Consider the following 221264-nt stretch of genomic DNA (forward strand, 5'->3'; position numbering starts at 1 on the left):
CGATATCCACGACGGTCTCGTCAGCCTCGCCTGCGCCATGATCTGCTGGCGCCGCTTGATGAACTGGGCCGATCGGAGATCGTGTTAGGAGCTCTTATGCACCGCATCCCCCTGTTCCCGTCAACTTCCTGCTGGAATGGGAACAGGTGGTTTTCACCTGGACGGTGCAGTCCAGCGATCCTGGCCTGTTGGGCGCGGTAGTGATCGTGACCAATGAGGACGTGGGCCTGGCCACGAGCATCAGCGAAGACGTACAGGTAGAACCCAGCCGGCGGATCGCTGCTGGGTCCGACTGGCTGGACCGCGTTGTCGACACTGCCGAGATCCAAGTCGTAACCAGTGGAGCGGGCCTGCGCAAGGGCCGTACGAGCTATGTGACAGTCACGGTGTTGGCCGACGCGTCCGCTCCGCCACCGGGAATGGCGGCGCAGGCGACGCTGGAGGTCTGCCTGGAGGCCACCGGTGGCGCGTTTGAGCCCCAGAGTTGCGCGGATGACGATGTCACGCTGACCGGACCATTTCGCATCGAACGACACCTCCCGGTGGACGTCAGGTCGACGGACAAAGTGTCGATCGCGGCGAGCGCGACCATAACGGGAAATGTCGACGGGAAGCCGATCGCACGAGACGCCAGATTCGGCGTCCTCACCACAGCGACCGCTCCCAGCGTGACTCTGGGAGACAGGATCCGTGATGCCGGAAGCTTCGCCATGGGATTTGTCGGGGTGATGGGTGGCGCCGCGGGAATGGCCATGCTTCTGGCCGGCACACGGCAGATCCTGGTCCGGGTGCGTCGTCGCGGGAATCCCATAGACAAAGATCAAGAGCCGCCATCGACCGCGTACTTGTAGCGGGCCGCTGAATAGCCGATGAAAGTGCCGGGCCGGCCGTCAGCCGGGATCCGGTACGGAGGATTCGGCGCCCGCCGAGTGGTGCGATCATCCGCCGCAGCGGCTCGGCCGAGAACATCACGGGTCATGAGCCGGCAGCGGTGTCGAGGTCAGCGGCTCCCCGGCGGGTCCGACGCCGGGAGCCGAGCCGGTGACCGAACGCCACAAGCCCGAAACCGACGAGGAAGATCGCACCGGTGACCAGCCCGTAGTCCACCCCGAGGTCTGGCTGCCGGGAGAACGCGCTGTCGTCGCCGGCGGCCCAGGCCCGGGTCAGGGCCGCCCCACCCCCGATCATCGACGCGGTACACGGCGACGACGGCCCCCTGCATGGCGCCGTCGTCCTCGGCCTCGACCACGCCATCTGCGAACCGGCCATCGCCGGCTGGGCCGACGGGCACCGTCCGCGATGAGCGCCGGTTCGGCGCAGGGATCATCAGTCGAGGCCGGTGCGGCCCTCGGCCCAGTACGCCTTGCCCTTGACCTGGCGGGGCTTTCGCTCCCACCCCCGGCTGTCTCGCCGGACAGCGTGCACCGTCGCGGCATCGCCGGTGACAATGAGGGTGTACGGCTTCGGCATGGCATCGTGCCGGGCCAGGCGGAGCAGATCGGTGCGGTCGGTGGACTTCGTGGCCACCGTGACTCGTTCGGTGATTCTCACTTGGGCGAGCACGTCGGTGAGCCCGGCCGGGTCGCGCGCCTCAAAGACATGCGCCACGTCACCGGTGACACTCCGCAGCGCGCAGGCGAGCGCAACGCTGGACTCGTCGCCGATGAAGAGCACCGGACCGGCCCCGCGCAGGTCGATCGAGCGGCGCGGCCCGAAGACCTCACATGTCTGGCCTTCCGTCACCCGCTCGAACCAGTGCGCCGCCGGACCGGTCCCGTGCGTGTACGCGATCAGTTCCGTCACGCCCCGGGCGACATCCCAGCTCGTCGGCGTGTAGGTGCGCAGGCTCATCGAGCCGCGCCGTGGCCGGAACTGCAGTTTCGCTCCAGGCACCCACGTCGCCTTCCGGAACGCCTCGGCCGACAGTTCCAACCGGACGAACTCGGACGAGAGGCGACCGCACCCGGTGACCTGGGCGTCGTTGAGCATCGCGTTGCTGGCAAGGTCGGCCAGGCGTTCAGCGAGTCCGGTCATCGTTGCTGACTCCAGGTTCTGTTTCGAGCGGCCTGACGCGACTTCGACTGGTGCTCTTTGGACACTTCTCGACCCGCTCCACACAGCCACTCAGCGAGTCAGCGTGTCTTGAGTCCGAGCCCTCCGTACTGGGGAATTTCCCGGTCCACATATTCGGTCAGTGCGTCCGGGCGCCACTGGGGCAGTTGCACGACACCTGGCGAAACCAGGTCCAATCCATCAAGAAAACGGGACAGGTCATCGGGCGTGCGCAGCGTGATGGGGGTGGCGTCACTCTCGTTCCAATGGCGTGCCGCGACGTCCATCTCGGGACTGGTGACGCTGCTGGCCACGCCCACGTAACTCCCCACCGACAAGGCATCGCGCAACTGCTCCACGATCGCGTACACACCCTCGTCATCGCGCACGAACTCCAGCACGCCCAGCAGGGTGACCGCGACCGGCCGGCGGAAGTCCAGAATCTCCCGCGCCGGCGCCAGAATGGCCTCCGGCTCGCGAAGATCAGCGTCGATGTACTGAGTCAGCCCCTCCGAGGTGCCGACCAACAGCGCCCGGGCGTGAGCCAGCACCAGCGGATCGTTGTCCACATACACGACACGGCAATCGGGGGATACGGCCTGAGCGACCTCATGCGTGTTGGCCGCCATCGGGATCCCGGTTCCGATATCCAGGAACTGCCTGATGCCCGCCTCGTCGGCCAGAAACTTGACGACCCTGCCCAGGAACTGCCGCTCGGCCCGCATCACCACGGGCAGAACGGGGGAAATCTTGGCGATCTGGTCGGCAACCTCTCGATCCGCGGCGAAATTGTCCTTGCCTCCCAGCCAGTAGTCCTCAACGCGAGCAGGGTGCGGAATACCCGAATCAAACCTTGCCGTCGAACCCGGAATCGAACCGTCAGTCTCCTCGGTCACCAGACCACCTCTCGTCAAGTTCCGCCGACAACGCCCGCCAGCGCTCTGCGAACCTATCCTCACGCGGCAGCGTGCGGACTTCACCATCGGCCCAACGATCTTGTGCACTGTAGAGCGGAGCCCTCCCACGCTCCCCCTCAGCCCGGCGGCGTCGCGCGGCGGCGTCGCGGTGGCTCGGGTTTGACCGGTGTCACCATGCGCTCCAGCAGACCCGTCAGTTCCGCGGCCAGATCGGCGGGGCGGACATCCGACCGGTGGAAGGCGTCCTGGATCCGGCCGAAGAATCCGTGGGCGAAGAAGCTCGCGACGGTGTCGGCGTCGCGGATGGCCAGATCGCCGTCGTCGATTCCCTGCTGGATCAGCCCGCGCAGCGCGTCGCTGACGATGGCCAGGTGCCGGTTCCCGGTCGTACCGGTGTCGTGGAACAGCGCCCAGACCAGCGCCGCGTTGGCGTTGGCGTCCTCCAGCAGCTCGTGGATGAACCGGTCCAGCCGGCGCATCGTCCCTGATGAGGCGGCCGTCTCGGTGAGCGCCCGCCGCACGCTGCGGTCCAGATAGCGTCGGCGCAGGGCATCGAGCACGTCGGACTTGGCCGCGTAGTAGTGGTACAGCGTGCCCTTGCTCAGGCCGGCAGCCTCCGCGACGAGGTCCATGTTGAGATCGCCCGCGCCGTCGGCGAGCAGATGCTCGGCCGTGTCGAGGATCTGCTCCGGCCGTTGCGCCGGGCGTCGCGGGGCACGTTGCCTGGCTGCCATGGCACGAGTCTAGGGCAACTCTTGACTATTGACTTCGAGTCGATAACTATCGACTCGGAGTCGATAACGAAGGAGGACGCATGTCGGATCAACTGGTGATCACCCGGATCGTCAACTCCAGCGTGCTGATCGAGGTCGACGGGCTCACCGTGCTCACCGATCCGTGGTTCACCGAGCGCTGGCACGTCCATCGCGCCGAGCCGCTCGGGCTGACGCCCGAGGAGCTTCCGAATCTGGACGTCATCCTGGGCAGCAATCCATTCGTGAACCATTGGGACGTGCGCGGCCTGCGGCGGATCCGCAGCAAACGCGCCACGGTGGTAACGCCTCACCGCCGGATGGACCGGATCGCTCGTTCCGCCGGCTTCCGGAGCACCATCCGGCTCCGTAACGACCAGTCGGCCACGGTCGGCCCGCTGACGATCGACGCGTTCCCCGGTGGCGGATTCGGACCGGCCACCAGTGTGTTCGTGCTCACCACCCCGACGGCTCGGATCATGTTCGGCGGCGAGGCCTGCGACGTGGCCCAGGTCCGTCGATGGGCCGCGGCAAACGGCCCGGTCGACCTGGCGCTGCTTCCGGTGAACGGGCTGACCGCGTTCGGCCGGCGGCTGGTGATGTCGGCCGCAGAGGCCGTGGAAGCCGCCGAGGCCGCCGGCGCCCACACGCTCGTGGCCATCCACGACGCGCATTTCGACGATCCGGTGTGGCGGTTCATCCGGCGTCGCAGCACCGCCCGAGACTGCCTGCCGACACGCGACCGGATCGCGCCCCAACTGGCGGTGCTGGACCTGCCGACCGGCCACCGCGCGCCGATCGCCGTCGCGGCCTGACCGCCGGGGCCGCCGGGTGCCCACCATGCCCGCGCCGCCGGCCGCCCGCGCCGAGCCGGCGGTCCCGGCAGGTCTGCGTCAGGCGATGCGGTCGAATCGCAGTTCCACGCCGGCGGTGTCCTGGATCCGCCCGGCAAGGGCATCGACGTCGTCGATCCGGGTGGAGATCGACACGGTGACCCTGAGTTCGCCTGGGTGGTGCCCGTCGGACATGACGAACTCGCCGTTCAACTCGAGGCCGACGCCACAGTAGTAGCCGTCCGGGTGGTCCAACCAGGCACAGCTCCAGTACGCCTCGACCTGGTCGTCCGCGGCGAGAGCCACGATCTCGTCGACCAGCGGCTCCGCGACGACTGCCGCCGGGCCGTCCAACGGCTCGTGGTCGAACTCGATCTCCAACTCGGTCGATGCGGCGAGCGGAGTGTGGGCGAGCGCGTCGAGGATCCGGTCGTAGTGCTCGAGGACCCTCTCGGCGCTGACGACCGTCGGCTCCTTCGAGGCGGTGCCGGCCGCGATGATCGCCGCGACCAGCCGATCGGGGTCATCGGTGGTGAACTCCGCGAAGCCGGCCGCGGTGGCCAGCAACGGACGGGCCCGCTCGACGGCGTCCAGCCTGCTCGTGCGCCACCGCAGACCAAGCGACACGAAGGTCCCACAGGAGGCGAGGACATGCCGGGCGGTGGCGAGAGCACTCTGGGCATCTGGCCACTCCTGATCGACGACCAGGTAGACATGCGATCCGCCACTCACCGGACCCATGATCGCACGTCGCCGGAACGCCAGTCAGGCGCTCGACGTCTGGGTGGTGCATGCGGATGATCCCTGTCGGCGTGGAAGCGCCGAGCACCGTCGCCCGGCGCGGGTAGCGCCGGACCCGAGTTCGAGCGGTACCCGGTCCGCTGGGCGTCACCCTCTTCGACACGCCCGACTCCCGTTCCTTCGCCTCGATGGTCTTCGACATCGGCCGGAACCGTTACGACCGGCTGGCCGCCGGCTTCGGCCCGCCGGCGCCGTCGATCGTGCGCGGCAAGGTGACCACGAACCTGCCGGTGGACATGGGCAAGGAGTACATCGTGAGCAATTTTCAGCGGCGACGGCCGCAGCGCCGCGGGCTACAGCGTCTGGAGCGACGGCGACCGGGTCGGCAACGAGCCGGTCGCCTGGCACTGCCGTTGATCGACCTATGTGGATGGCCGGCGTCGGCGCAGGCAGAGCAGTTTGCCGCCCGAGTCGACGCCGACCAGCTCCCATCCGCGGTCCTCCAGCACCTCCGCGGCGGACAGCAGCACGTCCACCCGCGGCAGGTCCTCGGGGTGGATCTTGGTGTCCGCGAAATAGGACGAGAAGGCGATCACCAGATAGATGGTCCGGAACGGGTACTGATCGAGCGAGACCCGGCCGGAAAGAATGTCATCGGCCTCGAAGACGCGAGGCGGGCGCGGTTGCATCGCTCCACGGTAGAGAATGCGTCCATGGATGTGGAATCGCTGCTCCGGCGGGCCGAGCAGCTCATCGCCGTGGAGTCCGTCGCGGACCGGCCGGCCGCCCTGCACGAGGCGCTGGACACCACGCTCGCGCATGTCGCATCGGGCCGCACCGTCGAGCGGTTCGAATCCGGATCAAAACCCAGTGCCCTGGTGTACGCGGGGCAGCGGCGTCACTTCCGCACGATCCTGAACGGTCACCTCGATGTGGTGCCCGGCGCTCCGGAGCAGTTCCGCCCCCGGCGCGAGGGCGACCGCCTCTACGGCCGCGGCGCGCACGACATGAAGGTGGCCGCGCTCGTGCTGGCCACGGTGTTCGACGAGCTCGCCGAGGACCTCCCGATCGCCCTGCAGCTGGTCACCGACGAGGAGGTCGGCGGGCTCAACGGCACGGCACACCAGATCACCCAGGGGGTCGGCGCGGACTTCGTGGTGATCGGTGAGCAGAGCGCGCTCAAGGTGGTCACCGAATCGCGCGGGCTGCTGCACGTCCGGGTGTCGGCGGGCGGGCACACCGCGCACGCCGCGTACCCGTGGCTTGGGGAAAATGCTCTTGTCGCGCTGATGGCGGGCGTCTCGGCGGTGCTGGATCGTTATCCGGTGCCGCCCGCGGAGCAGTGGACGACGACCGTGAACGTGGCCCGGATCGATACGCCCAACACCGCCTTCAACCAGGTGCCGGACGCGGCGACCGCGTGGCTCGACATCCGTTATCCGCCCGGCGACCCAGACCTGGACGGGCGGTCGCCGGCGGAGCTGTCGGCGTATCTCGGAGCGCTGACCGGCCTCCCGGTCACGGTCGTGGCCGTGTCGCCGCCGCACCACGTCGATCCCGGCACGCCCGACGTCGCTCTGCTGCAGGAGTCCGCGCGCGGGGTGGGTTACTCGGGGGAGTTGCTGCGCAAGCACGGCGCCGGGGACGGGCGGCACTACGCGGCGGCCGGCATCGACGCGGTGGCCTTCGGCCCGGCCGGGGACGGGCAGCACAGCGCGGTCGAGTGGGTGGACGTGCGCTCGGTCGAGCCCTATCACGATGCGCTGGTCGCCTTCTTGCAGAACCAGCGCAGCCGTTAAAACCAGCTGGGCCTCTAGAACCAGCTGGGGTGACCCTCGCGGGCGTCGCCCTTGGTGAGTGCCACCTCGCCGGTGCCGTCGATCCGGGCGAGATGCAGCGTCGGGCGGTTGAGCTCGCCGCGCACGAAGGCGAACCACTTGCCGTCCGGCGACCAGGCCGGGTCCATGTCGCGCAGCGGATCGCCGATCACCCGGTGTGGCTTGGAGCCGTCCATGCCGACGAGCCAGATGTCCGACATGCCCTTGCCGGTCTCGACCGTGTAGAGCACCGACTTGCCGTCCGGCGACGGCGCCGGGTCGTTGATCGGGCCGTTCTCCGATCCGGCGATGAAGCGGCCCGGCTCCTCCGGGTCGGCCACGTCGAGCTCGTAGATCTGCCGGTTGCCGTTCTTCTTGGCCCAGTAGGTGATGTGCTTGCCGTCCGCGGTCCAGGTCGGGTCGTCCTTGTCGGCCGCGGACCTGGTCAGCTGGGTGAGCTTGGACGTGGCGAGTTCCAGGGTGAAGATCTGCTTGACGCCGTCGACGTCCTTGACCACCGCGAGCCGCTTGTCGTCCATCGACCAGGTCGCCCGGCCGCCGGTCACGCCCTCGGCCACCTTGGTCAGGCCGGTGCCGTCGACGTTGAGCACATAGGTGCTGTTCGCGTTGTCCGCGTTGCGGTTCATCGCGATGCGCTTGCGGTCGTGCGACCACTTCGGCGACCAGTCGCCGCCGTCGCTGGTGATCTGCCGCCGCTCGTCGCTGCCCGGGGTGAGGATGAAGACGTTGGAGCGGCGCTCGGGCGGCTCGTCACCGCCGGTGTCGATGCGCATCAGCAGCTGATCAGTCGGGAAGGGCGGCTTCACGGCCGCCGGGGTGCTGGCCGCGGCGCCGGGCTCGACCGGGTCCTGGCCACCGCCCTCGCGGGTCAGGGCATAGGCGGTGGCGCCGCCGGCCAGCAGGATCACCGCGACGGCGGCCGCGGCGAGGACCACCGGCGTGCGGCTGCGTCCGGACGTTTCGACCGTCTGCACCGGCACGACACCGAGGTCGGCCGGCGCGGGATCGGTGCTCGGCCGGACCGAGGCGCTGCCGGCGGCGAAGCTCGGCGTCGGCTTCGGCGCGGGAGACGGTGCCGGTGTTGGGGCCGGTGCGGGTGCTGGGGCCGGTGCGGGGGCGGGTGCAGGGGTCGGCGCGGGTGTGGGTGTGGGGGCCGGGGCGGCGCGACGGGTGGCCGGGCCCGCCGTGGCCGCGCCGAGCGCGATGCTGTGCTCCGGCAGCGGGTCGGCCACCACCGGCCGGTCGAACTCGGTCGACAGCAGCTGCCCGATCACCGGGATCCGCGACGAGCCGCCGGCCAGCAGGATCGCGTTGAGGGCCGCCGGTTCGACACCGGCCGAGCGCAACGCCCGCCGCATCGCCGCGACCGTGTCCATCAGCGACGGCCGGATCATGTTCTCGAGCTCGGAACGGGTCAGCCGCACCCGGGTGTGCAGGCCGGGCAGCGCCACCGAGATCAGCACCTCGGTGTCGAAGGACAGCGCCTCCTTGGCCTCCACGCAGTTGCGGCGCAGCTGCCACACCGCCGTCACCACGTCCGGGTTCTCCAGCTCCAGCGTGCCGGTGGCGTCGCCGAGCACGCCGAGGACGTGCCCGAGCACCGCCTCGTCGAAGTCCACCCCGCCGAGCTGCTCGATGCCCTCGGGCTTGCCGAGCAGCACGAAGTCGTCGCCGTCGCGCCGCAGCACCGCCGCGTCGAAGGTGCCGCCGCCCAGGTCGAACACCGCGACGGTCTCGCCGTGCCCGATCCGGCGGGCCGTCGCGTGCTGCCGGGCCGCGGCCTCGGGCTCGCTGATCAGCCGCACCGGCCCGGCGTCGGCCAGCTTGATCGCGTGGTCGAACATCTCCTGCTTGTACGGGCCCCAGTTCGCCGGATAGGTCAGCGTCAGCGTCTGCGGGGGACCGTCCTGCAGCCCGGCCACCGTGTCCAGGACGTGCCGCAGCACCTTCGACGTCAGCGCGTGCGCGGAGAACGGCGCCCCGCCGAGCAGGATCGGCACCGGGTCGCCGATGCGGCGCTTGAACTCGCGCGCGAGCCGGGCCGGGTCCGCCTGCCCGCGCCGCTCGGCGGCCTCGCCGATCAGCAGGTCGCCCTCGGGCGTCGCATAGACCAGCGACGGAATCTCCGGGCGGCGTCCGCCGAGCCGGGCCACCTCGACGCGGCCGTCCGCACGGATGGCCGCTGTGGTGCGGGTGGTCCCGAGATCAATACCCAAGCCGTACGGCGTCGCCACGTTCCTACCTCGCTAACAGTGCCGGAGCCGGTCTCGGGCCAGCGCGCGGAGGGTAGCGCAACGGCGACCACCCGATCCAGGGCATTCGCTGCCCGCGACCCTTGCGGGCCCGCAACTCTGGATGATCGTCACGCCGGCGCCGGCGGGTCGTTCTGGTGCCGCGGGCGGTAGTCGCCGGGCGGCTCGGCCCACGGGTCGGCCATCGGGATGCTCGCCGAGTGCGGCTCGGGCGGCGGCGGTGGCGGCAGGGTGGGCGGGGGCGGCGTCGCGTAGCCCGGGTGCGGCGTCGCGTAGCCCGGGTGCGGCGTCGCGTAGCCCGGGTGCGGCACGGGGACGTAGGTGAAGGACCGGCTGTGGAAGAAGCGGTTGGACGGCGGCACCGCCAGCAGGATCAGCGCCGCCAGGGTGGCCAGCACGATCAGCAGGTCCACGACGCCGATGCTGATCCCGTACGCCGCGGGCAGCATCCGGGCGAGCGCGCCGTCACCGGCCGACCGGGCCGGCCCGTGGATCCCGCCGGTCGCCGTCAGCAGGCCGCCGCAGAACAGATAGAGCCCGCCGAGCACGAGCGTCGTCACGCGAGCGTTGTTGCTGCCCTGGCCGTTGAGGATGGCCAGGATGGTCACTCCCGCGGCGACCAGGATGCCGAACGTGGCCCCGACCAGGCTCCCGAAGCCGGAGCCGACCTCGCCGGTGAAGGCGTCCTTGTAGACGCTCAGCTCGGTGTTGACGAACACCAGGTCGATCGCCGCCTCGAGCAGATTCAGCCCGGCGACACCGAACAGCAGTGCGGACGAAAGCCGCATAGTGAGCGGCCGAGCCATCGGCATCGGGGCTGCTGGATGCATGGCAGCCAAGCTAGCTCTTGTCTGCCAATCTCCGCACAGCGGATCCGGGCGGTTCGGCGTCTGCACAGTGGATGGTTTTCCACGGGGAGGTCCGATGCAATTCGAGGATTTCGCGGCCGCACGGCTGCCCGCGTTGCTGCGGTACGCGATGCTGCTCAGCGGGGACCGCGAACAGGCCCGTGACCTGGTGCAGGAGGTGCTCACCCGAGCCCTGGTCAAGTGGGGCCGGATCGCCCGCGCCGACGAGCCGTACGCGTACGTCCGCCGGATGCTGACCAACGAATATCTGTCCTGGCGCCGCCGCCGCAAGGTGCGGACCGTGCCCCTCGCCGAGGGCGTGGACCCGCCCGCGGCCGAGCCGCCCGGGCATGACGGCGCGCTCTGGCAGATGTTGAGCGGACTGCCCCGCCAGCAGCGCGTGGTGCTGGTGCTCCGCTACTACGAGGGGCTGACCGACAACGAGATCGCCGAGGTGCTGGGCTGCCAGGCGAGCACGGTCCGCGGGTACGCGAGCCGAGCCCTGGCCACCCTGCGCATCGAGATCGGCACGACCGCATCAGAGGAGGCTCTGCCGTGACCACCACCGTCGAGGACCTGCGCGCCGAACTGGAACTGCACGCCGGAGGGGCGCCGGACGGCGCCGGCCTGGTGGACGCGGCGGTGGCCGGGGCGATCCGGGTGCATCGGCGTCGCCGGGTGGCCGTGACCGTCGCCGCCGCGGTGGCCGTCGCCGCCGTCGCGGTGGGGCTGCCGATCGTGCGCGACCTCGAGTCCGCGCCGCCGGTCGACGTGCCGCCCCGCACCCCGTCGGTGCTGACCACCGACCTCGCCCCGGGCTCCGGCTTCGTCGTCACCGGCCGCCTCGGCACCACCGGCCGCCAGGAACTGACCGTCGCGGAGGAACATCCGGCCGAGCAGTATCCGCCGACCTGGAAGATCCAGATCTACGACCAGGGCTGGTTCGACCCCGGCACCCTGTCCGCGGGCTGGCCGGTGCGCGTCGGTGACCGCGACGGCCTCCTCGTGCCGGCGCTCGACAAACGGGTGGCCGACGACTTCTACCCCTCCGGGCTGCCGCCGGTCTATCCGTCCGCGACGCCGTCCCAGCCGCGGTCTCTGCCGTCGGGTTCATACCTCAGCGCCGGGCCCATCCCATCGCTGGTCTGGGAACGTGCGCCGGACCAATGGGTGACCATCTCGGGCGGTTCGATCGATCCGGCGCAGACGATCGCCCTCGGCGCCGCACTGCGCGCCGCGGCGCCGGCCCCGATCGAGGGGCCGTTGCAGCTCAGCTGGCTGCCGGCCGGCCTGGCGGTGACCTACGCCGAGTCGTTCACCACCGGCTTCCCCTACCAGGAGATGCTGCTCACCGACGCGGACGTCAAGCCGGCGTGGCTGGCGTCCCAGCGCCCGGATCCGGGACCGTCCGTGCAGGGCCCGGCGCAGGAGATCCGGGTCTCGGTGGACCGGCACGGCGACGCGAGCGAGTACGAGCTGAAGCCGCTGGGCAAGCCCACCGACACCGTCCTCGGCTTCCCGGCCTGGTATTCCGCCGGGACGGTCCCGGGCATGACCTATTCGGAGGCGGAGGCCCTGTTCATCCTCAAGACGGACACCTGCGTGGTCCGGCTGCACGCCGGCGACCGCTCGCTGGTCACCCGGGCGGACTTCATCCGCATGCTGACCACGGCGCGGATCGGCGACTGCGCCACGGGGGAGGGCTGGGGTCCGATGGTCCGTTAACGGCGGTTCTCGTACCAGTCCAGGTCGAGTCCGTCCGCGAGGAGAGTGGCGAGCCGCCGGCTCGCCGCTTCCTCGTCGAGGGTCTCCTGCTCGTATCCCTGAGCGCAGCTGCCGTCGTTGCACACGATGGTGCTCTGGAACAGGTAGTCGCCGTCCGGCCGCCGCCGCACGGTGACGAAGTGGTCGAACAACTGGTAGACGGACGGGTCCCGCTGCTGGTCGGTCAGCTTGACCGGCTCGTCCCGGGCGAGCGTCTCGAGGATCCGGGCGAGGTCAGCCACGTCGTCTCCTCCGCCGGAAGCTCTCCGTATACCAGTTGATCAGCGGAACGCCGAGGAAGACGTAGGCGACGATCAGCAGCACGACGCTCCAGGGCGACAGGTAGAGCAGCCACCACCAGGTGCTCGACCCGGTGGCGCGGGCCGCCCAGCCGAGGCCGACCGGCACCACCAGCAGGGTGCCGAGCGCGGCGATCCGGTGCGACCACTCGGACGCGTCGAAGTGGTCGACCCCGATGCCACCCTGCGGGTCGGCGGCCACCAGCAGGAGCCGGCCGGCGAACCACAGCGCACCGGCCACCCACAGCACGGTCAGGCCGATCAGCCACCATTCCATAGTGGAATCCTAGGCGGCCGACCCGCGGCGATCATGTCGGATAGGCGTCCCGCCGGCCTCAGGTCAGGTGGAGCTCGGCGGCGGCCGTGCAAGCGTCCACCGGCGAACCGCCCGCGTCGGCCTCGGCCTTCGCGGCGGCGCGACCGAGGAACTGCCGCACCAGCTGCGCCTCGCTGTCGTCCAGCGCGGCGAGGACGTTCCGCTCCACGTGGGTGATCCGCTCACCCAGCTTGGCGACGGTGCGCGTGCCCTTTGCCGTCAGCACGATCATGCGCGCCCGGCGGTCCGCCGGATCGGGCTTGCGCTGAACGAGTCCGCCACGCTCGAGGTCGTCGATCAGGTAGGTCATGATCGTGCGATCGATGGCCAGGGTCTCGGCCAGCGCGGCCTGGCTGCGACAGGTGCCGTTGGCGGCCAGCGCCAGCACCTGGTAGCCCCGCGGCCCGCCGGGCACCTCGGAGACGGCCTCGCCGGCGAGCAGAAGGTATCTGCGCAGCACCGTGGTCAGCGCCCACCCCAGGTCTTGCGGGGTGGCGTTCTCCGGCTCGGACATGCGGCAACTCTACAACGCGACCTTGCCGGGCGACGGATGTCACATTCCCGACCGGTCTTCTCGCAATATAGTCTTACGAGCAGACGATCTCGTCAGACGACGATATTGCGAACAGAGGAGTAGCCTCCATGAGCACTGTGTTCCGGCTGGACTCGAGCATCCGCGGCGAGGGGTCCGTGACCCGCGCGGTCGCCTCCACTCTCGAAGCGGCACTGGTCGAGGATCTGCACGGTGCGGACGTCATCCGCCGGGAGATCGGCCTCACGCCGCTCGACTCGGCCGCCTGGGGCCGGAGCGCCTTCGCCGCCTATGTGCCGGAGGATCAGCGGTCCCCCGAGCAGGTCGCCGCGATCGGGCTGGCGACCACGCTGGCCGACGAACTGGTGGCCGCCGATGCCTATGTCTTCGCGGTGCCGTTCTACAACTTCGGCGTCTCGCAGCACGTCAAGGCCTGGGTCGACCTGCTGATGACCGAGCCCCGGTTCGCCCCGGGCACCCGGACCATCGCCGACCGCCCGGCGTTCCTGGTGATCGCCCGCGGCGGCGGTTACGGGCCGGGCACCCCGCGCGAGGGCTGGGACCACGCGACCGCCTGGCTGACCCGCGTCTTCGCCGACATCTGGGGCCTGGATCTGCAGATCATCGAGAGCGAGCTGACCCTCGCCGAGGTCACTCCGGCGATGGCCGACCTGCGCGAGCTCGCCGCGAAGAACCTGGAGGAGGCGCACAACGAGGCCCACAAGCACGGCAAGCGCCTCGCCGTCGTCCTCGGTCAGGCCGCCTGAGCCTCCGCCGGTCCCGGGCAAGAAACATACCGAGCGGTATGTACAAACCGCTCGGTATGTTTTATGGTTGCCGGGTGAGACAGATCAGCGAGCAACGGGTGCCGGCGACGGCGAAGGGTGAGGCGACGCGGGCGCATCTGCTGCGCACGGCCGCCCGGATCTTCGCCGAGCGTGGTTACACGGCCGCCACCCAGGCCGAGCTGATCGCCGCGTCCGGCCTGACCAAGGGCGCGTTTTATTTCTACTTTCCGAGCAAGGCCGCCCTGGCCCTGGCCGTCCTGCGGGACCAGAAGGGCAAGTGGCTCAGCGAGGTGGGGGAGCGGGTCGCCGCCGTGCCGACCGCGGCCGGGCAGCTCCGCGAGTTCGTGCCGGCCATGCTCGACCTGCACGAGCGTGACCCGGCGGCCCGCAGCATCAGCCGGCTCACCCGTGAGCTGGCCGCCGACCCCACGATGGCGGCCGAGGTCTCCCAGATCCCGGCCGAGTGGGTCACCCTGATCGCCGCCGTGATCCGGCGTGGCCAGGCGGCCGGCGACATCCGCGCCGGCCTGCACCCCGAGCGGGTCGCGTCGGTGCTGGTGGGCGCCTTCGACGGCATCAAGGACCTGACCGACCTGCTCGATCCCGGGGACCGGCGGGAGGCCGCCTTCGCCGAGCGCATGCACGCGTTCCTGGAGATCGTGGAGCTCGCGCTGGTCGCGCCCGCCTGACCCGGCGACTTTCCCTCGTCTCTGCTCCGGCAGAGGTCTGCACGCAAAACATACCGACCGCCCGGTTTTCTCAGGAGGAATCATGAACTTCACCGGACAGACCGCCCTCATCACCGGCGCCTCGAGCGGCATCGGCGTCGCCTATGCGAAGAAGCTCGCCGCCGACGGCGCCGACCTGGTGCTCGTCGCCCGGGGCGAAGAAGCCATGCAGCGGCTGGCCACCGAACTGCGCGCCGCCCACGGCCGCCGCGTCGAGGTCGTCCCGGCGGACCTCGGCGCGCCCGGCGCGGCCGACCGGCTGGCCGACCAGGTCGCCGCGCTCGGCGTCGAGATCGACGTGCTGATCAACAACGCCGGCTTCGGGCTGCACGGCGACTTCGCCGAGGCCGACGCGGGCCGGCTCACCGCGATGATCCAGCTCAACTGCGTGGCCCTGGTCGACCTGACCCGGCGGTTCCTGCCCGGCATGACGGCCCGCCGACGCGGCACGGTGATCAACGTGGCCAGCACCGCGGCCTTCCAGCCGCTGCCGCACATGGCGGTCTACGCCGCGACCAAGGCGTTCGTGCTGTCCTTCAGCGAGGCCCTTTATGCGGAGGTCAGACCGGCCGGGGTGAAGGTGCTGGCGATCTGCCCGGGCGCGACCGAGACGCCGTTCTTCAGCATCGCCGGCGAGGACGCGTCGATCGGCCGCCGCCGCACCCCGGAACAGGTGGTCGCGACCACCATGGCCGGCCTCGACCGGGGCCGCCCGAGCCGGATCGACGGCCTCGCCAACGCCCTGCTGGCGGCGACGCCGCGACTGGCGCCGCGGCGCATGGTGGTGGCCCTGGCGGGCCGGCAGATGGCCGGCGGCGGGGCGTGAGACCGATCGCCTAGGGCTATCGGAAGGACAGCTCGCACTCCCCGGCGTACGGGTCGGGGAGCGCGAGTTCGATCCGCAGGGACAGGGTCTCGATCGGGTGCGCGATGGTCCACACGAAGCCGTCGTCGCCCGCCTCGGCGCCCGCGGCGATGCGCAACCTGATCGGGGTCTCCAGGCCCGCGCTGCCGTGCGGCGGCACGTGCACCGTCGTGGCCTGCACGCCGGTGTCGAGCGCGGGCTGGCGCACCTCGACCGGGTCGCCGCCGGCGGTGGCGTGCACCGAGAACTGCAGAAACGGCTCCTCGACCGGCACGCCGACCGGCTCCGGGCCGTCGTTGACCAGGTCGAAGTGCAGCGCGAAGAGGTCGTCGCCGAGCGCCGTGAGGACGGCCCGGGCGGTCATGCCTTCCGCATCTTCCAGGTCGTGCCGTCCTCCTGGAGGATGCGCGTGACGACGTAGTTGCCGAGCGGCACGCCGGGCTTCGCCTCATAGGTCTGCGGCAGCGCGACCTCGATCGCCTTGGGCGTGGCCAGATTCGCCACCAGCTTGGACAGGTCGGGGCCGCCGCTGTGCCGGTCCGCGATGGAGTCGTTCGCGTCGACCGTGAACGTGCCGTTGCTGCCCGCGTAGTCCCGCAGGAAGTGCCGGGAGACCTGGTCCTTGGTGGTCAGCCCGTGCCGCGTGCGGTAGGGCTCGGCGATGTCGGCCGGCTCGATGTTGGCCAGCGTCCAGTTGGCGAACTTCTCCAGGATCGTCTGGTGCTGGTAGTGCGGCGGGATCTGCGGGATCAGCGGCGGCCCGATGTCGTACCGGTAACTGCTCGGCAGCGGCCGCTCCTCACCGCCCTCGCGCTGCGTGATCGTGGTCGGGTAGTTGACCTTGCGGCCGAAGTTCCACGTCTCCGTGCGCACCACAGAGTTGTCGGCGATCTTGCGCACCCGCAGCACGACCTGCATCGTGCCGGTGCCGTCCCAGAGCAGCGGAAGGAAGAAGTCGACGTTGCCGGACGACAGCCCGGGGATGGTCTTCGAGTCCGGGCCGGCGGCCGTGTTGAAGGCGCCGCCGGTGGTGGAGAACTCGAGCTGGTAGTCGCCGGGCGAGGGGTCGGTGAACGTGCCCTCCATGATGATGCGCTCGCCCGGGGCGGCCAGCGGCGCCCGGTCGAACGGCCCGATGTATTTCTTCACCGGCGCGTCGGCCACCGCCTGCGACTCGGTGCCGGGCACGGCGGGTGCCGGGGCGGCGACCTCGGTTTCGGGAGCGTCCGCGACATGCCGGGCATAGAACGCCGAAAGCGCCCGGTTGCCGGCGGCGTGCAGGCCGGGCATCGGCGCCCGCGACCCGGCCGGCTGGTCCGGCTCGCGCTCACGCAGCGGCGTCGTCTGGCTCCGGGCCCGCATCACGCCATCGTATGCCCGGGCGGACACTCGATCACTGTCGGAAACCTGCTCGGGCGGAAACCTGCTCGGGCGAATGCATATCGGGCGAAGCGCTCGCCGATCAAGCGGTGAGTCTCGGTGTCCGGGTGCAGCGCGTCGGGCAGCGGGTGTTCGGCGGCGTCCTTCTCGCCGTAGAGCAGCGTGCCGTCCAGGTAGTGCAGGTTCGGATCGTCCGACCGGCGCTCGGCGAGCGACGCCAGGGCGTCGCGGATGACCCGCAGCGTGAGGCGCCCGTGCAGCTGGTCGCCGGTCGGGCCGGTGGCGATGAACGACATCCGGCCGCTGCCGACGCTCGCCGGGTCGATGGCGCCCGGCCCGGCGGTATCCTCGTGGATGCCGCAGAACGGGGGAGAGACCAGCACGAGCGGGGTGTCCGGATGCCCGTCCCGGATGGTGTCGAGGAACCCGTGCACGGCCGGCACGAAGGCCCGCACGTGCATCGCGTCGAGGTTCACCACGTTGATGCCGAGCTTCACGCTGATCAGGTCGGCCGGGGTGTCCCGGATGACGCGGGCCATGAAAGGGTCGACCATCGCGCTGCCACCGAAGCCGAGGTTGTGCAGCTCGACACCGCCGAGCCGGGCCGCGACGGCCGGCCAGGTCCGGGCCGGGGTGCTCGCGTTCGAGCCCTGGCTGATCGAGCTGCCGTGGTGCACCCAGCGGCGGCGGCCCGGCTCGGCCGGCCGGACCGGCTCGTCCGTGCGCAGCTCGGCCAGTTCGATCGACTCGTTGTGCGGCAACCAGATCTCGACGCTCTTGTCCACTGCGGACAGCCCGGTGAACGTGATCGGCCGGGCACTGCCGGGCTGGAGCTCGTGCGCGCCGGTGGCGAGATCGATCTCGATCAGGTCGCCGCCGCCGAGCTCACGGCTCGCGACGAGCTCGCCGTCGACGATCAGGTCGATGCTGCCGCGCGGGCGGGGCACGCCGCGGAAGGCGACCCGGGTCGGATGCGCGACGAGCTCGATGGTGCGGGCCGCGGTCGTCATCGCCAGCCGGGCGCCGGAGGGCTGCGCCTCCACCATCAACAGCTGCGGATCGGGGAACCGGGCGCGCACCGACGCCGGCAGGCGGTGCGGACGCAGCCCGCGGGCGGTCTCCTCGAGCTCGGCGACGCCGCGCAGCAGGGTGGTGGTGATGGGTGTGCTGATCATTTCCGCACCGGCCAGGATCGCAGGAGAGCGTCCAGGGCGTCGAGGATCCGCTGCCAGGACACTTCGGGTGAGGGTTCGCTGTGGTCGAAGCCGCCGGTGCGCTCGAGCGCCAGGAAGCCGTTGATGGTGCTGCCGAGCAGCCGCACCGCGTGCACGTGCTCGTCCGCCGGCACCGGGTAGGCCCGGAGCACCGCGCCGGTCAGGGCCACGACGTCGCGGGCGGCCGGCGAGCGCACCACCGCGTCGCCCGCGCGCCGCTGCAAGGACTGCCAGCGGCCGGGGTGCGCTCGCGCGTACTCCCGGTAGGTGTTGGCGTAACCGCTCAGCGCGAGCCGGCCGCCGTGGCCCGCGATCGCCGCGGAGATGCCGCCGGCGAGCTCCGCGAGCGCCAGGGCGGCGATCCCGTCGAACAGCGCCTCGCGATCGCGGACGTGCGAATAGAGGCTGGGGGTCTGCACGCCGAGCCGCCGCGCGACCGCGGACAGCGTGACCGCCTCGAAGCCGGCCTCGTCCGCGAGCGCCGCGGCATCGGCGATGACCGAGGCCGAGGTGAGAGCCATACCGCAAGCCTACACCTCTTAGGGCAAAGCCTAAACCCTTTAGGTACGCGCCGCGGCGCCGGCCGGAAGCGCCGCGGCGAGCGTGACCAGACCGACCCCGACCAGCGCCAGGTACGGCCAGAGGTAGCCGCCGGTCGCGTCGTGCAGCAGCCCGACCGCGACCGGCCCGATCGACGCCAGCAGGTAGCCCACGAAGAACGCCATGCCCGCCGCCCGCGAGGTGTCCGCCGGGTTCGGCGCGACCTGGCCCACCACGGTCAGCGCCAGAGCGAAGCTCCCGCCCACACCGAGGCCGAGCAGCGTCACCCACACCGCGGGCGCGGCCAGTGGCGCCAGCGCGATCATCGCGAGGGCGGCCATCGTCGCCAGCAGCGCGGCGCCGATCACCGGTCGCGGATCGCGCCGGACGAGCGTCGGCAGCCCGAGCGCGGTGATCAGCTGGGCGGCGCTGAACAGGGCCAGCAGACCGCCGGCCGACCGAGCCGACCAGTGCAGCTCGATGTAGCGCGCGGCCAGCCAGGCCAGCGCCGCGTAGTAGAGCAGCGACTGGCCACCCATGTAGATCGTGGCCAGCCACGCGGACCGGCTGCGCCACGGCGACCAGGAGCCGTCCGACGCCGCGGCGGCCGCCAGCGGTGCGCCGGGACGCGCCGCCCACCAGGCCACCAGCGCCACGACGGCGGGCAGCGTCCAGAACGCGAGCGCGCCGCGCCATCCGCCGGGCAGCGCCCCGCGCAGCGGCTCGGTCGTGCCCGCGCTGATCAGGGCGCCGGTGATCAGCGCCGCCGTGTAGACGCCGGTGATCGGACCCACCCGGCCGGGGAACCGGGCCCGCACCAGGGCCGGCAGCAGCGCACCGCCGATCGCGACCCCGACGCCGGCCACCACCGTGCCGGTGAACATCAGCGTGGCGCCGGCGATCGGGCGGGCCGCGGTCGCCACCGCGATCAGCGCCAGCGCCACGGCCACCGCGCGACCGGCGCCCCACCGGGCCGCGAGCCAGGCGGCCACCGGGGCGCACGCGCCCATGCACACCACCGGGGCCGCGGTCAGCGCGCCGGCCGCCGCGCCCGACAGCCCATATGCGGAGCGCACGTCGTCGACGATCGGCGGCACCGACGCGATGACCGGCCGCAGCGTGAGCGCCACCAGCACCACCGCGACCACCCAGCCCACGGCTGCCCGGAACGTCACGATCGCCGAGTCTTCCCGTGTCGGGCGGTGGCTGCAAACTCAGTAGGCGACCGCGACGTCGAGCACCCAGGTGACGCCGAACCGGTCGGTGAGCATGCCGTAGAGCGGCGCTGCCGGCCGAGCAGGTCCGGCGGGCGATGCTCGGCCAGGGGCTGCCCGCCGACGTGCCGGAGCGGCTGCTCGGCTCGCCGGCCGACTGCGCGGTGCGGCCGGGACCGACCTCGGACGCCGTCGAGCGGATCCTCGGCCGGCCGGCCCGCGGGTTCGCGGACTGGGCGCGGGACCACGCGCCGGCCTTCCGCCGAAACGCCTGATGTCGCCGGTCAGCAGCCGATCCGGAAGTTCCCGGCCGCGATGTCGTCGTACCAGAGGGTGTCGGCGCCCTCGCCGTAGCTCTCCCAGCCCAGCTTGAGGTCGGTCAGGTCCGGCCGGTAGGTGCGGTTGAGCCACTGGGAGTCGATGTCGTGGGTGGGCACGCCGTCCTGCAGCAGACCCGGCACGGAGGTGCCGTTGAGCCAGGTCTCCATCGTCCCGTCGGCGCCGTTCACCTTGAACTCGACACAGTTCCAGGTGTTCACCGGCAGCGGGCGGGAGAGCGCGACGCCGGTCGGGCTCTGCTCGGGCAGGGTGGCGTCGTCGGACGCGCGATTCCATTGCAGCGCCCCGTTCTGGCCGCCGAAGCGCAGATCGCGGTCGCCGTCCGCGGCGTCCCGCAGGGCCACCGTGGTGATGTGCGCGGCGGGCAGCGCGGTGGTGTGCCGCACCCAGTAGCGCACGAACACCTGATCGCCGGTCAGGCCGAGGATGCCGGTGCTGCGGACGAACACGTGGTTGCAGTAACCCGCGGCGCCGTCCACCCGCAGGGACGTGGCGCCGCCGTGCCCGGTGCTCTTGTCGATGACCGCCGCGCCGGCGCCCTGGCAGTCCGGAAAGGTGACAGCCCAGCGGCCACCGGGCGGGCCGGCCGCCTGGTCCTCGAAGCCGTCGCAGATCGCCCACACGGGACAGTCGCCGGACGGCGGCGGTGGCGGCTCGGACGACGACGGGGGAGGGCTCGACGGCGGCGTCTCCCCGCTGCAGGAGACGCCGTTCAGGGTGAAGTCGGCGGGCTTCGCGTTGCCGCCGGAGTAGGTCGCCTGGAAGCCGAAGGACGCGGATCCGCCGGTGGCCAGCGAGCCGTTCCAGCCCACGTCGGCCGCCGTGACGGCCGGGCCGGACTGGCTGATCCGGGCGTTCCAGCCGGTGGTGATGCGCTGGTCGCCGGCGAAGTTCCAGCCGAGCGTCCAGGTGGTGACGGCCGGGCCGGTGTTGGTGAGCTTGACGTCGGTGGTGAAACCGGTGGACCACTGGTTGACCGTGTAGTCAACGGTGCACGCGGTCGCCGCCTGCGCGGTCGTGGCGTGCAGCCCGACCAGCGCGACGGCGGACACGGCGGTGGCCGCCACGGCGGCCAGAGCGGCACGGACTCGCATGTCTCACCCCTCGCCAGCACGCATGGGAGCGCTCCCATGCATTGATGACGGTACATGTTCCCTGTGCCTACCACCAGGGTCGTCCCGCGGCCGGTACTGCCGCGCCGCGGGACGATCCTGCTCGGGATTAACGCAGTGCCATGACCGGCGGCAGCAGCCTGGGCTCGCCGGCGGCCGGCGGGCTCAGCTTGGCCACCTCGGCGAGCTCGGACGGGGCCTTCTCCGTCCGGGCCTGCGTGGCGGCGCCACGCTTGTTCGCCTCGGGCTGCGGCTGGAACGGCTGCACGTCACCGACGCAGAGGGTGCCCTCGGCCGGCAGCGCGCCGCGCAGCAGATATTCGTCCACGGCGCCGGTGGCGCACGCCGAGGTGCCGTAGGCGGTGTGTCCCCAGCTGTCGCTGGACAGCAGGCGGCTGTTCGGCAGCAGCTGCGCCGAGCTGACCGCGTCGTCGTAGTTGGTCGCCGGGTCCCAGTAGTTGCCGACCACCAGCACCGGCGCCGCGGTGCGCTTGCTGAACGGCCCGCGGTAGGCGTCCTCGTCCTCGACCGTCCAGGTCTTGCGGGCACAGGACGCGTCGCCCCAGCCCCACGCGCGGCCGAAGTACGGCGCCCGCTCGTCGGCCCGCGCGGTCAGCTCCGGCCACAGCGCCGCATCCGCCGGATGCAGCCCGTCGGTGCAGATCACGGCGGCGTTGGCCTCGGCGTCGTTGTAGTAGGGGAAGTCCCGCCCGGTCCGCTTGCCGTGCTCGGCGAGCAGCTTCGACAGCGACTTGCCGGCCGTGGTTCGGCGTTCGGTGGAAGCGTCCGGATCGGTCAGCACCAGCAGGTCCTGGACCATGAAGATCAGATACTCCGAACCGTACGCGTCGTAGAGCATGCCCAACGCGTTGCCGACCAGGTCCGAGTACCGGAAGTAGTACTTGCCGGCCTCGTCCTCGAACTCGATCGGCGCCGCCCGCAACCGGTCGGCGACCAGCTCGAAGTCGGCCGCGAGCTTGCCCGACTCCGCGCACAGCTCCTCGCCGGCGGCGTCACAGCGCTTGAAGATCTCGGTGAGCGCGCGATAGGCGCCGTCCGCGCTGCGCAGCCGGTCGTCCAGCGTCTGGTCCTTGGTCTGCTGGCTGCCGACCCACTTGGTCGGGTTGATCACGCCGTCGACCGTGATCGCGCGGAACCGGTCCGGGAACATGTTCGCGTAGTACTGCCCCAGCGCGGTGCCGTAGCTGAACCCCAGGTAGGACAGCTTGTCGTCGCCGACCGCCCGGCGCAGCACGTCCATGTCCCGGGCAAGCTGCGCCGTGGACATCGCACCGGCCAGCTTCTTGCCGGTGGACGAGCAGGACTTGCCGAGCTCGCGCGCCGAGTTGACGTACGCGCTCTCCTCCTGCGCTCCCCACGGGAAGAAGACGTTCATCCCGGCCAGCTTCTCGGTCTGCTCCCGGGTGTTCTTGAAGCACTTCACGTTCTCGCTGTTCGCGATGCCGCGCGGGTCGAAGCCGACCACGTCGAACCGGTCGACCAGCTCCGGGCTCAGGAAGAACGGCGAGGCCAGCGCGATCGACGTGCCCGATCCGCCGGGGCCGCCGGGGTTCAGGAACAGGCTGCCGATCTTGTTCGCCTGGTCGCGCGCCTTGACGCGGAGCAGGGCGATCTCGGTGGTGGGACCGTTCGGCCGGTCGTAGTCCAGGGGCAGATCGACCGTCGTGCACTCGGCCCAGTCGTAACAGGCGTACCAGTCGAGATCGGGTGTGGGGACCCGGTCGACGCGTCGCGCCTCGGCGGCACTGGTCCGGTCGGCGGCCGGGGCCGCCGGCGCGGCGGTGGCCGGGACGACGGCCGAGCCGGCCAGGAGTAGTCCGCTGACTCCTACCGCGAAGAGGCGGAGAGAGGCTCTCATTCAGATGCCCTTCCGTAAGGACGGGTCACCGGCGGGCACCGGCGACGTCTCAGTGATGAGACGTCGCCGACCCTACGAGAGGTTGACAAGTGCCGATATTTACACGCTTGTCAAAGTGGACGGTGCCAGCGACATCGGGGCCGGGCGGCCCAGATAGAAGCCCTGGCCCAGGGGCACGCCGCACTCGGCGAGCGCGTCCCGCTGCTGCTCCGACTCGATGCCCTCGGCGATCACCGTGCAGTCGTGCTCGCGGGCGAACTCGACCAGCGACCGGATCGACGCGCGGCGGGCGCCCTCGGTCTCGACGCCGGCCAACGCCGCCCGGCCGAGCTTGAGGAAGCCCGGCTCGAGCGCCTCCAGCCGGGCCAGGGTGTCGTAGCCGGCGCCGGCGTCGTCCACGGCGATCCGCACCCCGGTCGGCAGGTTCTCCAGATCCGACCGGTCCGCCTCGGCGACCTCGAGCACCAGCGGCCGCGGGCTCTCGGCCAGCAGCGGCTCCAGCTCGCGGGGCCGGCGCAGCAGGTCGGCCGACACGTTCACGGCCAGCCAGGCGCCCTCCGGCAGCGCCTCCGCGGAGGCCAGCGCGGCCCGGATCAGCGCGGCGTCCAGGTCGATGTGCCGGCCCCGCAGCTGCGCGGCCTCCAGCCCGCCCTCGGGGCTGCTGCCGTCGGCGAACCGGGTCAGCGCCTCGTAGCCGACGACCTCGCCGGACTTCAGGTCGGAGATCGGCTGGAAGACGGTGAAGAAGGTGAACTCCTCGAACGAGTTCGACTGCGTCGGTCCGGTGGAGGTGCCGCGCCGGGCCCGGCCGGCCGCCACGGGCTGCGTCGCCCGGACCGCGACCTGACCGGAGGAGCCCCGGTCCGAGCGGTAGTGCAGCACCGATGCCCAGTCGCCGATCGCGCCGTTCGCGGCCAGCGCGCGGGCCTCGGCGTGCGAGGCCAGGGCCGGGCGGAGGTCGCCGGCGACCCGCTTGCGCTTCTTCGGCTGCGCCGGGCGGACGAGCCAGTTCCGCAGGTGCGTGAACAGGTCGACCACGGTGTTGCCGACCCCGACGTACGCCACCATCGCGTACGTGGACAGGATCAGGTTCAGGCCGGCGAAGACCAGGTTGTCCCACTGGTGCAGCTGAACGTCACGCACCACTGTGTACCCACAGAGGGCGATCAGGGCCAGCGGGGCGAGCAGATAGGAGGTCGCCGCCGTGGTCCGGTCGCGCACCTTCGGCGTACGTTTGAAGGCGCTCTTCTCGCCGGTCAGCAGCTGCAGGATCGAGGCGAAGCTGCCGCTCAGGTTCACCGGCAACAGGATCAGGTTGAAGCCGTAGATCCGCAGCACGTCGGTCCGCTTGTAGCCGGCCGCCTTCAGGTCCGCGCTCATCATCAGGAAGTAGGGCACCGACACCAGCAGCAGGATCGGGTTGAGCAGGTCGGCGTTGAACGGGTAGGCCAGCATGACCACCAGGCACACCGAGCTCCAGAAGATGGAGGCCATGTAGTTCACCCGCAGGAACAGCTCGCCGAAGCGCACCTTGTCCTGCACCCGGAACTGGTCCTTCAGGCGGGACAGGATGAGCAGCCCGCCGTTCGCCCAGCGCTGCCGCTGGATGGCCAGCGAGCCGAAGTCCGGCGGCGTGGCGCTGTACGCGAGCCGCTCCGGGTAGTTGAACAGCCCCCACCCGTTGACCCGCAGGTCGATCGTCGACTCGGTGTCCTCGATGACGGTGCGGTCCTGGATGTAGCGGCGGATCTCCCAGTCGCCCTCATAGGAGATCTCGCAGATCTCGTCGAGCGCCTTCTTGCGCAGCACCGCGTTGGCGCCCACCCAGAAGGTGGCGTCGTAGTGCGTCATGCCCTGGTGCACGATGTGCTGGATGTCGGTGGTGGCGCCGGAGATCCGTTCGATCCGGGTCGCCGAGCCGGGGAAGGCGCTGTACGGCGTCTGTGCCACCGCCTGCCGCTCGTGCGCGCCCTGCTCCATCAGGTGCACCAGGCGCAGCGCATACTCCGGCAGCAGCACGCTGTCCGCGTCCAGGGTCAGCACGTAGTCCGGGTCCGGGACGACGAGCTCGGCCCGCCCCGGGACGGCCGGCACCAGCGCGATGCCGAGCGGGGTGCCGACCTCCTGGTAGCTGCCGCCCATCAGCCCGATGTAGCTGTTCAGGTTCATCGCCTTGTTCGGCTCGCCGGACAGCGACACGTACCGCTTGCGCTCGAAGCTCGTCATGGTGGCGTCGAAGGTCGCCATCAGCCGGCGGTACAGCTGGACCAGCCGCTCCTCGGGCAGCGTCGCGTCGTCGTCGGCGCCGCTCTCCAGCGCCTCGGCGATCGTGCCCAGGTCCTCGGCGAGCGCGTTGACGATGTGCTCGACGAAGAACGTGTCGGTGTGGTCGACCATCTCCTGCTTGCGGCCCAGCCCGAAGAGCCATCCGGCCGCGAACCGGTACTCGTCGGCGAGCTCGCGCATGTCCTCGACGGTCGGCGTGCGGCCCTCGATCGCCGTCTCGAACCGCTCGGCGGCGGCCCGCACGCGGGTGAACGGCACGGCCAGCTCGGCCTCGATCGCGGCCGGCAGCGCCCGCGCCTCGAGCAGCAGGTCGCGGGCCTTGCGGGTCTTCGGCTGCGGCGGGTCGTCGATCAGCAGCACCACCCGCAGGCCGGGGTACTCCTGCAGCGCCGCGGTCAGCAGCGTGGTCCGGATGATCCGCTCGTCCTCCTGGTAGGAAGGCACCAGCACGGTCACCGACGGCGTCTCGCCGGCCAGGAAGTTGTCCAGCACGATGCGCGGCGCCCGGTGGTGGGCGCGGCTGCGATAGAAGAAGCCGATCCGGGTGATCAGGTACGCGACCGCGGAGGCGGCCAGCCCGGTGACCACGACCATGTACACGATCGCCTCGATCACCAGCCGGGCGCTGTTCGCGTGGCCGGCGATGAACTGCTGGATCACCGTGCTGACCATGTACCCGGCCCACACGGCGATGGTCAGCACGATCGCCAGCCGGCCCCGGGCGATGCGCCCCTCGGAGACAGGCGGTGGCACCAGCGGGTGCGGGGCCGTTCGGCGGTCGGCTCCCCACTGGCGCTGGGTGTCCGGCCTGCGCTGGTCCACCGGGTTGCGCTGCATGGCCTGCCCTTCGATCGAGACGAGGCCGCACCTGCGGCCCGGGATTCTCATCGGTTGCGGGCGGTGGTCGCTTGAAGGTTTCACCGACGCGATCCTTCAGTCGCGGGCCCGGATGCCGATCTGGTCCGGCATGCCTACGAACGGCGCCACGCTGCCCTCCGCCCGGCCCGATCACGACCCCCTCGCGGATCCGGACTGGCAGGAGCCCGAAGCCCCGGCCGAGCGGCTCTCCTGGCTGCGGCTCGGCTTCCTGATCCTCGTGCTGGCCGGGCTCGGCGGCGGCGGCACGATCGCGGTGCTGCACCTGCGGGACACGGCCGGGCCGACCGCGAAGTCGTGGGCCGTTCCGTACGTGGACGTCACGCTGACGCCGACCTTCGAGTTCCAGGACCCGGAGGTCAACCCGGCCAACGACGTGGCGCTGGCGTTCGTGGTCGCCGACCCGAAGGACGGGTGCTCGCCCAGCTGGGGTGGCGCGTACAGCCCGGACGAGGCGGCCGCCTCGCTGGAGCTGGACCGGCGGATCAGCCAGCTGCGGGCCGGCGGCGGCAGCATCATGCTCAGCCTCGGCGGGCTCACCAACAACGAGCTGGCCGTCGCGTGCACCGACCAGGCGCGGCTCACCGACGCGTACCGGCAGCTGGTGAACCGCTATCAGCTCGACACGCTGGATCTGGACATCGAGGGCACCGCGATCGCGGACCAGGCGTCGCTGACCCGGCGCGCGACCGCCCTGGCCGACCTGCAGGCCGAGCGGGCCGAGGCCGGCACGCCGCTGACCGTGTGGCTCACCCTGCCGGTGTCACCGGACGGCCTGACCGCCGACGGGCTGGCCGCGGTGCGCACCACGCTCGCGGGCGGCGTCTCGCTGCGCGGCGTCAACGTGATGACCATGGACTACGGCTCGGCGGCGGGCTCGAACCCGGACATGCTCGAGCTGGGCATCCGGGCCCTGGAGGCCACCCACAAGCAGCTGAGCGACCTCTATCTGCGGCTCGGCGTGCAGCTGACCTCGCCGGAGGTGTGGTCCCGGATCGGCGCCACCCCGATGATCGGGCAGAACGACGTGGACGCCGAGCGCTTCACCGTCGACGACGCCCGCGGGCTCGCCTCGTTCGCGGTCGAGAACGGCCTGGGCCGGGTCTCGATGTGGTCGCTGAACCGGGACGCCCGGTGCCGCGGCACGTTCACGAACGTCGTGGTGCACTCGAACACCTGCAGCGGCGTGAACCAGGAGGCGCTGGCCTTCTCCGGCGTCTTCGCCGGCCTGCCGGGCAGCGCGGTCGGCACCTCGGGCCGGGACTCGGTGGAGATCCCCGACCAGGAGCCGATGGTGGACGACCCGAAGACCAGCCCGTACCCGGTGTGGCGGCTCGCCGCCCAGTACGTGAGCGGCTACAAGGTGGTGTGGCACGGCGTCGTCTACGAGGCCAAGTGGACGAACCAGGGCGCCGACCCGGCCGAGCCGGGCGACGCGACCACGCCGAGCCCGTGGACGGTGATCGGCCCGGTCAACTCGACCGAGACGGCGCCGCGCCCGAGCCCGACGGTGACCGGGGTGACCGACGCGTGGAACCCGGAGACGGTCTATGCCCACGGCGACCGGGTGCTGTTCGACGGGCTGCCCTATCAGGCCCGGTGGTCGTCGAAGGGCGACGCGCCGTCGACCGAGTTCCCGGTCGGCCCGGACGACCCGTGGCAGCCGCTGTTCACCGTGCCGGGCGAGCCGGCCACGGCCTAGGGTCGCTGGGCGCCCAGGGCTTCCACGTAGACGCTGTAGAGGGACCGGCTCGCGGTCATGAAGAGCCGGTTCTTCTTCACCCCGCCGAAGCACAGGTTGGCGCACGTCTCGGGCAGGTGGATCCGGCCGATCAGGGTGCCGTCCGGGTGGAAGCAGTGCACGCCGTCGAAGCCGGGGCCGCCGTCGCCGGCCGAGGCCCACAGGTTGCCGTCGGTGTCGGTGCGGATGCCGTCCGGGCCGCCCGGGCTCATCTCGGCGAACACGCGCCCGTTCACCGGACGGCCGGCGCGCATCTCGAAGACCTTGATGTGGCCGACGTCCACCACGTAGAGCAGCGACTCGTCCGGCGCGAAGCAGATGCCGTTCGGGCGTTCCATGCCCTCGATCACCACCTCCGCGGCGCCGGTGTCCGGGTCGATCCGGTAGACGTGCCGCGGGATCTCCTCGTCCGCCTTGTCGCCCTCGTAGTGGAAGGCGATGCCCCAGCCCGGATCGGTGAACCACACCGAGCCGTCGGAGTGGGTGGTCACGTCGTTCGGGGCGTTCAGCCGCCCGCCCCCGAAGGCGTCCAGCAGCACGGTGACGGCGCCGTCGTGCTCCGTGCGCGTCACCCGCCGCCCCCGGTGCTCGCAGGTGACCAACCGGCCCTGCCGATCGCGGGTGTTGCCGTTGCTGTTGCCGGACGGCTGCCGGAACACGTCGACCTCGCCGGTGCTCTCGCTCCAGCGCAGCATCCGGTCGTTGGGGATGTCGGAGAACAGCAGGAAGCGGCCGTCGCCGAACCACACCGGCCCCTCCAGCCAGCGCCCGCCGGTCCACAGCCGCTCGACCACCTCGTGTCCGACCACCAGCGGCCGGAACCGCTCGTCGACGATCTCGATCGCCGGATCCGGGAACCGCACGACGGTGCGGTCCACGTCCCACGCGCGGCCGTGGTCCATCGCCGTCACCCCCGCCCCACATAGGGCATCTTCGTCGCCATCACGGTCATCGTGAGCACGTTCGCCTCCAGTGGTAGCCCCGCCATGTAGCGCACCGCGCGGGCCGCCTCGCCGACGTCCATCACCGCCTCGGGCCGCACCTGCCCGTCCGGTTGCAACGCGCCGTTCGCCGCCGCGCCGCCCATGTCGGTGGCCGCGTTGCCGATGTCGATCTGCCCGCAGGCGATGTCGAACGCCCGCCCGTCCAGCGCGGTCGACTTGGTCAGCCCGGTGATCGCGTGCTTCGTCGCCGTATACGCCACCGCGAGCGGCCGTGGCGTGTGCGCCGCGATCGACCCGTTGTTGATGATCCGCCCGCCGCGCGGCTCCTGCCGCCGCATCACCCGGAAGGCCTCGCGGGTGCACAGGAAGGCGCCGGTCAGGTTCACGGCGACGACCTGCTGCCAGACGTCCAGCGGATGCTCGTCGAGGCCGACCGCGGGCGCGCCCATGCCGGCGTTGTTGAACAGCAGATCGACCCGGCCGTGCCGCTCGACCGTGCGGTCGAACAGGTCGCGCACGCTCGCCTCGTCGGTGACGTCCGCCGGCACGGCCTCGACGCCCGGGTTCGCGCCGGCGACCGCCTCCAGCGCGTCCCGGCGCCGCCCGGCGATCACCACCGTCCAGCCGTCGCCGGACAGCTCCCGCGCCACCGCCGCCCCGATGCCACTGCCACCACCGGTGACCACCGCGACCCGCATCCTCAGCCCCTCATGTCGGCAGACCAGTGACCGTATCCTCTTCGGCGTCGTGGCGCTCCCTCCGCGGCACCGCGGCGACGACCAGGGCGGCGCTGAACAGCACCGCGACCGGGATGGCGAAGCCGCCGAACTCGTTGTCCGGCTCCAGCGCGATCCAGAACGGCGACGAGGGCAGGTAGTCGCCGGTCAGCGCGGTCAGGTAGCCCAGGCCGAGCAGCAGCGCCGGCCCGGTGGCGAACATCCCGAACAGCGCCGCGCCGCCGCTGAGCAGGGCCGCCGTCGGGTGGTCCGCGGTGCGCCGGCTCGCCCAGCCGAAGAGCAGCCAGCCGAGCAGCGCGCCGGGCAGCCCGGCCGCGAAGGTCGTCGCGGTGATCCAGACCGGCTCGGCGCGGTAGACCGAGAGCGTCAGCCAGCTCTCCTGGTACGTCGCGTCGTGGTAGTCCTCGAAATCCAGCACCAGTCGGTCGTTGCGCGCGGTCAGCGCCCGCGAGTCGTTCTGCGGCGCACCGGTCGCGTCCGTCGGGCTGGTCGAGTATTCGTCGACGACCTCCCAGCCGGCTCGGTCCAGCCGCTCCTCGAGGCCGGCCATGTAGGTCGCCACCCGGCCGGTCTCGGCGGTGCCGTCCACCTGGCCGTCGATCTTGCGCGCGGTCAGCTCGCCGCCGATGGTGGCGAACGGCGCCCGCGCCTTCGACGCGTCGTCCGGCGACCAGTCCGCCCAGACGAGCGGGAGGCCCGGGGCGAACAGCTCGGCAAGCGCGGTCCGCTCGGCCGCGCCGGGCAGGTCCGGGGCGCCCTCCCACGCGATCCGGTTGGCCAGCGCGGCCGAGAAGAATCCGGTGACCAGCGCGACGAGCACGGCGGCGACCACCACGCCACGGCTGCGCGGCCGGCCCAGACGGGCCCGCAGGCCGTGCCGGAGCAGGCTCAGATTCCGCGGTGTGCGCGCGCCGGGGTGGCCGCTCGCGTCGGCCATCAGCAGGGTGTCCAGCACCTCGGCACGGCGGTCGCCGCGCGGGTAGGCGTACAGGAAGATCGGTGTTTTCATGAGGCGAAGCCCGGGCGGTGGGCGTGCAGGCGGCTCGCGGCCGTGCCGGCGTTGCGAGCGAGACGGGCGGTCTCGGCGGCGAGCGCGGTCGCACCTGGCTCCGTCAGGCGGTAGTAACGGCGCGGGCGGCCCTCGACGATCTCCTCGTGGTCGATCTCCACCAAGCCCTCGGCGGTCAGCCGGTCGAGCGCCGCATAAAGCGTGCCGGCCTGCAGCACCACCTCGCCGCCGGAGAGGTCCGCCGCCTCCCGGATCACGCCGTAACCATGGCGTGGCCGATCCACCAGGGCGGTCAGGATCCAGAAGGTCGGCTCCCGCATCGCTTTGCTCACGCGGGCCAATATAAAGATTATCTGACTATCGTGCCAGGGGGGTGCCCGGCAGAAGTCGCAGGATCCGGCTTTAGCCGGTCTTCTCCGGGCGGCCGGCCAGGAGCTCGTCGACGGCCGCGCGTGGGCTCAGGCCCGGGTTCTCGCAGCAGAGCCCGGCGCTGGCCACGATCACCACGCCGGGGTAGGTGGCGTGGATGAGCTCGACCGCGGCCCGCAGGGCGGGCGGCGGCGATCCGTCGAGGGCCGCGGTGCCGAAGGAGGCGTTGACGACGGTACGCACGCCGGCCCGGTGCCCGTCCTCGGCGGCCCGCAGCAGCATCGCCGCGGCGTCCGCGTCGGTGCCCAGCCCGTCCCCACGGGTGAACCGGTAGACCACGATCTCGCAGCCCGGCGCGACCTGCTGCACGATGCCGGCGGTGAAGGTGCCGTGCCCGGCGCCGAAGTCGAGCCGCCCGGGCGCGGGCATCACGTCGAGCAGGTCCCCGCCCGGCGCCGGCGACCCCGGGGGCAGGGTGCCGCTCGGGTGGTCGTTGCGCGTATGCGCAGCCGTTTCAGGGCGCCGTGATCTGATCACCCACCAGGGTCAGGTTCTGGATCGCGGCCAGGCCGTAGAGCGCCGTCGTGTTGGTGGAGACCCAGTTCGCCGCCTCGGTCGGGTTCAGCGTGCGGGTGACCGGCTCGCTGCGCCACGGCAAGGCCGGCCCGTAGCCGTCGCCGGTGTAGAACTCGCGCCAGGCCCGCGCGGCCAGGTCGGCGCGGTTCAGCCGGACCGCGGCATAGGCGGTCAGGCGCGCGTGCCCCTGCCGCAGGATCAGATTCCCGAAGTACGCGCCGCACTCGGCCGTCTGCTCCTCGCGGGTCGCGTTGAACAGCCGGCAGTACTGCAACCAGGCGCTCTCGAACGCCGCGTCGCCGACCAGGTCGATCACCTCGGCGCAGACCTCCACCAGGCCGAACATCGCGCTCAGATGCGAGACGCTGACGACCTTGCCGGTCACCGGCGCGAACCGGCCGGCGTCCAGGTCGTAGAGCCCGCTGCCGGTGACGAAACCGTTCGGCATCGCGCCGATCGTGGCCATCGTGCCGAGCAGCTTCGCCTTCGCCACGTCCGCCTTCGGGCCGCGCCGCTCCCACTCGGCCAGCCAGGCGCCGGCCAGCCCGCTCCAGTCGGTGCCGAGCCCGATCGACAGCGCGTGCGGATCCGGCGTGTACGGCTCGGTGCGGATCTTGCGGATCGGGTCGAGCACCAGGAACGTCCGGTCCGAGTCGACCAGTTCGGACAGCAGGTCACCGGTGCGCTCGTCGCCGGTCAGGAAGTAGTAGATCCGCCGGTACATGGCCGTGCTGATGCGTTGCTGCTTGGCGCTGTCCGCCCAGTGCTGCACGCCGTGCCGGGTGCCGAGCCCGGCCCACCGGCCGAGGTGGTAGACGTCCACCTCGCCGGTGTGCCGGGTCATCGCCTCGGCGAAGCGGAAGATGTCGGCCCGGCCGGAGCGCAGGAACGCGTACCAGAGCCACAGGTCGGGGGAGAGCTCGGAGTTGTCCCACGCGTAGCCGCCGACGTCGTAGCGCCACACCGAGCGGTCCTCGTCGAACGTGTGCATGATGTCGCCGTAGTCCCAGAAGCCGTACCAGTGGCGTTGCTCGACCTGACGCTGGTAGAGCCCGAACAGGAAGTCCAGGTGGTCCTCGATCACCGCCTTGACCGGGTGCGACCGGTCGACCGGCCCGAACAGGCCGCCGAACACCTTGCAGGCGACCAGATGCGGCACCGGGTTGATCAGCTGAGGCGGCTTGCGCACCTGGTCCGCCATCGCGGCGAGCCGGTCCGCGGCCGGCGTCGCGGGCAGTGCCCAGAGGGTGAGCTCGCTGGTCCGCGAGATGCCGTACGGCGTGCCGAAACCGGGCTCGTAGTCCTCGTAGGTGATCTCCAGGCCCTGCAGCTGCTCGGGATAGGTGTCCTGGCCCATGCCGTCGTGATAGAAGCGCATGTCCATCGGCCCGGCGTCCGGCGCCCACAGCCAGACCGTCACCTCGGCCTCCTCGGTGGCCGCCCGCCGGATGTCGAGTTGCGCCGGATGCCGCTGCCAGAAGTCCCGCAGCCCGACCGCGAGCCCGCCGCTGACGCCGCCGACGTAGGCCAGCCCGGACGCCCGGGCGCCCTGGTCGACGGAGACCCAGCCGTACCCCGGCCCGGTCCGCTTGCGCACCGTGAAGCCGCCGGCGGACAGCTGGCTCAGCGTGTAGTCGCCCCACCGCGGGATGTACTGCAGCCGGGTGGTGACCCGCTGGTCCCAGGTCGCCGGGTCGGGCAGTTTCGTGCCGGCCACCTGCGCCGCCCGCACCGCGGCGCCGGGGTCGCGGCGCAGGCCGGTGATGCCCTGGACCGCCTCGCTCAGCATGCCGTGCCCGTCGCCGACGAACCGCACGTGCCGGTCGTAGGCGGCGTCCCGCATCGGCACCCGGAACCGCACCCCGAGGCCGGCGATGAAATCCCGCAAGCCGTCCCGGTCGTAGACGAAGGTGTGCATCATCCGGATGCTCTCCGCGCCGGCCGCGAAATAGAGCCGGACGGTGAACGGCAGCCACGACCTGCCCTCGCCGTCGGTGTGCTCGCCGTCGATGCGGACCACGGCGCGCAGCGGCCCGGACTCCTCGACGCGCACCTTGCGGATGTCGCTGTCGAAGCGGTCCCGGGCGGCGGCCTTCTCCTCGTTCTCCTCGATCCGCGCCTGGCGCAGGTTGACGAGCACGCCGCGCCGGGCGATCTCCACCTCGCCGCGCCAGATCCGGGCGATCAGCTCCGGCCCGCTCTTGTGGATCCGGGCCCGGATCACGCCGGTGTCGACCTCGACGTGCCCGGCGCGATCGGCGACCACGACCGCCGTCGCCGGTCGGGCCGGCGTCCCGGCCCGCAGCGTGTACGCCTCGGCCGGCGTGTCCACCGCGATGACGTGCCCGCTCCACTTGAGCGTGCCGTCCGGCCAGAAGGCGAGCGGCCGGCTCTGCAGCGGCACCGCGCCGCCGTCCGGCGCGACGAGCTGGAACGTCTGGTCGCCGGGCACCGCGCCCTGCGGCCACGGCGTGCCCCAGGCCGAGGTGGTGGCGGCGCCGGGACGGCCTTCCAGCCAGTGCAGCTGGACATCGGGAACGGCCATGGCGGAGGACCTGCCCTTCGGGTGCGGAACGACCGTTGACAGCGGCACGGCGGCGATGCCGGCCAGGACTTGGCGTCGGGGGATCGGTGCCACGGCTGGTTACCTCATTCCTTGACGGATCCGATGAGGACGCCCTTCACGAAGTGCTTCTGCAGGAACGGATAGACCAGCAGGATCGGCAGGGTCGCGATCACGATCACCGCGAACTTGAGCCCCTGCGCGGGGAAGAGGGCGTTCTCCAGCTGGTTGAGCGCGTTCGCCGCGTCGGCGTTGGGTGCGGTGAGCTGGCGGACCAGCACCTGCAGCGTCCACTTGTGAGTGTCGTTGATGTAGAGCAGCGGGGACATGTAGTCGTTCCAGATGCCGACCGCGTAGAAGAGCGAGAAGGTGGCGATGATCGGCTTGGACAGCGGCAGCACGATGCGCCGGAAGACGCCGAGCTCGGTGCAGCCGTCGATCCGGGCGGCCTCCTCCAGCGCCTCCGGCAGCTGCTGGAAGAACGTCTTAACGATGATCAGATAGAACGGGTTGACGGCCAGCGGCAGGATCAGCGCCCAGTAGCTGTCCAGCAGCCCGAGATCGCGCACCACCAGATAGGTCGGGATCATGCCGCCGCTGAAGACCAGCGTGAAGATGACCAGGTTGAGCACCAGCGCCCGGCCCGGCAGATGCCGTTTCGACAGCGGGTACGCCATGGTGAGCGTCAACGCCACCTGCACCAGCGTGCCGACCGCGGTCACCCCGATCGTGGTGAGCAGCGCCCGCACGAAGGTGCCGGTCGAGAACATGTAGTCGTACGTGTCGGTGACGAAGTCCCGTGGCCACAGGAAGAACGGCCGCGACGCGATCTCGCCCTCGGAGGCGAACGACCCGGCCAGCACATAGAGCAGCGGCAGCACGGTGACGGCGGCCAGCGTCAGCAGAAAGACGACGTTCAGCGCGTCGAAGAGCCGTTCTCCCCGGGTGCGCATCAGAACAACCCCCGCTCGTCGAGCCGCTTCGCCAGCAGGTTGGAGCCGAAGATCAGCAGCACCCCGACCAGGCCCTTGAACAGCCCCACGGCGGTGGAGTAGCTGTACGCGCCCTGGGTGATGCCGATGTAGTAGACGTAGGTGTCGAAGACGTCCGCGACCGACCGGTTCAGCGCGGTCGTCATCAGCCAGATCTGCTCGAAGCCGGAGTCCAGCAGGTTGCCCGACGTCAGGATGGCCATCACCACGATGGCCGGGCGGATGGACGGCAGCGTGATGTGCCAGAGCTGCCGCCACCGGCCGGCGCCGTCCACCCGGGCCGCCTCATAGAGCTGGGTGTCCACGCCGGCCAGCGCGGCCAGATAGATGATCGTGCCCCAGCCGGTCTGCTTCCACAGCAGCTGCAGGATGATGATCGGCCGGAACTAGCCCTCCTGCGCCACGTAGTCCACCCGCCGGCCGCCGACCAGGTCGTGGATCCAGCCGGCCAGCAGCCCGAAGTCCGCCGAGAACAGCAGGTAGGTCAGCGACGCGACGATGGTCCAGGACAGGAAGTGCGGGATGTAGATGAGCGACTGGATCGAGTGCTTCACGACGCGCTGACGCAGCTCGTTCAGCATCAGCGCGACCACGATCGGGGCGGGGAAGACGAACACCAGGGTGAGCAGGGCCAGCACCAGGGTGTTGACCATGAGCCGGGCGAAGTCGGGACCGGCGAACAGCTCCTCGAAGTGCTTGACGCCCACCCAGGGACTGCCCGAGTAGCCGAGGAACGGCAGGTAGTCCTTGAAGGCGATGCTCAGGCCGTACATCGGCCAATACCGGAAGATCAGGAAGTACGCGAGCCCCGGCAGCAGCATCAGATAGAGCCAGCGGTAGCGCACCGCCTTCTGGAGGCTGATCATCTGCCGACGGTGCTCACCAGCTTGTTTACCTCCTCGGCGACCTGGGTGCCGCCGCTGTCGTACCAGCGTTTGACCTCGGCCCGCAGCTGGTCCTCGGTGATCGCTCCGGACAGATATTTGATCCGCGCGTCCGGGATGATCGGGTCCAGCGTCTGTCCACGCTGGATGTAGGTGTCGGAGAGCACGGCCAGCGCCGGGTTGTGCACCGCCGTCTTGAGGTCCTCGTTCATCAGCGTGTCGCGCAGCGCCAGCTGCTTGCGCGACGGCTCGTCGGCCGGCTTGAGCGGATAGACCCCGAGACCGACGCTGGCCCGGGTGCCGAGCTGAGCGAAGGCCTTGTCCACGTCGTTCTGGATGACCTTGACCTGCGGGTCGTCCTCGCCGAGCGGCACCGCGAACTCGCCCTCGAGCTTGAAGTTGCGGCCCTCGATGCCGTTGGTCAGCAGCACCGCGCCCTCCTTGCCCTGCAGCTTGTCCAGCACCTGCAGAACCTTGTCCAGGTCCTCCTCGGTGCGCACCTTCGCCTTGGAGATGGCGACGATCCCGTTGTAGCCGGTGAACGGGTAGGAGAACTTCTGCCCGTCCGAGCGGGCCAGGTTGCCGACCATGGTGACCTTGTCGAAGTCCTTCGCGTCCTTCTGCTGGAACAGCTTGATCAGGTCGGTGGACCGGACGTTCACGTCGATGATGAGGCCGCCCTTGCCCTGCACGAACGCGTCGTTCCAGTTGGCGCTGTCCAGCGTGGCGAAGTCCGGGTTGACCATCCCCTCGTCGACCCATTTCCTGAGCCAGCGCTCGGCCTGCATGAACTCCTCGGTGTCGAAGCCGGGCACCAGCTTGCCGCCGCGGTCACCCCAGCCGTTGGGCGCGCCGAACCACGTCTCGATCACGTCGTACGGGCTGGCGGTGGCATAGAAGCCGGGCCACTTCGGAATGATCAGGCCGTAGGTGTTCTTCTTGCCATCGCCGTCCGGGTCCTGCTCGGTGAACGCCTTGCCGATCGCGTACAGGTCGTCGACCGTCTTCGGCTCGCTCAGGCCGACCTTCGCCAGCCAGTCCTTGCGGATCACGATGGCCGAGCGCAGCAGTGGCCGGATCCGGTAGATGCCGTAGGTCTTGCCGTTGACCGACGAGTTGCGCCCGGTCTGCGGGTTGCCCGGCTTGAGGTTCGGATACTTGTCCAGCCTGCCGGTCAGGTCCCAGAAGGCGCCGGCCCGGGCCGCCTGGATGAACGCCGGTCCCTTGTCGGCCTGCACGACCATCACCTGCGGCATGTCGTTGGACGCCAGCGTGACGTTGGTCTTGTCGCCGTAGTCCGCGTTCGGCACCCAGGTGATGTCGAGCTTCTTGCCGATCAGCTTCTGGATCGCCTGCTGCAGCTCGCCGTTCGGGTCGGGTGCGGTGCCGAACAGCGGCGCCATCACGGAGAGGGTGTCGCTCACCGGTTCGCCGCCGTCGTCACCGCAGGCGGCCGCGGCCAGGGCGGTGGCCAGTGCGAGAACGGCGGCCAGCGGCCGGCGTCGGGGGAGGAGGGTCATGGGAATCCCTTCGCGTCACGTCGGGCCTCGTTCTCCTGGAAGAGGCGCAGACAGAGCCAGGTGTCGAGCTGGATCCACCCGCCGACGGCGGCCACCGCCAGGACGGGGAAGACGGTGACCGCGTATCCGATCGCCGTGCCGACGAAGAGCAGCAGCACGGAGGCGGGCAGCCGGGTGAGGGCGAACAGTGAGGCCTTCGGGACGTGGGCGGACGTCCGCAGGTCGTAGTGCACGGCCATCGGCAGCGCGTATGCCCCGATCACGGCCACCGCGGCCAGGGCGGCGATCGTGGTCAGCCGGGGGACGGCCCCGGCCGCGCCCAGCGACGCGAACCAGAAGTAGTTGACGACCAGCAGGACGGTCGCGCCGGCCAGAGGGAGCACCAGCTGCGAGCCGCGGACGAGCTCGCGCCGGACGGCCGCCGCGAAGGCCGGCCAGACGGCGAACGTTTCACCCAGGGCGTGCCGCCGGGCCAGTGTGTACGCCGCCAGGGTGGCCGGGCCGAGGCCGACGATCACGCCGCCGGCCAGGGTGAAGACCGTCCAGAGCAGGGTCAGCCGGACCGTCCACCACAGCTCGTCGGCCGCTTCGTAGAGCCTGATCGACCAAGCCGGCACGGAGGACCTGCCTTATGTCGAGCGGATGAACACGCATCGACGACGGTAACTTTGAATCGTCTCAAAGTCAACGCCAGGAAAGCCCTTTCCCGCAGGTCGCGCGGCATCGGCTCAACCGCCCCACCGGACGCTGGGGCGGCGGCCTTCAGCATCGCTTCACCGGGCGTAGGCGTGCAGCCCCGTCAGCAGGTCGGCGAGCCCCGACTTCGCGTCCGCGAACAGCATCGCCGTCATCGGGGCGCTGTAGAGCTCGTTGTCGATCCCGGCGTAGCCCCGGCCCAGCGACCGCTTGATCACCAGGACGCTGCGGGCCTTGTCGACGTCCAGGATGGGCATGCCGGACACCGCGTTGCCGGGCCGCCGGGCAGCCGGATTGGTCACGTCGTTGGCCCCCACGACCAGCACCACATCCGTGCGCGCGAACTCGGGGTTGATCTCGTCCAGGTCCCGCAACTGCGCGTAGGGCGCGTTCGCCTCGGCCAGCAGCACGTTCATGTGCCCGGGCATCCGGCCGGCCACCGGATGGATGCCGTAGCTCACCTCGACGCCGTGGTCGGTCAGCGCCTGCGCGAGCGCGACCACCTCGTGCTGCGCCTGGGCCGCCGCGAGTCCGTAGCCGGGCACGATCACCACCTTGCCCGCATAGGCCAGCTGGATGGCGGCGTCGTCCAGGGTGATCTCGCGGACGGTCGCGGCCGGCCCGTCGAGCGCGCCGGCCGCCGGCCCGTCGCCGGTGCCGAACCCGCCGGCCATGATCGCCGCGATCGGGCGGTTCATCGCGTCCGCCATCAGCTTGGTCAGGATCGCGCCGGACGCGCCGACCAGGGCGCCGGCGATGATCAGCGGGGTGCTGTCCAGCACGAAGCCGGCCATCGCCACCGCCGTGCCGGTGAACGCGTTGAGCAGCGAGATCACCACCGGCATGTCGGCGCCACCGATCGGCAGGGTGCCGGCCACCCCGAGCGCCAGCGCGGCCACCAGCACGCCGCACAGCAGCACGACCCCGCCACGGCCGGCCACGAACGGCACGATCATGGCGAGCGCCGCCACGGCGAGCAGCATGCCGGTCAGCCGGCTCGAGCGCACCGCCAGCGGCCGGCCCGGCACGATGCCGGCCAGTTTGCCGGAGGCGATCAGCGATCCGCTGAAGGTGACCCCGCCGATGAACACGTCGAGCGCGATCGTCAGCGTGGTCTGCACCGGCAGCGCGCCGACCGAGCCGGCGTGCTCGACGGTGTCGGTCAGCGCGATCAGCGCCGCGGCGCCGCCGCCGACCGCGTTGAACAGGCTGACCAGCTCCGGCATCGCGGTCATCCGCACGCGGCGCGCGCTGACCACGCCGGCGACCGCGCCGACCACCGTGCCGGCCGCGAGCGTCAGCAGGGCGGCGCCGGTGGCCTCCCGATGCCAGGCCAGCACGGCGACCGTGGTGGCGACCGCGGCGGCCATGCCGGCCGCGGAGAGCTGGTTGCCGCGGCGGGCGGTGGCCGGGGTGTTCATCAGGCGCAGACCGAGCACGAAACACGTGGCACAGGCCAGATAGACCAGGTGGGCGGTGGTGTCGAAGGCGCTCATCCGCGCGGGTCCCGCCGGGTGCGGAACATCGCGAGCATCCGGTCGGTGACCAGGTAGCCGCCGACCACGTTCATCGCCCCGAACGCGGCGGCGACGAAGAGCAGCAGGTATCCCGCCGCGGTCGTGGTGGTGGCGGCCAGCAGCATGACCCCGACCAGCACCACGCCGTGGATCGCGTTCGCGCCGGACATCAGCGGGGTGTGCAGGGTCGCGGGCACCTTGCTGATCACCTCGAACCCGACGAGGACGGCCAGCAGGAAGACCGTGAGGTCGGCGAGCAGCAGCGGGTTCACGGGGTGACCTCCACACTCGCGGCGGCGTCGCGGACCGCCGGCGGCACGATGCGGCCGTCGTGGGTGGCCACCACCGCCGCCTGGATCTCGTCGTCCGGGTCGATGCGCGGCACGCCGTCCGGCAGCAGGGCGGCGAGCACGGCGCAGATGTTGCGGGAATAGGCGGTGGACGCCGCCTGCGGCACGCTCGCGGCCAGCTCACCGGCGCCGACCACGGTGACGCCCCGGGCCGTCACGATGGTGCGCCGCGGCTCGGACCCCGCGACGTTGCCGCCGAGCTCGCCCGCGGCCAGGTCGACCACCACGGCGCCGGGGCGCATGGCGGCGAGCGCCGCGGCCGAGACGAGGACCGGCGGGCGGCGGCCGGGCACCAGGGCGGTCGTGATCACCACGTCGAAGCGGGCCACCGCCGCGTCGAGGGCGGTCTGCTGCTGTTCGGCCTCGGCCGCGGTGAGCTCCCGGGCGTAGCCGCCCGTGCCGGCCACGGCGGGACCGTCGAGCGCCAGCACGGACGCGCCGGTCGAGGCGATCTCGTCGCGCGCCGCTTCGCGCACGTCATATCCCGTGACCAGCGCGCCCAGCCGCCGGGCGGTGGCCAGCGCCTGCAGCCCGGCCACCCCGGCGCCGAGCACCAGCACCTGCGCCGGGCGGCTGGTGCCGGCCGCGGTGACCAGCATCGGGAAGAAGCCGCCGTAGGTCTCCGCGGCGACCAGCGCGGCCTTGTAGCCGGCGACGGTGGCCTGGGAGGTGAGCGCGTCCATCGCCTGTGCGCGGCTCAGCGTGCGCGGCAGCAGGTCCAGGCTGACCGCGGTGACCTTGGCGTCGGCCAGCTGCCGCACCAGAGCCGGCCGGGTGAGCGGCGACAGCAGGCCGACCAGCAGCTGACCCTCGCGCAGGAGATCCACATCGTCCGGCGGATGCAGGCAGACCAGCACGTCGCTGTCCGCGTGCACCTGCCCGCGGCCGGCGATCGTGGCGCCCGCCTCGGCGTATCCGGAGTCGCCGAACCAGGCGGCCTCGCCGGCGCCGGCCTCCACCGTCACCCGCAGCCCCTGTTTTCGCAGCCTGGTCACACCGTCGGGGGTCAGCGCCACGCGTCGCTCCCCGGTCGCCGTCTCGCGCAGCACCCCGACCGTTGTCATCCGTCTGGTCTACGCCTCCCGGGTCGGCCGCGCCACCCCGCCGGCGGGGACTGGGCCGGACGGCCCGGGTCCTTCGGCCCTGATCTTCGCCGATCCCCTGGCTTACGGTGGAACAATGAACGACACCTTGGCCGCACCCGACGAGACCGAGATCGAGCAGCTGGACGCCTGGTGGCGGGCGAACAACTACCTGACCATCGGCCAGATCTATCTGCGGGGCAACCCGCTGCTGCGGGAGCCGCTCGAGCCGAAGCACATCAAGCCGCGTCTGCTCGGCCACTGGGGCACGAGCCCGGGCCTGGCGTTCATCTATGCGCACGTCTCCCGCCTGATCCGGCACACCGGCCAGCAGGCGATCTATCTCGCCGGGCCGGGGCACGGCGGGCCGGCCCTGGTGGCGGCCGGATATCTCGAGGGCACCTACAGCGAGGTCTATCCGGAGGTCAGCCAGGACGAGGCCGGCCTGTTGCGGCTGTTCCGCCAGTTCTCCAGCCCGGGTGGCATCCCGAGCCACGTCTCGGTGACCACGCCCGGGTCGATCCACGAGGGCGGCGAGCTGGGCTACGTGCTGGTGCACGCGTTCGGCGCGGTGATGGACAACCCCGACCTGCTGGCGATCGCCGTGGTCGGCGACGGCGAGGCGGAGACCGGCCCGCTGGAGGGCTCGTGGAAGGGCGTCTCGTTCCTGAACCCGGAGCGCGACGGCGCGGTGCTGCCGATCCTGCACCTCAACGGCGCGAAGATCGCCGGGCCGACCGTGCTGGCCCGCAAGGACCCCGCGGAGGTGCGCTCGCTGCTGCACGGGCACGGCTACGACGTGATCGAGGTCGAGGGCGGCGACCTGCCCGGCATGCATCACCGGTTCGCCGCCGCGCTGGCCGATGCCTGGCGCAAGATCCGGACCATTCAGAGCGATGCCCGCGAGGGCCGGTGGGACGGCGCCCGGCCACGCTGGCCGCTGATCATCCTGCGGTCGCCGAAGGGCTGGACCGGGCCGGAGAAGGTGGACGGGGTCACGGTCACCGGCACCTGGCGCTCGCATCAGGTGCCGCTGTCGGGGGTGCGGGACAACCCGGAACACCTCGCGATTCTGGAATCGTGGCTGCGGTCGTACCGTCCGGAAGAGCTCTTCGACGAGAGCGGCGCACCCACCAAGGCCGTGCTCGGCCTCGCCCCGCAGGGCGATCTGCGGATGAGCGCCAGCCCGCACGCCAACGGCGGGCGGCTGACCGAGGACCTGGCCCTGCCGGACTTCCGGGACTACGCGGTCGACGTGCCGCGCCCGGCCGAGCACCGCGCGGAGTCCACCCGCAAGCTCGGCGAGCTGATGCGCGACATCTACACCCTCAACCCGGACCGGTTCCGGCTGTTCTGCCCGGACGAGACCAACAGCAACCGGCTCGGCGCGGTGTTCGAGGTGTCGGATCGCGGCTTCATGGAGCGGGTGACGCCGGAGGACGTGGCGATCGGCCGCGACGGGCGGGTCATGGAGGTGCTGTCCGAGCACAACTGCCACGGCTGGCTGGAGGGCTACAACCTGACCGGCCGGCACGGGATGTTCGCCACCTATGAGGCGTTCGCGATGGTGAGCGCGTCCCAGACCGTCCAACATGGAAAGTGGCTGCAAGAGGCGAAGAACCTGCCCTGGCGGGCCAAGGTGCCGAGCCTCAACGTGCTGCTCACCTCGACCGCGTGGCGCAACGACCACAATGGATTCTCGCACCAGGGTCCGGGGCTGATCCAGGTGGTGCTGACCCAGCGCGGCGACGTGGCCCGGGTCTACCTGCCGCCGGACGCCAACTGCCTGCTCTCCGTGGCGGACCACTGCCTCCGGTCGCGCTCGTACATCAATCTGATCGTCATCGACAAGCAGCCACAGTTGCAGTGGCTGACCATGGACCAGGCCGTCGAGCACTGCGCGCGGGGCGCGGGCGTCTGGGACTGGGCCGGGTCCGACGACGGCGCCAGCGACCCGGACATCGTGCTGGCCTGCGCGGGCGACGTGGTGACGATGGAGACCGTCGCGGCCGCGCAGATCCTGGCGGAGCGGCTCCCCGGACTCAAGGTCCGGGTCGTCAACGTGGTCGACCTGATGACCCTGGTGCGCCCGAAGGACCACCCGCACGGCATGAGCACCACCATGTTCACCGAGCTCTTCACCGACACGGTCGACGTGGTCTTCTCGTTCCACGGCTACCCGGGGGCGATCCACCAGCTGGTGCACGGCCGGCCGGACGCCGACCGGTTCCGGGTGCGCGGCTTCATCGAGCAGGGCACCACGACCACGCCGTTCGACATGACCGTCCGCAACAAGGCGTCGCGCTACCACCTGGTGATGGACGCGATCAACAACGCCAAGCGGCTGCCGCGCGGCGCGAGCGACCTCAAGCAGTGGTGCGAGCAGCAGCTCGAGCGGCACGAGGCCTATGTGGTCGAGCACCTCGAGGACATGCCCGAGGTGCGCGACTGGTCGCTCGGCGACTGGGCCCGGCAGGGCTGAGCCGGACGTTGATCAGGCCGGGCGATCCAGTTTTCGGAACGCGGCGAACATGAACGCCGCGGTGGTGGCCACGAACGCGATCCGGAACAGGTTGGCGATGCTCCAGCCCCAGGTCGCGGCGGTCATCTCCGCGGCGTGCGCGGCATAGCCGGCGCCGAACATCCGGGTGATGAAGGCGGACACCATGAAGACGGTGATCCCGACCGACAGCACCGCGAAGACGCCCGCCCAGCGGTAGTCGGCCTTGACCCGGACGTCCCGGTTGACCGCGAACAGGACGCCCACGAGCAGGATCGGCAGCACGGTGACCGGGATGAAATAAGTGGTCGGGCTGGTGGTCACGAAGAACTCGTTGAGCCGCCGGACCTGCTCGGCGCTGTCCACCACCCAGTTCGGCGCGATCACCACGGCCTCGTAGACGTTGCCGAAACACCAGTAGGCCAGCCCGATGACGGCCAGCAGCGTCAGTCTCCTCTGGGTGCTCTTCCGCATACCTGAGAGTGTAAGGTTACCTTATGGCAAGTGCAAGGAAACCTGATACTTCGGTACGCGCGGACGACGCCGTCGGCTGGACGATCGTGCGCGCCGGTCACTTCCTGGCGAAGCTGTTCGAGGAGGCGATGCGCGAGGTGTCGCTGACCCCGGCGCAGTTCGGCGTGCTCGCGGTGATCGCCGGGGAGCCCGGCATCGGCTCCGGTCAGCTGGCCCGGCGCGTGCTGGTCACCCCGCAGAGCGTGGGCGAGATCGTCGCCGCGCTGGAGGCGGCGGGCCACGTCGCCCGAGACCGCAGCGGTGGACGCGGCCGGCGGGCGGGCATCGAGCTGACGCCGCAGGGAGAGGCGTTGCTGGGCCGGGCGTTCGGCGTCGCCGCCGCCCTGAACGAGCCGGGCGCGCTGGGCCTCGACGCTGATGAGATGGCGACCGTCAACACCCTCCTGCACCGGGTGCTGCACACGGTCTCACCGCCGGTCTGAGTCCCCTTTGTGGTAGGTGGCCGTCGTGTGATCACCCACGATCAGCTGGCCGACCCCCTTGATTTTCTTGATCTGCGTGCGGCTGCCGGTGCCGGGCGCGGTTTCGCCGGCCCGCCCGCGGATTCCGGCGATCGCGGCGCCGCCGAGGGTGACCAGCGCCAGCAGGAAGCTGCCGACGCTCGCCCACTGGTCCATGTCGCCCAGCGAGTCGCGGGTCGCGAAGAAGACGCCGGCGCCGATCAGGGCGAGCGCGAGACCGCCGGCCGCCACCCACGCCTTCCTCATGTCGATCCGGCCTTCTTCTGCTTGCGCACCCCGTCGGCGATGCCGCTGTCGGCGCTCATCTCCGGGATCCGGATCCTCAGCTCGGTGCGCAGCTTGTTGCCCGCGCCGACCATGACGCTGGTCGCGTTGTCGACGGCGACCAGGCCGAACAGGCCGAGGAGGGTGGCCTTCTGCTGGGGCAGACCGTCGGCGTAACCAAGGACGTTGTCGTCGGTCGCATTCTGCGCGGCGCCGACCAGGTCGCACAGGAAACCGGCGAGCTCGCCGGCGTCGTCCTGCGGCGCGGCCACCAGGTCGACATAACGGTGGGCCAGCTCCTCGCTGTCGGCGATCAGAGCGCCGGCCGGGATGGTGGTGCGCTCCAGCACGAACCGGGAGTCGAGCTGGGTCACGGCGCCGTCACCCAGTTGCACCGTGTCGGCCCGGTGGATCGACGCCGTGCAGTCCGCGCGGAGCCGCCGGTCCATCGTGGTCGGGCCGGTCTTCGCCGGGCGGTTCACCAGGCTTTCCAGGGCCGCGCGCAGATCGCGCACGACGGCGGAGTTGTCCGCGCCGGGCCGGGCCCGGGCGACGATCTCCCGCACTTTGCGGGACCGCAGCGCGTCGTCCTCGGCCACCTCCGCGCGGCGGATGTGGACGTGATCGACCTGGGTGAGATCGCAGTTGTCGCCGACCACGACGGAGGTCGAGTCGCGGGCGTGCACGGTGTGCGGCGAGAACATCAGGCCGAGCCCGACGCTGCGCAGCCGGCCGTGCGCGTGCGTGGCGGTCTTCAGAAACGCGACGCCGTGGTATTCGGGCCGGATGTCGCCGGTGCCGCTGACCGGGTATCTGCGGGTCGGCCGGCTCTCGACCTCCAACCCCTTCTCCCGCAACGCATCCAGCCCGAGCAGGGCACGCAACTCGAAGATTCGCGGATCGGCCGCGGCGGCCACGGGCGCAGGCCGCGGACCGCGGGTGTCGGCGTCCGGCTCGCCGAGGGCGTCGGCTTCCGGCTTGCGCGCTTTGGACGGCGGCCGGAGAGGTCCGAGGGCATCGGCTTCCGGTTCGCGGGTCTCGGCCGCCGGCCGGAGCGGCCCGAGGGCGTCGGCTTCCGGCCTGCGAGATCTGGCCCGTGGCCCGATGAGCGGCCACAGCCGCGGCGACGCCGGCTTCGGCGGGACGGCGCCCGGCCGGGGTGGCCTGAGCGCGGCCTGCGGAGGAGAGTCCGGCGCCCCGCCGCGCGATGGCCGGAAGATGGCCCACAGGTCGGGCCGCGGCGCGTCGTTCGCCGACGGGTCGAGGTGCGTGCCCGCCCACCACTTCGGCCGGTCGTCATCGGTCACGCGGGACGAGGACTCCGCATCGCGCGGCGCGGGCCGGAAGATCGGCTCCGGTGGCTCGGGCTCCTCCGGCTGGATCTGCGGACGCGAGAACTCGAACATGCGGCACCCCCAAGGACTCCACACACTGCCATCGAGCCTGCCAGATCGACAGGCCCGCCCACACCCACCGCCGATGTCAGAATTCGGCCACCCACCCTAGGCCACGCAGACGCGGTCGCGGCCGGACTGTTTCGCCTGGTAGAGGGCGCCGTCGGCGCGGGCGAACAGCTGCCGCAGGTCGGGTTCGCCGCCGTCCAGCGAGGCCAGGCCGACGCTGATCGTGACCGGCAGCGGGCCGGCCGCGGTCGGCACCGGGAGGCCGGCGATCACCTTACGCAGCTGCTCGGACAGGTCCGCCGCGGAGGCCGCGGTCTGCGGCGTGACCAGTGCGAACTCCTCGCCGCCGTACCGGCCGAGCACGTCGCCGTCGCGGGCCGTGTCGCGCAGCCGCTGGGCCACGATCCGGATCACCTCGTCGCCGACCGGGTGCCCGTACGTGTCGTTGATGCGTTTGAAGTGGTCGATGTCCACCATGATCGCGGCGATCGGGCGCTGGTGATGCCAGCACAGCTGCAGCTGCCGGCCGGCCTCGGTGAAGAAGTGGTTGCGGTTGAACAGCCCGGTGAGCCCGTCCACAGTGGCCATCCGGCGCACCTGGCTGAACAGGCGCGCGTTCTCGTACGCCGTCATGCCCTGCCCGGCGATGGCCGCCGCGATCTGCGCCTGCGCGTCGGTCATGCCGCCCCGGCCCGAGCCGACCAGCAGGATGCCGGACGGCTCGCCGTGCTCGGCCACCTGGATCGCCCACCAGCTGCGCGGCGTGCCGAGCAACTCGCCGAACGGGGTCGCCTCGCCCGGCGCCACCGCGCGCACCCGCGGGACGGTGAGTCCGAGCAGGTCGGACGGCACCGAGTAGAGCCGGGTGCCGACCGGCGCGCCGTCGCCGTGGGTCGCCGCCACCACCAGCCGGTCGCGGTCCAGCGGGGTCAGCAACACTGCCGAGTCGCCGCCCAGCGTGCGGGTCAGGCTGAGCAGCAGCCGTCGCATCACCTTGTCCGGATCCAGCGACGAGCTCTGGTCGGCCATCGCCGCGCGCAGCGTCTCGGCCACGTCCCGCTGCCGGTGCGCGGCCTGCACGGCGACCTCGAGCTGGGCCGCCCGCGCGGTCTCCAGGGACACCGCGACGTGGTTGGTGATGGCCTTCAGGATGCCGAGGTCGTCGCTGGTGAACACGCCCTTGGCGACCCGGCTGTCCAGATAGACCACGCCGCGCAGCTGGCCGTCGAACTTCAGCGGCGCGACCAGGATGCTGCGCAGGCCGTGCACCTGCATGCTGTGCGAGCCGAGCGCCGCGCCCTCCTCGCTGCCGGTCACCACGAGTGGCTCGCCGGTGTGCCGGACCCGGTCGACCAGGGTCGAGCTGTAGCCGGTCAGCTGGCGGATGTCGTTGCCCTCGCCGTCCCGCCCGACGTGCGGCACCAGCTGGCCGAGGTCGAGATCCATCAGGAACAGGTAGGCCCGCTCGGCGCCCAGGATCCGCAGCGTCTCGTCGAGCGCCACCCGGGCCAGCGCGCTCGGATCCAGCACCGTCGCCGACGCCAGGCTGACCTGCTGCAACGCCTCCAGCCGCCGGCGATAGAGGGCGCCGCCCTTGGTGTCCGCCCGGTCCGCGCTGGTGACCGGGCCGGGGTTGGAGGTGCCGTGCGCGGTCACCCGGAACTCGTCGGTGATCCACCGGGCCCGCTGCGGCCACTGCTGCTCGTTGGCGATCATCAAGGCGACCTTCGCCTGGTGCGCGGCCGAGCCCGGCTGGTTCAGCGCGGCCAGCGCGCGGGCCCGCGCCCGCGCCGTCTCGTACGCGATCAGCGGCGCGTCCAGCGGCAGCAACTCGGCCTCGACGTCCGACAGCGTGCGCACCGCGTCCTGCGGCCGGCCGTTCAGCACCTCGAGATCGGCCCGCGCCACCCGGTGGTAGGCCCGGGTCGGCTTGCTGTCCGCCATCTTCCCGAGGCGGGTGACCGCATCGCGCGCCGCGGCCAGCGAACCGTGGCCGCGGCGGCACTGCTCGAGCCGTCCCAGCGCCTCGTACACGTAGTAGATCCGCTGCTCCGGGACGATCGAGCGGGGTTCCAGGCCGAGCGCGGCGAACTCGGCGGTGAGCTGCTCGAACGGCTCGCCGAGCTGGCCCTGCTCGACCATCGTGACCATCCGGGCGCCGTACAGGTTGATCAGTTGCATCGGATTGTCCGGGCTGGCCCGCAGGAAGCGGCGCAGCGCCTCGATGTGCGCGATCGCCTCCTCGACCCGGCCGCGCTGCGCGGCGATGACCGCCGCCACCGCGCCGATCGCCGCGCCCTCCGCCTCGGCGCCCGGTCCGAGCCGGGCCTTGCCGCGGCGGTACCAGGACTCGGCGTCGGCGGTGCGGCCGCGCTTGAAGTGCTGCATGCAGAGGGTGGACACGCCGGTCAGGTAGTCGCCCAGCTCCAGCCACCGCTCGTGCTCGACCAGCGCCCGGCCCCAGACCTGGCCGTCGTCGTCGCGCCCGCCCATGTGGCTGCCCGCGCCGCGCTTCCACTCCACGTAACCGACCAGCTCGGGGTCGCCGATCTCGCCGGCCACCTCGGCGGCCCGGTCGTAGAGCCGGGTGGCCAGCTTGGCCTTGCCGGCCACGTCGGCGATCACCGCGAGGCCGGCCATGTGCCGCGCGTATTCCGGGCCGGGACCGAGCCGGTTGATCGGCAGCAGGGCGCGCAGGCTGATCAGCGCCCGCATCCCCCGGCGCATCCGCATGGCCAGGGCGAAGGTGGCGACGTCGTAGAGGATGGCCTGCAGCCGGTAGCGCTCGCGCTGCCGGCCACGCGCCGCGCCGAACCCGATCCGGGTGCTGCCGACGAAGAGCCCGGCGAGCAACGCGGCCAGGGTGGTCACGGTCAGGCTCAGCCGGCCGCTGGGCAGTGGCTTGCCCAGCTCGGCGAGCCCGCCGCGGACCGCGTCGAACGCGCGGTCCGGACTCCATCCGCTGTTGTGCACCACGGCCATCTCGGCCAGGATCTCGGCCCGGCGCAGGGGGTCCGGCTCGCTGCGCAGGGCCAGGTCGAGGTGGTGCAGCGCCTCCGCGAACCGTCCGGTGCGCGCACAGCTCATGCCGAGCGCGACGAAGAACCGGGGTTCCGGCGTGATGCCGGCGGCCTGGGCCGAGGCGGCGGCGATCTCGAGGAACGCCCGTGCCTCGGCCGGCGCGTGCTCGGCCAGCGCCAGCCGTCCGGCCGCGAACCCGCTCAGGAAGACCCGCACCGGCCGCCGCCCGGTCTCGCCCAGCGCGTAGTGCCGCGCGGTCGCATAGATGTAACGCGGGTCGTCGTGCTTGACCGCGTCCAGCACCTCGGCGATCCGCTGGTGCAGCCGGCGCAGCGCGTCCGCGTCCAGCCCGACCAGCAGCGCCTCGCGGATGCGGTCGTGCGGGAACCGGTAGCCGTCCGGCCCGGCGGCGGTCACCAGCCGCCGCGACTCGGCCTCGGCGAGCACCGCCCGGGCCCGCCGCGGGTCGATCTCGCAGACCGCCGCGACCAGTTCGGAGGGGAACCACCGCCCGCCCGCGGCGCCGGCCGCCAGCAGCCGGCGGCTCTCCATGCCGAGGCCGTCGATGCGCTGCAGCACCAGTTCGACCGCGTCGCCGGACAGGTCCAGGCGGTCCAGCCCGGCCAGGTCCAGCCGCCAGCCGCGCCAGGACGGCGTGACCAGGCCGGCGTCGAAGACCGCGCGGACGTATTCGCCGACGGTGAACGGGTTGCCGCCGGCCCGCACGGCCAGCTCCGCGACCTGCTCGGCGGGCAGCCGCACCCCGCCCAGGTGCTCCGCGACCAGCTGCACCACCGCCTCCTGGTCGAGCGGCGGCAACGGGATGCGGGTGTCCAGGGTCGCGTCCATGTCGACGCCGAACTGGTCCAGCGCGGCCGCGTTGTCCGTGTCGTCGCGGCTGGTCGCGATCACCAGCAGCGGGGTGCCGGTCAGCCGGCTGGTGACCTGCTGCAGCACCCGCCGGGTCGAGCCGTCCAGCCACTGCACGTCGTCGATGTGCAGCACCGCGCCCTGGAACTCGTCGGCCAGCCCGACCAGGAACGCGGCGACCGCGTTGATGAACTGCTCGTGCCGGTTGAGCTCGCCGATCTCGGGCGCCTGCACCAGGTCGGCGAGCAGCGGCGACAGCGTGCGCAGCAGTGGGCCGCCGCGCCCGGCCGCCCGGGTCAGCCGCTGGATCGCGGTGTCGCGCTCGTAGTCCGGCAGCCGTTCCACCGTCTGCAGGTAGTGCTCGACCGCGGCGCGCAGGGGCGCCAGCGGCACCGGGTCGTCCGGCACGCATTTGCCGTGCAGCACCAGGTCGCCGTCGGTGGCGACGGCGTTGGTCAGCTCGCGGACCAGCCGGGTCTTGCCGGCCCCGGCCGGCCCCTCGACGATGGCCGCGCCACCGGCTCCGGCGCGGGCCTTCAGCCACCGGTTGGCCAGGTCGATCATCTCCTGGTCGCGGCCCACCAGGATGGTCGGGGCGAGCGGCTCGACGGCCCGCCGGTCGGTCGCCACCCGGAACCGGGCGCCCGGCTGCGCGGCGAGCCGTTCCAGGTCGGTGAGCAGGCCCTCGCCGCTCTGGTAGCGGTCGTCCGGATCCTTGGCCATCAGCGTGGCGATGATCGTGCTCAGGGTGGGGGAGAGGTCGGGGCAGAGCGTCTTGGCATCGGGTACGGGCGCGATCGCGTGCTGCCGGATCAGCTCGCCGGCATCCTCCGCCTGATAGGGCAGTTGCCCGGTGACGCACTCGAACAGCAGCACGCCCAGCGCGTAGAGATCGGAGCGGCCGTCCACCGGGCGCTTGAGCATGCCGGTCTGCTCCGGCGCGCTGTAGAGCGGCGTGCCGGCCACCCGGTCGTCCGGGGCGCCGCCGCGGGCGGCCAGGCCGAAGTCGATCAGGCGGGCGGTGCCGGTCGGATCGACGATCACGTTGTCCGGCTTCACGTCGCGATGCACCAGGCCGGCGCGGTGCGCGGCGGTCAGCGGCCCGACCAGGTCGACGGCCAGCGCCACCGCCCGGGCCTCGTCGAGCGGGCCGTGGCGCAGCGTCTGCGACAGCGGGCTGCCGTTGATGTATTCCAGGATCAGGTAGGGCCCGACCGCGGTCTGGCCGACCTCGAAGATCCGCGGCAACAGCCGGTGGCCTACGCAGCCGAGCAGCGCGGCCTCCCGCCGGACGGCGGCCAGGGCCTGCGCGGTGTCGGTCGTGGACAGCACCTTGAGCGCGTATTCGTCGCCGTGGCGGCGGACACGGTAGACCACCGTCTCGGCGCCCCGACCGAGCTCTGAGATCACCTCAAGATCAGAGAATGACCCCGGTGCCATCCCAAAGGTCGCGGTCAACGTGAGCCTTCCATTCACGACGAGCTACCTGGACGGTACGCCTGCGCCGTCCGGCAGCACCACCGTAGAGGTTCCGGCGGCCGCTGTCGCGGGTCCGCGGCGCCGGATCCGTGCCTCTTCTCCCGGCGGCGGTCCACGCGGCGGCCGCCCGCGGTCCGGCCGGGAAACTTCCGGAAGTCAAACCCTCACCATGCTTCGATTCCGGGCCGCTCCACAAGCCTTGACATCGGCGGGACCACAAACTTAAGTTCATCGATATATGTCGAGCGGGTTATCGGACGCCGAAACTTCCGGAAGGACCCGGCATGAGCCGCCGCACCTGGCGCCAGACGCTCCGCCGCGACTGGCAGCTCTATTCGCTGGCCCTGCTGCCGCTGCTGTTCTTCGTGGTGTTCCGCTACCTGCCGATGCTCGGCAACGTGATCGCGTTCCGCCGGTTCCGGCCCGGCGGCAACATCTTCGGTGAGTCCTGGGCCGGCCTGCGCTACTTCCGGCTGTTCTTCGGCGACCCCTCGTTCTGGGAGGTGTTCACCAACACCCTGGTGCTCGGCGCCCTGACCCTGCTGTTCTGCTTCCCGCTGCCGATCGTGCTGGCGCTGCTGCTCAACGAGGTGCGCACCGTCCGGCTCAAGCGGTTCGTGCAGTCCGTGTCCTACCTGCCGCACTTCCTGTCGATCGTGATCGTCGCCGCGATCGTCATGCAGATCGTCTCGGTCGACGGCACGGTCAACCAGGTGGTCCGCGCGTTCGGCGGCGAGGCGGTGCCGTTCCTGCAGCGACCGGAGTGGTTCCGCACGATCTACGTGTCGTCGGAGGTCTGGCAGACCGTCGGCTGGGGCACGATCCTCTATCTGGCGGCGCTCACCACGATCGACGAGAACCTCTACGAGGCGGCGCGGATCGACGGCGCCGGCCGCTGGCGCCAGACCTGGCACGTGACGCTGCCCGGCATCCGGCCCACCATGGTGACGCTGCTGATTCTCAACATCGGCACCTTCCTGGCGGTCGGGTTCGAGAAGATCCTGCTGCTCTACAACCCGCTGACCTACCCGACCAGCGACGTGATCGCCACGTACCTGTACCGGATGGGCTTCGAGTCCAGCAACTTCAGCTATGCCGCGGCGATCGGGCTCTTCGAGGCCGTGATCGGGCTGGTGCTCGTGCTGACCACCAACGTGGTGGCCCGCCGCACGGTCGGGACGAGCCTGTGGTGACCCGCGGGCAGGTGGTCTTCCGGGCGGTGAACGCGGTCGTCCTGAGCGGGGTCGTGCTGGTGACGCTCTACCCGTTCGTCACCATCGTGGCCCGCTCGCTCAGCGACGAGCGGCACCTGATCGCGGGCGAGGTCAACCTGGTGCCGCGCGGCTTCAACCTGGTCTCCTACCGGCTCGTCATGTCCGACCCGATCTTCTGGACCAACTACCGCAACACGGTGGTCTACACGGTCGTCGCGACGTTCATCGCGATCGTGCTGACCACCTGCTACGCCTACGTGTTGTCCAAGCCCCGGCTCGAGGGACGCGGGGTGCTGGTCGGCATCGCGGTGTTCACCATGTTCTTCTCCGGCGGCATCATCCCCAACTACGTGCTGATCACCAGCCTCGGCATGAAGAACTCGATCTGGGCGGTGGTGGTGCCCAACGCCATCAGCGTCTTCAACCTGCTGGTGATGAAGGCCTACTTCGAGAGCCTGCCGGAGGAGCTCGAGGAGGCGGCGGCGGTCGACGGGCTGAGCACGTACGGGATCCTGTGGCGGATCGTGCTGCCGCTGTCCAAGGCGATCGTCGCCACGATGGTGCTGTTCTACGCGGTGTCCTTCTGGAACTCGTGGTTCAGCGCGTTCCTCTACATGGACCGCCAGGAGCTCTTCCCGGTGACTGTCTATCTGCGCAACCTCATCGCCGGCGCGACCGGCGCGCAGTCCGCGGGCGGGGTCGCCGACGCGGACGCCGTGCAGGCCGCGGCCACCCTGCAGGCCGTGACCATCGTGCTCACCACGCTGCCGATCCTGGCGGTCTATCCGTTCGTCCAGCGCTACTTCGTGTCCGGCGTGATGCTCGGCGCCGTGAAGGGGTAGCCCACCCGCACCCGAAAGGACAGCCATGCTTCACCGAACGTGGCGCGGCGTGGCGGCAGCCGCCGCCGGTCTGCTCGCCCTGAGCCTCGTCGCCTGCTCGGACGACACCGCCGACGCGGAGGACCTGTCCGGCAACCGGGCCGGCGCGATGGCCACCTATGCCGTCGGGGACCAGTTCACGGCCACCGGGCCGATGACGTTCAGCATGCTCTACAACAATCACCCGTTCTATCCGCTGAAGAACGACTGGCTGTTCTGGTCCGAGCTCACCCGGCGCACCGGGGTCACGATCCAGTCGGTCGCCGTGCCGCTGAGCGACTACGAGCAGAAGCGCAGCCTGCTGATCGGCGCCGGCGACGCCCCGATGATCATCCCGAAGACCTACCACCCCGCGGAGAACGCCTTCGCCTCGTCCGGCGCGATCCTGCCGGTCAGCGACTACCTCGACCTGATGCCGAACCTCACCGACAAGATCGCGAAGTGGCAGCTGGCGCCGGAGATCAACACTCTGAAGCAGTCGGACGGCAAGTTCTATCTGCTGCCGGGCCTGCACGAGAAGCCGACCCAGGACTATTCGCTGGCCGTCCGCAAGGACATCCTCGACGAGCTCGGGCTGCAGATCCCGAAGACCTGGGACGAGCTCCATGCGGTGCTGAAGGCGATGAAGGCCCGCTACCCGGACGTCTATCCGTTCTCCGACCGGTGGGGCAAGCCCACCCCCGGCGGCAACCTGCTGAACATCCTGGCCGTCTCCTACGGCGTCACCGGCGGCTGGGGTTACCAGCACGCCGACTGGGACCCGGTGGCCGGAAAGTTCGAGTACACCGCCGCCACCGACGGCTACCGGCAGATGCTGGAATATCTGAACAAGCTGGTCGCGGAGAAGCTGCTCGACCCGGAGAGCTTCACCCAGACCGACGACGCGGCCCGGCAGAAGCTGGCCAACGGCAAGGCGTTCGTGATCAGCTCGAACGCGCAGAGCCTGGTGAACGACTACCGGGCCGACCTCGAGGGCACGCAACCCGGGGCCGAGCTGGTGAAGATCCCGCTGCCGGTCGGACCGGCCGGCGAGATCAACCCGGCATCCCGCCTGGAGAACGGCGTGATGATCTCCAAGAAGGCCCGGGAGAGCAAGAACTTCGTCGCCATGATGCAGTTCATCGACTGGCTCTGGTATTCGGACGCCGGCCTGGAGTTCGCCCGCTGGGGAGTGGAGGGGACGACCTTCACCAAGGACGCGTCCGGCCGGCGCACGCTGACCGGGTCGGTGGACATGCTCGGGCTGAACCCCGGCGCGCCCAAGCATCTGCAGAAGGACTTCGGCTTCCACAACGGCATCTTCACGTACGGCGGTGACCTGCCCCTGGTGCAGTCCTTCTTCCCGCCCGAGGAGATGGAGTTCCAGAAGGTGATGGGCGCCCGCACCCCGATCGCGGTCCCGCCGCCCTATCCGTTCACCGACGAGGAGCGTGAGCAGGCGACGCTCTGGGAGACGCCGCTCAAGGACTTCGTCACCCAGAACACGCTGAAGTTCATCCTCGGGCAGCGGCCGCTCGCCGAGTGGGACGCGTACGTCGCGGAGCTGAAGGCCAAGAACTCGGACCAGTACCTGCAGCTGGTCGACAAGGCCTACCAGCGCTTCCAGAAGGCGAACGGCTGAGCCCGGTGGACGGTGTGCTGCCGAGGGCGGCCGCGCTGCTCTACACGCTGCTGGCGGCGGAGCTGCTCTTCCTGCTGACCGCCGCGCCCGGTCTGGTGGCACTCGTGCTGCTGGGCCGGGACGCCGGCAACCTGCCGCTGGCCGCGGTGTGCGCCGCGCCGATCGGGCCGGCCGCCTCGGCCATGCTCGCCACGGTGCATCAGCGCACCGGGGACCCGGCCGACCTGCACCCGGCGGCGGCGTTCCGGCGGGCGTACCGAAGGAATCTGGCCGGGGTGCTCGGCCTCTGGTTGCCGCTGCTCGGCTGGCTCACCGTGCTGGCCGTGAACCTCGCGAACCTGGACGCGGCGGGTCTGCCGGCCTGGTGGCGTGGGCCGCTGCTGGCGGTGACCGCGGTCGCGCTGCTCTGGGGCGGCAACGCGCTGGTGATCGGCGCGCTGTTCGAGTTCCGGGTCCGCGACGTCGCCCGGCTGGCCGGCTTCTACCTGTTCCGCACGCCCTCGGTGCCGCTCGGCACGCTGTTGCTGCTGGCGGTCGCGGCCGGGGTCACCATCCGCTGGTCCGAGGTGGCGCTGCTGATGCTCGGCCCGGTGCTCGCGCTGACCCTGCTGCGCGCGGCCCGGCCGATGATCGCCGACCTGCGGACGGCGTTCACCGCATGACGGCCTGCGCGCGCTTCGGCGGCGAGGTCGGCGCCCCGGCCGACCTGGTGCTGAGCCTGGATCCGTCGCTCGGCGAGGACGCCTATTCGCTGGCCCGGGCCGGCGGCACCGGGTTCACCGGACAATATCCGCCGCCCTGGGCCGAGCTCTACGAGTCGGTCGCCACTGCGGACCTGCACGCCCGGGTGACCGAGCGCCTCGCCGAGCAGGTGCGCGGCGCGGGGGAGTGGCGGGATCAGATCAACGCGTACTTCTTCCGCAAGTCCGGGATCCCCGACGAGCGCGGCCGCCGGCTCGACTCATAGGCCGTAGACGCGCTTGGCGGTGCGGGCGAACACGTCGCGGCGGGCCTCGATCGGGTGCTTGTCCAGCACCCGGCGCCAGGTGGCGACCAGGGTGGGCAGGTCGGTCCAGAGCTTCTCGATCGGGAAGTTGCTGCCCCACATGCAGCGCCGCGACCCGAACAGCGCCAGGCACTGCGACGTGACCAGGTCGATCAGCTCCTCGTCGACGCGGTGCACGAAGGTGCCCTGGCCGGTCAGTTTGACCACCACGTTCGCCTGGTCGGCCAGCAGTCGCATGCCGCGCAGCCAGGCGTTGCGCCGGACCGGTTCGCGGCTCTCCAGCATGCCCGCGTGCACCAGCACGAACGTGGTGTCCGGGAAGGCGGCCACGAAGTCCGCGGCGTCCACCATCTGATCGGCGAACACCTGCAGTTCGAAGAGCCAGCCCAGCTCGGCCAGGGTGGCGATGTTGGCGCGGAACACCGGGTCGTGCATCCGCGCCGGCCCGGACGCGAAGCGGAACTCCGGCCGGTCGTGCCAGTGCAGCTGCAGCCGGACGCCGCGGACCAGCGGGGTGATCTGCGCCTGCCGGCGCATCACGGCCGCGGCCTGCGGGTCGAAGAGGTCCGCGCAGCCGATCACGGCCGTGGGCCATCCGCTCTCTTCGTGTACGTCGCGCAGCCAGATGATTTCGTCCGCGCACCGATCGAGCGGCCAGTTCGTCTGCACGTAGACCGACGAGGTGATGCCGGCGGCGGTGGCGTCCGCGATGTATTCGGCGGCCGGATAGTCGCGCCGGATCGGCTCGTACGGGCCGAAGATGCGCGGCACCATCTCGCCGCTGAGCCAGGGCAGGTCGGCCCGCCGCCAGATGTGGTGGTGGGCGTCCACGAGCTCGTCGTCGCCGATCATCTCCATCGCCTCCAGGCGGCTCTGCGGGGCCCGGCGGTGACCGCCGGGATGTGGTTGACCTCGGCGAGTCCGGTCCGCAGATCCCGCACGCCGCCGAGGTGGTCGAGGTGGCCGAGCAGCCCGGACATGCCCCGGGTCACCGGACGGTAGCCCGGCGCGCAAGCCAGTGGCGACCACCAGATCAGCCGGTGCGCGAGCCGGGCGAAGCGCTCGGTCGCGTGGATCATCGGGGTGCAGTCGCCGCGTTCCAGCCCGTCCGAGAGCACCAGGACGAGCGCGCCGCGGCTGAGCGCCAGGAACCGCGGGTTCGCCTGGAATTCCCGCATGGCCGAGCCGATGGCGGTGCCGCCGTCGACGTCCGGGACGACGTCCGAGACCGCGGTGAGCGCCTGCTCGACGTCGCGGGCGGCCAGCGCCCGGGTGATCCGGGTGAGCCGGGTGCCGAAGGTGAAGACCTCCGTGCGGGCCGGCGCGGCGTGCGCGAGCCGCAGCAACTCGGGCGTGTGCTCCTTGAGCGACCCCGACACGTCCAGCAGGATCAACAGCCTCCTAGGACGCTCAGGGCGGGTGGTCCAGCACAACTCGGCGATCTCTCCGCCGGTGCGTCGCGCCCGCCGCAGCGTGCGACGCAGATCCAGGTCACGCCCGGACGCCGCGGGCCGCCGCCGGCGCGACGGCAGGGTCGGCAGGCCGGCCGCGAACGCGGTCCGCAGCCGGCGGGTCAGCTCCCCGGCGTCCGTCCCGCCGAAATTCCGTCGCCGGGTGACCGCGGGCGCGGCGCTCGCCTCAGTGCCGCTGCCCTGCCGCATCCCGGTGGCCGGGAGCGTCCGGCCACCCCGGTCGCGCGGCGCCGGGACGTCGCTCTCCTCCGCGGGTGGCGGGTCGGTCACCGCCTCGCCACCGCGGAACCAGGCGTCGAAGACGCGGTCGAACGCGGGCAGGCCGGTGATGTCGCCGAGCAGGATCACCCGGGCATACCAGTAGAGCTGCTCGACGTCCGCCGGCGTGGACTCGGCGAGCGCGTACAGGAAGTCGGTCTGCTGGGCGGGCGGAGCGGGCACGCCCGCGCGCCGCAGGTCGTCCAGGAAGCCCCACAGGAAGTCAGTGATGGTCGAAGATCTCCTTCCCGCGCTCGTCGAGCAGCCGGGTGTCCTCCTCGTCCTTGATGAGCAGGCCCAGCGCCCGCCGCAGCGCCTGCGGCCAGGCGCTGCCCTCGGCGGCGAGGGCGGCCGCGCCGCGGGCCCAGTCCACCGACTCGGCGATCCCCGGCCGCTTGAGCAGCGGCAGCTCCCGGATCTGCTGCACGGCCCGCACCAGCGCGTCGGTGGCCGCCTCGTCCAGGCCGGGCACGTGGGCGTTCAGGATCGCCCGCTCGCGGTCCGGGCCGGGGAAGGCGATCCAGTGGTAGAGGCAGCGGCGGCGCAGGGCGTCGTGCAGTTCGCGGGTGCGGTTCGAGGTGAGCACCACGACCGGTGGGTGCTTCGCCCGCAGCGTGCCGAGCTCGGGGACGCTGATCTGGAAGTCGCCGAGGAACTCCAGCAGGAACGCCTCGAACTCGTGGTCCGCGCGGTCGATCTCGTCGATCAGCAGCACGGCGCCGCGCTCGGAGCGGGTCGCCCGCAGCAGTGGGCGCTCCAGCAGGAACTCCGCGGCGTACAGGTCGCCGATCTCCTGGCCGCGGGACTCCGCGGCGCGCACCGCGAGCAGCTGCCGGGGGTAGTCCCACTCGTAGAGCGCCTGCGCGGAGTCGAGACCCTCGAAGCACTGCAGCCGGATCAGCTCGCGGTCGAGCACCCGGGACAGCACCGCCGCCAGCTCGGTCTTGCCGACGCCGGGCTCGCCCTCGAGCAGCAGCGGCCGGTGCAGCAGCAGGGCCAGGTGGACGGCGGTCAGCAGCCCCTCGTCGGCGAAGTAGCCCTCGCGGAGGAACGCCGGGGCCAGGTCGTCCACTAGAGCGCGTCCAGGCCGCGCAGCACGCGCTCCGGGGTGAAGGGCATGGTGTCCAGGCGTACGCCGCACGCGTCGAAGATGGCGTTGGCGATGGCCGGGATCGGCGCGTTGGCGGTCATCTCCCCGATGCCCTTGGCGCCGAACGGCCCGTTGCCGGCCGGCCGCTCGAGCACGGCGCTGTGCTGCACCGCGATGTCCGCCGGACCGGGCATCAGATAGTCGGTGAAGTCGGCCGGCCCGTGCCCGCGCGCCGGATAGTAGGGCTCGGTCGCCTCGAACAGCGCGTGCGACATGCCCATCCAGGCGCCGCCCTCGACCTGCTGGCCGACCATGGCCGGGTTGAGCGCCCGGCCGATCTCATAGGCGTTGAACATCTCCAGCACCTCGACCACGCCGGTCTCGTCGTCCACCTCGACCACCGCGACCGTGCAGGCGTGCGCCTGGCAGGAGTCCGGGTCCATCTCGCCGGTCTCCGGCACCGGGCTGCTCGGCTCCTTGAGGAAGATGCCGCGGCCGGAGATCGTGCGCCCGTGCTTGAAATGCGCGGCGAGAGCGAGGTCGGTGACGTGGATCCGTTTCTCCTCGGCGCCCTTCACCTTGATGAAGCCGGTGCCGTCGGTCTCCAGGTCGCCGGCGTCCACCTCGAGCTCGTCGGCGGCCACCGACAGCATGACCTCGCGCGCCTCGGTGGCGGCCATGATGACCGCGTTGCCCACCCGGTGCGTGCCGCGGCTGGCGAACGTGCCCATGCAGTGCGGTCCGGTGTCGGTGTCGGCCGTGTCGATCAGGATGTTCTCGAACGGCAGCCCGAGGACCTCGGCCGCGCACTGGGCGACGACCGTCTTGAGGCCCTGACCCAGGTCCACCGAGGACAGGCTGACCACGAAGGTGCCGGTGGTGGTCGAGTGGATCAGCGCCTGCGAGGGGTCGCCACCGAGGTTCATGCCGGTGGGATAGTTGACCGAGGCGTAGCCGCGGCCTCTCAGCTTCGCCATGACGACATCTCCCGGAACTCGTCGGGCAGCTCGTGACCGACCATCTCGGCGGCCTTCTGGATGACCTCGATCAGCGCGGTGCCCTCGGCGCGCTTGCGATGCGCCTTCAGGTCCCCGTCGCGATAGGCGTTGATCAGCCGCAGCCGCAACGGGTCCATCTCCAGCGCACGAGCGATCCGGTCCATCTGTGACTCCAGCGCGAAGTCGGCGATGGTCACGCCGAAGCCGCGCATGGCGCTGGACGGGGTGCGGTTGGTGAACACGCAGTGGCAGTCGGCCCAGACGTTGGGGATCGAATAGGGGCCGGGCAGATGCGCCGCCGCCTTGGTGGTGCCATAGGGGCTGTGCCGCGCATAGGCGCCCGAGTCGACGAAGAGCGTGACCTTGCGCCCGAGGATCCGCCCGCCGGTCGTCACCGCGTCCTTGATGATGATGCGCTCGGCGGCCCGCGGCGAGGACACCTGCATCTCCTCGTGACGGTTGTAGACGTACTTGACCGGCCGGCCGGTCGCCATCGAGGCCACGCAGGCGACCGGCTCGACGGCGATGTCCACCTTGCCGCCGAAGCCGCCGCCGACCGTGCCCCCGACGATCCGCAGCCGGTTGAACGGCGTGCCCAGGATCAGGGCGGTGTTGTCGAGCGTGAAGAAGCAGGCCTGGGTGTCGGAGTGGATGCGCAGCCGCCCGTCGCCCTGCGGCACCACGATGCAGCCGGTGGTCTCGGTCGGCGCGTGCTCGATCGGCGCGGACTGGTAGCGCCACTCGAAGACGTGGTCCGCCTCGGCGAAGGCGCTCTCCACGTCGCCGAACCGGATGCGGCGGCAGTGGTGTCCCTCGTACGTGAAGAAGTTGGTGCGCTGGTATTCGTTGACGATCGGCGCGCCCTCCGCGAGCGCCTCCTCGACGTCGAAGACGGCCGGCAGATCCTCGTAGTCCACCTGGATGCGGGCCGCGCCCTCGTAGGCGGCGGCTTCCGTCTCGGCGATCACCGCGCAGATCGGCTCGCCCAGATAGCGCACCTTGTCCTGGGCCAGCACCGGCTCGTCGTCCGGCTCGACGCCGATCAGCTTGAGCGGGGTGAAGAGGTTGTTCGGGATGTCCGCGTGGGTGAGCACCCGCACCACCCCCGGAACCCGCATCGCGCCGCTGACGTCGACGGCCCGGAGCCGGGCGTGGTGGCGCTCGGAACGGGCCATCTTGAGGTGCAGCAGGCCCGGCGGCGTCAGGTCCTCGAAGAACTGGGTGCGCCCGGTGACGTGCCCGAGCGCGTCCGAGCGCTGCACGGTGGAGCCGATGACGGTGAAGGTGCCTTCGGCTTGCGGGAAGTAGCTCTGGTCCACGTTCATGCCGAACGCCCGGCCGCGTCGAGGATGGCGGCGATGATCGCGGCGTAACCCGTGCACCGGCAGACGTTGCCGGAGATGGCCTCGACCACCTCGTCGCGGCTGGGATCGGGGTTCTCCGCGAGCAGCGCCTCGGCCACCATGATCATGCCGGGCGTGCAGAACCCGCACTGCGTGGCGAAACCCTCCAGGAAGGCCTGCTGCACGGCACCGAGGTGGTCGCCGTCGGCGACCCCTTCCAGCGTACGCACGGCGGAGTCCTCGATCGTCTCGACCGCGACCAGGCAGGACATCACCGGCCGCCCGTCCAGCAGCACCGTGCAGGTGCCGCAACTGCCTTGCGCGCATCCGCGTTTCGCCGCCATCAGCCCGAGCCGGTCCCGCAGGCCGGACAGCAGCGACTCGCCGGGCCGCGCGAGGAACTCGGCCGGCCGCCCGTTGACGCTCAGGTTCACCACGGTTGATGCCATCGGCACGCCTCTCAGTCCAGGAACGCTCGGCGCAGGTGCACGGGGAGCACACGATCGCGGTACCACGCGCTGGCGTACGCGTCGTCGAACGGCTCGATGTCGGCGCGGGCCGCCACGCCCGCGGAGTCCAGCACCTCCCGGGTGAGCGGGCGGCCGAGCAGGACCCGCTCGGCGGCGGGGGAGCGGACCGCGCGGGGAGCGACGCCGCCGAGGGCGATCCGCGCCGACGTCACCACGCCGCCGGTCTGCTCGACCACGGCCGCGATCGCGACGATGGCGGCCGAGTTGAGCTTGCGGCGCATGGCCTTGCGATGGAACCAGGTGCCCGCGGCCGGCACCGTGAACCGCACGCCGGTGACCACCTCACCGGGCTCGACGCGCAGGTCGCCGACCGGCGTCTCCCGATCGCCGGTGAGCTCGACGGTCGCGTCCAGCGCCAGCAGGCACACCGCGAAGTCGCCGTAGGGCTGGGGGACGAACAGGTTGCCGCCCACGGTGGCCTGGTTGCGGATCGTCGGCGAGGCCAGGGTGCGCAGGGCGGGACGCAGGAAGGCCAGCTCGGGGACACGCTCGACCTCGGCGAAGGTCGTGGTCGCGCCGATCCGGGCCACGCCGCCGCCGACGGTGACCCCGGACAGCCCGGCCCGGCGCAGGCTGACCAGTTCGGAGGCGTCCACCGGCCCGGTGTTCACCTCTGCCATGACGATCGTGCCGCCCGCCATGATCCGTCCGCCGGCGGCGGCGAGGGCGGCCGCGGCGGCGGGCGACTCGGGGATGCGCAGGGCGGTGATCATCGGATCTCCCCAGTGGACCGGTAGATCAATTATCAATAATTGATTTCTTGAACGTTAAGGTGGCCCGCGCGGCGAGTCAATCCCGGTCGCTTGACTACCATGGCGGCATGACTGATCCGTCGCGGGTGACGCGCCTGACGCTGGCGCAACAGGTCCGCGACATGCTCGTGGTCGATATCGTGTCCGGCGACATCCCGCCGGGCGAGCGGTTGGTGGAGACCCGGCTGGCCGCCCGCTTCGGCACCAGCCAGGGCCCGGTGCGCGAGGCGCTGCGCGAGCTCGAGGCGATGCGGATGGTGGAGACCCGGCCGCGGCGGGGCACCTTCGTCCGGCACTTCGTGCAGCAGACCCTGCGGGAGAGTTATGTGGTGCGCGCCGCCCTGGAGGAGACCGCCACCCGGCTCGCGATGCTGGCCGGAACCATGCCGGTGGCCGCGCTGCGCGCCGAGGTGAAGGCGATGCGGGCGGCGGCCCGGGCGGCCGACGACGACGCGGCGGCCAAGGCCAGCGTCGCCTTCCACCGGCACATCGTGGAGGCGGCGCACAACGAGTTGCTGCGGCTCTCCTGGGAGGCGCTGCAGATCGAGGCCCGCACGGCGGTCACCATGGTGGCCGCCGAGGTGAAGCTCAAGGACATCGTGCGCGACCACGCCGGCCTGCTGAGGTCCATCGAGGCCGGCGACCTCGAGACGGCCTGCCGGCACGCGCGCGACCACCAGTGGCACTACGCCGACCTGCCGCACGACGCCCACGGCCGGGCCCGGGGCGTGCCGGCCTAGACGCGCCCCTAGACGCGGCCGCCGGAGGGGTCGCCGGAGAGGCGCTGGGCCACGTAGATCGGGATGATGGACAGGAAGACCAGGACCGTCGCGACCACGTTGACCACCGGGGCCTGGTTCGGGCGGAAGAGGTTGTCCAGGATCCAGATCGGCAGGGTGGTGACGTTCTGGCCGGCCGTGAAGCGGGTCACGATGATCTCGTCGAAGCTCAGCGCGAAGGCCAGCAGGCCGCCCGCCAGCAGGGCCGTGCGCAGCAGCGGGAAGGTCACCCGCCAGAAGGTGGTGAAGCTGTCCGCGCCCAGGTCCATCGACGCCTCCTCCAGGTCGCCGCCCATCCGGCGGAGCCGGGCGATGACGTTGTTGAAGACCACCACGATGCAAAACGTGGCGTGCGCGATGACCAGCGTCCAGAGCGACAGCGGCACGCCCAGGATGGTGCGGAAGCCGTTGTTCAGGGCGATGCCGGTGACGATGCCGGGCAGCGCGATCGGCAGGATCACCAGCAGCGACACCGCGTCCCGGCCGAAGAACCGGTAGCGCTGCAGCGACATCGCCGCCAGCGTGCCGAGCACCAGCGCGATCGCGGTGGACAGCAGGCCGACCACCAGCGAGGTGCGCAGCGCGGACAGCGCGCCGGCGTTCTGCGCGGCGCGGGACCACCATTCGAGCGTGAAGCCGGACGGCGGCCAGCCGAACGCCCGGTCCGCGTTCACCGAGTTGATCAGCACCACGAGCAGCGGCACGTAGAGCACCGTGAGGATCACCCCGGTGGCGATCCGCAGGCCGATCCGCATGCCTCGGGTCAGGAACATCAGAGGTTCTCCAGGGCGCCGGCCCGCCGGGACAGGAACAGGTACACGATCATCACGACCACCGGGACCAGGCCGACCGCCGCGGCGAGGGGCTGGTTGTTGGCCGCGCCGATGTTGTCGTAGACCAGGTTGCCGAGGAACTGCTTCGTGCCGCCGACGATCTCGACCGCCACGTAGTCGCCCAGGGTCAGCGAGAACGTGAAGATGGAGCCGGCCACGACGGCCGGGAAGATCAGCGGCAGCACCACCGTGCGCAGGATGCGGCCGGGCCGGGCGCCCAGGTCGCCGGCCGCCTCCAGCAGCGATCCGGGCAGCCGTTCCAGCCCGGCGAAGATCGGCAGGACCATGTACGGGAACCATAGGTAGGCCAGCGTGCAGACGGTCGCGGTGAGCCCGTAGCCGGGGGAGATGCCGAGCCAGTCGATCAGCCCGCCGCCGCCGAACATGCTGCGCCACGCGTAGGCCTTGACGAGGTAGGACGCCCAGAGGGGCAGCAGGATCCCGGCGACCAGCCACGGTTGCCAGCGCCGGGACGCCACCTTTGCCATGAAGAACGCCACCGGCAGCGCCAGCACCGCGTCGAGCACGGTGACCAGCACGGCCACCCCGAGGGTCCGCAGGGTGACCGCCCGGTAGACCGGATCGGTCAGCACGATGGTGATGTTGTCCAGCGTCCACACCCGCTGGATCTGTCCGGTGAACGCGTCGGTGGTCCAGAGGGCGGTGACCAGCAGCGCCGCCAGCGCCCCGACATAGGCCAGCCCGAGCCAGAGCAGCGGCGCGCTCAACAGCAGCGAGAGCCGTGCCCGCGGCGAGCGGGTGAGCCAGGCCGAGAGCCGGCGGCGCATGCCCATCAGCCCTTGATCTCGGTCCAGGCGCGCGTCCACGCCGAGTAGTCGGTGCACTTGACGTCGGTCCGCCCGTCCAGGCACTGCGCGACCGGCGTGCTCCAGTACCAGATCTTCTCCGCATAGGCCGCGTCCGTCGCGTGGTACGTCTCGCAGAACGATTTGTCGGTGGTCAGCGCGCACGCCTTGGAGTTCGCCGGCGCCTCGCCGAAGTACTCGGCCACCTGGGCGTTCGCCTCCGGGCTGACGATCCAGTCCGCCCACATATACGCGCAGTTCGGGTGCTTGCCCTTCGCCGCCACCATCCAGGTGTCCGACCAGCCGGTCGAGCCCTCGTCCGGCAGCACCGCCTTGACCGGCGCCTTCTCGCCCACCGCGGTGTTCACGATGACCTGCCAGGTGGTGCCGATGACGGAGTTGCCGCTCTTGAAGGACTGCACCTCCTTGAGGTAGTCCGACCAGTATTCGCTGACGTGCTCCTTCTGCGCCTTGAGCACGTCGACGGCCGCCTTGAGCTGCGCGTCGTCCAGCGCATAGGGGTTCTTGATGCCCAGTTCCGGTTTGGTGGTCATCAGGAACAGCGCGGCGTCGGCGATGTAGATCGGCGAGTCGTAGGCGGTCACCTTGCCGGTGTACTTGCTCGCGTCGGTGAAGACCGAGGCCCATGACGTCGGCGCTGGGTTCACCACGTCGGTGCGGTACATCAGCAGGTTCGCGCCCCAGCCGTGCGGCACGCCGTACATCTGGCCGTTCACCGAGTTCCACGGCCGGTCCTTGAGGAACGCGGTGACGTCCGCGTAGTTCGGCACCAGCGAGGTGTTCATCGGCTGCACGTCGCCGGAGGCGATCAGCCGCAGCGAGGCGTCACCGGAGGCGGAGACGATGTCGTACTCGCCGGTCTTCATCAGCGTGACGGCCTCGTCCGAGGTGCCGAACGTCTTGACCGTGGCCTGGCAGCCGGTCTTCTGCTCGAAGCCGGTGACCCAGTCCACCGCCTTGTCGTTGGAGCCGTCCTCCGCGTACCCCGGCCAGGCCAGGATGGACACCGCGCCCTCGCCCGGACCGAGCGACGCCAGCGGATCGATCTTCGGTGCGGTGAAACCGGACGCGCCCGGCGCGGCCGTGCCGCCGCCGCTGTCGCCGGAGGAGGTGCCGCACGCGGCGGCCAGGAGAGCTGTGGCGGCGATCGCCGCGGTCCGGGGAATGATTCGGCTTCGCATGACAGTGCCCTTCAGGTGGTCTCCAGAGCGACGACGTCGCCGGGACGGATGCTGACCAGGACGCGTTCTCCGCGCCGCTGCAGGGCGGCGACGGCGCCGGCGGAGGTGTTGGGCTCGCTCGCGGTGATCCGCGTCCCGGCCTCCAGATCGACCAGATAGCGGGTGGTGGCGCCGAGATAGACCACCTCGGCGATGGTGCCTGCGGTACGCCCGTCCGCCGCGCTGCCGGCCGGGGTGAGGCGGACCCGCTCGGGCCGGACGGCGAAGGTGCCCTCTCGGCCGAGCAGATCGACCGCCGCCCGCCCGCTCAGCACGCTGGACGTGCCGACGAACCCGGCGACGAACTCGGTCTGCGGGTGCTCGTAGATCTCGGCGGGGGAACCGATCTGGGCGATCCGGCCGTGGTCGAAGACCGCGATCCGGTCGCTCATGGTGAGCGCCTCCTCCTGGTCGTGCGTGACGAAGACGAACGTGATGCCGGCGTCGCGCTGCAACTGCTTGAGCTCGACCTGCATCTGCTCGCGCAGTTTGAGGTCGAGCGCCCCCAGCGGCTCGTCCAGCAGCAGCACCTTGGGCCGCACCACCAGCGCCCGGGCGAGCGCGATGCGCTGCCGCTGGCCGCCGGAGAGCTGGGTGGGCCGGCGGTCGGCGAACCCGGTCATCCGCACCGAGGCCAGCGCCTCCTCGGCGAGCCGCCGGCGGTCGGCGCGCGGGGCGCGGCGCACGGCCAGGCCGTACTCGACGTTCTGCCGGACGCTCAGGTGCGGGAACAGCGCATAGTCCTGGAAGACCGTGGTGACGTCCCGCTCGAACGGCGCCCGGCGGGTGACGTCGGCGCCGCCCAGGTCGACCCGGCCGGCGGTGGGCGTCTCGAACCCGGCGATCATCCGCAGCACGGTGGTCTTGCCCGAGCCGCTCGGCCCCAGCATCGAGAAGAACTCGCCGTCCGCGATCTCCAGGTCGACGCCGTCGACGGCGACCGTGCCGCCGAACGACTTGCGCAGGCCGGTCAGCCTGATCGCCGGAGCAATGTCCACGAGGGCCCCCCTTCGGCGAAAACCTATGGCTGCATAGTTCAAAGCACAAGCCTTGTATGTTTCGGTATTCGAACGTTTGGAGGAGCGATGCCGAGGAGGGCCGGACCGACGACCCACCGCGCCGTCTTCGCGCCGCTGACCCAGCCCGGCCGGGCCGAGGCGGTGACCCGGCGGCTGCGCGACGCCATCGTGCTCGGTGTGCTCGGCGACGGCGAGCAGCTGCCGTCGGAGGTGGACCTGGCCGAGGCGCTCGGCGTCGCCCCGGTGACCGCCCGCGAGTCGCTGCAGGCGCTGCGCGAGCTCGGCCTGGTCACCACCCGCCGGGGTCGGCGCGGCGGCAGCTTCGTGCGGGCTCCGGAGAACCCGGAGGCGGTGCTCGTGCGCACCCGCCTGGCCGAGTTGTCGCTGGTGGACATCCGCGACTTCGGCGACTTCTACCGGGCCATCGCCGGGGCCGCGGCGGCCTATGCGGCGGATCGCGCGGCCGGCGACGACATCGCCCGGCTCCGCGAGACCGGCGTACGCCGCGCCACCGACCCCGGCGGCTCCCGGCGCGCCGAGGCCCAGTTCCACCTGGAGGTCGCCGCGGCCAGCCAGTCCGCCCGGATGACCAGCGAGGAGTTGCGCCTGCAGGCCGACTTCGGGCCGCTGCTGTGGCTCTCGATGGCGACCGAGGACGGCCGGCAACGCTCCGAAGCGGACCACGCCGGCATCGTCGACGCGATCGAGGCCGGCGACGCGGCGCTCGCCCGGGACTTGACAGAGGACCACGTCGGGCGTGCGATCGAGTCGGTGATCCGAGTGCGCCTGGAGGTGCTGGATGACTGAGGTCGTCGTGACGACCGGCGCCGCCGCGGTGGTGGGCCAGCTCGAGCTGCTCTGCGCGACCGTGTTCGCGCCGCTGCTGGTGATGGCCGAGGTGGTCGCCGCCGCGCTGCCCGGCCGCCGCCGCCCGGTCCTGCGCGACCTCACCGCGGTCGAGCCGCTCGCGCACGCCGAGCTGCGGCGCGACGATCGGCTGGTGATCGGCTCCGGCCTGGTCGCCGACCCGGGTCTGATTGCCGACGCGCCCTGGCACCTGGCCTGGTGGACCACGGACGCGGACCGGCGGATCGAGCCGCTGCGCACGGTGTCCGACCCGGCCCGCGACGGGTTCCGCGACTACACGCTGCTGGAGTGGTGGCGGGTGCCCGGCCGCACCGGGCAGCGGCACATCACCGGACCCTATGTGGACTATCTCTGCACGGACGCGTACACGCTGACCTTCACCGTGCCGGTGCACCGCCCGGACGGCACGATGGCCGGCGTGGTCGGCTCGGACGTCTACGCGGCCCGCGCCGAGCGGTTCCTGCTGCCGGCCCTGCGCGCCTGCGGCCGTCCGGCCACGGTGGTCAACAACGCCGGCCGCGCGGTGGTCTCGACCTTCCCCGGGCACGCGACCGGCGCGCTGATCCGCGAGCCCGCGGGCTGGTCCCGGCACAAGGCGGCCGGCATCCCGTTCAGCGTGCTGGTCCGTTCTCCATGACCACGTGCGTGAGGGTTTCGAACTCCAGCGGGCGCGGCCGGCCGGGCGGCAGCACCGCGCGCACCGCCTCGAACACCCGCCGCGCCGCCTCCGCGGTGTAGTCCGCCGGGTCGGTGGTCGCGCGCAGCAGCAGGCCGCCGGCGCCGAGCTCGTCCACCTCGGCGAACGCGCCGGTCGCCCGCATCGCCGCCGCACCGCCGAGCGCGGCGGCCGGGTCCGGCGGGCAGAGCGTCACCCACTCGTAGCCGCGCAGGTGGCGGCGCGCCTCGGCCACCGAGACGTCGGCCTGCCGCCGCAACAGCCGATCGAGGGCGGTGTGCGGGCTCTGCGGGGGCCGGTCGGCCAGGATCTCGCCGTAGACCGGGTCGGCGTGCGCGCCGAACTGCCGCACGACGCCGACCAGCGCCTCGGCCACCAGCCTCGTCGGTCCGCCGGCCAGCAGGTCGAGCCGCAGGTAGGGGTGGTCGACGCCGTACTCGCGGTAGCCCCGGACGTCGGCGTGCCCGACCGGGCCGTGCGCCGGGTCGTCGCCGTAACCCCAGACCGTGTGGACCTGATCGAGATCGGGCACCATCGCCGCGGGCCAGTCGCCGGGCGGCAGCCGGCCGGTCCGGCCGAACGCGATCACCTCGCGCTCGAAGGCGGGTGCGCCGGGCGGCCGCACGAGTGGCAGCAGCGCCGCCTCGGCCAGGTCGTGCCAGCTCTGCACGGCAGCCAGGTCGACGCTCTCCAGATAGAGCACCGCCCGCGCGAACGTCGGCTCACCGCTGCCGTCCCACAACCAGTCCGGCGACGTCGGAATCGTCATCGGCGGATCTTGTCAGATCATCGTGGCCGGCGGAGCCCCGGCCTGTCGCGTGTCCGACCACCCGCGTCCGGGATCGTCCGGGATCCGCATGCCGGCGCGATGGTCGCATCACTCTCGGTCAGGACCAAGTCCGACAACCAGGAGGAACCGATCATGAAGATGCACAGCAAGATCCTCGGCGTGGTGCTGGCCGGCGTGTTCGCCGCGGCCGCGAGCCTGGTGGGCGCCGGCCCGGCCCAGGCGGCCGATCCGAACACCTGCTTCATCCAGACCAGCAACGGCCGGTACGTCACCGCGGTCGGCGGCGGCGGGCGTACGAACGACGTGATGCATACCAACGCCACGGCGCCGTCGACCTGGGAGCGCTTCACGCTGGTGTACTCCGGCGAGGGCAGCTCCTACGGCCTGCGGACCGCGTTCGGATACTTCGTCACCGCGGACGCCAGTGGCGGCCTCAGCAGCGACGTCTACCCCGACGTGCTGCACACGGATGCGACCCTCCTGCGGAACTGGGAGAAGTTCACCTTCGTCAGCACCGGCGACGGGCAGACCTACGGGATCCGTGCCTTCGACGGGCACCTGCTCAGCGCGCGCGACGGTGGCGGCCGCACCAGCCGGGCCTTCGACTCGAACCGGACCGCGCTGAACTCGTGGGAGAAGTTCCGCTTCACCTGCAACGTCTGAGAACCGGCAAGGCACTGCGGCCGGCGTCGCCCTTCCGTCCTGAACCGCAGGAACATAGGTTCTACAGGGTGACGCCCGGTCCGGCCGGGGAGGGATTCCGGCTCGATGAAGCGATCGCCGACGTCTACGGCGACCTGCGGCTGGCGCCTGTGCTGCGGCGGCTGTTGCGGCACACCTCGCGGCTGACCGGGTCGGCGGCCGGCAGCGTCTCGCTGATCGACGCCGCGGCCGGGCGCTACATGAAGGCCGCCGAACACGGCCTCTTCTGCCGGCTCGGGGACACCTTCCCGCTGGACGAGGGCGCCACCGGGCGGGCCTTCGCCGGGCGGCGGCCGGTGGTGATCCCGGAGTACGGGCGGCTGCGCGCCGGGCACCTGGCCGGCACCGATCCGGCGCGGCGCGGGCCGGCCGCGGCGGTGCCGATCTGGTGGCGCGGCGACGTGATCGCGGTGAGCGTGACCTTCGCGCCGCGGGACGGGGTGTTCTCCGCCCGCGACGTGGACGATCTCGAAGCGTTGACGCAGGCCGCGGCGCCGGCGATCGTGCGGACCCGGCGGTCGGGCACCTCCCTGGCCGGGGTGCTGCGCCGGGCCGGGACGGTGGTCACCGAGGCCGGCCGGGTGCGCCCGGTGACCGCGGAGGTGGCCCGGGTCGCGGCCGGTCTGGTGGCCGACGCCGGGCGCGCGGCGATCGTCTATCGCCCGGACGGCCTGCGGGTGCTGGTGCAGCATCCCGGGGCGGAGTGGGTCGAACCACCCGAGGTCGCGAGCGGCGCGGTGACCGTCGAGCGGATCGCCGGGTGGGGGGTGCTGTTGCGCGCCGATCTCCCGTACGAGATGGCGTCGCCCACGCCCTGCACCGCCCGCGAGACCGAAGTCCTGGAGCTGTTGCGACAGGGTCTGACCTATCGTGGCATCGCCACCCGGCTGGGCCTGTCGCCGAAGACCGTGGAGAAGCACGTCGGCGCGATCATGCGCAAGACCGGCGCCACCAACCGCACCTCCGCCGTGGTGACCGCGCTCGACAACGGCTGGCTGGCCATGGGGGATTCACCCCATACCCCGGACGAGTGATCCGTGGCTTGACTGGGTGCATGCCCGTCGTGCCCATGAAGGAGATCCTCGACCGCGCTCTCGCCGAGCGCTACGGGGTCGGCGCCTTCAACATCATCAACGACCTGAGCATCGAGGCGGTGCTGGCCGCCGCGGTCGAGGAACGCGCGCCGGTGATCCTGCAGACCTCGGTCAAGACCGTCAAACAGTACGGCCGCGCCCAGCTGCACGACATCTTCCGGGCGCTGATGCGCGACGTGGACGTGCCCGTCACGCTGCACCTCGACCACTGCCCGGACCGCGCGGTCATCTCCGACTGCCTGGCCGGCGGCTGGAACTCGGTGCTGTTCGACGCGCACGAGCTGGACGTCGCCGAGAACCTGCGGCAGACCACCGAGGTGGTGGCCGAGGCGCGGCGCACCGGGGCGCACGTCGAGGGCGAGATCGAGGGGATCCAGGGCGTCGAGGACGGCATCGGCTCGGACGACGCGGCCCGGATCCAGAGCCTCGAGGTGGCCGTCGACTTCATCAAGCGCACCGGCGTCGACTGCTTCGCGCCGGCCATCGGCAACGCGCACGGCCAGTACAAACAGGCGCCCACGCTGGACGCCCGGCGGATCAGCGACCTGGTCGCGGCGACCGGCGTGCCGATGGCCCTGCACGGCGGCACCGGCCTCGCCGACGAGCAGTTCACCGACCTGATCGCGCGGGGCTGCGCGAAGGTCAACATCTCCACGGCGCTCAAGGAGTGCTTCATGAAGGCCGGCCTCGCCCATCTGAAGGAGGCCGAGGAGCGCGGCAAGTGGGACCCGCCGACCCTGTTCCGGCAGCAGCGGGCGGCCGTGGTCGAGATGGCGAAGCAGCACATCCGGCTCTTCGGCGCGTCCGGGAGAGCCTGGTGACCGCGCTGATCTTCGACTGCGACGGGGTGCTCGCCGACACCGAGCGCTTCGGGCACCTGCCCGCCTTCAACGAGACCTTCGAGCGGTTCGGGCTCCCGGCGGTGTGGAGCGAGCGGGAGTACGGCGAGAAGCTGAAGATCGGCGGCGGCAAGGAACGGATGGCCAGTCTGTTCGCCGATCCCGCCTTCGCCGCGACGACGGCCGGCGCCGACCGTACCCAACTGCTCCTGGCCTGGCACCGGGCCAAGACCGCGGCGTTCAAGCGGTTGGTCGCGGAAGGTCGCGTGCCGCCGCGGCCGGGCATCGCCCGGATCGTGCACGCGGCGTTGGACGAGGGCTGGACGGTCGCGGTCGCCTCCACCTCGGCCGAGGAATCGGTGCGCGCGGTGCTGGAGACCGCGGTCGGCCCGTCGGCGGCGGCGCACATCCCGGTCTTCGCCGGTGATGTGGTGCCCGCCAAGAAGCCCGATCCGGCGATCTACCGGCTCACCGCGGAGAAGCTCGGTCTGTCCACAGCGGACACCCTGGTGGTCGAGGACTCGCGCAACGGGCTGCTGGCCGCGACCGGCGCCGGGCTGCGCTGCCTGGTGACGGTGAACGACTACACCCGCGCCGAGGATTTCGCCGAGGCCACCCTGGTGGTGTCCGAGCTCGGCGAACCCGACCGGCCACCGATCGAGGTGCTGGCGAACCGTGGCGCGGCCCGGCCGGGCGACTTCCTGACGCTCGACGACCTGCGCGCCTGTCTGGAGGGGGCCCGATGAGCCTTGCGCAAACGGAACTGGTGGTGCGGACCATCGCCGAGACCGCGATCGAGAACGAGAAGTACTTCGGCGATCTGGACTCGGTGGTCGGGGACGGCGACTTCGGCTACTCGCTGGCCCGCGGGTTCGAGAAGCTGATCGAAGGCTGGGACGACCTGGATCGCAGCAGCGCCGGGACGTTCCTGAAACGCACCGGGATGGTGATCGCCTCGCGGATCGGCGGCACCTCCGGGCCGCTCTGGGGCACCGCCTTCATGCGCGCCGGCGGCGCGGCCGGCGATGCCGGCGACCCGACCGGCGAGCAGGTGGTCGCGATGCTGCGCGCGGCGATCGAGGGCATCAAGGCGCGCGGTCAGGCCGAGATCGGCGACAAGACGTTGCTGGACGCGCTGACGCCGATGACCGACCGCCTCGCACAGTCGCTCGAGAGCGGCGCGAGCGCGCAGGAGGCGGTCGCGGCAGCCGCGGTCGCCGCCCGGGAGGCGGCGGACGCGACCGTCGACATGGTCGCCAAACGGGGGCGCGCGTCCTACACGGGCGAGCGCAGCAGAGGTTCGGTCGACGCCGGCGCGATGGCGGTGGCGGTGCTCGCCGAACGGATCAGCGAGACCTGGCAGAAGCGAGGAGCGACATCGTGAAGAAGTTCGTCAACGACCCCAAGAGTTTCGTCCCCGAGATGCTCGAGGGCGTCGCCCTCGCCAACCCCGACACCCTGAGATACGTCCCCGCCTACAACCTCATCATGCGGGCCGGCGCGCCGTTCGAGAACAAGGTGTCCATCGTGCAGGGCTCCGGCTCCGGCCACGAACCGGCGCACGTGATGGCCGTCGGCCGGGGCATGCTCGACGCGGCCTGCCCCGGCGACGTGTTCGCCGCGCCGCCGATGGACTACGTCTATGAAACCGCGAAGCTGCTCAACTCCCCGAAGGGCGTGCTGCTGCTGGTGAACAACTACACCGGCGACCGGATGGCCTTCGACATGGGCAAGGAGATGGCCGAGGCGGACGGTGTGCGCTGCGAGATCCTCACCGTGAACGACGACGTGGCCGTGCAGGACTCCCTCTACACGGTCGGCCGCCGCGGCGTGGCCGGGAACTTCTTCGTCATCAAGGCGGTCGGCGCGGCGTCCGAGCAGGGCGCCGAGATGGACGAGCTGCTGCGGATCGGCCGGAAGGTCAACGACGTCACCCGCACCATGGGCGTGGCGCTGACCGCGTGCACCCCGCCGGCCAAGGGCTCGCCGCTGTTCGAGCTCGGCGCCGACGAGATCGAGTTCGGTGTCGGCATCCACGGCGAGCCCGGCCGTGAGCGCCGCAAGCTCGCCTCCGCCGACCAGATCACCGACGACCTGCTCGACGCGGTGGTGCCGGATCTGCCGTACGAGTCCGGCGACCGGGTCGCCCTGATGATCAACGGGTTGGGCGGGACGCCGGTCAGCGAGCTCTACATCCTGTACCGGCGCGCGCACCAGAGGCTCGCCGAGCGCGGCATCACGGTCGGCCGCAGCTACGTGAACGAGTACTGCACGTCGCTCGACATGGCCGGCGCCTCGCTGACGCTGGTGCGCCTCGACGACGAGATCGAAGGACTGCTCGCCGCCCCGGCGGAGGCGGCCATCCGGGTGTTCTGACCAGCTATGTGTCCACCGCCACGCCGTGTGGCGGTGGACACGAATCCGATGCGCCGGAGTCATTTACCGTTCACCTCACGTAGTCTTCAAGGCTGCCCCGGGCGCGACCCCTTTCGCACGCCTGGTTGACGCTGACCCGTGAGGTGGAAGTGGAGCACGCCCGGTGACCGTGACGACTGATCTGGATCTGGTCGCACTCCCTCCGCTGGTCACTTTCCCGGTGGCCCCGGCAGTGTTCCGCTCCGACTCGGCACCCACCCGCCGCACGCTGGTGGACATCCTCGACGCGACCGTCGAGGAGCACGGCGACGCCCTCGCGATCGACGCCGGCGCGGCGGTCTTCACCTATCGGGATCTGGCCGCCGCGGTCGACATGGTCCGGGCCACGCTCTCCGCGCACGGCGTCGGCGTCGGCGACCGGGTCGGCGTGCGCGTCTCGTCCGGCACGGCCGAGCTCTATCTGGCGATCCTGGGCGTGCTCGCGGCCGGCGCGGCCTATGTGCCGGTCGACGCCGACGACCCCGACGAGCGCGCCGAGCTGGTGTTCGCCGAGGCGGGCGTCTGCGCGGTGCTCGGCGACGGGCTCTCCGTGTCGATCCGGCGCACCCCGAGGAACCGCCTCGGCCGGCCCGGCCCGGACGACGACGCCTGGATCATCTTCACCTCCGGCTCCACCGGCACCCCGAAGGGCGTCGCCGTCACGCACGCCGCGGCGGCCGCCTTCGTGGACGCGGAGGCGCAGCTGTTCCTCGCCGACGCCCGCCCGATCGGCCCGGACGACCGGGTGCTGGCCGGGCTGTCGGTCGCGTTCGACGCCTCCTGCGAGGAGATGTGGCTGGCCTGGCGGCACGGCGGCTGCCTGGTGCCGGCCGCCCGTTCGCTGGTGCGCAGCGGCGTCGACCTGGGCCCGTGGCTGGCCGAGCAGCGCATCACCGTGGTGTCCACCGTCCCGACGCTGGCCGCGCTCTGGCCGGTCGCGGCGCTCGACGACGTGCGGCTGCTGATCTTCGGTGGCGAGGCGTGCCCGCCCGAGCTGGCCGAGCGGCTGGCCGTCGACGGGCGTGAGGTGTGGAACACGTACGGGCCGACCGAGGCCACCGTGGTCGCGTGCGCCTCCCGGCTGACCGGCGAGGGGCCGGTGCGGATCGGGCTGCCACTGGCCGGCTGGGAGCTCGCGGTCGTCGACGCGTCCGGCGAACCGGTCGCGATGGGGGAGACCGGCGAGCTGGTCATCGGCGGCGTCGGACTGGCGCGTTACCTGGACGCCGGCAAGGACGCCGAGAAGTTCGCGCCGCTGCCCGCGCTCGGCTGGTGGCGGGCCTATCGCAGCGGCGACATCGTGCGCGCCGAGCCCGAGGGGTTGCTGTTCCTCGGCCGCGGCGACGAGCAGGTCAAGCTCGGCGGGCGGCGGATCGAGCTCGGTGAGGTCGACGCCGCGCTGCAGGCCCTGCCCGGCGTCGCGGGCGCGGCGGCCGCGGTCAAGCGCACGGCGGCCGGAAACCAGCTCCTGGTGGGTTATCTGGTGCCGCGCGACGGCTTCGACCTCGACGCCGCGACACAGCGGATCCGCGAGCAGCTGCCGGCCGCGCTGGTGCCGCTGCTCGCGGTGGTCGACTCGCTGCCCACGCGCACCTCGGGCAAGGTGGACCGCGCCGCGCTGCCGTGGCCGTTGGCCGCGACCGGCCCCGGCCCGGGCTCCGCGGCGCTGACCGCGACCGAGGAGTGGCTCGCCGGCGGCTGGGAGGAGATTCTCGGGGTGCGCCCGGCCGAGGCGGACGCCGACTTCTTCACCAGCGGCGGCAGCAGCCTCAACGCCGCGCAACTGGTGGCCTGGATCCGGGTCCGGTTCCCGCAGGTCTCGGTCGCCGACATCTATCAGCAGCCGCGCCTGTCGCAGCTCGCCGCCGTGCTCGACGCGCTCGGCACCACCGCGACCGTGCGTCGCGAGATCCGGCCCACGCCGCGCCGGAGCGGCCTGATCCAGGGTCTCCTGATGCTGCCCATGCTCGCGCTGGTCGGGCTGCGCTGGCTCACCGTCCTGGCCGCGCTGGGCAACGTCCTCGCGCTGGTCACGCCGGTCTCCTGGCTCCCGGCGGTCTCCTGGTGGTGGATCGCGCTGAGCTGGGCGCTGCTGTTCAGCCCGCTCGGCCGGATCGGCATCGCGGCCGGCGGCGCCCGCCTGCTGCTGCGCAACGTGCGACCCGGCGACCACCCGCGGGGTGGCGGCGTCCACCTGCGGCTGTGGGCCGCCGAGCGGCTCGCCGAGCTGTCCGGCGCGAGCACCGTGGCCTGGACGGTCACCTATGCGAAGGCGCTCGGCGCGCAGATCGGCCCAGACGTCGACCTGCACTCCGCGCCGCCGGTCACCGGCCTGCTCAAGGTCGGCCGGGGCGCGGCGATCGAGCCCGAGGTCGACCTGGCCGGCCACTGGGTGGACGGCGACATCGTGCGGATCGGCCGGGTGCGGGTCGGCGCCGGCGCCCGGGTCGGCGCGCGCAGCACGCTGATGCCCGGCGCCCGGGTCGGCAAGGGCGTCCGGGTCGCGGCCGGCTCGACCGTCGTCGGCTCGGCCCGCACCACCAAGGACGCGGCCGCCTGGCCCGCGCAGCGCCCGAGTCGGTCGCGCTTCTGGACCGCGGTCTACGGGATCACCGCGCAGGTGCTGAGCCTGGTGCCGGTGGTCGCCGCGCTGCCCGCGCTGGCGCTGCTCGGCTGGACCCTGGCCGAGCGTCCGACGCTCGGCGCGGCGCTGGTCGCCATCGCGCCGGCCACCATCGCCTACTTCCTCGGGTACGCGCTGCTCGTGCTGGTCGCGGTCCGTCTGCTGAGCATCGGGCTGCGCGCGGGCTACCACCCGGTGCACGGGCGGGTGGCGTGGCAGGTGTGGACCACCGAGCGGCTGATGGGGATGGCCCGGGTCGGGTTGTTCCCGCTCTACGCGAGCCTGTTCACGCCGGTCTGGCTGCGGCTGCTCGGCGCCAAGGTGGGCCGTGGCGTGGAGGCCTCGACGGTGCTCGCGCTGCCGGCCATGACCACGGTCGCCGATGGCGCCTTCCTGGCCGACGACACCATGGTGGCGACGTACGAGCTGAGCCACGGCTGGCTGCGGGTGGCCCCGGCGCGGATCGGCAAGCAGGCGTTCCTGGGCAACTCCGGGATGGCGGCGCCGGGCCGTAACGTACCGAAAAGAGGTCTTGTCGGAGTCCTCTCGTCGGCTCCGCGCAAGGCGAAGAAGGGCACGTCCTGGCTCGGCTCGCCGCCGATGCCGCTGCGCCGCACGGTGGAGGCGGCCGACCTCGGCCGCACCTTCGACCCGCCGGGCCGGCTCAAGCTGGCCCGCGCCCTGATCGAGCTGTGCCGGATCATCCCGGTGATGTGCGCCGCCGCCCTCGCGATCGCCGTCCTTGGTCTGCTCGCGTCCGGGTGGCAGCTCGCCGGGCCGTGGGTGGCCGCGCTCGCCGCCGGGCCGGTGCTGCTCGCCGCCGCGATCGTCGCCGCACTCACCGCGACCCTGGCGAAGTGGCTGCTGGTCGGCCGGTTCCGGGTCTCCGACAAGGCGCTGTGGACGTCGTTCGTGTGGCGCAACGAGCTCGCCGACACGTTCGTCGAGGTGCTCGCCGCGCCCTGGCTGATCCGCTTCGCCACCGGCACGCCGCTGCTCAACGCGTGGCTGCGCACCCTGGGCGCCGAGGTCGGCCGGGGCGCCTGGCTGGAGACCTACTGGCTGCCGGAGTACGACCTGGTCCGGCTCGGCGCGGGCGCCACGGTCAACCGGGGCTGTGTCGTGCAGACCCACCTGTTCCATGATCGGGTGATGAGCATGGACAAGGTGACCCTCGGCGCGGGCGCGACGCTCGGCCCGCACGGCATCGTGCTGCCCGGCGCGAGCATCGGCGCGCGCACCACCGTCGGACCCGGCTCGCTGGTGACCCGCGGCGACGCGGTGCCCGACGACAGCCGATGGTTCGGCAACCCGATCGCGACCTGGCCGGCGACGACCCCGCGCCGGGCATGACCGCCACAGCCGACTCCTACCTCCTGGGGCACGGCAACAGCGGCTACCTGGTCGAGCACTACGACCTGGCGATCGACTATCGCGTGGTGTCCAACCGGCTGACCGGCCGGGCGACGGTCACCGCCCTGGCCACGCAGCCGCTCCCGCGGTTCAGCCTGGACCTGGGCCGCTTCCGGGTGCAGGACGTGCGGGTGAACGGCCGGCCGGCGAAGTTCACCCACCGGCCGGACAAGCTGCAGATCAAGCCGGAGCGGCCGATCGCCGACGACACGACCTTCCGGGTCGAGGTGCACTATGCGGGCGCGCCGGCGCCGATCTCCGGCCGCTGGGGCGACATCGGCTGGGACGAGCTGACAGACGGCGTGCTGGTGGCCAGCCAGCCCAACGGGTCGCCGTCCTGGTTCCCGTGCAACGACCGGCCGGGCGACAAGGCCACGTTCCGCGTCGCGGTGACCACGGCGTCGCCCTACACCGTCCTGGTGACCGGTGACCCCGTCTCCCGGCGCCGCGGCGCCGGCACCACCACCTGGGTGTACGAGCGGAACGAGCCGACCGCGCCCTATCTGATGAGCGTCCAGATCGGACGTTACCGGCTGGTCGACCTGGCGGCCGGCGGGGTGGTCCAGCGCGCCGCCGTCCCGCCCCGGCTGCTCCCCACCTTCTCCCACGACTTCGGCCGGCACGGGCAGATCATGGAGGCGCTGCAGCGCTTCTTCGGGCCTTACCCGTTCCGGGAGTACATGGTCGTGGTCGCCGACGACGATCTGGACGACCCGGTCGAGGCGCAGGGCATGGCCGTCTTCGGGCGCAACCACCTGGACGGGCGGCGCACCCACGAGCGGCTGGTCGTGCACGAGCTCGCCCACCAGTGGTTCGGCAACAGCCTCACGGTGGCCGAGTGGCGGCACATCTGGCTCAACGAGGGCTTCGCGACATATGCGGAATGGTTGTGGTCCGGAGTCCGCGGCGGCCCGTCGGCATCCGCCTGCGCGGCGCAGTGGCACGCCCGCCTCGCGGACCGGCCGGCCGACGTGGTGATCGCGAACCCGGGCATCGACCGGCTGTTCGACCCGCTGGTCTACAAGCGCGGCGCGCTCACCCTGCACGCCCTGCGCAAGGAGATCGGCGACGAGCCGTTCTTCGCGATGCTGCACGCCTGGGTCGACGAGCACTCCCACGCGACCGTGACGACCGAGCAGTTCCGGGCGCACGCCCAGCGTTACGCCCGAGCGCCGCTGGACGAACTCTTCTCCGCGTGGCTGGACGAGCCGGCGTTGCCGCCGCTGCCCAGGTGACATTGGTGAAGCCCGGGGATATGGCCAATCCCCGGGCCTCGACTTACCACTGAATTGCACACACCAGCACGTTTAAGACGATGGATCATTCATTATGACGTCGGGTTTTGCCATTAAACTACCGCCGCCCGTTGGCGCGGCGGGCCGGATTTGAACCGGCATCCGCTGTCTTCGTCCATCCTCGGTCGATCCGGTGATCAGTGGTGAATGCTGACGTTGGAGCGAGAATCTGAGTCTCATGCCGGCTGCCTCTGCCATTTGGGCTACCCCCGCAAGTCGGTGCGGGGAGCGGGATTCGAACCCGCACTGTCACCGGTGGATTCAATTTCAGGCTGAGCTGTCAGCTTGTGCGCCCTTGGCGGGCGCTTCCCCCGCGCTCCCACGGGGAATCAATGACGGCTACTCGAAGAGGTAGCCGAAGACGGCCGCGCCGACCCGCTGGTCGGTGGCCTCGGTGTTGTTGGCCTCCTCGCGGGCGAACTTGACCGCCGTCTGCAGCGCCAGCACCCGGTCGAGGATCTCGTTGACCCGCTTGGCCGGCAGCGCGCCGGAGAACTTCACCGTCGTCCAATAGCCGACGGTGATGTCCTCGTAGTACACCTCGACCTGCGCCGGGTGCTTGTCGGTGGCCTCCGCCTTGACGTGGTTGCGGGGCACCTTCTTGGTGCGGTTGGTGCGCACCGGCTCGGTCCGCCAGCTGTCCGTCGAGTCGTCGCGCAGCCACGACTCGGCCGCGTCGAGCACCGGCAGCTTCTTGACGAACGTGTGCAGGTCGACCAGCTGCTTCTCGAGGAACAGCAGATAGGTCACCGGCACCTGGGCGGCGATCGTGCGGCCGTCGACCACGACGTCGGCGCGGGCCACGCAGTTCGTCCAGTCCTTCGTCGCGGTCACGTCGAACAACCGGGTCAGCGTGCCGGACACCTCGCGCAGGATCTCCTCGCCCTTGATCTGCACCCGCGTCGACTCCGAGGGCAGCTGCTCGCCCTCCTCGTCCTTCGGCTGGTAGGACCGGGAGATGCCGGCCAGCGGGCCGGTCTTCTGCACGGCGTGGTGGGCGTCGCTCAGATCGGCGAACGCCTTGCTCTTGACGCCCTTCTCCACGGCGATGATCTGGTTGAGCTTCGGCACGGTTTCCCCTTTCAGCGTCCGGAAAGGTAGCACCCGCGGCCAACCGGCTCCGAGCCGTTTATGATGGCACGTCTTCGGCCCGCGCCACCCGGCGAATGTGAGATCCGGAACAAGGGACGCATGGTGTCCGCCCAAGCCGGGCACAGTGATGGTCATGCCGTCCTCCGACTCGACCGCCTCCTCCGAAGACGCCGGCCTGCGCGTCGGCCCGCCGGCCGACCATGCCGCCGGGCTCAAGGCCGTGCAGGTCAGCATGGCCAAAGCCGTCGGGCAGATGGGCGTGGTCAAGGCCGCCCGCAACCTGCTGACGCTCAACAAGGAGGACGGCTTCGACTGCATGAGCTGCGCCTGGCCGGACCCGCAGGGGCACCGGCACACGGCGGAGTTCTGCGAGAACGGCGCCAAGGCGGTCTCCTGGGAGGGCGTGCGGGACACGGTCGGCCCGGAGTTCTTCGCCGCCCACCCGCTCGGCGACCTGGCCGGACGCACCGACCACTGGCTGGAGAAGCAGGGCCGGCTGACCCACCCGATGGTGCGCCGCGAGGGCGCCGACCACTATGAGCCGATCTCCTGGGACGACGCGTTCGCGCTGGTCGGACAGCATTTGCGGGCACTGAACAGCCCGGACGAGGCGGTGTTCTACACCTCCGGCCGGGCCAGCAACGAGGCCGCGTTCCTCTATCAGCTGTTCGCCCGCGGCTATGGCACCAACAACCTGCCGGACTGCTCCAACATGTGCCACGAGTCGACCTCGGTCGGCCTGCAGCGCACCATCGGCGTCGGCAAGGGCTCGGTGACCCTGCAGGACCTGCACGAGGCCGACCTGATCGTGATCTCCGGGCAGAACCCGGGCACCAACCACCCGCGCATGCTCACCGCCCTGGAGATCGCCAAGCGCGACGGCGCCCGGATCCTGGCGATCAACCCGCTGCCCGAGGCCGGGTTGCTGCGCTTCAACAACCCGCAGAACGCCCGCGGTCTGGCCGGCCGTGGCACCGGCCTGGCCGACGAGCTGCTGCAGATCCGGTCCAACGGCGACCTCGCCCTCTGGCAGGCGTTCGGGCACCTGCTGCTGAAGGCGGAGGAGGCGGCGCCCGGCACGGTGCTCGACCGGGACTTCGTGGAGAACTTGACCGTCGGCTTCGAGGGCTGGGCGCAGCACGTCCGCAACCTCGACCGGGACGCGGTGCTGGCCGCGACCGGCCTGTCCTGGGCGCAGATCGAGAAGGCGGCCGGGATGCTGGCCACCTCGAAGCGGATCGTGCACTGCTGGGCGATGGGCATCACCCAGCACCACAACGCGGTCGCCACGATCAAGGAGTTCGTCAACGTCGCGCTGATGCAGGGCATGATCGGCAAGCCCGGCGCCGGTCTGTGCCCGGTGCGCGGCCACTCCAACGTGCAGGGCGACCGCAGCATGGGGATCTGGGAGAAGGCGCCGGACTTCTTCCTGGACCGGCTCGGCGAGGAGTTCGGCTTCGAGCCGCCCCGGGCGCACGGCTATGACGCGGCCAACGCGGTGCGGGCCTTCCGGGATCGGCGGGCCAAGGTGTTCGTCGCCCTGGGTGGCAACTTCGTGGCGGCGATGTCGGACACCGAGGTCACCACCGAGGCGATGCGCAACGCCGAGCTGACGGTGCAGATCTCGACCAAGCTCAACCGCAGTCACGTGGAGCCCGGGCGCACCGCTCTGATCCTGCCGACCCTGGGCCGCACCGAGCGCGACCTGACCGGCGGGCGCGAGCAGCGGATCACCGTGGAGGACTCGATGTCCGTGGTGCACGCGTCCCGCGGCCGGTCGGCGCCCGCGGGCCCGCTGCTGCGCTCGGAGGTGGACATCCTCTGCGGCATCGCGGCGGCCACCCTCGGCGATCGGCACGGCATCGACTGGCGCGGCTTCACCGCGGACTACGACCTGATCCGGGACCGCATCGGCAGCGTCGTCCGCGGCTGCGAGGGTTACACCGAGCGGGTCCGCAACGGCGGCTTCACCATGCCGCACGAACCCCGCGACCAGCGCACGTTTCCGACCCCGGAGGGCCGGGCGGTCTTCACGGTGAGCCCGCTGGAGGTGCTGAGCGTGCCACCCGGCCGGCTGGTGCTGCAGACCCTGCGCAGCCACGACCAGTTCAACACCACGATCTACGGCCTCGACGACCGTTACCGGGGCATCCGCGCCGGCCGCCGGGTGGTCTTCATCAGCGCCGAGGATCTCGCGGAGCTCGGATTCGCCGACGGCGGCCTGGTGGACCTGATCTCGGAGTGGCCGGACGGGCGCGACCGGCGGGTGGAGCGGTTCCGGCTGGTCGAGTACTCGACGCCCAAGGGGTGCGTGGCCGCGTATTACCCGGAGACCAACCCGCTGGTCCCGCTGGACTCCCAGGCGGCCGAGAGCGGCACCCCGGTCTCGAAGGCGATCATCGTCCGGCTCGTCGCCTCCTCGTCCTAGGCAAAACGCGCTGCGCACCTGCGCAGCGGATTCGCCGCCGCGCATTGACCGGCGCTCCCGGCGCCCAGACGCTGACAGGCGTTCGGGCAATCGGGGGAGGACCGGATGATGATCAGAGGAACCAGTCTCGCTGTCCTGATCGGACTGACCGTGGCCGTGGCGCCACCGGCTCCGGCGCTCGCCGCGCCGGCCGACGGCGAACTCGACGCCCTGGTCACCGACTTCTTCGTGCAGGCCGACCAGGCCTGGTACGGAACGACGCCCGCCGCCCTGCGTGGCGGCAACGTCGCTCCGGCCGCCCAGCGACTCGCGCTGTCCACCGCGCGGATCGCCCAGGACGCGAAGAACGACCTGGGCCTGCTGGCGGACGACATCCACACCCAGGTGACCAACGTCGAGACGTCGGCGAGCCTGAACCGCTACGAGTTCGACTCGGCGGTCAGCACGCAGCTGTCCTGGAACGTCGGCGAGCTCGGCGACTCGGTGCTGGCCGACGACTACACGGTCGTGGTGACCCGCTCGGGCGGCGACTGGACGATCGCCGACGTGACGCTCACCCCCGCACCGGCCGAGGGCGAGGAACCGGCGCCGCCACCGGAGGAGGAGCCGGCGCCACCGTGCAAGCCGGGCGAGGTGTGCGACGGCGAGACCCTGATCGGCGGCATCGACCTGAGCGACGGCCGCGCGAAGGCCCGCGCGCTGCAACGGGCCGGCCTGGGCAAGGAGTCGGTCGGCCGGGAGAGCGGCGGGAACCAGCCGTCGGCGCACTCCTACAACCCCAGCGCCGCCGCCACCTACGCGCTCTACTGGTCCGGAGTGGACAACTTCAACAACCCGCTCTACAACCCGGCCTATCCCAAGCAGTCCAACGACTGCACCAACTTCGCGTCGCAGGCGATGCGCGCGGGTGGCTGGCGGATCAAGGACGGGGTGAACCCGGACGACCACAACAACTGGACCCCGGACCTGTACGGCCCGCGCGGCCCGAGCAAGAGCTGGTCGGTGTCGGGCTGGCTGCGCACCTTCGGCCTCGACTACACCGACCGCGCGGTCCAGATCGGCTGGGAGTACGTCGACCTGGCGACGCAGATGTGGAGCATGACCAAGGGCGATCTCTACTTCCTGGACTGGGACCCGAACGGCTGGCCGGACGGCACCATCGACCACACGATGGTGGTCACCGGCACCTTCACGGCGCCGTCCAGCCCGGACTTCCGCGAGCCGATCATCTCGCAGCACTCCAACCACCGCCGGAACGTGCCGCTCTACATCCAGATCAAGCGGGCCACCGCGATCCCGCCGGGCGAGAGCCGGCCCGAGCACAACCGGATCGCCGTCTCCTCGGTCCGGGTGAAGACGAGCTACAACTCATGAGGGCCGCCGCGATGGTCGCGCTGGCGGTCGCGGCCACCGGACTCGCGGCCGCACCCACCGGCGACACCGCCGCCGGGTCCGGCCCGTCCGCGGTGTACGTGGTGCAGACGACCGGGCAGCCGGCGAGCGATCCCCGGGTCGTCGGGCGGCTGCACCAGCGGCAGGCGGACGTGGCGGCCCGGGCCGGCGTACGCCCGGCGCAGATCGTGCACCGCTATGCCGCGGCCTTCCCGGGCTTCGCCGCCCGGCTCACCGCGGCCGAAGCGGCGTCGCTCGCACGCACTCCGGGCGTCGTCGCGGTGACCAGGGACGAGCAGCGGGCCGGGCTGTCCATCACCACGCCGGAGTTCCTCGGCCTGACCGGCGACACCGGCGCCTGGCAGCGGTACGGCGGCGGCGCGACCCGGGCCGGGGAGAACGCCGTCATCGGGTTCATCGACAGTGGACTCGCGTTCCAGCACCCGAGCTTCGCCGCCCTGCCGGAGCCGAGGCCGGACGCCGCGGCGATCGCGGCTCGCTGGCGGGGTGGCTGCGACGACCCGCAGTGGTGCACCAACAAGGTGATCGGCGCCCGGGCGTTCCGGGCCGGGGCGGTCGACGTGTCGCCGTCCGAGTTCGACTCACCGCGCGACTTCAACGGGCACGGCACCCACGTCGCCGCGGTCGCCGCGGGTGACCACGGTGTTCCGGCCGTCGTCGGCGGGGTGTCGGCCGGCGCCACCTCGGGCGTCGCGCCGGCCGCCCGGATCGCCGTCTACAAGGCGCTGTGGCAGACCTCGAGCGGCCGCCTGGTGGGCAGCGTCTCGGACCTCGTCGCGGCCATCGACCAGGCCACCGCCGACGGCGTCGACGTGCTGAACTACTCGGCGGCGGGCGCCTCCGGCACGGTCACCGACCCGGTCAGCGTCGCTCTCTATCACGCGGCGGCGGCCGGGGTCTTCATCGCGGCCGCGGCCGGCAACGACGGCCCGACCGGCGCCGTGGGCAGCATCGCGCCGTGGGTCACCACGGTCGCGGCCGGCACCCACGACCGAGTGCTGACCCGCACGCTGCGGCTGGGTGACGGCACGTTCCTGACCGGCGCCGGTCAGGGTTCGTCCGCCCTGGCCGCCGGCACCCGGATCGTCGACGCCACGAGGGGCGCGGCCGTGCCGGCCGACGCCGAGTTGTGCAAGGCCGGCGCGCTGAACCGGACCGTGGTCGAGGGCGCCATCGTGCTGTGCAAGCGCGGGGTCACCGGTCGCACGGACAAGAGCCGGGCAGTGCAGGCCGCCGGTGGGGCCGGCATGGTGCTCTACAACGACCCGGACAGCACGCTCGACACCGACTTCCACCCGGTGCCCACGGTCCATCTCAATCGGGCGGACGGGCTGCGGGTCAAGGCGTACGCCGCCGCCACCGCCGCCACCGCCCAGCTCGACGCGGCCGTCCGTGGCCGGGTGACCGCGCCCGCCGTGGCCGCCACGTCCTCGGTCGGTCCCGCCCGGGTCCCGCACAGCCCGGTGCTCAAGCCGGACCTGCTGGCGCCCGGCGTCGGCGTGCTCGCCGCCACCGCGACCTCCGGCACCCCGACCTTCGACCTGCGCAGCGGATCCTCGGTGGCCGCCGCTCAGGTCAGCGGCGTCGGCGCGCTCCTGGTCGGCCGGACCCCGTCGCTGACCCCGTCGGCGGTGCGCTCGGCGCTGATGACCACCGCAGGACTCACCGACGGCGGCGGGTCGCCGATCAAGCGCGGCGCCCAGGCCGCCACCCCGCTGGACTTCGGCGCGGGACAGATCCGGCCGACCGCGGCGTTCGATCCCGGCCTGGTGTTCGAGTCGACGCCGGCGAACTGGCTGTCCTTCGTGTGCGCCACCGAACCCGCCCGCGCGGCCGCGTTCGCCTCCTCCGGATGCGCCGGGGTGCCGGCCGGCCCGGCCCGCGACCTGAACCAGCCCGCGCTGTCCGACAGCGCGGTGGCGCACTCGGTGATCTTCCGCCGCACGGTCGGCAACCCGACCAACCAGGCGGGCATCTACCAGCCGACCGTGACGGCCCCGATCGGCTACACCGTCACGGTCTCGCCGTCCGTGGTCACCGTCCTGCCCCGCCGCACCGCCGCGGTGACCGTCACCGTCACCCGGGACGACGCCGTCCCCGACCGGTGGGAGTTCGGGTCGGTCGGGCTCGCCGACATCCGCGGGCACGCGGTGCGCCTCCCGATCGCCGTCCGAGCGGTCCGGATCGACGCTCCGGAGCGGGTGCCGGTGAGCGGCGCGAGCGGCACCGCGGCGGTCCCGGTGATCGCCGGGTTCGACGGCACCCTGCACGCCCGGACCCTCGGGCCGGTGCCGGTCCAGCGCGGCGCGGTCGCGCTCGACCCGCGCGGGCCGGCCTTCAACGCGAACGCGCCGGCCGCCGGCAGCCGCACCGCGGCCACGGACGTGACCGTCCCGGAGGGTGGTCTGGTCCGCTTCGCCACCCGCGCCGACGACCATCCCGCCGGCACGGACGCCGACCTGTACGTCTATCGGCGTACCGCCACCGGGCTGACCCTCACCGGCACGAGCAACAACGCCGGCGGCGACGAGGAGGTCATCGTCGACCAGCCGGGGGAGTACCGGGTGTTCCATCACCTCTACGCCGCGACCGCACCGACCCCGGTGGTGCGGCTGAGCTGGGCCCTGAGCGCCCCGGCGGACACGCTGGCGGTCAGTCCCGCGGCTTCGCCGGTGACGGCCGGCGCGGCCGTGTCGCTGACCCTCACCTGGCGGGGGCTCGACCCGGCGCAGGAGTATCTAGGCGTCCTGCTGCTGAACGACGGCGTCACGGGCGCCCGCCGGACCTTCGTGACGATCGGCACCTAGCGCCGGGGCGATGACCACCCGGTCCCGGCCGGTTCGCTTCGCCGCGTAGAGCGCGGCGTCGGTGACCCGGAGGAGGTCGTCGGCGGTGGCCGCGTGCACCGGCATCGCGGCCACCCCGGCCGACACCGTTACCGGCAATGTCACGGCGGGGTCCACCTCGATCGGGCGGTCCACGACGGACGACCGGATGCGCTCGCCGATCGCCACCGCCTCGTCGATCGCGGCGGGCACCAGCGTGGCGGCGCCGAAATCCCGATTGGCAGGAAAGCGGCCGGGTTGAGCGACCCGGCCGCCCGGCAAGCTCAGGCGGCGCTGCGCGCCGGCTCGGCGTCGGCCGGTGCGCCGCGGCGCCGGAGCGCGTCGATCGACCAGGGGCCGGCGCCGATCACCGCGATCGCAAGGAACGCCCAGGCGAACAGCGCCGGGGTCTCGCCGCCGTTGCGCATCGGCAGCGGGGCCTGTTCCTGGTGCACGGTGAAGTAGGCGTACGCCATCGAGCCGGAGGCCAGGATCGCGGCCGGCGTGGTGCAGAAGCCGGCCAGCACGAGCAGGCCGCAGACCAGCTGGATCAGTCCGGCCCACCAGCTGGGCCAGAGGCCGACCTCGACCGCGCCCTTGCCCTGGTTGCCGCCGAAGAGGCCGAACACGGTGGCCGCGCCGTGCAGCGTGAAGAGCAGGCCGACGACGATGCGGAAGAGGGACCAGACCGGCCCGGCGAACCTGTGGGTGCCCATCGAAAGCTCCTCGGGTGTGGGGATGGGAGATCGACACAAGTTAATGAAGGGAAGCTTGAAGCTTCAAGGCCGCGGATGTTCGGCGCGCGTTACGCGGCCGTTGCGGGACCTGGTGACGGCCGGTGTCTCAGAGATAACTCAGAGTGTGTGTCTTGCGCCACACCTACCGCTTTCCTAGTCACGTTCATCGATGTAACGTATCGTCTTGGGAGCGCTCCCACCAGCCCACGCTCCCGGAGGAGAACGCCATGAGACGCGCCCTGCGCGCGATCGCGGCGGCCGTCGTCCTGGCCGCCGGATCCGTCACCGCGCTCGTCGTCGCCGGCCCGGCACTGGCCGACACGCGCATCTGCGAGCAGTACGGCAGCACCACGATCCAGAACCGCTACATCGTCATGAACAACCGCTGGGGCTCCAGCGCCGAGCAGTGCATCAACGTCACCGACCGCGGCTTCGCGATCACCAGCCAGCAGGGCGTCGGCAACACCAGCGGCGCGCCGGTCTCCTATCCCGCGGTCTACGACGGTTGCCACTACACGGCCTGTTCGCCGGGCACCAGCCTGCCCAAGCGGGTCAGCGAGATCTCCAGCCTGACGAGCAACATCACCTACTCGTACGTGAGCGGCGCCACCTACGACGCGGCGTACGACATCTGGCTCGACCCGACGCCGCGCACCAACGGCGTGAACGCGATGGAGATCATGATCTGGTTCAACCGCCAGGGCAACATCCAGCCGATCGGGTCGCCGGTCGGCAACACCACCATCGGCGGCCGCTCGTGGCAGGTCTGGCAGGGGTCCAACGGGGCGAACAACGTCATCTCCTACGTGGCGCCGTCCGCGATCACCAGCTGGAACTTCAGCGTCCTGAACTTCATCACCGACGTCCGCAACCGGGGCGCGATCACCAACTCGTGGTACCTGACCAGCCTGCAGGCCGGCTTCGAGCCGTGGATCGGCGGCGCCGGCCTGGCCGTGCAGGACTTCTCGGTGACGCTCAACGGCAGCGGCACCCCGCCGCCCTCGGAGGAGCCGCCGCCCGCGACCGCTGCCTGCCGCGTGGGCTATGCGGCCGACTCGTGGAACACCGGCTTCACCGCCAACGTCACCGTGACCAACACCGGCAGCACGCCGGTGAACGGCTGGGCGCTGGCCTTTACGCTGCCGTCCGGCCAGGCCGTCACCAGCTCCTGGAACACCGCGCTCACCGGCGCCAGTGGGGCGCTCACCGCCCGCAACATCTCCTGGAACGCGGCGATCCCGGCGGGCGGCAGCGCGTCCTTCGGCTTCCAGGGCACCCACCAGGGCGGCTTCACCGCGCCGTCCACCTTCACCCTGAACGGGAGCACCTGCACCAGAGCCTGAACTCAGCGCCCGGTCACGCCGTCCAGCTGTTCGCGGATGATGTCCGCGTGGCCGGCGTGCCGGGCGGTCTCGCTCGTCATGTGCGCGAGCACCCACCGCAGGGTGAGCCGCTCGCCGTCGATCGGCACCACCACGCGGGCCTCCGGATCACCCGCGGCCAGGATCGCGCGGTCGCTCTGCGCGATCGCGTCCCGGTAGTCCTGCAGCACGTCGTCGGCGGGCGGCGCGTCTGTCTCCGGCGCGCCGGTCAGGTGGTGGCCGAACCAGTAGCGCTCGACCCCGGCCAGATGCCCGATCAGCCACCGGATCGACGTGCCACTGTCCACCGTCGACCGTCCTAACTGCTCGTCGGACAGCCCGTCCGCCTTCTTCAGCACGCAGTGCCGCGCGAAGGCCAGGAACGCCATCGCCGTGTCGAGCTCGCCGGTGTCGACCCGCGGCACGGATTCCCGCTGTGTCTCTGCCATCCCGCCACCTTAGGCGGTCAGCCCGAGATAGGCGGCCAGGCCGAGATAGGCGGCCAGGCCGAGGGCGGCGACGGCGATCGCCACGCGCAGCGGCGTCTCGGGGAGCCGCCGGACGATGCCGGGCCCGATCCAGCTGCCGAACAGGCAGCCGGCGCCGAGCAGTGCCGCCGCACCCCAGTGCACGGGCGCCACCAGCGCATAGAGCACCGCCGCGGCGAGATTGGCTACGCCGGAGACCACGTTCTTCACCGCGTTGGTCACCGCGAGCGGTTCGGTCGCGCTCACCGCCAGGACCGCGAGCATGAGTACGCCGGCAGCAGCGCCGAAGTACCCCGCATAGATGCCGATCAGGAACACCGCGACCGTCAGCGGCGCCCGGGACAGACCGTGGCGGCCGGCGCCGCGCCGCAGCGGATCGCGCAGCAGCAACGCGACCGCGCCGAGGGCGATCAGCCACGGCACGATCCGCTCGAAGGCCGACGCCGGCGTGCTCAGCAGCAGGACCGCGCCGGTCGCGCCACCGGCCACCGCGATCGCACCCAGCGGCCGCACCCGCGACCGCTGCCCGCGCAGCTCGCGGTGCGACCCCAGTGCCGCCCCGGCCGTGTTGGAGAACAGGGCCACCGTGTTGGTCACGTTCGCCGCGATCGGCGGCAACCCCACGGCCAGCAACGTGGGATAGCTGATCAGCGAGGCCAGCCCGGCCATCGAGCCGGTCAGGCCGGACCCGACACCGCCGAGGACGAGCAGCACCACGTGATCGAGGCTCACTCGTCCCCAGCGCAGGCCTTACGACCCGGTGAGGCCCCAGCGCTTGCGCAGGGCGTTGTCGGCCGTGTTGAACAGCATGTCGATCAGGATGCCGATCACCAGCACCACGATGATGTAGCTGATCACCAGGCTGGACTCGAACAGGTCGCGCGCGTTCTGCATGCGCACGCCGACCGAGATCGCACCGGGCACGATGACCAGCAGCTCGCCGGCCATCAGGCTGCGCCAGGAGAACGCCCAGCCCTGCTTCAGCCCGGACACGAACGACGGCAGCGACGCCGGCAGGATCAGGTACCGGTATTTCTTCAGGCCGGTCATGCCGAGCACCTGGCCCACCCGCAGCCAGGTCCGCGGCACGTAGTCGATGCCGCTGATCAGCCCGTTCGCCACCGACGGCGCGGCGCCGATCACGACCACGAAGAGGATGGCCTTCTCGCCGAGCTGGAAGAGCAGGATGGCGAGCGGGAACCACATGATCGACGGCATCGTCTGCAGCCCGGTGATCAGCGAGCCGATCGCCGCGCGCAGCGGCGCGAAGGTGGCCACCGCCGCGCCGACCAGGGTGCCGATCGCCACGGCCAGGGCGAAGCCGGTGATCGCCCGGGTCATCGTCAGCCGCACACCGGCCCAGAAGTCGGCCGTGGTGATCAGGCCGCCGAGCTCGGAGAACACGGTGGCCGGCCCGGGCAGGACGTAGGTCTCCTTCCAGCCGGAGAGCACCACCAGCTGCCAGACCAGGATCACCAGGGCGATCGCGAGCAGCTTGGGCCAGGCGCTGCGCCAGATGCGGCGGCCCAGGTCGGAGCGCTTGGGCGCCGGAGCGAGCTCCAGCGCGTCCAGCCCCGCGGTGGTGTCCCGCTGTGCGGTGTCGACGTCAGTGGGCATGGCGGGCCACCTCAGCGCGTAACTTGTCGGTGATCTCGGCGGCCTGGTCGGCCACCTCGCGGGAGTCGATGCGCCGGGGCCGGGGTGAGGCGATCGGGAAGTCCTCGATCACCCGGCCGGGCCGGCTGCTGAGCAGGATCACCCGGTCGCCCAGGCGCACCGCCTCGCGCACGTTGTGCGTGACGAACAGGACGGTCAGCGACTGCTCGCGCCAGATCCGCTCCAGCTCGTCGTGCAGGATGTCGCGGGTCATCGCGTCCAGCGCGCCGAACGGCTCGTCCATCAGCAGGATCTCGGCGTCCTGGGCGAGCGACCGGGCCAGCGCGACCCGCTGGCGCATGCCGCCGGAGAGCTCGTGCGGCCGCTTGCCGGCGAAGTCGCCCAGCCGCACGATGTCGAGCAGTTCCAGGGCCCGTTTGCGGCGTTCGGCCCGGCCCACGCCGCGCAGCCGCAGCGGCAGCTCGACGTTGCCCACCACCGAGAGCCACGGGAACAGCGCGGCCTCCTGGAACATCAGCGAGACGCGTCGCCCGCCGATGTCCAGGGTGCCGCCGCTGACCTCGTCCAGCCCGGCGACCAGCGAGAGCAGCGTGCTCTTGCCGCAGCCCGAGGCGCCGAGCAGGCAGACGAACTCGCCCGGCGCGGCGGACAGCGAGACCCGGTCCAGTGCGAGCAGGGCGGAGTCGCCCTGCCCGTACTGCTTGGAGACCCGGTCCAGGGTCAGGACGCTCATCTCAGGAGGCCGCGTCGGTGATCGCCGGCTGGCCGTCGGCCTGCAGCACCTCGTTCAGCGGGCCCAGGTCGTAGATGCCCTTGAGGTCCACCGGCTTGAGCAGGCCGACCGCCTTGGCGTGGTCCGCGCTGGTGTAGAGCGACGAGGCGATCGGGTCGTTGGTGAATGTCAGGTTCGCGAACGCGGCCTTGAGCACCGCGGGCTTGAGCGGCTTGCCGCTGAGCGCCTCGAGCTGGGCGTTGGCGTCGGTCTGGGCCTGCTCGCCGTTGTCCGTGATGAACTTGATCGCGGCGACGTGGCCCTGCACCAGCTTCTTGACCGTCGCCGGGTACTTCTTCAGGAACTCCTGGGTGACGATCAGGTGCGTGGTGACGAACTGGCCGTTCGGCCACAGGTCCTTCTCGTTCACCAGGATCTTGCCCTTGGAGTCGAGCACCATCCGGCTCAGGTTGGGCTCGGGCACCCAGGCGCCGTCGATCGCGCCCTGTGCGAAGGCCTGCACCGCGGTCGCGTTGTCCTGCGGCAGCACCGAGACGTCGCCGCCGCCCTGCTGGTCGGCGTTGAGGCCGTTGTCCTTGAGCCAGCTGCGCAGCGCCACGTCCTGGGTGTTGCCCAGCTGCGGCGTCGCGATCTTCTTGCCCTTGAGGTCGGCCGGGCTGTTGATGCCCTCCTTCACGACCAGGCCGGCGCCGCCGGAGGTGCTGCCCGCGATGATCTTCAGGCCGGTGCCCTTGGAGGTGGCCCAGCCGTTGATCGCCGGGTTCGGCCCGATGTAGGTGGCGTCGATCGCCCCCGAGAACAGCGCCTCGATCGCCGCCGGGCCGGCGTTGAAGGTCTTCGCCTCCAGCTTGGTGCTGCCGAGCGCCTTCTGGAACAGGCCGTCCTTGACGCCGATCAGGGCCGGCGCGTGGGTGATGTTCGGGAAGTAGCCGAGCCGGATGGCCGAGGCCTCGGCGCCGCCGCCGGAAGCGGCCGCGCCGTCGTCATCACCGCCGCAGGCGGCCAGGGACCCGGCGGCCAGCACGGCGGTGGCGGCGATGGTGAGCGCACGGAGTGCGCGAGAACGCAGACGCACGATGTTTCCTCAGTTCTTGGTGGTGGGGGAGATTTCGGCAAGCGTGCGGTGGTCGACGACGCCTTCGATGGCGGCTTCGACCGCGACCCAGACGTCGCGGAGGCCGACGGCGGCGCCGTGGTAGGTGGTGGAGCCGGTGGGTTGCCCGCGAACGCTGGTCAGCGCGCCGCCGGTGGCCCGCACCACGTCGCCCACGGTGATCTCGGTGGCCGGGCGGGCCAGCTGGTATCCGCCGTCCACGCCGCGCTGGCTGAGCAGCAGGCCGGCGCGCTTGAGGTCGAGCAGGATGCCCTGCAGGAAGCTCAGCGGGATGTCCTGTGCCGCGGACAGCTCGGCCGCCTTGACCGACGAGGGTTGGGCCGCGGCGAGCGCCAGCATCGCCTGAACGGCGTAATCGGTCCGTGCCAGGACGTGCACGCGCCGGTCCTCCCTTCGGGGATACTGCTGTTTCCCTATCTGTTGCATGGGAATAATGGATCCGATAGGAAAGCTCGTCAAGTCCACGATCGGATGGCGAGACGGCGGCAATCCTGCGTGCTGCATTCGGCCGTTTGCCATACGACCCCTTCGCCCCTCTGGTACGCCTAGAGCACCGATCGAGGGGGATTCGTGGGTTTCAAGTACGTTTCGGTCACCGTGGTGGCGGTCGTCGCCGCCACCGGATGCGCGGTCGCCGTGAGCCCGGCGCCGGCCGCCGCGGCCGCGTCCACGACGTTCTCCTACACCGGATCGGCCGACACCTACACCGTGCCGGCCGGCGTCCTCCAGCTGAACGTGGTGGTGTCGGGCGCCCAGGGCGGTCGCGGCGCGGCCAATGCCGGCCTCGGCGGCGCGGTCACCACGACGCTGAACGTCAGCGGCGGTGACGTGATCAGCGTCCGGGTCGGCGGCGCGGGCCGGAGCGTGTCCAGCAGCGGCGCTCTCGCCGACACCGCGGGCTGGAACGGCGGCGGCCGGGCGGGCAGCCTCGACCCCTACGTCGCCGGCGGCGGCGGCGCCTCCGACCTGCGGATCGGCGGCTCCCTCGCGGTGATCGCCGGCGGTGGTGGCGGCGGCACCGCGATCAGCGGCTACGGCGGCGGTGGCGGCCTGCCGGCCGTCGCGGGCAACGCCGGTCTGGCCAGCTCCAGCTTCGGGCGGGGCGGCGCCGCCGGCACGCAGAGCGCCGGTGGCGCCGGCGGCGCCAAGGGGACCTACGGCACCGCACCGGCGGTGCCGCACGACGGCTCGCCGGGCACCGCGGGCAACGGCGGCGACGGCGGCGTCTGCGACAACGCCAACCCCGCCGCCGGCGGGGCCTACACCGGCGGTGGCGGTGGCGGCGGCGGGTACTTCGGCGGTGGCGGTGGCGGCTCCGGCTGCACCGGCGTCTCGTGGTCCAGTGGTGGCGGTGGCGGTGGCGGCTCCAGCTGGGCCGACCCGGGCGTGACCTCGTCCACGACGTACACCACCGGGACCCGCAGCGGCGACGGCCTGATCACCATCGCCCCGGTCCGGCCCCCGGCCCCGACCACCATCGACGCCAACCCGCACGACGTCGAGTCGGTCCTGGTGGAGTGGAACGCGGCGAGCGGCGGTGCGGACTCCTACCACGTGTGGTCATCGACCACCGAGAACGGCACCTACACCCGGGTCGCGGACGGCGCCTGCAGCGGCTCGCCGACCGGCACCAGCTGTGTCGCCGAGCAGCTGACCGCCGGTCAGCAGTACTGGTTCAAGGTCACCACGCTGCTGAACGGCGCCGAGAGCGAGCTCTCCGTGGCCAGCAACCGAACCGTCGCGATCGACCTGCCGGACACCCCGCAGACCCCGGCCGCCACGGTCACCGGCAACCTGCAGATGACCGTCGGCTGGGACACCTCGAACGTCACCGCCGCCCGGCCGGCCACTTCCTACCAGGTGTTCCGCAGTGTCGACAGCGGTCCCTTCACGGCGATCAACACCGGGACCTGCACGATGCCGGCCGCCAACCCGTGCGTGGTCACCGGCCTGACCGAAGGCTCGAGCTACCGGTTCCGGGTGTACGGGACGAACTCCGTCGGCTCCTCCGGCCCGTCCGCGGACTCCGGCGCGGTCACCGCGCTCGCCACCCCGGGCGCGCCGACGATCGGCGCCACCACGGTCACCGGCGAGGGCGCGCTGACCGTCCACTGGTCCGGGCCGTCCGGCGGCGTGGACTCGTACCTGGTCGAGGCCGGCACCTCGGCGACCGGGCCGTGGACCGTGGTCAGCGACGGGAGCTGCGCGTCGAGCCCGGCCGGAACCTCCTGCGAGGCCACCGATCTGAACCCGGGCACCACCTACCACTTCACCGTCGCCGCCGTCCGCGGCCCGCTGACCGGCGCCGCCTCGTCCGCGTCGGCCGGCGTCACCGCGATCGATCGGCCGAACACGCCGGACCAGCCGGTCCTCACCTTCGACGGCGACCTCCGGCTCGAGGCGGAGTGGGAGTCGAACGAGAACTCCGGCGCGCCGTCCGCCGACTACCTGGTCGAGGTCTCCGAGGACCACGGCCCGTTCACCGCCGTCTCCGGCGGCGACTGTGAGACACCGGCCGCGACCGCATGTGTGCTCACCGGCCTGGTCGACGGCGCGTCCTATCGCGTGCGGGTGACCGGCCGGAACGCGGTCGGCGACGGCAGCACGTCGATCCCGTCGGCCGCCGTCGAGGCGATCGAGCTGCCCGGCGCCCCGGCGATCGGGGAGACCGAGGTCACCGGGCCCGGCGAGCTGACCGTCCACTGGGACGCCTCGACCGGCACCGTGGACTCCTATCGGGTGATGATCGGTGACGACGCGAGCGGACCATGGGCCGCCGCCGGCGGAACGTGCGCCGCGGACCCGACCGGCACCTCGTGCACGGTCACCGGGCTCCAAGCCGGCACCACCTATTACTTCACCGTCGCCGCGGTCCGCAACGGCCAGGCCGGCGCCGCGTCGTCGGTCTCGGCCGGCAGCACGGCGATCGAGGCGCCGAACGAGCCGGGCCGGCCGGTGCTGTCGGTGGAGGGCGATCTGTCGCTGCGCGTGGACTGGGAGTCGAACGCGACCAGCGACGCGCCGACCAGCCACCACCTGGTCTACCTGTCCACGGCGGGTGGCCCGTTCAACCTGGTCGGCGGCGGCGGCGACTGCGACGAGCCGGCGACAAACTCGTGCCTGCTCTCGGGACTGGCCGACGGGGTGGCGTACCGGGTGCACGTGAAGGCGGTCAACGACGCCGGTGAGAGCCCGATGTCCGGCGACGCGACCGCGGTCGAGGCGATCGTGCTGCCGGGCGTGCCGGCGATCGGGACCACCGCCGTCACCGGCGCCGGCGAACTCACCGTCCACTGGGGAGCTTCGACCGGCACGGTGGACTCGTATCGGGTGCTGGTCGGCGACGACGCGAGCGGCCCGTGGAGCGCGGTGGACGACGGGACGTGCGCCACGGATCCGACCGGCACCTCGTGCACGGTCGTCGGGCTCACGCCGGGCACCGTCTACTACTTCACCGTGGCCGCGGTCCGCGACGGCGTGGTCGCCCCGGCGTCCCCGGCGTCCGGCGGCATGATGGCGATCGACACCCCGCAGCAGCCGGACCAGCCGGCGGTGACCGTCACCGGCGACCGCACGCTGCACGTCGAGTGGCAGTCGAACGCCACCTTCGACGCGCCGTCCGACAGCTACCGGATCACCGTGTCGATGGACGGCGGCCCGTTCGCCGCCCCCGCCGCCGGCACCTGCGGTTCCCCGACCGGCACGTCCTGCGTGCTGACCGGCTTGACCAGCGGCGCGTCGTACGAGATCAAGGTGGCCGAGGTGAACGCCGCCGGAAGCGGCCCGGCGTCTGCGGTCTCGGACGCCGTGGTCGCACTGATGCCGCCGGACGCGCCGGCCATCACGTCGGTCACGGCCGGCGCGGGCGAGGTCACCGTCGCGTGGTCGCCGGGCGCCGCCAACGGCACGGTCACCGGGTACACCGCGACCGGCGGCGGGCACAGCTGCTCCACCACGACGGCGCTCAGCTGCGACGTCACCGGGCTGACCGACGGGCAGGCGTACTCCTTCACCGTGGTCGCGCACGGCGGGCTCGACTCGGCGCCCAGCGCGCCGGTGTCCGCGACGCCGAGCACCCCGCCGGGCACACCGCTGGTCACCGCCACGGCCGGCGCCTCCTCGATCGACGTCTCCTGGACGCCGGGGGCGGCCGGCAGCGGCACGTCAAAGTACGTCGTCACGGCCACCCCGGGACCGGCCACCTGTGAGGTCGGCCCGACGGCGCGCGGCTGCGTGCTGGGCGCGACCGCCGGCGCCACCTACACGGTCTCGGTCGTCGCACACGGCGAGTACGGCCGGAACTCGGCGGCGGGGCAGTCCGCGAGCGTCACGCCGGCGCTGCCCGAGGTGCCCGCCACCGTGCCGCAGCCGGACGCCGACCTGACCACCACCGAGGGCGACATCAGCTCGGCCGTTCCGGGCCAGGAGATCACCTTCGTCGGTGAGGGATTCGCGCCGTACTCGACGGTCACCATCGCCATCTACTCCGAGCCGACCCTGCTGGGCAGCGCGGAGGCCGACGGGGACGGGTCGGTCAGCGTCACCGCCACGGTGCCCGAGGGGCTGGCGAGCGGCGAGCACACCGTGGTCGCCATGGGGGTCGGGGCGGACGGTGAGCCGTACACGCTGGCGCTCGAGGTGACCGTGCGGCGGGCCGGCGACGGGAACAACGGCGGGGGACACCTGCCGATCACCGGCCCGGCGCTGATGACGATGCTGATCGCGGCCGGTGCGCTGATCGTGACCGGCGCGACGCTGCGGCGCCTGGCCCGGCAGCACTGACAGGCCTTCGCCGCAGAACGCTCCTGGCCTAGATGGGGTGCGAGGCCGCCCAGGGCTACCTCTTCTGCCGCCCGCTCCCGGCCCCCGACATCGCCGCCTGGGCCACGGCGAATGCTGAAGGGTCGCGCGCGTCGCTACAACCGACTACGGTGTAGTCATGACTGCTCCGCGCTCGGTTCGCTTCGACGAGGGAGTGCTGTCCCGCCTGGATCGCTATGTCCGGGAGCATCCGGGGTCCTCGTCGTCGTCGGTCGCCAACATGTTCATCGACGAGGCCCTGCGGTCCCATGAGCATCCCGGCGTCATCTTCCGGCCCGGTCCGACCGGGCGCCGGGCGGCGCTCGCCGGCGGCCCTGACATCTGGGAGGTCGTCGCGGCGCTGCTCGCCATCCGCGACGAGGATCCACAGGCCGAGCGGGAGTCGGTGCTGCAGGAGCTCAGCGAGGTCACCGGGTTGACGCCGACGCAGGCCGGCATCGCCCTGCGCTATTACGCGGCCTATCCCGACGAGATCGACGAGCGGATCGCCCTCAACCGGGAGGTCGCGGACCGAGAGGAGCGGTTGTGGGAAGCCCAGCAGAAGCTTCTGCGCAAGCCGAAGCCCTGACCGGTCTCCTCCTCGACGAGATGCATCCGCCGACCCTCGCCCAGCAACTCCGGACGGGTGGCCACGACGTGGTCGCCGTGCTCGACGTCGAGGTCGGGCTCGCCGCCAAGACGGACGAGGACGTGCTGGCATGGGCCGCACGCAACCGACGGTGCGTGGTGACGGAGAACGTCAGCGACTTCGCGCGCCTGGCACAGCAGGGTTTCGGCCATGCCGGCATCGTCTTCGTCTCCAGCCGGCGCTTCCCGCGAACGGCGTCCGGGTTGCCCCGGCTCGCGAAGGCGCTCGACGAACTGATGTCCACCGGCGGTCTACCCGGCCGCGACGGAGTCACCTGGCTGCAGTGATCGCACGGCGGTGGCGTCGGGAACGGTCAGTGCCCTCGCGGCGGTTTCGGCGGCGGATCTGGTGTCGGTGGCTCGGACTGTTTCCTTGGTGGTGGGGATCGCGGGTGGGGCGACGCTCAGCTCGCGCACGCCCAGGCCGATCAGCAGCGGCGCGGCCTTCTCGTCGGCGGCCAGCTCGCCGCACACCGCGACGTTGATGCGGCCCGCCGCGCCCCGGCCCACCGCGTCGATCAGGCAAAGCACGCCGGGATCCAGGCCGTCGGCCAGCGGCGCCAGGGCGGGGTTGCCTCGCTCGGCCGCCAGGGCGTATTGCGTCAGGTCGTTGGTGCCGATGCTGACGAAGTCGACCAGCGGGGCGAACGCCGCCGTTTTCAGGGCCGCGGCGGGGACCTCGACCATGATGCCGACCTCGAGGCCGGTGGGCGGGTCGCCGGCGATCACCTCGTCCAGCAGGCGGCGCGCCTCGATCACCTCGGCGACGACGCTGACCATCGGGAACATCACGCTCACCGGCACCTCGCGGGCCACTCGAACGATCGCTCGCAGCTGTTCGGTCAGCAGGGCCGGGTGGGCCAGGGAGTGGCGGAGGCCGCGCACCCCGAGGAACGGATTGTCCTCGGCCGCGGCCGGCAGGTAGGGCAGGGGTTTGTCGCCGCCGACGTCGACCGTGCGGATCGTCAACCGGCGGCCGCCCAGGGCCTCCGCGATCTCGCGGTAGGTGGCCAGTTGCTCGTCGAGGTCCGGCGCGGTGGATCGGCCCAGGAACAGGAACTCGGTGCGCACCAGGCCGGCCAGGTCGGCGCCGTTCGCCGCGGCGGCCTGTGCGTCGGCCACGGATCCGATGTTGGCGCCCACGGCGATCGTCACCCGGTCGCGGGTCACCGCGGGGGCGGCCGACCGGCTTCTGGCCTGATCGCGGCGCGTGGTCAGCGAATCCGCCCGCTCGCGGAAGCCGTCCAGCACGTCCTTGGGCGGGTCGACCGCCACCTCGCCGGTGCCGCCGTCCAGCGCGATCGTCGTGCCCGCCGCGATGTCCAGCACCGCGGGTCCGGCGCCGACCACGGCCGGGATTCCTTTGGTACGCGTCAGAATCGCCGCGTGCGACGAGGGACTGCTGAACGCGAGCAGCACCCCGGCACAGGTGGCCGGGTCGACCGACGCCGCGTCGGCCGGCGTGAGATCCGCGGCGATCAGAATGCCCGTGCCGGCCGGCCCGCCCGTGGCGACGCCGAGCAGCGCCCGCAGCACCTGCGCGGAGACCGCCCGCACGTCGGCCGCCCGCGCCTTCAGATAGGGATCGGGCAGCGCCTCGAACTCGTCCGCGACCCGGGCGGTGGCGGCCGACCAGGCCTGCGGCGCGGCCGATCCGCCGTCGATCCGCGCGCGCACGTCGTCGAGCAGATCGGCGTCGTCCAGCAACAGCAGATGCGCCTCGAAGATGCCGGCCGCGTCGCCCGCGGTGGTGGCGCGCAGGTGTTTCAGCTCGCGGCCGACCGTGGCGAGCGCGTCATCGACGCGTGCGCGTTCGGTGGAAGCGTCTCTCGGCGGAAGGTCGGGAAGTTCGGGCTCGACCGCACGCAGGTGCCAAGCCGGGCCGATCCCGATGCCCGGCGAGGCCGGCTTTGCCCCGCTGGGCGGGACTTCGGCGGCGGGCGGAGGCCCAGATGGGGGCTCGGAAGCGGGCTCGGGTGCGGGCTCGGTCTCGTCGAACGAGCGCCCGGCCAGCGCCACGATCCGCTCGATCGCCTCAGCGGCGTGATCGCCCGACGCCCGGATCTCCAAATCGTGGCCCTGCAACGCGCCGAGCGTCGCCACCCGGGACAAACTCGACGCCGGCACCCACGGAGACCCGGTGGTGGCGTTGCGGATCTGCAGAGCCGCACCGGCCGCCCGCGCCTCGGCCACCAACCGGGCGGCGGGACGCGCGTGCAGGCCGTGCCTGTTAGCCACGGTGATGCGTTTGAGGGGCGAGTCGCGCGTATCCAGATGGGTTTCGGGTGGTGGCATTTCGCCCAGCTGGCTCTGCTTGCCGGCCAGCGCGTTCGACGCCTCCTCGGCCACCTCCTGGCGGGTCGCGCCGCCGGCGGCCGCGACCGCCGCCGCGACGAGCCCCTCGACCAGCGGCGCCGGGCAGAGCAGCACCCGCTCGCGCAGCTCGTCGTCGGCGAGCAGTTCGAGGGCCAGCTCGGCGGAGAGCACGGCGCTGCCCAGGTCCATCAGCACGACCACGCCGGCGCCGTCGTCCGAGGCGGTGATGGCCTCCTCGATGGCGACCGCGTCGGTGCCGAACGTGTCCGCGTCCAGCCCGGCCGCGACCGTGATCGGCACCGGCTGGTCGTGCAGCATCTCCGCGGCCAGCGCCACCGCCGCGTCGGCCAGCGCACGGCTGTGCGAGACGACCACCAGGCCGACCATCAGAGGCCGGCCATCAGATCGCGGTGGCGGCCGCCGCCAGCAACAGCGTCACCGAGGTCGCGCCCGGGTCCTGGTGACCGGCGCTGCGCTCGCCCAGATAACTCGCCCGGCCCTTGCGGGCGACCAGCGGGATGGTCGCGTCCCGGCCCTTTTCGGCCGCCCGCACGGTGGCCGTCAGCGCCTCGGGCAGCGAGTTTCCGGCGGCGAGTGCGGCGTCGAGCGCGTCCACCGCCGGTGCCAGCGCGTCGACCATCGTCTTGTCGCCCAGCTCCGCCTTGCCGCGGGCCAGCACGCCCTCGAGCGCGGCCCGCAGCACCTTCGCGAACGCCTGCGCGTCCAGGGTGTCGGCCGCGCCGGCGGCCGTCGCCATCCGGATGAACGCGGTGCCGTAGAGCGGGCCGCTGGCGCCGCCGACCGTGCTGACCAACGTCATCCCGGTCTTCTTGAGCAGCGCGGCCGGCGTGGCGGGCGACTCGGCGTCCAGGGCGGCGACCACGGCGGTCATGCCACGGTCCAGGTTGCTGCCGTGGTCGGCGTCGCCGATCGCCGAATCGAGCGCGGTCAGCTCGTCGCGGTGCTCGTGCACCAGCCGGGCGAACTCCCGCGCCCACCGATCGAGCGCGGGAGCGTCCACCGTCTCCGCCATGCTCAGACTCCCCAGCGCAGGCCCGGCGTGCGCACCGGCGCGTCCCACAGGCGCAGGATCTCGTCGTCCGCCTTGAGCAGGGTGACCGAGCAGCCGGCCATGTCCAGGCTGGTGATGTACGGCCCGACCAGCGACCGCGCCACCTGCACGCCGGCCTTGTCGAGGATCGACTTGACCTCGGCGTACATCAGGTAGAGCTCGAGCAGCGGGGTGGCGCCCATCCCGTTGACGAAGGCGATCACGCCGCCACCGCCGGTGAAGTCGAGGTCCTCCAGGATCGGGCTGACCAGCATCTCGGCGATCTCCGAGGCCGGCGCGATCGGCACCCGGCGGCGGCCCGGCTCGCCGTGGATGCCGATGCCGATCTCCATCTGGCCGTCCGGCAGGTCGAACGTCGGCTTGCCGGCCGCCGGCACGGTGCACGAGGTGAGCGCCATGCCCATGCTGCGGCCGCCGTCGTTCACCTTGCGCGCCACGTCGGCCACCTCGGCGAGCGAGCGGCCCTCGTCCGCGGCGGCGCCGGCGATCTTCTCCAGCAGCACGGTCACGCCGACGCCGCGGCGGCCGGCCGTGTAGAGGCTGTCCTGCACCGCGACGTCGTCGTTGGTCACCACCGAGATCACCGGCACGCCGGTCTCGGCCTCGGCGAGCTCGGCGGCCATCTCGAAGTTCATCACGTCGCCGGTGTAGTTCTTGACGATGTGCAGGACCCCGGCACCGCCGTCGACCGCGGTGGTGGCGGCGAGCATCTGGTCCGGGACCGGGGAGGTGAAGACCTCGCCCGCGCAGGCCGCGTCGAGCATGCCGGGCCCGACGAAACCGCCGTGCAGGGGCTCGTGGCCGGAACCGCCGCCGGAGATCAACCCGACCTTGCCTCGGACCGGCGCGTCACCGCGATAGATGATCCGCTTCTCGTGATCGACGCGAAGCTCGGGATGGGCGGCGGCGATGCCACGCAGGGCATCGGAGACGACGGTGGACGGGTCGTTGATGAGTTTGTTCATCGGTTGCTCCTCGTCGAGCGCTCTGACCTTCCCTCAAGCTACGCCGATCATCGTGTTCCGTCCTCGGTCAATTTCCGGCGCTGTAGGTTACCGGCGTGGACCCCGTGACCGGCGGCGCTCGCAGCCTCGTCGAGCCGCCGCCCGCCGTCGACGCCGTGGCCGCGGCGGCCCTCGCGGCTTCGCTTTTCGGGGTGAAAGGCGCGGCCGAGCCGTTGCCCGCCGAACGGGACCGAAACTTCCTGCTGCGCGCCGAGGACGGCCGGCGGCTGGTGCTGAAGGTGTCGCACTCGGCCGAGGATCCGGCGGTGGTCGCGATGGAGACCGCGGCGATGCGGCACGTCGGGCTGATCGACCCGGAACTGGTGGTGCCGCGGATCGTGGGCGAGGCGGCCGAGGCGCGGGCGGCGGACGGGCGCACGCATCTGGTCCGGTTGATCACCGTGGTCCCGGGGGCGCCCGCCGACGGGCAGCCGTTGCCGGGCCGGTTCGCGGCCGACTTCGGCGGCCTCTGCGCGCGGCTCGCGCGGGCCTTGCGTGGGTTCACGCATCCGGCCGCCGTCCGGGTGCTCGACTGGGATCCGCGGGATGTGGCGGCGCTGCGGCCGGCGCTCGCGCTGGTGCCCGATCCCGGCCGCGTCGAAGGGCTACTGGATCGCCTCGGCGACCTGCGCGCCGCGACGCTCGGGCTGCCGTCGGGCGTGCTGCACGGCGACGCGACGCCGGGCAACGTGCTGGTCGACGACCGCGGTGAGATCACCGGGGTGATCGACTTCGGGGACCTGCACCACACCGCGCGCGTCGCCGATCTGGCGATCTCGCTGTGCGCGCTGCTGCGGGTCGCGCCGGACGGCCTGGCGGGCTTCCTCGAGGGCTATCAGCGGGTGACCCCGCTGGAGCCCGAGGAGGTGGGCGTGCTCGGCGATCTGGTGCTGGCGCGGGCGGCGGCCGGGGTGCTGATGAGCGCGCGGCTGGCCGCGTCGCACCCGGAGAACCGCGACTACGTCACCGGGAACGATGCCGGCAACCGGCGGGTGCTGGAGATGCCGTTGACCGCGCCCCGGCTGCATCGCATCTGCGGCACCCTCGTCGACAGATCCGGCGCCGACCTGCCCGGGCGCCGCGCTGCCGCGCTGGGCGGCACCCTGCAGCCGGTCTACCCCATCCAGGCGGTCCGCGCGGCCGGTGCCCATGTGTACGCCGCCGACGGCCGCCGCTACCTGGACGCCTACAACAACGTCCCGGTCGTCGGCCACGCGCATCCGGCCGTGGTGCAGGCCATCGCGCGCCAGTCGGCCATCCTCAACATCAATTCGCGCTATCTCCACCCGAACGCCGTCGAACTGGCCGAGCGGCTGCTCGCCACGATGCCGCCCGAGCTGGACACCTGCGTGTTCGCCAACTCCGGCAGCGAGGTGAACGACCTGGCCTGGCGGATGGCCAAGCTGTTCACCGGGCACACCGGCGCGATCGTCGCGGATCACGCGTATCACGGGGTGAGCGACGCGACGGCGGTCATGTCGACCAACGCGTACCCGGTGTCGGCTCGCCCGCCGCACGTGGCGGTCTTCCGGCCCGGCGCCGACGCCTCGCCCGCGGTGGCCGATCTGCGCCGGGCCGGGCACGAGCTCGCGCTGCTGGCGGTCGACACCGTGTTCAGCAGCGTCGGCATCCTCGAGCCGGAACCCGTTTACATGCGCGCGTTGCAGGCCGCGACGCGGGCGGCCGGCGGGCTCTTCCTCGCCGACGAGGTGCAGGCCGGCTTCGGCCGCGGCGGCACGAATCTGTGGCGGTTCCAGGACTTCGGGATGACGCCGGACATCGTGACGCTGGGCAAGCCGATGGGCAACGGCCACCCGATCGCGGCGCTCATCACCCGGCGCGAGATCGCCGACCGGTTCGCCGCCGCGGACGAGTACTTCTCCACCTTCGGCGGCAATCCGGTGTCCTGCGCCGCCGCGCTGACCGTGCTCGACATCATCGAGGATCGCGACCTGGTCGCGCACAGCGGCCGGATCGGCGCCCTGCTGAAAGCCGGACTCCCTGCTGCGGCCCGCGGCCCCGGCCTGATGATCGGCCTCCCCCTCGGACCGGACGCCGGCGCCGTGGCCGGCCGCCTGCTCGAGGCCGGCGTCCTGGTCGGCACCACCGGCTATGGCAACGACACCCTGAAGATCCGGCCACCACTGATCTGGACCGAGGAGCATGTAGGTCAGTTTCTGGCCGCAATGGCCCCTACGCTGTCCTCATGACATGGAAGATCGAGCTCATTCCCGTCCCGGTGACCGACGTCGACCGCGCCAAGGCCTTCTACGAAAAGGTCGGCTTCCACCTCGACCACGACCACAAGGTGCAGGAGGGCCTGCGCTTCGTCCAGCTGACCCCGCCCGGTTCGGCCTGCTCCATCGTGATCGGCGACGGCATCACCCAGAAGGCCCCGGGCACGCAGGAGATCCAGGTGGTGGTCCCCGACGCGGCGATCGCGCGCAAGCAACTGACCGAAGCCGGCGTCGAGGCCAGCGAGATCGACTCCCAGCCGTGGGGCACCTTCGTCTATTTCCGCGACCCGGACGGCAACAGCTGGTCCCTGCAGGCGATCGAGACCCGCCCCAACGGCTGATCAGCCGGTCCAGCCCAGCCACCGCTCGCCGGCGGTCAGGGCGGCGAACCAGATGAGCGCGCTCAGGACCGGGGTCACCAGCACCCACAGCGGCCGCCGCCTGCGCAGCATCAGGATCGCCACCACCAGCAGGGCCAGCCAGACGAGCAGCAGCAGGGCGACCGCCCAGCCCGGCGCGAGCAGCCCGCTCGCCACGTAGAACATCAGCGTCGCGAGCAGGGCGGCCAGCCCGAGCCAGCCGAGCGCCCACTTCCACCAGGTAATCATCGGCTGACGGTAGCGTGCGGGCGGTCAGCGGCAGCGCCAGACGACGGCCTGGATGGTGGCCGACTTGTCGTCCGACTGGCCGGCGATCAGGGTGCCGTCGTCGCTGAGCGTGCTGGCGATGGTGGCCGTGCCGTCGTTCCGGTGCTTGCCCAGGTCGGGCAGCCGCACCGTGCGCGAGCCGGTGACCAGCACGGCGTAGCCCTTCGGGTCCGAGCCGATCTGCCAGCCGTGCACGTTCACGTCGTCGGCCGGCATGCTCAGCTCGCCGGTCACCTCGACCTCGCCGGATCGCAGGTTCCACCGCACGGCCGCGATCGGCGTGGTGCCACCGCCCGCGCGGTCCAGCGTCGTGCTGCTGGCCATGCCGGTCGCCCAGTCGCCGCGGATGTCGAAGGCCTGGGCGATCGCGGCCGGCTCGCCGTCGATGACCGGCATCGGCAGCTCACGGTGCGCGCCGTCGGCCGGCCAGACATACGGCCTGGTGAGGTCGAGGCTGCCGACCACCGTGCCGTCGTCGCCGATGTCCCGCGCCTGCGCCTCGGTCGCGCCGGCCGGCACCGGCAGCCGTTCCGGCTCGGCGTCCACCGAGCGCCAGAGCAGCGGGGTCCTGGTGGCCTCGTCCTCGCCGATGATCGTGCCGGCCTGGTTGACGGCCAGCGCGGAGCCGTTCTTGACGCCGGCCAGCCGGGTGACCTTCCCGTCCCGGTACGCATACGGCACCGGGCCCTTGTCGTCGTAGCTCCAGCCGACCGCGGTGCCGGACGAGTTCACGTCGCGCAGCGACTCCTCGATGTCGCCGGGCAGCTTCACCTTGGTGACCTCGCCCTTGTGCCAGATCACCGCCTGATAGCCGCCCGCCTTCGGATAGGACCGCCCGACGATGTACCGCCCGGCCGGGTCCGCGCCGCTGACCAGGGCCATCGGCGCCTTGTCGGGAGTGGGCAGCACGGTGAGCTCGCAGCTCTCGGGTGCTTCCGGGGTCGTTGACGGGGCGGTCGAAGGAGCGGCCGAGGGAACCCGGCTCGCGAGCGTGCCGGGTGGCGGCGCCTGTTCGTCGAACATGCCGACCGCCACCGACGTCCCGGCCACGGCCAGCGCGGTCACCGCGGCGGCGCCGGTGTAACCGGCCGTCCGGCGGGTGCGGCGCTTGCGCGCGGTGGCGATCGCCCGCCGGACGTCCACGGTCGAGGGGGTGTCCGGCTCGTCGTCGAGCGACCGCAGCAGATCTACTTCGGATGACATGTCTGCTCCTCAGGCAGTCGGGGATTGGCCCGCGAGGGTGTGTTCACCGAGCAGGCGCCGCAGGGTGGTCAGGGCCCGGGACGTCTGGCTCTTGACCGTGCCCTGCGTGCAGCCGAGCATGGTGGCCACCTCGGCGACCGGCAGGTCGTAGTAGAACCGCAGCACCACCGCGGCCCGCTGCCGCCGCGGCAGGCGGCTCACCGCGGCCCGGACGACGTGCCGGTCCTCGACGCCCTCGGCCTCGACCGGCGGCGGCTCGGGCGTCTCCCGGAACAGCCGCACCCGCGCCCACGCCAGCCGCCGCTCGTCCACGAAGGTGCGGACCAGCATGGTCCGGACGTACGCGTCGAGATTGTCGGCGGCCCGGGCCCGGTGCCACTTCAGGTAGAGCGTGGTGATGGTCTGCTGGACGAGGTCGTCGGCCCGGTGCCCGTCCCCGGTCAGGACGAACGCCAGCCGCCGCAGCGCGGGCACCCGCGCCGTGACGTACTCGACGTACTCCTCCTCGTCCGAACCATCCCGCATAGTCCCCGTCCCTCCGTCGCCCGTCCTCCCTCAGACGGGTCCGGGCGGACGAGCGGTTGTCATCCTCCTCGCGTCATTTCACGTGCTGCAGCCCGGTCAGGCCGGCGACCTCGGCCCGGCCCTGGACCGCGCCGGTCACCGTGTCGAGCCAGACGACCTCGCCGGTGCCGCCGGCATAGACGCGACCCCCGTCCGGGCTCAGGCCCAGACCCCGGACGGGGGACGGCACCGACCAGGTCGCCCGGACCTTGTCGGAGTCCGGGTCGAGCACGGTCACCTCGCCGCCGACGCCGATCAGCAGGTGCGGCCCGAACAGCAGGTGCGCCGTGCCGGACATCGGGAACCGCTTGATCACCCTGGTGATGGTGAGCGACTCGGTGTCCGCATAGGCCAGTGAGCCCGAACCGGTGTCGACGATCGCCAGCCGGCGCCCGTCCGGGCTGATCGCGATCGCGTGCCCGGCGGCCGGCTCCTCGCCGAACGGCCGCGGCAGGTCCAGGCAGTAGGCCCAGCCCTCGCTCAGGTGCAGCACGTGCACGAAGGCGTGCACGTGGCCCGGCCGCCCGGCGATCAGGTCGCGGGTGTGCTGATGACCGGGCTGATGGGTGTAGAGCGTGTAGAGGATGGTGCCGGCGGGGGAGTGCACCGCCTGCCGCCCGTCGCCGCGCATCTCCTCCTCGGCGCCGGCTGGCACCGGCACCTTGGCCCGGGTCAGCAGTGGTCGCAGCACGCCGGTGGCCAGGTCGAGCAGCCGCACGCGGTAACGGTCCGGTGCGGTGGCCGGCATCCACTCCAGCACGAAGAGCCCGGCGCCGTCGGTGGTGAATGCGTCCGGCTCGACGACGCCGCTGAGGTCGTACCGTCGCTGTCGATCCTGGTTGATGACCAGCAACGGCGTCGTCGCCCGCGCGCTCGGCCGGACCGACGCGGGGGTCCGGGCGAGCGCGCAGGAGTTGCCGTCGGCCGAGACCACGCGGGGTGTCCACCCGTCCCCGAGAGCGATGCTCCGGGCGGCCACCCCGTCCGCCGATCCGAGTCGCTGAAGCGCCGAGCCGGTGACGGCGTAGATCGGTTCGCCGCGCGCGCCGGCCACCGCGGCCTTCCCGAGGCCGCGCCGCCGGGTGCCGGCCAGGACGGTCAGTCCGGCTTCCGACCCCACCAACACCACGTCCGGTACGTCCACCGCACCGCTGACCTGCGCACCGCGCTCCGCCCACGCTCCGCGCCCCAGAAAAGCGGCCGACCCGCCGGCCGCGACGGCCCCACCCGCGATGATGAACAACGTCCGCCGTGTAGTCATGACCTGGAGACACCGTGGAACCCGATCGGGTTCCCGGGAACCTTTCCCCGGCTCGCGGTGTCATTGGTCTGCGGTGTCATTGATCTGGCGGTGCCGAGGCGAGCGCGGGGAGGTGACGGGGCTGGAGATGGCCACCGAACTCGACGATGCGGCGGCCGTGGCCCGGGCCCGCACCGGCGACCTGGACGCCTACGAGGTGCTGGTCGTGCGGTACACGCCGTCCGCACATCGGGCCGCGGTGCTGCTCGGTGCGGGCGCCGAGGCCGACGACGTGGTCCAGGAGGCGCTGGTGAAGGCGTACCGGCAGATCTCGCGCTACCGCGGTGAGTCCGGCTTCCGGCCGTGGCTGCTGGCCATCGTCGCGAACGAGACCCGCAACCTGCACCGCTCGCGCCGCCGCCGGGACGGTCTGGTGCTGCGGGCCGCGGCGCGGGAGGACCCGGATCCGGTCAGCCCCGATCCGGCCGAGTCGGCGGTGGCGATCGACCGGCGGCAGCGGCTGGTCGAGCAGCTGCGGTCGCTCGAGCCGCACGACCGCGAGGTGCTGGTCTGCCGCTATCTGCTGGACCTGTCGGAGGCGGAGACCGCGGCCACTCTGAAGGTGCCGAAGGGAACCGTCAAGTCGAGGACGGCGCGCGCTCTGCGGAAGCTGCGCGGGAAGGTCGGGGAGGTGGCCGATGCCTGAGCGGGATGACGACCTCGCCGCCGAGCTGCGCGCGCTCTCCTCCTGGATCGACGTCCCCGAGCCGGCCGACCAGCGGACGGCCGTCCGCGCCCGGCTCAGCCGCCCGCGGGTCCGGAAGCGGTGGGTGGTGACCGCCGCGGTGGCCGCGATCGTGGCGGTGACCGGCGCGGTCGCGCCGGCCCGCGCCGCGGTGGTCGATGCGGTCGGTGACCTGCTGCGGGTGGCCGGCATCGAGGTACGCCGCGAGCCGCCTCCCCGCGGTCTGCCGGCCAGCCCGAGCCCGTTGCCCTCGGTGCGTTCCGCCGCCCTCGACGAGGCCCGCAGAACCGTGACCTTCCCGCTGCGGGTGCCGGCCGCCCTGGGCGCCCCCGAGGTGGTCGAGCTCGCCGACCCCGACGCCAAGGGCGCGCCGCGCGTGGTGAGCATGACGTTCCGGGCCGGCGCGGTGCGCTTCGACCAGTTCGACGGCAACCCGGCCCCGGTCTTCTTCAAGACCGCGCAGGACGCCGAGTGGGTGACGGTCGGCACCGGTCAGGCGATCTGGGTCGCCGGGCCGCATCCGGTCACGTACCTCGACCGGGACGGGGCCGAGCGCACCGCGACCGCCCGGCTCGCCGCGCCGACGCTGATCTGGCAGTCCGGCGGTTACACCTATCGCCTGGAGGGCATCGAGACGCTCGCCGAGGCGACGGAGGTGGCGCTCTCGCTGGCTTAGCGGCCCCGGAAGGCCACTTCCAGCCACCACGAGCCGACCGGCACCTACGCGACGATCTCGACCCGGCCACCGGCGAGCGCGGCGGCGAGATCCTGCACCACGGGCATGTGATCACGCTGGAGCGGCGGGTCCCCGAGGGGAAGCCGCGATGGCGTTAACCGATCCGTCATAACTCCGCAACGCCTGGTGACCGCGGCTTTGACACGTTTGGCTCGCCATCGGAAGGAACGGCGAGAGGTTGCGGTATGCCATATCAGGCCGAGTACATCTGGATCGATGGCACCAAGCCGTCTCCGTTGCTCAGGAACAAGACCCGCATCGTGGCGGACGGCAAGGAACCCGAGATCTGGGGCTTCGACGGATCGAGCACCAACCAGGCGCCCGGCGAGCAGTCGGACTGCGTGCTGCGCCCGGTCTACACCTGCCCGGACCCGCTGCGAAGCGAGGGCGACATCCTGGTGCTGTGTGACGTCGAGCTGACCGACTTCACCCCGCACCCGACGAACACCCGCGCGGCCTGTGTCGCGGCCGCGGAGAAGTACGCCGACCAGGAGCCGATGTTCGGCATCGAGCAGGAGTACACGTTCTTCCAGAACGGCCGCCCGCTGGGCTGGCCGGAGAGCGGGTTCCCCGCTCCCCAGGGGCCGTACTACTGCGGGGTCGGCGGGGAGAAGATGGTCGGCCGCGAGATCGTCGAGGCGCACACCACGGCGTGCCTCAAGGCCGGGCTCTCCATCGAGGGTACGAACGCCGAGGTCATGATGGGCCAGTGGGAGTTCCAGATCGGCGTGCTGCCGGCCCCGATGATCGGCGACCAGATGTGGGTGGCCCGGTGGCTGCTGCACCGGATCGCCGAGGACTTCGGGGTGGTGGTGTCCTTCGACGCCAAGCCGATGCCGGGTGACTGGAACGGCGCCGGTGCGCACACGAACTTCTCCACCAAGGCCACCATGCAGGGTTACGACGCCATCGTGACCGCGTGCGAGGCGCTCGGCCGCAACGCGCGGGCGCACGTCGAGGCGTACGGCGCCGGCATCAAGGACCGGCTCACCGGCGCGCACGAGACGGCGAGCTGGGAGAAGTTCAGCTGGGGCGCGTCCGACCGCGGCGCCTCGGTGCGCATCCCCTGGGCCGTCGAGAAGGCCAAGAAGGGCTGGCTCGAGGACCGCCGGCCGAACGCCAACATGGACCCCTACGTGGTGGCCGGCATGATCATCGAGACCTGCTGCGGCGCCCTGGCCGAGGAAGCCGGCGCCTGACCGGCCCGCATCACCACCGGCCCGTTGCCCCGCGTCAGAACCTGGCGCTGCGCAGCGGGTCGGGCTCGTCCACCTCGTCGTGCAGCACGCTCAGCACGATGTCGGCCAGATCGAGATCCATGGTCGCGTCGCCGTTCGCGTCCGTGGAGATGAACGTCGTGGTCATGCCCTTGGCCCGCCAGGCCCGCTCGATCGCGGAGTGGGTGCCGCCGATGGCCTTCGCGGACCCGACGACGGCGATCAGATCGGCGAACGACGCGCGGCCCGGAGCGGCCTGCGCCACCTGCCGGATGTATTCCGTGCGCTTCTCGCCATAGCCCCGCAGCAGCGCGATGATCTTCTCCCGCAGGACCTCGGGGTCCGGGGTCGCGTCGGCGCGGCTCTCGCTCAGGCGGTCCAGAATCGAACGGGCTTCCTCGATGTCCCCCTCGAGGTCGGGGTTGAAGGTGATCGTCACAGTTGCCATGCCCAAGTTGTAGCGCTCATCTATAAAGATGGCAAGTACTATCTTTATAGACTGAGCAGATCCGAGGATCAGACGGCTAGCTTGTAACCCACCTGGCGAATCGTCGCGATCAGCAGCTCATTGCCCGGACCGAGCTTGGCCCGCAGCCGCCGCACATGCATGTCGACAGTGCGGGAACCGCCGATGAAGTCGAAGCCCCACACCTCGCGCAGCAGCCGCTCGCGGGTGAACACCTGCCCCGGGTGCAGGGCCAGGAACTTGAGCAGCTCGAACTCCTTGAAGGTGAGCGCGAGCCGGCAGCCGCTCACGGTGACGCTGAACGAGCGCGGATCGATGCACAACCGGCCCACCTCGATCGGCCCGTCCACGACCCGGGCCGCCAGCCGCCCGGCGGCGATCCGCAGCCGCGACTGCAGCTCGGCCGGCCCGGCGCCGGCCAGCACCACGTCGTCCAGGCCCCAGTCCGCGTTGATCGCCGGCAGACCCTCCTCGGTGACCACCGCGAGCAGCGGCACCCGGATGCCGTCCGCGCGCAGCATCCGGCAGGTCTCGCGGGCCCGCAGCGGATAGAGCCGCGCGTCGACCAGGACCGCGTCCGTCGGTGAGCCGGATTGGTCCGGTCCGATGCGGACCGCGTGGTCGAGCAGCTCGAGCGCCGGCAGCGGCTGACCCGAGCGGCCCCCGCCGGGGACCAGCATCAGAATCTCCACGGAGATCAGCGTGCCCCGTGGTTGTTTCGGTTGTGCTGCGGGTTTCGCGTCCGCCGCGGTCAGACCGGGAGTTCGATGGTGGTCGGCGGGGCGACCGCCCGGGCCGGCCGGACGGTGCGCGCCCGCACCGCGATCAGCATGCACAGGCCGGCCAGGCCGAGGTTGCCGACCACGGCCGCGCCGAACAACGCCCAGGTCTCGGTGGTGATCTCGACCGGCAGCATCGCGGCCATCACCACCGGGGTCAGATAGACCAGCGCGTCGGCGATGAACAGGTAGCTCAGCCAGCGGGTCGGGCGGCGGTATCGGGCCGGCTCGCCGACCAGGCCGAGGCCGCACACGACGGCCGCCACCACCGCGCCGACGGTGAGCACGGCCTGCAGGAAGAGCACGTCACGCCGGGTGCTCCAGGACTGCGCCGCGGTGTCCAGGAAACCCAGCACCGGCCCCACCGTGAAGGCCGTCATCCACCACGTCACCGCGCGCAGGGCGACCCCGAAGACCGCCCCGCCATAGAGCATCGCGGCGGTCCCGGTCTCGGTGCCGTCCCGCTGGCTGTCCCCGCTCGCCATCACGGACGTGAACCTAGCATTGACGGGAAAGCTCAGATGACCTGTTGACCTCCGTCGATGTCATAGGTGGCGCCGGTCAGTGCGGTGTTCGTCATCAGGTGGACGGCGAGCGCGGCGACGTCGTCGGGACCGACCACCCGGCCGATCGGCAGGGACGCCCGCAACTGCTCGCGGCGCTCGTCGATCCGGTCGCCGAGCAGCGCCGCCGACAGCGGGGTGTCGACGAAGCCCGCCGCGATCAGGTTGACCCGGATCGGGGCCAGTTCCAGCGCCAGGTTGGCGGTCAGCGCGGGCAGTCCGGCGGTCATCAGCGCGATCAGGCTGAGACCGACCGCCGGTCGCCGTGCGCCGGTGCCGCCGATCAGCAGCAGGGCGCCGCCCGGTCGCAATCGCGTGGTGGACAGCCGGGCCACCCGCAGGATCAACGCGAGGTGGTCGGCCACGTGCCGGGTGCCGTCCGCGACGTCCATCTCGGCCAGCGGCGCGTAATACGGGCCGCCGGCGGTGACCAGCACATGGTCGACGGCCGGTGGCAGGGACTCGAAGAAGGCCTCCAGGCGGGCCGGGTCGCCGGCGTCGAACGCCGTGCGGCCGCTCGCGCCGACCTCGTCCGCGGCGCGTTTCAGCCGGCCCTCGTCGCGTCCGGTCAGGATGACCTCGGCGCCCTCGGCCCGGGCCAGCCGGGCGGTGCCCAGCCCGATCCCGGAGCTGCCGCCGATCACCACGACGGTCTGCCCGGTCAGCGCGCTCATCGCCGGCCAGCGATCTGGGCTTCGAGGTCGCGCAGGGCCTGGAAGATCGCCTCGGAGAAGGTCGGGAACGGCTGGACGACGTCGATCAGCACGGACAGCGGGACCCGGGCGCGGATCGCCAGCGTCGCCTGCTGCAGCCACTCGCCGGCTTCCGGGCCCAGGGCGTACGCGCCGGTCAGCCGCTCGCCGTCGGAGACCAGGGTGAGGAAACCCGGCTGCGTATCGTAGGCCCGGGTGTAGGTCGAGGTGCGGGGCACCCCGGAGAGCGGGATGGTGCTGGTGAACGACCCGTCCGCCGCCCCGACCGCGGCAGCCTGCGGGTCGCCGAAGATCACCCGGGGGACCGCCTCGTAGTGCGTCTCGCGCGGCTTGCCGAGGATGTTCGTGGCCACCACCCGGCCCTGGTACTCGCCCATGTGGGTGAGCAGCCACAGACCCGTGACATCGCCGATCGCCCAGAGGCCGGGGCCGGCCGACATGCGGGCGTCGACGGCGACGCCACGGGGTCCGGGGTGATGCCGACGGTCTCCAGGCCGATGTCCGCGACCCGGGGGCGCCGGCCGGTGGCCACCAGGAGACGGTCGCCGGTTGCCGGGGGAGCGGCGGCGAACTCCAGCGCGTACCCGTCATCGGTCTTGCGGGCCGCGACCGGCGGGGAGCTGAGCCGGACCTCGATGCCGTCCGCGCGGAGGGCGTCGGCGACGCCGTCGCCGAGCGGACGCGGCTCCCGCGGCAGCAGATGGTCGCCGCGCTGGACGAGCGTGACCGACGCGCCCATCCGGCGCACCGCCTGGGCCATCTCGACGCCGATCGCGCCGCCGCCCAGCACCAGCAGCCGCCGCGGGACCTCGGTCAGGCCGGTGACCTCGCGATCGGTCCACAGGCCGGGCAGTCCACGCAGGCCCGGCACGTCCGGGATCGCCGGATCGGAGCCGGTCGCGATCACGATGTGCCCGGCGGTGTGGACGGTCCCGCCGACGCTGACGGCGCCCGGCCCGGCCAGCCGGCCGTGTCCCCGGAGCACCTCGATGCCGGCGCCCTCGGCCCACTTGACCTGCCCGGCGTCGTCGTAGTTGGACACCTGGAAGTCGCGCCACGCGAGCATCGCCGGCACGTCCAGCGCGCCGGTGACCGCCTCCGCGGCGCCCGGCGCGTGCCGGGCCGCGGCCAGCACCTCACCGGGCCGCAACAGGGTCTTGGACGGGATGCACCCCCAGTACGAGCACTCGCCGCCGAGGAGCTCGCGCTCCACCATGGCCACCCGCAGCCCACCGGCGGCGAGCGCGGCGGCACAGTGCTCGCCGGGCGCGCCCGCACCGAGCACGATGACGTCGAAACCCGTGCTCATCGCCGCGCCGCTTCCAGGGCCGCCGTGGCGTCGGCCACCGCCTCGTCCTCGCTGCGGCCCTGCTGCCGGGCGACGATGTACGCCGCGTACCAGTCGGACCAGTGATGCTTCGGGGCGACCGCCTCATAGGGCCCGTGGTGCTCCTCGGCCTCCCGCAGGAGGGCGGTCAGGGCCGCGACGTCCATCTCAGCGGCCGGGCAGGCGCGTGGTGAGCTCCTGCAGCACGTAGCCGTTGCCGTCCGGGTCGCTGAACGACGCGAACGAGCAGTAGCTGCGGCGCTCGGGGTCCGGGCCGGGCACCCGGGACCGCTCACCGGCGTGATAGAACACCCCGCCGGCGTCGTGCCAGACCTCGCTCACCGTCGCGCCGCGGTCGATCAGCTCGGCCCGCGCCGCCTCGACGTCGGCGACCGCCAGCACCAGATTCTGCGCCGAGCCCGGCTCCGACGACGTCACGCCCTTGCCGAAGATGACCGAGCACGTCGATCCCGGCGGGGTCATCTGCACCACGTGGAAGTTCTCGTCGGCGACGAAGGACGCGTCCTCCCGCCATCCGAGGTTCTTGTAGAACTGCTTGGCCCGGTCGACGTCCGCGACCGGCACGACGATGACCTCGAGCTTCATGTCCACGGTCGGAGCTCCTCGCTCTCGGGGAAGCCGGCCCGCGAATCGGCGCCGGCGCCTCGACCACCCTCGCGCGGACAGGGGCCTCTTCGACCCCGGGAAAACCCCTGGTTCATGCCGCGCCAGGGTGTTGCGTGCGGCCTCCCCGGATCACCACAATGGACTCCGAACCCAGCCCCAGCTGAGGCGGCGAGGCATGACCAAGGCGCTCCCGGGCCGGCGCGGCGAGACCGAGATCCTGTGCGGGCTGGTCGCCGCCGTCACGGCGGGTCACGGACAGGTGCTGGTGATGCGCGGCGAGGCCGGCATCGGCAAGACCGCGCTGCTCGACATGCTGGTCGAGTGGGCCGCCGGCTGCACGGTCGCGCGCGCGACCGGTGTCGAGTCGGAGTCGGCCCTGGCGTTCGCCGGGCTGCACCAGCTCTGCGCGGGCCACCTCGACCGGCTGGACAAGCTGCCGGCCCCGCAGCGTGCGGCGCTGAGCACCGCGTTCGGTCTGCGCAGCGGCGCGGCGCCGGACCGCTTCCTGGTCGGCCTCGGCGTGTTGACCCTGCTCAGCCGGGTCGCCGAGGATCGGCCGCTGATCTGCGTGGTGGACGACGCCGACCGGCTCGACCGCGAGTCGGCGCAGGCGCTGGAGTTCGTCGCCCGCCGGCTCGGCGCCGCACCCGTGGGCCTGGTCCTGGCCGGGCGGGAAACCGAATTCGCCGGGTTCCCGGAGCTCGCGATCCACGGCCTGGGCCGCGACGATGCGGCGGCCCTGCTCGACTCCGTGATCTCCGGCCCGCTCGATCCGCGGGTGCAGGAGCGGATGCTCGCCGAGTGCAGCGGCAACCCGCGCGCCCTGATCGAGCTGCCACGCGGCGTGGCGGCGGCCTTCGGCGGCGCTGATCCGCTCGTGCGCCGAGTTCTCCTCCCCGAATCGGCGCCACCGGCCGGGCAGCTGCTTCTCCTGGCGGCCGCCGAGCCGCTCGGTGACCTCGCGCTGCTGTGGCGGGCCGCGGACCTGCTCGGACTCGACCGGGACCCGGAGGTGGCCGGCCTGGTCGAGCTGCGGGACCGCGTCCTGTTCCGGCCTCCGCCGCTCCGCTCGGCGGTCTATCAGGCGGCCACCCCGGCCCAACGGCGGGACGTGCACCGGGCGCTGGCCGCCGTCACCGACCCCGCGGCGGACCCCGACCGCCGGGCCTGGCATCTCGCGCAGGCCGCGATCGGACCGGACGAGGCGGTCGCGGCGGACCTGGAGCGTTCGGTCGACCGGGCACGCGCGCACAGTGGCTACGCCGCGGTGGGCGCTTTCCTCGAGCGTGCGGCGGCGCTGACGCCCGACCCGGCCCGGCGCGCGCGGCGGACCCTCGACGCGGCCTGGGCGAAGACCACCGCGGGCGCCTTCGACGAGGCCCGGTCCCTGCTCGCGGCCGCGACGCCGCTCGACTCCGCGCTGCTCAGGGCCCGGATCGACGGCTGCGCCCGGGACGGCGACGACACGCCGCCGCGGCTGCGGACCGGCGAGGCCGGTCTGGAAGCCGTCTCCGACGATCTCGGCCCGGCCCGTCCGTTGCTCGACGCGGTGGCCCTGCTGCACACCCACGGGTACGCCGCCGCGGCGCCCGCCCTGCGCCGGGCGGTCCGGGCCTTCGCCGGCGACGAGCTCACCGGCGTCCGGCTGGCCGGCCTGGTCGCCCGGGACCTGTGGGAGGACGAGCGCTGGGACGTCCTCACCCGCCGCCACCTCGACACGGTCCGGGCGACCGGCGCCCTCAGCCTGCTCCGGCCGGCCGTCGAGGCACGGATGATCTTCGACCTGCACAGCGGCAACCCGGTCCCGCCCGCCGGCGGTGAAGAGCGGTGGTGGGCCCGCGCCCTGCTCAGCAACGGCCTCGCCCGATACGAGGACGCCCTCGCCGCCGCCCGGCAGGTGACCGCGGACCCGCCGGAACCCGGCCCGGCACAGCTGGCCCTGCCCGAGCTGATCGAGGCCGCCGTGCACAGCGGCCACCCGGCAGAGGCAGCGGCCGCCCTGGACCGGCTCACCGAGCTGACCCGGGCCAGTGGCACGGGTTACGCGCTCGCCGTCGAGGCCGGCGCCCGAGCCCTGCTCGCTGCCGGCGACGCCGCGGACGACCTGCACCGTGAGTCGATCGCGCGGTTCGGGGGCACCCGGATCCGCCTCGGGCTGGCCCGGGCGCAACTGCGCTACGGCGAGTGGCTGCGCCGCGAGGGCCGCCGGGTCGACGCGCGCCCCCAGCTGCGCGCCGCCTCGGAGGCGCTGACCGCGATGGGCGCGGACGGGTTCGCCCAGCGGGCCCGGCGCGAGCTGCTGGCCACCGGCGAGACGGCCCGCAGGCGCACCGGCGAGGAGACCGATCAGCTGACCGCTCGCGAGTCGCACATCGCCAAGCTGGCCGGGGAGGGCCTGACCAACCCGGAGATCGCCGCCGAGCTGTTCATCAGTCCGCGCACCGTCGAGTGGCACCTGCGCCGGATCTTCACCAAGGTCGGCGTCACCACCCGTCGCCAGCTCCGGCATCGGTGACCGGGTTCTAGGCTGGGCGGATGCTTCGAGGGCTGGTGGGCGGGACGATCGCTCTGGGCGTACTCATCGGGGTCTCCGCCTGTGGTTCCGAGCCGGCCGGGCCGACGCACGCCAGCCACGACGCGACGCCCCCGCAGCCGCTGCGCAGCGGCGAGCGGTTCGTCACGGTGACCATGCCGGCGGCCTATCAGCCCGCCGCGCCGCACGGTGGCACCGACGAATACCGCTGCTTCCTGGTCGATCCCGGCATCACCGCGGACGCGTTCCTGACCGGCAGCGAATTCCTGCCGCAGAACCCGGACATCGTCCATCACGCGATCTTCTTCCGGATCGATCCCGGCCAGGTCGCCGAGGCCGAGCGGACCGACGCGGACGCCCCCGGCGAGGGCTGGACCTGCTTCGGCGACGCCGGCATCCCGGGCGACCCGGCGTGGGTGGCGCACTGGGCGCCCGGCACGCACGAGTCGATGCTGGCGCCGGGCATCGGCTACCCGATGCCGCCGGGCAGCCGGCTGGTCATGCAGGTGCACTACAACCTGCTCGGCACCCAGGGCAGGCCCGGGCCGACCGACCGTTCCGGGATGCGGATGCGGCTGAGCGACCAGCGCGGGCTGACGGCGCTGGAGACCATGCTGCTGCCGGCGCCGGTCGAGTTGCCCTGCGCGACCGGCGAGACCGGCCCGCTGTGCGACCGCGCGGCCGCGATCAAGGACGTGGCCGACCGCTTCGGCCCGCGGTCGGCAGGGATGGTCGAGGGCCTGAACCAGCGGTGCGACCAGGGCCGGGCGCCCGCCGCGGGCGACACCCAGCGGTGCGACCACCCGGTCGTCCAATCCGGAACGATCCACGGCGTGGGCGGCCACATGCACCTGCTGGGCCGCTCGATCACGATCGAGCTGAACGGCAAGCCGCTGCTGTCGGTGCCGGCGTACGACTTCGACGAGCAGGCGGTGGTGCCGCCGGCCACGCCGGTCACGGTCGCGCCGGGCGACACCCTCCGCGTGACCTGCACGCACGACGCGAGCCTGCGCCGGCAGTTGCCGCAGCTGAGGCGGTTGCCGCCGCGCTACGTGGTCTGGGGCGAGGGCACCAGCGACGAGATGTGCCTGGGCCTCGTCGTCTGGTCACCGTCCACCTAGGCCGGCGCTGCGGCCGGCCGGACATCGTCGGGAACTAGGCTGAACGTTGAGCCCGGTGGCGTGTGGCGGATAGCCTCGTCGGCGTGAGTCAGCCGCATGAGCGGGTCGACCCGGCCGCCACCGTCACGCAGGAGCGGCAACCCTCCGTCGCGCGGTCGCCCGGCCCGCAGGTCGATCCGCGGCTCGGCCCGCTGGCCATGGGCGGCAACGGCGCGATCACCCGGCTGCTCGTCTCCCGCTCGCCGGCCGACACCGACACCGCCGCGCCCACCTTCACCGGTGGCGACATCCGGGCCATGTCGATCACCCCGCAATACGCCCTCGGTCTGCCCGACGATCGGCTCGCGGCCGACCTGCAGACGCTGGAGCAGCACATCAAGGTGCTGCCGGTGGCCGGTGCGGAATACGAGGCGGCCCGCGAAAATCAGGGCATCCTGCAGCGCGAGCAGGTGCGCCGGCTGATCGAGGGGCCGGGCAACGTCTCGACCGGCGACTCGGTCGCCGCCCGGCACAGCCGTTTCCAGCAGGCCGTGCTGCTCACCGCCCAGCAGCGGCTCACCGAGAACCAGCAGAACCTCGCGCAGTGGCGGGAACTGATCGAGACCCAGTTCACCGCGCCCTTCCTGCAGACCCAGGTGCTCGCCCAGTCCGCCGAGGACCTGCGCAACTCGGCGATGCGCACCGGCGGCATGCCGGCCTTCGACAACTGGACCGGCACGAGCAGCCCCAACAAGCGGAACGTCTACGAGCATCAGGCGCGTGGCGAGTGGAAGGCCTGCACCGGCTGCCACGAGATGGTGCGCTCGGACGAGCTCGACCGGCACCAGTCGCACGTCGGCCCGGCCTGGCAGTCGCCGGCCGACCGGCTGGAGGGGGCCGCGGGGCTGCCGCAGGGGCAGAACGACCCGCTCGGGATCAACGGCCCGTCCAACAGCGAGCGGGTGCGGATGGCGGTCGAGGCCATCCGGCCGCTCGTCGCACCTCTGGGTGACCAGGGCTACCGGATCATTCCGGACGACGTCTTCAGCCTCAAGAGCGGTCTGACCGCCGAGGAGCTGCGCACGGTGATCCTGGCCAAGATCGGCGAACGGCACGGGGACTACGCGGTCCTCAAGGCGCACATCGCCGACGGCCGGATCAGCTACCTTCAGCTCGGTCCGATCCTGCAGGACCTGCTGCCCAGCGCCGACGCCGAGGTGCGCCAGGCGGTCGCCGACGAACAGGCGAAGGAGCAGGCCTTCTCGATCCTCAAGATCGCCGGCACGCTGATTCTGGCGCTGCTCTCGCTGCTCTTCCCGCCGCTGGCCCTGGCCGTCGCCGCCCTGCAGTTCCACAGCGGCTACGAGATGTTCAAGACCGGCCAGGACTACACGCTCGGCACCGGCGCCAACAACGTCTTCACCCGGGAGCAGCAGGACGCCGGCCCGGGGATGATGGTCGGCGGTGCGATCAACATGGGCATGGCCGCCGCCACGGTGGCGATGGTCGCGCCCGGCGCGCTGGACATGGCGGCCACCCGGGCGATCACCGCGTCGGATCTGTCGATGGCGCGGGCGATGGCCACCCGCGCGATGTCCGGCCCGATCCCCGAGGCCGAGTTGCTGCAGCTCCAGCAGGCCGGCCTGGTCGGGCGGATGGCGAAGGGCTGGGCCGACATGCGCGGCTTCCAGGTGCTCTATCGCGGGCAGGGCGCGCCCACCGCCGAGCTGCTCAGCCCGGTGGCCCGGGCCGGCGGCGTCGAGGCGTCGCAGAACCTCTACAACACCATGAAGGCCCAGGGCCTCACCGACCTGGAGATCGCCGGATACACGGCCAAGTTCAACGGTCAGCCGGTGCCGGGCCAGTTCACGCCGGAAGGGCTGGGCGGGCAGCCGCTGGGCGGCGTCGGCATCCCGACGACACGCCTGCCCAACATCGCCTCCGATTTCGCGCAGGGACCGACCGGCGTGATCTATGTTCTGCGGGTGCCCAAGAACATGCCGGTCCAGGTCGGCACCGGCGGCTGGGGCTCACAGTCCGCGCTCGAGCAGGAGTGGGTCGTGTTCCACCAGCTGCCCAACGGCACGGTCGTCCGGGTGATGGAGGGCAACGTGGTGCCGCCGTTGCGCTATGACGCGCCGCCCGGCATCGGCCCGTCGCTCGGCGTTCCGCCGGCGCCGTGACCACGCCGGCCCGCGAATGGCGGGAGACCCTGCGCCGGGACATGCCCCGGGTTCGCGACGACGACGCGCTCCGGGAGGTCGCCGAGCGGGACTACCCCGCGTCGGCCGGGCTCGAGCGATTCATCCTGGCGGTGGTGCTGCTGACCTTCGGCCGGGCGGACGCGGCCGGCGCGATCCTCGACGAGCTGCCGCCGGTGCGCCACCCGGCCCGGATCCTGGCCCGCGCGGTCGATGCCCTGCTCCCGACCGGCGGCAACACGCCCGGCGATCCGGACGCCACCCGGGCCTGGCTGGCCGCGCACGCCGACGAGCTCGAGTGGAGTGAGTCCGAGGGCCGTTACCGGCTCAGGTGAAGGTCTGCCGAAGCTCGCCGACCCCGTCGAGGCGGCTGATCAGCGTCTCGCCCGGCCGCAGGAAGCGCGGTGGGGTGCGGCGGTTGCCGACGCCGCCGGGCGTACCGGTGAAAATGAGGTCTCCCGGCAGCAGCGGGCAGATCGCCGAGAGCCGGACCACCAGATCCTCGATCGAAAAGATCATTTCTTTGGTACGCCCGGACTGCAGCGTCTCGCCCCCCGAGCCGCTCACCAGCTCCGACGCAAAGCCGATGTCGTCGCGGTCCGGGAAGTCGTCCGGGGTGACCGCCACCGGCCCGATCGGACCGAAGCCGGGGAACGACTTGCCCAGCGAGAACTGCGCCGGCCTGCCCTGCGACTGGGTGAGCCGCTCGGAGAGGTCCTGCCCACAGGTCAGCCCGGCCACCGCGGCCCAGGCGTCGGCGCGCCCGATCCGGAAGCCGCCCGCGCCGATCACCGCCACCACCTCGATCTCCCAGTCCACATTGCCGGGTGGTAGCGCGACCGTGCTGACCGGACCGGTGATGCAGCTCGGAAACTTGGTGAACACGAGCGGCGCGTCCGGCGCGGTGAACCCGGCCTCGGCCGCGTGCGGGCGATAGTTCAGCGCCACCGCGAAGACCTGCCGCGGATCCGGCACCGGCGGGCCGAGCTCGGCGTCGGTGACCGGTATGGCCGCGGACCAGTCCGCAGTGGACGCCCACGCCCGCACCTCGTCCCAGCGGGCCAGCGCGGCGCGCACGTCGGACGGCAGCGCGCCGCCGGAAACCATTGCCACATCGAGCGCGCGGCCCTCCGCCACCAGCACGAAGCGGCCGCCCAGCGTGCCGAACCGCATCAGCCGGCCGTCTCCGCATAAAGGTCCGTCGTGTACGGCGGGGTGTCGTGCGCCGCGCTCCACGGCACCACCCGGTTGCGCAGCACGCCGACGCCCTCGATCTCGGCCTCGATCTCGTCGCCCGGCCGCAGATAGAAGTCGAACGGATTGGGCTGCACGGCCGCGACGCCGGAGATCGTGCCGGTGGTGATGATGTCGCCGGCGCTGTAGCCCTGTGCCGAGTGGTGCGCGACCAGGTGCGGGATCGAGATGGTCATCTGCGCGGTGTTGCCCTGCTGGCGCACGTCGCCGTTGACCCGCAGCTGCATGGCCAGCTTCTGCGGCTCCGGCACCTCGTCCTTGGTCACGATCCACGGCCCGATCGGGCAGAACGTGTCGATGCCCTTGGAGAACGAGAAGACGCCGGACTGCATCTCGCGCCGCTGGATGTCCCGGGCGGTGATGTCGTTGAACACCAGGTAGCCGGCGATGTAGTCCTCGGCCTCCTCGGGTCCGAAGAACTTCCCGCTCCTCCCGATGACGATCCCGAGCTCCAGCTCGTAGTCCAGCTCCTTGGTGAGCCCCTCGGGATAGACGATCGCGTCGTCCGGCCCGATGATCGCGTCCACGTTCTGAAAGAACACGATCCCCTTGTGTACGGGGTGGGACCAGTTCACGGCCTGCAGTTCGGTGTGGTGCTCGGTGAAGTTGCCCGCGGTGTGGAAGAACTTCTTGGGCACGATCGGGGCGCGCAGCCGCACCGCGGAGCGCTCGAGCCGCTCGCCGGTCTCGTCCACCCGCCCGCCGCGCTCGAAGAACTCCCGCGTCGAGCCGCAGGCCAGCTCGATGACCGTGTCCCCGTCCAGGCGGCCCACCCGGCCGTCATCGAACGTGATCAGCTTCATCCCGCCTCCGGTGGCTCTCGTTGGATGAAAGTAGGTTGCGTCAAACAAAAGCCGGTGTCAAGAAACCCGGAAGACCCGGAGCTGCATCGCGAGAGCGAGGTAGTACCCGGTGAGCGTGAGCAGCTCGAACAGCGTGGTCTCGCCGAGCGCGTCGGCCGCCCGCCGATATTGCTCGTCGTCCAGATCTCCGCCGGCGGCCAGCGCGTGGACGGTCTCGGCGATGACGCGCTCCGGCTCGGGCAGCCTCTGATGGTCGCCGGTGCGCAGGGCCGCCAGCTCCTCGTCGGTCACGCCGACGTGCCGCCCGACCGCCTCGTGCGCCTGCCACTCGAACGCCGCGCCGGCGTCCACGGCGACGACCAGGATGGCGATCTCGCGGGCCCGGTCGCTGAGCGAGGTCTCGTAACGCACCGCGGCACCGAGCGCCTGCAACGCGAACCCGAGCTTCGGCTGCAGCAGGAACGCGTTGAACGGCCCCTGGAGCCCGCCGTCCTCGTCGACCAGCCGGAAGAGCTGCGGACCCTGGGCGCGGCGGCCACCGGCGACGGTGTCGTAGACCGCCCGCTGGTCGTCGGTCAGCTCGGCCGGGCGCAGCTTGCGGATGCGGTCGGTCATGCCGCGCCCGCGCTTCCCGCCGAGGCCAGCTGCGAGATCTCCGCGCAGGTCGCCAGCAGCACCGGCTTCAGCTCGCGGACGATGCGCTGGGTCGACCAGTCGCGCGCCTGCACCGCCAGATTCACCCCCGCGACGATCCGGCCGCCGGCGCCGGTGATCGGCCCGGCCACCGAGCGCAGCCCGTGCGCCAGCTCCTCGTCCTGCAACGCCCAGCCCTGCTCGCGGATCCGGGTCAGCTCCTGCCGCAGCTCGTCCAGGTTGACCTTCGCGTTCGGGCCGTGCTGGCCGGGGAACGAGGTGTCGGTGATCCGGTCGCGCAGCTCGGCCTCGGTCAGGTCGGCGAGCATCAGCTTGCCGATCGAGGTGTGCACCGCGGGCAGGGTGGAGCCGACCTGGATGTTGGCCGTGACCAGGTCGGAGTTGCGCAGCCGCACCAGATAGAGCACCCGGTCGCCGGTGAGCACCGCCAGGTTGACCGTCTCGCCGGTGGACTCGCCGAGCCGCTGCAGCTTGGGGGTGGCGAGCGCGACCAGGTCGAGGCTGCGCAACGCCGCCCCACCGAGGGTCAGCGTGCGTACGCCGGGCCGGTAGTCCCCGCCCGGCAGATGGTCCAGATAGCCCTCCGCGGTCAGCGTCATCACCACCCGGTAGACCGTCGGCATCGGCAGCCCCGACGCGGTGGCGAGATCGCTCACCCGCCAGGTCGGCCGCTGCTCGTCGAACAGGCTCAGCAGCCGCAACCCCTTGGCGAGCGCCTCGACGCGGTATTCGGGCTTGTCGGGGGCCTTCTCGGAACTAGCCGAACTGCGCCGACCGGCGGCCATGGATCACCTTCTCGAAAGCGGTGGGCATCGGAACGTGGGCCCAGCCTAGGCGGTGCCACCAGGGCATCTGGACACTCCCCGGAGGCTGGTCTAGCTTATCGGATAGTGACTTTCATTGGCCGAGAATTCAAGCGTGAGGTGTCCATGGACTGGTTAGCGCTCTCCGGCCGCCCCGCGCTCGTCGCCGGAGCCGGCGGCCTCGGCGGCGCGAGCGCGATCGGCCTCGCCGCGCAGGGCGCCTCGGTCGTCCTCGTCGACCAGGACGAGGAGCGCCTCGAGTCGGTGGCCCGCACGGCGAAGGAGGCCGGCGGCGGCCTGCGGACGATCGCCGCCGACCTGCGCTCCGCGTCGCGCTGCCGCGAGGTGGTCGCCGAGGCGGCGGGGCTGGTGGGTGTGCCGCAGATCTTCGTCCACGCGGTCGGGCGCAACGTCCGGCGGCCGGTGCTCGAGCTGGGCGACGAGGACTGGGCGCGGATCGTCGAGCTCAACCTGTCCACCGCGTACTGGCTGGGCCAGGCGGTGGGCGGGCTGATGGTCGGCGCCGGGTACGGCCGGATGACCTTCGTGTCCTCCGTCTCGGGTCTGCTCGCGCACGCCGACCACGCGCCGTACGCCGCCACCAAGGGCGGTCTCAACCAGCTCATCCGTGTGATGGCCCGGGAATGGGCAAGCCGCGGGGTGAGCGTCAACGCGGTCGCGCCCGGCTACATCGAGACCGACCTGACCAGAGAGCACCTCGACAAGGACGGCAACCGCGACGCCCTGGAGAGCCTGGTGCCGGCCGGTCGGCTCGGGGTGCCCGAGGAGATCGCCGACGCGGTCACCTTCCTGTCGTCGGACCGGGCCCGCTTCATCACCGGCCAGGTTCTCTATGTCGACGGCGGCCGCGTCTTGGTCTGAGAAACTCTAATCCGACAAACCGGAGGAATGCCACGTGCCACTCACACCCGTCCCCATCCCACGCCGCTTCGAGGGCCGGTCCGTGGTCGTCACCGGCGCCGGCACCGGATTCGGCGCGGAGATCGCCGTGCGGGCCGCGCAGGAAGGCGCCCGTACCGTCGGTGTGCATTATCGATCGTCGAAAGCCGGCGCCGAAGCCACCGCCGAGCGGGTCCGCGAGGCCGGCGCCGAGCCGGTCCTGCTGCAGGCCGACATTGTCGAGTGGGCGCAGGTCGCCGCGCTGGCCGACGAGGCCTTCACCCGGCTCGGCGGCGTCGACGTGCTGATCAACAACATCGGCGACGTGGCCCGCGAGCAGATGTCCTGGCGGGATATCAGCGAGGAGTCCATCGACCACGTGCTCGCGGTCGACATCAAGGGCACGATGGCCTGCATCCACGAGTTCGGCAAGCGGATGCTCGACCAGGGCCACGGCGCGATCGTCAACATCGGCTCCACGGTCATCGTCCGGGGGAGCGCCCGCGCCCCGCAGTACGCCGCCGCCAAATACGGCCTCCTCGGCGCCACCAAGTCCTATGCGCACGCCTTCGCGCCGACCGTGCGGGTGAACATCTTCGCGCCCGGCTTCATCGAGACCGAGGCGACGCTGGGCCGCGAGGACTGGAAGTCCGGCCGCGGCGACCAGCTGCGCAAGCTGACCCCGATGGGCCGCATCCCGGGCCCGGCCGAGCTGGCCGGCACGGCGCTGTTCCTGGCCACCGACGACGCGAGCCACATGACCGGCGGCTACATGGTGGCCGACGGCGGTTACAACATGGTCGGCGCATGATGGTTCATCCGCGTGATCTGTCGCTGGGGGAGGCGCGGGCGCTGGTGCAGCGGGCCGTCGACAAGGCCGAGCAACTCGGGCTGCGCGGGGGCGTCGCGGTGGTGGGGGCGAGCGGGGCGCTGATCACGGCGTCGCGGCTCGACCACGGTGGGCCGGGCGGGATGGCGCGGGCCCGGTCGAAGGCGTGGATCGCGGCCACCCAGCAGATCACCAGCACCGAGCACCTGCACCGGATGACGACGTTGCCGGCGCCGATCTCGGCCGGCTTCGTGCGGGTGAGCCCGGAGTCTGTCTTTCCCGGCGCTGGTGGGATCCCGATCCGCTCTGCGGACGGCGTGGTGGTCGGTGGGATCGCGGCGTCGGGCGCGACAGTGAGCCCGTTCCTTCCGGAAGGGGTCGCGCCCGAGGTGGTCAGCGCGGCCGGTCAGCCGGCCAACCCCGAGGATCTGCTGATCGCTTATGCCCTGGACGTTCCCTATGTGGGGCAGCACGGTGACGATGCCGCCCGGTGGAAGCAGCGCTTCGGGGATCTGGTGGTCTCGCCCTCGGAGAGTCTCGGCATGAAGGCGGCGCCGGTGGCGGGCGGTCAGCATGAGCTGACGTGGGCCCGGGAGATCTGTGATCAGGTGCTCGCGCGGGCTCGGGTGGAAGGGCTGGCGGTGAGCGTCGCGGTCGTCGACCGGGGTGGCGATCCGATCCAGCAGGACCGGGCGGATGACGGGCCGGCCGGTGGTGTCGAGGTGGCGCTGGCGACGGGGGCGGCGGCGGCTCGGTTCGGGTGTGCGAGTGAGCAGGTGGCGCAGTGGTATGGCGCCGCGGTTGCTGGGCTGCATCCGGTTGCTGTGTTGGGGGCGCCGGGTGGGGTGCCGCTTATGTTCGGTGGGCGGGTCGTGGGTGGCGTCGGCGTCGGGGGAGTCGACCCGGCGGTGTGCGCAGAGCTGGCGCGCGCGGTGGGGAAGCCGTGAAGTGCGCGGGTCGCGGGCGGGTGACGCCGTGAACGGCGTGTCCCGGGCGGCGGCGCCGATCTTGGGGCGGGGGTGCGGGCGCCGCCACCTCCCCCACCCAGGCACTGGGTGGGCGGTGAATGTAGCCCGGGCCTACGACATTTCCTCCCGGCCGTCCACAGCCGGCGCAAACCAAGGAGCAGTGTGAGAACAAGCGAACCCATCCGGATCGCGGTCCTCGGCTGCGGCGCGATCGGCAGCCTCTATGCCGCCCACCTCGCCCGCGTCCCCGGCGTCGAGGTCTGGGCCGCCGACCCCTGGCGCGAGCACATCGAGGCCATCGAGACCAACGGCCTGACGGTCACCGGCCAGGCCGGCTTCACCGCCCCCGTGCACGCCCGCACCAGCGCCGCCGACCTCCCGCCCTGCCACCTCGGCATCGTGGCCACCAAGTCGCTGCACACCAGGGCGGCCGTGGTCGCCGCGGAAGAAGCGCTGAGACAGGCCGCCACGGTCAGCGTGCAGAACGGGGTCGGCAACGAGGAGCTGATCGCCGAGATCCTGCCCCGGGTCATGCGCGGCACCATCGTCACCGCCGGCGTCGTCACCAAGCCCGGGACGGTCCGGTATGACGCGCCCGGCGACTCGTGGCTCGGGCCGTTCGAGCCCAAGCCGGCCACCACCGACGAGATCGGCCTGCTCGCCCGGCTGCTCAGCGAGGGTGGTCTGAAGACCCACGCCGTCAAGGACGCGCGAGGGCCACAGTGGACGAAGGTGGTCTTCAACGCGGCCACCAGCCCGCTCGCGGCGCTCACCGGGCTCACCGTCGGGCAGGTGTGCACCGATCCCGCGCTGCGTACCCAGGTGGGGGTCTTGATCTCGGAGGCGGAGGCGGTCTGCGCGAAGGCCGGCATCGGGCTGACGCGGGACCCGGCCGAGGCGGTCGAGGAGGCGATCCGGGAGGCGTTCGGGCACAAGCCGTCGATGCTGCAGGACGTGCTGGCGCGGCGGGCGACCGAGGTCGACGTGCTCAACGGTGGCATCGCGGACGAGGGGCGCCGGGTCGGAGTGGCCACGCCCGCGCACGACGCCATGGTCGCGCTGGTGCACGGCCTCGAGAGCTCCTGGAAATAGGGCATGGACATCTCCACGGGCGTCGTTTACGTTTCACGCAGGTAACTCGGAAAGTAGTTTTCGCTAGGTGAAAGTCAGCACATAGCAAGATCACAGCGAGGAGTCCGGCCGTGAGTTCTCACCACGTGCGCGCACCGCGCGCCATAGTCGCTTTCGGCGCCGCGCTGCTGTTGCTGGCGTCCTGCAGTCACGCTTCGGACTCCGGTGGCTCGACCGCCGGTGGATCGGCCGCGGCGCTGCCCAAGACCCTGGTCTTCTCGCCGCTCTCGCTCGCCCCGCCGGCCCTGAAGGGTCTGTCCGAGGGCGTGAAGGGCTATGCCGGCAGCAAGGGCTGGGAGGTCATCGTCCAGGACCCGAACTTCGATCCCAGCAAGCAGACCCAGCAGCTCAACGAGGTGCTCAGCTCGGGACGGGCGGGCGCGGCCTGGATCATCGCGGTGGCGCCGCCGTCGATGACGCCGATCATCAAGACGGCCCAGTCCAAGGGCATCCCGCTGCTGGTCAACGGCCGCCCGGACGAATACGGCTTCAGCGGCCCGCAGCCGGGCATCACGTTCGACTACATCGACTACGCGGCCGGCGGCAAGGCCCTCGGCGAGCAGCTCGGCGCGTGCATTACCGAGAAGATGGGCGGCAAGGCGGAGGTCCTGGCGGCGCAGAGCTCCGAGGGGCAGGCCGGCAAGAAGGAGTTCGAGGAGGCCGCCGCGGCCGCGCTCAAGGCCGCCGCGCCGGGCGCCACCATCGTGCAGACCATCGTCGCCAAGGACCGCGCGAGTTCGCAGACCGACACCGGCAACGTGTTGCAGGGCAAGCCGAACCTGAGCGCCGTGATGGCGTCGAACGACGAGGGGGCGCTGGGCGCGCTCGGGGCGTTCGCCGCGGCCGGCAAGACGCCGCAGTGCGTGACCGACTTCGGCGGCAACGAAGAGGTGCTCGAGAACGTCACCGACGGCAAGATCTACGCCTCGGTGGCGCTGCAGTTCGAGGCCGACATGACCCAATCCTTCGACACTCTGGTGACGATGCAGGCCGACCCGAAGGCGAACGGCCAGGTGCTGGTCGTTCCGCAGAAGGTCGTCACGGCAAAGGGCTGAGGAATGACCGTGACCGCTGAAACCAGTAGGGAGACGACCGCCGGGCCGGAGAGCGACCCGGCGGGCGTCCGCTGGCTCATCTTCGCCCGCGACCGCGGCATCTTCGTCCTCTGGGCGGTGCTGCTGATCGGCTTCAGCCTGTGGGCCAGCCCGTATTTCGCCAGCCTGGACAACGCGATCCTGATCGCGAACGCGGCGGCGCTGACCGCCATCTTCGCGGCCGGCATCGCGGTCGGCATCATCTGCGGCGCGCTCGACCTGTCCATCCCGGGCACCGCCGCGATGGCCGGCTGCGTCTGCGGCTGGCTGATGACGCACGGGATCCCGGTCGGCGTCGGCATCCTCGCCGGGCTGGCGGTGGGCATCGTGGTCGGGATGGTGAACGGGCTGATCGCGCTGCGCGGCTTCAACCCGATCATCGTCACCATCGGCTCGTTGTCGGTGCTCTCCGGACTGGCCGCGGCCCTGGCCGGCGGTTACACGATCCCGGGGCTGACCGGACTGATGTTCCTCGGCACCGACCGCTTCGCCGGGATCCCGGCACCGGTCTGGGTGGTCGCCGCGCTGTTCCTGATCGGCACGGCGTTCCTGACCCGCACCCGGGACGGCATCCGGCTGATGGCGGTCGGCGGCAACGCCGAGGCGGTGCGGCGGTCCGGCATCAACGCCGACCGGTACACGGTGCTGGCCTTCGTGGTCAGCGGGTTCTGCGCGGCGCTCGGCGGGCTGGTGACGGCCGGCCTGGTGACCGAGGCGAACCCGGCGGCCAACCCCGGCATCATCTTCAACGCGCTCACCGCGGTGGCGCTGGCCGGTGTCTCGCTCAGCGGCGGCCGCGGGTCGCTGCCACGGGTGCTGGTCGGCGCGCTGATCCTGGGCACCATCTCGAACGGGCTGACCATCAAGGGCATTCAGCCGTACTGGGCGACCGCGGTGACCGGCCTGCTGCTGCTCGGCTCGCTCGGTCTGGAGAAATGGGTGTCCACCACGGTCTCCCGGCGGCTGGTCGCCACCGCCCAGGCCTCCGCGCACACCGGGACGAGGTGACCGGCATGACCGGGATCGCGCCCGCGCTGGAGTTGCGCGGCATCGACATGCACTACGGCTATGTCCGCGCGCTCGACGCCATCGACGTCGCGGTGCACCAGGGCGAGGTCGTGGGTCTGCTGGGCGACAACGGCGCCGGCAAGTCCAGCCTGCTCAAGGTGATGTCCGGAGCGCATCAGCCGACCGCCGGCACGATCCTGGTGCACGGCGAGCCCACCGTCTTCCACTCGCCGAGCCAGTCCACCGCGGCCGGCGTGCAGATGGTCTATCAGGACCTGGCGCTGGTCGACGCCCAGGACATCGCGACCAACCTGAACATCGGCCGGGAGATCCTGCGCAAGGGCGCGCTCGGCTGGCTCGGGTTCGTGGACCACAAGGCGCAGCGCAAGCGGGCGGCGGCCGAGCTCGACCGGCTGGGAGTGCGGACCGCCGCGGTGACCCGTCCGGTCGAGATGCTCTCCGGCGGCCAGCGGCAGGTGGTGGCGCTGGCCCGCGCCGCGACCCGGGTCACCGGCGACCGCAATGGCGTGCTGCTGCTGGACGAGCCGACCGCCGCGCTGGGCTACGAGCAGACCCGGCAGGTGCAGGCGCTGATCCGGCGGATGGCCGAGCAGGGCGTGGCCTGCGTGCTGGTCACGCACAACCTGCCGCTCGCGGCCGAGGTGTGCGACCGGATCGTGGTGCTGAACCGCGGCCGCAAGGTCGCCGACGTGGCCGCGTCCGAGACCGACAACGACCAGCTGGTCGGCTGGATCACCGGAGCGCGGGGGACGATGTTCGAATGACTTTTCTGTGGGGCGTGGCGACGTCGGGGCACCAGATCGAGGGCGACAACACGGCGAGCGACACCTGGTTCGCGGAGCACGTGTCGCCGACCGTCTTCCGGCAGCCGTCCGGGCCGGCCTGCCGGGGCTACGAACGCTGGCGGGACGACCTCGAACTGGTCGCCGGGATGGGCCTGTCCGCGTATCGGTTCTCGGTGGAGTGGGCGCGGGTCGAGCCGGTCGAGGGGGAGTTCTCCGCCGAGGTGCTGGACCACTATGCGGCGATCGTCGACCGGTGCCTCGAGCTCGGCCTGGCGCCGGTGGTGACCTACAACCACATGACCGCGCCGCACTGGTTCGCGATGCGTGGCGGCTTTCTCGATCCGGGCTCGGCGGAGGTCTTCGCGCGATATTGCGGCGTGCTGACCGACCGCATCGGCGACCGGATCGCCTATGCCGTCACGCTCAACGAGCCGAACCTGCCGCGCCTGCTGTCCTGGGTGCCGATGCCGGACTTCGTGCGCGATCTGGAGCGGGCGACGCTGGAGGCGGCGAGCAAGGCGGCCGGCGTCGAGCGCTACCGGCTCGCCAACGTGGCGCTGCCGGAGGAGTTCGACGCGCTCGAGGACGGCATGGCGGCCGCGCACACAGCCGGCCAGGCGGCGATCAAGGCCCGCCGCCCGGATCTGCCGGTGGGGCTGAGCCTGGCGGTCGTCGACGACCAGGCGGTCGGAGACCCGACGATCAGAGATCGAAAACGATCTGACGTGTACGCCCGCTGGCTGCGTCTCGTGCGCGACGACGATTTCGTCGGGGTGCAGAACTACGAACGCGCCCGCTACGACGGCAACGGTCTGCTGCCACCCGAGGAGAAGGCGGGCGAGTTGTTCTCGGACGTCTACCCGCCGTCGCTGGGCAACGCGGTGCGTTACGTGCACGCCGAGACCGGCGTCCCGGTGTTCGTCACCGAGCACGGGATGGCGACCGAGGACGACACCCGTCGTGCCGCGTTCCTCGAACCCGCCCTGGCCGGCCTGCGCGAGGCGATCGACGAGGGCGTGCCGGTGCTCGGCTACCTGCACTGGACGCTGCTCGACAACTTCGAGTGGGTCTTCGGCTACGACATCAAGCTCGGCCTCGTCGCCGTGGACCGCGAGACGTTCACCCGCACACCGAAGCCGAGCGCCGCCGAATACGCCCGCCTCACGCAAACCGCAAAGTGGTAGCCCAGCCGTCTATCGGAGGCCCGCTCGGACGGCTGGGCTACCACTTTGTGGGGTTAGGGGCCGGTGGGCTCGCCCCGGGTCAGGCGGCGCACCTCGATGGCGTCGGGGGTGAACGCGCCCAGCATGCCCGCGTACTTGCCCGGGTCGACGGTCTCGCCCTCGTGCATCGGCACCGCCACCCGCGGGCCGACCGCCGTCACGTAGTCGACCGCCTCGGCCAGCTTGAGCCACGGCCCGTCGATGGCCACCGCGAGCACGTCCACGTCGCCGGGTGGCGTGGCGAACGAGTCACCCGGGTGGAAGAACGCGCCGTCGTCCACCAGATAGGCGTTGTTGGTGCAGCCCGGGATCGGGCCGTAGACCGCCGCGTGCATGCCGCCGTGCACGTCGACCGTGGTGCCGCCGAAGGTCAGCCGCTCGCCCGGCCGGGCCACCTCGAGACCCGGCAGGCCCTCGACCGCGCCGGCCGAGTCCGGGTCCACCACGAGGCGGGCGCCGGGATTGGCGGCCAGCAGCGCGTCCACCCGCTGGGCGTCGACGTGGTCGGGGTGCTGATGGGTGACCAGCACGGCGTCCAGGTCGGTGAGGGTGGCGAAGTCCGACATCGTGCCCGGGTCGATCAGCAGCCGGACGTCGGTCTCCACCAGCAGGCACGCGTGTCCCAGGTGCGTCAGCTTCATGGCGGCCACCCTACTGCGGAAGGTGCGCGATGAACGGGCTTCACCACATCGGTTACTGGGTCCCGGATCTCCGGGCGGCCATCGAGAAGGCGGTCCGCACGCTCGGGATCGGGCCGTTCCTGGTACACCGGCACGTCGCCTTCGATACCTTCCGGATGGCGGACGGCACCGAGATCGGCGACCCGGCGTTCTTCGACCACACCGCCGCCTTCGCCGCCTGGGGACCGATCGTCCTCGAGCTGGCCGAGGTGCACTCGATCGACGCCGGGCTGGCCGCGGCGTACCGGATGGATTTCGACCGGATCGGGCACGTCTCGTGGGTGACCGACGACCTGGCGGCCGAGGGCGCCCGGCTGGAAGCCGCCGGCTGCAAGCCGATCCACGAGGCGATCACCGGCGCCGTGCACGTGGCCTGGTACGACGGCGGCGCGCTCTTCCCGCACCCGATCGAGCTGCACCGGGCCGGTCCGCCCATCCTCGGGATGCACGGCCGGCTCTCCGCCGCGGCGCAGGACTGGGACGGCCGCGATCTGATGCTGGACCTGTGACACGTCTCTCGTTACAGTCGTCATGAAGCTGAAACACGTTATCGCCTGATGAAAGTTGGGGGGCCGCCGTGACCCGTCCGCTGCACGTGCTGATCGCTGGAGGCGGGCTGTCCGGCCTCGCGCTCGCACAGGGCCTGGTGAAGAACGGGCACACCGTCGAGGTCTTCGAGCGCGACCGCGACCTCAACCGCAAGCAGGGTTACTACCTGCACATGAACGCGTTCGGCGGCGAGGCGCTGCGCAGTGTGCTGCCGGACGACCTGTTCGCGCTCTACCAGGCGACCTCTCGCACCACCTATGACCGGCAGGAGTCGATCGTCCTGCACGACCACTTCGGTGAGCTCAGCTCGCAGCCGCACCTCGGCCCGCCGAACAAGGGCGACACGCCGCACACCGGCGTGCACCGCCGCACGCTTCGCCAGATCCTCAGCGCCCGCCTCGGCGACGCCCTGCGGGTCGGCGCCGCAGTCACCGGCTACACCGAGGACGCCGACGGGGTGACCGCCACGCTGGCCGACGGCCGCACGGTCCGCGGCGACGTGCTGGTCGGCGCCGACGGCATCCGGTCCGCGGTGCGGGCGCAGAAGCTGCCCGACGTGCCGATCATCCCGATCGGCGTGCAGGGCATCGGTGTCTACGGGCGCGTGCCGCTCACCCCGGAGCTGCGTGAGATCGTGCCGGCCAGCCTGATGGACGGCGTCGTGATCGCCGTCGACCGGGCCGGCAGCCGGATGCTGGTGGGCGTCTTCGACCCGCGGCAGCCGGTGCACGAGGCGCCGAAGGAGATCGCGCCGGACGTCACGCTGGACCCGGTCGGGGCATATCTGATGGTGTCCTGCAGCGTCGCGCCGGGCACCGAGGTGCCGCCGTCGGCCGAGTGGACCGCCGACACCCCGCGGCTGATGCGCGACTCGATGCAGCGCGCGGTGGCGAACTGGCACCCGGCCGCCGCCGAGATCGTCGGCCGGATGGACCTCGAGTCGATCTTCATGATTCCGTTCGGGTTCATCATCCCGGCCGAGACCTGGACGCCGTCGCGGGTGACGCTGGTCGGCGACGCCGCGCACGCCATGCTGCCGACCATCGGCATGGGCGCCAACCTGGCCCTGCGCGACGCCGAGCACCTGGTCGAGCAGCTCAGCCGCGAGGACGTCGACGTGGTCATCGCGATCGGCGAGTACGAGCGGGACATGCGCGCGGTGGCGTACCCGTTCCACGCGATGACGCTGGACCACGACAAGAACTTCGGCGGCGGCGCCCTGCAGAAGTCGTCCGACGCCGGATGACCGGCCGGCTGGCCGGTCTGGCCGTCCTCGTTACCGGCACCGGTGGTGGCATCGGCCGCGCCACCGCGCTGGTCTGCGCGCGTGAGGGCGCCCACCTGATCGGCTGCGACCTCGACGCGGACGCCGCCGAGGAGACCGCCGAGCTGATCCGCAGGGCCGGCGGGCGCACCGACACCGTCGCGCCGGTCGACCTCGCCACCGAGGAGGGCGCGCGGCACTTCGTGGCCACCGCCGCCGTGCTGGCCGGCGGCATCGACGTGCTGGTGAACAACGCATCGGCGATCCGGTTCGGCGCGATCGACGAGCTGTCGTTCGACGACTGGTCGTTCACCATCCGGCACGAGCTGGACATCGTCTTCCTAGTCATCCGGGCCGCCTGGCCACACCTGGTCCGGCGCGGCGGCGGTTCGATCGTCAACATCGGCTCGATCTCCGGCTCGCGTGGCGCGTTCTTCATGCCGCAGAATGCGCACGGCGCGGCCAAGGGCGGCGTGCTCGCCCTGACCTACCAGCTGGCGGTCGAGGGCGGGCCGAAGGGGATCCGGGTCAACGCGGTCAGCCCGGCGATGACCGAGACGCCGCAGACCCGTCCGACGCTGACCGACCCGGACGGCCCGGCCGAGGCGATCCGCAATGCCGTGCCGCTGCGCAAGTGGGGTCAGCCCGAGGACGTCGCCAACGCGATCCTCTTCCTGGCGAGCGCGGAGGCCTCGCACGTGACCGGCGCCAACATCCCGGTCGACGGCGGCGCGGCGGCCGTCGGATGATTTTCCGTGGGGATGCCGCGTACGAGGAGGCCCGGGTCGGGCGGATCTTCAACGCCCGCCGCCCGGACCGCTACCCGGCGGCCGTCCTGCTCGCCGCCGATGCCGACGAGGTCGCGGCGGGGGTCAGCTGGGCGCGGGCCGAGGGGAAGCCGGTCAGCGTCCGGTCCGGCGGGCATTCCTGGGCGGCCTGGAGTCTGCGGGACGACGCGCTGCTGATCGACCTGGCCAACCTGAACGGCCTTGCCTATGACGGGGCGACCGGTGTGGTCACGGCCGGTCCGGCGGCGCGCGGTGGCCTCGACCTGTCCCCGTTTCTCGAGTCGCACGGCCGGGCGTTCCCGGTCGGCCACTGCCCGGGGGTCGGCATCGGCGGTTTCCTGCTGCAGGGCGGCCAGGGCTGGAACGGCCGCCAGATGGGCTGGGCCTGCGAGAGCGTGGTGGCGGTCGACGTGGTCACCGCGGACGGCTCGTTGGTCCGCGCCGACGCGTCCCAGAACAGCGACCTCTACTGGGCGGCCCGCGGCGCCGGGCCCGGCTTCCCGGGCATCGTGACCGCGTTCCACCTGCAGACCTACCAGGCGCCCGCGGTGATGTGGCACGACACCTGGATGTTCCGCCCGGACGACGCCGCCGTCCTGCTGGGCTGGCTGCACGAGCTACTGCCGGACCTGGACCGCCGGATCGAGCCGGTCATCGCGGCGACCCGGATCCCCGGCGAGCCGACCCTGCTGCTGCACACCACCGTGCTGGCGGACTCCGACCGGGAAGCCGCCGAGATGCTCAGCGTCTTCGCCGGCGGGCCGCTCGCCGGCCGGGAGCTCGGCCACGTCACCGGGCCGACCTCGCTGGCCGAGGAGTGCGTGGCGCAGGCCGAGCAAAACCCGGACGGATACCGCTACGCCGTCGACTGCACCTGGACCGACGCGCCGGCCGAGACGCTGGAACCGTTGCTCAGCAAGCTCTGGAGCGAACTGGACACCCGGCACTCCTTCTCCATCTGGTACGGCTGGGCGCCCGACCGCGAGCTGCCCGACATGGCGTTCTCGGTGCAGGGCAACGTGTACATCGCCACCTATGCGATCTATGCCGACGCCGCGGACGACGAGCGGTATCGGACCTGGGTGCACGAGCGGACCGCGGACATCGCGCGGCACGGCGCCGGCGTCTATCTGGGTGACACCGACTTCACCCGGCGGCAGGATCGGTTCCTGTCCGAGGCGAACTACCGCCGGCTCGAGGAGATCCGTGCGCGGCGGGATCCGGACGGGGTCTTCGCGTCCTATCTGACCGCCGACCGGGAGGGGCTGAACGTCCATGGCTGAGGCGCGCCTGGACCATGCCGGGCTCTCCGTGCGGGATCTCGCCGCCGCCGCGAAGTGGTATTGCGACGCGCTCGGCTACACCCACGAGCTGGACCTGCGGGTCGAGCCGATCGACCTGGACATCGTGATGCTGATCCACGAGACGCACGGGGATCGCCTGGAACTGTTGCACCGCCCGGGATCCCGGCCGGGACTGCGCGCCTCGGATCCCGGCGAGGCGGCGCTCGCCGAGTCCTTCGGGCACATCGCCTTCGACGTCGCCGACCTGGACGCCACCTTCGACCGGATCGTCGGGCTGGGCGCGCGCCCGGTGCTGTCGCCGCGGCCGTCGCCGGAGCCGGGCGTACGCATGGCCTTCGTCGCCGATCCGGAAGGCAACCTGGTGGAACTGCTGTCCCGGGGAGGAACCCGATGAACGTCCTGGGTCTGGGCTGCGGGCAGCCCGGCGGCAGTGCCGAGATCCTGCTGACCGCGGCGCTGCGGGCGGCCGGCGACGCGCGACTGGTCCGGCTGACCGACCTCACCACCGACGACGACCTGTGGTGGCTGTGGGAGCGGCTGGTCGAGTGCGACGGCCTGATCGTCAGCACGCCGATCATGACCCGCACGATCGCCGCCCGCCTCAAGTCGGTGATCGACTTCCTGCTCGGGCCGAACGCGGACGCCGCCATCATCGAGCACCTCGTCGCGGTGCGCCGCGGCGGCACCGAGCCGGCCGTCCCGTTCCGGGTGGACGAGCGGGTGCTCAAGCCCCGGGTGGCCGGCTTCCTCGCGGTCGGCGGCTCGCTCACCCCGCAGTGGAAGACGCTCGCCCTGCCGCTGCTGCACACCACCGCGTTCTCCATGCACATGGCGGTGGTCGACCAGGTCGCCTTCGGCGGCGCCGGCACGCCCCGGTCGATCCTGCTGGACGACGCCGCCCTGGAGCGCGCGGCTGCGCTCGGCCGCAACGTGGCGTCCCAGCTGGGCGTGGCGTTCGACGACGTGCGCTATCTGGGCGAGCCCGGACTGTGCCCGAGGTGCCACCTCAACGTCGTGGAACTCCACGGCACCAGCGTCACGTGCGCGACGTGTGGCAGCGCGGGGGAGTTGGCGGCGGGCGGCGCGATCCGCTGGACCGACCTCGACTCGTCGGTCATCTCGATGGCCGAGAAGCGCGCGCACGCCCGCGAGATTCAGGAGACGGCGGCCGCGCATGCCAAGGTGCGGGCCGACATCGACGCCCGCGCCGAGGAGTTCGGCACGTTCGGGAACGTGTCGCGGCCATGACCCCGCACGGCCTCCGGGTCGAGCACCTGGACCACCCGCTGAGCACCCTCACCTCGGTGCCGCGGCTCTCCTGGCGCACCGCCGAGCAGAAGGCCTACCGGATCCGGACGAGCAACGGCTGGGACACCGGACAGGTCGCCGATGATCGCTGCCTGCTGATCGATTACCGAGGGCCGGCGCTGCGGTCGGGTGAGCGCGTCACCTGGCAGGTGAAGGTGTGGACCGATCAGGGGGAGAGCGACTGGTCGGCGCCGGGCTGGTTCGAGATGGGCCTGGTGGAGTGGACCGCCCGCTGGGTCGAGCCGTCCGCGCCGCTGCTGCGGACCACGTTCACCGGCGACCCGAGCCGGCTCCATGTCACCGCGCACGGGATCTATGAGGCGTTCCTCAACGGCGAACGGGTCGGCGACGCGGAGCTGACGCCCGGCTTCACGCAGTACGACTCGCGGCTGCAGGTGCAGACCTACGACATCTCGGCTCAGACGAGAGACGGCGAGAACGTGCTCGCGATCGTGCTCTCCGACGGCTGGTGGCGCGGTCAGACCGGCGCGCTGCGCTCGGCCGAGCAGGGGGACGACCGTCGCGGTGCTGGCCCAGCTCGACGCCGGCGAACTCGGGCCGTGGAAGTGCGCGCGGGGGCACCTCACATCGGCCGACCTGATCGCCGGGCAAAGCGAGGGGTTCACCAACGCGGTCAGGCACGCCCGGGCCGGCGCGATCTCGCTCGGCGCCGAGCGCGCGGACGGCCGGCTCGTCGTGGTGGTCCGCGACGACGGCGTCGGCGGCGCGGCGCCGACCCCCGGCTCGGGCCTCAGCGGGCTGGCCGACCGGGTCGCCGCGCTCGGCGGCGTGCTGCGGATCGAGAGCCCGCCGGGCGCGGGCACGACGCTGACCACGCGCACCGGCCGACCTGATCGCGCTGCCCGGCTTCGGCTACCTGCTCAAGGACCGGGTGCTGGACGTCGGCGACTTCCGGTCCGCGGCCGAGCGGGTGGCCCGCGGCGGGTCGGCCCTGGATCCGCAGGTGGTGGCCACGCTGCTGGCCGGGCACGGCGGCGACGGCCCGCTCGCGGCGCTGACCGAGCGGGAACGCGAGGTGCTGCGGCTGATGGCCGAGGGCCTCACCAACACCGGCATCGCGAAGCGCCTCTGGCTGAGCGAGCGCACGGTGGAGGCGCACCTGCGGCACCTGCTCGGCAAGCTGGACCTGCCGGACGGCGAGGACGATCACCGCCGCGTCCGCGCCGTGCTGGCGCACCTGAGCGCGACCTGAGTCGCCCTGCTGACTGCGGTGATCGGCACGCTCTGCGAAGGTAGGCGGAGTGACCAACCGCCTTGCCCTGATCATCGCCGTCGATCGGTACGACAGCGGCGCGCTCGACCAGCTGGCCTCACCGCTCGTCGACGCGGAGGCGCTGGCCGAGGTGCTGGGCGACGCCGAGATCGGCGCCTTCGACGTCAGCACGCTGCACAACCCGACCTCCTCGGCGGCGCACGAGCGGATCGAGGAACTTCTCGCCGACCGGCGGTCCACCGACCTCGTGCTGCTGCATTTCTCCGGCCACGGCCTGAAGGACCCGGTGGGCGAGCTCTATCTCGCGGCAACCAACACGATTCCCGACCGGCTCGCCTCCACCGCGGTCGAGGCGGTCTGGATCAACCGGGTCATGCAGCGCAGCCGTGCCGAGCGCGTGGTCCTGCTGCTCGACTGTTGCTATGGCGGGGCGTTCGAGCGGGGCGTCGTCGCGCGGGCCGGCGCCACGGTCGACGTGGGCGACCAATTCCGGCAGACGTCCCTCGACGAGGGCCGGGGCCGGGTGGTGATCACCGCCTCCACGGCCGTCGAGTACGCGTTCGAGGGCGAGCGACTCTCGGCCGACGCGTCGATCACGCCGTCCGCCTTCACCGGCGCCCTGGTCGAGGGCATCCGCACCGGCGAGGCGGACCGCGACGACGACGGGCGGATCGCCCTCGGCGAGCTCTACGACTACGTCCACGACCGGGTGCGGGACCGCTCGCCGCGCCAGACCCCGAGCAAGTGGGAGTTCGGGCGTCGCGGCGAGATCTACATCGCCCGCAACCCACGCCATCGTGCCGAGCCCATCCCAGAAGACGCGGCTTCGGAGGCGCCGGCCGAGCCGCCGGCTTCACGCCCGCAGCCGCCGGCGCGAGTCGTGACCCCGGCTCCGGAGGCGGCCGTTACGGGTCGGTGGATGTCGCGGCAACGCCTCCTGATCATCGCTACGGCGCTGGTCCTGGTGGCCGCCGGCGTCATCTTCGCGGTGCGGTACCGGCCCGGCCCGGCCGCGACCGAGGCGACGCTGCCGGGGGTCAACAGCGTGGCGTTCAGCCCCGACGGTGCCACGGTGGCGGTCGGCGCGAACAACGGTGTCCTCAAGCTGTGGGAGCCGGCGACGGGCAAGATCACGCCCCTGACCGGACACACCCAGAACGTCGAAAGCGTCGCGTTCAACCTCGGGGGCGGGTTGCTCGCCAGCGCGGGCGGTGACCGGACGGCCCGGGTGTGGACCGCGGCGACCGGCGACGTGTCCGTCCTCACCGGGCACACCGACCTGATCGAGGATGTCGCCTTCAGCCCGGACGGCACCTCCCTCGCCACGGCGAGCTACGACGACACGATCCGGGTGTGGGACCCGAAGACGAAGGAAAGCAGCGTTCTTCGCGGTCACACGGGAAGCGTCTGGAGTGTCGCGTTCAGCCCGGACGGCAAGACCATCGCGTCCGGCGCGAGCGATGGCGCTGTCCGGCTCTGGGACCCGGCCGGCGCGAAGAGCACTGCCGTTCTGGAGCTGAACGAAGGTTTCGCGAAGAGTTTGGACTTCAGCCCGGACGGCCGCACTCTCGCCATCGGCGACAGCGAGGGCAACGTCGGCCTGTGGGACGTCGCGGCCCGGACGATGACTAAGAACCTCCGAGTCGGCGAGTTCGGCATCGAGGATGTGGCGTTCAGCCCGGACGGCCGCACGCTCGCCACGACCGCCCAGACTTCGGTGCGGCTGTGGGAGCTGCCCGGCGGCTCGAACGTCACGACTCTCGAAGGCCACACCGACACCGTGCACAGTGTGGAGTTCAGCCCCGCCGGGAAACTGCTGGCGAGCGGGAGCTACGACCGTACGGTCCGGGTCTGGGATCTTGCCACCGGCAGGGCTGCCAAGATGCTGCGCTGAGCCGGACGGGGCAGCGCGCGGGGCGGGCCGGGTCCTATCCTCCGCGGGTGAGTTATCCGGACCATTCACCCTGGCAGGCGCCGGGCGACTTCACGGTGCCGCCCCCGTCTGCCGCGCCCCCGTCTGCCGCGCCCCCGTCTGCCGCGCCCCCGCCTGACTCGCCCTCGCCGGAAGGGGCGCCTCGGAGGTCGTCGCGCAAGGCCTGGGTGATCGCCAGCATCATCTCGGTGGTCGCGCTGCTGTGTGCCGGCGGCGTGGTCTTCCGGAACTGGTATGTCGCCACCAAGAGCGCCGAAGAGGCGGCCAAGGTCGACCAGTGGGTGGTGGACAACCAGAACATGGCCTCGTGGCCGGCTGCTCGCAAGGTGCTGGCCGATCATGCCGCCGCGCTGCTCGCGGGCGACGAGAAGGGCTGGCTGGCGGCCGTCGACCCGAAGAACGAGACGCTCGTGGCCTACTACACGAACCTCTATCGGACGATGCGCACGCTCGGCGTGACCGCGTGGCGATACGACCCCGGCGCCGATCCGCTGGAGAACTTCGGGCGGAGCGAGATCAGCGCGTCGGTGCGGGTCGTCTACTGCCTCACCCGCAAGCCGTGCCCGCAGGGTGATGCGCGACAGAACCTGCATCAGCTGCTGGCCACCATCGATCAGACGATCACGCTGGACCTGCGCGGCGGCGCGTACCGGATCGTCGATGTCACCCAGGGCGACCGCCCGCGGCCGTGGCAGAACGGCGACCTGGTTCTGGCCGCCGGCGAGCGGGTCGTCGTGGGCGCGCCGCCGAGCCTGCGGGACAAGCTGCCGGGCGCGCTCGCCGACGCGGAGAAGGCGGCCGTCGCCGCGGACCGCTACGCCGCGATGCTCGGCACCCGGCCCGAGCGCTACTACCTCTTCCTGGCCGGGGAGAAGGAGTGGAAGACCTGGTACAGCGGGGAGCAGCCGGACTGGACGGCGGGTTACACCACGACGGTCGGCCTGCTCGCCAACGACGTCGTGCTGGACACCGTCAAGGTCCCCGACGGCGATTCGCTCGGCGTCATCCAGCACGAGTTCGGCCACGTGGTCACGCTGGCCGGCATCGACCGCATCGCCGACGCGATCTTCCCGGTCAACCTGTGGCTGCAGGAGGGCATCGCGGAATACATCGCCTACGGCCCGAGCATCCACGGCGGCCTGAGCTCGCTGGGCACACCGCCGGCCGACATGGCGCTGCCGCCGCTCAGCGACAAGTCCTCGCGCACCGACGTCAGCCGCCTCTACGGATATGGCCACCTCGGCTTCAGCTGCATGGTCGACAGGTTCGGCGAGCGGAAGGCGTTCACGTTCTTCAAGCTGCTGGTGCGTGACAACAAGGGCTACGACGCAGCCGCCCAGAAGGCGTTCGGGCAGAAGTTCAGCCGGGTCAACCGCACCTGCGCGGCATATTTCAAGACGAAGGTGTGAGTCAATGGGCTGGTGGCGTCGCACCTGACGTGCCGACACCCTTTGCACTCGGCAATGGACAGAAAGTCGATAGCGCCTCCGAAGCGGATCAGCGATGCTCGATCCCATGGGCGTCTGACCGGGGGAATCACGTGACGAACCAATTGATGCGCATGGAAGCTGCCGACGGGATGGCCGTGTTCATCGAGGTGGACTCGCCGGGCGGCTTCGCCGACGTCAAGTTCGACGGCACCGTTCTCAGAGCTCAGGAGACGTTGGAGCGATCATTGGCCGAGGTGCGGGCGATGGCCGTGAAGGCGATCGACACCTTTCGCGAGGCGGGCCCGGACCATGTCGAGCTCGAGTTCGGCGTCAAGTTCAAGGCCGAGGCGAGCGCGGCGGTGTTCGCCAAGACCGCGGCCGAGGGCCACATGATCGTACGGATGTCGTGGTCCGGTGTTTCGAACCCCGCCGGAGACCAAGACGACGAATGAACGAGATGGCGTGGCAGGCGCGGATCGAGCTGCCCGGTGCCCGTGGCAGCGGGTTCCTGGTCGATGATCGACATGTGCTGACCTGCGCGCACGTGGTGCGAGGTCGATCGGAGACGCTGGTGGCCCTCGACTACGGCGCACGATCATTCAAGGCGACAGTGATCACGTCCGGTCCGTGGTGGTCGGAGACAGCTGAGGCCGGCGACCTGGCGGTGCTGGAACTGTCCGAGCCGGCCGGTGTCCAGCCGGCCCTCTTCGCGCCTCTCGAGGCACTCAGCGTCTTCCCGCAGGTGGGACTCAACGCCTATGGGTTTCCCGAGAAGTACGCCGCAAGCGGGGTGAACGCCGCGTTCTCCGCGAAGCCGTCGCGCCGCATCGGCGACAACGTCCAGATCGACGCCGACAGCGACTTAGGTCCTTGGCTACAGCAGGGTTTCAGCGGGGCAGCGGCATATCTGGAGGGCTCCGGCCAGGTGGTGGGCATGGTCAAAGCCGCGGCGCCGGAGGACCGGGTCGGCGTCATGGTGCCGGTCGCGACCTTGATGCGGCATTGTCCGAAGGTCGGCGACCTGATCAAGCTCGGCCTGCTCGCACCGGACGCCTATCGTCAGCTGCGCCGCGCCGTGGCCGCGTCCAGTCTCCCGGCGACGAAGATCCAGCAGATCGGGTCCGCGCTGCGGCGCGGGGTTCCTAGGCTGCCGGACCATCTCCATTCCCTCATGGCCTTGGTGGAAGCGTTGGTGCTCACCACGAGCGCGGAGTCGGAAAGAGAGATGAACTATCACGTGGCGGGCCTGCTGACCTGGCTCGGCACGGCGGAGGCGCGAGAATGGGGAAGCTGCTGGCTCTACTCCGGACTTGTCAAGGCAACGCCGGAGGAGGACGCCGCCGACAGTCGTGACCCGGACGTCCAGACCGTCATCGACGTCATCGAACGCGCCGGCACGAAGGTGATGCCGTCCGACCCGGAGCCGCCGCCCGAGCCAGGGGCGGACGCCGCGGCAGACCCGCTCGTCCAGCGGGCCCTGGTGGTGGAGCAACTGGGAGTTGAGGTCCCGGTCGTCGGATTTCTCGTCGATCCGGGCACCGTCTTCGTGCCACAAGGGGTGGTGTGGCAGAGCCAGATCAGGCTCAGCTCCGGGCGCGGCGGCCCGCTCACCGCGGATGTCCTGGCCGTCCCGGACGGCGATGTCGCCGTGTTGAGCCTGCGGCGTCGGGAGCCCACCGCGGAGCCACTGCGATGGGGCCGCCTCGTCTGCCGAGGCGCCGCGGCGAGGTGCGAGGTCTTGCGGGCGGAACCAGGGGTGGGCGCCGGGCTGGCGACGGCGCGGGGAACGGTACGTGGCAGCCACGATCGCCGCGGCCGGTACTGGCTCGACCCAGATGTGATCTCGGCGATCGCCGGGTCGCCGGTGATCTGTGCCGGACGCTGCGTCGGCTTCGTCGCCATGGACGGCCAATCCGTCATCCCGGCCGCAGTCGCTGCCAGGCAGGCCTGGGAGGCCGGCGGGTTGCCGACCCTCCCGGTGTTCGACGCGATCGAGTTCGCCGATCACGAAACGCCTCTGCGCCCCGAGCACGGCGGCCGGAGCACCACCGACGCGATGGTTCTTCGCCTGCGCGAATGGGCGGCCGGCGCCGGCTTCGACATCATGTATCTGACTCGTGCCGAGGCGGGTGAGGCGCTGGGCGCATTCCTCCGCCACCAGCGGATGGCCGGTTGGACCGTGCTCGAGATGACGCCGATCGAGGTCACGGCTCGTCTGCCGGAGATCCGGAACGCGATCGGAAATCTCATGATCGCTGTGGACGCCGGTGCCACCGCGGCCACTCAACTCCGTGAGATCTCTGACGGAAACGACCCGACGGTCACGCCGGTAATCCGGCTCCTCGCGCTGACGTGATGGTGGATAGACGTCAGGCTATGGCAGTCGTCACTCTGGGCCGATAGCTTCGTCACTGAAAGAGTGTGTCGCGAGCCGGGTGGCAGAGGGGGCGGGGTGCCGGAGCAGGAATCGGCGTGGAGCGCCGCCGCCTACACGGAGCGAGTAATTCGCCCTTATCTGCGGCGCGCCGGGGCCGTCGCCGACGCGCCCCTGAGCATTCGGTATGACCTCGGCGACTTTCTCGACGGGCAGCTGACGGACGACGCCGTTCTGCGCCGGGTCGCGGACGTGGTGGCGTTCTGGAAACGCCAGGCTCTGGGCGGCACGACCAGCGTCCGCGCGATCTGCCGCCGTTGGCTCAAGGCGGACGCCGAGCTTCGCACGAAACCGGGCGCGCGATACGACGACGCCGCATGGTGGCGGGAAGTTGCGACGGTAGGTTCGAAGCACGTTGACGGCGGCGACAACGGGCTGGCCGAGGAGTCGCCCGAGCCGCAGGCGACTGTCGAATCGGAGGTGACGGGCGGGCCGACGGTCACGCCCGAGCCGGCGGAGGAACCGGCCACCTTCGAGGTCAAGGTAGAGATCGTCGCGAGCGGGGTGGATCTCTCCTGGACGCCGCCGGGTTCGTCCCGCGCCGCGCGATACACGGTGGAGCGAACAGCGGCGGCGAGCGGCGAACGCCGGATCATCGCTGGATCCCTCACGGAAACCCGCCTGCGTGACGAGGATGCGCCCGTCGCCGAACAGCTGTGGTACGACGTCACCGCGGAAGAATTGCCGGGACAGCCATGCCGGATGGGCCGCGCGACGGTGTGGTTCGATCCGCCGGTCGAGGGGTTCGAGGTCTACGTTCAACGTCCCAAGCGGGTGCGCGGGAGTTGGCGGCAGCACGCCGACTGCGGCTCCGTCCGGATCTGGCGCACCGCCGGGCGAGAGCCGCTGAGCCCTGACGACGGCGTGCCGGTGGCCACATCGGACGGCTCGGCGGAATTCACCGACATGCCGGGCTACGGCGAGGTCGCTTATCACATCGTCCCGATCTATCGTCACCGGATGACCGGGCGCCCGGTCATCGGTCGGCGGACCACCGTCGCGCTGACCCTGCGTCCCGCACCTGCCCGGCCTGCGTTGATCGGGGCAACCGTGGCGGACGGCGATGGCCGGGTCGTGTTCCGGGCACAATGGGAGCCGATGTCACCGGGTGTCCGGCAGAGGCTGCTCAGGGCCTGGGACAGCACTCCGGAGGTCGCCGGGACGGTGTGCTCCGACCGCTTCCTGCCGCAGCTGGGTGACGAGCTGACTCCCTCCGCCCTGGTCGACGGCAAGGCGGAGTATCGGTTGCCGCCCGGGCGCTCCCGCCTCCTTCCAGTGGCCGTCGCCGACGGCCTGGCGTGCTTCGGCATCGACTCCGAGGTGGAACACGTCCCGGCGCTCGTCGATCTGCGGGTGACGCGCGTGGGCGCCTGGGTGCGAGCGACCTGGGGCTGGCCGGAGAAGGTGCAGGTCGCCAAGTTGATCTGGGAGACGAATGGTCGTCGGGTGCCGAAGACGGTCACCGACGTTCAGCTACGCGACAACGGCGGCTACGTGGAGTATCAGGATGCGGGCCCGGTGACTCTGGTCGCGGTCGCCGAGCTGCACGTGCCAAGGCAGGGCATGCTCCCGTCGGCCCACCGGACCGCGTCAGCTCCACCGGCGCCAGTGACACTTACCTACACGATCTCCCGGCGGCCGCTGCGCGGAACGTCACGGCGGGTGCGGTTCACCTCCGACCAGGATTGCGCCCGCATCTCCGTACGAGTCTGGTTGCACCGCGCGGGCACGCCGATCGAAGAGGATCGCGTCGTCGGGGAGCATCCGTCCGTCGAGTGCTCTCCGAGCCGGCCGTTCGAGGTCACCGTGCGGCTGCCGCACCATCCGAGGCATGAGGGCGGCACCTGGTACCTCCGCTGCGAGGCATGGGATGACGGCGGCGAGGTCGCCGTCGACAACTTCAACAGTCGGCGGGAGGTGTGAACTGATGCAGGACATCTGTCCGTTCTGCTACCACGAGATCGACCGACGCCAGTTGTCGTTCGCCTGCACGGGCAACTACGCACCCGGCCGGAAAGCTTGTCGTAAGGCGATCGACGAGGATCGGCAGAACGAAACCGGCCACGAGGGCGAGATGTACCCGGTGTTCCCACAGGTTCCGCAGAGGTGGCCGACCTGGCTTCCCGGAAGGCCGGTGCAGCGCCGGGCGGCATGTCCGTTCTGCGGGGGCCGTACCGGCAAGCAGGTGTGTCCGTGCTGCCACACGCCGCTCCCGTCGAACTTCCGGGACTCCTTCAGCCCGGTGATCGGGATGGCCGGCGCCGTGTCGACCGGTAAGACCGTCTACCTGACGGTGCTGGCACATCAGCTGACCAATGCCCTGGGCCGCCGGTTCGAGGCCGACGTGACGGTGCACGGTGACGCGGCGCGTTCCTGGCTGGCCCGGCACATCTCGTCGATCATGGAGAACGGCCGGCTTCCGCGTTTCACCCAGCAGCCCGACGGTCGCAGTGAGCCGCTCCTCTTCGAGTGGCGACGCCGCGGCTCGGGCCTCGGCCAGGGCTACCGGAGCAGCTATCTGTCCTTCCTCGATACCGCCGGTGAGTCGCTGGGTACGAGCCGCGGTATAGCGGATCTCAAGTTCCTCGCCAAGGTGCACGCCTTCATCATCCTGCTCGACCCGTTCGCGATCAGGGGACTGGCCGACATGATCCAGGTGCCCGAGGAACGCAAACGGGCGACCGAGCCCCTCACCGTCATCCAGCAGGTGATCGAGGTGCTGCGTGAGGAGCATGGGGTGAGCGACCGCCTCGACCTGCCGGTCGCTGTCGTCTTTGCAAAGGTCGACGAGCTGCGCGGCATCCTCGGCGACAACCATCCGATCTTCAATCCGGCTCCGGACGGCGGGATCTACGACGCCGAGGCCGGTCAGCGGGTGCACGACTCTGTCCGCGAGTTGCTCCTGGACCACCAGGCCGACGACATCGATCGTGCGATCAGGGCCAACTTTCACAACTACCGCTACTTCGCCGTCTCCTCGCTCGGCACCCGCCCGAACTACACGGAAAGCCGCCTCGACCCCGATTCGGTGCGCCCGATCCGGGTCTCGGATCCGCTGGTATGGCTGCTAGCCCACTACAAACTCGTGCCGAGGAGGAACGGCCGTGCCTGAGTCCTTCGACGCGGCCGTCTACACGGACTGTGCGGTCGGGCAGGGGTTGGACGGCATCGCAGGCATGCAATTCCAGGCGCGTACGCCGGGCATGACGGCCGATCTGCAAGCCGTGGTGCGGCGCCACCTGCTCTACGAGCCACCCGAGCGCCTGATGGAGGAGGAGCGCCCGGTCACCGAGTTTCCGCTGTCCCTCGCTCACGTGCACGCCGATGACGTGTTTGCCACAGCGACCGGGCGCTACCTGGGACGGGAGGTGAAGGGGTCGCGGAGTGGCAATCACCTGACACACGCCATTGCCACCCGCGAGCCGGCTGCGTACGGACCGGTCCGTCCAGCGCAGCTGGCGCGGGCCGCCTTCTGGGCGAACCGATCGTTCCCCTCCACCGAGGCCGAGTCGCCGCCGGAGGACTGGGAGCCAGGGCCAATCACGCCACAGGCCGCGGCGTCGTTCGTGGTCGCCCGGCCGGCTGGTCCCGCGATGCTGGCCGCGCTAGTGTCGGTGCTGACCGAACCGAGCCTGGCCGGACACCGCCGGGTGGCCATCGTCACCGAGGACGCCGACGCGGCTCTGCAAATGCTCGCCGCCGCGACACTGCTGCTTCCCCAGCGGCGCGCCTTGGACATCGGCTTCAAGGTCTTCACCATGGAGCCCAGCAGGTCCGCGCTTCCGGTGGTGGTCGTACATCCGAGGTGGAGCAACTTCGCGGCCAGCATCGATCACGACCAGGGGTATGCGCTGTTCGACCTGGAGCGGACGCGGTGGAGCCGGACGCCGGTGGACGCCGAGGCCGCGGCTTGGGCGGACCTGTTCTGCACCGCCGACCCGGATGCCGTCGCCGAGGCAGTGGATCTGGCCGACGCGAGCGGCCTCCGCGGCGCCTCGGCGCGCGCGATGGCCACTGCCGCGACGCTGGGCCTGGTCCCGGCCGGCAAGGTGATGCCGGACCTCCTGGCTTGGCTCCGCGGGCAAGGTTCGCGAGAGGTGCGGGAGACCTACGGGGCGCTGGTCGTCCGTGCCTTGTCCAGCGCCTCCGACGTGCAGATCCTGCGCAAGCTGGCCGACGTGACGGAGGGGGAGTACCGCCCTCAGCGGGAGGCAGTCCTCGAGGCTTTGATCCGCGCCGAGGTGCGGGAGGCCGCAACCGGCCCCGGCCCGGCGTCGAGGGCCGGCACGGGGCGGCGGACGATCTCGGGAAAGCTGCGAGCGGTGGCGGAGCAGACTGTCGTGGCGGCTCTGCGCACCGCTCGACCGGCCGCCTTCGCCACGCTCCTGAGCCTTGCCACCGCCTGGGACATCGTTGTCTCCCTTGATCAGGTCGAGGACGCGGCCGACGCCTTCATCGCCAGTTGGTTGGCCGACCCCGATGCGCCGTATGAATCGTCCGCCTGGCGGACCGATCCGCCGCTCGTCGTGCTCCTCGAGGACGCGATCTCGGCACGCGTGTCCCAGGAGCCCATGGCAAAGGTTCTCGCCCAGACGTGGTGGCGGATCCTGCGGCCGGGCCCGTTCGTCGCCGACCCGGAGAACGTGCTGGACGCCGCGCTGCTCTGGGCGGCGATGCGCGACGGCGCCCCGCAGCACCGGATCGCGCTCGTCCGTGCCAACTTTCGGGCCGCCGAGGCGCGCTATCTCGCGGGCGACCGGAAGGCGATGCGGGCAGTCGCCGACAGGTTGTGGAGCCAAGACCGTCCGCCGGCCCTGGACGAGCTTCGGGCCGCTGCGGATTACGCCGCCGGCGACGCTCTGCTCGACCCTGCGATGCTGTCCGTCCTGACGCGCCGTGAACTCGATCGGGAACCACTGTCGCTGCCGGCCCTGGCAACGTGCGGCATTGTCCTGCGATCGGGACTCTTCGACCCCGGCAACGAGACCGTGCTTGCGATCGCCGATCAGGTGGAGGCTCTCGAAGCGGGCGATCGGCGGGTTCGTGACATGCTGCGGGGAACCTTCAGCGCTGCGTGCCCCGCACCGGAAACCGTCGAGCGCGACGCCAGGCTCATCCGGGCGCACGCTCACCCTTTTATCGAGCGGCTGCACGCCGTTCTGAGTCCACCCCGCGTGCACGAGCTTCTCGAAGCGCTTCCGCAGGATCTGGTAGATCGCTTCCTGATCCGCTGCGCCGACGACGCCAGGGCGGCGAGCTGGTCGCCGCCCCGAGCGGCGGTCGTCTTCTCCCTGCTTCAGCGGTTCCGACCCGAGCGATACCCGGCTGCGCAGGCATTTCACGAAGCTTGCGGCAGGCGTCTGGACGCTTGGACGGCTGCCAGCCTCGAATCGGACCTGCACGAGGTGCTGAAGTGCTTGGTTCCGATGGACCCGTCTCCGGCGGGAGATTGGCAGCGCTACGCAGACCAGAAATCCCGCCCGCAGGGCGCGCTGAGCAACCGCCTCAAACGGCTCCGAGACCCAGGGAAGTAGTCGGTGCGACCAGTGTGGCTCGTCGTGATCGTCATCGTTCTCGGGATCGTCGCGGTCTGGCTGTTCATCGCCTACGCCCTGGTTCCGATCTTGCTGGTGGTCGTCACGGCAGGCGTGCTGACCGGCCTGGCGATGGGACTGGCCGGCGCCTTCCTCGGCCTCTCGGGCAACGAGCTCGGCGGAGTCCCGGACGCGTCACCCAACCCGCGACGCGCCCGCGGGCGGTTCGCGCCGTTTCCGGTCCGGGACGATGCCTGGCCACACTATTTGACCGCTCAGGTCGCATACGACGTGCGCAACACCTTGGTGTTGCCGGCTCGCGGCGCGATGCGGATGCTGCGTGCCATCACGACTCCCATGGAGAACTATCGCAGCGACCGAGGACCTCTGTTCTGGTCTTGTGTTGCGGGCGCCGTCGTGTTCCTGGTGGCCATGATCGCCGGAATGTTGGCCGCTCTTCTCCTGGCGCTGCTGCTGACTGCCGGCATCGTTCTGATCGGATGGATGGTGGGCCTGACCGGCATCGTTGCGCTCCGGGTCGCCGACCATGCGATCCGCTGGCGGCGCCGGGCCGCCACGGTCTGCTCATGGTGCACCTGGGTGACACCACTGCCGGCCTACCGGTGTCCGCAATGCGAAACCCACCATCACGACGTCCGTCCCGGAAACCTCGGGATCTGGTCCCGGCGCTGCTCCTGCGATGCCCGCATGCCAACTACGGTGTTGCGTTCCGCGCGGCGGCTGGCCCCCGTCTGCCCTCGATGCGGTGCGGCGCTGGCGGACCACGCCGGGGCCGGCACCGGCTATCGGATCGCCGTCGCGGGTGGACCGGGCACCGGCAAGACTCGGCTCCGGCAGGCAGCGATCGAGGTGCTGTCCGGCCCGGCTACGCCGGATGGGGCCCGTCGATCCTCCGGTCCGAAACTGCCGATCAGCGTGGTCCGGCCTGCGATCGCCGCGCTGTCCGGCACGCGCAGCGGGCCGGGCCTTCTCCATGTCTTCGACCCGCCGGGCGAGATCTTCCTGCGCGAGGAGCGGCCCGACCACACGCTCAACCCGGCCGGCGCCTGTCTGAACCACGTCCTGACGGTCGACCCGTTCGGGCTGCCGGCGGTGCGGGCAGCCGTGTCGACGGCTGAGCCGATGGAGTCGCTGAGCGATCACGTGTCGATCGAGTACGTCGAACGGCCCTACCGGCTGATGGTCGAACAGATCCGGGCCGCGGGACTTCGCACCCGGCGCTGTTCGTTGGCCATCGTGGTGACGAAGATGGACGACCTCTGGACCGGCCGGGGCGCGCATCGGCTCGGGTTGTGCGCTGATGGTCCGCCCAAGCCGCGGACATGGCTCGCCGAGGTGGGCCTGGCGAACCTCATCCTGGCGGCCGATCGAGACTTCGGCCAGGTGCGGTACTTCTTCCATGGCGCGCCGCCAGAAGACCATTTCGCGCACGTGCCGCGCCATTTCGCCGATCCGGCGGCGCCCTTCCGATGGTTGGTGAGGCACAGCGTGTACGGGACGGCGAGTCGATGAACTTCCTCGGCGATGCTCCGCCCTCGTACCGCGCCTTCCGCTTCCTGCTGACACTGCTCCTCGCCGCCACGACCACCGGGCTGGTGGTGGCCGGGGCGCGACATCAGGTGCCGGCCTGGCTGTTCGGGCAGGCGGTGGACATGTGTCGCGGCGTACGTGACGGGATGCTCCCCTGGTAGGCGCGCACCGCGGCCGGCCGAGTCAGGGGCCGGGCGGGCCGGTCGACGCGCGCACCACGAGCTCGACCGCGAGCTCCACGTGCAGCGCCTGCACGGCGTGGCCGGACATCAGCCGCACCAGGATGTCGACCGCGATGCGGCCCATCTCGGAGAGCGGCTGCCGCACGGTGGTCAGTGCGGGCCGCACCGCCCGGCTCAGGTCGATGTCGTCGAAGCCGGCCACCGACAAATCTTCCGGTACGCGCAACCCGAGGCTCCACGCCGCCTCCAGCACCCCCACCGCCACCTTGTCGTTGAAGCCGATGATCGCGGTCGGCCGGTCCGGGCCGGACAGCAGCCGCAGCGCCGCGCGGTGGCCGTCCTCGGTGGTCGGATGCTCGCTGCACGACAGCGCCGGGTCGGCGATCATGCCGGCCTGGGCGAGCGCCGCGGTGTGCCCGTCCCGGCGGGCGGCGCCGGCCAGCCACTCGTCCGGGCCGCCGATCACGCCGATCCGGCGATGCCCGAGTTCGACCAGGTGCGCGGTGAGCGCGCGGGCGCCGGCGGTGTGCGCGGCCGAGACCGCGGCGATGTCCGGCAGCGGCTGGGTGCGCGGATCCACCACGACGAACGGGAACTGCCCGCGCCGCAACGCGACCAGCTCGTCGCCGGACTCGGGCGGCAGGATCAGCACCGCGCCGCCGACACCGTGCCGGTCGGGCAGGCCGGGCAGCACCGAGACGCCCTGCGCGTGCTCGCCCGCGTCGAGCAGGCAGGGCAGATCGTTGCGGCCGAGCGTCTCGGCAACCGCGCTGACGATCGCGCCGAAGTAGTCGGTCAGCACATAGGGACAGCGGACCAGCACGGGGGAGCCGGGCGCGGCGGCGGGCACCGCGGCGCCGCGCCGCTCGAACGCCTGCCGCACCAGCGAGCGGGTGTGCTCGGCGACGTTCGGGTGTCCGTTGAGGACCCGGGACACGGTGGCGATCGAGACGCCGGTCTCCGCCGCGATGTCCCGGACCGAGCCGGCCGCCGACCGTCGTCTAGGCACGTGTTACATCCAGCTGTTTCACCCTGCCGAGCCTAGAAGTCTTGACGGGAAAGGGCGACGGCGGTCTTATTAACAAGCCTTGATGTAACACAAATGTTACATCGTGTTTCATCCTCCCCGAGGAGGTCATCCCCTGTGAAACGCCGTCTGCTCGCCGTCCTCCTGCTCGTCCTCAGCGCCGGCTTCGTCGTCGCCACCAGCACCCCGTCCCTCGCCGCCACCAGCGCCGACGTGTGGCTGACCACGCCCGACCGCGGCAACCTGCTGAGCCAGAAGGCGGCCGTCAACTTCGGCACGCCGGGCAGTGGCTCGGTGATCACGGTCAACGCCGGCTCCACATTCCAGTCGATGGTCGGCTTCGGCGCGTCCTTCACCGACGCCGCGGCCTGGAACGTCTTCAACTCGTCGCAGCGCACCAGCATCATGACCGCGCTCTTCAGCCCCGGCAGCGGCATCGGGCTGAGCTGGCTGCGGCAGCCGATCGGCGCCTCCGACTTCTCCCGGTCGTTCTACACCTACGACGACGGCGCCGCCGACCCGACGCTGGCACGGTTCTCGATCGCGCACGACGAGCCGTACATCCTGCCGCTGGTCCGGCAGGCGAAGAGCCTCAACCCGGCGATCTCGGTGATGGCCTCGCCGTGGAGCGCGCCGGCCTGGATGAAGACCAACAACAACCTGATCGGCGGCTCGCTCAGCGACGCCAACATCGGGGTCTACGCCGACTATCTGGTCCGGTTCGTGCGGGCCTATCAGGCCGCCGGGGTGCCGATCGACTACCTGAGCATGCAGAACGAGCCGCTGTTCTCGCCGCCCGGATATCCCGGCATGCTGATGTCGCAGCAGCAACAGGTGTCGATCATCAACAACCTGGTGCCCAAGCTCCGCGCCGCCGGTCTCAACACCAGGATCCTGGGGTACGACCACAACTGGGACAACACGGCCTACCCGATCGCGGTCAACAACGGTGCGGGCGGCAACGTCGTCGGGTCGGCGTGGCACTGCTATGGCGGGCAGCCGAGCGGACAGTCCACTGTGCGCAATGCCCAGCCGGGCAAGGAGATCTTCTTCACCGAGTGCTCGGGCACCGAGTCGGGGAACACGTTCGCGGATTCGCTGCGGTGGCAGGGCCGGAACCTCGCCGTCGGCGCGACGCGGAACTGGGCGCGTACGGTCACCACCTGGAACATGGCGCTGGACAACAACCACGGCCCGGTGATCGGCAGCTGCACCAACTGCATGGGCGTGGTCACCACCAACGGCGGCAGCGTCACCTACAATGCGGAATACTATGTGCTCGGCCACCTGAGCAAGTTCGTGAAGCCCGGCGCGGTGCGGATCGACTCCACCGGCTTCGGCGAGGGCGGCATCGAGAACGTGGCCTTCCGCAACCCCGACGGCGGCATCGTGCTGGTCGCGGTCAACACCGGCGGCACCCAGAACTTCCAGGTCTCCTATGCGGGGTCGTCCTTCGGCTATTCGCTGCCGGGCGGTGCGATGGCCACCTTCACCTGGCCCGGCGACGGCGGCACCACCCCGCCGCCGACCGGCCGCACCGGCCCGATCAGCGGCCTCGGCGGCCGCTGCCTCGACGTCACGGACGGCTCGACCACGAACGGCAACCTGCCGCAGATCTGGGACTGCACCTCCGGCCCCAACCAGCAGTGGACGCTCGGCACGGACGGCACGATCCGCGCCCAGGGCAAGTGCCTGGACGTCACGGGCAACGGCACCGCGGACGGCACCCGGGTGCAACTGTGGGACTGCTTCGGCGGCCCGAACCAGCGCTGGACGGCGACCGCGGGCCGAGACCTGGTGAACGCGGGCTCCGGCAAGTGCCTGGACGTGATCGGCAACAACAACGCGAACGGCGCGAAGCTGCAGATCTGGTCCTGCACGGGCGGCGCCAACCAGAAGTGGACCGTCCCCGCCTGACCCGCCATTGAATCCGATCTCCACGGCGCGATCCACTTGCGCCGTGGAGATCATTTTTCGGTCCGGCGCCGAGGCGCCGGATGCTGGTGATCATAAGTGGGGCTGCGGTAGCCTTCGATCCGTTGTCTGACAGCGATCACTCCTTTTCTTGATCCGTTTGCCGGTGTCGAGGTCGTCGAATGCGGCGACGGTTTCTCCATGCCCCGACAACCGGTTGATCTTCCCTTTCGGAGACTGCTTCCATGACTGTTGACCTCGGTACATCCGCCCGGCAGGCTCTGATCGCGCTGATGGTGAGCGTGACGAAGGTGTCGAATCCCGATCTTCGAAAAAGGTATCGAACGGAGATCAAGAAGGCGACGCGGGAAGAGCTGGGAAATCTGATCACGTGGGAGAAGGGCGCGCGCGGAACGATCTTCTACGAACTCACCAAAGAGGGCTGGGCAAGGGCTCGGCAGGAATTCATGCAGCCGCCGCCGGAGAAAGTCGCGTCCGCCTGGTTGCTCCATTACGCGACATTGCGTCATCTCGCAAGACTGCTGGAGCGTGAAGACCACGAAATCGGAGATCTCTATTCCGAGCCGGATGCCGGGCCGCGCCTGTCCGTCGAGGAGCGGATCCTGCGCACCTATGACGACCTGGCCGAGACTCCCGGCGACCTGGTGAGCCTCGCCCTGCTCAGGGACCGCCTGGCCGACGTCTCCCGCGCTGACCTGGACACCGCGCTCAAGGCGATGGATCGCCGCCGGCAGATTCACCTCGATCAGGATCCGGCGCGCAACGACCTCCCGCAGCACTCGCTCGATGCGGCGATCGTCATCGGGGGCGAGGACATGCACCTGATCACGGTCGGCCGAGCGTGATCGCGGACGACCAGCGCAGAGCACTGACCGAACTGCGTCGCCTGGACTGGGCGCCCACCCCGGAGGACGTCTGGACCCCGCTCGACATCCATCTCGACGGGCTGAACGGAGCCGCGGGCGAGGCGGTGCTGCAGGCCTTCCGCGAGGCGAACGCCAGCGGCGGTGGTTGCCCGCTCGGACTGGTGATCGAAGGCCGGCAGGGGTCCGGCAAGACCCATCTCCTGCGCTGGGCCAGGGAGAAGGTCCAGTTGCAGGATCAGGGCTACTTCTTCCTGATGGGCATGTCGGACGGCCGGTCCTTCTGGGTGAACATCGTGCACACCCTGCTGCGGGGACTGCGCCGCTCGGGCTCCTACCGGCACCCGCAACTGGCGCTGCTCCTCGAGCGGCTCAGCGAGCGCGCCGCCGTCCCGGCGGCGCTGCGCCGGCAGGTGCGTGGGCTGGAGCCGCTCACGCCGGAGGCCCTCGGCTCCTTCGTGGCTCAGTTGCGCATGGCCGAGCCGGAGGCCGGCCGGGAGTGCCGCCACACGTTGCGCGCGCTCGTGCTGCTCGCCTCGGCCGACGACGACGTCGCGGACCTGGGGGAGGCCTGGCTGCTGTCGCTGCCCGACCTCGACGCGGCGGAGCTCGCGCGCTGGGGGCTGCCCGGCCGGAGCAAGTCTGCCGAACAGGTCGCCGTGGAGATCTCCCGCCTGCTCGCCTGCACCGGCGCGACCATGCTCGCGGTCGACCAGATCGATGTCATCTTCGCGCAGAGCCGTCCGGTTCCCGGAGACGCCGACGGCCTGGATCCCGCCGCGGATCTCGCCGGCGAGCTCGGCAACGGCCTGATGGATCTGCGCGAGAAGCTGTTCCGCACCGTGACCGTGGTCGCCTGCCTCCCGAGGTCGTGGGCGCTCATCAAACAACGCGCGCTCGTCTCCGTGGACGGCAGATTCCGCAAGGAGACCCGGCTCAGCCGGCTGCCGTCGCCGGAGATCGCCGAGCGGCTGGTCGCGGTCCGCTTTGCGCCCTTCTTCGAGGCGGCCGAGTTCGAGCCGGAGCCGCTCACCTGGCCGATCCTGCCCGAGGCGTTCAAGGACGCGCTCGACTACACGCCTCGATCGCTGATCCAGCGGGCCGACGAACATGTCGCGTGGTGCCTCGCCCGGGACGAGGTCGTCCTGTTGGCCGACCTCGACGACCACCGCGCGGAGGCGGAGCCGCCGCCGAAACTCATCGAGCCGGACCAGCTGTCGGAACTCGATCGGCGATTCACCGAGCTGCGGGCCGAAGCCCAGGTCGATGCCGCCCTGGACAAGGCGACCGAGGACCGCGAGATGTCGCGCCTGCTGGAGGCCGGGTTGCGGGCGTGGGCGATCGAGCAGGGCGACCGGGCGAGCAGATATCGGGTCCAGCCGGTCGAGCAGGGCAATCCGTCGGCACACGCCTGGTTGCGCGAGATGCTCGACGAGGAGACCGAGGACGAGGCGCACTGGTGGTTCCGCGGGCTGTCTCATTCGCACCATCGAGCCGTGCAGGCTCGGATGGAGCGGCTCCGCAGCGTTGCCGGCCTCGACCCGCAGATCAGCAAGCGGCGCGCCGTGCTGGTGCGCAACGTGGACTGGCCGAACGGCCCGGTCAGCCAGCGGGTGCGGCGGGAGTTCCTCGAGCTCGGCGGGATGATCACCGAGGTTTCCCCGGACGACCTGCGGATCTATGCGGCGCTCGCGGTGCTGCTGGCCGAGAACGACCGGCGGCTGCCGGACTTCCTGCGGGCGCGTCAACCAGCCGGCCACTCGGCCCTCTTCGTCAAGGTCTTCGGACCGCCGCCTGCGGGCGGGCCGCCGGGGCTCGACGAGCCGGTCCCACCGACTCCGCAGCCGGAGTCGACGCAGGCTCTCCCCGCCACCTCCGCGGGAGAGGCGACCGACGAGGCGAGCCTGACACTGGGCACGGTGCCGGAGACCGGAGCCATGCTGCGGGTGCCGGTGGAAGCCCTCCGCAAACACTCAGTGATCTTCGCCGGCTCCGGATCGGGCAAGACCGTGCTGATCCGGCGGGTCGTCGAGGAGTGCGCTCTGCGGGGCGTCTCCGCGATCGTCCTGGACCCCAACAACGACCTCGCCCGACTCGGGGAGGCCTGGCCCGAGCCGCCGGAGTCCTGGCGGGCCGGTGACGCCGCCCGTGCGGAGGAGTACCTCGCCACGACGGACGTGGTGATCTGGACACCGCGAAGAGCCGGCGGGCGGCCGCTCAGCCTGCAGCCGCTGCCCAATTTCAGCGCGGTGGTCGACGAGCCGGACGAATTCGCGCTCGTCCTGGACGCGGCGGTCGCCACCTTGGCCCCGCGGGCGCGGATGGCCGCCAGCACAGCCAAGGCCGATCGGGGCCGGGCCGTCCTCCGGCAGGCACTCGATCACTTCGGCCGTCAGGGCGGTGGAGGGCTGGACGCGTTCGTCGATCTGCTGCTCGACCTGCCCGACGAAGCCACCTCCCTGGGCCGGGCCCGCGAGCTGGCCGCGGACATGGCGGAGACCCTGAAGGCGGCGATGGTCAACGATCCGCTGTTCGGCGGCGCCGGCGCACCCCTCGACCCGGGCGTCCTGCTCTCGCCGGCTGCGGGGCGCCGCGCCCGGGTCTCCGTGATCAGCCTCATCGGGCTGCCCCGGGACGAGCAGCGGCAGAGCTTTGTGAACCAGCTTCAGATGGCACTCTTCGCCTGGATCAAGCAGCACCCCGCGGGGGATCGGCCGCTGGGCGGTCTGTTCGTGATGGACGAGGCGCAGACCTTCGCGCCGTCCGGCGCGCTCACCGCCTGCACCGAGAGCACGCTGGCACTGGCCAGCCAGGCCCGCAAGTACGGCCTGGGGCTGATCTTCGCGACCCAGGCGCCGAAGGGCATCCACAACCGCATCGTGGGCAACGCGGCGACGCAATTCTTCGGCTTCCTCAACAGCCCCACCCAGATCGCCGCAGCCAAAGAGGTCGCCCAGGCGAAGGGCAGTGCCGTCCTGGACATCTCCCGCTTGAAGGCCGGCCAGTTCTACGCGGTCACCGAGGGGGCGCCGTTCCGCAAGGTGTCGACCGCCATGTGCCTGACCCACCACCCGAAGAGCGCGCTGACCGTCGAAGAGGTCCTGGCGCGCGCTCGCGGGTGATCTCCGCGGAACGACCGAAGGGGAATACGGGATGGACATCGTCGTCGACAGCCTGGTGAAGAAGTTCCAGGGTGACCATGAGCTGGTGTCGTTGCCGGAGGATGAGGCATTCGAGGCGTTCACCGGTTATTGCGTGCTCAGCTCGTTCTACGAGAGCGAGTTCAGCCCGGAGGTCTTCCGGATGGGCGGCGGGAACGACCTCGGCATCGACGTGTTCGGCATCCTGGTCAACGGCGTCCTGCTGCGTGACGAGGCGGACGTGCGGTCGGCGACGGAACAGGCGAAGCAGCTGGACGTGCGGATCATCGTCGTGCAGGCGAAGACCAGTCCCAGGTTCGAGACGAAGGTGATCGCCGACCTGGCGGACAACCTGTCCCACGTGGTGTCCAAGGAGCCGATGCCCTACCCGGCGTCGCCGGACGTGGACAACCTGCGGGGCTGTCTGGCGGCGGTCTTCGCGAACATCGCCAAGTTCTCCGGCGGACGGCCGAAGCTCTACGTGCGCTATGCGACCACCGGCAACCAGGTCGCCGACATGGTGCGCAAGAAGGCCGCCTCCGCCGAGCGTCTGGTGCAGCGCTCCGGGTTGTTCGATGTCGTCGAGGTGCAGTGCGTCACGCGTGATGACCTCTGCGAGATGTACAAGAGGGCGACGCAGGCGGTTCCGGCCACGTTCGAGATGCCGAAGAAACTGTCGCTGCCCAGGATGCCCGGCGTCGAGGAGTCGCTGCTCGGCCTGCTGTCGGCCCGCGAACTGGTGACGAAGGTGCTGACCGATCCGACCGGGCACATCCGCACCGCGTTGTTCCACGAGAACGTCCGAGACTTCCAGGGCTACAACGGCGTCAACGCGCAGATCCGGGACACGGTCCGGGACGAGGCCGGCCATCGCCGCTTCGCGGTGCTGAACAACGGCATCACCATCGTCACGCGCAACCTGCGGGTCGTCGGCGACGAGGTGCACATCCGGGATTTCCAGGTGGTCAACGGCTGCCAGACCTGCCATGTGCTGTTCGACGAGCGGCGTCGTCTGACCGACGACGTCCAGGTGAGTGTGCGGGTGGTGCACAGCGAGAACGAGACGGTGATCTCCGGCATCATCGCCGCCACCAACCGGCAGACGGCAGTGAGCGAGGAAGAGCTGTCGACCCGCGAGGACTTCCACAAGCGTCTCGAGGACTGGTTCTCCGCACAGGAACCGGTCCGGAGGCTGTTCTACGAACGGCGGTCGAAGCAGTATGCGGCCCGGCAGGACGTGGAGAAGACGCGGGTCGTGAACCGCAGCCAGCTGACTCGCGCCTACGCCGCGATGTTCCTCGGCGAGCCGTCGGCCGTGGGGCACTATCGCGATCTGACCACGCGGCGACGAGCGGATCTGTATCGGGCCGACCATCCGCCCGATCCCTACTACGTGGCCGCGGCCATGCACTACCGCATGGAGTGGCTGCTGCGGACGCACCGGATCCGCTCAACCCTCCGGCCGGTCCGCTACCACCTGATGGCGGCGATCCGCTGGCAGACGCTCGGACCGGACCGCCTGGCGGCCAACCCGAAGAAGGCCGCCGATCAGTGTCGGCGGCTCCTCGACCTGATCTGGGAACCGGGCGCCGCCGAGCAGGCCGTCCTCAAGCTGATCCCGGACCTCAACAAGATCATTGAGTCGGAGGAGGCCGCCGGCGTGCCGCTCGGCGAGATGGTGCGCAACCGGCGCTTCGCCGACGCGGTGCGAGCCGCCGTGTTGCCCGTCGGCTGACCGGAAGCCCGGTACGGTCGAGCCGTGTTCGAGTACGTGGCTCGGCAGGTCGGCGGGTGCGTCGAGCAGGTCTGGTTCGCCCGGGGGCGGATGGCCGGCGTGCGTGAGTTGATCGCGCCCACCGGGTCGACCGTTGCCGGGCTGGTGCTCGGTGATCCGATCCGGCAGGTCACCGCCGGCGGTGGTTGCGAGATCGTGGCCGACACCGGGTTCCTGATCGGGCCGCACGACCGGCCCATCGTCAACGAGCCGCTCGGCGAGACCTACTGCGTCGGGATCGTCACCACCCCGGTCGGGTGCCGGCCGGCCTTCGGGGTGGCGCCGAGCACGATCCGGGGGCGCATCGTGCACCTGTTGGCGGCCTGGCCGGCGGCCGCCGAGCTGCGGCGTGGGCTGGCCGCCTGCGGCACGCCGGACGAGGCGCTCGATCTGGTCGAGGCGACGCTGGACCGGCCCGCGCCGATGACCGGGCCGTGCGCGGCTGCCGTCGATCAGCTCACCGCGGAACCCACCCGGCTGGTCGCCGACATCGCCGCGGGGCTGGGGATGAGTCACGGGCATCTCGACCGGCTGTTCACCCGGGAGGTCGGGCTCAGCCCGCGGGTGCTGGCCCGGATCCTGCGGATGCGGCGGCTGCTCGAGGAGATCGACGTCTACGGCAAGGTGGGCTGGTCGGCGAAGGCGGCCGAGCTCGGCTGGTTCGATCAGGCGCACCTGATCCGGGACTTCAAGAGGCACACGGGGGTGACGCCCTCGCAGTACGTCGCGGCGCAGAACGGGACCTACCACGCTGGGTTCGTACCGGACATGGGGTGAAGTTTGTCCAATCCTTTGATCTTGGTGGGGTGCAGCGTGACGGCATGAGCGAGGTATTCACCGCCGAGGCCAGGATCGGGCGTCCGGTGGACGAGGTGTGGGCACGGCTGATCGACTGGGACGGCGCGGCGCGGTGGATGCCGGGGGTGGAGGCGTTGCGCGCGGACGGGCCGACCGCGGTGGGGACGGCACTCGTCTTCACCGCGCGGGGTAAGGAGCGCACCGGCGAGATCGCCGCGCTGGAACCCGGGCGCGCCGTCACCGTGCGGTCGGCGCAGGGCGGGGTGGTCGCGGACTACGCCTACGCGTGCACGCCGGACGGGGACGGCACCCGGGTGCGGCTGGTCGCCGACTGCCGGATGTCCGGGCCGATCCGGCTGCTCGGACCGGTGATCAGGGCGGCAATCCGCAAGGCCGACAGCGGTCAGCTGGACGCCTTTAAGGAGACCTTCAGAAGAGCTTGACCAGCGCGCGCCTGATCTGCACGGGTGTCGCGGGGGCGCCGTCGACCGGGGCCGGGTCCTCCGGAGTGGGTGCGATGCCGGCCGCGGCGATCTCGTCCAGCGCGGCCAGGCCGGCCTCGTCGACGGTGCCGAAGACCGTGTAGTTCGGGCGCAGCACCGAGTCCTTGTAGACCAGGAAGAACTGGCTGCCGTTCGTGTCCGGACCGGCGTTCGCCATCGCGACCGTGCCGCGCGGATAGATCCGCCGCTCGCCGGTCGGGTCGGTCGGCGCCGGCTCGAGGTCGGTCGGCAGCTCGTCGCGGTAGCGGTAGCCCGGACCGCCCTCGCCGGTGCCGCTCGGGTCACCGCACTGCAGCACGCTCAGCGTCGGATAGGCGGTGAGCCGGTGGCAGATCGTGCGGTCGTAGAACCGGAAGAACGCCAGGTGCACGGCGCTCTGCACGGTGCACGGCGCCTGCGCGCGGCGCAGCGTCATGGTGATCGGGCCGTAGTTCGTCAGCAGCTTGACGTCGACCGTGCCGTGCCGCGGCGTGCGACGCGGGTCCGGCGGCAGCGGCACCGGCCGGGCGGCGGGCTCATCGGGCGTCGGCGTGTATGCGCAGGCGCCGCGCGTGGGACCACCACCGCCGGTGGTGGCGGCGGCCTGCCCCGGGACGATCAAGGCGCCGGCGAGCGTGCTTGCGGCCAGTACGGCGAGAAGTCTGCGCACGGCCGCAAGCATACATAACCTTCGATCAGTTGACGGTCAGATCGAGCGTCTTCGTGCCGGTCCTCGGCACCGGGACCTTCGTCGCGGTGTCGATGTCGGCGGCGTTTTCCCACCAGCCCGAGCCGGTGTCCGACGTCCAGCCGATCTTCACCGGCTGGCCGCCGATCAGCGGCAGGCGATAGCTGCCGTCGTCCGCGGCGGCCGAGTCCACCCGGCCCAGCACGTCGCCGGTGGCGGCGTTGACCGCGGTGAGTTGCCAGGCGTCCGCGCCGGTGACCGTGCCCTGCAGGGTGCTCCCGGCGACCAGCGTCGTGTCGAACGTGGTGGTCTGCCCGGCCTGGACGGCTGCCGTCGTGGCCTGGAACCGGTTGCCGGTGCCACCCGACCACTGCCGCGGCAGATCGGGACGGTCCGGGGTGAGCAGCACCGGCCACGAATAGGGCCCGAGGTCGTAGAACGTGTACTTCCCGTTGGCGTCGGTCTCGGTGTAGGTGTAGCGCGGGTCGCCGGGCTGGAAGGCCGAGAGGGACACCTTCACGTCCGGCGCCGGCGCGCCCGCCGGGTCGCGGACCACGACGTCGAGCCGGCCGTGCGGGTCGAGCAGCACGGTCGGTGTGGTCACCTTCTTGCCGGCCTTGAACCTGATGCGGGCGGCTTCGCGCTGGTCGCCGGTGCCGCCCTCGGCGGCGACCCACTGGAGGCCGTGCCGTGAGTGGTAGGTGGAGCTCACGAACATCTGGTAGACGCCGGCCGGCTTGGCCGGGATGGTGATCTTGCCGTTGGAGTTGCTGCACCCGCCGGACGTCGCCGGCGCGCCGTGCCCGGGCTCGACCAGCAGGACGCAGGCGCCGCGCAGCGGCTGGCCGGTGGCCCGGTCGAGCACGAGGACGCCGGCCCGGCCGCCGAGGACCAGCGGCACGCTCACCGACGCGTCCTGGCCGGCGGTGACGGTGACCGGCACTCCCTCGGTCGACCGCAGGTAGTTGCTGCCCTGGTCGGGCAACACGGCGACGGTGTACGCGCCGGGTGTCGGCACCGCGATCGTCGCCTCCGGCCCGTCCGTGCAGCCCCGCAGGTTGCCCGGGGTGAGCTGGGCGCAGAAGCCGTCGGCCGGTGCGCCGGTCTCCGCGTCCACCGCCCGGACGGTCAGCAGCGAGCCCGCCCGCCAGGTGTCGTCCACGGTGACCGCGCCGCCGATCGGCATCGGGAACACCGTGCCCTGGGCGGGGTCAGTGGTGCTGAACGCGTATTGCGTGTGGGTCTTGCCCGGATCCTGGAACGAGACCCGGTAGTCCTCGCCGGGGAAGACGCCCTCCATCCGCCAGGTGCCGTCCTCGGAAGTGGTGGCGCTGCCGGTCAGCCGGCGCCCGCCGCTGTGCTCGGCGCGCACCGCGTAACCGACCGCCGGTGCGCCGTTCGTGGTGGTCAACCGGCCGCTGAACACGCCGTAGGCGACGGTGGTCTCGTCGAGGTCCTGGTCCTGGCCGGCCACCACGGTGAAGACCTTGCCCTCGGCCGGGTCGAGCGTGCCGGGCAGGAACGCGTCCTCGCCCGGATAACCGGCCCGATAGGAGATCAGGTAGTCGCCGGGCAGCACCCCGCGGAAGAGGAAGAAGCCCTCCTCCGCGGTGTTGTAGGTGTGGATCCGCTCGCCGTCCTGCCACAGGCTGACGTCGGTGGACGTCCGCGGCCGCCCGGTCGACGTGTTGAGCGCGCCGTCGATGTCGGCGGTCTGCAGCAGCGTCTCGTTCAGCGTGATCGTCTCGCCGGCCACGACCGTGAAGACCTGTGCCCCGATCGACGTGGCCTGGCCGGGCACCCACTGCGGGACGGTCGCCCCGAGTCGCTCGAACTGCACCCGCCACTCGCCCGGCGGCACGTCGAACGAGTAGTGCTCGCCGCGGAAGAACTCCGACCACACCTTGTTGCCGCCGTCGGTGCGGACCGCGATCACGCGGTATTGGTCGTCGGTGAACTCGTCGGTCACCACGCCCGCGATGGTGCCGCCGGCCGCGGCCGCCTGCGCCGGTGCGGCGACTCCGGTGGTGAGCAGGATCGCTGCCACCAGCCCGGTCAAGATGCGTCTCATCGAACTCGTCCCCGTTTCGTGGAAGTCCACTCAGGAGCGATCCTAGTCGCGGCGACGGCCGGCCACAGGCCCGCGATCAGGGCGATCGATGCGCAAGATGCGGTCACGATCAGCAGCGCCGGCCAGGGAAGCCGGATCGTCACGGAGTCGGACAGGGGGTGCAGGCTCACCCGTACCGTGAGGAGGGTGGTCGCGGTGATCAACCCACCGAGGAGCGTGCCGATCGCACTCACCGTGACCGCCTCGCGGGCGACCAGCCGCAGGATCTGGCGGCGGGTCGCGCCGGCCAGCCGCAGGGCGACCAGTTCGCGGCGCCGGCCGGTGGTGGCCATGACCTGCGTGTTCGCGATGGCGATGGCGGTGTAGACCAGCGCCATGCCGAGGACCGCGATCAGCGAGATGCGGCTCAGCCGGTCGAACTCGGCGTCCGATGCGGACAGATAGCTCCCGGTCGGGATCACGACGCCGCCGTCCGTGGGGTGCGTGACGAAGACCGCGTCCGGCGAGGGCACCGCGGCGAGAGACCAGGGCAGCAACACCTTGGGTACGCCGAGCCGATCGTCCAGCACGGCGACCATCCGCAGTGACCGCCGGGCGCCGTCACCGAGCCACAAATCCGCCGGGTCACCCACCCGCCAGCCGTGCGCGCCGGCGATCGACGCGCTGATCGCGACGGTGTCCCCGGTCAGGTCGCCGAGCGTGCCGGACCGGACCGGCAGGCGCAGCACCTGCCCGGCGGCGGGCCCGTCGAGATACCAGGCGGCGCGTTGCCGCATCGTGTTCCGCTCGCGGTCGAACACCCCGGTCGCCTTCGTCCGCACGCCCGCCACCGTCTCGGGCAGCCGCGTGTCACCGACCGGCACCACCACGAACGGTGCGGTGACGTGACCGCGCAACGTGGCGGCCTGGGTCGCGGCGATCGTCGCGGTGCCGGCCAGCGTGGCGCCGGCCAGCGCGACCGTGACCAGGATCGGGGCGATCGGCTCGGCCCTCAGCCCGGCCCGGGCGAGCACCGCGATCACCCCGCGGCCCGGCGTCAGCAGCCGGGCCAGCGGGCGCGCCACGACCGGCAGCAGCAACGCGCATCCGAGGATCAGCAGCATGACCACCACCAGCAGATAGGCGCTGCCCTCCGGCGTGCCGAGCAGCGGCGCCAGCGGGATGACGCCGAGCACGCAGGCCGGACCGAGGATCCAGCGGGCGAGCGTCAGGTCGCGGCGGCCGGTCGCCTTCGCGGCCCGCCGGGCGGCGAACCAGGCGCCGGTCAGCGCCACGATCAGGCCGAGCCCGAAGGCGGCGGCGAGCGGCCACCAGGCGGGGGCGGCGGTGAACCCGTCCGGCGCCAGGCCCTGCCCGGCCAGCCACCGGGCCAGCCGGGGTGCGAGCACCGTGCTGAGCGCGCACCCGGCCGTGGCGGCCAGCACGCCGACCAGCGCGGCCTCGCCGAGCACCAGGCGGCGCACCTGACGCGGCGTCGCCCCGGCGGTGCGCAGCAGCGCGAACTCGCGACGCCGCTGAGCCACGGTGAACGCGAAGGTGCCGGCCACCACGAACGTGGAGACGAACCCGGCCAGCCCGGCGATGCTGCCGACCAGCGAGGTGGTGCCGATCAGCAGGCCGGCGTCGGGGTCGGGCTCGGCGCCGCCCCGCTCGTCGCCGGTCAGCGCGCGCAGCAGCGGGAAACGCCCGGCCACCCGGGCCGCGATCGCCGCCGGGTCGGCGCCGGACAGCGCGACCGCCGAGATCCGGTTCCGGGCGAGCCGGGCCGCGGTCGCCTCGGTCACGTAGAGCGCGGGCCCGGCGCCCGTCTCGAGCACGCCGCTGACCCGGAACCGCAGCGGACCGTCCACGGTGGCCACTGCCACGAAGTCGCCCGGTTTCTGCGAAACCGGTGCGGTGAGGACCACGTCGCGGTCGCTGCGCGGCGGGCCACCGTCGATCATCCGGTACGGGTGCAGCGCCGCAGCCGCCCACGGATGCGCCTCGGTGGCGGCGCCGAACCCCGCGTAGCCGGCCCGGTCCACGACGACGCCGGTGACCCCCTCGATCGCCGGCATCGCCGCGGCCGCCTCCGCCGGCACGTATCCCCGTTCGCCCGGCGGGAGGGCGGGAGCGGCCGCGCCGGTGCCGGCCCGGTCGGGGCCGGCCACCACGACCGCCGGGTGCGCGTACCAGAGGGGTGGATGTTGTGGTCCGCGGAGAGCCGCGGCGAGCGTCAGGCCGGCCGTGGCGAAGAGCGCCACCCCGAGCGCCAGGGCCGTGAACGAGCCGGCGAACCCGGCCCACCGCGCCCGCAGCGTGTGCCACGCGATCGTGATCATCGGGCCGGCCCGCTCTCCAGCAGCGTCATCCGCCCGGCGACCGCCTCCGGCGTGGGCCCGCCCAGTTCGCCGGCGATCCGGCCGTCGCGCAGGAAGACCACCCGGTCGGCGCGGGACGCGGCCAGCGGATCGTGGGTGACCATCACGATGGTCTGCCCACGGTCGTCCACCATCGACCGCAGCAGGGTCAGCACGTCGCGGCCGGTGTTCGAGTCGAGGGCGCCGGTCGGCTCGTCCGCGAACAGCACGTCCGGTGCGGTGCTCAGCGCGCGGGCGATCGCGACCCGCTGCTGCTGCCCGCCGGACAGCTGATCGGGCCGGTGCCGGGCGCGGTCGCCGAGGCCGACGGCGGTCAGCGCGGCCCGGGTCTGCGCCCGCGGCGGACGCCGCCCGGCCAGCATCAGCGGCAGGGCCACGTTGAGCTCGGCGGTCAGCGCGGGCAGCAGGTTGAACTGCTGGAAGACGAAGCCGATCCGGTCCCGCCGCAGCCGGGTCAGCCGGGTCTCGCTCAGGTCGTTCAGCCGGACGCCGCCGACCAGCACGTCGCCGGAGGTGGGCCGGTCCAGGCCGGCGGCGCACCGCAGCAGCGTGCTCTTGCCGGATCCGGACGGTCCCATCACCGCGGTGAACGTGCCCGCCGCGAAATCGTGGGACACACCGTCCAATGCGGTGACGGCGGCGTCACCCCGGCCATGGACCTTGTGGACTGCGCGCAGCTCGATTCTGGTCACGCGTTCAGGCTCGTCGCCAGGCGCCGCGCGGTCACTGGCGCACGCTTACCCGGCGGGGTAGCGCTAGCGTTACCCCATGGGCTCTGCGTGGCGCGCGCTGACCGGCCGGCCCGCCCGCTTTCTCGGCTCGTCCTGGCCCTGGCGGTCGTTCGCCTATCTGCTGTCCAGCTGCCTCGTCGCGCTGCTGTGGCTGGCCGCGGCGCTGGTGCTGATGTTCGTGCCGGTGGCCGGAATCGCGGTGCTGTTGCTGGGCATCCCGCTGAGCCGGGTCGAGCGGCGGCGGCTGCGGCTCGTCGATCCCGGGCCCGCGCCGTCGGCCCACCGCCGAGCGCCGCGCCGCGGACTGTGGGCCTGGCTCGGCGCCCGGTTCCGCGAGACGGTCACCTGGCGCGAGCTGGGTTACGCGCTGCTGTTCACCTTCGGGCTGGCCTGGGTCGACTTCGCGGTGGCCATGCTGGTGCTGTGCGGTGTCTATCTGCTGGTATTCCCGCTGGTGGTGTTCCAGGTGCCGGCGGAATTCCGGCCGCTCGAACTGTTCTGGCTGGACGTGGCGACGGTCGGGGCGGCGTGGCCGGCCACGGTGGCCGGGCTGGTCGTCCTGCCGGTGCTGCTCTATCTGGCGACCGCCTATGCGGCCGGGCGGGCGACGCTGACCCGGTCGATGCTCTGCCGCAGCCCCGCGTCGAGCGAGGTGGTCGACCTGAGCCGGTCGCGGGCGCGGATCCTGGAGGCGTTCGACGCCCAGCGCCGGCGGATCGAGCGGGATCTGCACGACGGCGCGCAGGAGCGGCTGACCGGCCTGATCATGACGCTCGGACTGGCCCGGGCCTCGTCTCCTTCGGACGCTCGGGAGCTGGTCGAGCGGGCGTATGACGACGCCAACGCGGCGCTGAGCGAGCTGCGTGATCTGGTCCGGGGGATCCATCCGCAGGTGCTCACCGATCGCGGCCTGGGCCCGGCGCTGGACGACCTGGCCGGGCGGTGCGCGGTGCCGGTCGAGGTGACGTTCCGGCCGGCCGCCCGGCTGCCCGAGCCGGTGGAGGCGGCGGCCTGGTTCGCCACGGCCGAGGCGCTCACCAACGTGGTCCGGCACAGCCGGGCGGAACGCGCCTGGGTGACCGTCGCGCTGCGCGGCGACGACCTGGTGGTCGAGGTCGGCGACGACGGGATCGGCGGCGCCGACGCGGCGCGCGGCACCGGGCTGCTGGGCCTGGCCGACCGGGTCTCGGTGCTGGACGGCAGGATCATGCTGACCAGCCCGCCGGGCGGGCCGACGGTGCTGAGGGTGGAGCTGCCATGCGGGTCGTGATCGCCGAGGACTCGGCGCTGCTGCGCGAGGGGCTGAGCCAGATCCTGGGCCGGTTCGGCCACGCGGTGCGTGCGGTGGGCGACGGCGAGGAGCTGCTGGCCGCGGTCGCCGCCGAGGTGCCCGAGGTGGTGGTGACCGACGTACGGATGCCGCCCGGCTTCCGCGACGAGGGCCTGCGGGCGGCGCTGGAGTTGCGCGGCCGGCACCCCGGTCTGCCGGTCCTGGTGCTCTCCCAGTACGTCGAGCGCACCTACGCCGCCGAGCTGGTCGGCACCGGCCCCGGGGTCGGCTACCTGCTCAAGAACCGGGTCGGTGACGTGGCCGAGTTCCTGGACGCGCTCGAGCGGGTCGCCGGGGGAGCGACGGTGATCGACCCGGAGGTGGTGCGCCAGCTGCTGAGCCGCCGCCAGGCTCCCCTCGAACGGCTGACCGCCCGCGAGCGCGAGGTGCTGGCGCTGATGGCCGAGGGCCGCTCGAACGCCGCGGTGGCCCGGCGCCTGGACGTCTCGGCGGCGGCGGTGGCCAAGCACGTGAACGGCATCTTCACCAAGCTGAGCCTGCCCCCGGCCGCCGACGACCACCGCCGCGTCCTGGCCGTCCTGGCCTACCTCCAGGCCTGACCCGGGCTCGGCGGGCCGGTCACCAAGCCGTCGGGGCGTAGTCCTTGAGGAAACAGCCGTACACGTCCTCGCCCTGCTCGCCGCGCACGATCGGGTCGTAGACCCGGGCCGCGCCGTCGACCAGGTCGAGCGGCGCGTGGAAGCCCTCCTCGGCCAGCCGCATCTTGGTCGGGTGCGGGCGCTCGTCGGTGATCCAGCCGGTGTCCACACTGGTCATCAGGATGCCGTCGGCGAACATGTCCTCGCCGCTGGTGCGGGTCAGCATGTTCAGCGCCGCCTTGGCCATGTTGGTGTGCGGGTGGCCGGCGCCCTTGTAGCCGCGGCTGAACACGCCCTCCATCGCGGACACGTTGACCACGTAACGGCGCGGGAACGGCGACGCCGCCATCGCCGCGCGGAGCCGGCTGATCAGGATGAACGGCGCGGTGCTGTTGCAGAGCTGCACCTCCAGCAGTTCCAGGGCGTCGACCTCGTGCACCCGGGCGCTCCAGCTGTTGTCCGCGGCGAGGTCCGGCACCAGCCCGCCGGCGTCGATCGCGGACATCGCCGCGATCCGCTCCGGGGACGCGGACCCGGCGGTCAGCGCGAGCGCGGTGAGCGCGTGCGGGCTGAGCGCGGGGCTGGTCCCGCCCAGAGCCGCCGGGTGTACGCGCTGCGAGGCGTCATGCCCACCCAGGTATTCCAGCTCGGGCAGCGGTCCGTCAGGCAGCCCGGCCGACTCGGCCGCCTCCAGCGCGGAGTACGAGCCGGGCGCGCGGCGCACCGTCTGGGCGGCGTTGTTGATCAGCACGTCGAGCGGCCCGGCGGCGGCCACCGAGTCGGCCAGCGCGGCCACCTGCGACGGGTCGCGCAGGTCGATCCCGACGACCCGCAGCCGGTGCAGCCAGTCGGCGCTGTCCGGCATGCCGGTGAATCGGCGCACCGCGTCGTGCGGGAACCGGGTCGTGATGGTGGTGTGGGCGCCGTCGCGCAGCAGCCGCAGCGCGATGTACATGCCGATCTTCGCGCGGCCGCCGGTGAGCAGGGCGCGGCGCCCGGTCAGGTCGGTGCGGGCGTCGCGGCGGCTGTGGTTCAGCTCGGCGCAGGGCGGGCAGAGCTGGTGGTAGAACGCGTCCACCTGCCGGTAGCGCTTCTTGCAGGTGTAACAGCCGCGGGCCTGCTGGAGGAACCCGGCGATCGGCGCCTCGGCCCGGGTCTGCAGCGGGATGCCCTGGGTCTCGTCGTCGAGCCGGTCCGGCGCGCCGGTGGCGGTGGCCGCGGTGACGGCGGCGTCCGCGGCGAGGATGGCGTCCCGGCGTTCCCGTCGGCGCTGCTCCTTGGCGGTCTTGTAGATGGCGGCGGTGGCGCGGCGCACGCGCACCGCATCGGGGTGCTCCGGCGGCAGCGACTCGACCTCGGCCAGGACCGCCAGGGCGAGCTCGAGCCGCGCGGGGTCGATGCCGTTGATCATGATTGAGGTGTTTCCGTCCTGCTCACTGCCGTCTCACTCCTGGTGCGTGGGGGGCGCGGTCCGCCTCGGCCGCCCGCAGAACTCTACGCAACGGACCGAAGCGGCGATGCGGCGGACGAGGAGGTCGCCTGCGCGGCAGCGTCCGATGATCAGTCGCCGCTGAAGACGAGCCGCCGGTGATGCGGTCGACGCGGTGCCGCGACGAGCAGTTCTGCCAGGCCGATGAGCTGGGCGACGGTCGCATGCAGGTGTCGGTCGTCCGGCACTGCCGTGAGCTGCTCCAGTTCGGCGATGAGCTGGACCGCCTGCCGGGCGTTGAAGGTCGTGTCGTCATGAATTCGCCGGCAGCAGCACGGCGGAGGGATGGGCGCCGTCGTGCAGGATCTCGAGGTGGGTGATGTGGGCTTTCGTAGCTGTCGCGACCGGCTCGTCCCCGCCGAGGTTGCGGGCGAAACGGGGAAACGCCCCGGCGGAGACCTGGATGCGCAGGCGGTGGCCGCGCCGGAAGACGTACGCGGTGGGTGACAGCCGCACGGCGACCTCGGTGGTGCCCTCGGGCCGGACGGTGACCAGGTCGTCGCAGACGTTGATCGACTTGCCGCGTTCGCCGCCTACGACGAGATCGTGGCCGCCCTGGACCGGGTGAGCCGCATGACCGTCGACCAGATCCAAGCCCTGCTCGCGGCCACGCTCGCCTTCGCCGCCAACTTCTGGCAGGTGTCGCACCCCACCCCGACCCTGGCGGCGCTGTACGAGCAGGTGCCGGACTGGGGCCACGTCGCTCTCGACTTCCGGCCCCGGCTCCGGCTGCTGCTCCAGTCGACCGCCATCGGACTGACCGAGACGCTCGCCGCCACCTGACGAGCACGGCCCTGCCACCGTCGAACCGCAGGTCGATGCCGTTGGCCAGCCGGTTCTCCAACACGAAAAGGCAGCCGTCCACGACCTCACGCATCGTCCCAGGCGCCCAGCCGGCGCGACTCGGCCAGTGCGTTGACCTTGAAGGGTCACCGGTTTCGTTAGGCGGCTTGGGGTTGGGTGGGCGGCCCCAGCGTTGGCGGCGTTCGCTGCGGACGCGGGCGCGTTCGCGGCGCTTGGCGGCCCAGCAGGTGCCGTGACACGGACGGATACTCAACGGCCCGAACTGGTCGAACGCGAAGACCCGGTCGGGAAAACGGGACATCACCTCATCGATACGGTCCAGCTTGCTGTCGTAGTCCGGGTCGGTCGACGTCTTCCAGGTCCGGGTGCGCTGAAAGGTGACGCCGTGCCGGTGCAGGATCACCCGCCAACCGCGTACCCAACCTCACTGGGCAGAACACCTAGAGCGCCGAGGTCAGGGACGGGAGCCAGCGGGCGGCGATCTTCCGGTTGCCGTTGTCGTTCGGGTGCACGCCGTCGCCGGTGTCGGTCGCCGGGTTGAAGCCGGTCCACTGGTCGACCACGGTGACCGGCGAGGCGCTGGTGCTGATCGACGCCGCCCAGGCCGGGATCGCCGCATTGAAGTTGACCACCCGCTGTGCGCAGTCGGCGCAGTTGCTCGGGTTCATCGGAATGATCTGCGCGACCAGGATCTTCATCGCCGGGTTGGACGCCCGCATCTGGTTCACCAGCGTGCTGAAGGCGGCCAGGATGGTCTGCGGCGACAGGTTGCTCCACACGTCGTTGGTGCCGAGGTGCACCATCACCACGTCCGGCCGGGTGGCGGCGAGCCAGCCGGGCAGCAGGTTCTGGTTGGCGATGTTGACCGCCAGGAAACCGCCGTGGCCCTCGTTCTCCCCGTCGTACGTGAACCCGCACCCCTGCGCCGGCAGCGTGCCGACGAAGTCCACCTCGGTGTGCCCGGCCTGCTGGAGCTGCTGCCACAGCAGGGCGCGCCAGCAGCCCGGCGAGCCGGTGATCGAGTCGCCCAGCGGCATCACCCGCACGGTGTCCCCGGTCGGCGGCGGCGGGGTCGTGACGTCGCCGGTGCACGCGGTCCCGTTGAGCGAGAACGCGGCCGGCACCGAGTTCGCGCCGCTGTGCGAGCCGTTGAACCCGAACGACGTGCTGGCGCCGGTGCCGATCCCGGCGTTGTAGCCGGCGTCGCGGACGCTCACGTCGGCGCCGGACTGGGTCACCACCCCGTTCCACAGCTGGGTGACGCGCTGGCCGTCGGCGAACCGGAAGGTCAGCGTCCAGCCGCTGACCGGCTCGCCGAGATTGGTCACCGCGACCGCCGCGCCGAAGCCGCCCGGCCACTGGCTGGAGATCGTATAGGTCACCCGGCAGCCCGCCGCGGCGCTGGCCGGACCGGCCACACCGACCGCGGTCGCGCTGAGCGCGAAGGTGGCGGCGGCGAGGGCGGCGACACTCCGAAGCTTCATGGGAGGCATCATGGCATGGGAGCGCTCCCATCGGAAGTCATCGATATCGGAATCCTGGGGATCCGGTTGGTGACCGGACCGGAAGCGGGCGAGGATGGGCGGCATGACGCCAGAGTTCCGATGGTCTCCCGGTCGCGGGCCGGCGGTCGCCGCGGAGGCGATGGTCGCCACCAGTCAGGGCACGGCCACCATGGCCGGGCTCGACATGCTGCGGCGGGGCGGCACCGCGGCGGACGCCGCGATCGCCGCGGCCGCGGTCTGCTGCGTGGCCGAGCCGATGTCGACCGGGATCGGCGGGGACGCCTTCGCGATCGTCTGGGACGGCAACGCCGCCACCGGTCTGGACGCGGCCGGTCCGGCGCCGGCGGGTGCGGATCCGCTGCCGGTGCCGGGCCGGGGCCCGCGGGCGGTGGACGTGCCCGGCGCGGTGGCGGGCTGGGCCGCGCTCAGCGAGCGGCACGGCCGCCTCGGGCTGGACACCTGTCTGGGCCCCGCGATCGACCTCGCCGAACGGGGAGTCGCCGCCGGGGCGCACTGCTCGGGATACTGGCGCGGCACGCCGCACGCGCCGGCCGAGTTCGGGCCCGCGCCGGCGGTCGGCGAGGTCTATCGGATGCCGGAGCTCGGCGCGACGCTGCGGGCGATCGCCGAGCACGGCCCGGACGCGTTCTACCGAGGGCCGGTGGCCGCCGCGATCGCCGCCGCGAGTTGGCTCACCGAAGCGGATCTGGACTCCTATCGTCCACAGTGGGTGGAGCCGGTGCGGTTCGCGTACCGGGGGATCGATGTTCTGGAACTGCCGCCGCCGACCCAGGGCGTGGTCGCGCTCGAGGCGCTCGCGCTGCTCGCCGCCCACGAGAAGCCGGGACTGGGCGATCAGGTCCGGGCCGTCGCGCTCGCCCTGGAGGACGGCTTCACCGCGGTACGCGACGGCGCGGACGTCAGCCACCTGCTGGCGCCGGCCCACCTGAGGTCCCGCGCGGCCGACGTGCCGCGACTGCTGCCGGAGCCCCGTGGCGGCACGGTCTATCTCTGCGCGCTGGACTCGGACGGCATGGCGGTCTCGTTCATCCAGAGCCTGTTCGACAGCTTCGGATCCGGCATCGTGGCGCCCGGCACCGGCGTGGTGCTGAACAACCGCGCCGAGGGATTCGAGGTGGCCGGCGAGGTGACGCCCGGCCGGCGGCCCTACCACACGCTGATGCCCGGCATGCTGCTCGACGGCGGCCGGCTGCGCGGACCGTTCGGCATCATGGGCGGCTATGTGCAGGCGCAGGCCCACGTGCAATACGTGAGCTCGGTGGTCGACGACGGCCTCGACCCGCAGGCGGCGCTGGACCGGGCCCGATTCCGGATCGACCGCGACGCGGTGCTGCTCGAAGAGCCACTGTGGACGATGGCCGACGCGTTGCGGGAGACGGGTCTGCCGGTGGCCGGGTCGGCGGACCGGGCGCCGTTCGGCGGGGGACAGGCGATCGAGATCCGGGACGGGCGCATCCTCGGCGGCTCCGACCCGCGCAAGGACGGCTTCGCGGCCGGTTGGTGACGGCTTGCTAGGTTCGCCGGATGCCCGTTTCGCCGTACGTGAAAGACCTGCGCGCAAAATTCGGACCCGGTCTGCTGATGTTCTCCTCGGTGAGCGCCGTGGTGGTGGACGACGCCGGGCGGGTGCTGCTCGGGCAGCGCAGCGACAACCTGGTCTGGTCGTTGGTCTCCGGCATGCTCGACCCGGGTGAGCAGCCCGCCGCGGCCGTCGTGCGCGAGGTCGAGGAGGAGTCCGGGCTGCTGATCGGTGTCGACCGCCTGGCCGGGGTCGCGCTGCACGAGGTCACCTATCCCAACGGCGACCTCTGCCACATGGTCAACACCTGGTTCCGCTGCCACGTCATCGGCGGCGAGGCGCGGGTCAACGACGACGAGTCGGTGGCCGTCGAGTGGTTCGCGCCGGACGCGTTGCCCGAGGTCAGCTCCTATGTGCGGATGCGGATCCGGGTGGCGCTCGACGACGGCGCGCCGGCCTGGTTCGCGCGGCCCGGCGAGCCGTGCCCGGAGCTCGACCAGCCGGTGTGGTGAGCATCGGCCGACCGGCGGCACCGTAGGGTGATCCCGATGGATGTCGGGAGCCTGCAGCGGCGCGCGTGGCGTGACCGCGTGCTGCCGCCGGTCGAGCTGGTCCGGCCCGGCCTCTGGTCGATCCCGGTCCCGATGCCGGAGAGCCCCCTGCGATACGTGCTCTGCTATGCCCTGGAGCACCGCGGCGGCGTCGTCCTGGTCGATCCCGGCTGGCCGGCCGACGCGTCCTATCAGGTGCTCGTCGCCGGGCTGGCGACCGCCGGGCGGGCCGTCGCCGAGGTGACCGGCGTGCTGGTCACCCACGCCCACCACGACCATTACGGCCTGGCCTGCCGGGTCCGCGACGAGTCCGGCGCCTGGGTCGCCATGCACGAGCGGGACGCGGCGCTGCTCTCGCTGGTGTCCGACGACCACGACAAGCTCGTCGAGGAGCGCCGCGCCTGGCTGCGCCGCTGCGGCGCCGGTCCGGACGAGGCGATCGAGCACGGCGGCGATCCCGAGCTGATCCGGCGGTGGGCGATGCCGGCCGGCCCGGACCGCCATCTGGACGACGGCGAGTGCCTGCGGATCGGCCGGTTCGACGTCGAGGTGGTGTGGACACCCGGGCACAGCCCCGGACACCTGGCCTTCCACGAGCGCACCGACGGGCTGCTGCTGGCCGGCGACCACCTGCTGCCGCGGATCACGCCGAACGTCTCCGCGTTCGGCCGGCACGACCCGGCGGCGCTGGACGACTTCCTCGCCTCCCTCGACCGGGTCGGCAAGCTCGCCGTCGACGAGGTGCTGCCCGGCCACGAATACCGCTTCACCGGCGCCGCGGCGCGAGCCGAAGCTCTGCGCGCGCATCACGAGAGCCGGCTGGCCGAGGTCGCCGCGGCCACCGATCGCGACGAGCCGCGGTCGGCGTGGCAGATCGCCGCGATGCTCACCTGGTCGCGCGGCTGGCCCGCGCTGAACTCCTTCAGCCGCCGCGCCGCGGTCGGGGAGACCCTCGCGCACCTGCACAGCCTGGAGCGGCGCGGCGAGATCACCCCGGTCCGGGCCGCGGACGGCGACCCGGTCTGGCGGTGGGTCAGGCCGTCGGCTTGATCCGGTCGCGCCAGGCGGCGGCCTCCGCCGGCGGCAGGATCCGATCGAGGCTGATCTCGGGCGGCATCAGGGGATAGGCCCGGCCGATGTTCCACGTCCGCTGGTATGCCGGGGGGTCGAGCACCACGACGCGGCGGTCCGCGACCACCGGGATGTCGCTCGGGCGGCCCTCGTTCCAGATCCATTTGCCGTCCGCGTCGACCAGGTTGAACTGTCCCACGATCGCGGTCGGCGGCTCGTAGGGCCCGGTGGTGGCGGAGTCGATCCAGGCCGGCTGGGGGCGCTCGCCGGCCACCAGGCCCGCGGCCGGGTCGCCGATCACGGTGGCGGCCAGCAGGGTGTGCAGCTGGAAGTTGTCCCCGATGCCGCTGATCGTCACCTGGTATGCCACCCCGGTGGCCCGGTCCACCACGATCAGTTGCTCGTCGTCGAGCACCAGCAGCAGGCCGAGCAGCCAGGTCGCGTCCTCGGCGTGGTCGACCATCGCCGCGGTCGCCTCGGTCAGCCGCCGCCGCTGCGGCAGCACCTGCCGGGCCCGCTTCTGCTGCAGCGGCAGCAGCAGCGCGGGAATCCAGTCGTTGATCGCGAACCAGGACTGCAGGACGAGGGCCGGCTCCTGCTCGCCGATGCCCTGCTCGGCCGCCGCCGCGGCGGCCCGCCGCATCAGCGCCTGCGCCTCGGCCGAGCTGGTCGGCTCGGTGACCTCGCCGCCCATCGCCTCGGCCAGGGCGGGGAAGCGCGCTGCCTGCTCGAGCCCGGCGGCGACCCGCTCGACCAGCACCTCCAGCGCGGGCCTTGGGTCGGCGCCGGCCTCGACCAGGCCCGCGGCCAGAGCGGCCAGCGGGCCGCCGTTGCCCACGTCCACCCGGGACAGCGTCGGCAGCAGGCGGGCCAGACCCTCGGTGAGGTCCGGCTCGGACGCCGTCGGCAGCTGCTGGGCGATCGCGTTCATGGCCTTCTCGGCGGCCCGCAGACTGAGCTTGTCGACCGCTTCACCCACCTGGGTGCAGAGGTCCGGAATCGAACGCGTGCGGCTCCTGAACATCGGCGCATCGTAGCGATCACGCGATCACCACGATGCCCCGTTCAGCCCCAGACCTCCTCGGCGGTCTCCGCGATCAGGGCCAGCTTGGCGACCTCCTCGTCGTAGGTCAGGGCATTGCCCTCGACCGTCGACGAGAAGCCGCACTGCGGGGACAGGCACAGCTGCTCCAGCGGCACATATCTGCTCGCCTCGTCGATCCGCCGCTTCAGCGCGTCCTTCGACTCCAGCTGCCCCCGCTTGGTGGTGACCAGACCGAGAACGACCATCTTCCCCTCGGGTACGAAGCGCAGCGGCGCGAAGCCCCCCGAGCGTTCGTCGTCGAACTCCAGGAAGAAGCCGTCCACGGCCAGCTCGCTGAACAGCGCCTCCGCCACGAAGTCGTAGCCGCCCTCGGCCGCCCAGGAGGAGCGGAAGTTGCCGCGGCACATGTGTGTGGTGACGGCGAGCCCGGCCGGGCGGCCCTCGATCGCCGCGTTGATCTGGCGGATGTAACGCAGGTGCTGGTGCTCGGCGTCGTCGCCGCGCTCGGTCAGCAGCTGCCGCTGCGCCGGGTCGTTCAGGTAGGCCAGGCTGGTGTCGTCGAGCTGCAGGTAGCGGCAGCCGAGGTCGGCCACCCGGCGCACCTGCTCCGCGTAGGCCGCGCTCAGGTCGGCCCAGAACTGCTCGTCGTCGGGGTAGACCGCCGGATCGATGGCCGCCCGCCCGCCGCGGTAGTGCACCATGCTCGGCGACGGGATGGTGAGCTTTGCGGTCACCCCGGGATCCACCGTCTCGGCGAGGAACGCGAAGTCGTCGCCGAAGATGGTCTCCCGCAGCCGGACCGGCGCGTCGATCGCCAGCGCCGCCGACTCGAAGTCGAGCTCGCCGTCCGCGTTCCGGAAGTGCACCTGGATCTTCTCGTCCGTGCTGCGCACACCGCCGAGCCGATAGATGAAGTCCATGTGCCACGAGGTGCGGCGGAACTCGCCGTCGGTGGCCGACCGCAGGCCGACGTCGCGTTGCATCCGGACGACGTCGCGGATCGCCTGGTCCTCGATCTCGCGCAGCTCGGCGGCGTCGATCTCGCCGGTGGCCCGGCGCTCGCGCGCCTCGAGCAGATCGGCCGGGCGCAGCAGGCTGCCGACGTGGTCCGCGCGGAACGGCGGAGTGTCACGGAGCGTCATGACGGGTGGCCCCCTTCTCCAGTGGTACGGCACATCGTCCCCTACCCTGCCTTACCTCACCACCGATCGGAGGCCGACCGCATCCGGGACCGGACCGGGTGCGTTGTGCGTTACAACGCAGCTCCATGCGCTCGCTGCTGCCGTCACCGGACCGTCACTTTCAGTGCCGATGCCAGGTCACGTCATCCTGTGATCGCGCACACCACAATGCTTGTGACAGGTTGCGTAGGCTTCGGCCGAGACCGAAGCCCTATCCGAAACAGGGAGCACGATGCCGCTCACGCCCGCAGACATACACAACATGGCGTTCAAGAAGCCGCCCCTCGGCAAGCGCGGGTACGACGAGGAGGAGGTGGACGCATTCCTCGACGAGGCCGAACAGCAGATGATCAGGCTGCTCGAGGAGAACGAGTCGCTGCGCGGCCACCTGCATCAAGGCGGTGGCCCCGGCCCCGGTCCGGCGGCTCCCTCCTCCGGTGCGGCGATGTCCGCGGAGCACGCCGCGCTGGCCGCCCAGCTCGACCGCGCCCAGCAGGAGCGGGCCCGCGCCGAGCAGCACGCCCGCGCTCTGCAGGCTCAGTTGGAGCAGGCGCCGAGCGCCGCGCCGGCCCCCATCGACCGGTCCGACCGGAGCTCCGCGGTCATGATGATGGCCCAGCGCACCGCCGACGATCACCTCGCGGATGCCCGCCGCGAGTCGGAATCCCTGATCGCCGCCGCTCGCGACAAATCCGTGCAGATCACCGGAGAAGCGCAAGCCAAGGCCCGGACCACCGAGGGCGACGCCCGCCGCAACCACACCGAGGCGATGAACAGCCTCGAGGCCAAGCGCAACGCGCTGCTCGACGAGATCGAGCGGCTCTCCCAGCTGGCCGCGGGTTACCAGGAGGCGCTCAACAACCACATCGCCCAGCAGCTGCAGGACATGGAGGGCGTGCACGAGACCACCGGCGTCGGAGCGGGATGATCACGCGTCGCGGTGACGGAAGGTGACGGCGGCGACGATCAGCGCACCCGCCGTCCAGACGGCCGTGGCGGCGGCCCCGTTTCCCGGCCCGAGGCGCGCGACGTCGGGATAGCCGCCGCGCAGCAGCGGCTCCGCGATGAAGCACCACCCGAGCAGCACCGAGAGCGCCGGCACCGCGTGCCGGACCAGGGTCGCCACGGCTGATCCGAGGAGCGTGCCGAGCGTCAGCACGGCGGTCGCGGCCGGCTCGCCGGCCAGCAACGCCGCCACCGCCGCGATCGGCACGGTGACCGCGGCCAGCGTGAGCGCCTTCGCCGCCTGCAGGGGCAGCCGGCGCGGCATCGCGAGCAGCGTGGCGCGGACCTGCCCACCGGCCTGATGCTCGGACGCCGCCGCGAGCACGCCGAGGGCCAGGAAGCCGGCCCGCGCATAGAACACCGGATCGGCCGGGGTCAGCGTCATCAGCGCCGTCCCCGCCCAGGTCAGCACCACGGTCAGCGGCAGCGCCGGCAGGCTGAGCAGCTTGCGGAGCTCCGCGTGGACATTCCTCACGCGTCCCGCCACCGGAAGAGCGCCGCGCCGATCGCCAGGAACGCCGCGATCCACCCGGCCGTCACCAGCCCGGCGACCACCGGCGCGATCGGGACCGGGAAGTCGGCGTTGCGGATGAACATCTGCGCCCCCACGATGTCCGGCAGATAGGCGGCCGCCGGCGTCACCTTGGTGAGCAGGTAGGACACCGACACGAAGGTGCTGTTCACGATCAGCAGGGTGAGCGGCACGATGCCGTTGCGGGCGATCAGCGTGATGGTGAAGGCCAGCAGCGCGCTCAGCACCCAGAAGACGAGCGCGCCGCCCAGCCGCGCCCAGCCCGGCGCCGCCAACGACGGATGCAGCGCCTGCCCGATCCCGAGGGTCGCGGCCATCGTGACCATGCCCTGCGCGGCGACCACCAGCGCCAGCGCCAGCGTCTTCGCGGCCAGCAGGCGCAGCCGGCGCGGCGCCGCGAGCAGCGTGGCGGTCAGCTGCCGCGCGCCCGGCGCGTCGTCGGAGGTGGACGTGTATTCGCTGCTCACCACGACCACGCCGAGGATCATCGCGCCGACCAGCCCGATGCCCAGCTCCTGCAGCCCGTGGTCGGACGTGTCCGCGCCGGCCTCGATCATCCGGCGGGTGGAGGACGTGTTGAGCAGCGCGACCAGCGGCGCCAGCAGCACGCCGAGCGCCAGCCCGATCCGGGCCGTGGGCAGCCCCAGCAGCTTGCGGATCTCCGCGTGCACCAGCCTCACCACGGCGTGCCCGCCTCGGTCGCGGTCAGCGCGAAGAACGCGTCCTCCAGCGTGGCGTGCGCCCCGACCACCTCGTCCAGAGTGCCCTGGGTGACGATCCGGCCGCGGTCGATCACCACCACGTCGTCGGCGATCGAGGCCAGCTCGCCCATCAGGTGACTGGACAGCAGCACCGTCCGCCCGGCATCGGCAGTGACCCGCAGGAAGTCACGCATCCACCGGATGCCGGCCGGGTCCAGGCCGTTCACCGGCTCGTCCAGGATCAGCACCTCGGGGTCGCCGAGCAGCGCCGTGGCCAGTCCCAGCCGGCGGCTCATGCCGAGCGAGAACCGCCCGGCCCGCTTGCCCGCCTCGCCGGTCAGCCCGACGATCTCCAGCACCTCGCCGACCCGCGCCGCCGGCAGGGCGTTGCTCGCGGCCACCCAGCGCAGGTGCGCCCGCGCCGTGCGCGCCCGATGTGCCCCGCTGCCGTCCAGCACCGCGCCGACCGTCCGCAACGGATCTTCCAAAGACCGGTACGCCCGCCCGCACACCGTCGCCACCCCGCTGTGCGGGCGGTCCAGCCCGAGCAGGATCCGCAGCGTCGACGTCTTGCCGGCGCCGTTCGGCCCCAGGAAGCCCGTCACCCGTCCGGGGCGGGCGGTGAAGCTCACGTCGTACAGAATCCTGGTCTTGCCCTTGATCTTGTTGATCCCAGCCACCTCGATCATGCGGCGAGTCAAGCCGAACCGACGTCCCGGGCGCATCGGACCACGGTCCTCAGACCCTGGTCCGAGAACTAGGGTCTGACCGATGAACACCCATCCGCGTCCGGCCGGCCGGTCCCAGGTCGTGCTGATCCCGGTGCTCGTGGCGGCCGTGCTGGTGCTGTCGCTGTGCACGGTCGGCGCCGAAGGCCCGCAGGCCGTCGTGCTGCCGTGGGTGATCGTCGGTGCGGCGGTCGTGGTCGCGCTCTGGGCGATCCGGCGCGCCCGGGCCGATCGGCGGGACTACGAGGCACGGCTGACCGCCTGGGCGGCCACCGAGGCGGTCCTGGCCGAGCGGCTGCGGATCGCCGGCGACCTGCACGACATCGTGTCGCACGGGCTCGGCCTGATCACCGTGCGCGCGGCCGCCACCCGGCACGTCGCCGAGCCGGCCGAGATGGCCGCGGCGCTGGCCGACATCGAGGAGGCGAGCCGGCACGCCACCGCCGAACTGCGGCGCATGCTCGGCGTGCTGCGGACGGCCGACCTGCCGCTGACGCCGCCGGACAGCCTGGCCGACCTGCCCGGCATCGTGGCCGCGGCGGTGCGGGCCGGGCTGCGGGCGGAGCTGAGCCGCTCGGTGCGGTGTCGCAGGGCGTGCAGGTGGCGGTGTGCCGCACGGTGCGTGAGGCGCTCAGCAACGCGGCCCGGCACGCCGGGCCGACCGAGGTGCGGGTGGGCGTGCGGCGGGACGCGACGGACGTGGTGGTGACGGTGGCCGACCACGGGCCGGGGGAGGGCTGGCAGCCGTCGCCGGGCGCCGGGCACGGCCTGACCGGGCTGCGCGAGCGGGTCGGCAGCCTGGGCGGCTCGCTGGTGGCCGAGCCGGTCGGCGCCGGATTTCGGCTCACTGCCCGGATCCCCGAGGACGCGGCGGCGTGAGCCAGACCCGCGTGCTGCTGGTGGACGACCAGCCGCTGCTGCGGCACAGCCTCTCGATGATCATCGGCAACGAGCCGGACCTGATCGTCGTCGGTGAGGCGGACAACGGCGCCGACGCGGTGGCCCGGGCCCGCTCGACCCGTCCCGACGTGGTGCTGATGGACGTGCGGATGCCGCGCGTCGACGGGCTCGAGGCGACCCGCCGGATCTGCGCCGACCCCGAGCTGGGCGGCACCCGGGTGGTCGTGCTGAGCATGTTCGAGCTCGACGAGTACGTGTACGCGGCCCTGCGGGCGGGCGCCTCCGGATTTCTGCTCAAGGACGCCCGGCCGGCGGAACTGATCGATGCCGTCCGGCGTACCCATCGGGGTGAATCCCTGTTCGCGCCGTCGATCCTGACCCGGCTGGTCTCACACTTCGTGGCGGCGCCCCGGCCCGCGCGACCACCGGCCGTGCTGCGCCCGCTGACCGCTCGTGAGGTGGAGGTGCTGACGCTGATCGGTGGTGGGCTGTCCAACGACGAGATCGCCGCCGCCCTGGTGATCGCGGTGAAGACGGTGAAGACGCACATCACCCACCTGCTCGCGAAGCTGGCCGCGCGCGACCGTGCCCAGCTGGTGATCGTGGCGTTCGACGCCGGACTGGTGCGGCCGCGAAGCTGACCTCAGGTTCTCGTCGGACCCGCCGCATCGGCGGGCCCCTGCCGCGCGGCGAGTCGTGGCAGGGTAGGACAGCATGAAGTACACCGTCTCGATCGAGATCGCCCTGCCGAGGGAGCGGGCGGCCCAGCTGCTGGCCGACCCGGAGCATCTGCCGAAATGGCTGCGGGGCCTGGTGCTGCACGAGCCGCTCAATGGCACACACGGACACGTCGGCACCACGTCGCGAGTCGTGCTGCAGATGGGCAAGCAGAAGTTCGAATGCACCGAGACCATCACCCGCCGGGAACCGGTGGACCTGCACGAGATCCCGAGGGACGCCGTCGTTCACTTCGACCGCGAGATCGTCGGCGAGGGCATGTGGAACGCCGTGCGCGATCGGCTGACCGAAGCCGGGCCGCAGCGGACGCTGTGGCAGGTCGAGAACGAGTTCCGGTTCAGCGGCTTGCTGATGCGGCTGGTGGGGCTGTTGATGCCCGGCGTCTTTCGCAAGCAGTCACGACAGCACATGCAGGATTTCAAGGCGTTCGCCGAGAAGGGGCAGGACGTCCGGCTCATTGGCAAGGAATAGCGCGGTCGGGCGCGGTGATGATCCGGCGCGCTGCGTTAGGCGTCGGCTTCTTCTCCTAGTGGCTGTCCACGCAGCAGGCCTGCCGGCTTTCCTCGACCCAGTGCGGGTCGTGCCACCAGTGCGGGTCCGGCTTGGCCGTTGTGCGCAGCGCTGCCGGGGTGGTCACCGTGACCGCCGGCTTCGCCGTGGCGAACGGCTCCATCAGTGACTCCACTGTGTGCAGCACCCCGCCCGCCATCACCTGCCGCACGTCCGCCGCGGCCTCGATGTCGGCCAGTGGATCGCCGCCCAGCACCACCAGGTCGGCATAGGCGCCGGCCGTCACCCGCCCGATCGGCTCGGTCAGGTACTCCGCCGCGTTTCGCGTCGCCGTCGTCAGCGCCTCGAACGGCGTCATCCCATAACGCACCATCGCCCGCAGGTTGAGGTGGGTGCTGATCGCGTTCGAGGCGATCGGCGAGTCCGTCCCGTTGATCACCCGGCCGCCGCCGCGCACCAGCCGGATCAGATGCGCGACCTGCCGCGCCAGGTTCTGCCGGTTCGCGGTCTGATCGGTGGTCCGGGCGGTCGCGATCTGCGCCTGCAGCAGCGCGTACTCCCAGCTCGGATAGAGCGCCCGGACCCGCGGATCGGTGGCCAGGCGGTCGTCGTCGGCCAGCAGCGTCGCGGCCAGGAACAGCGTCGGCGTGAGCCGGGCCCCGGCCGCCACGAACAGGTCCGCCACATCCGGCGAGACCGCGCCCAGCACCGACACCGTGCGCGAGTAACCGAACCGGCTGGTCGCGCCCACGTGTTCCATGCCGTCGCCGCCGAAGTTCAAAGCCGGGTAGTGGTAGTGCGAGGTGGCCGGAACCCCGTGCCGGTGCGCCCAGTCGATCACCCGCCGCTGCCACTCCGGCGGCAGCCGCACATAGGACTTCATCAGGTCGTAGTCGAGCGCGCCGGCCCGTTCCAGCTCGAGCGCCAGCTGGGCGCTGTCGAAGGTCGGCCGCATGAAGTTGTAGAAGATCCGCGGCCCGTCGACCGCCTCGCCGGTGCCGAAGTAGCGCGGCCCGATCCGCGCGCCCGACTGGATCGACTCGCGCTCCTCGACCATGTGATAGGCCGGGCTGCCGGGCGAACGGGTCGTGGTGATGCCCAGCGACAGCCACAGCCGCCCCTGCCGCGCGCCGTAGGAATATCCCTGCATCTCCCGGTGGTGGTGCATGTCGATCAGGCCGGGGATCAGCACGCCGTCGCGCGCGTCCACCAGCCGGGCGTCGCGTCCGGGCCGATGTGGCTCGACGGCGGTGATCCGGTGCCCTTCGACCACCACGTCGACGTCCGTCTCCAGCCGGGCGGACCGCCCGTCCCAGAGACGGCCGGCCCGGATCACCGTCCGGCCGCGGGGTCTGCTGTTGGTCCAGGTCAATCCCATGGGTACGCGGCGCGCCCGCCCGCCACCGGCGGACACCATGCGCAGCTCCCCGTTGTGCAGATAGAGCAGTTCCCGCGAGTCGCCGCTCCACACCGGCGCGTCGGTCACCTCCCGGGTGACCTGCCGGGGCCGCCCGGCGAACGTCCCATCCGGGTGCACGTCGACCACCCACAGCACGCTGGCCACCACGAAGGCCATCCGGGTGCCGTCCGGCGACCACACCGGCCCGTCGTCGCCGCGGGTCTGCAGCGAGCGGTCCGGCAGCGGATCCACGTACCGTCCGGCGCCGGTGACCCGGTCGACCAGCAGGATCTTGCTGAGCCCTTCGCGGTAGCGCGCCGAATAGGGCACGATCGCGGCCAGCGCGATGGTGTTGCCGTCCGCCGACCAGGTCGGTTTCCCGGGCTCGAAGGTGGCGGCGAAGACCTGCCGCACCGCGCCGGTGGCGACCTCCACCGTGTAGAGCGCGCCGGTCTGGTCCAGGAACGCCAGCATGCTGCTGTCCGCCGACCAGGAGCCGGAGACCGCGGCCGCGTTGGGCAGGTTGGTGAGCTGCCGGTCGGCGCCGGTGGCCAGGTCGCGCAGCCAGATGTCCAGCTTGCCGCCGCGGTCGGTGGAATAGGACAGGTGGGCGCCGTCCGGCGAGAAGGCCGGGTCGCTCTTCCACCACCGGTCGCGGGTGAGCGGCCGGGGCGCGCGGCCGATGGTCATCACCCAGATGTCGTTGAGCGCCCGGAACGCGATCCGGCTGCCGTCCGGGGAGAGCGCCGGGCTGCCGATGCCGATCACCGGCCGCGGCCGCGGCGAGTCGAAGTCGCGTCGCCGCTTCCGGTAGCGAGGCGTGGTCACGCTCAGCGCGGCCGAATATCCGATCACGCCCGGCGCGCCACCGCCCAGCGTGCGCCGCCGGATCCGGCCGTCCGAGGTGTAGACGAACTCGCGCGGCGAGCGCCAGGACACCCGGAACGGGAAGACGTCCTCGCCGGTCACCAGCGGCGCGGCGCCGAGCCAGAGCTCGCTGCGGCCGTCGCCGCTCACCTGGTAGATCACCTGGGCGCCGTCCGGGGTCCACTCCGGCGCGTGGATTATCCGGGTGGCCGGGACCGTCGCCACTGTCGACCGGGCGCCGGTGGCCACGTCGACCACGTCGATCCGGGTGTTGGCCACCACGAACGCCACCCGGGCGCCGTCCGGTGACCAGGCCGCCTCGTATTCCTGCACCGCGGCGGTGTCGGCGAGGACGGTGAGCGCGCCGCTCGCCGGGTCGAGCAGGTGCAGGCCGTAGCTGCCGGTGCGGTCGCTGGACACCACCAGCCGGTCGCCGTCCGGGCTGAACCGGGGCTCGCGGTAGTCGTATGGACCCGAGGTGAGGCGGTGCAGGCCCGAGCCGTCCGGGCGGATGGTCCAGATGTCGAAGGAGCCCTCGCGATAGGACTGGAAGGCGATCCGGGAGCCGTCCGGGGCCCAGTCGGGCTGGGCGATGTCGTAGAGGTCCCCGGTCAGGCGGCGGGCCGGGCCACCCGAGGCGGGCAGCACCCAGAGGACGCCGGCCAGGTCCATCGCGATCCAGCGGCCGTCGGGGGACAGGCGCGCGCTGATATTCGTACCCGTCGAGGTGTTGATCGGACGGCCGCCCGCGGCCGCGACCGCCGGATCCGCGGTGAGCACCCCCGCGGCCGTTGTCGCAGCCACTGAGGCGAGCAGGTCGCGTCGGCTGATCGGCATGGCGGCACCCTCCTAAAGTGAGCACGTCGATACCGAGACTAATAGAAATGCGTCGATCACTGGGGGTTGTCCGATGGCCGCATCAATGTCCCGTCGTGTTCTGCTCACCGCCGCCGCGGGCGGTGTGGCCGCGGTCGCCGCCGGTCCGTCGCCCGCTTCGGCCGGGGTCTCCTCCGCGATCCGGGAGCTGGAGGAGAAGATCCAGGCCGGGATGGCGGCCTACCGCATCCCCGGCGTCTCGGTCGCGCTGCTGCACCGCGGCGCGGAGTACGTGCGCGGCTTCGGCGTCACCAACGTGGACGCCCCGCGGCCGGTGGACGGCGACACCGTCTTCCGGGTCGGCTCCACCAGCAAGACGTTCACCGGCACCGCGATCATGCGGCTGGTCGAGCGCGGCCGCCTCGACCTGGATCGCACCGTGCGCAGCTACCTGCCCGGCTTCCGCACCGCCGACGCCGCCGCCTCCGGCCGGGTCACCGTGCGCCAGGCCCTCAACCACAGCGCCGGCTGGCTCGGCGACTTCTTCCTGGACACCGGCGCCGGCGACGACGCCCTGGCCAACTACGTGGCCGCGATGTCCGACCTCCCGCAGCTGACCCCGCCGGGCCGGGTGTTCGCCTACAACAACGCCGCCCTCTCGCTCGCCGGGCGGCTCATCGAGCGGATCACCGGGCAGACCTACGAGCAGGCGATCCGCACCCTGGTCACCGAGCCGCTGCGGCTGTCGCACAGCGCGTTCTTCGTCGACGAGATCCCCGGCGCCGTGGTGGCCGAGCCGCACGTGATCGACGAGACCGGCACGGCGGTCGTGGTGCCCGAGCTGTGGGCCATGCCGCGCGGCATCCACCCGGCCGGCGGGCTCATCTCCAGCGCCCGCGACCAGCTGAGCTGGGCGCGCTTCCACCTCGGCGACGGCGGCCGGCTGCTGACCCCGCGGTCGCTGCGCGCGATGCGGTCGCGTCCCGGGCCGGGCGGCACGCTGTTCGTGGAACTGGACGGCGTCGGGGTGACCTGGCTGCTGCGCCCGACCGCCGAGGGCCCGACCGTGGTCCAGCACGGCGGCGACTGGGCCGGTCAGCACTCCGGCTTCCTGATGGTGCCGGACCGCGGCTTCGCGCTGACCGTGCTGACCAACTCCGAGGGCGGCCCGGCGCTGCTGGCCGAGCTGTTCGCCGACGACTGGGCGCTGCGCCGGTTCGCCGGGGTGCGCAACCTGCCGGCCCGGCCGCGTCCACTGCCGGACCGGCAGCTGGCCGCGTACGAGGGCACCTACTCGGCCGAGCAGATCGGCACCGACGGTGTCCCGCAGCTGCTCGCGCTCGACGCGGTCGCCGACGACGGGCAGCTGAGCCTGCGGTTCGGCGACGACGAGTTCGGCCGGCTCGCCTTCTATCGCCGCGACTACGTGCTCACGCTGAACCCGGACGGCTCCGACACGCACACCCGGGCGAACTTCGTCCGCGGCGCCGACGGCACGGTCGGCTGGCTGCGGCTGAGCGGCCGGCTCTTCCGCCGCGACGGGTCGTCCCACCGGGGCACCAGCATGCGCGGCACGAGCATGCGGGGCACCAGCATGCGGCCCCCGAAGCCGGGCGTGGTCAACCTGGGATACCACCGGGGCTGACCAGCCCGGTCTGGAACGCGATCATGACCAGCTGGGCGCGGTCGCGCGCGCCCAGCTTGGTCATGGTCCGGCTGATGTGCGTCTTCGCGGTCAGCGGCGAGACGAACAGCCGCCGGGCGATCTCGTCGTTGGAGAGACCTTCGGCGACCAGCGCGAGGATCTCGCGCTCCCGGGCGGTGAGCTGGGCGAGCGGCGCGGACAGCCGGGCCGGCACCGGCACCGGCTGGTCCAGGAAGCGCACGATCAAGGCCTGCGTCGCCCTCGGCGAAAGCAGAGCCTCACCCCTGGCCACGGTACGGATGCCGGCCAGCAACTCGTCCGGCTCGACGCCCTTGCCGAGGAACCCGCTGGCCCCGGCCCGCAACGCCAGAAGCACGTTCTCGTCCATCTCGAAAGTGGTCAGCACCAGCACCCGGACCCCGGCCAGGTCCTCGTCCCCGGTGATCAGCCGGGTCGCCTCGATGCCGTCCATCCCGGGCATCCGCAGGTCCATCAGCACCACGTCGGCCGGCGTTCCGCGAAGCATCGCCACCGCCTCGGCGCCGGTGGTGGCCTCGCCCACTACGGTCATGTCGCCACTCGACTCGACGACCATCCGCAGGCCGCCCAGAATCAGCTTCTGATCGTCCGCGAGCAGCACCCGGATGCTCATGGCTTCTCCTTCGCGAGGGCGGCGGCGGGCAGCGTGGCGTGGACGATGAAGTGGCCGTCCGGCGTACCGAAAGCGGACAGCTCGCCGCCGACCGCGACGGCGCGTTCCCGCATGCCGTTCAGGCCGTGCCCCGCCCGGTCGGCGGCCCCTCCCGGCGCGCTCGTGTTCTCCACGGTGATCTCCACGCCGTCGCCGGCATAGCTCAGCCGCAGCCGCGCCCGGTCGTCCCGGGCGTGCTTGCGGGCGTTGGTCAGGGACTCCTGGATGATCCGGTACGCGGCCAGGTCGACCGCCGCCGGCAACGGCCGCGCGACCCCGTCCCGGCGGTCCTCGACCCGCAGCCCCGCCTCGGTCACGTCCTCGATCAGCTCGGACAGATGAGCCAGCCCCCGCGGCGGCTCCGTGGCCGGGTCCCGCAGCACGCTCAGCACCGTGGACATCTCGTCGAGCACGGTCCGCGCGGCCCGCCGGATGTGTGCCAGCGACTCCTTCGCCCGGTCCGGCTCGCGGTCCACCACCCGGGTGGCCGCGCCGGCCTGCACGTTGATCGTCGCGATGTGGTGGGCCACCACGTCGTGCAGCTCGCGCGCGATCCGCAGCCGCTCCTCGACGATCTGTCGCCGGGCGTCCTCGTCGCGGCTCTGCTCGGCCCGCCGGGCCCGCGCCAGCACCTCGGACAGGTAGGCCCGGCGGGTGCGGGACAGATCGCCCAGCGCGACCGCCAGGCCGCCGGAGGCGAACACCGCGATCGCCTCGGGCTGGGTCCAGGAACCGTCGACGGTGATCCCGACCGCCAGGTAGACCGCCGTGGTGCCGATCGCGCCGGCCACCCAGCCGACGGTCCGCCCGCGCCACGCGGCGACCGTGTAGGCGGCGATCAGGGCCGCGATCGCCGCGGGCGGCAGCAGGTCGAGGTCCGCGATGACGATGGACACGGTCAGCGCCGTCGTCGCGGCGAAGACGGCGAGCGGCCACCGGCGGCGGATCGCGATCAGGGCGGCCGCGACGGCGCCGGCGACGAAGTCCGCGCCGGTCAGCAGGCGGCCGGCGTGGTCGTCGCCGTCGATCACGGTGGCCACCAGGGTCAGGCCGATGGCCAGCACGCCGAGCAGCGGGTCGGCCCAGGCTCGGGGGATCATGCGGGTCACTCTAGGAGCGGGGTGCGCCGGATTCGTCCGGCCGGGGATGTATGCCCCGGTACTCCCGCCGGAGGATGTGGACTACGGAGGCCGTTCGCCAGGTTGTGGGCATGATCGAGGTCAGGGGTTTGACGAAGCGCTACGGCGCGAAAACGGCGATCGACGGGCTCACGTTCACCGTCCGGCCCGGGGTGGTGACCGGTTTCCTGGGCCCGAACGGCGCCGGCAAGTCGACGACCATGCGCATCATCATGGGTCTCGACCGGCCCACCGCCGGCGCCGCCACCATCGGCGGCCGGCCCTACGCGAGCCTGACCGCCCCGCTGCGCGAGGTCGGCGCGTTGCTCGAGGCCAAGGCGGTGCACAGTGGACGCTCCGCGGTCAACCATCTGCTGGCGATGGCCGCCACCACCGGCGTGCCGCGCTCCCGGGTCAACGAGGTGATCGACCTGGTCGGGCTGCACGCCGTCGCCCGCAAACGGGCCGGCGCCTTCTCCCTCGGCATGGGCCAGCGGCTGGGCATCGCCACGGCGCTGCTCGGCGACCCGGCCGTGCTCATCCTGGACGAACCGGTGAACGGCCTCGACCCGGAGGGCATCCGCTGGATCCGCGAGCTCATGCAGGGCCTGGCCGCGGACGGGCGGACGGTCTTCGTCTCGTCGCACCTGATGAGCGAGATGGCGGTGACCGCCGAGCATCTCGTCGTGGTCGGCCGCGGGAAGCTCATCGCTGACCTGCCGATGACGGACTTCATCGCCCGGGCATCGCTGAACGCGGTCCGGGTCCGGTCGCCGCGGCCGGCCGCTTTGCACGACCTGCTGGCCGGCCCGGACGTCGCGATCACCAGCGTCGAGGGCGGCGCCATGGACGTGGCCGGCCTGGACGCCGCGCAGATCGGCGAACGGGCCGCCGCGGCCGGGATCGTCCTGCACGAGCTGTCCGTGCGCCAGCCCAGCCTCGAGGAGGCGTTCATGCGCCTGACCCGTGACTCCGTCGAATTCGAGGCCGTCTGATGCGCGTCACGTTCCGGCGGGTCGTCCGCTCCGAGTGGATCAAGTTCTGGTCACTGCGCTCCACCGTCGGCACGCTCGCCCTGGCGGTGATCGGGTTCGTCGGCATGGGCGTCGTCGCCTCCGCGCTCAGCGGCGGCGGCAGCGCCGGCGGCAGCCTGGACGGCGGCGCCGCCGAGGGCGCCGCGAACGTGGTCAACACCAGCCTGGCCGGTGGCAACCTGGCGCAGCTCATTCTCGGCGCGCTCGGCGTGCTGTTCATGGCGGGGGAGTACAGCACCGGCATGATCCGGTCGACGCTCACCGCGGTGCCGAAGCGGTGGCCCGTCCTGGCCGCCAAGATGGTCGTGTTCGGCGCGGTGGCGGGCGCTGTGATGTCCGCGGCCGCGCTGGTCTCCTTCCTGGCCGGGCAGGCGATCATCGGGCCCGGTGGCGCGTCGCTCGGCGACCCCGGCGTGCTGCGGGCGCTGGCCGGCACCACGGCGTACGTGGCCGGGGCCGGGCTGCTCGGGCTGGTGCTGGGCGCGCTGCTGCGCTCGACGCCGGGGGCGATCACCTCGTTCTTCGCGATCATGTTCCTGCTGATCGGGGTAGTCGAGCTGGCGCTGCCGGTGAGCTGGCGGGAGGACGTCGGCCGGTTCATCCCGTCCGAGGCCGGCTCGGCGATGGGCGCGGTGGTGGCGGCGCCCGGCACGCTGACGCCGGGGGTGGCAGCGCTGGTCTTCGTTTCCTATCTGCTCGTCTTCGGTGGCCTGGCGGGGTGGCGGCTGCTGCGAAACGATGCCTGACGACGATGGTCGAAAATGTCGAGAGTTGTTTCCTTCTGTTGACATTGGGGATGCACAGCCGTCAATGTAGGCGGATGCCAACGCCCCGCCTCCGGCCACTGCTCCTGGCCGCCCTGCTGGCTCTCTCGTTCCTCGCGGTGCCGGCCGGCCCTGCGTCGGCCGAGGCGCCGTCCACCGTGCACGGTCTCAAGGGTGAGTACTTCCGGATGTCCGCGCCGGGCGCCCGCGACTTCGCCGAGCTCGGCGGCACCCTGCTGGACGCGAACATCGACCTGCCCGGCCTGGGCGGCGCCTTCCAGGCGCTGACCGGGCGCAGCGAGCACACCACCGGCCGCTGGACCGGGAAGATCACCGCGCCGGCCACCGGCGACTACACGTTCTTCCTGCGCGGCGACGACGGCTTCCGGATGTTCATCGACGACCAGCCGGTCATCGACTTCTGGGACGTGTCGCGCGGCGCCGAGATCGCGAGCCGGCCGGTTCCGCTGGTGGCCGGGGTCGCGCACGACGTCCGGGTGGAGATGTTCAACGACTGCTGCGGCGTCGACCTCTTCCTGCGCTGGGAAGGCGCCGGGATCGCCAAGCAGATCGTGCCGGAGTCGGCGTTCACCCCGCCGGACGGCTTCCAGGTCTATCCGGTCGAGCTCACCGTGCCGGCCGAGGGCAGGCGGCTGCTGCTCGACTTCGACGGGCCGGTCGACACGGTCGCGCAGGCCGCGGCGCACCTGGTCGTGGAGGCGGACACCACACCGATGCCGATCAGCTCGGTGGCGGTCGCCACCGGGAGGCCGTCGCGGCTGGTGGTGACGCTCGGCGCGGTCGTCCAGCAGGGCCAGCGGGTGCGGGTCTACTACGACGGGAACGGCGGGCTGGTGGTCGGTGCTGCGGCCGTACCGTTGATCTCGCGAAGCGCGACCAACCTCTCCACCCATCGCCTGACCACCCGCTGGGGTGACCAGGTCGACCGGGACCAGCCGCTGCCGGAGTACCCCCGGCCCCAGCTGGTGCGGCAGAAGTGGCTCAACCTCAACGGTCAGTGGGAGTTCGCCGGCGCCGCAGCGGGCGAGCAACCGGTGTTCGGGCAGGAGCTGGCCGAGCGGATCACCGTGCCGTTCCCGGTGGAGTCGCTGCTGTCCGGTGTGGAGCGACACGAGGACCACATGTTCTATCGCAGGCTGGTGACCGTGCCGCGGGACTGGCGGATCGGCTCCGGCAAGCGGCTCGAGCTGAACTTCGGCGCGGTCGACTACAGCTCGAAGGTCTGGGTCAACGGCACCCTGGTGGCCGAGCACACCGGCGGCTACACGGCCTTCACGGCGGACATCACCGACGCCGTGCGCGGCACCGGGCGGCAGGAGATCGTCGTGGCGGTCACCGACACCACGGGCCAGGACCAGCCGATCGGCAAGCAGTCCACGAACCCGGGCGGCATCGTCTACACGCCCACCTCGGGCATCTGGCAGACCGTCTGGCTGGAGCCGGTGAACGAGGTCGCCATCGAGTCGCTGGTGACGACGCCGGACCTGGCGTCGAGCTCGCTCACCGTCGAAGCGCGCGCTGTCCAAGGGACCGTCGTCGCCACCGCCTACGACAAGGGCGGCCGCAAGGTCGGCTCGGTCACCGGCCCGGCGAACACCGCGCTGCGCCTGCCGATCCGCGGCCCGCACCTGTGGAGCCCGGACGATCCCTACCTCTATGACCTCGACGTTCGTCTCACGGCGGGCGGCGCGACCGATCGGGTGCGCAGCTACTTCGGCATGCGGTCGATCGAGGTGCGGAAGGTGGCCGGCTTCCCCAAGCTGGTGCTCAACGGCAAGCCGATCTTCTCGCTCGCCACGCTGGATCAGGGCTTCTGGCCGGACGGCCTCTACACCGCGCCCAGCGACGAGGCGCTGCGCTGGGACATCTCGTCGACCAAGGCGCTCGGCTTCAACGCGATCCGCAAGCACATCAAGGTGGAACCGGCTCGCTGGTACAAGCACGCCGACGAGCTGGGCGTGCTGGTCTGGCAGGACTTCGTCTCGGCCACCATCCGGACCACGGCCGGGCAGCAGGCGTGGCGGCGCGACGCCGACCGCACGATGGCGCAGACGCACAACTCGCCCGCGGTGATCGGCTACGTGGTCTTCAACGAGGGCTGGGGCGAGTGGGACCGGGAGGAGACCGGACGCATCGCCGAGCAGGTCAAGGCGGCCGACCCGTCCCGCATCGTGAACGCGCACAGCGGTGTGAACTGCTGCGACTCCAAGGGCGACTCCGGCAAGGGCGACGTGATCGACCATCACGACTACCTGAACCGGGAAGCGCCCTATCCGGACGCCACCCGGGTCGCGATGGACGGCGAGCACGGCGGATTCACGCTGCGGACCCCCGGGCACATGTGGCCCGGCCCGCCGGCCAACATCTACAGCGGGGTGGCCGACAAGGCGGCGCTGACCGCCAAGTACGTCGACAACACCCGCACGTTCTACCTGGAGGCGGCCGGCGCCGAGCTGTCCGGTTCGGTCTACACCCAGATCACCGACCTGGAGACCGAGCTGAACGGCCTGTGGACGTACGACCGGCGGCAGATCAAGGTCGACCCCGCCCCGGTACGCGCCATCAACCGCCAGGTGATCAAGGCGGGCGAGTCCCCGGCCGGCCTCACCTTCCCCGGCCGCGGCGACTGGAGTCTGGACGAGGGCACCGGCGCGACCGCCCGGGACAGCAGCGGTGGCGGCAGCACCCTGACGCTGCAGGGCGCGCCGCAGTGGGTGCCCGGCGTGTCCGGCTCCGCGCTGGCCTTCGACGGCGACGACTCCGCGGACACCGCCGGCCCGGTCGTGGACACCACCCAGGACTATTCGATCGCGGCCTGGGTGACCCTCGACGAACTGCCCGGCAACTACGCGTCCGCGGTCAGCCAGGACGGCCGTCGCGTGGAGAGCCCGTTCTATCTGCAGTACGGGCAGGGCGCGTTCGCCTTCAGCACCCCCGGCGGCAACCGCGCCCGGCTGCCGATCGTGCCCGACCTGGACCGCTGGTACCACCTGGTCGGCGTGCGCGAGCACACCACCGGCCAGGTGCGGCTGTTCGTCGACGGCAAGCTCGCCGGCTCAGCGACGGCCGGCCCTGACGTGGTCAGCACCGGCCCGCTCGCGATCGGCCGGGCCAAGTACGCCGGATCCAAGACCGACTACTGGTCCGGCTCGATCGACCAGGTGCACGCCTATTCGCGGGCGCTGACCGAGGCCGAGGTCCTGGCCCTGTATGAAGGCGAACGTTAAGAACGCGTCAAGAAGCGGGCGTCCGGCGTAGGGACCGCGTCAACGCCCGTGACGCAGGGGTGTCGTGCGCGCTGTATTCGAAGCGCAAGCACGACACCCCTTCGTCCATGGCAAGGAGCCCTCACGTGGCTGATCTCGTGTTCGCCGGGCTCACGGTGGCGCTGTTCGCGGCGCTGACCGTGCTGATCCGGGCGGTCGAACGCTGGTGAGCACCGTCAACCTGGCCGGCCTGCTCGTCGCCGTCCTGCTCGCCGCCCTGATGGTGGCCGCCCTGCTGTTCCCGGAGAAGTTCTGATGGCCGGCTGGCTCTTCGCCGGCACGCTGGTGCTCGCGCTCGTCGCGGTCCACCGCCCCTTCGGCGATTACCTCTATCGGGTAGTCACCGGCACCCGCGCCACCCTGCTCGAGCGCGGCGTCTACCGCCTGGTCGGCGTCGACCCCGGCGCCGGCCAGACCTGGGGCGTCTACGCCCGCAGCGCGCTCGCCTTCTCGGCCGTCTCGATCCTGTTCCTCTACCTCTTCCTGCGCGTGCAGGACAGGCTCTGGCTCTCGCTGGGCCGGCCCGCGGTCACCGACCACGTCGCCTGGAACACCGCGGTCAGCTTCGTCAGCAACACCAACTGGCAGGCCTACGCGGGCGAGTCCACGATGGGCCACCTGGTGCAGATGGCCGGTCTCGCGGTGCAGAACTTCGTCTCCGCGAGCGTCGGCATCGCGGTCGCGGTGGCCCTGATCCGCGGCCTCGCCGGCAGTTCGGCGCGCACGCTCGGCAACTTCTGGGTCGACCTGACCCGCATCACGTTCCGCGTCCTGCTGCCGATCTGCGTGCTCGCCACCATCGTCTTCATGGCCGCCGGCATGGTTCAAAACCTTTCCGGGGGTACGGACACAGCGACGCTGACCGGCGCCACCCAGCACATCACCGGCGGCCCGGTCGCCTCCCAGGAAGCCATCAAGGAGCTGGGCACCAACGGCGGTGGCTTCTACAACACCAACTCCGCGCATCCCTTCGAGAACCCCACCGCCTGGACCAACTGGCTGCAGATCTTCCTGCTGCTGGTGATCCCGTTCAGCCTGCCGCGGGTGTTCGGCCGGATGGTGCGGCAGAACCGCCAGGGCTACGCGATCGTCGCCGTGATGGCCCTGCTGGCCCTGGCGAGCCTGGCGCTCACGGTCGGCTTCGAGGTGCACGGCGGCGGCACCGTGCCACAGGCCGTCGGGTCGGCGATGGAGGGCAAGGAGGTCCGCTTCGGGGTGCCGGACTCGGCCACCTTCGCGGCGGCCACCACGCTCACCTCCACCGGGGCGGTGAACTCGTTCCACGACTCGTACACGCCGCTCGGCGGGATGATGCCGATGGTCGACATGATGCTCGGCGAGGTGGCCCCCGGCGGCGTCGGATCGGGCCTCTACGGCCTGCTGGTGCTGGCCGTCATCACGGTCTTCGTGGCCGGGCTGATGGTCGGCCGCACGCCGGAATATCTGGGCAAGAAGATCGGCGCCCGGGAGATCAAGCTCGCGTCGCTCTACTTCCTGGTCACCCCCGCGATCGTGCTGATCGGCACCGCGGCGGCGTTCGCCACCGGCAACAATTCGACCGCGCTGAACACCGGCCCACACGCCCTCTCCGAGGTTCTGTACGCCTTCACCAGCGCCGGCAACAACAACGGCTCGGCGTTCGGCGGCATCACGGTCAACACCCCGTGGTGGGACACGGCCCTGGGCCTGGCGATGCTGCTCGGCCGCTTCGTGCCGATGGTGCTGGTGCTGGCGCTGGCCGGCTCGCTGGCCCGGCAGAAGCCGGTGCCCGACTCCGAGGGCACCCTGCCCACCCACCAGCCCCTGTTCGTGGGCATGGTCGCCGGCGTGACCGTGGTGCTGGTCGCGCTGACCTTCCTGCCCGCGCTCGCTCTCGGACCCCTCGCGGAGGGCCTGTCGTCATGACCCGGTGGACAACTCCCAGAAATCGTCATACCCCCGCCCTACATTCCGACCCACCCAGTGCCTGGGCGGGGGAGGTGGCGGCGCCGGCGCCCGCGCCCCCAGCCCCGCCCGCGACCCGGTCCCCCCGCGACAGCGACAACGGCAGAGGCCTGCTCGATCCCCGGCAGCTCTGGACCTCCCTGCCGCCGGCTCTGATCAAGCTCGACCCGCGCACCCTCTGGCACCAGCCGGTCATGCTGGTCGTCGAGGTCGGCGCCGTCTTCACCACCGTCCTGGCGATCACCGACCCGAGCACCCTGGCCTGGGCGATCACCCTCTGGCTCTGGCTGACCGTCATCTTCGCCAACCTGGCCGAAGCCGTAGCCGAGGGCCGCGGCAAAGCCCAGGCCGCCGCCCTGCGCCAGTCCAAGAAGGACACCATGGCGCACCTTCGAGACGGCCGCACGATCCCCGCCTCGGACCTGAAACCGGGCGACATCGTCGTGGTCGAGGCCGGCCAGACCATCCCGGGGGACGGCGACGTCATCGAGGGCATCGCCAGCGTCGACGAATCCGCCATCACCGGCGAGTCCGCGCCGGTGATCCGGGAGCCGGGCGGCGACCGGTCCGGGGTCACCGGCGGCACCCGGGTGCTCTCCGACCGGATCGTCGTGCGGATCACCCAAAAGCCCGGCGAGAGCTTCGTGGACCGGATGATCGCGCTGGTCGAGGGCGCCGACCGGCAGAAGACGCCGAACGAGATCGCGCTCAACATCCTGCTCGCCGCGCTCACCCTGATCTTCTTGCTGTCGGTGGTCACGCTGCAGCCTCTCGCGATCTTCTCGAAGGCCTATCAGACCGCGGCGCCGGACACCGCCGCGATCGACGGGAACGGGATCACCGGCATCGTGCTGGTGTCGCTGATCGTTTGCCTGATCCCGACCACGATCGGGGCCTTGCTCTCCGCGATCGGCATCGCCGGGATGGATCGGCTGGTGCAGCGCAACGTGCTCGCCATGAGCGGGCGGGCGGTCGAGGCGGCCGGTGACGTGAGCACTCTGCTGCTGGACAAGACCGGCACGATCACGCTGGGGAATCGGCAGGCTGCTGGGTTCGTACCGGTCGACGGGGTCACCGCCGCGACCCTCGCCGAGGCCGCACAACTCGCCAGCCTCGCCGACGAGACGCCCGAGGGGCGGTCGATCGTCGTTCTCGCCAAGAACGAGTTCGGTCTGCGGGAGCCGGGGCTGATGGCGCGGGCGAGGTTCGTGCCGTTCACCGCGCAGACCCGGATGAGCGGCGTCGACCTCGGCGAAAGGCAGATCCGCAAGGGCGCCGCAGCGGCGGTGATCAAGTGGGCCGGATCCACAAGCGATGAAGTGGACAAGATCGTGGACGGGATCAGCGCGAGCGGCGGGACTCCCCTGGTAGTAGCCGACAACAAACGTGTGCTCGGCGTGATCCACCTGAAGGACGTGGTGAAGTCCGGCATGCGCGAGCGGTTCGACGCGATGCGCCGGATGGGCATCCGCACCGTGATGATCACCGGCGACAACCCGCGCACCGCCAAGGCGATAGCGGACGAGGCCGGGGTGGACGACTTCCTGGCCGAGGCGACACCCGAGGACAAGCTGGCGCTGATCAGGAAGGAGCAGGAGGGCGGCCGGCTGGTCGCGATGACCGGCGACGGCACCAACGACGCGCCGGCACTGGCCCAGGCCGATGTCGGGGTCGCGATGAACACCGGCACGTCGGCCGCGAAGGAGGCCGGCAACATGGTCGACCTCGACTCCGACCCGACGAAGCTGATCGAGATCGTCGAGATCGGCAAGCAGCTGCTGATCACGCGGGGCGCGCTGACCACGTTCTCCATCACCAACGACATCGCCAAGTACTTCGCGATCATCCCGGCCATCTTCGCCGCGGTGTATCCCGGCCTGGACGCGCTCAACGTGATGCGGCTGCACTCGCCGGGCTCGGCGATCCTGTCCGCGGTCATCTTCAACGCGCTGGTCATCGTCGCGCTGATCCCGCTCGCCCTGCGCGGGGTGCGCTACCGGCCGTCGAGCGCCGCCGTGCTGCTGCGCCGCAACCTGCTGGTCTACGGCCTCGGCGGCGTGCTCGCGCCGTTTGCCGGGATCAAGCTCATCGACCTCGTCATCCAGTTCATCCCGGGGATGTGAGATGCGTCTTCCCGCCTGGCTCGCGCACCACCTCGCCGCGTTGCGAGCGCTGCTCGTCTGCACCGTCCTTCTCGGTTTCGGCTATCCGCTCGCGATGGTCGCCGTCGGCCACATTCCGGGGCTGCAGCGGACATCGAGCATCGGGCAAGCCTTCACCGACGCGGACGGCAATCCGGTGCCCGGCTACTTCCAGAGCCGGCCGTCCGCCGCCGGCGAAGGTTACGACCCCACCGCGACCAGCGCCAGCAACCTGGGTCCCGAGTCGCTCGATCTGCTCAACGACGTCTGCGCCCGCAGCCTCGCGATCGGCAAGTTGGAGGGCGTGGACGGCCGGCGTCCCTTCTGCACGGCCGACGGTGCCGGCGCGGTGCTGGCGGTCTGGCGCCGAGACGGCCTCACCGGCCCGGTCACCAGGGCGGTAGCGGTCAACGGCACGCCATTCGTCGCCACCTACGAGGGAGTAGAGGTGCGGCCCGGCGGCGGCGACCTCACCGGCAGCGTGATCACGCCGATCCGGGGGGACGCGCCCGCGCACCCGGTGGTGCCGGCCGACGCGGTGACCGCCTCCGGGAGCGGCCTCGACCCGCACATCAGCCCGGCCTACGCCGCGCTGCAAGCGAAACGGGTGGCCCGGGAGCGCCGTCTGGCCCTGGACCGCGTGCGGGAACTCATCGCACAGCACACCGCCGGTCGGGCGCTGGGCTTCATGGGCGAACCCGCGGTCAACGTCCTCGACCTCAACCGCGCGCTGGACGGACGATAGGGAATGGCCCGCGGAGAGCTGCGCATCTTCCTCGGCGCCGCGCCCGGCGTCGGGAAGACGTACACGATGCTCGAGGAGGCGCACCGGCGCGCCGAGCGCGGCACCGACGTGGCCGTCGCGCTGGTCGAGACGCACGGGCGGCGGCACACCGAGGCGATGCTGGCCGGCCTCGAGGTGCTGCCGCGCCGGACGGTGACCTATCGCGGCGCGGAGTTCACCGAGCTGGACCTGGATGCGGTGCTGGCCCGCGGGCCGCGGCTCGCGGTCGTCGACGAGCTCGCGCACACCAACGTGCCGGGCTCGCGGCACGCCAAGCGCTGGCAGGACGTCCAGGACCTGCTGGACGCCGGGATCGACGTGCTGACCACGGTGAACGTGCAGCACCTCGAGTCGCTCAACGACGTGGTCGCCCGGATCACCGGGGTCGAGCAGCGGGAGACCGTGCCGGACGCCGTGGTCCGCGCCGCCGAGCAGGTCGAGCTGGTCGACATGACGCCGGAGGCGCTGCGCCGCCGGATGGCGCACGGCAACATCTACCGCCCCGAGAAGGTCGACGCCGCGCTGGGCAACTACTTCCGCGCCGGCAACCTCACCGCGCTGCGCGAGCTGGCCCTGCTGTGGCTGGCCGACAAGGTCGAGGACCAGCTCGGCCGATACCGCGCCGAGCACCGGATCGACGCCACCTGGGAGACCCGCGAGCGGGTGGTGGTGGCGCTGACCGGGGGACCGGAGGGCGACACGCTGATCCGGCGGGCCGCCCGGATCGCCGCCCGCGACCGGAGCGCCGACCTGATGGCCGTGCACGTGACCCGCGACGACGGCCTGGCCGCCGCCGACCCGGCCGCGCTGGCCCGGCAGCGGGTGCTGGTGGAGAGCCTGGGCGGCAGCTATCACCAGGTGGCGGGCGCGGACGTGCCGCGGGCGCTGCTGGACTTCGCCCGCGCGGTGAACGCCACCCAGATCGTGCTGGGCGCGTCCAGCCGCGGGCGGCTCGCGCAGATCCTGTCCTCCGGGGTCGGCGTCACCACCACCGCGCTCTCCGGCAGCATCGACGTCCACCTGGTCACGCACGAGCGCGCCGGTCGAGGCCGGCGGGCGCGACGGCCGCCCGCGGCGCTCTCCCGCCGTCGCCGGGTCGCCGGGTTCCTGACCGTGCTGCTCGGCCTGCCCGTGCTGACCGGTCTGCTGCACCTGGGCGCGGGGCTGTCGCTGACCAACGACATCCTGCTGTTCCTCGCCGCGGTGGTCGCGGTGGCGCTGATCGGCGGGCTGTGGCCGGCGCTGTTCGCCGCGGTGGCCGGGTCGCTGCTGCTGAACTGGTTCTTCACGCCGCCGATCGGCCGGCTCACCATCGCCGGCGGCGGCAACCTGCTGGCCCTGGTCGTCTTCGTGGTGGTCGCGCTGGCGGTGAGCTGGGTGGTCGACACCGCCGCGCGCCGCACCCGGCAGGCCGCCCGGGCCGGCGCCGACGCGCAGACCCTTGCCGCGGTGGCGGGCAGCGTGCTGCGTGGCGAGCGGCCGCTGATGGCGCTGCTGGAACGGCTGCGCGAGACGTTCGCCCTCGACTCGGTGACGCTGCTCGACCAGGGCGTGGTGGTGGCCCGGGTGGGTGCGCCGGCGGGCCGGGCCGACGCCGAGGTGCGGGTGGACGACCGGGTGGTGATGCGGCTGACCGGGCCGCCACCGCAGGCCGGGGACCGGCGGATCATCGAGGCGTTCGCGGCCCAGGCCACGATCGCGCTGCGGCAGGAACGGCTGTCCGCCGAGGCGGCCACCGCACGGCCGCTGGCGGAGGCGGACCGGTTGCGCACCGCGTTGCTCGCGGCGGTGAGCCACGATCTGCGTACGCCGCTGGCCTCGGCGAAGGCCGCGGTGGCCGGCCTGCTCAGCCCCGACGTGCGGCTCGACGATCGGGATCGCGCCGAACTGCTGGCCACCGCCGACGAGTCGCTGGACCGGCTCACCCGGCTGGTCACCAACCTGCTCGACATGAGCCGGCTGCAGGCCGGCGTCCTCGGGGTCACGCCGGTGGCGATGGCCGTCGAGGAGGTGCTGCCCAGGGGGCTGGACACGCACCTCCCCGACGACCTGCCCCCGGTGCTGGCCGATCCGAGCCTGCTCGAGCGCGTCGTCGCCAACCTGCTCGCAAACGCCGAGCGCTTTAGCCAGCCGGACCGGCCGCCGGTGGTCACGGCGAGCGTCTTCGGCTCGACCGTCGAATTGCGGTTCATCGACCACGGTCCGGGCATTCCGCGGGACCGCTGGGACGATGTCTTCCTGCCGTTCCAGCGCCTGGGCGACCGCGACAACCACACCGGCGTCGGGCTCGGCCTGGCGCTCTCCCGTGGCCTGGTCGAGGCCATGGGCGGCACGCTCACCCCGGAGGAGACCCCGGGCGGCGGCCTGACCATGGTCGTCGCCCTCCCGGCCGGATAGGCCCGGATAGTCTCGATGATCTACGAGTGAGAGGGGTCGAGATGGCGACGATCGACGAGTTGATGCGGGCGAATCTGCTGGAGGTCTTCAACGAGCGCGACGCCGGGAAGCGCCGGGCCGCGATCGGCCGGACCTACGCCGCCGGAGTGGTCTTCTCCGACCCGGAGGAGGCGGTGACCGGCCACGACGAGCTGGACGCGAAGGCGCAGCGGATCCTCGACGGCGCCCCCGGCTTCGTCTTCACTCCCGGCGGGCCCGTCCAGGTCAACCACGACCTGGGTTACCTGCCGTGGAACTTCGGTCCGCCCGGGCAGGCGCCGGTCGTGCGCGGTCTCGACATCGCCCTGGTCGAGAACGGCCTGATCGCGCGGGTCTACACGCTGCTGACCGACTAGGCCCGGCTCAGGGTTTTCGGGCGACCGCGCCGAACTCGTCGACCGGCCGGCGGTCCTCGTCGCTCGCGTGCGCGGCCGGCCGCCACTGGCTGCACGGCACCAGGCCGGGCTCGACCACCTCGAGGCCCTCCAGATAGGTGGACAGCTCGTCGGTGCTGCGCAGGTGGTAGGACAACGGCGCGTTCGCGTTCCACACCTCGATCGCCGCCTCGAAGGCCGGGCCGTCGATCACGTTGGTGCCGTCCGCGGTCACCAGGTAACTGCCCGGGGACAGCCCGCCCATCAGCTGCCGCACCAGCGACGCGGCCTCGCCGAGGTCGGGCACGTGCCCGAGGATGTTCGTCAGGATCAGCGCGACCGGCTCGGACAGGTCGAGCGTGTCGTCCGCGGCCTGCGCCAGAATCGTCGCCGGGTCGTGCAGGTCGGCCTGCAGATATTCGGTGGCGCCCTGGTCGTTGCTGGTCAGCAGCGCCCGGGCGTGGGCCAGCACGAGCGGGTCGTTGTCCACATAGACGATCCGCGAGGTGGGCGCCGCCCGCTGGGCGATCTCGTGCGTGTGGTCGGCGGTCGGCAGCCCGGTGCCGACGTCGAGGAACTGCCGGACGCCCTCCTCGGCGGCGAGAAACGTCACCGCTCGGGTGAGGAAGCCGCGCGCGCTGCGGGCCACCAGTCTGATGTCGGGATAGAGCTCGGCGAACTGGTCGCCGACCTCGCGATCCGGCTTGAAGTTGTCCTTGCCGCCGAGCCAGTAGTTCCACACCCGCGCCGAATGTGGCACGGTGGTGTCCATTTTGGAGTCACTCATTGAGGGGTCCTGTCAGTGGGCGGAAAACAAGCTGCGGCCGCGGTGCAAAGGTACGGCATGGGACTAGTCGCGCGACACCCCCTGGCGAGGTTGATTTCCGACGAAGATCATTCGTTTACGTCACTGGGGTAGCCTCGTTGGTTCCGCCTCGAAGGGAGTCGTGTGACCACCCCGCTGCGCGCCACCGATCCGCCGCGCCTGGGTCGCTACCACCTGCTCGAGCGCCTTGGCGAGGGTGGGATGGGCACGGTCTTCCTGGCCCGCGACCTCGAGCGCGGGCTGGTCGCGATCAAGGTCATCCGCCCGGAGTACGCGCACGACGAGACCTTCCGCGCCCGATTCCGCAGCGAGGTCACCCGGGCCCGGCAGGTGCCGCCGTTCTGCACCGCGGAGGTGCTCGACGCCGACCCGGAGCACCCCACGCCCTACCTGGTGGTGGAATATGTGGACGGGCCCAGCCTGGCCGATCTGATCGAGGATCGCGGCCCGCTGACCACCGGAAACCTGCACAGCGTCGCGGTCGGGGTGGCCGCCGCGCTGGCCGCGATCCACGGCGCCGGGGTGATCCACCGCGACCTCAAGCCGCGCAACGTGCTGTTCGCGCTCGGCACCCCCAAGGTGATCGACTTCGGCATCGCCCAGGCGCTCGAGGCGACCAGCCACCACACCCGGGCCGACGAGATGGTCGGCACGCTGGCATACATGGCGCCCGAGCGATTCGACCCGGTCACCGACCGCAACCCGACCCCGGCCGCCGACATCTTCGCCTGGGGCGCGGTGGTCACCTACGCGGGCACCGGCCGCACCCCGTTCGGCGGGGACTCGCCGGCCGTCACCGCGGCCCGCATCCTGACCCAGGAGCCCCGCCTCACCGGCCTGCCGCCGGCCCTCGCCGAACTGGTCGCCCGCGCGCTGGCCAAGGAGCCGGGGGACCGGCCGACCGCGGCGGAACTGCTCGACCTGCTGCTCGCCTCCGGTGGTCAAGATCAACACCAGGCTTTCGAGGTACGTCCGGAGGTGCGCCGCGCGGCCGAGGCGGCACAGCACTCCGCCCGCCACCCGAGCAGCAGCAGTTCGCGCACGGCGGGCAAGAAGCGCCGCGGCAGGCTGATCGCGGCCGGGGCGACGGGACTGCTGCTGGCCGCGGCCGGGGTAGGGGTCGGGGTGGCGAGCCGGGACGATCCCGATCCACGGAAGCCGCCACCCGCCGCCGCACCGGGCGTCGTGCCGTCCTCGGCCCCGCCGCCACTGGTCAGCGGGCCGACCGTGTTCGACCCGCTGACCAGGCCCGCCGAGTGGGACGCGCTGCAGGACGTGGCCGGGCGCTGCGCGATCGACGACGGGCTGGTCGTCACCACGAAGGCCGGCGACACGATGCGGTGCACGATCGGGGCGTACGACGTGTTCCCGGGCCGCCAGTCGATCGGGGTGACGGCCGTGCTGGGCCGGGCGGGATCCTGTGCGGCGATCTGGTTCCGGGTCACCAACGACGCGGCGTACCGGCTCGCGGTGTGTGCCGCCGAGACCACCCTCGGTCTGGACGAGGACGACGCGATCACCCCGCTGGCCACCGTGGCGCACCCGACCGCCGTGGGGGAGCCGCACCGGCTCGGCGTCGTGGCCGACGGCGCCGAGGCGGTGGTCTCGATCGACGGCACCGAGGTGCTGCGCGCGCCCACCACCGAGCCCGCGTTGTCCAGCGGCAGCGTGGTGCTGGGCGCGACCGCCGCCGCGGGCCGGAAGGCCGAGGTCACCTTCACGGACGTCGCTCTGCGCTCCGGCTCGGCGCCGGAGTCCCCGCCGATCCCGCCCTTCGCCACCACCGGCGCCACGTTCACCGCGCGGCTGTGGATGTTCAACTCCGGCGAGGGGTCCGCGGTGATCGAGCCGGCCACCTTCCGCAGCGGGGCCGATTACTGCCGGCGGCACGGGATCGCGGCCGGGTCGGCCAAGTGCGCGGCGAAGACCGTGGCGGACGCGACCGACCTGAAGGTGACGATGCCGGCCGACCGGGTGCGGCTGCGCGAATACCGCGAGGACGACCCGGACTGCACCGATCCGGCGACCCGGGCCGGGAGATGCGCCACCACGGACGACCGGTTCAGCATCTGGGCCACCGGCAACTCGCCGTTCCCGGCGCTGGTGACCACCAAGGACGGCCGGGTGGTCGCCCTGTCGCAGCTGGATCTGCCCTAGTCCCCGGCGGCGGCCAGCATGCGCTCGGCCAGCTCGCGGGTGGTCCGGCGGATCTCGGGGCCGGCGACGATGCGATAGGGGGCGGAGATCGCGCAGAGCTTCTCCGCATACCACCACGGGTTGCTGGTCGTGCCGGTCAGGCGGGTCGTGGTGGCGTCGATCGGCGACAGCGTGCCGAGGACCCGCGGGACCCGGCCGGTCAGCTTCTCCAGGGGCGCCTCGATGATCACCTCGGCCGCGTATTCCCAGCCGACCGCGAGATGCTCCTCCAGCATCGCGACCGGGTCGGGCACCTCCACCCGGGTGAACGTCTCGTCGCACACCTCGACGTCGCGGATCCGGTCGATGCGGTAGGTCCGCCGCCCGTTCGACGTGTGCGACCAGCACAGCAGGTACCACCGGCCGTGGCGCACCACGACCGCCCACGGGTCCAGCTCGGCGGTCCACTCGGTGCCGGCCTCGGAGCGGTAGCCGGCGCGCACCCGGCGGGCGTCGGAGACCGCCTGCACGAGCGTCGCGGTGATGTCCGGCGCGGGCCGGGCGGCGGACGGGTCGGGAGCGGGCGCGGCGGTCCGGCGCACCGCCTCGGCCTGCGCGGCGACCGGCTCCGGCAGGGCTCGCATGATCTTGTTGAGCGCGTTGCCGACCGGGTCGCCGAGGTCGCTCGCGTCGCGGTGCCCGTCCAGCACCGCCATCACCAGCCCGAGCGCCTCGGTGGCGCTGAACATCAGCGGCGGCAGGCGCAGCCCGCGGCCGAGGCGATAGCCGCCGTACGGCCCGCGCACCGACTCGATCGGGATGCCCGCCTCGCGCAGCACCTCGACGTAGCGCCGCGCGGCCCGCTCGGTGACGCCCAGCTTGTCGCCGATCCGGTCCGCGGTGATGCCGGGACCGGCCTGGATCAGCTCGAGCGCCAGCAGCGCCCGGGCGGTAGGACTGACGTCGCCGCGCATGATTTCTCCCGGGATCCGGCAGTAGAACGTCCGGAACCGATTCTAGGGTCGGATCATGACCGACTTGAACAACCTGAAGGACCCCTCGGTGACGGCGACCGAGGCCGAGATCCTGGTCTTCGCCATCGAGCGTTCGCGGATGCAGTTCATCTGGAAGTGCGGCGGCCTGGATGCCGCCGGGCTGAGCCACCGGCACCCGCCGACCGAGATGACGCTCGGCGGCCTGATCAAGCACCTGGCGTTGATCGAGGACCACTACGGCAACGCCCGGGTCGGCACCTCGCCGATGCCCGAGCCGTGGCGGGCCGTCGACTGGGACGCCGATCCGAGCTGGGAGTGGCGCACCGGCGCCACCGACGACCCGGCCGAGCTCTACGCGCTCTGGCACGCCGCCGTCGAGCGGTCCCGGGCCGGCATCGCGGAGGCGCTCGCCGAGGGCGGCCCGGAGGCGCCGGTGAAGATCGCCGACAACTGGTCGCCCAACCTGCGCCGGGTGCTGATGGACCTGCACGACGAGTACGCCCGGCACGTCGGCCACGCGGACCTGCTGCGCGAGTCGTTCGACGGCCTGACCGGTGAGGACCCGCCGCGCTGAAAACTCAGGTGCGGGCCAGGTAGACGGTGTTCGTCGCGTCGCGTCCCTGCAGCGGGTTGGCGAAGGTCACGACCTCGGCCCGGGCGGTGGCGAACACCTCGCCCAGCAGCTTGGTGAAGTCGTCCTCGGGCGGGTCGTTGGACCACAGCCCGAAGACGCCGCCCGGGTGCAGGTGCTCGGCGAGACCGGTGAGCCCGGCCGCGGTGTAGAACGGCGCGTGCGCGGGGCTGAGCAGGTGCGACGGGCTGTGGTCGATGTCGGCCAGCACCGCGTGCACCCGCCGGCTCGGCGGCGCGGCGGCCAGCGCGAAGAAGTCCTCGTGGTCGAGCCGGCACCGGGCGTCGGTGTTCAGCGCCGAGGCGAACGGGAGCAGGCCGCGCCGGTGCCAGTCGATCACCTCGGCGAGCGCGTCCACCACGACCAGCGACCGCACCCGGTCGTCCTCCAGCACGGTCCGGGCGGTGTAGCCGAGCCCCAGGCCACCCACGATCACATCGAGGCCGTCACCATCGAGGCGGTCGCCGGAAAGCTCGGCCAGCCCGAGCCGCGCGAGCTCGATCTCGGCCACGGTGAAGAGGCTGGACATCAGGAACTCGTCGCCGAGCTTCACCTCGTACACGTCGATCTTGAATTGCGGGTCGAACCTGCGCCGCAGGCTGATCTCACCCATCGGCGTGGGCTGCCACGCCAGTTCCTCGAACCGCAAGCTCATGCCCCATCCTCGCAGGGCGCCGGATCAGCCGGGCAGGCGCAGGGTGCCGTTGGCGGTGTCCCGGGCCAGCTCGCGGGAGAGTGCGAGGGCCGCGGTGCGCACCGCCGGGGCCAGCCGCTCCAGGTCGAGGCGCTGGGCCCAGCCGGTGATCGAGATCGCCGCGATCACCCGGCGGCGGTGATCGAAGACCGGCGCGGCGACCGCTGACACGCCGATCTCCGCCTCCTCGCGGTTGATGCCGTAGCCCTGCTTGACCGCCCGGGCCAGCTCCTCCCGCAGCAGGCCGGGCATCACGATGCTGCGCGGCGTCAACCGGGCCAGGCCCGCCTCGCACATCCTGCGCAACTGCTCGGGCGAGCCGAAGGCCAGGAAGACCTTGCCGGTCGCGGTGCAGTGCGCGGGCAGCCGGCCGCCCACCCGGGACACGATCGGGGTGGACCGGCGGCCGCTCACCTTCTCCAGGAACAGCGTGTCGGCGCCGGACGGCACGGCCAGGTGCACGTTCTCGTGGGTCGCCTCGTAGAGGTCCTCCAGATAGGGCAGCGCCGCCTCGCGCAGCTCGCGGTGCCGCGGCACCCGCTGGCCCAGCACGAACAGGCTCATCCCGAGCCGGTAGCCGCGCCGGGTGCGTTCCAGCCCGCCCCAGTGGACCAGTTCGGCGAGCAGCCGGTGGGCGGTCGCCTTGGGCAGGCCGGTGCGCTGCGCGAGCACGCTGAGCGGCAGCTCGACGTCGTCCGCCCGGAACGCGTCGAGCAGCCGGAGACCACGGGCGAGCACCGACTTCGGGATCTCGGCCGAGGGCATGCGTCGATCGTCGTCCCTGCGGTCCGCGCGAACAAGAGCGGTCACGGGGCGGGAGTGTGCGGGATCGTCGGCACCTCGATCAGCAGCGGCTCGCGGCGGGGCGCGGCGACCAGCTCGCGGAGCGCGTCGGCGTCCTTCACCCGGACGTATTCCAGGCCGAAGGTGCGCGCGGCGGACTGCCAGTCGAGACCCGGGAAGTCCAGGCCGACATAGCGCCCGCGCCGCGCGGACCGGCCGGGCGTGGCGTCGAGGGTGTCCTTGAGGGTGCGGTACTCGCCGTTGCTGACCACCACGAACGTCACCGGCACGTGGTAGCGGACCGCGCTCCACAGCCCCTGCAGGCCGAACATCGCGCAGCCGTCGCCCAGCACGGCCACCACCGGGCGGCTCGGATCGCCCAGCCCGGTGCCGACCGCCGCGCCGATGCCCCAGCCCAGGCCGCCGCCGACGGTGTGCACATAGGACTTCGGCCGGTCCAGCCGCAGCACCGAGCGCAGGGCGATGCCGGCGGTGATCGCCTCCTCCACCACGACCGCGTCGGCGGGGAGTCCGGCGGCCACCGCGTGCATCGCCGCGAGCGGGTCGAGGGGCGCCGGCCCGTACCGGTCGAGGGCCTCGGCGTCGCGCCCGGCGCGCGCCGCGGACGTCTGCGCGGCCACCTCCGCGAGCCGGTCCGAGAGGTCCGGCAATCGCCCGGCGAGCGCGGCCAGCGTCGGCGCCAGCGCGCCGGACAGGCCGGCGGCGACCGGGAAGTTGCGGCCCGGCTCGGCCGGATCCACGTCGACCTGGACCACCGAGGTGCCGTCCGGGATCGGCGAACCGGGCGTGTAGTGGTGCGGCATGAACGCGTGGCAGCCGACGATCAGCACCACGTCGTGCGGCCGCAGCGCCTCCCGGATGGCGGCGTTGCGCGGCGGCAGCATGCCCCGGTGCAGCGGATGGTTGCCGGGGAAGTCGACGCCGTCGTGCATCGGCTGGTGGAACACCGGCGCGCCGAGCCGCTCGGCGACCGCCACCAGCTGCGGCACCGCGCCGTCGCGGCCCACCCCGTCGCCGGCCACGATCACCGGCGCCGCCGCCGCGGAGAGCAACGCCACCGCCAGGTCGAGGCCGTCCGCCGCGCCCGGCCCGGCCAGCACCGAACGCTCCGGCACGGCGACCGCGACGTCCTCGGCGAGCAGGTCCATCGGCACCGACATGAACACCGGTCCGGCCGGCGGGCGGACCGCCTCGGCGAACGCCCGGCGCAGCACCAGCGGCAGGTCGTAGGCCTGCTGCACCTCGACCGCGGACTTCACCACCGGGCCGGCCATGCCGACCAGATCGCCCGACAACATGGGATCCTGCAGCAGGTGCCGGCGGTCCTGCTGACCGGCGAGCACGACCATCGGCGTACGCGAGCGCCCGGCGTTCAGCAGCCCGATCAGCCCATTGGCCAGCCCCGCCGCCACGTGCAGGTTGACGAAGGCGGGGCGGCCGGTGGCGCGCGCGCAGCCGTCGGCCATCGCCACCACGGACGCCTCCTGCAGTCCCAGCACATATTCCAGGTCCGGGGCGTCGACCAGCGCATCGAGCAGCGGCAGTTCCGTGGTGCCCGGGTTGCCGAAGACGTGCCGGACACCCTCGTCGCGCAGGATCGCCAGCAGCGCGTCCACCGGCCTCATCGATCGGCTCATCAGTGCCGGGCCGAGCCGCCGTCGACGTTGATCGTCTGCCCGGTGAGGAACCCGGCGCCCTCGCCGCAGACGTAGAGCAGGGTCGACACCAGGTCGACCGGATCCCCGGTGCGGGGCACGGCCTGCAGTGCTCTGACCCGCTCGAAGCCGCCGTCCGCACCGGTCGTGGCGACGGCCGTGGCGGTGCTGGTCAGTCCCGGTGCGATCGCGTTGACCGTGATGCCGTCCGGCCCGACCGCGGTGGCCAGCGCCCGGGTGAAGCCGACCAGCCCGGCCTTCGACGTGGTGTACGCGACCAGGTCCGGCGGCCCGAGGAACACCACCGCCGAGGCGATGTTCACGATCCGCCCCCAGCCGGCCGCCCGCAGGAACGGCAGCGCCGCCCGGCTGACCAGGAACGGCCCATCCAGGTTGAGCCGCATGATCCGCCGCCAGTCGTCCAGCGTGGTCTTATCGAACTCGATCGGCGGATAGATGCCCGCGTTGTTCACCACGATGTGCAGCCCGCCGAAGGTCTCCGCGGCCCTGGTGACGGCGTGCTGCACGGCCTCCTCGTCGGTGACGTCGGCCGTGAAGCCCGCGAACCGGCCGCCGATCGCCTCGATCCGCGCCCTGGTCTCGGACATGTCCGCGATGTCCAGCCCGGCGACCGGATGGCCGGCGGCGGCCAGCGCGACGGCGAACTCCTGACCCAGCCCGCGGGCCGGACCGGTGACGAGCGCGATGCGTTCGGTCGGCATGGCCCGCAGCCTTCGCCGTGCCCGGTGCCGCGACAAGCTCCGCATTTCACTGAGTGAAACGTGAGTCTTGTGGCACGGACGTCCGCGGACGAACCTGCTGACACCGCAACGACGGGGTCAGGAGGCAAGGGTGTTGACGACCTCGCTCGTGGCCGAGCCGACGAAACCGCGGCGCCGCCGCGCCTGGCTGCCCGACGAGGCCGGCGTGCTCGGCGTGCTGGTGGTCCTGGTCGCGCTGGTCGGCGGCTTCCGCACCGACTTCCTCGACTCCGGCAACCTGCTGGAGATCGCGCGGCAGTCCTCCTACATCGGGATCCTCGCGATCGGCATGGTCTTCGCGCTGGCGATGCGCGAGGTGGATCTGTCGGTCGGCGGCACCTATGCGCTCACCATCGTCGCCGGGGCGCTGCTGATCCGCGACGGCGGACTGAGCCCGTGGCTCGCGGCGGCGCTGGCGATCCTGCTGGGCGGCGTGCTCGGCTTCGCCAACGGGCTCTTCACCACCTATGTGCGGGTGCCGTCGTTCATCGCCACCCTCGGCACGCTGTCGCTCTACAAGGGACTCGCGCTGGCGCTCAGCCAGGGTCAGCAGGTCGGCGGGCTGGACCAGGACCATCCGCTGTTCCAGGTGGTCGGCGGGACCGTGCTGGGGCTGCCCGGCGCGGTCTGGGCGCTGGTGCTGGCCGCCGCGCTGATGACGGTGGTGTTCACCAAGACCCGGTTCGGCGCGCAGATCCGTGCGGTCGGCTCCAACCCGGAGGCGGCCGCGTTCACCGGGATCCCGGTCAATCGCGTACGCATCAAGGCCCTGACCGTCACCGGCCTGCTGGCCGGCGTCTCCGGCGTGCTGGCGCTCTCGTTCTTCGTGGCCGGCGACCCGACCGTCGGGCAGGGCTACGAACTGATGGCCATCGCCGCCGCGATCATCGGCGGCACCCCGCTGCGTGGCGGCAGCGGCTCCGTCCCCGGCGCGGCGCTCGGCTCGCTCATCCTCAGCGTGGTCGCCGCCAGCCTGGTGTTCTTCAGCGTCCCGATCAACTGGACGACCTTTGCGACCGGCGGCGTGATCCTGCTGGCGGTGGCTCTCGACAGCGGTCTGCGCCAGGCCCGGGCCGTCCGGAAACGCTCGTCCTGAAAGGATCCTCGATGGTCCGCTCCCGCATGCTTCCCGCCGTCCTCCTGCTCACCGCCGCCCTCGGCCTGACCGCCTGCGACGACGACTCCGCGGGCGGCGGCGCGGCGGCGAACAAGAAGATGTCCTTCGTCGTCGCGAACATCAGCCTCAACTTCGCCCTGGAGATGGCCAACGGCGGGAAGTTCGCCGCCGAGGAGGCCGGCGGCATCGACCTGAAGCTGGTCGGCCCGGCCACCACCGACGGGCCGCAGGAGGTGCAGATGTTCCAGAACACCATCACCACCAACCGGGACGGCGCCGTCGTGGAGAACCTGGCGCCGGACCTGTTCACCCGGCCCTATGCGCAGGCGGTGGCCAAGGGCATCCCGATCGTCGCGCTGGACACCGTGCCGCTGCCCGGCAGCAACGTCACGCTCTATGTCGGCAACGACAACTACGAGCTCGGCACGCAGCTGGCCGAGGAGGCGATCAAGCGGCTGCCGCCGGACGCCGAGGGCACCATCGTGCTCGGCGTGCCCAACCCCGGTGTGCCGGTGCTGGACATGCGCGCCAAGGGCATCCGGGAGACCTTCGCGGCGAAGCTGCCGGGCATCGTCAAGGGCCCGTTCCAGACGTTCAGCGATCCGGGGCAGAGCTACAACGCCTGGTCCTCCCAGGTGCGCGCGAACTCCGGCGCACTGGCCTTCCTCGGCGTCGGCGACGCGGACAGCTATTCCCTGGCCCGCCTGAAGAAGGAGACCAGGGGCACCTGGCTCGCCGGCGGCTTCGACCTGGACATCAAGACCCTGGAGGCGGTCAAGGACGGCACCAACTTCGTCACCATCTCGCCCGAGCACTACCTCAAGGGGTACGTGGCGATGCGCCTGCTCGCCGAGTCCGTCAAGAACGGCTCGCCCCTGCCACAGGGGTGGTTCTACACGCCGGGCCTGATCGTGGACAGCGGCAACATCGACGCGATCCTGGCCCGGCAGAAGGACGACGCCGGCCGCCGCGCCGGCATCGCCCAGGAGGCCCAGAAGACGTTCGCGAACCCGGACGGCTCGCTGCGCCCGCTGACCGACGCCCGCTGATGCTCGTGGTCACCGGCGCCACCAAGCGCTACGGCGGCGTGACCGCGCTGGCCGGCGCGAGCCTGCGGCTGCGGCGCGGCGAGGTGCACGCGCTGCTCGGCGAGAACGGCGCCGGAAAGTCCACCCTGGTGAAGATCCTGGCCGGTGTCGTCGCCGCCGACGCCGGCCGGGTCACCCTCGACGACGCCGAGCTGCGGCTGACCGGGCCGGCCGACGCGCGCCGGCACGGCATCGCGGTGGTCTCCCAGGAGCTGAGCCTCTTCGGCGACCTGGACGTGCTGGCCAACCTCTTCGTGACCGCCGAGCCGACCCGCTTCGCGCTGGTGGACCGCGCCGAGATGGCCCGCCGCGCCCGCCCGGTGCTGGCCGAGCTGGGCCTGGCCGACCTGCCGCTGACCACGAAGGTCGGCGAGCTGGACCTGGCCCGCCGCCAGCTGCTGGAGATCTGCCGGGCGCTGCTCGGCGGCCCGCACATGCTGATCCTGGACGAGCCCAGCTCGGCGCTCCCGGCGGCCGCCGTCGAGCGCCTGCACGCGGTGGTTCGCGGCATCACCGCGCGCGGGGTGGCGGTGCTCTATGTGTCGCACTTCCTCGAGGAGGTGGCCGCGCTGGCCGACCGCATCACCATCCTGCGGGACGGCCGCAACGTCCGCGACGGCGTGCCGACCGCGTCCCTCTCGGTCGCGGAGATGGTCACCGCGATGGTCGGCGAGGCCCCACCTGCTGCGGGCCGGCCGCCCTCCCGCCCATCCGGCGACGCGGCCGTCGCGGTGCGGGACATCACGGTGGCCGGGCGACTCGAGGACGTCTCGCTGAGCGCGCGGAGCGGCGAGGTGGTGGGGCTGGCCGGGTTGCAGGGGGCCGGCCACCACACCGTGCTGGATCTGCTGTGGGGCCGGGCGGTGCCGGCTCGGGGCACGGTGCGGCTGCCGGACGGCGGGGGGCGGCCGCAGAGCACCGCCGAGGCCGTGCGGCGGCGGGTCGCGTTCGTACCCGGGGATCGCAAGGGTCTGGGTCTGATGCTCGACGCCACGGTCGCGGCGAACATCACCAGCGTCGCGTGGCTCGCGCGCCGCGACGGCGGATTCCTGCTGCGCCCGGCGCGGGCCGCGGCGATCGCCCGCCGGCACATCGAGGATCTGCGGATCCGGGCGGCGCCCTCCGACGTGGTCGGCACGCTCTCCGGCGGCAACCAGCAGAAGGTGGTCTTCGCCAAGTGGCTCGCGGCGAACTCCGCCGTGCTGCTGCTGGACGACCCGACCCGCGGCGTGGACGTGCGCGCCAAGGCGGAGATGCACCAGATCGTCCGCGGGCTGGCGGCGGCCGGCCGGGTCGTGCTGATGTGCTCGACCGACGCGGCCGAGCTGGCCGAGGTCAGCGACCGCGTGCTGGTCTTCCGCCGGGGCCGGATCACCACCGAGCTGACCGGCGACGCCCTCACCGAGCACACCCTGCTGCACGCGATGAACGCCACGACGGGCTCAGCCGATCGCGGCGGTGATCTTCTCGCCGGCCCGGGTGAGGTCGCCGTTCCATCCGCCCACCGGGACGTAGACGGTGAAGTGCTCTAGCTCGATCAGCCATTGTGCGCCCGGGCGGGCCGGCATCGGCGTGCGGAAGACGACCGTCTCGCGCTGATCGTCCACACAACGGGCGACCAAGGGGCCGGGGACCGCGGACTGCTCGGCCCGGCACCGGTCCGAGCCGGAGCGCAGCAGCTCGATCGGCGGGTCCCCGGCGTCACGCAGCCGGACGGAGACGGTCACCTGGGCCGGGTAGAGGCTGCGCACCTGGTCCATGACGAGGCTGGACGGGCCGGGTGGCGGTGGCGCCGCGAAGACGCAGAGGCCCGCGTCCAGCACCGGGACGCCCAGCACCTCGGAGACGGCCGCCGCCGTGGTGGGGCACGCGACCTGCTCACGGCGGCCGCCGCCTCGTGCTTGAAGCGGCCCATCGCCGGGCGGGCGACAGCGGTGCCGCCGAGCGGGTACGTCTCGAACACCCGCCCGCGGGTCACCTCCTCGCAGGACAGCCAGGTGTTCCACGGTGTCTTGCCACCGGCGCAGTTGGTGCTGGTGCCGGAGAGGATCCGGGACGCGCCAATGATCGCCCCGGCCGAGGAGAAGACGATTCGGGACGCCCCGCCGCCGGCCGCCGCGCTCACCTCGGAGTTCGACACTTAGATCCAGCCGGATCCGGCCGGAATCACCGCGCCGCCGTCCGGCGCGTCGTGCCACACATAGGAGGTGCCCGGCACGGTCTGCCGGGAGCGGGCGATGACCGTGCTGGTGAACCCGGCCGGCAACTGAATCCCGTTGACGTCGGCGGCCTGGAGCGGGCCGTAGGGTCCCGGCGCGTTCTGTGCCGGGGCTCCATACGCCGCCGACCAGGCCGTGAAGGGCAGTGCCACCGCGCCGGCCCCGACCACCGCCGTCCGCAACATCGTTCGCCGATCCATGGCACCTCCTCGATGTCCTGAGGCCATTCAACGCGGCGACTCTGACCACGCCGGATATGACGGGTTGACAACGGGGATCGCCGGTAGCGCATCTGCGCAATCGATCTTCGCCGGTCGTCCATCCACGACCCGCGCGCGGCTACTTTTCCGCCCATGTCGCAGGCGTATTCGAGCACCGCCGACTGGCGGAGCGATCAGGTGCTGGGCTATCTCGAGGACGTCGAGCAGCTCGCCCGGTCGGCCGTGCCGGGCCGGCCGTGGCCCCGGCTCGGGCCGGTCGAGGGGTCGGACCTGTCCGGCACCGTCCACTACGCGGTCGGGGACGACGGCGAGTTCGTCGCCGTGCATCTCGAACCGGGCTGGTGGCGGGCGGTCGGCGTGGCCGGGCTCGGCGGCGCGGTGCGGGACGCGCAGGAGGTGGCCGGCGCCAAGCTCGCGATGGCCCGGCTCACCTGCTGGCAGGTGCTGGGCCCGCCCCCGCCCCCGCCGTCGGCCGCCGAACCGCCGGATCCGACCGATGGTGAAGACCTGCCGCGGTCCTGGCGACGGGCGAACGAGGAGTCCTATCAGCGGCTCCATGCGTTCGAGCGGCGACTCTCGGCGAGCGGCGACCCGGTGGTGCTGAGCGGGCCGGACGGGCTGGTCCGGATCACCCTGGAGGACGGCCGGATCGCCGGCGTCGAGGTGGCCGAGTGGCGGGTCTCCGAGAACTCTACCGAGGCGATCGCGGCGGACCTCCGCGCGGCGCTGCACGACCATGAAGGCGGCTCGGATGCCTGAGGATCCCTACGCGCCGGACATCCTGCGCGCCGCGGTCGAGGGGATCCGCGCCGAGGCCGCCCGGTGGGACGGCATGTCCGGCGAGATGCAGAAGGTCGCGTCCTCGCTCAAGCAGCTGTGGCTGCTCCCGGTCTCGTTCGTGGTGGCCGACCCGATCGCCGGTCTCGCGGTCGCCATCGACGAGTTCAGCATCTATCAGGACGTCCACGAGTTCCTGTGCTCCCTGCTCGACGGCGCCGTGCTCGAGTTCGACCAGATCGGCGACGCGGTGCGCAGACTGGCCGACGAGTACGAGCGGTCGGACGAGCGGAGCCACATCAACCTGACCGAGATCTACAAGGCCGGATAAGGAGAACCGCGTGCGAACTCCCGGCGATCCGCCGCCACGGCCGACCCCGGATGTGGCCAATGCCATCCTCGGCGTCTTCCGCGAGACCATGGGACTGCTCAACGAGCTCGTCATCGACATGGAGCGGGCCTGGAAGGGCTTCTGCGACACCGTGGAGAAGGTGCTGAAGGAAGGCCAGGACATGCTGGCGAACGACGGCCTGTGGGCGACCATCACCCGGTCGATGGTGCCCGACCCGGTGCGGATCGCGCTCGAGCAGATCCTCGCGGACATCCGCCGGCGTTTCGCGGATCTGCGCAAGCTGGTCGAGCAGATGCTGCCGCTGCTGCGGCAGACCGCCGAGCGCTCCTCGCCGGTGCTGTCGCTGGTCGAGCACAGCTACACCTACCTCAGCGAGGTCTTCGGCCCGCTCGGCGAGATCTACAACCTGGCCGGCAACACCGCGCCCGACTACGAGAGCTGGGACGGGGCGACCCGGCGGCACTACGACAAGCAGGTGCTGGGCGGCCAGCAGGCCGCCCTGACCCGGGTCACCGACCACACCCTGACGCTCAGCACGTGGCTGGTGGCGACGGCGTCCATGAACACCGAGTACATGGTGGAGATCGTGAAGAACTTCAGCCCGATCCCCAACTCCCTGGCCGCGGCCGCGGTGGACGCCGCGGCCGGAGCGGGCACCTTCGTGAACCTGTTCTTCGCCATCGACAAGCTCGCGGTCACGCTCGGCAACTGTGTCCAGTTCGCGGTGGACCAGACCGCCGAGCTCTTCGGGTTCCTGGCGAAGGTGCTGGCCCAGCTCCAGGCGCTCGCCGTGGTCAAGTACGAGCGGCGGGACTTCCCCGGGGGCCAGTGGCCGCAGGCGGTGGGGGGGGGGGGGGGGGGGACGGGGGGGGGGGGGGGGGGGGGGGGGGGGGGGGGGGCGGAGGGGGGGGGGGGGGGGGCGTCCCCCCCCTGTCCCTCACTGGGA

Annotated in this window: 205 protein-coding genes and 2 pseudogenes; 104 read left to right on the forward strand and 103 right to left on the reverse strand. The window is 71.8% G+C overall.

The window, feature by feature from the left end; all coding sequences use genetic code 11:
* Positions 1-146: 146 nt before the first annotated feature.
* Entirely contained in the window at positions 147-851 is a 705-nt protein-coding gene (locus ACZ6TI_RS32225; protein WP_465348957.1) for a hypothetical protein, read from the forward strand.
* Between the two features lie 124 nt (positions 852-975).
* On the opposite strand, the gene ACZ6TI_RS32230 is transcribed toward ACZ6TI_RS32225, so the two are convergent.
* The 4 genes from ACZ6TI_RS32230 to ACZ6TI_RS32245 form a co-directional block, all read right to left on the reverse strand.
* Positions 976-1188, reverse strand: a complete 213-nt coding sequence (locus ACZ6TI_RS32230) for a hypothetical protein (RefSeq protein ID WP_465348958.1) — start codon at positions 1186-1188, stop codon at positions 976-978.
* A gap of 138 nt (positions 1189-1326) precedes the next feature.
* The gene (locus ACZ6TI_RS32235) at positions 1327-2034 is read right to left on the reverse strand and encodes a siderophore-interacting protein (protein ID WP_465348959.1); all 708 of its coding nucleotides are present in this window, start codon (positions 2032-2034) and stop codon (positions 1327-1329) included.
* 98 nt (positions 2035-2132) lie between these two features.
* Complete coding sequence (locus tag ACZ6TI_RS32240; protein ID WP_465348960.1) at positions 2133-2948, reverse strand: SAM-dependent methyltransferase; 816 nt, start codon at positions 2946-2948, stop codon at positions 2133-2135.
* Between the two features lie 137 nt (positions 2949-3085).
* Entirely contained in the window at positions 3086-3703 is a 618-nt protein-coding gene (locus ACZ6TI_RS32245; RefSeq protein ID WP_465348961.1) for a TetR/AcrR family transcriptional regulator, read from the reverse strand.
* An 80-nt stretch (positions 3704-3783) separates the two neighbouring features.
* On the opposite strand from ACZ6TI_RS32245, the gene ACZ6TI_RS32250 reads away from it, so the two are divergent.
* Entirely contained in the window at positions 3784-4536 is a 753-nt protein-coding gene (locus tag ACZ6TI_RS32250) for an MBL fold metallo-hydrolase (RefSeq protein ID WP_465348962.1), read from the forward strand.
* 78 nt (positions 4537-4614) lie between these two features.
* Here ACZ6TI_RS32250 and ACZ6TI_RS32255 read toward each other — a convergent pair whose 3' ends face one another.
* A complete protein-coding gene (locus ACZ6TI_RS32255; RefSeq protein WP_465348963.1) occupies positions 4615-5286 on the reverse strand; it encodes a hypothetical protein in 672 nt (223 codons plus the stop codon).
* 431 nt (positions 5287-5717) lie between these two features.
* The gene (locus ACZ6TI_RS32260; protein ID WP_465348964.1) at positions 5718-5984 is read right to left on the reverse strand and encodes a hypothetical protein; all 267 of its coding nucleotides are present in this window, start codon (positions 5982-5984) and stop codon (positions 5718-5720) included.
* A gap of 24 nt (positions 5985-6008) precedes the next feature.
* Here ACZ6TI_RS32260 and ACZ6TI_RS32265 point away from each other — a divergent pair, with 24 nt between their 5' ends.
* Positions 6009-7094 (forward strand): M20 family metallopeptidase, encoded by a 1086-nt coding sequence (locus tag ACZ6TI_RS32265; protein WP_465348965.1) that lies wholly within the window; start codon positions 6009-6011, stop codon positions 7092-7094.
* Between the two features lie 14 nt (positions 7095-7108).
* Here ACZ6TI_RS32265 and ACZ6TI_RS32270 read toward each other — a convergent pair whose 3' ends face one another.
* Both ACZ6TI_RS32270 and ACZ6TI_RS32275 read right to left on the reverse strand, forming a co-directional pair.
* Entirely contained in the window at positions 7109-9367 is a 2259-nt protein-coding gene (locus ACZ6TI_RS32270) for an Hsp70 family protein (RefSeq protein WP_465348966.1), read from the reverse strand.
* A 128-nt stretch (positions 9368-9495) separates the two neighbouring features.
* Positions 9496-10215 (reverse strand): hypothetical protein, encoded by a 720-nt coding sequence (locus ACZ6TI_RS32275; RefSeq protein ID WP_465348967.1) that lies wholly within the window; start codon positions 10213-10215, stop codon positions 9496-9498.
* Between the two features lie 94 nt (positions 10216-10309).
* Here ACZ6TI_RS32275 and ACZ6TI_RS32280 point away from each other — a divergent pair, with 94 nt between their 5' ends.
* On the forward strand, positions 10310-10792 hold the full coding sequence (locus tag ACZ6TI_RS32280; RefSeq protein WP_465348968.1) for a SigE family RNA polymerase sigma factor: 483 nt from the start codon (positions 10310-10312) through the stop codon (positions 10790-10792).
* Positions 10789-11958 (forward strand): hypothetical protein, encoded by a 1170-nt coding sequence (locus ACZ6TI_RS32285; RefSeq protein WP_465348969.1) that lies wholly within the window; start codon positions 10789-10791, stop codon positions 11956-11958. The genes ACZ6TI_RS32280 and ACZ6TI_RS32285 overlap by 4 nt, the downstream gene beginning before the upstream one ends.
* On the opposite strand, the gene ACZ6TI_RS32290 is transcribed toward ACZ6TI_RS32285, so the two are convergent.
* From ACZ6TI_RS32290 to ACZ6TI_RS32300, 3 genes are read right to left on the reverse strand one after another with little or no spacing between them, the layout of a single operon-like run.
* A complete protein-coding gene (locus tag ACZ6TI_RS32290; RefSeq protein ID WP_465348970.1) occupies positions 11955-12239 on the reverse strand; it encodes a hypothetical protein in 285 nt (94 codons plus the stop codon). The two genes, ACZ6TI_RS32285 and ACZ6TI_RS32290, sit on opposite strands and share 4 nt — an antisense overlap.
* Positions 12232-12573: a hypothetical protein gene (locus ACZ6TI_RS32295; protein WP_465348971.1), complete on the reverse strand. Its 342-nt coding sequence runs from the start codon at positions 12571-12573 to the stop codon at positions 12232-12234. The genes ACZ6TI_RS32290 and ACZ6TI_RS32295 overlap by 8 nt, the downstream gene beginning before the upstream one ends.
* Positions 12574-12631: 58 nt before the next feature.
* On the reverse strand, positions 12632-13126 hold the full coding sequence (locus ACZ6TI_RS32300; protein WP_465348972.1) for a MarR family winged helix-turn-helix transcriptional regulator: 495 nt from the start codon (positions 13124-13126) through the stop codon (positions 12632-12634).
* 128 nt (positions 13127-13254) lie between these two features.
* On the opposite strand from ACZ6TI_RS32300, the gene ACZ6TI_RS32305 reads away from it, so the two are divergent.
* The 3 genes from ACZ6TI_RS32305 to ACZ6TI_RS32315 all read left to right on the forward strand — a co-directional run bounded on the left by ACZ6TI_RS32305 (position 13255) and on the right by ACZ6TI_RS32315 (position 15486).
* Positions 13255-13911: an FMN-dependent NADH-azoreductase gene (locus ACZ6TI_RS32305; RefSeq protein ID WP_465348973.1), complete on the forward strand. Its 657-nt coding sequence runs from the start codon at positions 13255-13257 to the stop codon at positions 13909-13911.
* 74 nt (positions 13912-13985) lie between these two features.
* A complete protein-coding gene (locus tag ACZ6TI_RS32310) occupies positions 13986-14621 on the forward strand; it encodes a TetR family transcriptional regulator (RefSeq protein WP_465348974.1) in 636 nt (211 codons plus the stop codon).
* An 82-nt stretch (positions 14622-14703) separates the two neighbouring features.
* A complete protein-coding gene (locus ACZ6TI_RS32315) occupies positions 14704-15486 on the forward strand; it encodes an SDR family NAD(P)-dependent oxidoreductase (protein ID WP_465348975.1) in 783 nt (260 codons plus the stop codon).
* A 16-nt stretch (positions 15487-15502) separates the two neighbouring features.
* Here the strand turns inward: ACZ6TI_RS32315 and ACZ6TI_RS32320 are convergent, their stop codons facing one another.
* Genes ACZ6TI_RS32320 through ACZ6TI_RS32340 form a run of 5 tightly spaced genes read right to left on the reverse strand, consistent with a single transcriptional unit; the run spans position 15503 to position 19834 of the window.
* Positions 15503-15889 (reverse strand): hypothetical protein, encoded by a 387-nt coding sequence (locus ACZ6TI_RS32320; protein WP_465348976.1) that lies wholly within the window; start codon positions 15887-15889, stop codon positions 15503-15505.
* Complete coding sequence (locus ACZ6TI_RS32325; protein ID WP_465348977.1) at positions 15886-16887, reverse strand: hypothetical protein; 1002 nt, start codon at positions 16885-16887, stop codon at positions 15886-15888. Before ACZ6TI_RS32325 ends, ACZ6TI_RS32320 begins: the two co-directional genes overlap by 4 nt.
* Entirely contained in the window at positions 16887-18080 is a 1194-nt protein-coding gene (locus ACZ6TI_RS32330) for a GDSL-type esterase/lipase family protein (protein ID WP_465348978.1), read from the reverse strand. Before ACZ6TI_RS32330 ends, ACZ6TI_RS32325 begins: the two co-directional genes overlap by 1 nt.
* A complete protein-coding gene (locus ACZ6TI_RS32335; protein WP_465348979.1) occupies positions 18077-18640 on the reverse strand; it encodes a TetR/AcrR family transcriptional regulator in 564 nt (187 codons plus the stop codon). The genes ACZ6TI_RS32330 and ACZ6TI_RS32335 overlap by 4 nt, the downstream gene beginning before the upstream one ends.
* Positions 18641-18679: 39 nt before the next feature.
* Positions 18680-19834 (reverse strand): MFS transporter, encoded by a 1155-nt coding sequence (locus tag ACZ6TI_RS32340; RefSeq protein ID WP_465348980.1) that lies wholly within the window; start codon positions 19832-19834, stop codon positions 18680-18682.
* Positions 19835-19971: 137 nt separating this feature from the next.
* Between ACZ6TI_RS32340 and ACZ6TI_RS32345 the strand changes: the two genes are divergently transcribed.
* Positions 19972-20148 (forward strand): hypothetical protein, encoded by a 177-nt coding sequence (locus tag ACZ6TI_RS32345; RefSeq protein ID WP_465348981.1) that lies wholly within the window; start codon positions 19972-19974, stop codon positions 20146-20148.
* Positions 20149-20157: 9 nt separating this feature from the next.
* Here ACZ6TI_RS32345 and ACZ6TI_RS32350 read toward each other — a convergent pair whose 3' ends face one another.
* The 3 genes from ACZ6TI_RS32350 to ACZ6TI_RS32360 form a co-directional block, all read right to left on the reverse strand.
* Entirely contained in the window at positions 20158-21306 is a 1149-nt protein-coding gene (locus ACZ6TI_RS32350; RefSeq protein WP_465348982.1) for a cellulose-binding domain-containing protein, read from the reverse strand.
* 127 nt (positions 21307-21433) lie between these two features.
* Positions 21434-23203: an alpha/beta hydrolase gene (locus tag ACZ6TI_RS32355; protein WP_465348983.1), complete on the reverse strand. Its 1770-nt coding sequence runs from the start codon at positions 23201-23203 to the stop codon at positions 21434-21436.
* A 99-nt stretch (positions 23204-23302) separates the two neighbouring features.
* Positions 23303-26326: an EAL domain-containing protein gene (locus ACZ6TI_RS32360; RefSeq protein WP_465348984.1), complete on the reverse strand. Its 3024-nt coding sequence runs from the start codon at positions 26324-26326 to the stop codon at positions 23303-23305.
* A 130-nt stretch (positions 26327-26456) separates the two neighbouring features.
* On the opposite strand from ACZ6TI_RS32360, the gene ACZ6TI_RS32365 reads away from it, so the two are divergent.
* The gene (locus ACZ6TI_RS32365) at positions 26457-28067 is read left to right on the forward strand and encodes a chitinase (RefSeq protein WP_465348985.1); all 1611 of its coding nucleotides are present in this window, start codon (positions 26457-26459) and stop codon (positions 28065-28067) included.
* Here ACZ6TI_RS32365 and ACZ6TI_RS32370 read toward each other — a convergent pair.
* From ACZ6TI_RS32370 to ACZ6TI_RS32435, 14 genes are all read right to left on the reverse strand, one after another.
* Positions 28064-29008 carry an SMP-30/gluconolactonase/LRE family protein gene (locus tag ACZ6TI_RS32370; RefSeq protein ID WP_465348986.1) on the reverse strand — a complete coding sequence of 315 codons (945 nt, stop codon included), beginning with the start codon at positions 29006-29008 and terminating at the stop codon, positions 28064-28066. The genes ACZ6TI_RS32365 and ACZ6TI_RS32370 overlap by 4 nt on opposite strands.
* A gap of 5 nt (positions 29009-29013) precedes the next feature.
* Positions 29014-29748 carry an SDR family oxidoreductase gene (locus ACZ6TI_RS32375; RefSeq protein ID WP_465348987.1) on the reverse strand — a complete coding sequence of 245 codons (735 nt, stop codon included), beginning with the start codon at positions 29746-29748 and terminating at the stop codon, positions 29014-29016.
* 10 nt (positions 29749-29758) lie between these two features.
* Positions 29759-30796 carry a hypothetical protein gene (locus ACZ6TI_RS32380; RefSeq protein ID WP_465348988.1) on the reverse strand — a complete coding sequence of 346 codons (1038 nt, stop codon included), beginning with the start codon at positions 30794-30796 and terminating at the stop codon, positions 29759-29761.
* Positions 30793-31128 carry a PadR family transcriptional regulator gene (locus ACZ6TI_RS32385; RefSeq protein ID WP_465348989.1) on the reverse strand — a complete coding sequence of 112 codons (336 nt, stop codon included), beginning with the start codon at positions 31126-31128 and terminating at the stop codon, positions 30793-30795. The genes ACZ6TI_RS32380 and ACZ6TI_RS32385 overlap by 4 nt, the downstream gene beginning before the upstream one ends.
* A 70-nt stretch (positions 31129-31198) precedes the next feature.
* Complete coding sequence (locus ACZ6TI_RS32390; RefSeq protein WP_465348990.1) at positions 31199-31702, reverse strand: S8 family serine peptidase; 504 nt, start codon at positions 31700-31702, stop codon at positions 31199-31201.
* Positions 31680-34286, reverse strand: a complete 2607-nt coding sequence (locus ACZ6TI_RS32395; protein ID WP_465348991.1) for an exo-rhamnogalacturonan lyase family protein — start codon at positions 34284-34286, stop codon at positions 31680-31682. Before ACZ6TI_RS32395 ends, ACZ6TI_RS32390 begins: the two co-directional genes overlap by 23 nt.
* Before the next feature lie 104 nt (positions 34287-34390).
* Complete coding sequence (locus ACZ6TI_RS32400; protein ID WP_465348992.1) at positions 34391-35257, reverse strand: carbohydrate ABC transporter permease; 867 nt, start codon at positions 35255-35257, stop codon at positions 34391-34393.
* The gene (locus ACZ6TI_RS32405; RefSeq protein WP_465349224.1) at positions 35257-35673 is read right to left on the reverse strand and encodes an ABC transporter permease subunit; all 417 of its coding nucleotides are present in this window, start codon (positions 35671-35673) and stop codon (positions 35257-35259) included. The genes ACZ6TI_RS32400 and ACZ6TI_RS32405 overlap by 1 nt, the downstream gene beginning before the upstream one ends.
* Before the next feature lie 9 nt (positions 35674-35682).
* On the reverse strand, positions 35683-36162 hold the full coding sequence (locus ACZ6TI_RS32410; protein ID WP_465348993.1) for a hypothetical protein: 480 nt from the start codon (positions 36160-36162) through the stop codon (positions 35683-35685).
* The gene (locus ACZ6TI_RS32415; protein ID WP_465348994.1) at positions 36159-37700 is read right to left on the reverse strand and encodes an extracellular solute-binding protein; all 1542 of its coding nucleotides are present in this window, start codon (positions 37698-37700) and stop codon (positions 36159-36161) included. Before ACZ6TI_RS32415 ends, ACZ6TI_RS32410 begins: the two co-directional genes overlap by 4 nt.
* The gene (locus tag ACZ6TI_RS32420) at positions 37697-38317 is read right to left on the reverse strand and encodes a YesL family protein (protein WP_465348995.1); all 621 of its coding nucleotides are present in this window, start codon (positions 38315-38317) and stop codon (positions 37697-37699) included. The genes ACZ6TI_RS32415 and ACZ6TI_RS32420 overlap by 4 nt, the downstream gene beginning before the upstream one ends.
* A gap of 156 nt (positions 38318-38473) precedes the next feature.
* The gene (locus ACZ6TI_RS32425; RefSeq protein ID WP_465348996.1) at positions 38474-39892 is read right to left on the reverse strand and encodes an NAD(P)(+) transhydrogenase (Re/Si-specific) subunit beta; all 1419 of its coding nucleotides are present in this window, start codon (positions 39890-39892) and stop codon (positions 38474-38476) included.
* On the reverse strand, positions 39889-40185 hold the full coding sequence (locus ACZ6TI_RS32430; protein WP_465348997.1) for an NAD(P) transhydrogenase subunit alpha part 2: 297 nt from the start codon (positions 40183-40185) through the stop codon (positions 39889-39891). Before ACZ6TI_RS32430 ends, ACZ6TI_RS32425 begins: the two co-directional genes overlap by 4 nt.
* A complete protein-coding gene (locus tag ACZ6TI_RS32435; protein WP_465348998.1) occupies positions 40182-41327 on the reverse strand; it encodes an NAD(P) transhydrogenase subunit alpha in 1146 nt (381 codons plus the stop codon). The genes ACZ6TI_RS32430 and ACZ6TI_RS32435 overlap by 4 nt, the downstream gene beginning before the upstream one ends.
* Positions 41328-41442: 115 nt before the next feature.
* Here ACZ6TI_RS32435 and ACZ6TI_RS32440 point away from each other — a divergent pair, with 115 nt between their 5' ends.
* On the forward strand, positions 41443-43827 hold the full coding sequence (locus ACZ6TI_RS32440) for a phosphoketolase family protein (RefSeq protein ID WP_465348999.1): 2385 nt from the start codon (positions 41443-41445) through the stop codon (positions 43825-43827).
* Positions 43828-43839: 12 nt separating this feature from the next.
* Here the strand turns inward: ACZ6TI_RS32440 and ACZ6TI_RS32445 are convergent, their stop codons facing one another.
* Positions 43840-44319 (reverse strand): hypothetical protein, encoded by a 480-nt coding sequence (locus tag ACZ6TI_RS32445; RefSeq protein ID WP_465349000.1) that lies wholly within the window; start codon positions 44317-44319, stop codon positions 43840-43842.
* Positions 44320-44342: 23 nt separating this feature from the next.
* Here ACZ6TI_RS32445 and ACZ6TI_RS32450 point away from each other — a divergent pair, with 23 nt between their 5' ends.
* Positions 44343-44801 carry a MarR family winged helix-turn-helix transcriptional regulator gene (locus ACZ6TI_RS32450; RefSeq protein WP_465349001.1) on the forward strand — a complete coding sequence of 153 codons (459 nt, stop codon included), beginning with the start codon at positions 44343-44345 and terminating at the stop codon, positions 44799-44801.
* Here the strand turns inward: ACZ6TI_RS32450 and ACZ6TI_RS32455 are convergent.
* From ACZ6TI_RS32455 to ACZ6TI_RS32465, 3 genes are all read right to left on the reverse strand, one after another.
* Entirely contained in the window at positions 44787-45086 is a 300-nt protein-coding gene (locus ACZ6TI_RS32455) for a hypothetical protein (RefSeq protein ID WP_465349002.1), read from the reverse strand. The two genes, ACZ6TI_RS32450 and ACZ6TI_RS32455, sit on opposite strands and share 15 nt — an antisense overlap.
* Complete coding sequence (locus ACZ6TI_RS32460; RefSeq protein WP_465349003.1) at positions 45083-46510, reverse strand: hypothetical protein; 1428 nt, start codon at positions 46508-46510, stop codon at positions 45083-45085. The genes ACZ6TI_RS32455 and ACZ6TI_RS32460 overlap by 4 nt, the downstream gene beginning before the upstream one ends.
* A gap of 96 nt (positions 46511-46606) precedes the next feature.
* Positions 46607-51808 (reverse strand): diguanylate cyclase, encoded by a 5202-nt coding sequence (locus tag ACZ6TI_RS32465; protein ID WP_465349004.1) that lies wholly within the window; start codon positions 51806-51808, stop codon positions 46607-46609.
* A gap of 353 nt (positions 51809-52161) precedes the next feature.
* Here ACZ6TI_RS32465 and ACZ6TI_RS32470 point away from each other — a divergent pair, with 353 nt between their 5' ends.
* Genes ACZ6TI_RS32470 through ACZ6TI_RS32490 form a run of 5 tightly spaced genes read left to right on the forward strand, consistent with a single transcriptional unit; the run spans position 52162 to position 56560 of the window.
* Positions 52162-53070 carry an ABC transporter permease gene (locus tag ACZ6TI_RS32470; RefSeq protein WP_465349005.1) on the forward strand — a complete coding sequence of 303 codons (909 nt, stop codon included), beginning with the start codon at positions 52162-52164 and terminating at the stop codon, positions 53068-53070.
* Positions 53067-53933, forward strand: a complete 867-nt coding sequence (locus ACZ6TI_RS32475) for a carbohydrate ABC transporter permease (RefSeq protein ID WP_465349006.1) — start codon at positions 53067-53069, stop codon at positions 53931-53933. Before ACZ6TI_RS32470 ends, ACZ6TI_RS32475 begins: the two co-directional genes overlap by 4 nt.
* A gap of 25 nt (positions 53934-53958) precedes the next feature.
* On the forward strand, positions 53959-55593 hold the full coding sequence (locus ACZ6TI_RS32480) for an ABC transporter substrate-binding protein (RefSeq protein WP_465349007.1): 1635 nt from the start codon (positions 53959-53961) through the stop codon (positions 55591-55593).
* 5 nt (positions 55594-55598) lie between these two features.
* Positions 55599-56255, forward strand: a complete 657-nt coding sequence (locus ACZ6TI_RS32485) for a DUF624 domain-containing protein (protein WP_465349008.1) — start codon at positions 55599-55601, stop codon at positions 56253-56255.
* On the forward strand, positions 56252-56560 hold the full coding sequence (locus ACZ6TI_RS32490) for a hypothetical protein (RefSeq protein WP_465349009.1): 309 nt from the start codon (positions 56252-56254) through the stop codon (positions 56558-56560). Before ACZ6TI_RS32485 ends, ACZ6TI_RS32490 begins: the two co-directional genes overlap by 4 nt.
* Here the strand turns inward: ACZ6TI_RS32490 and ACZ6TI_RS32495 are convergent.
* The 7 genes from ACZ6TI_RS32495 to ACZ6TI_RS32525 are packed head-to-tail and all read right to left on the reverse strand — an operon-like array spanning position 56555 to position 63003.
* The gene (locus ACZ6TI_RS32495; RefSeq protein ID WP_465349010.1) at positions 56555-57457 is read right to left on the reverse strand and encodes an amidohydrolase family protein; all 903 of its coding nucleotides are present in this window, start codon (positions 57455-57457) and stop codon (positions 56555-56557) included. The two genes, ACZ6TI_RS32490 and ACZ6TI_RS32495, sit on opposite strands and share 6 nt — an antisense overlap.
* Positions 57448-58512, reverse strand: a complete 1065-nt coding sequence (locus ACZ6TI_RS32500; protein ID WP_465349011.1) for a vWA domain-containing protein — start codon at positions 58510-58512, stop codon at positions 57448-57450. Before ACZ6TI_RS32500 ends, ACZ6TI_RS32495 begins: the two co-directional genes overlap by 10 nt.
* 40 nt (positions 58513-58552) lie before the next feature.
* A complete protein-coding gene (locus ACZ6TI_RS32505; RefSeq protein WP_465349012.1) occupies positions 58553-59401 on the reverse strand; it encodes an AAA family ATPase in 849 nt (282 codons plus the stop codon).
* Positions 59401-60396: a xanthine dehydrogenase family protein molybdopterin-binding subunit gene (locus tag ACZ6TI_RS32510; RefSeq protein WP_465349013.1), complete on the reverse strand. Its 996-nt coding sequence runs from the start codon at positions 60394-60396 to the stop codon at positions 59401-59403. Before ACZ6TI_RS32510 ends, ACZ6TI_RS32505 begins: the two co-directional genes overlap by 1 nt.
* A complete protein-coding gene (locus ACZ6TI_RS32515) occupies positions 60384-61742 on the reverse strand; it encodes a xanthine dehydrogenase family protein molybdopterin-binding subunit (protein ID WP_465349014.1) in 1359 nt (452 codons plus the stop codon). Before ACZ6TI_RS32515 ends, ACZ6TI_RS32510 begins: the two co-directional genes overlap by 13 nt.
* On the reverse strand, positions 61739-62209 hold the full coding sequence (locus tag ACZ6TI_RS32520; RefSeq protein WP_465349015.1) for a (2Fe-2S)-binding protein: 471 nt from the start codon (positions 62207-62209) through the stop codon (positions 61739-61741). The genes ACZ6TI_RS32515 and ACZ6TI_RS32520 overlap by 4 nt, the downstream gene beginning before the upstream one ends.
* Before the next feature lie 11 nt (positions 62210-62220).
* Positions 62221-63003 carry an FAD binding domain-containing protein gene (locus ACZ6TI_RS32525; protein WP_465349016.1) on the reverse strand — a complete coding sequence of 261 codons (783 nt, stop codon included), beginning with the start codon at positions 63001-63003 and terminating at the stop codon, positions 62221-62223.
* A 107-nt stretch (positions 63004-63110) separates the two neighbouring features.
* Here ACZ6TI_RS32525 and ACZ6TI_RS32530 point away from each other — a divergent pair, with 107 nt between their 5' ends.
* Positions 63111-63782 carry a GntR family transcriptional regulator gene (locus ACZ6TI_RS32530; protein WP_465349017.1) on the forward strand — a complete coding sequence of 224 codons (672 nt, stop codon included), beginning with the start codon at positions 63111-63113 and terminating at the stop codon, positions 63780-63782.
* An 8-nt stretch (positions 63783-63790) separates the two neighbouring features.
* Here the strand turns inward: ACZ6TI_RS32530 and ACZ6TI_RS32535 are convergent, their stop codons facing one another.
* From ACZ6TI_RS32535 to ACZ6TI_RS32550, 4 genes are read right to left on the reverse strand one after another with little or no spacing between them, the layout of a single operon-like run.
* Positions 63791-64594, reverse strand: a complete 804-nt coding sequence (locus ACZ6TI_RS32535; protein ID WP_465349018.1) for an ABC transporter permease — start codon at positions 64592-64594, stop codon at positions 63791-63793.
* Entirely contained in the window at positions 64594-65481 is an 888-nt protein-coding gene (locus tag ACZ6TI_RS32540) for an ABC transporter permease (RefSeq protein ID WP_465349019.1), read from the reverse strand. The genes ACZ6TI_RS32535 and ACZ6TI_RS32540 overlap by 1 nt, the downstream gene beginning before the upstream one ends.
* Entirely contained in the window at positions 65448-66662 is a 1215-nt protein-coding gene (locus tag ACZ6TI_RS32545; protein ID WP_465349020.1) for an ABC transporter substrate-binding protein, read from the reverse strand. Before ACZ6TI_RS32545 ends, ACZ6TI_RS32540 begins: the two co-directional genes overlap by 34 nt.
* A gap of 11 nt (positions 66663-66673) precedes the next feature.
* On the reverse strand, positions 66674-67699 hold the full coding sequence (locus ACZ6TI_RS32550) for an ABC transporter ATP-binding protein (RefSeq protein ID WP_465349021.1): 1026 nt from the start codon (positions 67697-67699) through the stop codon (positions 66674-66676).
* Positions 67700-67786: 87 nt separating this feature from the next.
* Between ACZ6TI_RS32550 and ACZ6TI_RS32555 the strand changes: the two genes are divergently transcribed.
* Both ACZ6TI_RS32555 and ACZ6TI_RS32560 read left to right on the forward strand, forming a co-directional pair.
* Positions 67787-68527, forward strand: a complete 741-nt coding sequence (locus tag ACZ6TI_RS32555; RefSeq protein ID WP_465349022.1) for a FadR/GntR family transcriptional regulator — start codon at positions 67787-67789, stop codon at positions 68525-68527.
* Positions 68520-69224, forward strand: a complete 705-nt coding sequence (locus ACZ6TI_RS32560) for a cache domain-containing protein (protein ID WP_465349023.1) — start codon at positions 68520-68522, stop codon at positions 69222-69224. Before ACZ6TI_RS32555 ends, ACZ6TI_RS32560 begins: the two co-directional genes overlap by 8 nt.
* Here ACZ6TI_RS32560 and ACZ6TI_RS32565 read toward each other — a convergent pair.
* Entirely contained in the window at positions 69199-70032 is an 834-nt protein-coding gene (locus tag ACZ6TI_RS32565) for a hypothetical protein (protein ID WP_465349024.1), read from the reverse strand. The genes ACZ6TI_RS32560 and ACZ6TI_RS32565 overlap by 26 nt on opposite strands.
* A 153-nt stretch (positions 70033-70185) precedes the next feature.
* On the opposite strand from ACZ6TI_RS32565, the gene ACZ6TI_RS32570 reads away from it, so the two are divergent.
* The 8 genes from ACZ6TI_RS32570 to ACZ6TI_RS32605 all read left to right on the forward strand — a co-directional run bounded on the left by ACZ6TI_RS32570 (position 70186) and on the right by ACZ6TI_RS32605 (position 80374).
* A complete protein-coding gene (locus ACZ6TI_RS32570) occupies positions 70186-70716 on the forward strand; it encodes a fascin domain-containing protein (protein WP_465349025.1) in 531 nt (176 codons plus the stop codon).
* 68 nt (positions 70717-70784) lie between these two features.
* The gene (locus ACZ6TI_RS32575; RefSeq protein WP_465349026.1) at positions 70785-71789 is read left to right on the forward strand and encodes a LuxR C-terminal-related transcriptional regulator; all 1005 of its coding nucleotides are present in this window, start codon (positions 70785-70787) and stop codon (positions 71787-71789) included.
* A gap of 20 nt (positions 71790-71809) precedes the next feature.
* Positions 71810-72670 carry a class II fructose-bisphosphate aldolase gene (locus tag ACZ6TI_RS32580; RefSeq protein WP_465349027.1) on the forward strand — a complete coding sequence of 287 codons (861 nt, stop codon included), beginning with the start codon at positions 71810-71812 and terminating at the stop codon, positions 72668-72670.
* Positions 72667-73434 carry an HAD-IA family hydrolase gene (locus ACZ6TI_RS32585; RefSeq protein ID WP_465349028.1) on the forward strand — a complete coding sequence of 256 codons (768 nt, stop codon included), beginning with the start codon at positions 72667-72669 and terminating at the stop codon, positions 73432-73434. Before ACZ6TI_RS32580 ends, ACZ6TI_RS32585 begins: the two co-directional genes overlap by 4 nt.
* Complete coding sequence (gene dhaL / locus ACZ6TI_RS32590; RefSeq protein WP_465349029.1) at positions 73431-74072, forward strand: dihydroxyacetone kinase subunit DhaL; 642 nt, start codon at positions 73431-73433, stop codon at positions 74070-74072. Before ACZ6TI_RS32585 ends, dhaL (ACZ6TI_RS32590) begins: the two co-directional genes overlap by 4 nt.
* Positions 74069-75064, forward strand: a complete 996-nt coding sequence (dhaK, locus tag ACZ6TI_RS32595; protein WP_465349030.1) for a dihydroxyacetone kinase subunit DhaK — start codon at positions 74069-74071, stop codon at positions 75062-75064. Before dhaL (ACZ6TI_RS32590) ends, dhaK (ACZ6TI_RS32595) begins: the two co-directional genes overlap by 4 nt.
* A 169-nt stretch (positions 75065-75233) precedes the next feature.
* Positions 75234-79079: a Pls/PosA family non-ribosomal peptide synthetase gene (locus ACZ6TI_RS32600; protein ID WP_465349225.1), complete on the forward strand. Its 3846-nt coding sequence runs from the start codon at positions 75234-75236 to the stop codon at positions 79077-79079.
* Positions 79025-80374, forward strand: coding sequence for a M1 family metallopeptidase (locus ACZ6TI_RS32605; RefSeq protein ID WP_465349031.1), 1350 nt, complete (start codon positions 79025-79027; stop codon positions 80372-80374). The genes ACZ6TI_RS32600 and ACZ6TI_RS32605 overlap by 55 nt, the downstream gene beginning before the upstream one ends.
* Positions 80375-80773: 399 nt before the next feature.
* Here ACZ6TI_RS32605 and ACZ6TI_RS32610 read toward each other — a convergent pair whose 3' ends face one another.
* Complete coding sequence (locus ACZ6TI_RS32610; protein ID WP_465349032.1) at positions 80774-81505, reverse strand: DUF7873 family protein; 732 nt, start codon at positions 81503-81505, stop codon at positions 80774-80776.
* Between the two features lie 154 nt (positions 81506-81659).
* Here ACZ6TI_RS32610 and ACZ6TI_RS32615 point away from each other — a divergent pair, with 154 nt between their 5' ends.
* From ACZ6TI_RS32615 to ACZ6TI_RS32625, 3 genes are all read left to right on the forward strand, one after another.
* Entirely contained in the window at positions 81660-83954 is a 2295-nt protein-coding gene (locus ACZ6TI_RS32615) for an FdhF/YdeP family oxidoreductase (RefSeq protein WP_465349033.1), read from the forward strand.
* A 105-nt stretch (positions 83955-84059) separates the two neighbouring features.
* A complete protein-coding gene (locus ACZ6TI_RS32620) occupies positions 84060-85328 on the forward strand; it encodes an amidase domain-containing protein (RefSeq protein WP_465349034.1) in 1269 nt (422 codons plus the stop codon).
* The gene (locus ACZ6TI_RS32625) at positions 85325-88174 is read left to right on the forward strand and encodes a S8 family serine peptidase (RefSeq protein ID WP_465349035.1); all 2850 of its coding nucleotides are present in this window, start codon (positions 85325-85327) and stop codon (positions 88172-88174) included. Before ACZ6TI_RS32620 ends, ACZ6TI_RS32625 begins: the two co-directional genes overlap by 4 nt.
* Here the strand turns inward: ACZ6TI_RS32625 and ACZ6TI_RS32630 are convergent.
* Together ACZ6TI_RS32630 and ACZ6TI_RS32635 are read right to left on the reverse strand one after the other, a co-directional pair.
* A complete protein-coding gene (locus ACZ6TI_RS32630) occupies positions 88106-88405 on the reverse strand; it encodes a GGDEF domain-containing protein (RefSeq protein WP_465349036.1) in 300 nt (99 codons plus the stop codon). The two genes, ACZ6TI_RS32625 and ACZ6TI_RS32630, sit on opposite strands and share 69 nt — an antisense overlap.
* A 71-nt stretch (positions 88406-88476) precedes the next feature.
* The gene (locus ACZ6TI_RS32635; protein ID WP_465349037.1) at positions 88477-88908 is read right to left on the reverse strand and encodes a DoxX family protein; all 432 of its coding nucleotides are present in this window, start codon (positions 88906-88908) and stop codon (positions 88477-88479) included.
* A 248-nt stretch (positions 88909-89156) separates the two neighbouring features.
* On the opposite strand from ACZ6TI_RS32635, the gene ACZ6TI_RS32640 reads away from it, so the two are divergent.
* The gene (locus tag ACZ6TI_RS32640; RefSeq protein WP_465349038.1) at positions 89157-90272 is read left to right on the forward strand and encodes a glycoside hydrolase family 12 protein; all 1116 of its coding nucleotides are present in this window, start codon (positions 89157-89159) and stop codon (positions 90270-90272) included.
* Between the two features lie 2 nt (positions 90273-90274).
* On the opposite strand, the gene ACZ6TI_RS32645 is transcribed toward ACZ6TI_RS32640, so the two are convergent.
* From ACZ6TI_RS32645 to ACZ6TI_RS32670, 6 genes are read right to left on the reverse strand one after another with little or no spacing between them, the layout of a single operon-like run.
* Complete coding sequence (locus ACZ6TI_RS32645; protein WP_465349039.1) at positions 90275-90739, reverse strand: DinB family protein; 465 nt, start codon at positions 90737-90739, stop codon at positions 90275-90277.
* A gap of 9 nt (positions 90740-90748) precedes the next feature.
* Positions 90749-91510, reverse strand: a complete 762-nt coding sequence (locus ACZ6TI_RS32650) for a sulfite exporter TauE/SafE family protein (protein WP_465349040.1) — start codon at positions 91508-91510, stop codon at positions 90749-90751.
* A gap of 18 nt (positions 91511-91528) precedes the next feature.
* Positions 91529-92395 carry an ABC transporter permease gene (locus tag ACZ6TI_RS32655; protein ID WP_465349041.1) on the reverse strand — a complete coding sequence of 289 codons (867 nt, stop codon included), beginning with the start codon at positions 92393-92395 and terminating at the stop codon, positions 91529-91531.
* Complete coding sequence (locus tag ACZ6TI_RS32660) at positions 92385-93128, reverse strand: ABC transporter ATP-binding protein (protein WP_465349042.1); 744 nt, start codon at positions 93126-93128, stop codon at positions 92385-92387. Before ACZ6TI_RS32660 ends, ACZ6TI_RS32655 begins: the two co-directional genes overlap by 11 nt.
* A 1-nt stretch (position 93129) precedes the next feature.
* A complete protein-coding gene (locus ACZ6TI_RS32665; RefSeq protein ID WP_465349226.1) occupies positions 93130-94197 on the reverse strand; it encodes an ABC transporter substrate-binding protein in 1068 nt (355 codons plus the stop codon).
* A gap of 15 nt (positions 94198-94212) precedes the next feature.
* Complete coding sequence (locus tag ACZ6TI_RS32670; protein ID WP_465349043.1) at positions 94213-94620, reverse strand: RrF2 family transcriptional regulator; 408 nt, start codon at positions 94618-94620, stop codon at positions 94213-94215.
* Between the two features lie 192 nt (positions 94621-94812).
* Between ACZ6TI_RS32670 and ACZ6TI_RS32675 the strand changes: the two genes are divergently transcribed.
* The 3 genes from ACZ6TI_RS32675 to ACZ6TI_RS32685 all read left to right on the forward strand — a co-directional run bounded on the left by ACZ6TI_RS32675 (position 94813) and on the right by ACZ6TI_RS32685 (position 99978).
* A complete protein-coding gene (locus ACZ6TI_RS32675) occupies positions 94813-99024 on the forward strand; it encodes a fibronectin type III domain-containing protein (RefSeq protein WP_465349044.1) in 4212 nt (1403 codons plus the stop codon).
* 157 nt (positions 99025-99181) lie between these two features.
* Entirely contained in the window at positions 99182-99631 is a 450-nt protein-coding gene (locus ACZ6TI_RS32680; protein WP_465349045.1) for a hypothetical protein, read from the forward strand.
* Positions 99589-99978: a DUF5615 family PIN-like protein gene (locus tag ACZ6TI_RS32685; protein ID WP_465349046.1), complete on the forward strand. Its 390-nt coding sequence runs from the start codon at positions 99589-99591 to the stop codon at positions 99976-99978. The genes ACZ6TI_RS32680 and ACZ6TI_RS32685 overlap by 43 nt, the downstream gene beginning before the upstream one ends.
* Here the strand turns inward: ACZ6TI_RS32685 and ptsP are convergent.
* The 3 genes from ptsP to dhaK (ACZ6TI_RS32700) are packed head-to-tail and all read right to left on the reverse strand — an operon-like array spanning position 99943 to position 104043.
* Positions 99943-102393 (reverse strand): phosphoenolpyruvate--protein phosphotransferase, encoded by a 2451-nt coding sequence (ptsP, locus tag ACZ6TI_RS32690; protein ID WP_465349047.1) that lies wholly within the window; start codon positions 102391-102393, stop codon positions 99943-99945. The genes ACZ6TI_RS32685 and ptsP overlap by 36 nt on opposite strands.
* 13 nt (positions 102394-102406) lie before the next feature.
* Complete coding sequence (gene dhaL / locus ACZ6TI_RS32695; RefSeq protein WP_465349048.1) at positions 102407-103039, reverse strand: dihydroxyacetone kinase subunit DhaL; 633 nt, start codon at positions 103037-103039, stop codon at positions 102407-102409.
* A gap of 2 nt (positions 103040-103041) precedes the next feature.
* A complete protein-coding gene (gene dhaK / locus ACZ6TI_RS32700; protein WP_465349049.1) occupies positions 103042-104043 on the reverse strand; it encodes a dihydroxyacetone kinase subunit DhaK in 1002 nt (333 codons plus the stop codon).
* Between the two features lie 95 nt (positions 104044-104138).
* Here dhaK (ACZ6TI_RS32700) and ACZ6TI_RS32705 point away from each other — a divergent pair, with 95 nt between their 5' ends.
* Together ACZ6TI_RS32705 and ACZ6TI_RS32710 are read left to right on the forward strand one after the other, a co-directional pair.
* Positions 104139-106292 carry an aminotransferase class III-fold pyridoxal phosphate-dependent enzyme gene (locus ACZ6TI_RS32705; RefSeq protein ID WP_465349050.1) on the forward strand — a complete coding sequence of 718 codons (2154 nt, stop codon included), beginning with the start codon at positions 104139-104141 and terminating at the stop codon, positions 106290-106292.
* Positions 106289-106660 (forward strand): VOC family protein, encoded by a 372-nt coding sequence (locus ACZ6TI_RS32710; RefSeq protein WP_465349051.1) that lies wholly within the window; start codon positions 106289-106291, stop codon positions 106658-106660. Before ACZ6TI_RS32705 ends, ACZ6TI_RS32710 begins: the two co-directional genes overlap by 4 nt.
* Here ACZ6TI_RS32710 and ACZ6TI_RS32715 read toward each other — a convergent pair whose 3' ends face one another.
* From ACZ6TI_RS32715 to ACZ6TI_RS32730, 4 genes are all read right to left on the reverse strand, one after another.
* Complete coding sequence (locus ACZ6TI_RS32715) at positions 106661-106927, reverse strand: hypothetical protein (protein ID WP_465349052.1); 267 nt, start codon at positions 106925-106927, stop codon at positions 106661-106663.
* A 24-nt stretch (positions 106928-106951) separates the two neighbouring features.
* On the reverse strand, positions 106952-108169 hold the full coding sequence (locus tag ACZ6TI_RS32720) for a hypothetical protein (RefSeq protein WP_465349053.1): 1218 nt from the start codon (positions 108167-108169) through the stop codon (positions 106952-106954).
* Positions 108170-108178: 9 nt separating this feature from the next.
* A complete protein-coding gene (locus ACZ6TI_RS32725; protein WP_465349054.1) occupies positions 108179-108694 on the reverse strand; it encodes a SigE family RNA polymerase sigma factor in 516 nt (171 codons plus the stop codon).
* A 73-nt stretch (positions 108695-108767) separates the two neighbouring features.
* Positions 108768-109994: a YncE family protein gene (locus ACZ6TI_RS32730; RefSeq protein WP_465349055.1), complete on the reverse strand. Its 1227-nt coding sequence runs from the start codon at positions 109992-109994 to the stop codon at positions 108768-108770.
* Between the two features lie 112 nt (positions 109995-110106).
* Between ACZ6TI_RS32730 and ACZ6TI_RS32735 the strand changes: the two genes are divergently transcribed.
* From ACZ6TI_RS32735 to glnII, 3 genes are all read left to right on the forward strand, one after another.
* On the forward strand, positions 110107-110679 hold the full coding sequence (locus ACZ6TI_RS32735) for an RNA polymerase sigma factor (RefSeq protein ID WP_465349056.1): 573 nt from the start codon (positions 110107-110109) through the stop codon (positions 110677-110679).
* Positions 110672-111394: a hypothetical protein gene (locus ACZ6TI_RS32740; RefSeq protein ID WP_465349057.1), complete on the forward strand. Its 723-nt coding sequence runs from the start codon at positions 110672-110674 to the stop codon at positions 111392-111394. The genes ACZ6TI_RS32735 and ACZ6TI_RS32740 overlap by 8 nt, the downstream gene beginning before the upstream one ends.
* Before the next feature lie 245 nt (positions 111395-111639).
* A complete protein-coding gene (glnII, locus tag ACZ6TI_RS32745; protein ID WP_465349058.1) occupies positions 111640-112653 on the forward strand; it encodes a glutamine synthetase GlnII in 1014 nt (337 codons plus the stop codon).
* A 34-nt stretch (positions 112654-112687) separates the two neighbouring features.
* On the opposite strand, the gene ACZ6TI_RS32750 is transcribed toward glnII, so the two are convergent.
* The 8 genes from ACZ6TI_RS32750 to ACZ6TI_RS32785 form a co-directional block, all read right to left on the reverse strand.
* A complete protein-coding gene (locus ACZ6TI_RS32750; RefSeq protein WP_465349059.1) occupies positions 112688-113119 on the reverse strand; it encodes a hypothetical protein in 432 nt (143 codons plus the stop codon).
* Positions 113120-113187: 68 nt separating this feature from the next.
* Positions 113188-113829, reverse strand: a complete 642-nt coding sequence (locus tag ACZ6TI_RS32755; protein WP_465349060.1) for a winged helix-turn-helix transcriptional regulator — start codon at positions 113827-113829, stop codon at positions 113188-113190.
* 59 nt (positions 113830-113888) lie between these two features.
* Positions 113889-114404 (reverse strand): hypothetical protein, encoded by a 516-nt coding sequence (locus tag ACZ6TI_RS32760; protein ID WP_465349061.1) that lies wholly within the window; start codon positions 114402-114404, stop codon positions 113889-113891.
* 29 nt (positions 114405-114433) lie between these two features.
* Complete coding sequence (locus ACZ6TI_RS32765; RefSeq protein WP_465349062.1) at positions 114434-115153, reverse strand: SDR family oxidoreductase; 720 nt, start codon at positions 115151-115153, stop codon at positions 114434-114436.
* A complete protein-coding gene (locus ACZ6TI_RS32770) occupies positions 115150-115548 on the reverse strand; it encodes a hypothetical protein (protein WP_465349063.1) in 399 nt (132 codons plus the stop codon). The genes ACZ6TI_RS32765 and ACZ6TI_RS32770 overlap by 4 nt, the downstream gene beginning before the upstream one ends.
* Complete coding sequence (locus ACZ6TI_RS32775; RefSeq protein ID WP_465349064.1) at positions 115485-116501, reverse strand: FAD-dependent oxidoreductase; 1017 nt, start codon at positions 116499-116501, stop codon at positions 115485-115487. The genes ACZ6TI_RS32770 and ACZ6TI_RS32775 overlap by 64 nt, the downstream gene beginning before the upstream one ends.
* Positions 116498-116686, reverse strand: coding sequence for a hypothetical protein (locus ACZ6TI_RS32780; RefSeq protein ID WP_465349065.1), 189 nt, complete (start codon positions 116684-116686; stop codon positions 116498-116500). Before ACZ6TI_RS32780 ends, ACZ6TI_RS32775 begins: the two co-directional genes overlap by 4 nt.
* 1 nt (position 116687) lies before the next feature.
* A complete protein-coding gene (locus tag ACZ6TI_RS32785; RefSeq protein WP_465349227.1) occupies positions 116688-117125 on the reverse strand; it encodes a VOC family protein in 438 nt (145 codons plus the stop codon).
* A 196-nt stretch (positions 117126-117321) separates the two neighbouring features.
* On the opposite strand from ACZ6TI_RS32785, the gene ACZ6TI_RS32790 reads away from it, so the two are divergent.
* The 4 genes from ACZ6TI_RS32790 to ACZ6TI_RS32805 all read left to right on the forward strand — a co-directional run bounded on the left by ACZ6TI_RS32790 (position 117322) and on the right by ACZ6TI_RS32805 (position 123315).
* Positions 117322-119661 (forward strand): LuxR C-terminal-related transcriptional regulator, encoded by a 2340-nt coding sequence (locus ACZ6TI_RS32790; RefSeq protein WP_465349066.1) that lies wholly within the window; start codon positions 117322-117324, stop codon positions 119659-119661.
* Between the two features lie 20 nt (positions 119662-119681).
* Complete coding sequence (locus tag ACZ6TI_RS32795) at positions 119682-120800, forward strand: monooxygenase (RefSeq protein ID WP_465349067.1); 1119 nt, start codon at positions 119682-119684, stop codon at positions 120798-120800.
* An 83-nt stretch (positions 120801-120883) separates the two neighbouring features.
* Positions 120884-122962 (forward strand): hypothetical protein, encoded by a 2079-nt coding sequence (locus ACZ6TI_RS32800; protein WP_465349068.1) that lies wholly within the window; start codon positions 120884-120886, stop codon positions 122960-122962.
* On the forward strand, positions 122959-123315 hold the full coding sequence (locus ACZ6TI_RS32805) for a hypothetical protein (protein WP_465349069.1): 357 nt from the start codon (positions 122959-122961) through the stop codon (positions 123313-123315). The genes ACZ6TI_RS32800 and ACZ6TI_RS32805 overlap by 4 nt, the downstream gene beginning before the upstream one ends.
* Here the strand turns inward: ACZ6TI_RS32805 and ACZ6TI_RS32810 are convergent.
* The 4 genes from ACZ6TI_RS32810 to ACZ6TI_RS32825 are packed head-to-tail and all read right to left on the reverse strand — an operon-like array spanning position 123308 to position 126476.
* The gene (locus ACZ6TI_RS32810; RefSeq protein ID WP_465349070.1) at positions 123308-124153 is read right to left on the reverse strand and encodes a fumarylacetoacetate hydrolase family protein; all 846 of its coding nucleotides are present in this window, start codon (positions 124151-124153) and stop codon (positions 123308-123310) included. The two genes, ACZ6TI_RS32805 and ACZ6TI_RS32810, sit on opposite strands and share 8 nt — an antisense overlap.
* The gene (locus ACZ6TI_RS32815; RefSeq protein ID WP_465349071.1) at positions 124153-125037 is read right to left on the reverse strand and encodes a fumarylacetoacetate hydrolase family protein; all 885 of its coding nucleotides are present in this window, start codon (positions 125035-125037) and stop codon (positions 124153-124155) included. The genes ACZ6TI_RS32810 and ACZ6TI_RS32815 overlap by 1 nt, the downstream gene beginning before the upstream one ends.
* A 57-nt stretch (positions 125038-125094) precedes the next feature.
* Positions 125095-125652, reverse strand: coding sequence for a carboxymuconolactone decarboxylase family protein (locus ACZ6TI_RS32820; protein WP_465349072.1), 558 nt, complete (start codon positions 125650-125652; stop codon positions 125095-125097).
* The gene (locus ACZ6TI_RS32825; protein WP_465349073.1) at positions 125649-126476 is read right to left on the reverse strand and encodes an IclR family transcriptional regulator; all 828 of its coding nucleotides are present in this window, start codon (positions 126474-126476) and stop codon (positions 125649-125651) included. Before ACZ6TI_RS32825 ends, ACZ6TI_RS32820 begins: the two co-directional genes overlap by 4 nt.
* Before the next feature lie 144 nt (positions 126477-126620).
* Between ACZ6TI_RS32825 and ACZ6TI_RS32830 the strand changes: the two genes are divergently transcribed.
* From ACZ6TI_RS32830 to ACZ6TI_RS32865, 8 genes are all read left to right on the forward strand, one after another.
* A complete protein-coding gene (locus ACZ6TI_RS32830; RefSeq protein ID WP_465349074.1) occupies positions 126621-127376 on the forward strand; it encodes an SDR family NAD(P)-dependent oxidoreductase in 756 nt (251 codons plus the stop codon).
* A gap of 34 nt (positions 127377-127410) precedes the next feature.
* The gene (locus ACZ6TI_RS32835; RefSeq protein ID WP_465349075.1) at positions 127411-128205 is read left to right on the forward strand and encodes an SDR family NAD(P)-dependent oxidoreductase; all 795 of its coding nucleotides are present in this window, start codon (positions 127411-127413) and stop codon (positions 128203-128205) included.
* The gene (locus ACZ6TI_RS32840; protein WP_465349076.1) at positions 128202-129170 is read left to right on the forward strand and encodes a GlcG/HbpS family heme-binding protein; all 969 of its coding nucleotides are present in this window, start codon (positions 128202-128204) and stop codon (positions 129168-129170) included. Before ACZ6TI_RS32835 ends, ACZ6TI_RS32840 begins: the two co-directional genes overlap by 4 nt.
* Positions 129171-129353: 183 nt before the next feature.
* A complete protein-coding gene (locus tag ACZ6TI_RS32845; protein WP_465349077.1) occupies positions 129354-130283 on the forward strand; it encodes a ketopantoate reductase family protein in 930 nt (309 codons plus the stop codon).
* Positions 130284-130393: 110 nt separating this feature from the next.
* Entirely contained in the window at positions 130394-131377 is a 984-nt protein-coding gene (locus tag ACZ6TI_RS32850) for a sugar ABC transporter substrate-binding protein (RefSeq protein ID WP_465349078.1), read from the forward strand.
* A 9-nt stretch (positions 131378-131386) separates the two neighbouring features.
* Entirely contained in the window at positions 131387-132424 is a 1038-nt protein-coding gene (locus tag ACZ6TI_RS32855) for an ABC transporter permease (RefSeq protein WP_465349079.1), read from the forward strand.
* Between the two features lie 5 nt (positions 132425-132429).
* Positions 132430-133209 (forward strand): ATP-binding cassette domain-containing protein, encoded by a 780-nt coding sequence (locus tag ACZ6TI_RS32860; RefSeq protein ID WP_465349080.1) that lies wholly within the window; start codon positions 132430-132432, stop codon positions 133207-133209.
* On the forward strand, positions 133206-134414 hold the full coding sequence (locus ACZ6TI_RS32865) for a glycoside hydrolase family 1 protein (RefSeq protein WP_465349081.1): 1209 nt from the start codon (positions 133206-133208) through the stop codon (positions 134412-134414). The genes ACZ6TI_RS32860 and ACZ6TI_RS32865 overlap by 4 nt, the downstream gene beginning before the upstream one ends.
* A gap of 53 nt (positions 134415-134467) precedes the next feature.
* Here ACZ6TI_RS32865 and ACZ6TI_RS32870 read toward each other — a convergent pair whose 3' ends face one another.
* Positions 134468-135094: an MBL fold metallo-hydrolase gene (locus ACZ6TI_RS32870; RefSeq protein WP_465349082.1), complete on the reverse strand. Its 627-nt coding sequence runs from the start codon at positions 135092-135094 to the stop codon at positions 134468-134470.
* A gap of 29 nt (positions 135095-135123) precedes the next feature.
* On the opposite strand from ACZ6TI_RS32870, the gene ACZ6TI_RS32875 reads away from it, so the two are divergent.
* The 17 genes from ACZ6TI_RS32875 to ACZ6TI_RS32955 all read left to right on the forward strand — a co-directional run bounded on the left by ACZ6TI_RS32875 (position 135124) and on the right by ACZ6TI_RS32955 (position 154623).
* Positions 135124-135642, forward strand: a complete 519-nt coding sequence (locus ACZ6TI_RS32875; protein WP_465349083.1) for a VOC family protein — start codon at positions 135124-135126, stop codon at positions 135640-135642.
* A 68-nt stretch (positions 135643-135710) separates the two neighbouring features.
* The gene (locus ACZ6TI_RS32880) at positions 135711-136928 is read left to right on the forward strand and encodes an FAD-dependent oxidoreductase (RefSeq protein ID WP_465349084.1); all 1218 of its coding nucleotides are present in this window, start codon (positions 135711-135713) and stop codon (positions 136926-136928) included.
* A complete protein-coding gene (locus tag ACZ6TI_RS32885) occupies positions 136925-137695 on the forward strand; it encodes an SDR family NAD(P)-dependent oxidoreductase (RefSeq protein WP_465349085.1) in 771 nt (256 codons plus the stop codon). The genes ACZ6TI_RS32880 and ACZ6TI_RS32885 overlap by 4 nt, the downstream gene beginning before the upstream one ends.
* On the forward strand, positions 137692-139017 hold the full coding sequence (locus tag ACZ6TI_RS32890; protein ID WP_465349086.1) for an FAD-binding oxidoreductase: 1326 nt from the start codon (positions 137692-137694) through the stop codon (positions 139015-139017). Before ACZ6TI_RS32885 ends, ACZ6TI_RS32890 begins: the two co-directional genes overlap by 4 nt.
* Positions 139010-139432 carry a VOC family protein gene (locus ACZ6TI_RS32895; protein WP_465349087.1) on the forward strand — a complete coding sequence of 141 codons (423 nt, stop codon included), beginning with the start codon at positions 139010-139012 and terminating at the stop codon, positions 139430-139432. The genes ACZ6TI_RS32890 and ACZ6TI_RS32895 overlap by 8 nt, the downstream gene beginning before the upstream one ends.
* A complete protein-coding gene (locus ACZ6TI_RS32900) occupies positions 139429-140286 on the forward strand; it encodes an NAD(P)H-dependent oxidoreductase (RefSeq protein WP_465349088.1) in 858 nt (285 codons plus the stop codon). The genes ACZ6TI_RS32895 and ACZ6TI_RS32900 overlap by 4 nt, the downstream gene beginning before the upstream one ends.
* The gene (locus tag ACZ6TI_RS32905) at positions 140283-141200 is read left to right on the forward strand and encodes a glycoside hydrolase family 78 protein (protein ID WP_465349089.1); all 918 of its coding nucleotides are present in this window, start codon (positions 140283-140285) and stop codon (positions 141198-141200) included. Before ACZ6TI_RS32900 ends, ACZ6TI_RS32905 begins: the two co-directional genes overlap by 4 nt.
* 38 nt (positions 141201-141238) lie before the next feature.
* Complete coding sequence (locus tag ACZ6TI_RS32910) at positions 141239-141559, forward strand: response regulator transcription factor (protein ID WP_465349090.1); 321 nt, start codon at positions 141239-141241, stop codon at positions 141557-141559.
* Between the two features lie 49 nt (positions 141560-141608).
* On the forward strand, positions 141609-143474 hold the full coding sequence (locus tag ACZ6TI_RS32915; protein ID WP_465349091.1) for a caspase, EACC1-associated type: 1866 nt from the start codon (positions 141609-141611) through the stop codon (positions 143472-143474).
* Between the two features lie 206 nt (positions 143475-143680).
* Positions 143681-144922 (forward strand): hypothetical protein, encoded by a 1242-nt coding sequence (locus ACZ6TI_RS32920; protein WP_465349092.1) that lies wholly within the window; start codon positions 143681-143683, stop codon positions 144920-144922.
* Positions 144919-145395: a CU044_2847 family protein gene (locus ACZ6TI_RS32925; protein WP_465349093.1), complete on the forward strand. Its 477-nt coding sequence runs from the start codon at positions 144919-144921 to the stop codon at positions 145393-145395. The genes ACZ6TI_RS32920 and ACZ6TI_RS32925 overlap by 4 nt, the downstream gene beginning before the upstream one ends.
* Positions 145392-147299 (forward strand): trypsin-like peptidase domain-containing protein, encoded by a 1908-nt coding sequence (locus ACZ6TI_RS32930; RefSeq protein WP_465349094.1) that lies wholly within the window; start codon positions 145392-145394, stop codon positions 147297-147299. The genes ACZ6TI_RS32925 and ACZ6TI_RS32930 overlap by 4 nt, the downstream gene beginning before the upstream one ends.
* A 96-nt stretch (positions 147300-147395) precedes the next feature.
* Positions 147396-149300: a hypothetical protein gene (locus ACZ6TI_RS32935; protein ID WP_465349095.1), complete on the forward strand. Its 1905-nt coding sequence runs from the start codon at positions 147396-147398 to the stop codon at positions 149298-149300.
* A 4-nt stretch (positions 149301-149304) separates the two neighbouring features.
* Positions 149305-150489: a TRAFAC clade GTPase domain-containing protein gene (locus tag ACZ6TI_RS32940; RefSeq protein ID WP_465349096.1), complete on the forward strand. Its 1185-nt coding sequence runs from the start codon at positions 149305-149307 to the stop codon at positions 150487-150489.
* Positions 150482-152911 carry a GTPase-associated protein 1-related protein gene (locus ACZ6TI_RS32945; protein ID WP_465349097.1) on the forward strand — a complete coding sequence of 810 codons (2430 nt, stop codon included), beginning with the start codon at positions 150482-150484 and terminating at the stop codon, positions 152909-152911. The genes ACZ6TI_RS32940 and ACZ6TI_RS32945 overlap by 8 nt, the downstream gene beginning before the upstream one ends.
* 24 nt (positions 152912-152935) lie before the next feature.
* Positions 152936-154444: a hypothetical protein gene (locus ACZ6TI_RS32950; RefSeq protein WP_465349098.1), complete on the forward strand. Its 1509-nt coding sequence runs from the start codon at positions 152936-152938 to the stop codon at positions 154442-154444.
* The gene (locus tag ACZ6TI_RS32955; RefSeq protein WP_465349099.1) at positions 154441-154623 is read left to right on the forward strand and encodes a hypothetical protein; all 183 of its coding nucleotides are present in this window, start codon (positions 154441-154443) and stop codon (positions 154621-154623) included. The genes ACZ6TI_RS32950 and ACZ6TI_RS32955 overlap by 4 nt, the downstream gene beginning before the upstream one ends.
* A 22-nt stretch (positions 154624-154645) precedes the next feature.
* On the opposite strand, the gene ACZ6TI_RS32960 is transcribed toward ACZ6TI_RS32955, so the two are convergent.
* Positions 154646-155653, reverse strand: coding sequence for a LacI family DNA-binding transcriptional regulator (locus ACZ6TI_RS32960; RefSeq protein ID WP_465349100.1), 1008 nt, complete (start codon positions 155651-155653; stop codon positions 154646-154648).
* 135 nt (positions 155654-155788) lie between these two features.
* On the opposite strand from ACZ6TI_RS32960, the gene ACZ6TI_RS32965 reads away from it, so the two are divergent.
* The 6 genes from ACZ6TI_RS32965 to ACZ6TI_RS32990 all read left to right on the forward strand — a co-directional run bounded on the left by ACZ6TI_RS32965 (position 155789) and on the right by ACZ6TI_RS32990 (position 164624).
* Positions 155789-157588 carry a ricin-type beta-trefoil lectin domain protein gene (locus ACZ6TI_RS32965; protein ID WP_465349101.1) on the forward strand — a complete coding sequence of 600 codons (1800 nt, stop codon included), beginning with the start codon at positions 155789-155791 and terminating at the stop codon, positions 157586-157588.
* 242 nt (positions 157589-157830) lie between these two features.
* Positions 157831-158451 (forward strand): hypothetical protein, encoded by a 621-nt coding sequence (locus tag ACZ6TI_RS32970; RefSeq protein WP_465349102.1) that lies wholly within the window; start codon positions 157831-157833, stop codon positions 158449-158451.
* A complete protein-coding gene (locus tag ACZ6TI_RS32975) occupies positions 158448-161591 on the forward strand; it encodes a helicase HerA domain-containing protein (RefSeq protein ID WP_465349103.1) in 3144 nt (1047 codons plus the stop codon). The genes ACZ6TI_RS32970 and ACZ6TI_RS32975 overlap by 4 nt, the downstream gene beginning before the upstream one ends.
* Positions 161592-161622: 31 nt before the next feature.
* Positions 161623-163344 (forward strand): AIPR family protein, encoded by a 1722-nt coding sequence (locus ACZ6TI_RS32980; RefSeq protein ID WP_465349104.1) that lies wholly within the window; start codon positions 161623-161625, stop codon positions 163342-163344.
* Positions 163345-163368: 24 nt separating this feature from the next.
* The gene (locus ACZ6TI_RS32985; protein ID WP_465349105.1) at positions 163369-164160 is read left to right on the forward strand and encodes a helix-turn-helix domain-containing protein; all 792 of its coding nucleotides are present in this window, start codon (positions 163369-163371) and stop codon (positions 164158-164160) included.
* 44 nt (positions 164161-164204) lie between these two features.
* Positions 164205-164624 (forward strand): SRPBCC family protein, encoded by a 420-nt coding sequence (locus ACZ6TI_RS32990; protein ID WP_465349106.1) that lies wholly within the window; start codon positions 164205-164207, stop codon positions 164622-164624.
* Here ACZ6TI_RS32990 and ACZ6TI_RS32995 read toward each other — a convergent pair.
* The 4 genes from ACZ6TI_RS32995 to ACZ6TI_RS33010 are packed head-to-tail and all read right to left on the reverse strand — an operon-like array spanning position 164611 to position 170474.
* Positions 164611-165345, reverse strand: coding sequence for a peptidylprolyl isomerase (locus ACZ6TI_RS32995; RefSeq protein ID WP_465349107.1), 735 nt, complete (start codon positions 165343-165345; stop codon positions 164611-164613). The two genes, ACZ6TI_RS32990 and ACZ6TI_RS32995, sit on opposite strands and share 14 nt — an antisense overlap.
* Before the next feature lie 13 nt (positions 165346-165358).
* Positions 165359-167422 (reverse strand): carboxypeptidase-like regulatory domain-containing protein, encoded by a 2064-nt coding sequence (locus ACZ6TI_RS33000; protein WP_465349108.1) that lies wholly within the window; start codon positions 167420-167422, stop codon positions 165359-165361.
* A complete protein-coding gene (locus ACZ6TI_RS33005) occupies positions 167419-169743 on the reverse strand; it encodes an ABC transporter permease (protein WP_465349109.1) in 2325 nt (774 codons plus the stop codon). Before ACZ6TI_RS33005 ends, ACZ6TI_RS33000 begins: the two co-directional genes overlap by 4 nt.
* On the reverse strand, positions 169740-170474 hold the full coding sequence (locus ACZ6TI_RS33010) for an ABC transporter ATP-binding protein (RefSeq protein ID WP_465349110.1): 735 nt from the start codon (positions 170472-170474) through the stop codon (positions 169740-169742). The genes ACZ6TI_RS33005 and ACZ6TI_RS33010 overlap by 4 nt, the downstream gene beginning before the upstream one ends.
* Before the next feature lie 76 nt (positions 170475-170550).
* Here ACZ6TI_RS33010 and ACZ6TI_RS33015 point away from each other — a divergent pair, with 76 nt between their 5' ends.
* Both ACZ6TI_RS33015 and ACZ6TI_RS33020 read left to right on the forward strand, forming a co-directional pair.
* A complete protein-coding gene (locus ACZ6TI_RS33015; RefSeq protein WP_465349111.1) occupies positions 170551-171783 on the forward strand; it encodes a sensor histidine kinase in 1233 nt (410 codons plus the stop codon).
* A complete protein-coding gene (locus ACZ6TI_RS33020) occupies positions 171771-172403 on the forward strand; it encodes a response regulator (protein WP_465349112.1) in 633 nt (210 codons plus the stop codon). Before ACZ6TI_RS33015 ends, ACZ6TI_RS33020 begins: the two co-directional genes overlap by 13 nt.
* Positions 172404-172422: 19 nt before the next feature.
* Here ACZ6TI_RS33020 and ACZ6TI_RS33025 read toward each other — a convergent pair whose 3' ends face one another.
* Both ACZ6TI_RS33025 and ACZ6TI_RS33030 read right to left on the reverse strand, forming a co-directional pair.
* On the reverse strand, positions 172423-173853 hold the full coding sequence (locus ACZ6TI_RS33025) for an SDR family NAD(P)-dependent oxidoreductase (RefSeq protein WP_465349113.1): 1431 nt from the start codon (positions 173851-173853) through the stop codon (positions 172423-172425).
* 330 nt (positions 173854-174183) lie between these two features.
* Positions 174184-174525, reverse strand: a complete 342-nt coding sequence (locus ACZ6TI_RS33030) for a CocE/NonD family hydrolase C-terminal non-catalytic domain-containing protein (protein WP_465349114.1) — start codon at positions 174523-174525, stop codon at positions 174184-174186.
* Here ACZ6TI_RS33030 and ACZ6TI_RS33035 point away from each other — a divergent pair.
* Positions 174505-174714 carry a hypothetical protein gene (locus ACZ6TI_RS33035; RefSeq protein ID WP_465349115.1) on the forward strand — a complete coding sequence of 70 codons (210 nt, stop codon included), beginning with the start codon at positions 174505-174507 and terminating at the stop codon, positions 174712-174714. The genes ACZ6TI_RS33030 and ACZ6TI_RS33035 overlap by 21 nt on opposite strands.
* A gap of 232 nt (positions 174715-174946) precedes the next feature.
* Here the strand turns inward: ACZ6TI_RS33035 and ACZ6TI_RS33040 are convergent.
* Together ACZ6TI_RS33040 and ACZ6TI_RS33045 are read right to left on the reverse strand one after the other, a co-directional pair.
* A pseudogene (locus ACZ6TI_RS33040) lies at positions 174947-175141 on the reverse strand (IS630 family transposase); the annotation flags it as partial.
* A 34-nt stretch (positions 175142-175175) separates the two neighbouring features.
* Entirely contained in the window at positions 175176-176219 is a 1044-nt protein-coding gene (locus tag ACZ6TI_RS33045; protein ID WP_465349116.1) for a cellulose binding domain-containing protein, read from the reverse strand.
* Positions 176220-176322: 103 nt separating this feature from the next.
* Here ACZ6TI_RS33045 and ACZ6TI_RS33050 point away from each other — a divergent pair, with 103 nt between their 5' ends.
* Genes ACZ6TI_RS33050 through ACZ6TI_RS33060 form a run of 3 tightly spaced genes read left to right on the forward strand, consistent with a single transcriptional unit; the run spans position 176323 to position 179381 of the window.
* Entirely contained in the window at positions 176323-177765 is a 1443-nt protein-coding gene (locus ACZ6TI_RS33050) for a gamma-glutamyltransferase family protein (protein WP_465349117.1), read from the forward strand.
* Between the two features lie 20 nt (positions 177766-177785).
* Positions 177786-178292, forward strand: coding sequence for an NUDIX hydrolase (locus ACZ6TI_RS33055; RefSeq protein ID WP_465349118.1), 507 nt, complete (start codon positions 177786-177788; stop codon positions 178290-178292).
* A 36-nt stretch (positions 178293-178328) separates the two neighbouring features.
* Positions 178329-179381, forward strand: coding sequence for an MBL fold metallo-hydrolase (locus ACZ6TI_RS33060; RefSeq protein ID WP_465349119.1), 1053 nt, complete (start codon positions 178329-178331; stop codon positions 179379-179381).
* Here the strand turns inward: ACZ6TI_RS33060 and ACZ6TI_RS33065 are convergent.
* Together ACZ6TI_RS33065 and ACZ6TI_RS33070 are read right to left on the reverse strand one after the other, a co-directional pair.
* Positions 179365-180426: a hypothetical protein gene (locus ACZ6TI_RS33065; RefSeq protein ID WP_465349120.1), complete on the reverse strand. Its 1062-nt coding sequence runs from the start codon at positions 180424-180426 to the stop codon at positions 179365-179367. The genes ACZ6TI_RS33060 and ACZ6TI_RS33065 overlap by 17 nt on opposite strands.
* Positions 180427-180467: 41 nt before the next feature.
* On the reverse strand, positions 180468-181589 hold the full coding sequence (locus ACZ6TI_RS33070; RefSeq protein WP_465349121.1) for a 5-methyltetrahydropteroyltriglutamate--homocysteine S-methyltransferase: 1122 nt from the start codon (positions 181587-181589) through the stop codon (positions 180468-180470).
* Between the two features lie 271 nt (positions 181590-181860).
* On the opposite strand from ACZ6TI_RS33070, the gene ACZ6TI_RS33075 reads away from it, so the two are divergent.
* Positions 181861-182556, forward strand: coding sequence for a DivIVA domain-containing protein (locus tag ACZ6TI_RS33075; RefSeq protein ID WP_465349122.1), 696 nt, complete (start codon positions 181861-181863; stop codon positions 182554-182556).
* Here the strand turns inward: ACZ6TI_RS33075 and ACZ6TI_RS33080 are convergent, their stop codons facing one another.
* The 3 genes from ACZ6TI_RS33080 to ACZ6TI_RS33090 are packed head-to-tail and all read right to left on the reverse strand — an operon-like array spanning position 182557 to position 184555.
* Positions 182557-183108: a hypothetical protein gene (locus tag ACZ6TI_RS33080; protein ID WP_465349123.1), complete on the reverse strand. Its 552-nt coding sequence runs from the start codon at positions 183106-183108 to the stop codon at positions 182557-182559.
* Positions 183105-183836 carry a hypothetical protein gene (locus ACZ6TI_RS33085; protein ID WP_465349124.1) on the reverse strand — a complete coding sequence of 244 codons (732 nt, stop codon included), beginning with the start codon at positions 183834-183836 and terminating at the stop codon, positions 183105-183107. The genes ACZ6TI_RS33080 and ACZ6TI_RS33085 overlap by 4 nt, the downstream gene beginning before the upstream one ends.
* 5 nt (positions 183837-183841) lie before the next feature.
* A complete protein-coding gene (locus ACZ6TI_RS33090; protein WP_465349125.1) occupies positions 183842-184555 on the reverse strand; it encodes an ABC transporter ATP-binding protein in 714 nt (237 codons plus the stop codon).
* Positions 184556-184637: 82 nt separating this feature from the next.
* On the opposite strand from ACZ6TI_RS33090, the gene ACZ6TI_RS33095 reads away from it, so the two are divergent.
* The 4 genes from ACZ6TI_RS33095 to ACZ6TI_RS33110 all read left to right on the forward strand — a co-directional run bounded on the left by ACZ6TI_RS33095 (position 184638) and on the right by ACZ6TI_RS33110 (position 186703).
* Positions 184638-185303: a histidine kinase gene (locus ACZ6TI_RS33095; protein ID WP_465349126.1), complete on the forward strand. Its 666-nt coding sequence runs from the start codon at positions 184638-184640 to the stop codon at positions 185301-185303.
* Entirely contained in the window at positions 185213-185473 is a 261-nt protein-coding gene (locus ACZ6TI_RS33100) for a sensor histidine kinase (protein ID WP_465349127.1), read from the forward strand. Before ACZ6TI_RS33095 ends, ACZ6TI_RS33100 begins: the two co-directional genes overlap by 91 nt.
* A complete protein-coding gene (locus ACZ6TI_RS33105) occupies positions 185470-186135 on the forward strand; it encodes a response regulator transcription factor (RefSeq protein WP_465349128.1) in 666 nt (221 codons plus the stop codon). Before ACZ6TI_RS33100 ends, ACZ6TI_RS33105 begins: the two co-directional genes overlap by 4 nt.
* A 73-nt stretch (positions 186136-186208) precedes the next feature.
* Positions 186209-186703, forward strand: coding sequence for an SRPBCC family protein (locus ACZ6TI_RS33110; RefSeq protein WP_465349129.1), 495 nt, complete (start codon positions 186209-186211; stop codon positions 186701-186703).
* 55 nt (positions 186704-186758) lie between these two features.
* Here ACZ6TI_RS33110 and ACZ6TI_RS33115 read toward each other — a convergent pair whose 3' ends face one another.
* Positions 186759-189845 (reverse strand): amidohydrolase family protein, encoded by a 3087-nt coding sequence (locus ACZ6TI_RS33115; RefSeq protein WP_465349130.1) that lies wholly within the window; start codon positions 189843-189845, stop codon positions 186759-186761.
* Between the two features lie 73 nt (positions 189846-189918).
* On the opposite strand from ACZ6TI_RS33115, the gene ACZ6TI_RS33120 reads away from it, so the two are divergent.
* Positions 189919-191469: a serine hydrolase domain-containing protein gene (locus tag ACZ6TI_RS33120; RefSeq protein WP_465349131.1), complete on the forward strand. Its 1551-nt coding sequence runs from the start codon at positions 189919-189921 to the stop codon at positions 191467-191469.
* On the opposite strand, the gene ACZ6TI_RS33125 is transcribed toward ACZ6TI_RS33120, so the two are convergent.
* Both ACZ6TI_RS33125 and ACZ6TI_RS33130 read right to left on the reverse strand, forming a co-directional pair.
* Positions 191444-192121 carry a response regulator gene (locus tag ACZ6TI_RS33125; protein WP_465349132.1) on the reverse strand — a complete coding sequence of 226 codons (678 nt, stop codon included), beginning with the start codon at positions 192119-192121 and terminating at the stop codon, positions 191444-191446. The two genes, ACZ6TI_RS33120 and ACZ6TI_RS33125, sit on opposite strands and share 26 nt — an antisense overlap.
* On the reverse strand, positions 192118-193260 hold the full coding sequence (locus ACZ6TI_RS33130; protein WP_465349133.1) for a sensor histidine kinase: 1143 nt from the start codon (positions 193258-193260) through the stop codon (positions 192118-192120). Before ACZ6TI_RS33130 ends, ACZ6TI_RS33125 begins: the two co-directional genes overlap by 4 nt.
* Positions 193261-193370: 110 nt before the next feature.
* Between ACZ6TI_RS33130 and ACZ6TI_RS33135 the strand changes: the two genes are divergently transcribed.
* The 9 genes from ACZ6TI_RS33135 (at position 193371) to ACZ6TI_RS33175 (ending at position 206024) form a co-directional block, all read left to right on the forward strand.
* Positions 193371-194273 (forward strand): ATP-binding cassette domain-containing protein, encoded by a 903-nt coding sequence (locus ACZ6TI_RS33135; RefSeq protein WP_465349134.1) that lies wholly within the window; start codon positions 193371-193373, stop codon positions 194271-194273.
* Complete coding sequence (locus tag ACZ6TI_RS33140) at positions 194273-195058, forward strand: ABC transporter permease (RefSeq protein ID WP_465349135.1); 786 nt, start codon at positions 194273-194275, stop codon at positions 195056-195058. Before ACZ6TI_RS33135 ends, ACZ6TI_RS33140 begins: the two co-directional genes overlap by 1 nt.
* 74 nt (positions 195059-195132) lie before the next feature.
* On the forward strand, positions 195133-198324 hold the full coding sequence (locus tag ACZ6TI_RS33145; RefSeq protein WP_465349136.1) for a LamG-like jellyroll fold domain-containing protein: 3192 nt from the start codon (positions 195133-195135) through the stop codon (positions 198322-198324).
* Positions 198325-198529: 205 nt separating this feature from the next.
* Positions 198530-198619: a K(+)-transporting ATPase subunit F gene (locus tag ACZ6TI_RS33150; protein ID WP_465349137.1), complete on the forward strand. Its 90-nt coding sequence runs from the start codon at positions 198530-198532 to the stop codon at positions 198617-198619.
* Complete coding sequence (gene kdpA / locus ACZ6TI_RS33155) at positions 198619-200268, forward strand: potassium-transporting ATPase subunit KdpA (RefSeq protein WP_465349138.1); 1650 nt, start codon at positions 198619-198621, stop codon at positions 200266-200268. The genes ACZ6TI_RS33150 and kdpA overlap by 1 nt, the downstream gene beginning before the upstream one ends.
* 74 nt (positions 200269-200342) lie before the next feature.
* Positions 200343-202430, forward strand: coding sequence for a potassium-transporting ATPase subunit KdpB (kdpB, locus tag ACZ6TI_RS33160; protein ID WP_465349139.1), 2088 nt, complete (start codon positions 200343-200345; stop codon positions 202428-202430).
* Between the two features lies 1 nt (position 202431).
* Complete coding sequence (locus tag ACZ6TI_RS33165) at positions 202432-203193, forward strand: potassium-transporting ATPase subunit C (protein ID WP_465349140.1); 762 nt, start codon at positions 202432-202434, stop codon at positions 203191-203193.
* Between the two features lie 3 nt (positions 203194-203196).
* Positions 203197-205629 (forward strand): sensor histidine kinase, encoded by a 2433-nt coding sequence (locus tag ACZ6TI_RS33170; RefSeq protein ID WP_465349141.1) that lies wholly within the window; start codon positions 203197-203199, stop codon positions 205627-205629.
* 26 nt (positions 205630-205655) lie between these two features.
* Complete coding sequence (locus ACZ6TI_RS33175) at positions 205656-206024, forward strand: nuclear transport factor 2 family protein (protein WP_465349142.1); 369 nt, start codon at positions 205656-205658, stop codon at positions 206022-206024.
* Positions 206025-206031: 7 nt separating this feature from the next.
* On the opposite strand, the gene ACZ6TI_RS33180 is transcribed toward ACZ6TI_RS33175, so the two are convergent.
* Positions 206032-206829, reverse strand: coding sequence for an SAM-dependent methyltransferase (locus ACZ6TI_RS33180; protein ID WP_465349143.1), 798 nt, complete (start codon positions 206827-206829; stop codon positions 206032-206034).
* A 162-nt stretch (positions 206830-206991) separates the two neighbouring features.
* Between ACZ6TI_RS33180 and ACZ6TI_RS33185 the strand changes: the two genes are divergently transcribed.
* Complete coding sequence (locus ACZ6TI_RS33185; protein ID WP_465349144.1) at positions 206992-209025, forward strand: protein kinase domain-containing protein; 2034 nt, start codon at positions 206992-206994, stop codon at positions 209023-209025.
* On the opposite strand, the gene ACZ6TI_RS33190 is transcribed toward ACZ6TI_RS33185, so the two are convergent.
* A complete protein-coding gene (locus ACZ6TI_RS33190; RefSeq protein ID WP_465349145.1) occupies positions 209022-209978 on the reverse strand; it encodes a helix-turn-helix transcriptional regulator in 957 nt (318 codons plus the stop codon). The genes ACZ6TI_RS33185 and ACZ6TI_RS33190 overlap by 4 nt on opposite strands.
* 55 nt (positions 209979-210033) lie before the next feature.
* Between ACZ6TI_RS33190 and ACZ6TI_RS33195 the strand changes: the two genes are divergently transcribed.
* Positions 210034-210573: a mycothiol transferase gene (locus tag ACZ6TI_RS33195; protein ID WP_465349146.1), complete on the forward strand. Its 540-nt coding sequence runs from the start codon at positions 210034-210036 to the stop codon at positions 210571-210573.
* Between the two features lie 4 nt (positions 210574-210577).
* Here ACZ6TI_RS33195 and ACZ6TI_RS33200 read toward each other — a convergent pair whose 3' ends face one another.
* From ACZ6TI_RS33200 to ACZ6TI_RS33215, 4 genes are read right to left on the reverse strand one after another with little or no spacing between them, the layout of a single operon-like run.
* A complete protein-coding gene (locus ACZ6TI_RS33200) occupies positions 210578-211285 on the reverse strand; it encodes a polyamine aminopropyltransferase (RefSeq protein ID WP_465349147.1) in 708 nt (235 codons plus the stop codon).
* Between the two features lie 24 nt (positions 211286-211309).
* Complete coding sequence (locus tag ACZ6TI_RS33205; RefSeq protein ID WP_465349148.1) at positions 211310-212089, reverse strand: IclR family transcriptional regulator; 780 nt, start codon at positions 212087-212089, stop codon at positions 211310-211312.
* Between the two features lie 41 nt (positions 212090-212130).
* Entirely contained in the window at positions 212131-213753 is a 1623-nt protein-coding gene (locus tag ACZ6TI_RS33210) for a thiamine pyrophosphate-binding protein (protein ID WP_465349149.1), read from the reverse strand.
* Between the two features lie 11 nt (positions 213754-213764).
* Entirely contained in the window at positions 213765-214505 is a 741-nt protein-coding gene (locus tag ACZ6TI_RS33215) for an SDR family NAD(P)-dependent oxidoreductase (protein ID WP_465349150.1), read from the reverse strand.
* A gap of 130 nt (positions 214506-214635) precedes the next feature.
* Between ACZ6TI_RS33215 and ACZ6TI_RS33220 the strand changes: the two genes are divergently transcribed.
* From ACZ6TI_RS33220 to ACZ6TI_RS33230, 3 genes are read left to right on the forward strand one after another with little or no spacing between them, the layout of a single operon-like run.
* On the forward strand, positions 214636-215640 hold the full coding sequence (locus tag ACZ6TI_RS33220; protein ID WP_465349151.1) for an ABC transporter permease: 1005 nt from the start codon (positions 214636-214638) through the stop codon (positions 215638-215640).
* Between the two features lie 11 nt (positions 215641-215651).
* Positions 215652-216710, forward strand: coding sequence for a sugar ABC transporter substrate-binding protein (locus ACZ6TI_RS33225; protein ID WP_465349152.1), 1059 nt, complete (start codon positions 215652-215654; stop codon positions 216708-216710).
* A complete protein-coding gene (locus ACZ6TI_RS33230; RefSeq protein WP_465349153.1) occupies positions 216710-218281 on the forward strand; it encodes a sugar ABC transporter ATP-binding protein in 1572 nt (523 codons plus the stop codon). Before ACZ6TI_RS33225 ends, ACZ6TI_RS33230 begins: the two co-directional genes overlap by 1 nt.
* On the opposite strand, the gene ACZ6TI_RS33235 is transcribed toward ACZ6TI_RS33230, so the two are convergent.
* On the reverse strand, positions 218192-218587 hold the full coding sequence (locus ACZ6TI_RS33235; protein ID WP_465349230.1) for a hypothetical protein: 396 nt from the start codon (positions 218585-218587) through the stop codon (positions 218192-218194). The genes ACZ6TI_RS33230 and ACZ6TI_RS33235 overlap by 90 nt on opposite strands.
* Before the next feature lie 47 nt (positions 218588-218634).
* A pseudogene (locus ACZ6TI_RS33240) lies at positions 218635-219168 on the reverse strand (alkaline phosphatase PhoX); the annotation flags it as partial.
* Positions 219169-219321: 153 nt separating this feature from the next.
* Here ACZ6TI_RS33240 and ACZ6TI_RS33245 point away from each other — a divergent pair.
* The 3 genes from ACZ6TI_RS33245 to ACZ6TI_RS33255 form a co-directional block, all read left to right on the forward strand.
* Positions 219322-219948, forward strand: coding sequence for a hypothetical protein (locus tag ACZ6TI_RS33245; RefSeq protein WP_465349154.1), 627 nt, complete (start codon positions 219322-219324; stop codon positions 219946-219948).
* Positions 219941-220297 (forward strand): hypothetical protein, encoded by a 357-nt coding sequence (locus tag ACZ6TI_RS33250; protein ID WP_465349155.1) that lies wholly within the window; start codon positions 219941-219943, stop codon positions 220295-220297. Before ACZ6TI_RS33245 ends, ACZ6TI_RS33250 begins: the two co-directional genes overlap by 8 nt.
* A gap of 10 nt (positions 220298-220307) precedes the next feature.
* Positions 220308-221264: hypothetical protein (locus tag ACZ6TI_RS33255; protein ID WP_465349156.1), on the forward strand; the 957-nt coding region annotated here is incomplete at its 3' end.

This window comes from Actinoplanes sp. NPDC051388 (assembly GCF_055586225.1).

Coding starts and splice junctions, on each gene's coding strand:
- ACZ6TI_RS32230 (WP_465348958.1), bottom strand. CDS start 1,188: ATGATCGGGGGTGGGGCGGCCCTGACCCGGGCCTGGGCCGCCGGCGAC.
- ACZ6TI_RS32235 (WP_465348959.1), bottom strand. CDS start 2,034: ATGACCGGACTCGCTGAACGCCTGGCCGACCTTGCCAGCAACGCGATG.
- ACZ6TI_RS32245 (WP_465348961.1), bottom strand. CDS start 3,703: ATGGCAGCCAGGCAACGTGCCCCGCGACGCCCGGCGCAACGGCCGGAG.
- ACZ6TI_RS32250 (WP_465348962.1), top strand. CDS start 3,784: ATGTCGGATCAACTGGTGATCACCCGGATCGTCAACTCCAGCGTGCTG.
- ACZ6TI_RS32260 (WP_465348964.1), bottom strand. CDS start 5,984: ATGCAACCGCGCCCGCCTCGCGTCTTCGAGGCCGATGACATTCTTTCC.
- ACZ6TI_RS32265 (WP_465348965.1), top strand. CDS start 6,009: ATGGATGTGGAATCGCTGCTCCGGCGGGCCGAGCAGCTCATCGCCGTG.
- ACZ6TI_RS32275 (WP_465348967.1), bottom strand. CDS start 10,215: ATGCATCCAGCAGCCCCGATGCCGATGGCTCGGCCGCTCACTATGCGG.
- ACZ6TI_RS32280 (WP_465348968.1), top strand. CDS start 10,310: ATGCAATTCGAGGATTTCGCGGCCGCACGGCTGCCCGCGTTGCTGCGG.
- ACZ6TI_RS32295 (WP_465348971.1), bottom strand. CDS start 12,573: ATGGAATGGTGGCTGATCGGCCTGACCGTGCTGTGGGTGGCCGGTGCG.
- ACZ6TI_RS32300 (WP_465348972.1), bottom strand. CDS start 13,126: ATGTCCGAGCCGGAGAACGCCACCCCGCAAGACCTGGGGTGGGCGCTG.
- ACZ6TI_RS32305 (WP_465348973.1), top strand. CDS start 13,255: ATGAGCACTGTGTTCCGGCTGGACTCGAGCATCCGCGGCGAGGGGTCC.
- ACZ6TI_RS32315 (WP_465348975.1), top strand. CDS start 14,704: ATGAACTTCACCGGACAGACCGCCCTCATCACCGGCGCCTCGAGCGGC.
- ACZ6TI_RS32320 (WP_465348976.1), bottom strand. CDS start 15,889: ATGACCGCCCGGGCCGTCCTCACGGCGCTCGGCGACGACCTCTTCGCG.
- ACZ6TI_RS32325 (WP_465348977.1), bottom strand. CDS start 16,887: ATGCGGGCCCGGAGCCAGACGACGCCGCTGCGTGAGCGCGAGCCGGAC.
- ACZ6TI_RS32330 (WP_465348978.1), bottom strand. CDS start 18,080: ATGATCAGCACACCCATCACCACCACCCTGCTGCGCGGCGTCGCCGAG.
- ACZ6TI_RS32335 (WP_465348979.1), bottom strand. CDS start 18,640: ATGGCTCTCACCTCGGCCTCGGTCATCGCCGATGCCGCGGCGCTCGCG.
- ACZ6TI_RS32345 (WP_465348981.1), top strand. CDS start 19,972: ATGCTCGGCCAGGGGCTGCCCGCCGACGTGCCGGAGCGGCTGCTCGGC.
- ACZ6TI_RS32350 (WP_465348982.1), bottom strand. CDS start 21,306: ATGCGAGTCCGTGCCGCTCTGGCCGCCGTGGCGGCCACCGCCGTGTCC.
- ACZ6TI_RS32355 (WP_465348983.1), bottom strand. CDS start 23,203: ATGAGAGCCTCTCTCCGCCTCTTCGCGGTAGGAGTCAGCGGACTACTC.
- ACZ6TI_RS32360 (WP_465348984.1), bottom strand. CDS start 26,326: ATGCAGCGCAACCCGGTGGACCAGCGCAGGCCGGACACCCAGCGCCAG.
- ACZ6TI_RS32365 (WP_465348985.1), top strand. CDS start 26,457: ATGCCTACGAACGGCGCCACGCTGCCCTCCGCCCGGCCCGATCACGAC.
- ACZ6TI_RS32370 (WP_465348986.1), bottom strand. CDS start 29,008: ATGGACCACGGCCGCGCGTGGGACGTGGACCGCACCGTCGTGCGGTTC.
- ACZ6TI_RS32375 (WP_465348987.1), bottom strand. CDS start 29,748: ATGCGGGTCGCGGTGGTCACCGGTGGTGGCAGTGGCATCGGGGCGGCG.
- ACZ6TI_RS32380 (WP_465348988.1), bottom strand. CDS start 30,796: ATGAAAACACCGATCTTCCTGTACGCCTACCCGCGCGGCGACCGCCGT.
- ACZ6TI_RS32395 (WP_465348991.1), bottom strand. CDS start 34,286: ATGGCCGTTCCCGATGTCCAGCTGCACTGGCTGGAAGGCCGTCCCGGC.
- ACZ6TI_RS32400 (WP_465348992.1), bottom strand. CDS start 35,257: ATGCGCACCCGGGGAGAACGGCTCTTCGACGCGCTGAACGTCGTCTTT.
- ACZ6TI_RS32410 (WP_465348993.1), bottom strand. CDS start 36,162: ATGATCAGCCTCCAGAAGGCGGTGCGCTACCGCTGGCTCTATCTGATG.
- ACZ6TI_RS32415 (WP_465348994.1), bottom strand. CDS start 37,700: ATGACCCTCCTCCCCCGACGCCGGCCGCTGGCCGCCGTTCTCGCACTG.
- ACZ6TI_RS32425 (WP_465348996.1), bottom strand. CDS start 39,892: ATGAGCGCCTTCGACACCACCGCCCACCTGGTCTATCTGGCCTGTGCC.
- ACZ6TI_RS32435 (WP_465348998.1), bottom strand. CDS start 41,327: ATGACAACGGTCGGGGTGCTGCGCGAGACGGCGACCGGGGAGCGACGC.
- ACZ6TI_RS32440 (WP_465348999.1), top strand. CDS start 41,443: ATGAACGACACCTTGGCCGCACCCGACGAGACCGAGATCGAGCAGCTG.
- ACZ6TI_RS32445 (WP_465349000.1), bottom strand. CDS start 44,319: ATGCGGAAGAGCACCCAGAGGAGACTGACGCTGCTGGCCGTCATCGGG.
- ACZ6TI_RS32450 (WP_465349001.1), top strand. CDS start 44,343: ATGGCAAGTGCAAGGAAACCTGATACTTCGGTACGCGCGGACGACGCC.
- ACZ6TI_RS32455 (WP_465349002.1), bottom strand. CDS start 45,086: ATGAGGAAGGCGTGGGTGGCGGCCGGCGGTCTCGCGCTCGCCCTGATC.
- ACZ6TI_RS32460 (WP_465349003.1), bottom strand. CDS start 46,510: ATGTTCGAGTTCTCGCGTCCGCAGATCCAGCCGGAGGAGCCCGAGCCA.
- ACZ6TI_RS32470 (WP_465349005.1), top strand. CDS start 52,162: ATGAGCCGCCGCACCTGGCGCCAGACGCTCCGCCGCGACTGGCAGCTC.
- ACZ6TI_RS32480 (WP_465349007.1), top strand. CDS start 53,959: ATGCTTCACCGAACGTGGCGCGGCGTGGCGGCAGCCGCCGCCGGTCTG.
- ACZ6TI_RS32490 (WP_465349009.1), top strand. CDS start 56,252: ATGACGGCCTGCGCGCGCTTCGGCGGCGAGGTCGGCGCCCCGGCCGAC.
- ACZ6TI_RS32495 (WP_465349010.1), bottom strand. CDS start 57,457: ATGGAGATGATCGGCGACGACGAGCTCGTGGACGCCCACCACCACATC.
- ACZ6TI_RS32510 (WP_465349013.1), bottom strand. CDS start 60,396: ATGGCGAAGCTGAGAGGCCGCGGCTACGCCTCGGTCAACTATCCCACC.
- ACZ6TI_RS32515 (WP_465349014.1), bottom strand. CDS start 61,742: ATGAACGTGGACCAGAGCTACTTCCCGCAAGCCGAAGGCACCTTCACC.
- ACZ6TI_RS32520 (WP_465349015.1), bottom strand. CDS start 62,209: ATGGCATCAACCGTGGTGAACCTGAGCGTCAACGGGCGGCCGGCCGAG.
- ACZ6TI_RS32525 (WP_465349016.1), bottom strand. CDS start 63,003: ATGATCACCGCCCTGCGCATCCCCGAGTCGCCCGCCGCCGCGGCCGCC.
- ACZ6TI_RS32530 (WP_465349017.1), top strand. CDS start 63,111: ATGACTGATCCGTCGCGGGTGACGCGCCTGACGCTGGCGCAACAGGTC.
- ACZ6TI_RS32535 (WP_465349018.1), bottom strand. CDS start 64,594: ATGTTCCTGACCCGAGGCATGCGGATCGGCCTGCGGATCGCCACCGGG.
- ACZ6TI_RS32545 (WP_465349020.1), bottom strand. CDS start 66,662: ATGCGAAGCCGAATCATTCCCCGGACCGCGGCGATCGCCGCCACAGCT.
- ACZ6TI_RS32555 (WP_465349022.1), top strand. CDS start 67,787: ATGCCGAGGAGGGCCGGACCGACGACCCACCGCGCCGTCTTCGCGCCG.
- ACZ6TI_RS32560 (WP_465349023.1), top strand. CDS start 68,520: ATGACTGAGGTCGTCGTGACGACCGGCGCCGCCGCGGTGGTGGGCCAG.
- ACZ6TI_RS32565 (WP_465349024.1), bottom strand. CDS start 70,032: ATGACGATTCCGACGTCGCCGGACTGGTTGTGGGACGGCAGCGGTGAG.
- ACZ6TI_RS32570 (WP_465349025.1), top strand. CDS start 70,186: ATGAAGATGCACAGCAAGATCCTCGGCGTGGTGCTGGCCGGCGTGTTC.
- ACZ6TI_RS32580 (WP_465349027.1), top strand. CDS start 71,810: ATGCCCGTCGTGCCCATGAAGGAGATCCTCGACCGCGCTCTCGCCGAG.
- dhaL (WP_465349029.1), top strand. CDS start 73,431: ATGAGCCTTGCGCAAACGGAACTGGTGGTGCGGACCATCGCCGAGACC.
- ACZ6TI_RS32605 (WP_465349031.1), top strand. CDS start 79,025: ATGGTTCGGCAACCCGATCGCGACCTGGCCGGCGACGACCCCGCGCCG.
- ACZ6TI_RS32615 (WP_465349033.1), top strand. CDS start 81,660: ATGCCGTCCTCCGACTCGACCGCCTCCTCCGAAGACGCCGGCCTGCGC.
- ACZ6TI_RS32620 (WP_465349034.1), top strand. CDS start 84,060: ATGATGATCAGAGGAACCAGTCTCGCTGTCCTGATCGGACTGACCGTG.
- ACZ6TI_RS32625 (WP_465349035.1), top strand. CDS start 85,325: ATGAGGGCCGCCGCGATGGTCGCGCTGGCGGTCGCGGCCACCGGACTC.
- ACZ6TI_RS32635 (WP_465349037.1), bottom strand. CDS start 88,908: ATGGGCACCCACAGGTTCGCCGGGCCGGTCTGGTCCCTCTTCCGCATC.
- ACZ6TI_RS32640 (WP_465349038.1), top strand. CDS start 89,157: ATGAGACGCGCCCTGCGCGCGATCGCGGCGGCCGTCGTCCTGGCCGCC.
- ACZ6TI_RS32645 (WP_465349039.1), bottom strand. CDS start 90,739: ATGGCAGAGACACAGCGGGAATCCGTGCCGCGGGTCGACACCGGCGAG.
- ACZ6TI_RS32655 (WP_465349041.1), bottom strand. CDS start 92,395: ATGCCCACTGACGTCGACACCGCACAGCGGGACACCACCGCGGGGCTG.
- ACZ6TI_RS32660 (WP_465349042.1), bottom strand. CDS start 93,128: ATGAGCGTCCTGACCCTGGACCGGGTCTCCAAGCAGTACGGGCAGGGC.
- ACZ6TI_RS32680 (WP_465349045.1), top strand. CDS start 99,182: ATGACTGCTCCGCGCTCGGTTCGCTTCGACGAGGGAGTGCTGTCCCGC.
- ptsP (WP_465349047.1), bottom strand. CDS start 102,393: ATGGTCGGCCTGGTGGTCGTCTCGCACAGCCGTGCGCTGGCCGACGCG.
- dhaL (WP_465349048.1), bottom strand. CDS start 103,039: ATGGCGGAGACGGTGGACGCTCCCGCGCTCGATCGGTGGGCGCGGGAG.
- dhaK (WP_465349049.1), bottom strand. CDS start 104,043: ATGAACAAACTCATCAACGACCCGTCCACCGTCGTCTCCGATGCCCTG.
- ACZ6TI_RS32710 (WP_465349051.1), top strand. CDS start 106,289: ATGACATGGAAGATCGAGCTCATTCCCGTCCCGGTGACCGACGTCGAC.
- ACZ6TI_RS32715 (WP_465349052.1), bottom strand. CDS start 106,927: ATGATTACCTGGTGGAAGTGGGCGCTCGGCTGGCTCGGGCTGGCCGCC.
- ACZ6TI_RS32720 (WP_465349053.1), bottom strand. CDS start 108,169: ATGTCATCCGAAGTAGATCTGCTGCGGTCGCTCGACGACGAGCCGGAC.
- ACZ6TI_RS32725 (WP_465349054.1), bottom strand. CDS start 108,694: ATGCGGGATGGTTCGGACGAGGAGGAGTACGTCGAGTACGTCACGGCG.
- ACZ6TI_RS32730 (WP_465349055.1), bottom strand. CDS start 109,994: ATGACTACACGGCGGACGTTGTTCATCATCGCGGGTGGGGCCGTCGCG.
- ACZ6TI_RS32740 (WP_465349057.1), top strand. CDS start 110,672: ATGCCTGAGCGGGATGACGACCTCGCCGCCGAGCTGCGCGCGCTCTCC.
- glnII (WP_465349058.1), top strand. CDS start 111,640: ATGCCATATCAGGCCGAGTACATCTGGATCGATGGCACCAAGCCGTCT.
- ACZ6TI_RS32750 (WP_465349059.1), bottom strand. CDS start 113,119: ATGGCAACTGTGACGATCACCTTCAACCCCGACCTCGAGGGGGACATC.
- ACZ6TI_RS32765 (WP_465349062.1), bottom strand. CDS start 115,153: ATGAGCGCGCTGACCGGGCAGACCGTCGTGGTGATCGGCGGCAGCTCC.
- ACZ6TI_RS32775 (WP_465349064.1), bottom strand. CDS start 116,501: ATGAGCACGGGTTTCGACGTCATCGTGCTCGGTGCGGGCGCGCCCGGC.
- ACZ6TI_RS32780 (WP_465349065.1), bottom strand. CDS start 116,686: ATGGACGTCGCGGCCCTGACCGCCCTCCTGCGGGAGGCCGAGGAGCAC.
- ACZ6TI_RS32785 (WP_465349227.1), bottom strand. CDS start 117,125: ATGAAGCTCGAGGTCATCGTCGTGCCGGTCGCGGACGTCGACCGGGCC.
- ACZ6TI_RS32790 (WP_465349066.1), top strand. CDS start 117,322: ATGACCAAGGCGCTCCCGGGCCGGCGCGGCGAGACCGAGATCCTGTGC.
- ACZ6TI_RS32795 (WP_465349067.1), top strand. CDS start 119,682: ATGCTTCGAGGGCTGGTGGGCGGGACGATCGCTCTGGGCGTACTCATC.
- ACZ6TI_RS32810 (WP_465349070.1), bottom strand. CDS start 124,153: ATGCGGTTCGGCACGCTGGGCGGCCGCTTCGTGCTGGTGGCGGAGGGC.
- ACZ6TI_RS32815 (WP_465349071.1), bottom strand. CDS start 125,037: ATGAAGCTGATCACGTTCGATGACGGCCGGGTGGGCCGCCTGGACGGG.
- ACZ6TI_RS32820 (WP_465349072.1), bottom strand. CDS start 125,652: ATGACCGACCGCATCCGCAAGCTGCGCCCGGCCGAGCTGACCGACGAC.
- ACZ6TI_RS32825 (WP_465349073.1), bottom strand. CDS start 126,476: ATGGCCGCCGGTCGGCGCAGTTCGGCTAGTTCCGAGAAGGCCCCCGAC.
- ACZ6TI_RS32830 (WP_465349074.1), top strand. CDS start 126,621: ATGGACTGGTTAGCGCTCTCCGGCCGCCCCGCGCTCGTCGCCGGAGCC.
- ACZ6TI_RS32840 (WP_465349076.1), top strand. CDS start 128,202: ATGATGGTTCATCCGCGTGATCTGTCGCTGGGGGAGGCGCGGGCGCTG.
- ACZ6TI_RS32860 (WP_465349080.1), top strand. CDS start 132,430: ATGACCGGGATCGCGCCCGCGCTGGAGTTGCGCGGCATCGACATGCAC.
- ACZ6TI_RS32865 (WP_465349081.1), top strand. CDS start 133,206: ATGACTTTTCTGTGGGGCGTGGCGACGTCGGGGCACCAGATCGAGGGC.
- ACZ6TI_RS32870 (WP_465349082.1), bottom strand. CDS start 135,094: ATGAAGCTGACGCACCTGGGACACGCGTGCCTGCTGGTGGAGACCGAC.
- ACZ6TI_RS32875 (WP_465349083.1), top strand. CDS start 135,124: ATGAACGGGCTTCACCACATCGGTTACTGGGTCCCGGATCTCCGGGCG.
- ACZ6TI_RS32885 (WP_465349085.1), top strand. CDS start 136,925: ATGACCGGCCGGCTGGCCGGTCTGGCCGTCCTCGTTACCGGCACCGGT.
- ACZ6TI_RS32890 (WP_465349086.1), top strand. CDS start 137,692: ATGATTTTCCGTGGGGATGCCGCGTACGAGGAGGCCCGGGTCGGGCGG.
- ACZ6TI_RS32895 (WP_465349087.1), top strand. CDS start 139,010: ATGGCTGAGGCGCGCCTGGACCATGCCGGGCTCTCCGTGCGGGATCTC.
- ACZ6TI_RS32900 (WP_465349088.1), top strand. CDS start 139,429: ATGAACGTCCTGGGTCTGGGCTGCGGGCAGCCCGGCGGCAGTGCCGAG.
- ACZ6TI_RS32905 (WP_465349089.1), top strand. CDS start 140,283: ATGACCCCGCACGGCCTCCGGGTCGAGCACCTGGACCACCCGCTGAGC.
- ACZ6TI_RS32930 (WP_465349094.1), top strand. CDS start 145,392: ATGAACGAGATGGCGTGGCAGGCGCGGATCGAGCTGCCCGGTGCCCGT.
- ACZ6TI_RS32940 (WP_465349096.1), top strand. CDS start 149,305: ATGCAGGACATCTGTCCGTTCTGCTACCACGAGATCGACCGACGCCAG.
- ACZ6TI_RS32955 (WP_465349099.1), top strand. CDS start 154,441: ATGAACTTCCTCGGCGATGCTCCGCCCTCGTACCGCGCCTTCCGCTTC.
- ACZ6TI_RS32970 (WP_465349102.1), top strand. CDS start 157,831: ATGACTGTTGACCTCGGTACATCCGCCCGGCAGGCTCTGATCGCGCTG.
- ACZ6TI_RS32980 (WP_465349104.1), top strand. CDS start 161,623: ATGGACATCGTCGTCGACAGCCTGGTGAAGAAGTTCCAGGGTGACCAT.
- ACZ6TI_RS32990 (WP_465349106.1), top strand. CDS start 164,205: ATGAGCGAGGTATTCACCGCCGAGGCCAGGATCGGGCGTCCGGTGGAC.
- ACZ6TI_RS32995 (WP_465349107.1), bottom strand. CDS start 165,345: ATGCTTGCGGCCGTGCGCAGACTTCTCGCCGTACTGGCCGCAAGCACG.
- ACZ6TI_RS33000 (WP_465349108.1), bottom strand. CDS start 167,422: ATGAGACGCATCTTGACCGGGCTGGTGGCAGCGATCCTGCTCACCACC.
- ACZ6TI_RS33005 (WP_465349109.1), bottom strand. CDS start 169,743: ATGATCACGATCGCGTGGCACACGCTGCGGGCGCGGTGGGCCGGGTTC.
- ACZ6TI_RS33015 (WP_465349111.1), top strand. CDS start 170,551: ATGGGCTCTGCGTGGCGCGCGCTGACCGGCCGGCCCGCCCGCTTTCTC.
- ACZ6TI_RS33020 (WP_465349112.1), top strand. CDS start 171,771: ATGCGGGTCGTGATCGCCGAGGACTCGGCGCTGCTGCGCGAGGGGCTG.
- ACZ6TI_RS33025 (WP_465349113.1), bottom strand. CDS start 173,853: ATGATCAACGGCATCGACCCCGCGCGGCTCGAGCTCGCCCTGGCGGTC.
- ACZ6TI_RS33035 (WP_465349115.1), top strand. CDS start 174,505: ATGACCGTCGACCAGATCCAAGCCCTGCTCGCGGCCACGCTCGCCTTC.
- ACZ6TI_RS33045 (WP_465349116.1), bottom strand. CDS start 176,219: ATGAAGCTTCGGAGTGTCGCCGCCCTCGCCGCCGCCACCTTCGCGCTC.
- ACZ6TI_RS33050 (WP_465349117.1), top strand. CDS start 176,323: ATGACGCCAGAGTTCCGATGGTCTCCCGGTCGCGGGCCGGCGGTCGCC.
- ACZ6TI_RS33055 (WP_465349118.1), top strand. CDS start 177,786: ATGCCCGTTTCGCCGTACGTGAAAGACCTGCGCGCAAAATTCGGACCC.
- ACZ6TI_RS33060 (WP_465349119.1), top strand. CDS start 178,329: ATGGATGTCGGGAGCCTGCAGCGGCGCGCGTGGCGTGACCGCGTGCTG.
- ACZ6TI_RS33065 (WP_465349120.1), bottom strand. CDS start 180,426: ATGTTCAGGAGCCGCACGCGTTCGATTCCGGACCTCTGCACCCAGGTG.
- ACZ6TI_RS33070 (WP_465349121.1), bottom strand. CDS start 181,589: ATGACGCTCCGTGACACTCCGCCGTTCCGCGCGGACCACGTCGGCAGC.
- ACZ6TI_RS33075 (WP_465349122.1), top strand. CDS start 181,861: ATGCCGCTCACGCCCGCAGACATACACAACATGGCGTTCAAGAAGCCG.
- ACZ6TI_RS33090 (WP_465349125.1), bottom strand. CDS start 184,555: ATGATCGAGGTGGCTGGGATCAACAAGATCAAGGGCAAGACCAGGATT.
- ACZ6TI_RS33095 (WP_465349126.1), top strand. CDS start 184,638: ATGAACACCCATCCGCGTCCGGCCGGCCGGTCCCAGGTCGTGCTGATC.
- ACZ6TI_RS33110 (WP_465349129.1), top strand. CDS start 186,209: ATGAAGTACACCGTCTCGATCGAGATCGCCCTGCCGAGGGAGCGGGCG.
- ACZ6TI_RS33115 (WP_465349130.1), bottom strand. CDS start 189,845: ATGCCGATCAGCCGACGCGACCTGCTCGCCTCAGTGGCTGCGACAACG.
- ACZ6TI_RS33120 (WP_465349131.1), top strand. CDS start 189,919: ATGGCCGCATCAATGTCCCGTCGTGTTCTGCTCACCGCCGCCGCGGGC.
- ACZ6TI_RS33125 (WP_465349132.1), bottom strand. CDS start 192,121: ATGAGCATCCGGGTGCTGCTCGCGGACGATCAGAAGCTGATTCTGGGC.
- ACZ6TI_RS33130 (WP_465349133.1), bottom strand. CDS start 193,260: ATGATCCCCCGAGCCTGGGCCGACCCGCTGCTCGGCGTGCTGGCCATC.
- ACZ6TI_RS33135 (WP_465349134.1), top strand. CDS start 193,371: ATGATCGAGGTCAGGGGTTTGACGAAGCGCTACGGCGCGAAAACGGCG.
- ACZ6TI_RS33140 (WP_465349135.1), top strand. CDS start 194,273: ATGCGCGTCACGTTCCGGCGGGTCGTCCGCTCCGAGTGGATCAAGTTC.
- ACZ6TI_RS33145 (WP_465349136.1), top strand. CDS start 195,133: ATGCCAACGCCCCGCCTCCGGCCACTGCTCCTGGCCGCCCTGCTGGCT.
- kdpA (WP_465349138.1), top strand. CDS start 198,619: ATGGCCGGCTGGCTCTTCGCCGGCACGCTGGTGCTCGCGCTCGTCGCG.
- ACZ6TI_RS33165 (WP_465349140.1), top strand. CDS start 202,432: ATGCGTCTTCCCGCCTGGCTCGCGCACCACCTCGCCGCGTTGCGAGCG.
- ACZ6TI_RS33170 (WP_465349141.1), top strand. CDS start 203,197: ATGGCCCGCGGAGAGCTGCGCATCTTCCTCGGCGCCGCGCCCGGCGTC.
- ACZ6TI_RS33180 (WP_465349143.1), bottom strand. CDS start 206,829: ATGAGTGACTCCAAAATGGACACCACCGTGCCACATTCGGCGCGGGTG.
- ACZ6TI_RS33190 (WP_465349145.1), bottom strand. CDS start 209,978: ATGCGCGGCGACGTCAGTCCTACCGCCCGGGCGCTGCTGGCGCTCGAG.
- ACZ6TI_RS33195 (WP_465349146.1), top strand. CDS start 210,034: ATGACCGACTTGAACAACCTGAAGGACCCCTCGGTGACGGCGACCGAG.
- ACZ6TI_RS33200 (WP_465349147.1), bottom strand. CDS start 211,285: ATGAGCTTGCGGTTCGAGGAACTGGCGTGGCAGCCCACGCCGATGGGT.
- ACZ6TI_RS33205 (WP_465349148.1), bottom strand. CDS start 212,089: ATGCCCTCGGCCGAGATCCCGAAGTCGGTGCTCGCCCGTGGTCTCCGG.
- ACZ6TI_RS33210 (WP_465349149.1), bottom strand. CDS start 213,753: ATGAGGCCGGTGGACGCGCTGCTGGCGATCCTGCGCGACGAGGGTGTC.
- ACZ6TI_RS33215 (WP_465349150.1), bottom strand. CDS start 214,505: ATGCCGACCGAACGCATCGCGCTCGTCACCGGTCCGGCCCGCGGGCTG.
- ACZ6TI_RS33225 (WP_465349152.1), top strand. CDS start 215,652: ATGGTCCGCTCCCGCATGCTTCCCGCCGTCCTCCTGCTCACCGCCGCC.
- ACZ6TI_RS33230 (WP_465349153.1), top strand. CDS start 216,710: ATGCTCGTGGTCACCGGCGCCACCAAGCGCTACGGCGGCGTGACCGCG.
- ACZ6TI_RS33245 (WP_465349154.1), top strand. CDS start 219,322: ATGTCGCAGGCGTATTCGAGCACCGCCGACTGGCGGAGCGATCAGGTG.
- ACZ6TI_RS33250 (WP_465349155.1), top strand. CDS start 219,941: ATGCCTGAGGATCCCTACGCGCCGGACATCCTGCGCGCCGCGGTCGAG.